Below are 230686 nucleotides of genomic sequence, written 5' to 3'. Positions count from 1 at the left end.
CCTTATTGCACGCCAAATGCTTCTTTATGATCGACCAATTCCAGTATCTGAAATGATTGAACGCTTAGAGCTTATTACCCCAAAACGACTAACTGAACTTGCCACTCACCTTTTTACCAACTCAAAACCAACATTAGCAGCTATTGGTCCTGTTGGCCGGCTTATAAACTTTGATGATTTAACATCAACTCTTTTGTCTAATATAACCGCTCCTTCTGAACGTAAATAAACTAAACAGAATCCTTTCCAAAACTTCAATTCATCGCCTTTGTAATGAATAAAGCGATTATATAAGTAGCTGATATTAACACCATCTATGCATTTTTGATTATAAAATCACCACAAGAGTTTTACTCATTAAATAAGTTTTGGAAAGATGAATTAAAAAAGCGTATAAAGCTACTCAACCAACGCTTCATGTGATAGAAAATCAATAAGCAAAGATATATTAGTGAAATCTTGAAAACCCATAGCTTAAGCTTGTCTTTTTAAAACATAAACACTCGTTTTAAGCCCCGTTTATAAGAATAGGTATCTGGTTTATCTTTGTATAAAACTATTCTTTTTAAAGAAAATGATAGCTACTTCTTATAAAAATAAATCTTAAAAGATGAATGTATTTTTCCAAAAATATAATCTAAAATTAAACAGTTTAAAATACTGAGAGTGAGACGTTGTGAAAAGTTTGCATCAGATAATCAATATTATCATTGTTATAATCATTAGCTTTTTTGTTCAACTTACATCAGCACAAGCCATTGAACCAATTAAAATTTCTCCTCAAGATACGGCTATTGATCTATCAAAAGCAATCGAAATTCACCACACAAACAACCCCATTTTTCAAACAAGTACTGCGCCAGGACCAGATGGTATTATATGGCGTATTGAAGTACAGGCTAACAATGAAAATTTTTCTGGAAGCTGGGCAGTATTTGCCCTTGCAAACCCAACAGATGAACAGATAGACCGCCTTATTGTTGCACCTCACTATCGTATAGCTAATTCAGGTCTTTTTTGGCCAGATCTTGGATCAACACGTATTCAATCTATCACTCCAAATGAAGGTTTTTCTCTTGACCGTCAAGCTAGTACAAATTCTGATATTTTTCGTATTACACTCAACCCTGGTGCTGTCATTACATTTGTTGCAGAACTTAACTCTGCAAATCTGCCCAAAATCTATTTATGGAAACCTGAAGCTTATAAAGATACAATCAATTCCTATACGCTCTATCATGGTATCCTCCTTGGTATATCGGGCCTTTTAGCACTCTTACTAACCGTTCTATTCGTTGTTCGTGGAACAGGTCTCTTTCCTGCAACAGCTGCTGTTGCTTGGGCAATTCTTTTCTATATTGGTATTGACTTCAATTTTTTGAATAAACTCTTTGCAATTACACCAACAATAGAGCCAATTTGGCGTGCTAGTACAGAAATTGCACTTGCAGCAACACTTTTCATTTTCCTTTTTACCTATTTATGTTTGAACCGCTGGCATTATCATTTTAGCTACGGAGCAATCATATGGATTATAGCTCTTTGTGGCTTGGGAACATTTGCTATTTATGATCCGACCAGAGCTGCTGGTATCGCACGTGTATCATTTGGTCTTACCACTATACTTGGTATTATCTTAATCAGTTATTTTTCAATCCGCCGCTATGATCGTGCAATTATGCTTATCCCAACATGGTTGCTCATCAGCTTCTGGTCTATTGCAGCTTTTGCCTGCATAGAAGGATATTTAGATAACGATATTATTCAACCAGCTCTAGCAGGAGGGTTGGTGCTTACTGTTCTTCTTATTAGCTTTACCATTATGCAACAAACTTTTTCCCATGATGCTTTCTATGAAGGAATCTTTTCTGACCTTGAACAACAAGCACTTGCAGCAAAAGGAGCTGGGAACATCATTTGGGATTGGGATGTTGAGCGTGATCGTATTGTTGTTCATCCGGATATGACACCCCTCTTTGGTACTGAAGCACACAAACTTAATGGTACTATGAATGACTGGATTTCAGCCTTGCATCATGATGACCGTGAACACTTTCACGCCATGCTAGACATCATTCTTAAAAACAAAAAAGGACGTATTGACCAAATTTTTCGACTTTCTTGCGGTGGTGGTCATTATCATTGGTTTTCACTTCGCGCGAGTCCAGCTATTGTTAAAAAAGATGGAAAAGTTACCCGTGTGATTGGAACCATTATCAATATTACCAACCACAAAAAAGCCGAAGAACGTTTACTACATAATGCAATTTATGACAACTTAACTGGTCTTCCTAACAAACAAATTTTTTTGGATAGATTACAGCATTATATCTCTCTTGCTAAAGTAAATATAAAAATTAAACCAACTGTTTTGATGATTGATTTCGACAATTTCCGTCAAATCAATCACAAATTAGGTATAGCTGTTGGTGATACTGTACTCTTGATCATTGCACGACGTTTGAGCCGTCTTATTAATACCCAAGATACCTTAACTCGTCTTTTTGCAGATCGTTTTGCAATTATTTTACTCAGTGAAATTGAACCACAAAAAATTGCAGCATTTGTAAATCATCTGCACAAAACAATTTCAGCGCCTATTTCACTTGCAGAACAAGAAATATCGCTTTCAACATCAATTGGACTGGTTACATGGAATGAATGTAGATTAAATGCTAAAGATATTTTCCATGATAGTGAACTGGCAATGATCCAAGCAAAACAAATGGGTGGTAATGATATTGTACCTTTTCGCCCAAATTTTCGTACTTTAGGCCTTAAACATAACAACATTGAACATGATATTCATTCTGCCATAAAGCATAATGAAATAAAAATTCTCTATCATCCTATTTTTAATCTATCAGATGGACAGATTATAGGTTTTGAAGCGATCGTAGAATGGCATCATCCATATCATGGAAATTTAAATGTCAATGATTTCATTAAAATCGTAGAAAGCGAACAGATCACTACAGATCTGGCGCAATTTATCATTGATAATGCTATTGCTGATCTTATCAAGATAAAAAAGAAATGCGCTCAACAACCTTTCTTCATTTCAATCAATTTACCAAGTGTAGAAATGATTCACCCTAATTTTATAAGTCAATTGCGTTCTACCCTTCTTCGCAATCCACTTAATAAAGGGCACTTGATGATAGAAGTATCAGAATTTGTTTTGAGAAAAAATCCTGAACAATCAGCTCATTTCCTTGAGCAGATCAAAGCACTAGGAATGAATCTGGCATTAGATCATTTTGGAACAGGCTATTCATCACTTGCTTATCTCGTTCGTTATCCATTTGACATGGTCAAATTAGACCGCTCATTTGTCTCTCTCGATTCACCTAAGAAAAAGCTTGTTCTTAAATCAATTATTAATATGGCTACTGATCTTAATTTACAGATTATTGCAGAAGGTGTTGAAGATGAAAAAGTGGCTCTCTTCTTGCGTCAAGAAGGCTGCAAATATATTCAAAGTACAATTATCACCAAACCAATCACTGCCGAGGAATTAATTACTCTTATTCAAAATCAATTTTCTTACAAAAAATCAGACTCATAGGCTTTTATAAAACCCAGAGAAGATAGAAAATACGTTTACGCATGACCTATTTCAGAAACGAGATAAGTTGGATTAATGCCCATGCGGGTAAAACTTTCATCGTACGTATTGCTTAAATCACTTTCAAAAATAAAACTAGGCGATGCAGAACTGATCAACCACCCATTCGCAGAAATCTCTGTTTCAAGCTGCCCTGCTTTCCACCCAGCATAACCCAATGCTACCAGCGCATGTTGAGGGCCTTGTTCACAACTGATTGCTTTTAATATATCAATAGTTGCAGTAAGATAAATCTTGTCTGTAACAGAAATAGTTGCTTCACAAGTGTAATCACCCGAATGAAGTACAAAACCACGAGAAGGATCAACAGGCCCACCATAGCGTACTGGAAACTTTTTTATCGATTCAGAAAGATAGCTTTTTTTTGCTTGCTCAATCACTCCAAGTTGAAGTAAAAGCTCAGGAAAATCAATGCTGTGCAATTGATTGAGAACAATTCCCATAGCACCAGAATTAGAATGAGCACAAACATAAATAACAGAACGGACAAAGCGTTTATCACTCATTCCGGGCATTGCTATGAGCAATTTTCCATTTAAAAATCCATCACGCTGCTTCATTAATTTGACATTTTCCATAATCTATATGTTAAACTTCAATTCAGGCAGTACAAGAAGAAAATAAAAACTAGATGAAAAAAATTCAAATATTTCTAAATTTACAAAGAATTTCAAATATCTTTTATAAAAAGTTTTTAATCATTTTTAGCTTAACGTTCGTTCTTTTAAGCTCATCCAATTTCACCATTGCTGCTCAAAAAGAACAAGAATCACAACTTCTTGCGACGCCTTGGTATGAATCAGAAGGTGGCAGCGTGAGATTGGCACTCACCAAACCTTCCCCTTCTGGAATAAGAAACGGTTTTATTGAAGTGATGCTCAAGCCAAAATGGAAAACCTATTGGCGCAATCCAGGAAACTCCGGTATGGCACCATTTTTTAACTTTAACCAACAAGTCTCTTATGAAATTTTTTACCCCATACCACAACTTTATGAAACAGAAAATGATTGGTCATTAGGTTATAAAAATAAAGTTGTACTACCATTTAGTGTTTCTGATTCAAGTGAAAATCTTAGTGGCTCTTTAACTCTTGGACTGTGTGATGAAATCTGTATCCCTTTTACTGTTGACTTTGATTTTTCCTCATCCACTCAGAAAAATACATATCTCTCTCCATCTTTATTAAAGCATGCCCAAGCTGCTCTTCCTCGTGCAATGGATAATGAATTTACAATAAGTGCTGAAAAAGATGAAAATACCTTATTTATAAAGGTACAAAATAACAGCAAAATCAAAATCTTATCTCTCTTTTTAGATGGAGGAGATATGCAAATTGGACCAGCAAAAAAAGTAAGCGATCATGAAGAATATACACTCTTTAGCGCACCTATATATTTTATGCCAGACGAGCTAAACCAAACAATTTTTTATGCAATTTCTTCTCAAAATCACGCCTTGAGTGGAACATTCATAATAAATACGCAATCAAATTCCACTGTCATTCCATAATACATTAGAAAGACTATCTCATAAATTATGTAGAAAAATGTCCATTCTTGCGATATTCAGCAATTGCTTTACGCGCAAGAGCGTCTGCCCGTTCATTATCTGGGTGGCCGGCATGCCCTTTTACCCAGTGCCATCTAACATCATGCCGGGAGCAAGCATCATCAAGAGCCTGCCATAATTCCACATTTTTAACAGGATCATTCGATGCGGTGCGCCAGTCATTCTTCTTCCAGCCTTTAAGCCACATAGATATCCCATTGCGCACATAGACTGAGTCTGTATAAAGATCAATCGAACAAGATTCTTTAAGGGCATTTAACGCGCAAATTGCTGCCATAAGTTCCATTTGATTATTAGTCGTATATTCTTTTCCACCATACAGTTCACGTTCACGACCATTCCAGCGTAAAATTGCTCCCCATCCTCCAGGCCCGGGATTTCCAGAGCAAGCACCATCTGTATAAATTTCAATGACTTTTTTTCGATTGAACATAAAATCTAAAAACCCAATTCAGTCAACGAATCCACACTACTAAAAAAACTAAGTTTATGCCAATATTCCAACGGATCCTTTTTAACAACAAAACTACCAGCAGGCGTATTAAACCAATCATAAAGGCGTGTTAGTAAAAAGCGCAAAGCTGCACCACGCACCAATAAAAGAATCGCGCTTAATTCTAAAGGTATTAATGGCCTAATTTTTTGATAACTTTCTAATAATCCACGTGCTTTGACAAGATTATAAGAATAATCACTTTCAAAACACCAAGCATTCAAACAAATCGCTAAATCATAAGCAAAAAAATCATTACAAGCAAAATAGAAATCTATAATACCAGAAAGACAATGGTCTAAAAAAAACACATTATCATTAAATAAATCAGCGTGAATAATGCCTGTTGGTAAATATAATGGCCAGTTTTTTTCTAAAAATGCTAACTCTGTATCAATTTTTTGTCCAAACTTTTGCAATAAAGTATCTTCTTTTGTTTGGCAACTTGCCCATAATGGTCTCAAATCTACAATAGAAAGAGTATTTTTGCGGTTGGGTACAAAATCTTGCCCAGCTAAATGCAACTGTGCCAAACCAGTACCTACTTCACAACAATGATATACATCAGGCTTACGCACCCATGCCCCTTCCACAAAGGTAACAATAACAGCAGGGCGATCTGCTAACTTACCAATTATTGTACCATCATTCTGCAGAACTGGCTGAGGACAAGGAATCCCACGCTGATGTAAATGCTGCATAAGACTACAAAAAAAGGGTAAATCACTTTCTGAAACGCGTTTTTCATAAAGTGTTAAAATAAACCTTCCTTTTGTTGTATGAAGTGTAAAATTTGAGTTTTCGATACCTTCTGCTATTCCCTGGTAAGATAGAAGACAACCTATTGAATAACGCGTTAAAAATTCTTCCAAATCGCTTTGATGTACGTCAGTATGAACTGCCATTATTTTGCTTTCGTTTTAAGCACTAGTAATATTATAATTTCTATTTGTTAGTATTTTTAGCATAACCATTAACAAAAGCCATATCTTGAGGGGTTAAAACAACATCCCGCAACTCGCGAGCGACCAAAAATGTCTCTGTCTCTAATGCAGTTTCAGCCAATTCTATTTTGACATTATAACGCTTATGAAAAGCTGTAATAATTTCATCGACAATAATTTCAGGAGCAGATGCCCCAGCTGAAAGACTAACAACAGAAAGAGCACCCAAATTATCAAAATCAATTTCATCAGCACATTGAACTAAAACAGATCGCTGCGCACCAAACCTTTCAGCAACCTCTACCAAGCGCCGCGAATTAGACGAGTTTGGTGCACCAACAATCAAAAATAAATCACTCCCTAACGCCGCTGCCTTAACAGCTTCTTGTCGATTGGTCGTAGCATAACAAATTGACTCGGCAGCCGGTGTCTCTAACGCAGGAAAACGTTTTTGCAAAACATCCAAAATTTCAGCTGTATTTTCAACAGAAAGCGTTGTTTGTGTCACAAATCCTAATTTATCTGGATTTTCCGGTTGATAACGCCAAGCATCTTCTACTGTTTCAATTAATGTAACAGCTCCTTTTTCAAGCTGCCCCATTGTTCCTATCACCTCAGGATGGCCAGAATGACCAATTAATATGACATGACGACCATAACGTTGATGCCGTATCGCTTGCTTATGAACCTTAGAAACCAACGGGCATGTTGCATCGATATAGAATAAATTATAACGATGCGCCTCTTCTGGTACAGATTTTGGCACACCATGAGCAGAAAACACCACGGGTTGATTGCGATGTTCTTCTGGAATTTCATGAAGTTCTTCAATAAAAATGGCTCCACGCTGTTGTAACCCTTCAACCACATAGCGGTTATGCACAATTTCATGGCGAACATACACTGGAGCACCATATTTTTTTAATGCAAGAACAACAATTTGAATAGCACGATCAACCCCAGCACAAAAACCACGCGGACTACAAAGGCGTATTGTTAAAGGGGGGAGTAAGCACATAATTCATCCTTCATTTTTATGACTTTCTCCATGTATCAAAATACACTGTTGTTATGCACTATATAAGAAATGTATAGAGAAAAACTAAAATATCACCCTTTTTATATAAAGAGTTGCACCTGTAGGACATTATTATTTTATTGATGCGAATTAATTTTTGCTCTTCAGCTTAAATCACATTAGATAATAAAATACAAAATACGATTTTCAATTAAAAGAATTCCAAATATAGCTGCTAAATAAAACAATGAAAAGAAAAACACTTTCTTTGCCATAGAAATGGTTTCATCACGTGTATCAGCTTTCCATAAACGATAAGAAAGATAAATAAAAGTAACACTTAAAATTGCTGAACAAATGCCATAAGTAATACCTGCAAGACCTATAATATAAGGCCCAACAGCGCATAACGCCATAATTACAGTATAAACTAAAATTTGTTTCTTGGTTGAATATTCACCTCGTACATTGGGCATTATAGGAATACCTGCTGCATCGTAATCAATAGATGAAAATAAAGAAAGAGCCCAAAAATGCGGTGGAGTCCACATAAAAATGATCAAAAATAATAAGAAACTTTCAATACTTATTGCCCCTGTTGCAGCTGCCCACCCAATCATTGGTGGAAAAGCTCCAGCTGCACCACCAATAACAATATTTTGTGGTGTTACACGTTTTAACCAAATCGTATAAATAACAACATAAAAGAAAATTGTGAAAGCAAGAAAAATCGCTGAAAACCAATTAATAAAAACTCCCATAACCGTAACCGAAAGCACAGAAAGGGCCAAACCAAAAACAAATGCTTTCTTACGGCTAATTTTACCAGTAGGAATAGGGCGATTTTTCGTACGTTTCATTACTGCATCAATATCAGCGTCATACCACATATTAAGTGCCCCCGCACCACCACCGCCCACAGCAATACATAAAATTGCTAACACACCATGAAGTGGATTTACAGTAACAGGTGACACCATCAGCCCAACCAGAGCTGTAAACACAACAAGTGACATAACTCGGGGTTTCAATAATGTAATATAATCATAAAAATTGGCTTTTGGCGGAATTGACTGACTATTTTTAGCTGATAATTCTTCTAAAATACACATTCCACTAAAGAACCTTTTCTATCAGTATTACTCACAAAAAAACACTATTTAACATATGGAAATGACCCATTAATATTATAGCATTTTCGAGACCATATAATATCTATCTTATTTATATGTATTTTTAAAACAGATAGAAATACTTACATTAATTCCAATCACTGTTACCCTTTATATAAAAAGGCATCACAAAAATAAATAGATTTTACTAAATGCCACAAGATAGTGCTAGAAAATCCCACTCTGGTGAAATATTATTTTTATTTTGTACTTCTGTTCCATTTATATGAAATATGCATAAATACATCCAGAAAAAAATTGGTTTTGTGTTACACTTTTAAGACAAGGATTTACTTTTCATAAAAACCTATGCACAATAACATAATAACGATTTGGGCAGGGTTTTCCATGACACTTTATGAATTTCTTAAAAAAAACTTCTTTTGCGTTATTATATGCGCATTTTGCGTTTCTTTCACCAATTATGCTATTGCGCAAGTACCCAATACACAAAATGTCCCTGCCCCACAAACCTATGGTGCATGGACAAAAGTTTGCTCACTACCACCAGGTACACCTAATATACAATGTGAAATCACACAAGATGTGCGCACACAAGATCGTCGCGATATTACCTTTCGGGTTACATTTCATAAATTGCCTAAAAATCAAGAAACTTTGATGCGGGTTTTTGTTCCTATTCGTGTGGAATTGCGTTCTGGTATTGGCATTAAAATCGATGATAAAAATATAGGAAAAATAGAATATCGGCGTTGTTTGGGCGATAACTGTGTTGCTGAAGCTCTTCTTAAAGAAGATATATTAAAACTCTTTTTAAACGGCAAAACAGCCACTTATTTTATCTTTACAACTCCTGAGCAAGGAGTCGGCGGTCTTATTGATTTACGTGGACTGAATGAAGCTTACGCAGACTTATCAGAATAACAAAAAGTATTTGCAAATACTAAATGATCAGTGCATCCAATAACTCTTTGGGAATCTTCTTAAATTTGGGAGCGTTCCTAAATAAAGAAAATGAACATTGCCGGCACCAATGCAAATAGGATAACCACCATGAAATCACTGATTGACCGTTTTGATATTTCTTCGTCCAAAGTACAGTCTCTTGTTCAAGAAACTCTTCATAATGCTGATGATGGTGAACTTTATCTTGAATATACAGAAAGTGAAACACTTTTATTTGATAATAGCCAGCTTAAAAATGGGTCATTTCAGCAAGATATAGGATTTGGCTTACGCGTTGTTTCTGGAGAAGCTACTGGATACGCTCACTCCGGTGAATTATCAGCCGCTTCACTCAAACGCGCCATTGAAGCTGCTAAAGCTGTAACCTATAATAATCATACAGGGTCTTATAGTGCAGCTCCCTCACAACCAAAGCAAAGATTATACCAACCAAACAATCCTCTTGATGCTCCATCATTTAAAGAAAAAAGCGCACTTTTACAAAAAATTGACGCATATTTACGTGAAAAAAATAACAAACTGCATCAAGTTACCGTCGCTCTTTCCGGCTCACTCCAACATGTTGAAATTTTACGCGGTGATGGATACTTCGTTCATGACATTCGCCCCCTCGTAAAACTTACTATATCTGTGGTAGTTTCTGATAATAATCGACGTGAAAATGGATTTTATGGATGTGGTGGACGACAAACATTTAATCAATTCATTAGTGAAGAAAATTGGAAAATGGCTGCCGATGAAGCTTTGCGTATGGCTTTAGTCAACTTAGAAGCACAAGAAGCACCAGCAGGAACATTTGATGTTGTTTTGGCTAATGGATGGCCTGGCGTTATGCTACATGAAGCTGTTGGACACGGTTTGGAAGGTGATTTTAACCGCAAAAAAACATCCGCTTTTTCTGGGCTTTTGGGGCAACAAGTCGCCGCAAAAGGTGTGACTATTGTTGATGATGGCACAATTCCCCAATGCCGCGGGTCACTTACTATTGATGATGAAGGAACACCATCAAGACATAACGTTCTGATTGAAAACGGTAAACTCGTAGGCTTCATGCAGGATAGGTTAAATGCTCGGCTCATGGGTGTTAATCCAACCGGAAATGGGCGGCGTGAATCTTATGCATACACACCAATACCACGGATGACAAATACAATTATGCTAGGGGGAGATAAAACACCTCAAGAAATTTTGTCTTCATTAAAAAGCGGTATTTATGCAGTTTCATTTGGTGGAGGACAAGTTGATATTACTTCTGGAAAATTTGTATTTGAGTGTACCGAAGCTTATCGAGTAGAGAATGGCAAAATCTTAGCTCCAATCAAAGGCGCAACCCTTATTGGTAATGGGCCAGATGCTATGAAACGCATTACAATGATTGGAAATGACAGCAAACTGGATAATGGTGTAGGTATGTGTGGAAAAGCGGGACAAAATGTTCCTGTTGGCGTTGGACAACCCCATTTACGAATCAATAATATGACAATCGGCGGGACAACGCTTTCATAACATCAACCAACTAAGCTTAATAAAAAATTTTCAATATATTTAAACAGCCTTTTTATGTTAGCTAAATTTCTTAGCGCATCTTTGTTTTGCGTTTACTTAAAATCGCAACAACTTCAACATGAGGCGACCACAAAAATTGATCAATCGGTATGACCTTTTCTACTGTATAACCGCCTGCAACAAGAATGGATAAATCACGAGCAAATGTAACAGGATTGCATGAAACAGCTACCACACGTGGTATTGTTGTCTTTGCTAATTCACATACTTGTTCTTTTGCACCAGCGCGTGGTGGATCAAAAACAACACTATCAAAACGTTCAAGTTCCTTTGCAGAAAGTGGACGACGAAACAAATCACGCTTTTCACAAGTGACTGTTTTTAAGCCAAAAGCAAAACGTGCTGCGTGTTCTAAATTCGCCAATGCTGTTTCATCATTTTCTACTGCATGAACATTCATTGTTTTAGCCATACGTAAAGTAAAAGTTCCCGCCCCTGAAAATAAATCAACAGCACTTTTTGCTTTTTTAAAATGAGTTAAAATAATATGACTGATGATATCCTCTGCTTCAGAAGTTGCCTGAAGAAAACCGCCAGAAGGAAGTTCAACACAAACATCACCAAAGTGAATCAACGGTTTTTCTTGCTCAACTAAAACTTCACCTTCAATAGATAAGCGCGTAATTCCACGTACAAGAGCTGCATGTATCATATTTTGACGAATAAGCTCATCGCGCACGATACAACCCCTTAAAGCAACGTCAAAACCATTATCAACAAATGTTACTGTTACATGAAATCGCTTGGCATGATTGCCTAAAAGAGCACATATCTCTCTAATATCATTTAATTTTGATATAATCTGTGACCGAGTAACCGGACATTCCTCAATAGCCACAACATCATGTGAAAGATGACGATTAAAACCAACGATATGACCTTGCTTTGTCATGGATGCTGTTAAAATGATTCGCCGGCGGCTATAATGTGCGCACGTTACTAAAGGAGAAACAGCTACATCAAACCTGTGCTTTTTAAGTGCATCAACAACCAACTGTCGCTTCCAAGAATGATACGCATCAACATGCCAATGCTGAAGCATACACCCTCCACATTCTTTAAAATGTTTACAAATAGCATCAATGCGTTCTAATGATTTTTTCATTAATGCAATAGATGTACCGTATTTTCCATGAAGAGCAACTTTAACAACCTCTCCCGGTAAGGTAAAAGGTATATAAACAGAGCCATGCGGTGTTTTTGCTACACCATGACCATCAGCTCCAATATGATCAATTATAACGTTGTCACTCACTCTTTTTTCTCCGAATAATCAATATTCTAAACGCTTATCATCGTTTATAATTGAGTGAAGAAAGAAACCTTTTTTATTTATCCCTTTTAAGATTCAGTTTATCAAAAAAATACTTCTAAAGTTTCTTACAATTGATGGATTTTTCAATACCCCACCCTTATCATCAATTTCAAATTGAGATTTTACTAGCAAATAACTTGGCTCTCTTCTTGAAAGAAGCTAAAATAAATAACAATACAAACTTAAGCAAAGTGAATTGACATTTGATATAGTAAAATTAATTTCACAATTATTACTGCCTTTAATCTCTACATTTAAACCTTTTCATAATATTATCAACGCTAGTTCTAGATTAAACGTGCATTAAATTTATTATAATCAATATCAGAAGCAATAATTATAGCTTTACCATCACATTTTAAGAAAACTTGCTTAAAATTACTACTGATGTACTAATATTATAGCATAACTTAATTTACTATAATCAGAAATATACTTAAATGCATTCGGCAATTGTAATTCTAGCACGTAAAGCATAACTCTACACAGAATAACAAACTATAAGTTCTGTATTATTAGAAATTATCTTCTCAATTGAAAAAGTATTTTCCTGTCAATCTTAACAACCATTTGCCACACAATTTGCATTACATGCTCGTAAACACATTGATTGTAAAAATAACTAAAAGGCATCAATTTTTACGACTACCTTATTGTTATACTTGAACTTGCGGTATTATCGGCATTTCACGTCCCAAAGCATTAAAAACAGTATTAATAATACCCGTTGCATCAAGCCCAATACTCGAAAGAACTTTATTTGGTGAACCATGATTTAAATATTCATCAGGAAATTTCAATGTGCGAACCTTTAAACCGTGCTCTAATAGCCCCTCTTGTGCCAAAAACTGCAGTACATGCGCCCCAAATCCACCCATTGCCCCTTCTTCAATTGTGACTAATACTTCGTGCTCACGTGCTAAACGACGTATTAAATCTTTATCCAAAGGCTTTGCAAAGCGTGCATCTGCAACAGTGGTTGATAACCCCTCTGCTGCTAACTCATTAGCTGCTATTAACACTTCAGATAACCGTGTTCCAAAACAAACCAAAGCTATTTTGCTGCCTTCACATAAAATTCGCCCTTTACCAATCTCCAGAACCTCACCACGTTGTGGTAAATCTATACCACTACTTTCACCACGTGGATAACGAAAAGAAATAGGCCCCTGATCATAAGCTGCCGCTGTGCGCACCATATGCATAAGTTCAACTTCATCAGAAGGGGCCATCACAACAAACTCAGGAAGTGTTGCCAAAAAAACAATATCAAAACTCCCAGCGTGTGTTGCACCATCCGCGCCAACAAAACCTGCGCGGTCAATTGCAAAACGCACGGGTAACTTTTGAATCGATACATCATGAATAATCTGATCATAAGCACGCTGTAAAAAGGTAGAATAAATTGCAACAAAAGGTTTATACCCTTCACAGGCGATACCTGCAGCAAAAGTTACAGCATGTTGTTCAGCAATACCAACATCAAACATTTTATCGGGAAATTTTTCAGCAAAAGAATCAAGGCCCGTTCCTGTTGGCATTGCAGCCGTTATAGCAACAATCTTATCATCATGACTGGCTTCTTCTATTAAAGCCTTAGAAAACACTTTAGTATAAGGAAGAAACTTACTTTGTGTTTTAACCTGTTTGCCCGTAACAACATCAAAACGATTAACACCGTGATATTTATCAGACGACACCTCTGCAGGTGCATACCCTTTCCCTTTATGTGTTACCACATGCACTAAAACAGGACCATTGGGATATTCGCGAACATTCTTTAGAACAGGCAATAAATGATTCATATTATGGCCATCTATAGGCCCGACATAATAAAAGCCAAGCTCCTCAAATAAACTTCCCCCAACTAAAAAACCACGCGCAAACTCTTCTGAAAGCCGTGCTTTATCTGAAAAAAACTTTGGTAACTTCTTGCTTAATATTTTTACTTGCTCACGCAAACTACGATAAGAAGGACGAGAAACTAATCTTGCAAGATAAGCACTCATAGCACCAGTAGGAGGTGCAATAGACATATCGTTATCATTAAGGATAACAATTAAACGTGCATCCAAAGCACCAGCATTATTCATGGCCTCATAAGCCATACCAGCAGACATAGCGCCATCACCAATCACACAAATGATGTTACGTCTTTCTTCTGCCTTTAACATGCTTGCCACTGCCATACCAAGACCAGCTGAAATAGAAGTAGAAGAATGACCTGCCCCAAATGAGTCATACACACTTTCTGAACGCTTTGTGAAACCTGATAAGCCGCCATCTTGGCGTAGAGTACGAATTTTATCCCTACGACCAGTCAAAATTTTATGGGGATAAGTTTGATGACCAACATCCCAAATAATCTTATCATCAGGTGTATTAAAAACATAATGCAGCGCAATAGTGAGCTCAACAACACCAAGCCCTGCGCCAAGATGACCACCTGTTACAGAAACTGCATCAATTGTTTCAGCTCGTAATTCATTAGCTAACTGTACTAAATCAGACTCAGAAAATGCCCGCAAATCTTGTGGAAAACAAATACGATCAAGTAATGGCGTTAATGACCGAGACAAAAAAAACTCCTTCCCTTACCAATAATAGTTATATAGGCACACATCTTCCATTATTTCGTGTAGAATGTGATGTATTATTCATTGAAATACTTTACTTATTTAAGATTATCTACAGATTTTCTTCTTTTTCATTCATCAGAAATAAGAGTGATAAGTTATTTTAATCAATTAAGATTCTTGTTTTTACAATCAATAACAATAAACGATTACTAAATATCATTCAGAATCAAGTGGCTCTAAACCTTCTGGATGACCTGTATCTGAAAGCCGGATTTTTTCAACTTTAGCTTCAGCTACTTTCAACAGTTTATCACAATGATTTTTAAGAGCTTCACCACGCTCATAAATATCAATTGATTGTTCTAAAGGAACATCTCCACGTTCCAAGTTTTCAACAATCACTTCAAGTTGTTTCAGTGCTTCCTCAAAACTTAATGCAGCAATGTCGCCCTTTTTCATTCCTTTCTTCATATAACCCTCACAAGATATCTGTTCTAGATATGCGAATTCCAAAACCTTCTAAACCAACATAATGACGCTCTTTAGAAGAGTAGACAATAACAGAACTAATCCCTAGATGTTTCAAAATTTGCGCTCCTAGACCAATTTGGTGCCATTCTTCTGCACGTTCAATTGCTTGTGCATGGTTTTCTAAACCTACCATTGCCATTTTCTGTTCACAAACAGCTAATTGAGAACCAACACCAACAGATCCTTCACGCAAATAAACAAATACACCACGTTTTTCTTTTTCTACCATGCGCCGCATGACAACTTCAACATCTGGTGACTGACCAAAAACATCCTTTAGAATATTTTCACGATGCAGGCGTACCGGAATATCTTCCCCATCACGAATATCGCCAAAAACAATTGCCACATGCTGAACTGTTTCCCAAGGAAGTTGATAACTTTTGACTATAGCTGGACCTACAAATGTTTTAATATGCATTTCTCCAACATATTTTATAAGCGTCTCTTTACGCTGACGATAAGCAATAAGATCAGCAACAGTTATGATGTGTAACTGATTATCTTGTGCAAACTTTGTAACTTCATCTCCATGTTTAACACTACCATCATCATTAACTAATTCACCAATAACACCAACCGGTGGCAAACTAGCTAATTTACACAAGTCAACAGCTGCCTCAGTATGGCCTGAGCGCATAAGAACACCACCTTCATGTGCAATTAAAGGAAAAATATGTCCCGGACGGACAAAATCACTAGCACTTGCATTGGGATTAGCTAAATTACGAACAGCCAATGTACGATCATATGCTGAAATACCCGTTGTTATTCCATGTTTAAAATCCACGGTAACAGTAAATTTGGTACGATGCGCTGAATCATTATCCGACACCATAGGAGCAAGATTAAATCGTTGTGCTTCTTCTTTTGGCATTGGTGTACAAATAATACCCGACGTATGGCGAATGATAAATGCCATCTTTTCTTCTGTACAATGAACAGCAGCAACAATTAAATCACCTTCATTTTCACGGTCATCATCATCTGTAACCACAACAATTTCACCGCGTTCAAAAGCCTGAATAGCAGCAACAACTTTTTTCTGATTATAAGCCATCGTTTACCTTTCAACTACAACTGATCTGACCGCGGTGTCTTAAATAATGATCAGCAACAGCACAAGCAACCATTGCTTCACCAACAGGAACAGCACGAATTCCAACACATGGATCATGACGCCCCTTTGTAACCACATCCACATTGTTACCATTAACATCAATTGAACGACAAGGAGCCAAAATTGATGAAGTGGGTTTAACCGCAAAACGTGCAATAATCGGCTGCCCATTTGATATCCCACCCAAAATACCCCCGGCATGATTAGATAAAAAAAGCGGTTTACCGTCACTTCCCATTCGCATTTCATCTATATTTTGTTCACCAGTCAAGCGAGCTGCGGCAAAACCATCACCAATTTCAACGCCCTTAACCGCATTAATTGACATTAAAAATGATGCTATATCTTGATCAAGTTTTGCGTAGATAGGTGCCCCTAAGCCTACTGGAACATTTTCCGCGACAATCTCAACAATAGCACCAGTTGATGAACCGCTTTCTTGTAACTGAGTCATATAATCAGCAAAAATGCGTACTGCTTCTGCATCAGGTGTAAAAAAAGGATTGTTGTCAACCTCTGACCAATCCCAATGATCACGATTAATACTATAAGGGCCAATCGCCGTCACAGCTCCTCGCACAATCAAACCAGGAACAATTTTACGGGCAAGAGCACCTGCTGCAACACGTGCCGCCGTCTCTCGCGCTGAGGCACGCCCACCACCACGATAATCACGAATGCCATATTTAATATCATAGGTGTAATCTGCATGACCTGGGCGATATTGATAAATAACTTCATCATAATCTTTAGAACATTGATCTGTGTTTTGAATAAATAGTGAAATTGGTGTACCCGTTGTTACCAATGTTGTGCCATTATCTTGAGTTACAACTCCTGAAAGCACTTCTATTTGATCTAACTCTTGACGCTGTGTTGTATACTTTGATTGCCCGGGTCTACGTTTATTAAGATATGCCTGAATTTCTGCAAGAGTGAAGGCAATTCCTGGAGGACAACCGTCAATAACACAACCAAGAGCAGGACCATGACTTTCACCCCATGTTGTTACACGAAACAAATGACCAAATGTATTATGCGACATGGAGAAAGATCCATTTCTTCTTCAAATACATGCAACTATAGTGTGGACTGAACCGTGCAATACGATTTCATTCAAATGTGTCATTGACTGTCTGAACTTTAAATCAAATTGTCGCTAACATATAAAACTTTATGAACCAAGCCTTATTCTTTAACAACAGAAATATCAGGTGCATCAACAGCCTTCATACCGATAACATGATATCCAGAATCAACATGATGAATCTCACCTGTAACAGAACGCGATAAATCTGAAAGAAAATAAAGGGCAGAATCACCTACTTCTTCGATTGTCACTGTACGACGCAAAGGAGCATTGTATTCGTTCCATTTTAAAATATAACGAAAATCACCAATACCAGAAGCAGCTAATGTTTTAATTGGCCCTGCAGATACAGCATTAACACGAATGTTTTTTGGCCCTAAATCAACAGCTAAATACTTAACACTAGCCTCAAGAGCAGCTTTAGCAACCCCCATTACATTATAATTGGGAACAACCTTTTCTGCACCATAATAGGTCAGCGTTAAAATTGAACCGCCATTTGGCATCAACTTTTCTGCACGTTGTGTAAGAGCCGTTAACGAATAAACAGAAATGTTCATCGTCATCATAAAATTTGATTCACTAATATCAACGTAACGACCACTTAATTCATCTTTATCCGAAAAACCAATAGCGTGAACTAAAAAATCAAGTTTACCCCACTCTTTTTCTATTGTGTTAAAAACTGCATCAATAGATGCACTATCGGAAACATCACAATGACCACAAACAAAACCGTTCAACTCTTGGGCCAAAGGCTCAACACGCCTCTTCATTGCTTCACCCTGATAGGTAAAAGCAAGCTCGGCCCCTGCTGCATGGGCCGCCTTTGCTATTCCCCAAGCGATAGAGCGATTATTTGCCAATCCTAAAATTAAGCCACGCTTTCCGTACAATAAACCATTACTCTTCGTCATTAGCATCGCCTCATTGCTATTTGACATCAACATTATCTATATGCCTATGACACAGGTTACCTTTTTCTTCAAGCAATTGGTTTAAAATCAAACTTAAGTTATGCTTTTGTATAAGAAAAAAGATGTTAATTGTTTTGCATTTGCAAAAATTGTTCTAATGCAGCATCTCCACCTTCTGGCAACATAATACGAACATGCACATAAAGATCATCTCTTTCACCATTTTTTAAACGAAGCCCTTTTCCTTTCAACCGTAAAACACGATCAGAACTCGACCATGGGGGAATTTTCAAAACCACACGCCCTTCCAAAGTGTCAACTTCTTCTTTGGCTCCTAAAACAGCATGCTTAAGAGAAACTGGTAAATCAAGATGAAGTGCTCGCCCTTCAACTCGCAAACGAGGATGTTTCTGAATACGAATAGTTACTAAAGCATCCCCTGCTTGCCCGTGTGCCACCTCTTCTCCCTGACCTTTTAAACGAATGGTTTGCCCATCTTCAACATAGTCTGGTAATTTAATTTTTAATTTTTTTCCAGTAGGAAAAGTCACTTCTACTTTGCTTGCACCCACCATCTGCTCTAATGTAATTGAAAGGCTGGTACGAACATGAGCCCCTTGTTGAGGTTGACTATATTGTGTTGAATTTGAAAAATTCCTTCCTCTTCCAAATAAATCACGAAAAATATCGCTTGCATCAAAACTTGCAGCACCTGAAGATCCAAAATCAAATCCTCTTGTGCCACCAGTAAAAGGGTTTTGTCTGCTCCTAAAATTTCCCCCAGCGCCATAAGCTTGGTGAAGTGGTTTTCCTTCTGCATCAATTTCACCACGGTCAAATTGTGCTTTTTTATCTTTATCGCCTATAATTTCATAAGCTTGATTAATTTCAGAAAATCTTTCTTTAGCTTTGGCATCACCCATATTATGATCTGGATGATACTGCTTTGCTAATCTTCTGAATGCAGATTTAATCTCTTGCGGTTTTGCGGTACGTGCCACACCCAAAACCGTATAGGGATCACGCATATTGCCCTCTTTCTAGCCTTCCCGTTTTTCAAATATTAACCAATAATATCGTTAAATATTTTTCATTACTTCATCAAGCTATTCAATAAAATCATTTTTCTTATCTAATATGTTTATAAAAAAACAAAATACCAGATAAAATGAATATTTTTAATTCAATATAGCTTATGGAGCCCTATGTTAAAGATAAACATAATTGAAACACCATAATAAAAATATATAAAGTTATTAGCTTTTTAGAACAAAAGAATAGCAGCATGTTATTCTTGATGGCAAAAATAAATCAAAGAATTTCTCACTCACACTCACTAACAGTGGAGTATATTATGAATAATAAAACACAAACGAATGATGATTTTACACAAATACAAAATCCTTTTGCAATTTTCGAAAATTGGCTTGAAGAAGCAAAAATAAGCGAAATAAACGATCCCAATGCTATGGCACTAGCAACAGTTGATGAAACAGGTTTACCCAATGTTCGTATGGTTCTTCTTAAAGATTTTAGTCCTAAAGGTTTTGTCTTCTATACCAACTATGAAAGCTGTAAAGGACGGGAAATTTTAGGATCGATGAAAGCATCCTTAGGCTTTCATTGGAAATCACTTCGCCGCCAAATTAGAATTAGAGGCATTGTTGAAAAAGTAAGTACTGAAGAAGCAGATGCATATTTTCAGTCACGACCACGAAAAAGTCGAATCGGTGCATGGGCATCTAAACAATCTCAGCCATTAGAAAATCGCCTTACTCTCAAAAAAGCAGTTGCTAAATACGCTGCACGTTATGCAGTAGGGAATATTCCTCGCCCACCCTATTGGTCTGGTTTCCGCATTAAACCTCTTTTTATTGAATTTTGGTGCGATCGGCCGTTTCGTTTACATGATCGCTTACTTTTTACACGCGACTCTATTGAACAAGATAACTGGCAAAAACAAAGACTCTATCCTTAACCACTTCTTTATGAAGCCTTTACCCCCCTATAATAACGGCTTTCTGCTCTACTATTACAAGAATATATGACCTTGTTTCTAACTAGATTGTTCTTAAACTGCAGAATGTAATATCATCCAAATACCCCCACACACTAAACCAGCAAAAATAAAAAAACCAACAAACGAATTGGATCTGAAAAGTTTTAAGCATTGTGAGCTATCATCTATATCGATGACTTTGATTTGAATGAACATATGGATGGCAGCAATAAAAACCCCTACAAAGCTGAGAATGGATACTTGCGCTAAATAAAATGCCAAGCTGACCAGGATTATAAAACCACTATATAAAATCACTAGTGCACATTTGGTGCTTTTTCCAAAGAGGCGTGCTGTAGAATGCACGCCAACAATAGCGTCATCTTGCTTATCTTGATGAGCATAAATTGTATCATATCCAATCGTCCATAAGATTGATCCTGCATAAAGTGCGATTGGTGCCCAACTCAGACTTCCATATACAACCGCCCACCCCATTAATGCACCCCAATTAAACGCAACGCCTAAAAAAAATTGTGGCCAATTTGTTATGCGTTTCATAAAAGGATAAATTGCAACCGCCACTAAGGATGAAATACCTAAAAAAAGCTAAATGCATTAAACTGTAATAAAACACCTAAACCTATGAAACACTGCACTAATATAAAAATTTTTGCTTGAAATCGACTTACCTGACCTGCAGGTAATGGACGAGAACGTGTTCGTTCTACCTGAGAATCAATTTTGTGATCAACAAGGTCATTCCAAGTACAGCCTGCACCTCGCATGGCTATGGAACCTAAAAAGAAAAGAAAAAGATACCAAATCCAACACATTATAATTGACAAAAGAGGTACTTGGGGCATCTCATAAGAAAGCATAGCCATGGTTGTTGACCAGAAACAAGGCCACATCAACAATTTCCACCCAATAGGTCTATCCCAACGTGCCAATTGAGCATAAAGCCACAAAGAACAAGGAAGTAAATAGTAGACCCATTGTTTAGGGGCGCATCCATAACTCGTCCTTGATTTTCACAGGATTGAACATGTAAAATATTTTTACTTTTTTTCATCAAATGATTTCACCTTTGGTCTTGCGATAGAACCATTTCATTCTTATGAAAGAAAAACTGATTTAATCATCTTTATGTTATGGTAGGAGCAAATCATGAACGTTCTTCTTATTGGATCAGGTGGACGAGAACATGCTTTAGCATGGAAAATAGCAGAGTCACCGCTACTTACAAAATTATATTGCGCTCCTGGAAATCCTGCAACAATAGAATTAGGTGAAAATATTGATTTAAACATCAATGATCACTCTCTTGTTATTAATTTCTGTAAAGAACACTCTATTGACCTCGTCATTGTTGGACCAGAAGGACCATTGGTTGAAGGTATAACTGATTCTCTTAATGCTGCTGGCATCTGTGTATTCGGCCCCACTCAAAAAGCAGCTCAATTGGAAGGCTCAAAAAGCTTTACAAAAGATTTGTGTTACAGAAATAACATTCCTACAAGTATCTATCAATGTTTTAACAATGCTTCACAAGCTAAATCTTACATCCGCCAACAAGGCGTCCCTATCGTTATTAAGGCTGATGGCCTGGCCGCTGGTAAAGGTGTTGTTGTAGCTATGACAATGCAAGAAGCCTTTGATGCCGTTGATGCCTGCTTTGAAGGCACATTTAATGATGCAAAAAAGAAAATTGTTGTCGAAGCATTTCTGGAAGGTGAGGAAGCGAGCTTCTTTTGTCTTTGTGATGGTACAACCGCCATCCCTTTTGGATCAGCGCAAGATCATAAACGTGTTGGTGATGGCGATACTGGAGCCAACACTGGTGGCATGGGAGCCTATTCACCAGCTCCAATTATGACTGAGGAAATGGTTAACCGTACTCTTAAAGAAATTGTCGAACCCGCTTTGCGTGATATGTCCGCAATGGGAGCTCCCTTTAAAGGTATTCTCTTCACCGGATTGATGATAACCCAAAAAGGGCCTGAATTAATTGAGTTTAATGTACGATTTGGTGATCCTGAATGCCAAGTTTTAATGATGCGCTTAAAAGATGATATTTTATCACTTCTCCTTGCAGCAGCTCAAGGAAACCTTAAAAATAAACACATTCAATGGTCTGAAAAAACCGCTCTAACAGTTGTTATGGCTGCTAAAGGCTACCCAAATGCTCCTCAAAAAGGCAGCATTATCCGCAATGTCGACAAGGTAAACACTCTTCCTGATGTAAAAGTTTTCCAGGCAGGCACAGCTCTCCATAATGGAGAATTAATCGCTAATGGTGGACGTGTTTTAAATATAACAGCAACAGGAGAAACTGTTGCACACGCACAACAACGCGCCTATGAAGCTGTCGATTGTATTGATTGGCCACAAGGCTTTGTTCGCCGGGATATTGGCTGGCGTGCTATTGCACAAAAAAATTAGACCTTTTGAGCTCTTTTTTGAAGTGAGGTATTTCACACAGTAAAAAAATTAATCTATATCAATTTACTGTAAGACAATCCGATTGGTGATCATTAAACGTAAACCTAATGAATCACCACAACGGAGTAAAAAGCCCTTTCCCCTAGAAGATGGTGATGTCATATAAAAAAATTGACGTAAAATAGAATGATCTTTGATAGTGATAATATTCTTATCTTCACAGATCATAAACATTGGTAGATTATAAATCTTTCCCCATAACCGCCAATCTAAAAGAACATTATTCAAATCTCTAGAAACTAAAAGTGGAATACAAGCTTCTTCATCTGTATGGAGCAATTCTAATGCGACAGCTTTTTCTCCTGTAAGAGTTTCTACTATACGCGCTGCAATTCCTTTGAAGTGATAAACTGGAATCAAACGTGACAGACTGGAAGGATTATCAACTTTCAGAGAAACACTGCGTTCATTCAACGAACAAATCATGTGATTTCCCGTTTTTGACACAAAGTATGTCACCGTTTGTGGCAAATGGCATGGATCTAACCGAAACTCAGACCCCACTTTTGCCCGATTAAAACATTGATTAGCCATATAGTTTTCCCAATTCATTTCAATAAAACATACTCTATATAATATCTTTTTCTCATTGAATTATTAAGCTTTAGGTAAAAATTGTTTTCTTTTCAGTTATCAAAATCCCAATAAGAATAGAAAAATATTCATCATTTTTAATTTATAATACTTTGCCAGGATTCATAATTCCTAAAGGGTCGAATGTTTTTTTAATCGCTTGCATAATTTCTAATGAAACGGGTGATTTAAAAGTACGCAGTTCTTTCCGCTTGAGCTGCCCAATTCCGTGTTCAGCAGAAAATGTACCTTGATAATGCATCACTAAACAATGGATCCGATCATTCATTTGTGAATATAATTGCAAAAATGATGCAGTATCAGCCCCTATGGGTTGTGTAATATTATAATGGAGGTTCCCATCACCCATATGACCAAAACACACCACCCGCGCACCTGGAGCAATCTCTTCAACAATAAGAGCAGCTTCAGCAATAAAGTCAGGAATGGAGGCAATAGGTACAGCAATATCATGTTTAATAGACCCTCCTGCTAACTTCTGCGCTGGTGACATATTGTCACGCAATTGCCAAAAAAATCTTGCTGTTTTAACGATTGTGCAACAACTGCATCCTGTATAATATCATCCTTTAAAGCTGTTTCTAAAATAACATTTAACACCGACAGCGCTTCATCATCACTACGTGACGATGAAATATTAATTAAAACATACCATTCATGCTCATGTTCAAAAAGTGAATTAGCATGCATCGTATAATTTAAAGCCATTTGTAAGCTGAGTTTTCCCATAAGCTCAAAACCAGTTAACAATGGCCCTCCATAACACTGAGCAAGGGATAAAAATTTAAGAGCATTAGCTGGACTGCGTAAACCTACAAAAGCAACTGCCTTCCCTTTAGGCTTTGGAAAAAGCTTTAAAACCGCTGCAGTAATAACCCCTAAAGTCCCTTCTGAACCAATAAAAAGGTCTTTCAAATTATAACCGCTATTGTCCTTTTTAACAAAACGCAAATCATCTAAAATACGCCCATCAGGCAAAACAACTTCCAGACCAAGACAAAGCTCACGCATATTACCATAAGCTAAAACAGCTGTCCCTCCGGCATTAGATGAAAGATTGCCCCCTATTTGACAGGAACCTTCTGAGCCTAAAGAAAGAGGGAAAAAACGATCTATTTTATCTGCCTTTTTTGTAAGGTATGTAAAATAACACCAGCCTCCACAACAGCAAAATTACCCTCAGGACTAACTCGAATTTTGTTTAAACGTTCCATAGATAAAACAACACTACACCCACTATCATCTGGCTGTTGAGCACCCACAAGACCAGTATTTCCTCCTTGAGGTACGATTGGTGTGCGTGTTTTGCTGGCCAAACGCATAATAGATGATACCTCATCTGTTGAGGATGGACGTAAAAGTAATGGCGTTTTTCCATAAAAAAGTCCACGATTTTCAAGCAAATATGGTGCAATCAAAGATTGATCTGTGATAGCATTTGCAGAACCAACAATTTTTCTAAAACACTCAATTAAATTCTGCTCCACCTTCATTTTCCTCTCGGTGCTGCAGCACGCATTAAACGGTCATTAATAGCTACACCTAATCCGTAAAATGGAATAGACTCCACTGCAATACATCTCACCTTTAATGAATCCAACTGTTTCATATAATCAAACAAATGGAATGCAGCTTCTTCCAATTGACCACTTTCACTTAAATTTAAAATAGAGATAGCATTTTCAGCACCTACAATGCGCTTAGGGCCAAATGCTAAAAGTGCTTCGTCGCTCTCCACCTTTTGTGCATTTAAACGCACCAAAGCATTAGGAGCATAATGTGATTTTAACATACCTGGTGCCTCAATTGCAGCACGCTGATCTAATTGTTTTAAAGGTTGCCCTGCCACTTCTTCAATTTCTTCAGCAGTTACCCCACCAGGACGCAATAGATAGATATTTTTATCACAAACCTTAATAATCGTTGATTCAAGCCCTATCTTAGAAACTCCTCCATCAATAATTAAAGGCACTGATGCCCCCAAAGATGCAAATACAGATGCAGCTGAAGTGGGACTAAGACCTCCCGATTGATTTGCACTAGGAGCTGCTAAAGGTCGACCAAAATGTTGAACAACTTCTGCAAAGCCGCCAACAGGAAAACGAACAGCCAATGTATCAAGACCAGAAGTCGTTAAAGGATGAATATTATGATTAACCTTTAATGGTAAAACTAAGGTCAAAGGCCCTGGCCAAAATGCTTCCATAAATCGACGTGAAAGCAGATCAATTTCCACATAATGTTCTGCCATAACAATGCTACTCACATGAACAATAAGAGGATTAAATTGTGGCCGCTTCTTTGTGGTAAAAATAGAAGCAACTGCTTTTCCATTAGTTGCATCACCAGCCAATCCATAAACAGTTTCTGTTGGTAAAGCCACTAATTGGCCCTGCTTCAGAACCTCAACCGCTTCTTTTATTGAAGCACTGTTTAAAGGTAGGATTGTCATGAAATATCATCCTTATAATCTTCTTTCAGTGGTGCAAAACTATAACGATGCAATCCTAAAATGGGCCCATATTTAGCGATAGCCGTACGATGTGCTACTGTTGCATAACCCACATGTTTTTCTAAACCATAACTTTCATAAACCCGCCCAGCACATTCCATCATTCGATCACGTGTTACTTTGGCAACAATGGATGCTGCCGCAATTGAAACCGAACGCTGATCACCTTTTATCAAAGCAGTTGCTGGACATAGCAAATGGGGTGGAATATCACGCCCATCAACCAATACATAATGAGCTGGAATGGAAAGCCCTACAACACAGCGGCGCATTGCTTCTAAAGTTGCTTTCCTAATATCAGATTGATCAATCACACGGGCGCAAATACTCGCAACAGAAATTGCCAACGCATTTTGCAAAATTTTACCATAAAGTTGATTGCGCTGTTGAGCAGAAAATTTCTTTGAATCATTCAACCCTTCAGGAATGTGGTTTTTATCTAAAATAACTGCTGCTGTTACCACAGGTCCAGCTAAAGGCCCTCGTCCAACTTCATCAACACCTGCTATATAAAAGAAGCCTTGTTTGTGTAAATCCAATTCGTGCGAAAAATCTGGCTGAAGTGGCACATTAAATACATTTGACAAATTGCGAACACGACGAAACATATATTTATATTTGCATTACCACCTATTTTCCGCAAGCCCCACAGTAAAAATAGCTTACTCCAACATTTTTTAGCTCTCAAACAACATGATAACAAAAAATCAAGTATAGGGGGAGCGTTAGTTTTCCAACCAAATATTATTTATACATCTTTACATGCCTTAATCAAACCTAGAAAACAAACACGAAAATTCCATTGATTATCTCCCACTCTTGTACATGATGAGGTTATTACAACATCAATCATCTCAATAAAAAACTCTGTGAAAAATATACTCAAAATTCTTTTATTTGTTTGTTTAAAAGAGGCTTTAAAGTTTCTCGTGTAAACACTTCCACCCTCTAAACAAAAAACTATTGTGATGATAATCTCAAGTAAAGAGCATTCCCATGTCTTTTACCTACACAACATATTATTGCTAACATCATTTTTTTAAAATACGTATCACTCGACTAGAAAAATTATTTTAAGCTACCCTTTTCAAAAGCCGTAAAGGAATTATTGCTCTTTTCCAAAATGTATTTGGATATGAATAAAGAATTAATATTAAAGAGCAGAAACATAAATTCGTTAATTATCACTATAAACAACAACCCTTAATGTTCACATTGCTTATCAAAACCTTCCTACAGTCATAATTGATTTCACAAACCAATTTGGATGTGCTGATTTGATAAGGAAAGCCGCTTTTTGAGCTGCTTGTTGATCTTTAAAAATGCCAAAGCAAGTTGCGCCTGAACCAGACATACGAGAAAAAAGAGCTCCACTTTCATCTAATGCATATAAAACCTCAGCCAATTGAGGTGCAATTTTTAATGCAGGAGCAAAAAGATCATTACGCGTTTCTTGTAAAGCTTCAACCAATGAAAAAACTGTTTTTAAAGCTGCTGGATCAATTTTTAAATGAGGATGATCGCGCTTTTCTAAGGCCTGAAAAATAGCGGATGTTTCAATTTGTTGACCATGATTTACCAATACCATCGCAATAGAACAAGCTTCTTTTAGTCGCGTTATATCACCGCCAATTCCTTGGACAAAAAGCGGTTGCTGATATTCTAACGCAAAAAGACACATCGGTACATCAGCACCAAGTTCTAAACTAATTGCCGCTAATTCTTCACAAGAACAATCAAGATTCCATTGCCGGCGCAATATACTAAAAACCCCAGCAGCATCTCCTGATCCACCACCAATACCCGAAGCAACAGGTAACGTTTTAATAAGCTGAAAAAAGGCAGGTCTAGCATTTTCAGGAAATATCTTGCGCATCAAATTGTGGGCGCGGACAACTAAATTATCTGAATAAGAAACAAGCCCATTAGCAAAGGGACCTTTTACAATAAAGTGATCTTTTGTAAAAGGTGTATAACTTAAACAATCACCACTAAGACTAAAATAGACCAAACTTTCTAATAAATGATAACCATCAGCGCGCTGACCCACAACGTGCAAAGCCAGATTCAACTTAATAGGTGTTAAAAGATGAAAACCCTCTTTAAGAGAAGCCTGCGCACCTGATATCATTTAACGTAATATTCACCTGTACGAGGATCTTTCACAAGAGTTCCTTTTACATCTGTACGTGATTTAACTCTTGTATGGCAAACACGTTGCAACACCCAGTGTAACTGGCGCCTAAATAAATAATAAATATACAGAATCATCACACCAATGAAACTGAATAAAATAAGTCGGATCATTTTAAATCCCTTTTCCTCTCGCAATAGCTTCTAAGCAAAATCGCCAACCAAATTAAATGTAAATAAAATGGTATTCTAATTACAAACCATACCGTTGCCAAAGTGCCCGTTCTTCTGCTGCCATCCATGCACTATCAACTGCTGTATAAACCATATCAGCAGTAACTCCCGAAGGCATTTTAGGCCCAAAAAAACTTTTGGAAGGAGAAATTAACCGAAGCTTTGTATCATAACCAAACCGGTCTTTAATAACAGAGCGTACATCACCTAACTGATCAACCAAGCCAAGCTCAACACCTTTCTTTCCACTCCAAAACATTCCTGTAAAAATATCTGAATCATCTGATAATTTCGATGCACGCCGTTCTTTGACCAAATCAATAAAAGTTTGGTGAACTTCAAGTTGCAAAGATTTCAAATGTTCAACGCCCATCTTCTTTTCTGGCTGAAATGGATCTAATACAACTTTGTTTTTTCCTGCTGTATAAACACGCCGTTCCACACCAATTTTCTTCAAAAGCTCAGGAAAACCAAAAGAAGCTGAAACAACCCCAATAGAGCCCACAACAGAAGAAGGGTCAGCAAAAATTTCATCCCCAGCGCAAGCAATCATATAACCACCTGATGCTGCTACATCTTCAATAAATACGAGAACCTGTTTATTCTTCTCATTTGCCAAATCTCGAATACGCTGAAAAATGAGACGTGATTGTACAGGTGAACCACCGGGAGAATTGATAATTAAAACAACAGCTGGTGCTTTTTTATCGGCAAAAGCCTTGTCTAAAAGGGGGGCGCATCTACCTAGCGAAAGCGTACGAGCCATAAATGAATTTGAATCCATAATTGCCCCATGAAGTCGTACTACAGGAATTTCAAGTTTACTGGAAAGAAAACGACGTGGAATAAGATTTTTAACACTGTTAATCAAAACAAAATCTCCCTATAAGAAATCGAGAAAACATAACTCGAAAATAAATAAAAAGCTTAATCCAAATTTAAAAAATAAGCTAAAAAACACAAGACATCATTAAAAAAGTTCCCACAAGCTTATACACCCATTATTGATTGCATCAACCCGTGGCGAAAAAGCATGACCTTCATCTTCATGCACAATTAACGCCGGCAATATAGATAAAGCTGCTCGACTTCCCCGTTTTGCATAAAATAACATACGAGTTGCGGCCGCTTTAGCTCGAGAATGAACAGGAATTACACATATATTACCAAAACGCCCCTCTAAAGCGTGTAATATATCATTAAGCGATTGGGGACGTGCAATCAACCCTAGATATCCACCTGGTTTAACAATTGCAGCTGCACTGCGTAACCAATTGTCAAACATTGCTTCAGGCATAACATGTGCCTCAGACTTTTGTTCATCAGGTGTTTTACGATCCATAGGATTATTAAAAGGTGGATTCATAATCGCAAAATCAAAAACATTATCCATTAAACCTGCCTTTAAGCGTGCATTGCCTTTTAAAGCAATATCTGCTTCTAATAAACACACTCGGCTAGCTAGTTCCTTATTTTGTTTTAGCGCAAGCGTTTTTTGAGCATAAGATATCATAAAAGCTGATCGTTCAACTAATGTAACGTGAGTTTCTAAACAACGTGCAGCAACTGCTAATCCCGCTGCGCCTGCGCCTGCGCCTAAATCGACAACCTTTCCTTTAAAGTTATCAGGAACCAGACCAGCCAACAACATAGCGTCCATACCAGAACGATGCCCCTGCAAACGTGGTTGAACTAAGTAAAACTTCCCACGATGAAATTCATCAATTGTCTCATCACTATGATTCGTCGCGCTATCCATCTGTAAGCCTAATATTGATCTTTATATTGCCCTTCTTCCAATTGTAATTAAATTATCTTAATTTCAAAATTATTGCCTTATTATAATAATTATATTCCCTAAGCGTAGAAAAAACACTCTTCTAAATATTTAAAAAACTTCTACTTCAAGGCAGTATCAAAGCTTGAGTCAAAAGTAATCCCGCTTTATGCTACGAATAGAAAATAAAGCTTATCTATATTTATTAAAAATACTCTAGGAGTAAACCAATTGGGTGCTATCATAAAACAAGACTATAAAAAAAATAACCAGGTTTCTTCCCAAACTCTCATCAACCTCACCAAAGATAATATGGAACGTGTAAACCAATTAATTATCTCTATGGTTCAAGCTGATGTCGAAATGATCCCTGAAATTTGTAATTATCTTATTTCATCAGGAGGAAAACGGCTACGTCCAATGATTACACTAGCTGCAGCTGATATGTTTGGATATCAAGGTGATGGGCATATAAAGCTTGCAACAGCAATTGAGTTTATGCATACAGCAACTTTATTACATGATGATGTAGTTGATGAAAGTAATCTCCGCCGTGGAAAATCTACTGCACGAATGATTTGGGGAAATAAAGCAAGTGTACTTGTTGGTGATTTTCTTCTAGGACAAGCTTTTAAAATGATTGTAGATGTTGGCTCTATGGAAGCGCTCACTATTTTAGCAAACGCCGCAGCAATTATTGCTGAAGGAGAGGTCATGCAGCTTGCCGCTGCCCAAAATATAGAAACCACTGCTTCAGATTATCTTAAAATCATTAATGCAAAAACAGCCGCACTTTTTTCAGCTGCCGCTGAAGTTGGGCCAATCATCGCTGGTTATGGACACGAAGAACGTTTAGCATTACGCGAATATGGCACATCATTAGGGTTAGCTTTTCAATTGGTTGATGATGCACTTGATTATAGTGGCAATGCTGAACATTTAGGAAAAAATATAGGAGATGATTTCCGAGAAGGCAAAATTACTATGCCCGTTATCCTCTCATATACACGCGGTAATGCAACAGAAAAAGCATTTTGGAAACAAGCTCTTGAAAACAATAATAATAACGATGAATCTTTAGTACACGCACAACATTTAATGGAAAAATATGATAGTCTAACTGATACAATAGAACAGGCACGCATCTATGGAAAACAAGCAATCGACGCTCTTTCTCCAATAAAAGAAAACCCTCAAAAAAATGCATTCATTGAAATTGTTGATTTTTGTATTGCACGTATAAACTGATTATTTGCAAGAATAATAATATTTTCTACAAAGAAGCCTAATATGTTTATAAATCGTATCATAAATTCATGATTTTTAGAAGGATGAGCTCTATGCACTGTGCAATAAGGCCCTGCTTTTTTACTCTCGCTATAGCGGGAATCGTGCTGATGTCCTCACCCGTCTATAGCAAAATCGATTCAGCTATTGATGCACGATCATTTACAGGTGCCTATCTAGCAGGGCGAGTTGCAAATCATGAAAATGAAACTAATCTTGCTATTAATTATTTTAAACAAGCACTCACCTATAACCCCAATAACATTGATGCACAAAAAGAAATCTTTGAAGCGATGCTTTCAGTAGGTGCATTTAAAGAGGCTGTCAAACAAGCAAAAAAATTGGAAGCACAAAATATTAGCCATCCTTTTATTTCCCTGACATTGTCAATAGATAACCTCATCAAAAAAAATTATAAAGACGTTAAACCCCTCCCACAATTAAAAACATCTCCTTCAATCAATAACCCGGCGTTTGACGTGATAAGCGCTTGGGCTACATTTGGATCAGGTAATCACTCTCAAGCAATAGCTGATCTTAAAAAGCTTTTAGGGCCTATTTGGTATAATCTTTTCATCCACTACCACCTCGCTCTTATGAGTGATCTGGCAAAACGCCCTAAAGAGGCAAAAAAATATTTTATGCAAGCATTAAACAATCAACAAGGTGCTATGGTCTCTCCTGACACCTATGAACGTATTATTATAGCCTATGCTTCATTCCAATTGCGTCAAAAAATGCGTAGCCAAGCTATTCAAACTATTCAGAACGGCGAAAAGATGTTGTCAGGTCGAGAGATACTTAAAAATATCCGACAAAAAGTTGAAAAAGGCGCTAATTTAGAAAATCCCGTTAAAACACCTCAGCAAGGAGCGGGTGAAATATTGTATGACTTTGGAACAACACTCAATCGAAGAAAATCAGAACATGTTGCCCGTATTTTCAAACAATTATCTCTAGCCTTATATCCTCAAAATGATGCTACATTGTTCCAACTAGCAAACGTCTCTGCTAAATTGAATGACCCTGATCAAGCAATAAAACTTTATCGCGCTTTATCACCCCACTCTCCTTATTATAGAGAGGGACAATTGCAGCTCGCATTAACCCTTGCCAATAACAATCAACACACTGAAGCCATTAAGTTATTAACATCATTAGAGAAAAAAAATCCCAATGATCGCACTATTTATATAGCGCTATCTGCTATTTATATGCAAAAAAATAACTTTGCTGAAGCTGTTAAAATTATGGATCGTGCTATTATACAAACGGTAGATTTTCAAAAAGATGATTGGAAACTCTTTTATCAACGTGGCATCGCATTTGAACGTCTAAAACATTGGACAAAAGCCGAAACTGATTTACGAAAAGCACTGGAATTATTCCCTGATCAGCCACACGTACTTAATTATCTAGGTTATACACTTATTGATCGTAATCAAAAACTTGAAGAATCATTATCCATGCTTCAAAAAGCTTCAGCATTACAGCCAAAAAATGGTTACATTCTTGATTCTCTAGGATGGGCCCATTATAAACTAAAGCAATATAATCAGGCTGTAAAAATATTGGAAACTGCCGTCAAATTACAACCTCAAGACCCAACATTGAATGATCATTTGGGTGATGTTTATTGGAAAGTTGGGCGCAAACGTGAAGCAGTATTTCAATGGAATCATGCTATTGATGGACAGCCAGAAAATTTAGAAAAAATCAAAGAAAAACTGAAATTTGGTTTGCAAGACACAACAACGCTTGACCATGCAAAGCAATAGACAGTAATAAAGATTAAATTTCTTTGATTTATCTACTAATCACATATTAAGAGTATCAAACGTGAATTTCCCTGAGTATCTCAATCCTGCACGTTCTTTTCAAGGGCTCATTTTAACTTTGCAAAATTACTGGGCTCAATATGGATGTGCAATTCTGCAACCCTATGATATGGAAGTAGGCGCTGGGACTTTTCATCCAGCTACAACGCTGCGTTCATTAGGACCACGCCCTTGGAAAGTGGCTTATGTCCAGCCTTCCCGGCGTCCAGCAGATGGTAGGTACGGTAAAAATCCAAATCGTTTACAGCACTATTATCAATTTCAAGTGCTTCTCAAACCCTCTCCTCCAGATTTACAAGAGCTTTACATTAACTCTCTACAAGCTATTGGCCTCGATACAAAACTGCATGATATTCGTTTTGTCGAAGATGATTGGGAAAGCCCAACACTTGGAGCTTGGGGACTTGGATGGGAATGCTGGTGCGACGGAATGGAAATCTCTCAATTCACTTACTTTCAACAGGTTTGCGGCATTGAGTGTATGCCAGTTTCAGGAGAAATTACTTATGGGCTTGAACGCTTAGCAATGTACATCCAAGGAGTCGACAACGTCTATGATCTTAATTTTAATGGTTTAGATGGCGCAAACAAAATAAGTTATAGAGATATTTTTTTACAAGCAGAACAGGAATATTCACATTATAATTTTGAGTTTGCTGATACCAAATTGCTACATCAACATTTTATTGATGCAGAACGCGAGTGTATCGCACTTCTTGAAGTTGGAAAACCAAACAAAGAAAATAGCTACCATCAATGTGTTTTACCAGCTTACGATCAATGTATTAAAGCTAGTCATATTTTTAATCTTCTTCAAGCACGCGGTGTTATCTCTGTAACCGAAAGACAAAGTTATATTCTTCGTATCCGTGATCTAGCACGCCGTTGTGGTGAAGCCTTTCTATCAACTGAGGCTGGTCAAGCTCATACGAAAGGTGAAATCTAATGTCTAATCTTCTTCTCGAGCTCTTTAGTGAAGAAATCCCTGCTCGGATGCAACGTAAAGCTGCTTCTGATCTCAAAAAATGTGTTACTGACCAACTTGTTCATGCAGGATTAACTTATAAAGCTGCCTGTGAATATTGGACACCCCGCCGGTTAACATTAGATATACGTGGTCTTTCTACAAGCTCACAAGATACCCACGAGGAACGCAGAGGTCCCAGCACAAAATCACCACAGCATATGATTGATGGTTTTTTGCGTGCTACAGGCCTTAATAATATTTCTGAAGCACATATTGTACATGATAGTAAAAAAGGTGATTTTTATGTCGCTAAAATCACCAAAAAAGGTCGGGCTGCAGAAGAAATTATTGCTGATATTTTGCCTGATATTATCCGTAATTTTCCATGGCCAAAATCCATGCGTTGGGGCCAAGATTCAGCCCAAACTGGAGCCTTGAAATGGGTCCGATCTTTACAAAATATTCTTTGTGTTTTCGGACCAGAAATTGGGGAAACACACATCGTTCCATTTACAGTTGGCTTTCTTAAAAGTAATAATTTAACCTATGGTCATCGTTTCTTAAGTGATGGAAAACCTATCCAAATACGCCGTTTTGATGACTATGTCACTCTGCTTGAAGCTCACAAAGTTATTCTGGATACAGAAAGGCGAAAAAATATTATTTTAGCAGATGCTCAAAATCTTTGTTTTGCCAACGGTTTAGAGCTTGTTCAAGATAATGCGCTTTTGGAAGAAGTCGCAGGACTTGTTGAATGGCCTGTTGTCCTTATGGGCGATTTCGATAAGACTTTTCTTGATATTCCTCCAGAAATTATCCGCTTAACCATTCGAGCTAATCAAAAATGCTTCGTCACTCGCAAACAGGGGGAAAAGATTAAACTATCTAATCATTTTATCCTCGTTTCTAATGTTCTTGCAAATGATGGTGGTAAAGAAATTACCAAGGGTAATAGTAAAGTTGTACGCGCTCGTCTTTCCGATGCACTTTATTTTTGGCAAACAGATCAGCATGATTTACCGGATATCGCGCATTTGAAAGATTCTGCTGCAAAATTTGATCTTGATTTAAATAAACCTCTTGATCAGCGAATAGCACAGCTAGATTATTTGAATGTGACCTTCCATGCCAAGTTAGGGACGCAAGGTGCAAGGGTAGAAAGGATTGCTGCTTTAGCACAAAAAATTGCACCTTTAGTGCAAGCAGATCCTCTACTGGCAAAACGTGCAGCAATACTTGCAAAAGCTGATCTGCAAACAGGAATTGTTGCCGAATTTCCTGAGCTACAAGGGCTGATGGGGCGAAAATATGCACTTCTCCAAGGAGAAGATCCCCACGTAGCTGAAGCAATCGAAGATCACTACAAACCTCTAGGACCAACAGATCGAATCCCGTGTGAACCTATCGCTATAGCAGTTGCATTAGCTGACAAAATTGACATACTTGTTGGTTTTTGGCTTATCAATGAAAAACCAACCAGTTCAAAAGATCCTTATGCATTAAGGCGAGCAGCACTAGGAATTATAAAGCTTGTGCTTTCACGTGATTGGAAAATTAACCTTATGCCCCTCTTTGATCAGGCGGTGGATCTTTTTTTACAACAAAAAATAAAATATACCTCCCCAAAAATAGAAGCTAAACAACAACAAAATACTCTTTCAGAAACAAAAAAAGATATTTTATCAGATCTCTTGTCATTTTTACATGAACGCTTGAAAATTTATCTTAAAGATGAAGGAGCTCGTTATGATGCTATTGAAGCAGTTTTAACCAAAGATGCTGATGATTTTTTATTAGTTGCACGTTGTATTGAATCACTCATTGTTTTTATCAACACAAATGATGGAAATGATTTTTTAGCTTCTGTAAAACGTGTCGTAAATATTCTTGAAAATCAACCATCTAAAGATATCACAACAATAAACACACTTAACCCTGAACTTTTTAGCGAAATAGAAGAAAAACAATTATATCAAGCAATCATTGACGCAGAAAAAAAGCTTCATGATCAGACTAATGCAACTAATTTATCACTTGCACTCAATGCCCTTGTACCACTTAAAAAACCTATTGATACATTTTTTGAAAAAGTATTAGTAAACGATAAAAATTCCGCTATTCGCGCTAATCGTCTTGCTCTTCTTGAACGTATCCGCTTAATCACACAAAATGTCGCGGATTTCTCGAAGCTTGCAATCTAAAACCTAACGTTCTTTCAATTTTAAAATGATAAAAATATTTTTGTTATTTTTGAAATGCTTTTTATACCGAAAATAGCTCAAAAAAATAATAAACTACTTGTTAATAGTGCTTTAAATAATTTCAAAACAGTAAAAATCAAATAGAAATTACACTTTCTAATAAATTGGTAAAAAAGTTTAGAAAACATAAATCGAGATAAGTAAAAGTCAGAAATTCTTGATCAACCTCGAAAAATAAAATCATACTCAATAGATGATTTAGATAATTTTCTGTTTGATAAAAGCACTAGTTCTTGGAAGTTTACGCAAATCTACTTCCCCAAAATCTTTGCTCCTAAAAAACTAGCGCTTTAAACTCTTCAAACAATATTAATTAAGGTACTCTTTCATTTTAGAAAGAGATTCTTTAGTGAGAGATTTTTCAATAAGGTCTTTAGATTCCTTGAAATCTAATTCCTTATTAATAAGCGTACGTGAGGAAGAAATTGCTAAATCAATAGCAGAAAGAGAAACAACTCGAATTGCATCTGCTTCTGCTTGAGCAATTTTTTGTTCTACCATTTTTTTGCGATTTTTAACATATTCTTCTGTTTTTGTGCGAGCTTCAGCAACAATAACTGAAACTTCATTCTTAGCAGAAGCAATAATTTCTTGAGCATTTTTTTCTGCTTCTACACATTTGCGCTGACATTCAGCCAATATCTCCTGCGCTTCTTCACGAAGACGAAGAGCTTCATCAAGTTCATCCGTGATACGCTTTGTTCGCATATCAAGACTACGCGCTACCATAGTTGGAACTTTAAAATAAACCAAAAGAGCTAAGAAAAGAACTAATCCAATAAAAGCCCAAAATGTATCAGTCATCCTTGTGATTCCTTACAGCTCGTAGCTTTAACAGTTAAATTGACAACTTCTTCACTCACATCAATATCAAGCAATTTCTTAACAATTTCACGAGTTACTTCCTCTGCAATTAAACCAACATTTTGCATAGCTTTATCTCGAATTTCTGCTATTTGATCTCCAGCAGTTGCTAGCTTTTTCTCTAATTTTTTTTCAACTTCTTTTCGTTCAAGATCAGCCTTTTCTTTAATTTTATCTCTTGCCTCTTGCACTACAATACGCGCCTGTAAACGAGCTTCTGCTAGTTTTTTCTCATAAACTTCAATCACAGTATCTGCTTCTTGCTTCATGCGCATAGCCTGATCTAAATCAGATGCAATTCGATCACGACGCGTTTCAATAACATTTCCAATACGGGGTACAATCACCCGAGCAATGAAGAGATAAAAAAAACCAAAAGAAATTGCCAACCAAAAAAGGTGAGAACTAAAATGCACAAAATCAAAAGGCGGAAACACGCGGTTTGCGTGCTCTACCGCATTTTCAATATGTTCCATGGGCGTTTCAGCAGCTTGTGCATAAGCACTGGAAATAAACATCCTATTTATCCTTCAAACAACTACCTCAGGCCCTTTATTTAGAACCTATGATAACTGAGTCATTTCCCTTGTATTAAAAAACGCAAGACTATGTCTGCTCTTTGCACAAAAACAGACATACCTTTTTAAATTGGTTAAACTGCAAAAAGAAGCAAAAGAGCAATAAGCAACGAAAAAATACCCAAAGCTTCCGTCACAGCAAAACCAAAAACTAAACGACCAAACTGACTATCTGCTGCTGATGGATTACGTAAGGCACCAGAAAGATAGCTACCAAAAATATTTCCCAGCCCCAATGCTGTCCCAGCCATACCAAAACAGGCAAGACCAGCGCCAATATATTTTGCTGCAAGTGCTAATTCCATGTTATTCTCCTTTGAAGTGAAATTGCATTGTTTGACTAAAATTCATTATTTACTAGTGCCCCGGGTGAACAGCATCACTAAGATACATACAAGTTAAAACCGTAAAGACATAAGCTTGTAGAAATGCTACCAAAAATTCAAGAGCAGTAATTGCCACAGTCATAATGAGAGGTAAAATAGAACCACCAATACCTATAACCCCTACCCCAACCATTGAAACAATAAAACCAGAAAACACTTTAAGCGTGATGTGACCAGCAAGCATATTAGCAAAAAGACGAAGTGAAAGACTAATAGGGCGAGACAAAAAAGAAATAAGCTCAATCATTGTGACTAAAGGTAAAATCATAACAGGCACACCACTAGGCACAAAAAGTTTTAAAAAACAAACCCCATGTTTATAAAAACCATAACCAATCACCGTCAAAATAACTAACATCGCCAATGAAAAAGTGATCATAATTTGAGAGGTAATAGTATAAAAATAAGGAAAAAGACCAATAAAATTAGCCACCAAAATAAAAATAAATAATGAAAATACTAAAGGAAAAAAACGCATTCCCTGTACGCCAGCTGATTCACGCAAAGTCGACGCTACAAATTCATACGCCATTTCAGAAATAGACTGCATACGCGTTGGAACCAATCTACGACTTGATGATGAGAGAAAAAGAAATACTGAAGATAAAACAACCGTAACGACTATAAAAAATGATACATTCGTAAACGATAAATCCATATTTCCTATAGAAATATTAATCAGCCGTGAAACCTCAAACTGATGAATAGGATCTGGAGCGTGCGCTGTCACTTTAACCTCATTTATTAAATTTATCGACCCTTTTATTCTGATGCGATACGCTATTTTTTCCTAATTGACTAGGAGCAATGTGCCCTAAAGACCGAAGAATATTTACTATACCAGAAGTAAACCCAAGAAAAAGAAAAAATATCAATCCCCATGGCAACAAACCTGTTAGCTTATCAAATCCCAACCCTAAAACAATACCTACAATAACACTTGCCAGAAACTCACTCGACAACTTAACAGCATGCCCTACCTTGTTTTGTGACTCTCTGTTCTCATTTTTAAGATCCTGTTTCTTTAATGCTTTCTTACGCATTAAAGCCAATCCCAAATTTTGACTACGCCATTCTAAATCCTCTAAATGAAAAGAATCTCTTTGCTTTTTCTCTTCAGCCTCCTTTTGTGGCACAACGGGTTTATCGCCCTTTGCCATAATTGGCTCCTTAATCAAAAGCAAAATCAAAATACATCTAAAGCTTCCTGCAACATATTGTTACTAAATTCATTCGTCAAGCTACCCAAAAGCGTCTATCACAAGGATTTTTATCAATAAATAAAACAATAATGATTTATCATCGAAAAATATAATAATATGACTCAACTCCTGATTAACACTACGCACTCTATAATAGGCATACCAATTTTATCAACTTTAACTATCAAACAATAAGGTAGCTATCTTATAGAACCAATAAATTGCATTTCTGCCCTCACTTTAAAAAGTTATATTATTGTTTGTTTATTTTACACATCCATTTTTGTTTCAAAAACTTAACAAATCAAAGCAAAGCCTCTTTAAAAGCGAGTTATTAAATGTCCATTTAAACCTTTAAAAAGTCTAAAAATGACTCAGAACATGAAGGAAATTGTTACTTTTTTCCATCATGCAAAAGGATTATCAGATGTTCGCAGTAATAAACGGATGGGCACCCCTGGCATATCAAATGTATCACGCAACCCATTAGACAGATAACGCAAATATGATTGAGGCATTGCATCTGACCGTGAACAAGAAATCATAAACCCCGGAGGACGTGTTTTAATTTGTGTTATATACTTAATCTTAAGTCGACGCCCAGAAACCGCCGGTGGTGGATGGTGTGCAACTATAGTTTCAAGCCAGCGATTAAGTTTCCCTGTAGGAATACGACGATTCCACACACGATGAATCATCATGATATTTTCCATAAGTTTATCAATTCCTTTACCATACTGGCCTGATAAAGGGACAGCTCTCAAACCACGAACCTGAGGAAGAAGACGAGCACATTTTTCATGTAAATCAGCCAATACTTCTTGGCAATTTTCAATAAGATCCCACTTATTGAAAGCTATAATTGGAACTCGCCCCTCACGAATCACAAGATCAGCAATTTGTAAATCTTGCTTTTCAAAAGGCATGGTTGCATCAAAAACAATCACCACTACTTCCGAGAAACGGATTGCGCGTAAAGTGTCTGCAACAGAAAGTTTTTCTAACTTTTCTTGAACTTTTAATTTTCGACGCAACCCCGCAGTATCAAAGAGTTTAAAACAACGACCACGCCATTCCCAATCTACAGAAATAGAATCACGCGTAATACCAGCTTCAGGCCCTGTCAGTAAACGATCCTGCCCCAACATACTATTGATCAGTGTTGATTTTCCAGTATTGGGGCGACCAGCAATTGCTATCCGAATAGGTTTGCTTTCATCGTAAACAAAACCTCTTTCTTCCAAATCGTCAAAATCATTATCCAAAGACACACACCGCGTAAGAGCACATTCTTCTTCTTTTACTTGCTCAAAAGCTTTATCTTTACCAACAGCATTTACAATTGCATCACGAAGATCCGAAAAGCCCAGACCATGTTCAGCAGATATTGCGCAAGGCTCACCTAAACCTAAAGACCATGCCTCATATCCTCCTTCTATTGCCATTTTTGACTCAGATTTATTGACAATAAGCACAATCGGTTTTCCCGACTTGCGAACCAATGAAGCAAAACTGCAATCACTTGGTGTTACCCCGCTCTTTGCATCAAGTACAAATAGGATAAGATCCGCTTCTTTAATAGCAGCCTTTGTCTGAAAAAACATACGACCTTCAAGTGTTTGATCACTTGCATCTTCTAAACCAGCTGTATCAATTACATTAAAACGTAAATCTTGAAGCCTTGCCTCATGGACACGCCGATCACGTGTTACACCTGGCTTATTATCAACCAAAGCCAATTTTTGCCCAACCAAACGATTAAATAATGTTGATTTCCCAACATTGGGCCGGCCAACTATAGCAATGGTGAGGCTCATTAATTTACCCCTTATTCACCTTTCTTTCAGACTGAATAAGCTCAAGCATAATTTTTGCTCGATCAATTATTTTTAGTCCTAAAACATTTTCTTCAGAAATTTTTTGAAAATAATAAATCGCATCATCTATCTTGTTAGCTTTATAAGCAGCTAAACCTAAAACTTCTCTTGCAGACATGCGCATAGGGTCGATATCATTTGCCATATCGTTGACACGTTTTTTTACATCATCAAATGTGCCTATATCAACTAAAATATAAGACGCTCGAATTTTTGCAACTCTCTGTAATATCTGCGGTGCATTCTTATCAGCCGCAACCGCATCAAAAACCTCTACTGACTTAACAGCATTGCCTTGCTGCATCAGCAAAGAAGCTTCACGTAAACGAGCAAGAAAAGGATACCCTCCAAAATCAGATGTTTTGACACTCTCTAATTGATTCATCGCCTCATCAAATTGAAGTGAGTCCGCCAAATTAAGACTTGTTATAAATGTATCACCAATCTTGCTGGCTTTATTCATTTGCCCATAATGATAAATTTGATAAACAGCTATCGCTAGTACAAAAATAATAGCTGAAACAATAATCAAGAAACTATAACGCCCCCAAAAAGCACGGACTTTTTCCTGACGGAGCTCTTCATTAACTTCACGAATAAAACTATCGTATGACATGCACCCTACCCTGGAAAGAATTTTAATTCCTACACTATTACGTATAAATAAACAAAGATAGAGCCCTATCCACCAATAATCTTTATTTTGTCAGTTGATTGATTTAAAATTAACATATACTCTTATCAACTGTTTTTATAACTATACCGAACTAAAATCTCTCGCGATTATCTTTTGATTGACATGAATTTTACGCATCTCACTCCTATTGAAATGCGTAAAGTTACTTTCGATCACTTCAACTCTTGTTATACATTAACGCCATATTGCTAATTTAAAACAAAAGCGAAATATTTGGCCCATACTGCTTTATATCACCTACTAGATAATTGCAAACATACTAATAACAACCGAATATAATCACCTTAATATCTAACACGCATAGATTATATGCCAATTTCGGGTAGCATTGTTTAGCTGTATTAACATTCTATGTGCACATTACAACTTCTAAAACCTTAAAATAACAACTATTGTATGGTATCTTTCCATAGCTTCTATTAGAAAACTATTATTAAAAATTAACTCATGAAAATAGTTTCATGCATCAAATATCAATTAGAATGGCTTCAAAATCAGAAAAATAACCCTATAGAGTGATGCCAATCATTAAATTTTCAACCAACAAACATCATCCTCATCTCTGCCAATATTACAATTAAAACGTTCATTAAAATCCTTATCAATTTATATATGCCCAGCTTTTCATAACTGAGAATATCTGGAGAAAAATAGACAAACATTGCTACAATACCAAAGAAACGCTTGCGCCTTATCATAATAAGGCCCCCCATCTTAAAATCTTTGCGTAAAACATAGCTTTTCCACTTAATCTTCATCTCAGTAAAAAAATCTATTCAAAGGTTTTTTTACTGTTTCTATTGTAATGGCCAAACCCACATTAACATCGGAACCGCAACAATTGCTATCAACACTGCCAACGGAGCACCAAAACGTGCATAATCACTAAAACGATAACCACCAGGCCCCATTACTAACATAGTACATTGATGCCCAATAGGTGTAAGAAAATCACACCCAGCGCCTATCGCAACAGCCATTAAAAAAGCCTCAGGTTTATAATGAAGAGAATGAGCAAAACTTGATGCAATTGGTGCAATAACCATCACTGTTGCTGCATTGTTTAAAAATGGTGTTATCAGCATTGCTGTAATCAAGATAAGTGCTAATGCACCAGATGGTGGTAAAAATACAGCCATTTGGCTAAGCCAACCACCAATCAAATCCGTGCACCCTGTTTTTTCCAATATTTCACTTACTGGAATAAGAGTTGCTAATAACACCAATATTTGTCCATCTAAAGCATGGTACAAATCCCGCATTGGAAGAATCCGAAAAACGACCATCGCAATAGCTGCAGAAAAAAAAGAAAATGCAACCGGAACAATTTGAAAAGCTGTCGTAATAATTGCTACAAACAAAATAGCTAAAGACATAAGGCCATGTCGTAAATTACCGAACATGATATTGCGTTTTGCTAAAGGAAGACATTTCAATTCTCTTAACAAGCTCGGAATAACCATATCCTGTCCCTGCAAAACAATAACATCCCCGAGACGGAAAACAACATCACCAAGCCTACCACGTACCCTTTCACATTGACGACTTAAAGCAAGTAAATTTACATCATAGTGATCAAACAACGAAAGTCTTTTAGCACTGATACCAATAAGAGGAGAATTATCTGTAATAACAGCCTCAACAATATCAAGCTGGCTACCTTTATCACCTACAGAAAGAGTACGACCAGTAGCAAATTCTAAGCGAGCTGAATTAATCACAGTGTCTAGCCCTGTATGTGAGCCTTCCAGCAGAACAGTATCATCTTTGGCAAAAACAAAATCTGGTAATGGTGAAATGGATACTTCATTTCTAATGATCTGAATAACCATAACTTCACCGCCTGATGGTTTAATGAGATCAATAATAGTTTTTCCTACAATGGGAGAATTAACGGGAATACGCACTTCTGAAACATAATTACAAATATCAACAGCATCATCAAATGATGTGCTTGAATGCGCACGGATAGGTAAACGCCAAGAAAAAAATATTAAATAGAAAACTCCAACAGCAGCAATTGTTGCACCAACCGGTATAAAATCAAACATAGTGAAAGGGATTCCTTCTAAACGTTCTCGCATAGCTGAAACAACAATGTTGGGAGAAGTGCCTATCTGTGTCATGAGACCACCTAATAAAGAACCAAATGCCATTGGCATCAAAAACACAGATGGTGAAACATGAGAACGGCGAGCAAATTGGAAAGCAATCGGAAGCATAATAGCTAAAGCACCAATGTTTTTAACAAACATTGATAAAAGAACCACAGAAATAACTAAAAAAGCTAATTGAAGTTTTACTGACTTTACATCAGGCCACATTCGTTGAATAATATATTCCACAATGCCAGAGCGTGACATAACTGTGCTGATGATAAACGCACTACCTACGATAATAACAATATCATTACTAAAACCACTAAATGCTTCCTTCGGATTAACAAGACCAAGAATGCAAGCAATCAACAATGTGCAAACAGCAACGATATCATAACGAAACCGACCCCACATAAAAACAGCCATCATGAGACCAATAATAGAAAAAGCCATTATTTGATCTTCTGTCATAATACTAACGACTCCCTGTCAGCTTATAATCACCAACATCATATATTCCCTTTTATCGTTCCTTTAGTCAGTGACATAAAAAACAACACATTATTACTCCTTAAAAATGATTAAACATGATAAATAAGGTCATAATTAGTGCATAGTTCCTTATTCATGATTATAGTTTCATGTAAAATATTGAAAAAAACTGGTGACAGTTGATAAAAGCTTGTTGAAAAAAAAATTATGATGATCTTACATCAAAGGAAATAGACAGATATGTAGTTGATATACATCATATCTGAGCTTTTATCGTTGTTTAAAGAAATTTATTTATACTCTCAGCATATAGTGACAAAACTGAAAGAAAAAATAATGATCAATTTTAATAGTTGGTATCGCAATAACCTAAAATATTGGTTGACGTATATTATTGGATTTGTTGCTATTTTAACAATAGTAGTTATTGGTGGTTTTTATATGGCAAAACCCCACCTTGATAGCTTTGTAAAAAAAGAAATAGCCCGTCGTTCTATCAATGCAGAAACATCCGAAGTCAGTATTCTAGGTAAAATAAATTTGACTAACGTCACTCTACCAACCCCAGCTGATACATCACTTAAAATTGGTTCTATTTCAGGACGTCCCCCCATTGCATTCATTCCTGGTGCTTTCACACTTTATGATATTGACTTAACATATAAGAATGTTCGTCTACAAGTTCCTAAAATCTCCATTAATAATGTATCCTTGAAAAACAAAGATGCTACGATCACGTCTTCCTTTTTGCAATCGTTTATGCGTATTGATATTTCATCAATTAATGCACCAGATATATTACTTTTCATAGAGGATGAGAATAAGCCAACTGAAAGAATTAATATCAAGAATTTTCAGCTTTCTAATCTTCAAAATGGTCGTATTCATTTCGTTGGTATCAAAGATATAACGACCAATATAAGTCTTGCAAAGACAGCTGCAGATAGTACCAAAAAGATATATCTAATCGTTAAAAGTAACCCAATAAAAGCCCATAATATTGATGTGGGTTATGTTTATTCTATCATTTCTGATAAAAACAACGTCAAGAATCAAGGCAAAACCGTTATTGGTCCTATCACATTGGGTAATGTAGTAGCTGATATTTTTGAAGGAGAAGAAAAAAACACTTCTTTCTCCTTTGGAAAATTTGAAACATCTGGCTTAAAAATACAACCTCTCGATCAGCCTTTAAAAAAACTTATTCAAGATTACCTCAGCGCAAAAAAAACAAATAATCAAACAGCACAAAATGCCATTCTCGTAAATGGCCTCTCAGCTATTACCTCAGTTGATGCTAAAATTGATAAAGTAATTATTGATACACCACAGATAAAAACAAACCTTGAATCATTCCAATTAAAATCAGACCAATGGCAACAAGCCATACCAGAAAATCTTTTGCTCTCTCTTAATGGCCTTTCAATCTTACCTAAAAAAATGGAGAGAAAAGACTTAGATTTTCTTAAAAATACGGGCTTTGAGCACCTTGATGTTTCAGGAAAGCTTGATATCTCTTACAATGAAAAAGAGCGTATCCTTTCGCTTAATGCAATGTCTTTCAACGTCCAAAACATTGGCTCTGGAAAAATTTCAGCTAGAGTTATTGATGTTGATAAAACATTCTTCTCTGGTCAAAAGGACGCAATGATTGCTGCTTCTCAAAATCTTGGCATCTCTGAAATTGACATATGTTATACAGATGCTGGCCTTATTGATAAAATCTTTTCTTATCTTGCACAAAGTCTTAACGATAATAAACATGATCTCAAACAAGAACTTTATGATAATTTTTATTTAATCGTGACCCAAAGCCCCAAAATATTATTAAAAAATCATGATGAAGCTGAAAATATTTCGAAAGCCCTCGGCAATTTTGCTAGAAATCCACAAACATTAAAAATAAAAATAGCAGCAAAAGATAATAAAGGGCTTACAGCATCTGATCTTGAAGCCGCTTTGCAAAATAATTTATCAGCTGTTCTTAATAAAATGAGTCTTACTGTTAAAAATGAAGCATCTCATTAAAAACATAATTGGTTTTAAAATTGGAGAATTACCATCCCCTCTTTTCTTCATATAATACTATAGATATACAGAAATAGCTTATAAACAAAGCATCTATGAATAAATTGATATTTGGAGTTTTTTATGCCTGATTTATCCTCAAATCGCTTACCAAATCGAGCCTCTCTCGTCACAAATCGGGCACTTTCCGCAATTGAGCGTTTTCTCCATATCGAGGCGGTAAGTGGTATTGTTCTTTTATTGGCAGCTGCAACTGCGCTCATACTTGCTAATTCTAAATATTCTTCTTCTTATGAAGCATTTTGGCATACACCTCTTGGCTTTAATTTTGGCTATTTTAATTTATCATGGGATCTACATTTTTGGATTAATGATGCTCTTATGACTGTGTTTTTCCTCGTAGCGGGAGTGGAAATTCGGCGTGAAATTCACGAAGGTGCTCTTGCCAATTTTAAACAAGCAATTTTACCAATTGTAGCAGCAATAGGTGGAGTTTGCCTTCCTGCAATTATTTATCTGAGCATTAACTTAAATGGGGGGATACTTATGGTTGGGCTGTGCCGACAGCTACCGATATTGCTTTTGCATTAGGTATTCTCGCTCTTCTTGGGAAAGCAATTCCTTCTAATCTTCATATCATTCTTTTATCATTAGCAATTATTGATGATATTATCGCTGTTCTTATTATTGCTTTTTTCTACTCAACTAATTTAGATCCCAGTGGTTTAGCTATCGCAGCAGCAGGTATTGTTTTAGTCTTATTTTTTCAATGGATTGGGTTTGCATCAGCGTGGCTTTATATTTTGCCTGGTGCAATCATTTGGTGGGGATTAATGATAACAGGCGCTCATCCATCACTTGCCGGCGTAATTTTAGGCATGATGACCCCAGTCTTACCTACCCGTAATCTTGTAGCTCCGCTTACAATGCTAAGCAACGCAGTTGAAACACTTCAAGAAAAAAACACAAGCACAGATCTTCATCATATATCAAGCACATTAAAAAAAGTGCGTAGAGGACAACGCGATATAATCGCACCTGTAACACGGGTTCAAAAAGCGTTACATCCATGGGTAGCGTATGGTGTGATGCCAATTTTTGCTTTTGCAAATGCTGGCGTTAACTTTGCAAACTTTGACCTCTCTTCTGACAAATCATTTTTGATTGTTCTCGGCATTATCATGGGACTATGTATTGGTAAACCGCTTGGTATTATTGCAGCTAGCTATTTAGCAGTAAAATCAGGTCTATGCCGCCTTCCTCCTAATGTAGCATGGGCGGGTATATTATTAATTGGATTTTTAGCAGGTATTGGTTTTACAATGTCAATCTTTGTTTCAATGCTTGCTTTTAAAGATGTTGTTCAACTTGATTCTGCAAAAATTGGTGTACTTTGTGGATCTGGCCTTTCTGCCCTTATTGGCCTTGGATATGGCCTCTTTTATATCAAAAATAATAAAAAGCGTGTCACAAATTGCAATTAACTAAGCCATAGAGCTTACTTTAAGCTAAAACTTTGAAAACATTTAAGGCTTTAATTACATTCAATGAATGACAGCACATGATTATTTTTTTGATTTCAGTCATTCATCATAGGCAATAAAGTGCAATTTATACCTACAAGAATCTTTTAAAAGCGCATACAATTTGCATTCACACCAATGTAGCTTGATTAAGCGTAAACAAACCACATAACACTCTAATAATAAACACCTTAATAATAGACTCTTTTATATTTTTAGAACAAAATAAAAAAAACTTTATGCTCATAATAGCTGATGTAAAAAACAAGAAGCAATCTTAGTAAGGCTCTTAGCTAGAGTACAAGTACATATAAAATCTAAATATGCCTAATTACTTGGAAAATATTTAAAATTAAAAATACTTATCCTATCTCAAGACCATAAACAGCATGCAAAGTTCTTACTGCAAGTTCAGTATAAGCACTATCAATTAAGACAGAAATCTTAATCTCTGAAGTGGTAATTGCTTGAATATTAATGCCTTTTTCAGCCAAAGCCTTAAATGCTGTAGCTGCAACCCCTGCATGACTGCGCATACCAACACCAATAACAGAAACTTTTGCAAGATCACTCTCAGACTGAATAACATCAAACCCAATCTCTGCACGATTTTTCTCAAGAAGTGCAACAGCCTTATCTACATCAGCTGATGGTACAGTAAAAGTCATATCAGTCTTTGAACCGTCTTCAGAAATATTCTGCACAATCATATCAACATTGATACGCTCTTCAGCCAAAGGGCCAAAAATTGCTGCAGAAATACCCGGACGATCCGCCAGCCTACGTAGTGAAATTTGTGCTTCATCTTTAGCAAAAGCAATACCAGTAACATTTTGTTGTTCCACAATCTCATCCTCATCGCAAATAAGTGTTCCAGGGGGATTAACTGAACTGCACATGTCCACAGCATCGGGATCTTCAAAACTTGAGCGTACAAAAGTACGAACTTTATGGACCATAGCTAATTCAACAGACCTAACTTGCAAAACTTTTGCCCCAAGAGAAGCCATTTCAAGCATTTCTTCAAAAGCCACTTTCGGTAAACGACGTGCCTTAGGTTCAACTCGCGGATCAGTTGTATAAACACCATCTACATCTGTATAAATATCACAACGATCAGCCTGCAAAGCCGCCGCCACTGCAACAGCACTTGTATCTGACCCACCTCGTCCCAAGGTAGAAATTCTATTATTTGGAGCTAATCCTTGAAAACCAGCAATAACTGCTACCTGCCCCTCTTGAAAACGCTGTATTAAAAAAGATCCATCAATATCTACAATCCGTGCACCGCTATGTGCATTATCAGTATAAATAGGGATTTGCCACCCAAGCCATGAGCGAGCATTCACTCCCATCGCTTGGAGTGTAATAGCCAACAAACCTGCTGTTACTTGTTCCCCAGAAGAAACGATTACATCATATTCACGAGCATCATGCATTGGTGAAGCTTCACGCGTCCACTGAACGAGCTCATTTGTTTTACCGGCCATTGCAGATACCACTACTGCAATCTCATTACCCGCATCTACTTCTCTTTTGACATGTCGAGCAACATTATGAATACATTCAATGTTTGCTACAGATGTGCCACCAAATTTCATGACAATACGTGCCATTTATAATACTCTTATATTTCTTATTTCAAATGAGACAGTTAGAATAAGGTCCTGTCGCCGTATCAAATTTCTTTTCGACATAACCAATATCTATAATTTTCGCAAGCCCAGCGTGATTATGTTAATTTACTCTTGACTTTAGAAAAATCTACCTGACTTGATAATATAAAAATAAAAGGAGAGTGATATGATAAATAAAGCTCACACTACGATTGATCAGAGTGAAATTGATCATTTTTCACAAATTGCTTCTGAATGGTGGAATCCGCAAGGCAAATTTCGCCCCCTCCATCAATTCAATCCAACACGCCTTGCTTATATTAAAGAAAAAATCTGTTTAGAATTTGATCGTGACCCTATGTCCCTTACGCCTTTTGAAGGTTTGAGGATTCTTGATATTGGTTGTGGGGGCGGCTTATTATGTGAACCAATGGCCCGCCTTGGAGCCACTATTATAGGAGCCGATGCTTCGCAAACCAATATCGAGGTAGCAAAAACCCATGCAATCCAAAGCGGTCTTTCAATTGATTATCGCGCCACCACTGCAGAAACACTTGCAGATGAAGAAGAACAATTTGATGTAATTCTCAACATGGAGATTGTTGAACATGTTGCCGATGTTAATCTCTTCATGTCGGCCACTGCCAAAATGCTCAAACCACAAGGGCTTATGTTTGTCGCAACACTTAACCGTACATGGAAAGCTTGGGGGTTAGCAATTGTCGGTGCTGAATATATTCTACGTTGGCTCCCAAAAGGAACTCATGACTATAAAAAATTTCTAAAACCTCAAGAGCTTAAAAAGCTATTATCTCAAAATACCCTATCCGTTATTGATGAGATTGGCATTACTTATAATCCATTAAATGATAGCTGGAATCGCTCAAAAGATATGGACGTTAACTACATGCTTCTTGCAAAACGGTTTGAATAAGCTAACCATAACAGATAATTATTAGGCACTTTTGAGTAAACAGTCGAGTTTACCTTCAGCATCTAAAGCATAAAGATCATCACAACCTCCAACATGATAATCACCTATAAAAATCTGAGGAAACGTATTACGCCCATTCGCTCGTTGTACCATTTGTTGGCGAAGGGAAGTTGATGCATCAATATCTGTATATTTGACGCCCTTTTTATCAAATAAAGCACGCGCTTTTGTACAATAGGGACAACCGGGACGTGTATAAAGTGTTATTTCTTTCATAATATTTCTCCAATGTTTTTTGATATAATCAATCTTTAATCACTTCTCAAGAGTGAGACAAAACAGAAACGTCTTTTAATACGCGCGAAAATGTCAGTACATCAACTTGTTGTGCACCTGCACGTTTTAATGTTGCAGCTGCTGCAGTAATTGTTTCACCTGTTGTCAAAACATCATCAATCAGCAAAATAGAACGCCCTTTTAAATGCTTTTTAATTTTATGAGGTACCTTAAAAGTGCTTTGCACATTAAGTTTTCTTTCCTTAGCAGATAAACCAACCTGTGGACGAATATGCCGAGAACGAACAAGCCAGCTAGGTTTAAAAGGTTTTTTCCGTGCTGCTGCAATATAACGGGCAAGTTCAGCAGATTGATTATAACGTCGCCAGAAAAAACGACGAAAATGCAATGGAACAGGTATAATAACATCGCAATCATCAAGAAGTTCACGCCCTGCAAGTACCATCCAATTAGACATAAAACGTGCTAATTCTAGACGATCACTATATTTCAATTGGATTGTCAAAAGTCGCGCTAACCCCTTATGAACAACCACTGAACGAACACGTGAAAAAGGAGGAGAGGCTTGAATTGCTTCACCACTAAGAAAACCTTCTCCCATATCGTAAGCAAAAGGAATCCCCATAACAGGACAATAAGGTTTCGTAATAAATTGAAAATCTTTCCAACAATCAGAACAAACCGTACTATAAGCAGAAACAATTTTCTTACATCCAGGGCAAGTCGGTGGATATAAAATTTTTATTAAGGACTCAATGAATTTACCCAACATATCCCCCTATTTTTAAAAATCTCAAAAGTATCACTTCATCAGTTTATTCTTTCATAGCTTTGTAGCATAAGACATTTTTTTTACGTTTCAAAACCTATAAAATTTGATTTTTTCAAAAATACTCAGTTTTATCAAGCTATTTCGTCGTTCCTTTTTCATCATAAGCTTGATATAGCATTGCATCATAATAAACTTATTTAAAACTATATCCCCAAAACAGGAAATGGTAAGCGATATGTCTCATCCTCTTATTTTTGACCATATCCGCATTGAACAATTTCGCAAACGCGCTTTTAAAAAAGCAAAAGAGGGATATGATTTTTTATTATCCTATGTTGCTGAGGATCTTTACAAACGTCTAAAAACTGTTGAGCGTCAATTCACACTAGCTCTAGATTTACATAGCCATACGGGCCTTGCTGTACAAACTTTAAAAAAATCTGGCAAAATTAGCTCTATAGAACGTGTTGAAACTGACATTCTTTACCAAAGTCATGATCAAAAATTTCATTTACGTGACAGAGAATTTCTTGATTTTCCACCACACTATTGCGATCTTGTTGTTTCGCTTCTCTCACTACAATTAACCAATGATACCCCTGGTGTTTTAAAACAAATAAAGGACATTCTTAAACCAGATGGCCTATTTCTTGCAGTTATGACTGGAGCTGGAACATTAAGAGAATTGCGAGAAAGTTTGCTTCAAGCTGAACTCGAAATTTATGGAGGAGTTAGCCCAAGAATTTATCCTTTTGCCGATATTCGTGATGTAGGAGCTATTTTACAACGTGTTGGTTTTGCTATGCCCGTAGTGGATATCGAAAATATCACAATACGCTACAATACAATGTTTGATCTCATGCATGACCTTAAAGCCATGGGGATGCAAAATGCGTTAATTAACCGCTCACAACGCCCTGTGTCTAAGCGCTTTTTTCTTCGCGCTGCTGAAATCTACGCACAACAGTTTAGTGATCCAGATGGTCGCATTCGCGCGCATTTTTCTTTCATATGGTTATCCGGCTGGGCACCTGATCAAAATCAACAAAAACCCTTACGTCCTGGTTCAGCGCAAATATTCCTTGTTGATGTTTTAGAAAAACAATCAAAATAACAATGAAAAAACCGCAAATTTTATAGAAAAATTATTTTTCAAAAATGCTCTTATCCGTTGTGCGTAATATTTGACTTGTCATAGCTCCAGCCAACATTGAACCATTAACGTTAAGAGCTGTACGCCCCATATCAATTAAAGGTTCAACAGAAATAAGTACGGCTACCAAAGCAATAGGGAGCCCCATAATTGGTAAAACAATTAATGCAGCAAAAACAGCACCACCACCAATACCAGCAACTCCAATAGAACTCAAAGTTACTACCCCAACGAGAGTAGCAATCCAGATAGGGTCGAAAGGATTAATACCAACAGATGGTGCTATCATGGTTGCAAGCATAGCTGGATAAAGACCTGCACAACCATTTTGGCCAATCGTTGCACCAAAAGAAGCTGCAAAACTTGCAATTGATTGTGGTACACCAATCCATTGGGTTTGCGCTTCAATATTTAGAGGAATAGTAGCACTACTTGAACGGCTACTAAAAGCAAATGTCAAAACAGGTACAACTTTTTTGAAAAAACGAAATGGGTTAATGCCTGATATACCAAGCAACACACCATGAATTCCAAACATAAGAATAATACCAATATAAGAAGCAACAATAAAAACTAGTAATTTAAAAATATCAGCAACATTTGAGGTTGCACCCACCTTAGTCATAAGAGCAAAAATACCATAAGGCGTTAACGCAATTACAATACGTACTAACCACATAACCCAAGACTGTATAACTTGAATAAATGAAAGAGCTTTCTCCCCTTTATCTGGATCATCTTTCTTTAAAAGAAGAACAGCAGATCCTAAAAACGCTGAAAAAATAACAACCCTAATAATAGATGTACGTTCAGATCCCATTAAGTCAGCAAATGGATTTTGGGGAATAAATGATAAAATTAATTTTGGTATATTTATTTCTCCAACTTGAAAAGTATTCCCGCCAAGAACAGCAGATATATCCTCCCCTCCATGCACTAAACCATTCGCTGTTAACCCAAAAAAGTTAACTACTAAAATACCAACCAATGCTGAAATACACGTTGTAAAAAGTAATATTGAAATTGTTACTACACTAATTCTGCTAACAGCATAAGAAGAATGCAAATGCGCTACCGCTGAAACGATAGAGATAAACACTAATGGCATAACAATCATTTGCAACAATAATAGATAACCATCTCCAATAATGTTAAACCATTCAACAGATTTTAATAGTGTTGACTCGCCTTCCCCATAAATAAACTGCAAAGCACTTCCAAAAATCAGGCCAACAATAAGACCCAACATAACACGTAGCGCAAAACCCCATTTGATTTTTTTACTTTGAGAAAGCAATAATAAAAAAATAATAAATAGAAATAAATTAATAAAAAAATTAAATGTCATTGCTTATGCCTACTATTTTTTGTGCTTTACATTAAAAAATAATATATAATTTAAAATTCACTCGTAATATTAAAAAATATAGAGCTTACTACATTTTTACAAAATCATTATTTTTATTAGTTATAGGCCAGAAACGAATTTTCACCTATTCATAGTTATATAAAAATAGAAAATAAATAAGCTGATTTTTACATATCTGCAAAATTCTATTTTAAAGAATATAATATTTCTTTCATAAATAATAAGCTACATGCAATCACTATCGCATCTCAATGAAAAACAATATATAAAAAGCCATAAACAGTAATGATGGAGCGATTGATCTTAAAGAGAAATAAGAAAATCCTTGGGGATAATCACAAAACACCTTTTTGGAGTTAGATCTATCTAAAGCCTCCTTTTATCAAAATATTTAATGAACAAAACGTCCATTTTTCAATATTTTCTCCACTCATAAACATATTACAGAAGAAAGTTTTTCAACACCTGCACTAATGGCTTATCAGCATCAGGCATAGAATATTTATCAAGATCGTTAATAAAAATCCATTTTAAATTTTGCCCTTCTCGTCCTTGAGGGATACCCCTATAATGGCGACAGATATAAAATGGCATTAATAAATGAAATGTTTCATAACTATGGCTTGCAAATGTTAAAGGCAAAAAATTATTTTTTTGAACATGAATATCAAGCTCCTCCTTTAATTCACGAATCAATGATTCCTCTGGTGTTTCCCCCTCTTCAACCTTTCCACCAGGAAATTCCCACAAACCACTCATTGATTTTCCTGGAGGCCTCTTTGCAAGTAAAACTCGATTATCTTTATCCAACAATGCACATGCAACGACAAGAAGAAGTGAGCGTTTTATCTGCATTACTTGTCTCCAACAGTAATATAACTCTAACCTCTTCTATTATCTCCCCTTAAAGAATTGAAAAAGTTTGAGTGTCTAATAATTAAAAGAGAATGTATACTTAATATCTGAATTTATATTATATCAATTAACTTCTATAGTCGCCATTAATTGCAACATATTCTTTTGTTAAATCGCAAGACCAAACTGTTGCTTTACCACTTCCAAGACCGATATCAACACGAATCGTAATGTATTGGTTTTTCATATAAGTGCTCATCATCTCTTCACTATAATCAGGATCACGCTCTCCATTAACAGCCACACGATGTTCGCCAAACCAGATTGTTAAGAAATCGCGATTTGCTTCAACACCAGCTTTTCCAACTGCCATAACCACCCGCCCCCAATTAGCATCTTCACCCGCAATAGCCGTTTTTACAAGGGGTGAATTTGCAATTGATAGAGCAATGCTTTTAGCGGCACTATCTGTTGTGGCACCAGTTACACTAACTTCAATTAAATGACGGGCCCCCTCACCATCACAAACAACCTGTAATGCAAGTTCATGCAAAAGCTCACTCAATTGCTTTGTAAATGCCTTATAACGCGGATCTGATTTACTCGTCAGACAAAGGGAATTGCCTGTTACTTTCCCTGTTGCAAATAACATCAATGTATCGGATGTTGAAGTATCACTATCAACAGTAATGGAATTGAAAGATCCCTGAACCGCCTCTGATAACATAGATTGAAGTATATCAGAAGCAATTGCTGCATCAGTTACTACAAAAGAAAGCATTGTTGCCATATCTGGAGCAATCATACCAGAACCTTTTGCAATTCCATTAATGGTCACAACTTCCCCACCAAAGTCAAATCTGCGTGTTGCAAGCTTTGGAAACGTATCAGTTGTCATAATAGCTTTTGCAGCTTCTAACCAATTTCCTTCTTCTGCTTCAGTAGCCATATTGGGCAAAAGATTTAATAAACAAGAGGCACTCATTAATTCGCCAATAACACCAGTAGAGGCCAAAAAAATTTCATTTTCTCTAGCCTTTAAGATACTTGCTGCAGTGTGTACTATTGCATCTGTTGTTTGCTTACCTTTATGTCCTGTAAAAGCATTTGCATTCCCAGAATTAACAACAACACCCCTCGCAACTCCATGAGAAAGCGATGCACGACAATGATCCACAGAAGAAGATGGACATTTAGAACGTGTAAAAACACCTGCCACATTTGCTGGCTCATCAAATACGATCAAGAGAAGATCTGTACGATTTTTATATTTAATCCCAGCTTCCGCCGTTGCCATCCGTACACCGGATAATGGCGGAAGCTCTTGTATTGTTTTGGGAGATAAAGGCGATATCTGTACAGCCATTACGTATTTTCCCGTCAAAATCAATTAAATCTCAGGCAATTAAATAACTGCTGAAATTTTTGAAAAAGAAAAAATATCAAATAACCTAGATTGAAAAGATATTATTCCTCTTCTTCATTGGATGTTTCACCTGGAAGGGCTGCATTATTTTCATTAAGTGATTGCATGAGTTTTGCAATATGAGAATCAGGATATTTCACATCTACCTTATTACGCAAATCAATGATTAATGCATGATAACGATCTTTCATAATCTGTGTACGCAATACCTCTTTAACATCATCAAATGCAGGAGGTTGTTTTGGTCGACGATCTTCCACTTTGATAATATGCCAACCAAATGGGCTCTCAACAGGCTTTTTAGTGTATTCACCAACTTTCAAACTAAATGCAGCATCTTCAAAGGGTTTAACCATTTGACCATAACTAAAATAACCAAGATCACCGCCTACAGAAGCCGAACCATCTGTTGAATCCTTTTTTGCAATCTCTTCAAAACTTTCACCCTTCTTTAAGCGTTTAATAATAGCTTCTGCTGCTTCTTTCGTTTTAACCAAAATATGACGTGCTTTAACCTCATCTTCTTTAGGTAAAGCAGCAACTTCCTTGTCATAAAGAGCTTGCAAATCAGCATCTTGAATCTTATCAACAACCATCTGTTTAAAATAAAGCTGCTGAAGAACATTATCACGCATAATTGCCATACGTTTATCATAAACTTCTGTTTTATCGATACCTTTTTCAATTGCTGCTTTAGCAAACGCTTGCATATCTAAATAGGCTTTTAAGACTGTTATACGACGCTGTTCATCAGAAAGACGTGCCAAATTAGGATTTATTTCAAGTGCTAGCTCATCCAATTCACCCGCTGTAATACTCTTCCCATTAATAATGGCCATAACGTGAGAAGGCGCAATTGGTTTTGCTGAGGCTTTATCCAAAGTATTTAAATCATTTGGTGCAGATTTTACGTGATCTTGAGCCACTACACTCAAACTCGTGCTTACCAATAAAGTTGATGCCACAAAGAGCGTTGTTAATTTGAATTTCATAAATATACTCCCTTAAGAATGAATGTACTTCCAGGCTTCAATTTTTATCATAGCACTTTAATCTCTAACATGATAAATAAATCAGCAATTTTGTTAAAAAAACACAGAATTTATCCTTTTATCTTGTTTTACTGGGATAATATATACCATGACCATAATGAAAAATGTCATATTATACCCTAAATCATTCTATACTCTATAAACTAAATAATATTCCTAAAGTTGACACGATGAATTTAGCCTTTTATCTCTATGGTAAAATTTAAATATAAAGAAGTTACCTACTAGAAATATGATAATACTGCCCACATTTTGATTGTATCAAGTACTTCTAAGAGATACAAAATAGGGACGATATATTTGAATATTGAAGCGACCAAGCGCAATGGTAATAAATAAAAGAAAGGACCAGGAATGGTCAATTTAGGTGTTTTTGTGCGCAAACTTTTTGGTTCGGCTCATGAGCGTCGTATCAAAACTTTTCGCCAAAAAGTTGTACAAATTAATGCGTTGGAAGAACAATTCCAAAAATTAAGTGATACACAGCTTTGCCAAAAAACTAGCGAATTTCGTCAAAGATTAACTGAAGGCGCAACTATTGATTCGCTCTTAGTGGAAGCCTTTGCAACTGTCCGTGAAGCAGCAAAACGCGTTTATAACATGCGTCCTTTTGATGTACAGCTCATTGGTGGAATGGTTCTTCATGATCGAGGCATCGCTGAAATGCGTACCGGTGAAGGTAAAACATTAATGGCAACTTTGCCAGTTTACCTCAACGCATTAGAGGGAAAAGGTGTTCATGTTGTTACTGTGAACGATTATCTTGCTAGCCGTGATGCTGAAGCAATGAGCAAAATTTACGGATTTTTGAGTCTAAGCACAGGTGTTATTCTGCATGATCTCGATAGCGATGCTCGCCGAGCAGCCTATGCGTGTGACATTACCTATGCGACAAATAATGAATTGGGTTTTGATTATTTACGTGATAATATGACCTTTAGCCCTAACCAAATGGTTCAACGTGGACATCATTATGCAATTATCGATGAAGTTGATTCAATCCTCATAGATGAAGCACGTACCCCTCTTATTATTTCCGGTCCTTTAGAAGATCGCACCGACTTCTATAATCTTATTGACACATTTATTTCTTCTCTAACTCCAGAAGACTACGAAATAGATGAAAAACAAAAAACAACAATTTTTACCGAAATTGGTACTGAAAAAATTGAAAAAATGCTTGAACAAGCCGGGCTTCTTAAAAGTGGAAGTCTCTACGACATAGAAAATGTTGCTACTGTTCACCATATCAACAATGCCTTGAAAGCCCATAAACTATTTATTCAGGACAAAGATTATATTGTCCGTAATGGTGAAATCGTCATTATTGATGAATTTACAGGTCGTATGATGCCAGGGCGGCGTTATTCTGAAGGTTTGCATCAAGCACTAGAAGCCAAAGAACATGTAGCCATTCAACCAGAAAATCAGACATTAGCATCTATTACTTTTCAAAACTATTTCCGTATGTATAAAAAATTATCTGGTATGACGGGGACTGCTGTAACAGAAGCTGAAGAATTCAATAATATCTATGGCCTTGAAGTTGTTGAAATCCCTACAAATCTTCCGGTGCAACGTCTTGATGAAGATGATGAAATCTATCGAACAGCAGAAGAGAAATATCGTGCCATTGTGCGAGACATTCGTCAAGCACACGAAAAAGGACAACCTATCCTTGTAGGTACTACTTCTATTGAAAAATCAGAACAACTAGCAGAACGCTTACGCAAAGAAGGTATTACCAATTTTAAAGTTTTAAATGCTCGCTATCATGAACAAGAAGCATATATTATCGCACAAGCTGGTGTTCCTGGAGCATTAACCATCGCAACAAATATGGCAGGCCGCGGCACTGACATACAGCTTGGTGGTAATGTTGAGATGCGAATTCGACAAGAGCTACAGGATATCCCTGAAGGCGCAGAACGAACTGCTAGAATTGAAGAAATTATAAAAGACGTCAAGCAACTTAAAGAAAAAGCATTATCTGCCGGTGGTCTTTATGTTCTTGCTACCGAGCGCCATGAAAGTCGTCGTATTGACAATCAGCTTCGTGGTCGTTCTGGACGTCAAGGCGATCCGGGTCGTTCAAAATTCTTTCTTTCACTTCAAGACGATCTTATGCGTATCTTTGGTTCCGACCGTATGGATAGCGTACTGCAAAAACTTGGGTTGAGAGAAGATGAAGCCATTATCCATCCATGGATTAATAAAGCGCTTGAAAAAGCTCAAAAAAAGTTGAAGCACGAAACTTCGAAATCCGTAAAAATCTGTTAAAATATGACGATGTGATGAATGATCAACGCAAAGTTATTTTTGAGCAGCGCATGGAAATTATGAATGCAGAAAATTTGACGGAAACAATTAGTGAAATGCGACATGAGGTGGTTGATAATTTGGTAGAAGCCTACATCCCATCTGGAACATATTCTGAAAAATGGGATACGAAAGCTCTGCAAAAAGAGCTCCATCAGCTTTTTAATCTTGAACTACCAGTGGAAGAATGGGCAAAAGAAGATGGAGTTGCTGAAAAACAAATTTTTGAACGCGTATTAGAAGCCGTTACCAAACTTGAAAATGAGCGTGCTGAGCAATATCGTCCAGAAATTATGGCCTATTTTCATAAAGCTATATTACTTGAAACAATTGACACATTATGGCGTGAACATCTGGTTAATTTAGATCATTTACGTTCTATTATTGGTTTTCGTGGGTATGCCCAACGAGATCCTCTCAATGAATATAAAACAGAAGCATTTGAACTCTTTCAAACCATGCTCAGAAATCTACGTAGAAATGCTATTTCTAAACTCATGCGTTTTGAAGTTATTCAACAACCTACAGAACCAACAGCACCTGTGCAAACCTGTATTGACCAGTCTGCTCCTGATAATCAAAATGAAAAAAATGATACTTTCTTGTGGGCTCGAACACAAGAAAATAGGTTTGTTGATCCAACTGAACGTAACCCCAATGACCCAACCACATGGGGAAAAATTGGACGCAATGAGCTTTGTCCTTGCGGTTCAGAAAAAAATATAAACATTGTCATGGCTCCTTCACATAGAAGTAGACAGTTAAGATGGACAAAAAACAAAACTATGAACAAGTATTGCGAGCTGCAGGTTTAAGGATAACACGCCAAAGGCGTATTATCCTCGATATTTTAACCGATACAGATGACCACCCTAATGCATTTGAAATTTTTCAGCGTGCAAACAAAATAGATTCTAGTATTTCACTATCGACTGTTTATCGCACAATGAAAACATTAGAAGAAAATGGAACAATTCATCGCCACGCTTTCAGTGGTGGACCATCTCGTTTTGAACAAGCAAATGGCCAACACCATGACCATCTTATTGATGTGGAAACAGGACACATTATCGAATTTCAGTCTGATATTATTGAAAAATTGCAAGAAGAGATTGCCCATTCTCTTGGCTACAATATAATTCACCATCGTCTTGAGCTTTATGGGAAAAAACGTAATTCTTAAATTGGTGATTTTATGTGCCTTATTTAGAAATTGCCCACGCAAAATAAGTTTTACACAAATTCGCTTTAGAATTTTACAGTTTTCATAGTTAAAAACGTTTTTTTGCTTGATCAAGCCTTTACCATATGATGATTATACGAACTATTAATATTATAACAAATTAGGCTAATATTGCCCATGGTTTCTTTGCCACAAAACCGTATAAAGCAAATTGAAAAGCGCTTTGAAATAATTGAAAGCCAAATGGCCGGAAGCCCAAATGCTGAAACTTATATAAAATTAGCTTCTGAATATGCAGAATTACAGTTAATCGTTACTCCTATACGCACATTAAATGCTCTCTACAAAGAAATAGAAGAGCTCAAAAACATCATTAGTGATAAACAAACAGATGTGGAAATGCGTAATCTTGCTCAAGAAGAACTGTCATTATTATGTCAAAAAATTGAGCAACTTGAGCGGGAACTCCAAATTCTTCTTCTACCCAAAGATATTGCTGATGAAAAAAGCGCCATTATTGAAATTCGAGCAGGAACAGGTGGATCAGAAGCAGCGCTTTTTGCTGGTGACCTTTTTCGCATGTATGAACGTTATGCCAATACTCATAACTGGAAGGTTGAAATCATTTCATTAAGTGATGGAGATGTTGGTGGGTATAAAGAAATTGTTGCTACTGTTTCTGGCAAAGGTGTATTTTCTAAACTTAAGTTTGAATCAGGTGTTCACCGTGTACAACGAATCCCTGAAACAGAAGCTGGTGGACGTATTCATACATCAGCTGCCACCGTTGCAGTACTGCCAGAAGCAGAAGAAATTGACATTGCAATTCATCCAGAGGATATTCGTATTGATACAATGCGTGCTTCTGGTGCAGGTGGGCAGCATGTAAATACAACGGATTCAGCTGTACGTATCACCCATATTCCAACAGGAATTATGGTTGTACAAGCAGAAAAATCACAACACCAAAATCGAACACGTGCACTCCAAATTTTACGCGCGCGTTTATTTGATATTGAACGACAAAAAGCAGAAAATGAGCGTTCAGAATCTCGTAAAACTCAAATTGGCTCTGGTGATCGATCGGAACGTATTCGTACCTACAATTTCCCACAAGGACGTGTGACTGACCATCGTATTAATCTTACTTTGTATAAGCTTGATCGTGTCATGGAGGGAGATCTTGATGAACTTATTCATGCACTTATTTCCAATCATCAGACAGGACTCCTTACTGAAATGGATGATAACAAGTGAGTGATCATTCTCTCAACAGTACCATCCGGAGAACCCAAGAAAAGTTACAATATCAAGGAATTCCTGAAGCCAATCTTGATGCAAAGCTACTTGTTGAGTGGGTAACAGGCACAACCCTACTGATCGAATTCTGCAACCAAATATGCGTCTGTCTTCTAAACAGATCGCACAATTAAAAAAAGCCATACAGCGCCGTATTGCTGGAGAGCCCACCCATCGTATTATTGGAAAACGAGATTTTTATGGTATATCACTTACTTTATCTCAAGATACATTAGAACCACGCCCTGATACAGAAACACTTGTCGATCTCGTTTTGCCAATTCTTAAAAAACAGGTAGAAAAAACAGGGAAAGCAACTTTTCTTGATATGGGCACAGGAAGTGGTGCCATTGCTATTGCTATTCTCAAACAAATTATTCAAACTTATGCAATAGCTGTTGACATTTCTGAAGATGCTTTAAAAACAGCTACAAAAAATGCAAAGCATGCAGACATTGCGCAACGTTTTACACCTTTGCTTAGTGATTGGTTTACTTCTGTCACAGGCCAATTTGATCTTATTGTTTCCAATCCACCCTATATTCCAGAAAAAGATGTTCAAAACCTTGCAAAAGAAGTTCGTCTGCATGATCCGCTACGTGCTTTAGTTGGTGGAAAAGATGGCCTTGATTTTTATCGAAAACTCGCACATGAATCAGCAAACCACCTAAAAGAAAAAGCTTATGTTGCTGTTGAAATCGGATATTCTCAGCAAAAAGAAGTCTGCGATTTGTTTAAAAAAAACGGTTTTGAATATTTAAAAATGCGCAAAGATTTAAATGGCATACCTCGCGCACTTCTTTTTTCACTTAATGCTTAAAATTCCCAGTCGTCATCTGTGGTTGCAACTGCTTTACCAATAACATAAGAAGAACCTGAGCCTGAAAAGAAATCATGATTTTCATCGGAATTTGGAGATAAAGCTGCCAAAATAGCAGGGTTAACTCGACAAACTTCAGGTGGAAAAAGAGGCTCAAAACCCAAATTCATTAATGCCTTATTCGCATTATAATGAATAAAAACTTTAACATCTTCTGTTAATCCGATAGCATCATAAAGATCTTCAGTGTATTTACATTCAATACTGTAAAGATCAAACAACATATTAAAAGCAAAGTCTTTTATTTCTTGCTTTTTAGCTTCATCAAGTTTAGCAAACCCTAATTGAAATTTATAACCAACATAATAACCATGAACCGCCTCATCGCGGATAATAAGCCGGATTAAATCAGCTGTATTAGTCAGCTTAGCACGACTTGACCAATACATAGGTAAATAAAAACCAGAATAAAATAAAAAGCTTTCAAGCAAAGTCGAGGCAATTTTTTCTTTAATGGATCACTTGCTTCATAACGTTCAAGCACTAATGTTGCTTTTTTCTGTAAATTAGCATTTTCTTCTGACCATCTGAAAGCATCATCGACTTCTGCTGTTGAACATAAAGTTGAAAAAATAGAAGAATAAGAACGTGCATGAACCGCTTCCATAAATGCAATATTTGTCAAAACAGCTTCCTCATGTTCTGTTATTGCATCAGCCATAAGTGAAATGGCTCCTACAGTATTTTGAACTGTATCAAGCAAAGTCAGACCCGTGAAAACACGAATTGTCAGCTTGCGCTCTTCCTCTGTTAAACTTGCCCATGAAGGAATGTCATTGGAAAGTGGTACTTTTTCAGGCAACCAAAAATTTCCAGTTAAACGATTCCAAACTTCAAGATCTTTTTCATCATGCAACTTATTCCAATTTACAGCGCAAATAACAGGATTTTTAGTTGAAATTCGTGTCATATAATTTTCCTTCTACAAGCTGCACGAAACACAGCCATCAACTTCTGTTCCACTCAATGCCTTTTGCCGCAGACGGATATAATAAACACTTTTTATACCTTTTTCCAAGCATAAATTTGTGCACAGTTAACATCACGCGTAGTAGCTGTATCAGGAAAAAATAAAGTTAACGAAAGACCTTGATCTACATGCTGCGTCGCAGCAGCGTAAGTATCAATAATTTTTTCAGGCCCAATCTCATAAGCATCCTGATAGAAATCTAAATTTGTATTATCCATATAAGGAGCAGGATAATAAACGCGTCCAATCTTGCCTTCCTTACGAATTTCAATCTTTGAAGCAATTGGATGAATCGAAGAAGTCGCATGATTAATATAGGAAATAGACCCCGTAGGCGGAATAGCTTGAAGATTGCGATTATAAAGCCCATGTTCAATAACTAATTTCTTGAGCTCCTTCCAGTCTTCTTGATTTGGTATAACGATATTATTACGCTCAAAAAGCTCTTGTACAAGTGGAAATTGTGGTTTCCATTCTGTTTCAATATATTTTGTAAAAAAACTACCATCTGCGTAAGCTGACTTTTCAAATCCCACAAATACTTTCTGACGCTCGCGTGCAATCAAATTGGAAGCACGCAGTACGTGATATGCCACTGTATAAAAATAGATATTAGTGAAATCAATAGCTTCCGGCGATCCATAATAAATCCGCTCACGTGCTAAAAAACCATGCAAATTCATTTGCCCCAAACCAATTGCATGGCTTTCGGAATTGCCCTTTGCAATAGAAGGTACACACGCAATATTACTCATATCAGAAACAGCAGTAAGAGCACGAACAGCTGTTTCCACTGTCCAACCAAAATCACTGCTTTCCATCGCTTTTGCAATGTTCATTGAACCAAGATTACACGATATATCATTCCCAATTGTACGATAAGTTAAATCTGTTTCCAGCTCACTTGCTTCATTTACCTGCAAAATTTCTGAGCACAAATTACTCATATTAATACGGCCCGCTATCGGGTTTGTTCTATTAGCTGTATCTTCAAATAAAAGATATGGATAACCTGATTCAAACTGTATTTCCGCTAATGTCTGGAAAAAAACACGCGCACTTATTTTCTTCTTACGGATTTTTGAATTATCAACAAAAGATCGATAATGCTCTGTCAAAGAAATGTCGCTAAAAGGCTTTCCCACAACCCGTTCAATGTCATAAGGTGAAAACAGATACATATCCTCATTATTACGTGCAAGTTCAAAAGTAATATCAGGGATAACAACACCAAGTGAAAGAGTTTTGATTCTAACCTTTTCGTCAGCATTTTCGCGCTTTGTGTCTAAAAATGTCATAATATCTAAATGATGCGCATGTAAATAGACAGCACCAGCGCCTTGTCGTGCACCAAGTTGATTAGCATAAGAAAATGCATCTTCTAACAATTTCATTACAGGCAAAACACCAGATGACTGATTTTCTATCTGTTTGATCGGTGCCCCTGCTTCTCGCAAATTAGTCAAACAAAGCGCAACACCTCCACCACGTTTTGAAAGTTGCAAAGCTGAATTAATTGAGCGACCAATCGACTCCATATTATCTTCAACCCGCAATAGAAAACACGATACCAACTCACCTCGTTGCTTTTTTCCTGCATTTAAAAACGTTGGTGTTGCAGGTTGAAACCGCCCTGTAATAATCTCATCAACCAAACACTCAGCAAGAGTTTTGTTGCCTTGTGCTAAATATAAAGCAACAAGGCAAACACGATCTTCATAACGCTCAAGATAGCGCTTTCCATCAAAGGTTTTCAGCGTATAACTGGTATAATATTTGAATGCCCCCAAAAAGGTAGGAAAACGAAACTTAAATGCATAAGCATGTTTAAACAGCTTTTTGACAAAAGAAAAATCATAAAGCTCAAATAATGCTTTCTCGTAATAACCTTCTTCTATCAGATAATCTATTTTTTCCTTCAAATCATGAAAAAAACCGTATTTTGATTAACATGCTGGAGAAAATATTGCCGCGCAGCAAGGCGATCCATGTCAAATTGAATATGACCATTTTCATCATAAAGATTAAGCATTGCATTGAGTGCATGATAATCTGTAACTTGATCCAGCTTTTGAAGCCCTTCCATATCTACTTTTTCCAAAACTTTTCTAATCCCTTTTTAACAAAAATAACGTCTTCATCTGTTCCACGCAACTCAAAACGATAAAGGCAAGGCACAAAACATTTTTCAGAAATAATCTTGCTCGCTAAACTATAATTACGACCGAAATTACGATTTCCGCCTCCAATTACTCCACGAATTAATTTACGGTTTTCTATTTCATTAAGGAAATGAATAACGGGCTTTGGCACCGCCATCCTACCTTCTCCATCTGCATAGGTAGGTACGACCAATATATAAGGTTTCCCAACTAACACAGATGGTTTCTTTTTATCAATTTTGAAAAGCTGTTGACCTAGCTGAGAAACGAAATACTCAGTATTACCCGTTACACTCGAATAATAGACAATAAGCCCCATTAGCCACAAAGACCATTAATCATATCTGGTCTAAAACCAGACCAATGATTTTCACCACATACAACTACAGGAACCTGACGATACCCTAGAGATTGAATAAAATTATAGGCTTGTTCATCACGTGAAATATCAACGACACGATAATTAATACCTTTAGCATCGAAGGCACGATAAGTAGCATTACATTGGACACAAGATGGCTTACTATAAATAGTTATAGACATTCTCTTCAACTTTCATATTTCAAAAAAACAACCTAAAAAAGTTTACTCTGACAATTTATACAAATACAAAATAATAAAAACAGTAACTTTCATGTAAAATACATGCAGCTATATTTTAGTTACAAATAAATACAAACTTAAATATTAAGTTATGATACTCCATTACTAAATAATAAAAACTTGATGCTAACAAATGGTCATTTCACAATAATCAGTTACAAAACAACATTTTTAACATCTTACTTTACTCATTTTCCATTCCCCTCTCTTACTGTTTTTATAAAAATAGTAAGAGGATGTTCCTTATATCCCTCTAGGCTTCTTACATTGCAAAAATTTTCGATTTACAAACAATACAAAAAGACCCTTCCTCGCTAAACAAACACTTTAGCGGAACTACTACCCAATTATTCATAATATAATTTTTGCTATATTGTAGAAGCAATCAGAGCTTCAAAAATGCGTGATATTCCCATTTGCGCTCATTTAAAACAATCAATCATTTCGATACTATATATAGTATACACGCACGTTATTTCGTCAAGAAAAATTCAACCATTATTGTGAATTTTCCACGATCTTCCCATCAAAGGATATAACCTTCAAAAACATATGCAATGATATAACATTTCATTGACAAATGTAACTATATAACATAACTTATAGAGAAAGAATAAAAATGGTATGGATATGTGCTTATATTTCAACAATGTAACACTAGGTTATGCAAATAGGACGATAATAAAGGATTTTTCAGCAAAATTAACAGTGAACTCATTAATCGCAATAATTGGTGATAACGGTTCTGGAAAATCTACATTGCTTAAAGCCATTGCAGGATTGATTAAGCCTATTAGTGGCAAAATTGTAAAACCAATGAAAAGCCGTATCGCTTATCTTGCCCAACAGTGTGAAATTGATCGAACGTTTCCAATCAATGTAGAAACGCTTATAAAGACAGGACTGTGGTCTTTTTGTGGGTTGTTGAAAAACCAGCGCTCTTATCAAGATAAAATTAAAAATGCACTCGAAATAGTTGGGCTTACAGAGCTCGCTAATCGCTCGCTTGATACACTATCAAGTGGTCAATTACAGCGTGCTCTTTTTGCACGTATCATTGTACAGGATTCTGATATCATATTGCTTGATGAACCTTTCAACGGTGTAGATCTTAATACCCAAAAAGATCTTCTTGCACTAATTACCCATTGGCAAAAACAAGGACGAACTGTTCTTATAGCACTGCATGATCCTCTTATTGTTCAAGAGCATTTTCCCAAAACGATTCAAATCAATAAACAATGTGCCTTTTATAGAGAAACGACACCACTCCTCACCCCTAGTGACCATCATAGCATGCCATTTTTTATACCCAGTTTTTCTCCTAACAATTCATCAAAACAATATTTCCCTATCAATGATTCTAAGCAGATTGGATCATAATACGTGTACGAATTTTTCCTTGCACCTTTCATTGATTTCAAATTCATGCAAAATGCCTTAATCGGTTCGACTCTATTAGCCATTAGCGCCTGTCCTATTGGCGTGTTTTTAACACTGCGTGGAATGAGCTTAATAGGCGATGCCATGTCTCATGCTATTCTTCCTGGTGTCGCAATTTCCTTTCTATTTTATGGGTTTGTCCTCATTCCTATGGCTATTGGTGGAATCATAGCGGGCATTATTGTCGCGTTAGCAACTGCCTTAATTTCACGCAATGGCTTTCAAAAAGAAGATGCATCAATGGCAGTCTTTTACCTTATTGCGTTGGCAGGAGGAGTTATTATTATTTCACTCAAAGGATCAACTGTTGATCTTCTCCATTTTTTATTTGGTTCAGTTCTTTCTATTGACACAGAAGCCCTTTGGTTAATTACCACCTTAATGTTGATAACAATGAGCAGTCTGTGTATTTTCTGGCGTGCTCTTATAATGGAAAGCCTTGATCCATTGTTTTTTAAATCACTTTCTCCCTTAGGAAAATATATCCATATATTATTACTTGGACTGACGGTATTTAATTTGGTTGGTGGTTTCCACTCACTAGGAGCTCTAATGTCAGTTGGCATTATGATGATTCCAGCCATCACGGCTCGTTTTTGGCTTTCGCGGCTAGGGCCTATTTGTGTGCTATCTATCATTTTAGGAATAATTTCTAGCGCATTTGGTCTACTACTTTCTTTTCACATGTCACTTCCCTCTGGCCCTACTATTATTTTAGTTGCAGGATTTATCTATATTCTCTCTTGCTTCATAAGCCCACGCGGCCTTATTGCAGCACGATTTCCTCGTCTTTTTTATACCTCTTCTTCATCATAGGAAAACAATATGCACACACGTGTTAAACAATTTGCCTTGCTCGGCTTTATTTTATTCTTTCCCTTTTTTTCATCTTCCGCCGCTGCAAATAATAAGATCAAAGTTGTCGCAAGTTTTTCTATTCTCGCAGACTTGATAGAAAATGTAGGAGGTGATCATATTGCTATGACAACTTTAGTTGGCCCTAATGCAAGCATTCATACGTATGAACCCACTCCACGTGATGTAAAAGTTCTTAAAGACGCTCATATTATTTTTGTAAATGGACTTCATTTAGAAGATTCTATTAACCGACTCATCGCAGCAAGCGATACAAAAGCACTTCTTATTGAAGCTAGTGCCAACATTCCCGCACTTACACTTAAAGATCAAGAACACGGTACAAAACATCACCATCATCACAACAGTATTGATCCACACGCTTGGCAAGCTATCTCTAATGTAAAAATTTATGTCAAAAATATTGCTGTTGCTTTTTGTACAATCGATCACCAATCATGCGAAAGTTACAATAAAAATGCTGATGCTTATCTCCAAAAACTCGATACACTGCAAACAGCTATCACAACACAAATTGCGACCATCCCACAAGATAAACGTATCATTATTACATCTCATGATGCTTTTAATTATTTTTCTCATGAATATGATTTTACTATACTTGCACCTCAAAGTATTTCAACAGAGACAGAAGCCACCGCAGCAGATGTTGCCAGCCTTATTAAGCAAATTAAAGCCAATAAAGCATCTGCATTGTTTGTTGAAAATATCTCCAATCCCCGCCTTATAGAACAGATTGCAAAAGAAACAAATTTGAAAATTGGTGGCACTCTTTATTCTGATGCATTATCGGAAAAAAACGGCCCTGCAGCAACTTATCTGAGTATGATACAATACAACGTTAACACTATCATCAATGCAATACAGACCACTCAAATTATCAATAACTAAGACATGAACAGCAGCTTTTAAATAATATTCAAAACTATCAACAAATATTACAAAAATTCAACGGCATTTTACTGAAAAATAATAAATTTAAATATTGTATATTCTTATCTAAACAAGCCGACTGATTCCGTTTTTGATCGGGCCTTTATTTTATTCTTTTTTGAATTATTGCAGTCAATTACTTGTAGTTATTATTGTACTCATTTGCATAATATTTCAAAACGGTAAAACTGGTAAGTTTATACAAATTCGTTTGACCTTTTTATGGTTCATGTTTAAATAAATTAACGTATTTCTGAAATGAACCATCATGGTATTATTTACGCATTATAATATATAATCTTGAAAAACTGTGTTCCATTAACTCAGAAAAGGTGAATCATGAACCGTTTTTATTTTTCCGCAGCAGCATTTGCAATTATTATGACTGCAGCAACAACGGGTTTCACGCAAACAAAAATCAGTTTTTGGCATTCTATGAGCGGTGAGCTAGGAAAACAAACTGAAAATTTAATTAATGATTTTAATGCAAGCCAATCTGATTACAAAATCATTCCTTCATTTCGTGGAGAATATGAAGAAAGCATGGTCTCACTTATTGCAGCATTTCGCGGAAAACAGCAGCCAGTTCTTGCCCAAATTTATGAAATTGGTACAAGTACCATGATGGCTGCAAAAGGTGCAATTTATCCACTTTATCAACTCATGAATGACACAAAGCAAGAATTTAACTCTGCAGACTATTTGTCTACCATCAGTAGTTATTACTCTGATGAAAAAGGACGAATGCTTTCCATGCCATTCAATGCTTCAACACCCATTCTTTTTTATAATAAAGACATTTTTAAAAAAGCAGGACTTGACCCAGAGCAGCCGCCTAAAACATGGCAAGATATCGAAAAATTTTCCCAAAAAATTCTCGATAGTAAAGCAGCAAGTTGTGGTTTTACAATGGCTTATGCAGCCCAATGGATTGGTTTAGAAAATTTTTCAGCATTGCATAATATCCCCTTTGGAACAAAAGAAAACGGTTTTAATGGGCTTGATTCAGAATTAACAGTGAATGGACCTTTGCAAATACGTATGTGGACTGACCTTAAAAAATGGTCAGATCAAGGTATTTTCCGCTACGGTGGCCCAGCTGGTGCATTAGACTCAGCCCCAATGTTTATGGCACAACATTGTGCAATCTTTATGCAATCTTCAGGATCGCTTAACAGCATCATTTCAGAAGCTCAGTTTAATGTTGGAGTTGGTATGCTGCCCTATTATGCTGATGTGCAAAATACACCACAAAACTCAATTATCGGGGGGCTTCTATTTGGGTTTTAAAAGGTCATAAACCTGAAGAATATGCAGGAGCAGCAGCCTTTCTCAAATTCCTCTCGCGGACAGATAATCAAGCAAAATGGCACCAGACAACAGGTTATCTCCCCATCACAAAAGCTGCTTATGAGTTAAACAAAGAACAACATTTCTATGAAAAAAACCCAGGTGCAGATATCGCTATTCAACAAATTGATCTCAACCCACCAACAGAGAACTCAAAAGGAATAAGATTTGGTAACTTGCCACAAATTCGTTCCATCCTTGATCAAGAATTGGAAGCTATTCTTAACGGCTCTAAAACACCTAAAGCTGGATTGGATAAAGCGGTTGAACGTGGTAATAAGCTTTTACGTGAATTTGAAAAAGCTAATCATTAAAATTTCATGATTATTGTTAAAAGCTAAAAATTCGACTTTAAAAGCCGATTTTTCCAACTTTCTTTTAATTTCTCTTCCAACGCCTCTTACTAAAGAGCACCGCAAATGCAAGAAAAACATGCATATTTTAAAAATAGACTACTCCCTTATTGTCTACTCTTGCCTCAGCTTGCTGTAACTTTCTTGTTTTTCCTTTGGCCTACTGCCCAAGCAATAAAATCATCTTTTGAGCGTGAAGATCCGTTTGGTTTAACCACAACTTTTATTGGATTTGAAAATTACGTAACGATTCTCTCTGATCCAATTTATATAAAATCATTTCTTACAACTATAATATTTTCTGTCTCTGTTACTGTTGTTTCAATGACAATATCGCTTCTTTTAGCGGTTTCAGCTGATCGCGTTATTCATGCAAAAAAGGCTTATACAATACTCTTACTCTGGCCTTATGCGGTTGCCCCCGTATTAGCCGGTATATTATGGTTGTTTATCTTCCACCCAACTATTGGAACTGTTCCTTTTCTTCTTGAGAAAATAAATATTATTTGGAATCATCGTATTAATGGTACTCAAGCAATGATTCTTATTGTGATTGCTGCTAGCTGGCAACAAATTTCCTACAATTTTCTCTTTTTTCTAGCTGGACTTCAATCTATACAACAATCTCAAATAGAAGCAGCTGCTATTGATGGCGCTGGTCCTTTTAAACGATTTTGGACTATAGTCTTCCCACAACTTTCACCAACAACCTTTTTTCTTCTTGTTATCAACATCAATTATGTCATGTTTGATACATTCGGCATTATTGATAATATAACTTTTGGAGGACCTGCGCATGCAACAACCACGCTTGTCTATAAAATATATGACGACGGTTTTAGAAACCAAATAATCGGTGCGTCAGCAGCGCAATCAATAATCTTAATGTTTATGGTTACTGGCTTAATACTTATCCAGTTTCGCTGGATTGATCGCCGTGTACAATATTAAGGAAAGAAATTATGGTTGAAAATCGCCCTTTTTTGACATTTCTGACCCATCTTATCCTCATTGTTGGCATTATCATTATTTGTTTTCCAGTTTACGTTGCTATTATTGCTTCAACTCATAACTCAGCTGCATTTAGCTCGGGAACAATCCCTCTCTTACCAGGGCAATACACTTTAGAAAATTATAAAATAATTTTTGGTGATGGTCTTGCGCAACATGGTCTTCCAAACCTCTTACCACTTTTAATAAACTCACTCATAATGGCAATTGGTATTAGCGTTGGAAAAATTATTATTTCGCTCCTCTCTGCTTACGCAATTGTCTATATGCGCTTCCCTTTTCGTAAAACGGCTTTTGTTTTGATCTTTGTCACATTAATGTTACCTATAGAAGTTCGTATTATTCCGACATATGCAGTCGTTGCACAGTTAAACATGATAAATACTTACAGTGGAATGATTATTCCATTGATTGCTTCGGCAACTGCTACATTTTTATTTCGTCAATTCTTTTTGACTATTCCCGATGAACTTTTAGAAGCCGCTCGCGTTGATGGTGCAGGACCATTTAAATTTTTTAAGGATATTCTTTTACCCCTTAGTAAAAATAATATAGCTGCTTTATTTATTATTATGTTCGTTTATGGATGGGTACAGTATCTCTGGCCTTTACTTGTTATGACAGATCAAGACCACCAAACCATTCTTATTATCCTGAAACAACTTATTGTAGAATCACTTCAACATGATCCTCAATGGAATATCCTTATGGCAGTATCAGTTGTCGCTATGGTACCACCTGTTTTAGTTGTCATCTGCATGCACCGGCTTTTTGTTAAAGGCCTCATTGAAACGGAGAAATAGCCGTGGCTATCATTCAGTTATCAAATATAAAAAAACAATATGACAATGACACTGTGGTCATTAATGATTTAAACTTAACCGTTGCTGATAGCGAACTTCTTGTTATTGTTGGTCCCTCAGGATGTGGAAAATCAACTTTATTACGTATCATTGCTGGGCTCGAACAAGTCACCTCAGGTGAGCTCTATATTGATAATGAGCTTATCAACGATTATGAACCAGCTGATCGTGACATTGCTATGGTTTTCCAAAATTACGCACTCTATCCACATATGACAGTACGTGGAAACTTGGAATACGGCCTTAAAAATAGAAAAACACCAAAAGAAGAAATTAAGAGGCGTGTGACACATGCTGCAAAACTTTTGGAAATAGAGCCATTTCTTGATCGCAAACCACAACAATTATCAGGAGGACAACGCCAACGTGTTGCAATGGGGCGTGTTATTGTTCGTCAACCACGTGTCTTTCTTTTTGATGAACCACTTTCAAACCTTGATTCAAAATTACGTACACAAATGTGTATCGAAATAAAAAAACTACAACGCTCACTAAAAACAACTAGCCTTTATGTCACCCACGATCAATTAGAAGCTATGACACTGGCTGATAGAATAGTCGTTATGAATCAAGGAGCTATCGAACAAATTGGAACACCAATGGAAATTTACGATTATCCAGAAACAATATTTGTTGCAAATTTTATTGGCTCTCCCCCTATGAATTTTCTTGATCGTCAAGCTCTAGAACAACATTTAAACAGTTCATTTTCTTGTAGTGAACAAACTGATATTTTAGCATTTAGACCGGAAGCAATTTTGTTGGGTGAGCATCCAGACAAAGGTCCCGTTTTTCATACGCATATTGAACTCATCAAACCTGTAGGAACAGGGTGCCATGTCTTAACACGTTGGAATAATACCGTTTTCACAGTTGATATAAAAGAGCGCCTTACAAATAGTTATGGACAACAATTAAATTTCACCGTTCCTAATCAGAGTTTTCATACTTTTAACAAGATTACAGGAAAACGCACATAATTAATAAAATTAATAAAGCTTAATTTAAACCTCATAAGCTTTTTTAGAAAGCTCTTTACTTAATTAATTTTCGTCTTTGTCATGATGTATAAGACTATTTTTCATTTTTGTGAACGTAATTGTAAAGCAAGATCAGGTTGATCTGTTGTAATGTAATGCACAGGCATATCAAGCCAATGTGATAAACGAGCCTTCCCGTTTATTGTCCAAACACCGACAGTAAAGCCAGCATCAAGTGCAGATTCAATAAATTTTCGCGATACAATTGAACCATCTAAACTCAGATCAGAGTGCCCTAATTTTTTCCATTTAGAAAACTGGTAAGATATATCACCTTCAAAATTATCTATACATGGACCAGATGGTATTCCTGCTTCAATAAAAGGGCGCAAACAAGTAGAATCAAAACTGATTGCTGAAACTCTTTTTGCCAAATTGCGGCTATTAATCAATCCAAGGGCTTTTTGAGATAAAATATATTCGCGCTCAATCGCACCACATGTTTTGATTTCAAGATGCAGTGCAACGTTTGTTGGCACTAAAAGATCTAATAATTCTTCTAGTAAAGGAGGAGACTCAGTACTGCCTTTTACGCAAAGTTGCTTGCGTGTTTCATTATCAATATCATGAATATACCCTTTTTGCCCTACCAATTGCTCAAGGCAAAAATCATGAAATACAACCACCTCACCACTTTTAAGGAGATGAACATCACATTCAATTTCATCAACTCCCAACGCAATTGCATGACGAAACGCTGAAAGTGTATTTTCAGAATAGAGATTAGCTCCACCACGATGAGCAACAATTTTTGGTTTAAACATAGATTATTTTTTACTTCCAAACTCAATTAAAGAGAATAAAATGAGGATTAAAGGCAATATCAGCCCAAGAATACTCCTTTCCAAGCAATTGTTCTTTTCTTTCAATTATCTTAAATGCCACTTTCCAACAGCTTTTGATTCTTCAAACACTTGCATCTGATTCTAATTATTCCCATTCAATAGTACCAGGAGGCTTTGAAGTTACATCATAAACAACACGATTAATACCTCGAACTTCATTAATAATACGCGTTGCTACCTTGCCCAAGAAATTCATATCATACGGATAAAAATCAGCAGTCATACCGTCTACAGATGTTACAGCACGAAGAGCGCAAACAAATTCATAAGTGCGTCCATCACCCATAACACCAACAGTTTGAACAGGAAGAAGAACAGCAAAAGCTTGCCAAATTTCATCATAAAGACCTGCTTTACGAATTTCATCAAGGTAAATAGCATCTGCTTCACGCAAAATTTCTAATTTTTCAGGCGTTACTCCACCTGGACATCGAATTGCAAGACCGGGACCTGGAAAAGGATGGCGGCCAATAAATTGCTCAGGCAAACCTAATTCTCTCCCCAAAGAGCGGACATCATCTTTAAACAATTCACGTAATGGCTCTACAAGTTGCATATTCATTCGCTCTGGTAATCCACCCACATTATGGTGACTTTTAATTGTTATCCCATCACCAACAGCTGAAATACTTTCAATAACATCTGGGTAAAGTGTTCCTTGAGCTAAAAACTGTGCACCACCTACCTTTTTGGCTTCTTCTTCAAAAACTTCAATAAAAAGGCGACCTATAGTTTTGCGCTTTTTCTCTGGATCTGTTTCACCCTTCAAAGCATTAATAAACCTATGAGCAGCATTAACATGAACAAGCTTTATATTATAATTATCGCGAAACAATGTAAGAACTTCTTCAGCTTCATTCTTACGCATCAACCCATGATCTACAAAAATACATGTCAGTTGCTCTCCTATCGCTTCATGAAGTAATATAGCTGTAACCGATGAATCCACCCCACCTGAAAGACCACAGATCACACGACCTTTTCCGACTTTTTTGCGTATCGCAGCTATAGCCTGATCACGATAAGCAGCCATGGACCAATCACTTTTAAGACCACAGATTTTATAAACAAAATTTTGCAAAAGTTTTATACCATCTGGTGTATGAACAACTTCAGGGTGAAACTGCACTGCATAAAAATGCCGTTTCTCATCAGCAATGGCGGCATAAGGAGCACCTTGCGATGTTCCGATTACACGAAAACCTTCAGGCAAAGCTGTTACACGATCACCATGGCTCATCCATACTTGTTGAGATGACCCTTTTTCCCAAACACCATCAAAAAGCGCACTTTCTTCTTTTACTTCCAAAGAAGCACGTCCAAATTCACGCTCATGTCCAGTTTCAACTTTTCCACCAAGTTGAACACACATGATTTGTTCACCATAACAAATACCAAGAACTGGGATGCCGGCTTCAAAAATTTCTATCGGAGCACGTGGTGAGCCATCATCAACAGTCGAATAAGGACTACCCGATAAAATAACAGCTTTAGGTTTAATATTTTTGAACTTCTCTAAAGCCAATTGAAAAGGAACAATTTCGGAATAAACGCCTATTGCCCGCACTCGCCGTGCAATCAGCTGTGTAACTTGTGAACCAAAATCAATAATAAGAATAGTATTTGAATGCGATGTACTCATAGAAAACCAATCAATAATTGCAAAGAATAGCAAATGAGATTTATGATTTAATCTTTCTCTTTTCACAAGCCTTTTGGCATTAGAAAAATATCATTGTTATACAATTTGAAATAAAAAACGTGGAAATATATCTTCAATGCTTCTTTTGTAAAATAGCTAAAAAGAAACCATCTGTCTGAGTTGATGCTGGCGATAAAGTCAATCCATAACTCGAAAACATTGGCTGTATAGTTGAAGAACTAAAATGTCGCTGCCAAAGTGCACGCAAATCTATAGGAAAAAAGTTGGAATGTCGTTGAAGAAAACGGGAAATTTGCTCTTCATTCTCATCTATAAAAAGAGAACATGTAATATAAACTAAACGTCCATTTGATTTAAGATAAACCAATGCCTCATTCAAAATAGCAAATTGCTCTTCTTGGCGTTGTTTTACTTGTTCTGGTGTCAAACGCCATTTTGCATCTGGGCGACGGCGCCATGTTCCTGTTCCACTACATGGAGCATCTAATAAAACTATATCCATCTGACCTACTAATGGCTTTAATTCTTCTACATGCACCCGTGATTGTACATTATGGATACCAGCTCGGCGAAGACGACTAAAAATAGGAGCCAAGCGGACTTTATTTGAATCATAAGCATAAATTTGCCCCCGATTATTCATATTGGCAGCCAAAGCTAATGTTTTTCCACCAGCTCCTGCACAATAATCTAATAACTGTATACCTGCTTTTGTTTCTGTAAGATGAGCAACAATTTGAGATCCCAAATCCTGTACTTCAAAGTGCCCTTTTTGGAAGGCAGGTTCAGCTTGCACATTAGGATGACGTCCAAATTTTTCAATTGGTGCAATTCTTAAAGCTTGCCGAAACCATGAAAAAGATTGAACTTTTATTTTTGCTAATTCTTTAAGCACTTTCTCTGGTGTTGCTTTTAAACTGTTCACTCGTAAATCTAACGGAGGACGTGTTGCTAAAGCAGCAGCTTCAGTTACCCAATTGTCGGCAAATAAGGGTTGAAGATGAGCTTGACACCATTGGGGAATATCACCACGAATATAGTCTGGTGCATCAACCAGCTGACGTTTTTGCCATGAATGACGCTGTTTAAGCGCTAATAATTGTGGTGTAAACCGATCTCCTTCTAAAGTGCTATCAATCTGTTCAATGGTCATTGCTCCGGTATCTAACAAAGCTCCAAAAGCTATGTCTAGAATATCATCACTATCCATACGCCATTGTAATGAATAACGTCGTCTTAAAACATCATAAACAATTGTACCAATTGCTGCACGATCACTCACCCCAGCAAAACGGTGAGAAAGTCCCCAATCTTTCAGAGCTTCACTTGCAGGACGATGCCGCATCTCTATCTCTTTTAGAACATCTATTGCTGCTTGCAAACGCCCACCTAATCGCAATTCATTCTCCTATGCAAATGCTATCAATAAATAATTAAATTAAAAACTTTAAATGATCTTCTTCATTTTCAGTGATAATCTAAAATAACCCCCAAATTTATTATTGAAAACCGAATACTTCTCACTATAGGCTAGAATTTTATTCTGAAGAAAGATAGAATTATTATTTCTATAACTTGTAGATATTAACGAAGATTATAAACCTCTTCTATAAGCAATAACATTGGGACATAATATAATGACAAAACCGATACTCGCTCTTATTGATTCTTCAATTTATGCAAAACATGTATGTGACCTAGCGTTATGGGCTGCTAAATCTATGCAAACAACAATTCGGTTGTTGCACGTCTTGGACAAATCGGAAGAAGAAATTAGTATACCAGATACACAACAAGCCGACAATAACACACTAAATCCATCTGACTTAAAACAACAAGATACCACTCTTGCTAAAGCACTCTTTGCGCAAAAAGTTGGACAAACAGCTTTGGAAGAAGCGAAAGATTATCTCAATTCTCAGAGTCATATTGAAATTGAAACACGCTTACGTCATGATAGCCTTATTGATGCATTGAATACTTATAATACTCAATCTTCACTTATCGTTATGGGGAAACGTGGTGAACAAACAGCATCTGATAAAAAACGATTAGGGCTCAATTTTGAAAACGTTGTACGCTCTTCTGAGCTTCCAATTCTCGTTGCTTCACGTCATTTTCGCCCAATTCAAAGAGTTCTCATAGCTTTTGACGGTGGCCCTTTGATCATGAAAGCTATTGATTTTATTTGTACACGAAAATTTTTTAATAACCTAACCTTTGTATTAGGTATGGCAGAATTGCAAACACAAGCTGTGCAAGACAGTTTCAACGAAACATTAGAGCGATTACAAGCTGCTAAAATTAAAGTTGAACCACTCAAAACAGAAGACAGTCTTGAACAAATGATTCTTCAGAACATTCAAACACTTCATCTTGATATGCTCGTTATGGGAGCTTTTCACCACTCTAAAATGTATAATTTTTATTTGGCTCTAAAACTCAGACTATTATCCATAAAGCGCCTATTCCAGTTATGATTGCACGAGAATTATAAAGCTCTCTTCACCTTGGAAAATAAAAATAAACACTAAATGACTTAACCAATAGTTTTGAAGACTAAACGATTAGCATTATAAAAAGGCTGTTTGCTTAGGAAAGCTCTTGCCCCACTATATTTATCTCATTTCAAACAAAGCATAGATGAACTTTTTCAAAAATTCTCGGAACTACTATTTGATATGACCGTTCCTCTATACTGGCATATGCCAGATAGTTAAAAAGGAGAAAATTAATGAATACTCATAATAATGAGAAAATAGCTGCATCTAAAAGCAATCAAAATACAATGTCCTCACATAATAGAAAGAAATCCGTCCAAAGTAATCAGGCTAGCGATCGCCACTGTGCATTAAAAGCAGGACGGCAAAATATGAAAAGTTAATCTTCCCATTTTAAGATAACTGCTAGAAGGAATTGGAATAAGTAACACCCAATTCCTTCTTTTGGTAAGTTTGGAATTGCAATATACAAGGCTGCACACAAATGATAGATATCATATCATTTTTTCAAAAGAACTCTTGGTATTGATATAAAAATAACGCCAAATTTAGTTATCAAACAGGACCACGATAATTTGGGCTTTCTCGTGTAATAGAAACATCATGTGTATGACTTTCATAAAGGCCAGCATTCGTAATACGAACAAATGTTGCTTTTTTACGAAATTCAACTAAATCTTGTGCTCCAACATAGCCCATTGAAGCACGTAATCCACCAGCCAGCTGATGTAGAACTGATGCTATAGGGCCTTTATAAGCAACTTGCCCCTCAACACCTTCAGGTACCAGTTTAAGTTCATCCTGAACCTCAGCTTGAAAATAACGATCTGCCGATCCTCTCGCCATAGCAGCGACAGACCCCATACCCCGATAAGCTTTAAAAGAACGACCCTGATAAAGATAAACTTCTCCAGGACTTTCATCTGTACCAGCTAAAAGAGAGCCAATCATAGCGGCACAAGCTCCGCCTGCCAAAGCTTTAGCAAAATCACCTGAAGTTTTGATACCACCATCAGCAATAATGGGAATCCCTGCTTTATCAGCAACTTCTACAGCATCCATAATAGCTGAAAGCTGAGGTACACCAACCCCCGAAACAATCCGCGTTGTACAAATAGAGCCAGGCCCAATACCAACTTTTACCGCATCTGCACCACTATCAATTAAAGCTTGTGTTGCTTGCGCAGTCGCTACATTACCAGCCATAATAGTTGTAGAAAGTGCCATTTTTTTAATACGTTCAATCGTTTCTAACACACGTTGAGAATGCCCATGAGCTGTATCAATCACCAATACATCAACGCCTGCATCAACTAATCGTTCAGCTCGTTCAATTCCGTTATCCCCTACACCACTGGCAGCTGCAACACGTAAACGCCCTTGAGAATCTTTAGTAGCATTCGGATGTAACCGCGCTTTTTCAATATCTTTGACTGTCACTAAACCAACACAGCGATTTTGCTCGTCTACAACCAATAATTTTTCAATACGATGATAATGTAAAAGACATTTTGCTTCATCCAGTTGAACATTTTCACGTACTGTGATTAAATTTTCATGCGTCATTAATTCACGGATTTTTTGCTTTGGATCTGATGCAAAGCGCACATCCCTATTGGTTAAAATACCAACCAGCTTACCAGAAATTCCACCCTTAGCTCCATTTTCAACAACAGGAATACCTGAAATACCATGAGAGCGCATTAAATTCTTTGCCTCTTCCAGTGTCGCATCTGGCCCAATTGTTACCGGATTAACAACCATACCGGATTCAAATTTTTTCACTTGACGGACTTCTTCAGCTTGCTCTGTAGGGGACATGTTGCGATGAATAACACCAAGACCCCCAGCTTGAGCCATAGCAATTGCTAAACGCGATTCTGTCACCGTATCCATTGCGGCAGAAAGTAAAGGTAAATTCAATTCAATATCAGCTGCAATACGTGTTTTAAGATCCACTTGGCTAGGCATAACAAGCGAATGGCCAGGTTGCAGAAGTACATCATCAAAGGTAAGCGCCAATACACCTGTTTTGGTTTCAACAATTTTTGTCATGGCCAAATTCCTTTAATAATAAAATACTGGCAAATAAATATAAAGTGCAGCTGTAGTCTTTATGCGCTGTGAATTTGGCAATGAATTATGCCATGTTACAAACAAAATGAAAAGAAAAATAAATATTTTTTCTAATATATTCTTGTATAAGCTATAATTGTGATTCAAGTGGCAACCAACTCATTATCTTTGCAAATGCGCGACGCCTAAAACTGCTTTCTGGTTCATAATCAATACTATATTGTTTTTCATTTTCAATAAAATCCCAATAAATACGATCATTATCCCCAAGACGTAAACAATAACTCATTTCACCTGTTGTTTCCTCTAAAAAAAGCAAATCCAACATAGCTGTAATTGGTGCACATTCAAAAAGAATACCCATTTCTGTATTCAATGAAGCTGATCGAGGATCAAAATTTAAAGATCCAATAAAAGCAGTTTTATGGTCAATTAAAAAAGCTTTTGTATGTAAACTTGCTTTACTTGATCTAAACAACCACAACCGGTGGGGACCTCCATCCGGTTTTAGTTCATAAAGTTTAACACCACTTTTCAATAACGCCTTACGATAAGGTGCATAACCACTATGCACCACCACCACATCAGTCGCCGCTAAAGAATTAGTAAGAATTCTAACATCAACACCTTTTGACACCAAACTGCTCAAATGCTGTGTACCTGCTTTACCAGGAACAAAATAAGGTGATGTAATTTGGACTGTTTTTTTTGCACCTTCAATAACCTGTGAGAGCACCTCCATCAGCCAATTGCCTACTTTTTTGCCTAATGCTTTTTCTGGAGGATCAGAAAGAACTTCAACTTTATCTGCTAGAAATAATCGCTTTCTCGTTTGGATAAAACATTCAAAACTGATATATTTGTTGACATAATCTAAATAAACTTTTGTAACTTTGGAATGACGAAATTTTTGCAATTTATCTTTCCAATCATCAAGGTTATTTGTACTTTTTGGAACGACTAAAGCATGAATTGGCAAAACTACAGAACTATTCCAAAAATCATCAAAGATAGTTTCTACTTTTTTTACCGATGGACCAATTAACATAAGGTCTAGATCTCGGAAACTTGCCTCTTTACCTGCATCAAAATAAGAATCTGCAATATTGCGTCCTCCTACAAAAGCTACCCGTCCATCTACAATAAAAGCTTTATTATGCATTCTGCGTGTTACAACAAGTGCCCGCAAGATAATCTCTAAACCGCGACGTAAACCACCACTGCGTGCTCGCCCTGGATTAAACATTCTAACTTCAATATAAGGATGTTTATTAAGCGCAATATAAGCTGGATCACGTCCCTGAGCATTAATATCATCCAAAAGAAGACGCACGCGCACACCACGATCAGCCGCTTCCACCACTTCGCTAAGTAACAAACGCCCTGTTAAATCATCGTCCCAAATATAATACATCAGATCAAGACTGCGCTCAGCCTGTGCCGCTGCCATTGTACGAACACAAAACGCATCTAAATTGCTAGTAATGAGGGAAAGAGCATCTTTGTCTCCCCCTAATCCATTCTTCTCTTTTGCTAATCGACTCACTATACGATCAAGCTTGGTCGCATCTTTCTCAACATTAAACGCATAAGAATATTCCTTTATCGTACTTTTGGTAAAACAGCCATAAGCGTAAATTGCCAATATAAATGCTGTAGTAAAAAAGATAATAGATCCGATAATAATATTTAACAGAATCAAAGTGATACACTTTCTACTTTAAAAGCTATTGCACACTCATAAATACGTACTCTAACATTAAAATCAACGTTCTTATCATTCAATTAATACAATAAAGTAGAATCTTATTATTTACTTGAAAAAATATAACCTACCCCATCAGCGATTCTAAAACTCTGCGTCCAACGTGCGAGAGCATGAAATGTCTGTTTATTATTGTAAATGCAGTCTTAATTTCAATACCACAAGCTTTAAGCAATAAAGCTAATGAGAATATCTTCAAATAAAATTTCATATTTATTAAGTTAAAACAAAAACATTGATTGAAAAATTACTTCAAATTTAGTCAGTTATATCGTAAACGGTACTTTAGAAAAAACAGAAATCTTCATATTATTACTATTAAAAGTAAAAGCAGTAATTCTTATGAATGGAAATCTATTATAGATTTTCCTTCTATTTTTGACTGTTTGTCACCCTCGTATTCTTCTATTCTACGATAAAGTGTAGAACGCCCTATACAAAGACGGCGAGAAACCTCACTCATACGTCTCTTATAATGTTTAACTGCCTTTTCAATAATATCGCGCTCCATATCCGCAAAGGTACGGACATGTCCTTCAGAATTTAAAAATTGTATAGACTTTTTTTCAGAATGTTCTTGAACATGATTATACATAATACTTGGAACACCAAGTAATGAACTTCCCATTAATTGTGGAAAATCGCGAACAGTTAACAAAGGCCCTTCACTGAGTAAAACTGCGCGAAATAATAAATTTTCAAGTTCACTATGGTTACCAGGCCAATCATATTGCATAAGCAATGAAATAGCTGACCCCGACAAACCATGTATATGTGATCGTCCTGTTTCAGTGATGATATGATCAATCAAACGCTGAGAAATTTCTGGAAGATCATCTCTCAATTCTCGTAAAGTGGGAACATTGATACATAATTGGGAAAACTGTTCAAACAAACCATGAAAAAAACATCATCTTTAACTAGATCCTCAAGTTGTGATGTTGATATGGCAATAATGCGAAAAGGAGGCTGTTCATTCTTTATAGCCTCTTCTCTCTCTTTAAGATAATGTGCAAAACGTTTTTGCTGTATGAGCTCGAGTCGATCAATATCACAAAGACAAAGAGTTCCCTTTTCAAGAGAAAAAACTAGTGGTAAAAATTCTTTAAACCATATGTGTTTTTCTTGCTCTGGATCAACAACAGGTAAACATTGGAAACGAACAAAAGGCCCTTTTGAAAATAAGCTTTCACAGTGAATAATGCGCGCTAACGTTTCACGACCAGTTCCTATTTCACCTTTTATCAAAAGATTCTGTGGGGAAATAGCTGCACTTTTCGATTGTTCTAAAACCGCTTGCATGACACTGCTTTTTGTATAGAGATCAGAAAATCGTAAATAATTTTTATTTCGTCGTTGGATATAATAAACTTCACGTTCTAACGCAGAAGTACGTGAAAGATTATTCAATGTAATTCTCAATCGTAGTGGTGTAACTGGATAAATCCAATAATCAATAGCTCCAGCTCTTAAAGCTTTTTGAAGTGATTCTTGATTATCTTGCTTTGCTATAACAATAACAGGAACAGAGACTCCAGCAGCTCTAATTGTCGTAATCAAATCACTTATACTTAAATCACTCATAACAACATCAAGCAATGCAAGCATGACATTTTTACGTCTATGTAAAAGATCGATCGTACGTAAGCTATTTTCTGCTTCAATGACACGATAACCAAGATCTCGGAGCATAGTAGAAAACTCTATACGCTTTCCGTGGTCTTCACTCGCAACAAGAATAGGGCCAACCATAATTTAATAATCTCCTTTGAGACTACTAAACAATATTAATATTGAGAATTATGTAAATCATAAAAAATATTTTACCTTTTGTATCGCGCGTGTTAAATTTATTATTTTAATAATTAACAACATTAAGATATTTTTTCCAATTCTTTGCTTTTTCATTATTTTTCAGCAAAAACCTCAATATTAATTAATAAAGTAACTTAATAATAATAATCTTAAGTTTATTATAAATAATTGAAAAGCAACATAAAATAAATAGAGTGAAACAAATGCAACATATCTGCCGCATTTTATGTCTTACAATTACTATTTTGGCTATAGGAGCCTGTAGCCTTCCACACCATTATGGGCAACACCCAACTGTAGAAAATATACCAACTGGAATTGATGGTGAATGGATTGATAAAAACGGTATTATTTCTTCTTTCCGCAATGGCACTTTTGAAACACGAGCAGCAGACACAAAAGAAAAATTATCAGAAGGCACTTACAATTACGTCAATGCCCAACATGTAGAAATTGAAATACGCTCAATTCTCCGTGGAACTATATCTAGAGCTGATTGTAGGTTATCAAATGACACAATGCAGCTTTTCTGCACATCAAGTACTGGATCACATTTTTTTCTCAACCGTCAAATTTAAATGAAAGTCAAAATTTATTTAAATTTACAAAATAAACTCATAAGAAATTGTAATTCCTCTTCCTAATAGAGCTTTAGAATTAATGTAAACATTAACACGTTATCTCGCCTGATAAACTTGCTACATAACCTTAAGATATGTAAACAATAGTCCTTTGACAACGATACCTTACAGAAAATTTTATATTTAAATTGCTTCTGTTATTATTGAATTCACCTTAATTTGCACATTAAAAATTCTACCTGATATCGGCACCCATTAACTCAAACAGCACCAATACGCAAAAGATCATGAAAATGAACAATCCCTACGGGTTTTTTATCTTCAATGACAAAAAAAGCACCAATCTGATGATCATTAATAAAAGCTGTCGCAGCACCAACGAGTGTATCTGGGGTTACATTTTTAGGATCCTTTGTCATTACCTCATCAACATTGAATTTTGATAAATCACAGTGAATATTACGCGCAAGATCGCCATCTGTTACAATTCCAATTAACTCACCTGTTTGGTTTATAACACCAACACAACCAAAATGTTTTTCAACCAAAATATTTACAGCTTCAGTCATAGGTGCACCCTGTATAATCAAAGGAAGACTATCACCTTGATGCATAATATCGCGCACATATTTAAAGTTTGCACCAAGCGAACCACCAGGATGATAAATTTTAAAATCTGTTGCGCTAAAGTCATGCCTTTCTAAAAGAGCAACAGCTAATGCATCACCCATTGCCAATTGCATAACTGTAGAAGTTGTCGGAGCAAGTCCATGAGGACAAGCCTCTTCTACCTTTGGTAATAATAATACAATATCAGCTTTTCGCCCTAATACAGAGTGCTCGCCAGATGTCATTGCAATAAGTGGGATACGAAAACGCGCAGCATGGTTTATAATGCCGCTTAATTCCATAGTTTCACCTGACCATGACAAAGCAAGAATAACATCATCAGAACTAATCATACCAAGGTCACCATGATTAGCCTCTGCTGCGTGCACAAAAAAGGCAGGCGTCCCCGTTGAGGCTAAAGTCGCAGCAATTTTTGTTCCTATATGACCACTCTTACCAAGACCAGTAATCACCACATGACCTTGGGCATTACTAATGGTTTGAACAGCTTTTTTAAAAGAATCTGAAAGATAGCTTGAAAGAGCTTTCTCAAGAGCTTCAAGCCCTTGTTTTTCGCGAGAAATAGTTTTAAGTGCCGATGTAATTGCACCTTGTAAAGCCAACATATTAGAAGACCCTATCATCATAACTAAGTTTGATAAATGAAATCAAAACAGAGATCTATATTATTTTTAAGCTTTTATCGTTTCAAGTAAGTTTTTCAATGAAACAGAAACATGCTGATGCATATCAGCACGCGCTAAAGCAAACGCAACATTGGCTTCAATAAAACCAGTTGTAGAGCCACAATCAAAAGTATATCCATCTAACTGGAAACCAAAAAAAGCTTGCTCATTTGAAAGCCGAACCATAGCATCTGTCAACTGAATTTCATTTTCTGCCCCTCGTTCTTGATTGGAAAGAATATCAAAAATTTCTGGTTGTAAAATATAACGTCCATTAATGTATAAATTAGATGGAGCCGTTTCTTTTTCTGGTTTCTCTACCATTTTTGTGATTTCAAAACCATTTGCAATTTGCTTACCCCTACCGACAATACCATATTTGTGAACGTCTTCAAGATTACATTCTTGAACAGAAATAATATTTCCTCCACCCGTTTTTTCATAAAGGTAGATCATTTCAGAAAGGCAATTCTTTTTAGCCTGTATCAACATATCTGGTAATAATAAAGCAAAAGGTTCCTTGCCAACTAACTCACGTGCACACCAGAGAGCATGCCCAAGACCCAAAGATTGTTGCTGCCGAGTAAAAGAAGTCATACCAGGTTGCGGCTGCAAATCTTGTAAATGCTTAAGTTCTTCTTTTTTGCCACGTTCAGTAAGTACTGTATATAATTCAATTTGCGCATCAAAATAATCTTCAATCACTGCCTTATTGCGTCCAGTAACAAAAATAAGATGCTCAATGCCCGCTTCACGTGCTTCATCTACAACATATTGAATAATAGGTTTATCAACAACAGTCAGCATTTCCTTAGGAACTGTTTTTGTTGCTGGAAGAAAACGAGTACCAAGGCCTGCTACGGGAAATACTGCCTTCCGGATTTTACGCACACTTACTCTCCTGATTATGAATATAGCGTTTGCTATATAGCTTTCTGATTTAATGTATCACCGTGTTTTAACTAAAATGCTAAAAAGATGCTTCACTGTTTTGGTTGGATTATCATAAAAATTAGTTATAATAAAAGACACGAATAGTTAAATAATCAGAATACTTTTTCAAAGTTTTTCGATTTAGCTGGGTAGTATACTTTACAAACCAAATACAAAAAACGAAATTACTTCACACTAAAGTATTCTAAAATCGGCAGTAACAAAAAGATGAAACCAATAACACTGAATCTATTTTCTTCTTCAAAGAAATTAATAAATCGCAGAGCCTTTATCATTGGTGTAATCTCCACTCTTTTGGCTCTTTCAACGTCTTTTTTTTCATTTGCACACACTGAGCGTGATTTTAAAAGCTGGATTAACGAATTTAAAAAAATAGCTTTAGCCAACAATATCTCATCAACTACATTTGATATGGCTTTTAAAACTGTTGAAACAATTGACCCAGCAGTTTTACAAAAAGCGGCATATCAACCAGAATTTATTGATTCCCCATGGAACTATTTTGACAATCGTGTCCATAATATCGCCATTGTGGAAGGACAGCGCCACGCCCAAAAATGGGAACCATGGCTTTCCAAAATTGAAAAACGTTTTGGTGTTAACCGCAATATTCTCCTTGCTATTTGGTCTATAGAAAGTAGCTATGGAAAAGTTTTGCAAAACAAAAATGTGATGCATGACGTCATCCGTTCACTTGCAACTTTAGCTTATGCAGACCAAAAACGTAAAAAATATGCGTACACACAACTTATTGCTGCAATGAAAATTTTACAAAGCAGCGGCATTCATCGTTCTCAACTCATTGGATCTTGGGCCGGTGCATTAGGGCACACCCAATTTATCCCAACAAGTTATCTTGCCTATGGTGTTGACATGGACGGAGATGGACGCTGTAATATTTGGACATCAATTCCAGATGCACTTGCTACCGCTGCTAATCTTCTTCACATGAATGGATGGCAATCTGACCTCCCTTGGGGTGTTGAAGTTAAATTGCCACATCGAAAAAAACTCCCTGAAGATTGGCTTTCCTTTGAACAATGGGCAAAGCTAGGTGTTCGCCATGCACACGGGCAACCTTTTCCTTCTTCTTCTCAACTTGCAATATTGAAATTTCCCGATGGGCCAGAGGGACCTATATTTTTGGTAACAAAAAATTTCTTTGTTATTAAACGTTACAATAATGCAGATCGTTATGCTTTTGCCGTTGCTCTCCTTGCTAATCGTATCGCTGGACACCCTGGATTAGTGCAAGATTGGAACCGACCATTCAAACCTATTACTTTCCAAGAACGTTTAGAGCTGCAATCTCGCTTAGCTGCACTTGGAGATTATAAAGGAGAAATTGATGGTAAGATTGGTACAGCTTCCAAACAAGCCATTAAATCTTTTCAACTGCGCCATGGCTTAGAAGCTAATGGATACCCAAGTTATCAAGTTCTCTCTCTTCTCAGAAAACAGTGATCTAGAATAGATACTCATACCATTTCTACTCAATATATTTGATTTACTTTTTTTGACGTTTGCTTTTACAACGACGAAGCTAATTTCAACTAAAGTGTGAAGTAAAATCAATCACGATGTCCAATAGCATTCTTAGCAATTATTTAGCCAAAATGAATAAACTTCTATGAGTAAAGAACTATCAAAATTGATAAAAACTTTCATAATTCTGGAAAATTATAAACATGGATAGACTAACCTACCCTTGAACGACAAAAACAAATTTTTACGTATTCTATATGAAAATTCTAGAAGTATAGGGAGAATATTTTGTCTATATTTGAAACGATTTTATTAACAAACAAAGCCTTTTATTCAAGCTATAAGAAAAAGCTAAATTTACAATCTTGAGTACAAATTACCAACAACTTCTTTATGAGGTGGTACAAAATAGCTATTTACTCAACAAAATAAATTAGAACCTCATAAAATACAAATCACGTAAATAGCTACTAAGTAAGTCAAGCTGATAATTTTCCCTATAAACTCGTTAAAAATATCAACTCTAATTTTTCATTATACTGTCATAAATACATTTAAAATTGCACATAACCTAAACACCTAAAATATAAAATCGGTATGGACTACCCCGTATTATGTATAATTTACAGCCCTCGTTTTTTGATCATCGCTTCTGGTAAAGGTAACCTTCCCCGAAAAGCTTTATAAAGCTCTTCTGGATCACAACTACCTCCAGAAGAATAAATAAAACGCTTCAATTGGCTAGCAAGTTCTGGGTTAAAAACATCACCAGTTTCCTCAAAAGCTTGAAATGCATCAGCATCAAGCACTTCCGACCACATATAAGAATAATAACCAGCAGCATAACTATCACCTGAAAACACATGTGTAAAATGTGGAGGACGATGGCGCATAATAATTGTGTCAAGCATTTCTAACTTTTCTAATTCCCTATATTCAAACAATATTGGATCAGAAACTATTACTCCTTTATGAAAAGCAATATCTATTAAAGCCGATGAAATATACTCAACAGCACAAAAGCCAGCATTAAATGTCTGTGCTGACATAATCTTATCCAGCAAAGTTTGTGGCATGGGAATACCTGTTTTTGCATGCGTAGCATAAGATTTTAGCACCTCTGACACAGTCAACCAATGCTCATAAAGTTGAGAAGGAAGTTCAACAAAATCACGCGAAACCGATGTTCCTGCCACAGATGGCCATGTTACATCAGAAAGCAAGCCATGTAACGCGTGTCCAAATTCATGGAAAAGTGTACGCGCATCATCAAGTGATAAAAGAGCAGCATCCCCTTTAGGAGGTTTTGCAAAATTGCAGATATTATAAATGATCGGTTTTTGTCCACCATTCAATTTATGCTGTGACTGCAGCTGACTCATCCATGCGCCAGATCGTTTTGAAGAACGTGCGAAATAATCGCCAATAAAATGCCCAAGTAAACTACCATCAGAATGTTTAACCTCCCATAAACGCACATCAGGATGCCAAAGTGCAACAGCTGTTTTTTCTTCAAATAAAATTCCAAAGAGCTTCTTTGCCACTGCAAAAGCTGCTTCAATCATACGATCTAATTGAAAATATTGTTTAACCTCAGATTCATTAAAAAAAAAATTTTCAGCACGTAATTTTTCAGCATAATAACGCCAATCCCAAGCTGCTAAAGGTTCATTGCTCCCTAGATTTTTTGCTAAATTTTGTAATTCAGTCTGTTCAGTAACAGCTCTAACTTTTGCTCGTTCCCATATAGGCATGAGCAAATTCATAACTGAATTAACACTCTTGGCCATAGTATTATCAAGTTTTAAATCTGCAAAAGATTCATATCCCAGCAATTTGGCTTTTTCATTCCGAAGCGTGATCATTTCTACAATAATCGCTCGATTATCATTATCATCATTATTCTCACCACGTTTAGACCAAGCTTGAAATGCTATTTCACGTAAATCACGGCGATCAGATAATTTTAAAAAAGGTTCAACAATCGAACGTGCTAATGTTAATGCATAAAATCCTTCACGACCTTTTTCGCAAGCAATTTCCTTCATTGAAGCAATAAGATCATCAGGTAAGCCAGATAAATCCGTTTGTTCTAAAAACAAAATCCATTCAGCTTCATCTTGTAATACATGTTGACCAAAAGTAGTGCCTAAAAGAGCCAGTTTTTCATTAATTTCGACAAGACGTCTCTTGCCTTGTGCATCAAGTTTTGCACCGTTACGAATAAACTTCTTCCACCATAATTCAATTACGCACTTTGTTTCACTGTTATACATACCCCGTTGCGACTGTATATACAGCGTATCCATTTTTACAAATATTCTCGCATCCATCATAATTTTTGAAAAATAACGAGATAGTTGTACAGTAAATTCTTGTTCTAACTTCTGAATCAACACATTGCTATGCGCGCCTGAACGTAAGAAAAATATTGAACATATACGATCAAGTGCCTTGCCAGAAAGCTCAAAAGGCTGCAAAAAATTCTCAAGTGTTGGAGACGCTTCCACAGATGCAATTGCCTCTACTTCTTTTTTGGCTTCTTTAAGAGCTTGTTCAAAAGCGGGTTTAAAATCATTGTCACTTATTGAGGCAAAATCGGGAAGTCCTGAAAATCCGTTCCAATCTAAAACTGCTGTTTTTGTCATAATATCTATGCCTCCACTATACGCTTAAAACAAAATGATTATTTTCAGCATACAAACTATCTTGGAAGAATTATCGAGTATGCTCTAAAACAAATTTTTAAATCCAATATTTTGATAGAAAAAATAAAAAAGCAAAAAACTATTTTATTATAGGATACATAAAAACGAACAAGCTCCATTTATTTGAAAAATGAAATTGTTTATAGATTGTGATCTATCCTTGACTTTATTTAAAATATTCACAATCTCAAAAACAATTCAGAGAGATGTTTCTAAGTTTTCTATCACTTTGATTGATCCTATCCATATACCTGAATCTTATAATTTTGGAAGGCGCTTTACCATGACTGAAATAAAAACAACCTTCGACTTTAAAAACCTTTCTCCTGAAACTCTCGCTGAAGAATTAAAAAACCGCCATTTTGCTGATTCAATTGATATAATCAACGATCTAGATATTATGGAACGTGTGACTGTTTTTAGTCTTTTACCTCTTGATTATGCTATTGAGCTCTTTGATAAACCAGAACTCGAACAACCAGCAGCTATTCTTGAACTTCTACCTACTAATCGTTCTGTTGAAATTCTTGAAGGTATGTCCGCAGATGCTGCTGCAGACGTCTTTCAAGAAATGGATAGAAAGACCCGTACACGGCTTTACGCCTTGTTGAAACCCTTAACTCGAACCGAACTTAAAAAACTTACCAGTTATCCCAACCATACAGCTGGTGCATTAATGACAACTGAGTTTATTGCTATCCCAGCAGACTGGACTGTCAAAAAAACTCTAGATCACATTCGTGACGTTGAACGAACACGTGAAACAGTTTACACAAGCTATGTCATTGATCCCAAAACAGGTGTACTTCTCAAAGCTGTTTCGTTACGAAATCTTATTCTTGCCTCACCTGATGATCAAATTCTCAACGTCTCTACACATGATACACCTATCACAATATCACCCTTTACAGATCATGAAGATATTGCTCGTCTTTTCCAACGCCATGATCTTCTCTCTGTGCCAGTTGTTGATGACAGTAACCATGTTATTGGTATTGTAACAGTTGATGATGTGCTTGATACTATGGTTGATGAAATGAGTGAAGATGCTTATAAATTTGGGGGTATGGAAGCTCTAGATAAACCTTATATGCAGATAAATTTTCTTGGAATGATGAAAAAACGTGGTGGCTGGCTGGCTCTGCTTTTTCTTGGTGAAATGTTAACAGCCAGCGCTATGCAATATTTCGAAGCAGAGATTGAAAAAGTTATCACCCTTACACTATTCATTCCCCTTATTATGAGTTCAGGAGGAAACTCTGGCTCACAAGCAACATCACTTATTCTTCGTGCATTAGCTTTACGTGAACTTACACTTAAAGACTGGTGGAGAGTCATCCTTCGCGAGATCCCAGCAGGAATGTCTCTTGGCCTTTTACTTGGAATTATTGGAATAATGCGCATTGTTATCTGGCAACAACTGGGCATCTATAACTATGGTGAACATTGGATTTTCATTGCTATAACAGTGGGTGCAACTTTAGTTGGAATCGTTACATTTGGTTCCTTGTCTGGTTCCATGCTGCCTTTTATTCTTAAACGTTTAAAATTTGATCCAGCAAGTGCTTCAGCTCCCTTAGTAGCAACTTTAGTAGATGTTACAGGTATTGTAATCTATTTTTCTGTTGCTTCTCTTATTTTATCTGGAATTTTACTTTAAATAAGAAGAAAAAAGCATACCTAAAATAACCTAAAAGCTCTTTTATGACGCAATTAAATTGCGTTATTTATTCTTTGTACATGCTATAAATGCCCATCTTATAAAAAGGTATTTTTGGGCATTTTCGCTTAAAATTGTAGAAATCTTCTCAACTACTTCTCTATAAAAACAGTTCTCCTCTTCCAAAAGTATAAAAAAAACTGTAAAAGGCTTCAAACTGCAAAGTTAAAACTACAAAAACTTTGCCTGAAATGAAATTTCATTAAACGAAAAGAAGAAAATTTATGCAATTGCGTAATATTGCCATTATTGCCCATGTCGACCATGGTAAAACAACACTTGTGGACGAACTTCTCAAACAATCAGGAAATTTCCGCGATAATCAGCGCACCAGTGAGCGTATGATGGATTCAAATGATATTGAAAAAGAACGCGGTATTACAATACTGGCAAAAGCTACATCAGTTGTTTGGAAAGATACCCGAATTAATATTGTTGATACCCCTGGTCATGCTGATTTTGGTGGAGAAGTTGAGCGTATTCTCAATATGGTAGATGGAGCAATTTTGCTTGTTGATGCAGCTGAAGGTCCTATGCCGCAAACTAAATTTGTTGTTGGGAAAGCATTGAAAGTAGGATTACGCCCTATTGTTGTTATCAATAAAATTGATCGATCTGATGCACGCGCTGATGAAGTCATTAATGAAGTTTTCGACCTTTTTGTAGCTCTTAATGCAACTGATGAACAACTTGATTTTCCTATTCTTTATGGATCAGGCCGCGATGGATGGATGGCTGAAACTTCTGAAGGACCAAAAGATCAAGGACTGAGTTCCTTATTTGATCTTGTGATCCGTCATGTGCCTGAACCTACTGTGGCAGAAGGACCGTTTCGTATGATTGGCACTATTCTGGAAGCAGATCCATTTTTAGGCCGAATCATCACAGGTCGAATTCATTCTGGTTCTATTAAACCCAATCAAAGCGTTAAGGTTCTTGGACAAAATGGAACTCTTTTAGAAACTGGACGTATTTCAAAAATTTTGGCATTTCGTGGGCTAGAACGACAACCAATTGAAGAAAGCGTTGCCGGTGATATTGTAGCAATTGCTGGTCTACAAAAAGGCACTGTTGCTGATACTTTTTGTGACCCCACCATCAATGAACCACTCACTGCTCAACCCATTGATCCTCCCACTGTGACCATGAGTTTTTTGGTAAACGATAGCCCCCTTGCTGGTACTGAAGGAGATAAAGTAACAAGCCGTGTTATCCGTGATCGTTTGTTGAAAGAAGCGGAAGGTAATGTAGCCCTTAAAATTGAAGAATCAACCGATAAAGATTCTTTCTATGTTTCAGGACGAGGAGAATTACAACTTGCAGTGCTCATCGAAAATATGCGTAGAGAAGGATTCGAGCTCAGTGTTTCACGTCCACGTGTAGTTATGCAGAAGAATGAAAATGGAATAACTCTTGAACCAATCGAAGAAGTCGTGATCGATGTTGATGAAGAATATTCCGGAACTGTTGTTCAAAAAATGTCAGAGCGCAAAGGAGACATGATTGAATTACGTCCATCTGGTGGTAATCGTGTACGCCTTGTCTTTCATGCACCGACTCGTGGACTTATTGGTTACCAATCAGAACTTTTAACCGATACACGTGGTACAGCAATTATGAATCGTCTCTTCCATTCTTATGAACCTTATAAAGGAGATATCAGCGGCCGTACTAATGGCGTGATGATTTCAAATGATAATGGTGAAGCTGTTGCTTATGCACTTTTTAACCTCGAAGATAGAGGACCTATGGTGATCGATGCTGGTGCTAAAGTCTATCAAGGTATGATTATTGGCATCCATTCACGCGATAACGACTTAGAAGTGAATGTTCTAAAAGGAAAAAAGCTAACCAATATGCGTGCTTCTGGTAAAGATGAAGCTGTAAAATTGACCCCTCCAATTAAAATGACATTAGAACGTGCATTATCGTGGATACAAGATGATGAACTTGTTGAAGTAACCCCTAAAAATATTCGTCTACGTAAACTTTATTTAGACCCGAATGAACGTAAACGTTTTGAAAAAACACGTTCACCAATTTCAACCTGATCATACTCCTTTAACCAAATATTCTAGTGCATTTGGTTTGATTTCACTCCGGAAAGGATATTTACAATGAATATTAAAGAGATCCCTATTGGCAATAATCCACCAGAAGATATTAATGTTATCATCGAAGTGTCTGTTGGTAGCCAACCAATAAAATATGAGATGGATAAAAAATCTGGATTATTATTTGTTGATCGCTTTCTCTATACACCTATGGTCTATCCCGGCAATTATGGCTTCATCCCACATACACTTTCAGAAGATGGTGATCCACTTGACGTTCTTATTTGTAACACCCGTCCACTCATGCCTGGTTGTGTCATTAATGTTTGCCCAATTGGGGCCCTAATTATGGAAGATGATGGTGGTAAAGATGAAAAAATCATTGCTGTCCCCACTCCAAAATTAACGCAGAGATATGTTGATGTTCATGATTATACGGATCTTCCCAAAATCACATTAAAGCAGATTGAACATTTCTTTAAGCATTATAAGGATCTCGAACCTGAAAAATGGGTTAAAATTGAAGGTTGGCGTGACAAAAACTTTGCACGTGAATTGATTAAGGAAGCTATCGCAAACGCAACAAAGGAATAGGATAGATTAATTCTAATAAATCAAAGCCTGTTGTTCAAACAGGCTTTTACAGTTTTCATTCATATTTTTGTGAATGTACATTGCTCATAAGTTGTAGTTTCTGTTCAAGTTCTTCTACATATCCTGAAAAACGAAGCTGTTTATAACGTGATGTCATACCACTTTTAAGAGAAATATAAGAAGGCGGTATTTTCCATTGCCTTCCTAAAAATTTAATTAATGCTTTGTTTGCCTTGCCATCTTCAGGAACAGTACGAAGACGTATAACTAAATGCTGTGTTTCACCATCTCTACTCTCAACCCCTACTATGCTATCCATTGAAGCTTTGGGAATTAAACGCACGAATAAAACTAAGCCACTGGAATCAATACGGTACAGCATCTTTATCTATCTGGTGTAATATTCTCATATTTATAAGAATAAACCTATATAAGCTCGCCACATAAAAATACGAATAAAATAAATAATCAGAAATACTATAAGAGGTGAGATATCAATTGCTCCAAGATTTGGCAAAAAATACCGGATACGTCCTAAAATTGGCTCTGTAGCACAATAAAGAAAATTCCCTATCATCGTAACAAAGGGATTACGCATGTTTATGATATTAAATGCACAAAGCCAAGAAAAGACAACATTAGCTATTAAAACAGCAACATAAATACTGAGAATGAGATCAATCACTTGAAGCAATGCATAGATCATTCTTTATTCCTTTACCAACCAATAGAATAAAAGATCATATATAGTGCATTCATACCAACAAACCTATCAAAATGGCTCTACAATTACGCCCTTTTTCACAAAAAGAATGATTAAGCAGCTTAATCGTTAAACACATACCATATAAACTAAACAACAAATATTAGATAAGATAATAGCCAGTTTTAAATAGGAGCAAAATCAAATGGAAAAGAAGCCTCAAAATTGCCCAATTGTCTTCCACTTAACTAATCAAGTAACTTCAGTTTTTTTTCTATAAAAACTGTTTTTAAATTAAAAACGGCCTAAAAAGGCCGTTTTCTCTTTGATAAAAAAATTATTTTTGCAAGACGATTAAACGATTAAGTGCATCACCAAAACCATTCAGTTGAACAAATAAATCATTTAAAGGTGGTTCGCCTGGAGCAGCAACCGTCATAGATAATTTCAGCTGCTTTCCACTACGTAAAGATGCTACAAAACTTTTATCAAAAATTATTGGAACAACACAACCTGCTGGCACACAAGTCCGAACACCAGTTTCAATAACAGTTTTTGAATCATCCACATGTAAACGAATGGGCTTAGAAACTAAAATACCAAAAGGAACCGTCAAATTTCCAGACACAACATCATCAGCCTCGAGCATAACATTCATAGCCACTACAACACGATTCTGGTCATTAACTTCCTGACGGAGCATGAAACAAACTTTCTTTCCCTCCTGTATACCACAGTTAACGCTCCACAAATCATACGTCTCTGTTAACGAAGAAGCACCATTTGGCAACGTAGTTACAGAAGGCTTAGCAATTGGCTTTGAATTCTGGGCAAATGCTACAGGAGAAATACTTAATAACGCAGAAATTACAAAGAAATTTAGTAATTTTTTCATCTTATACTCAGTTCCTCACATAAATAGAATCATTTCAACTACTTCTAATAGCGGTATATGATACTAAAGTATTTCAATGAAACAATAGCTTTTTGTAATCATACATTTATAAATATCTAAAACTATTTCGAAACTCACTAACAACTTGCATATAGACATGTTTCTTAAAAGAAATAACAAGTGATGGAAGTTCTTCTAAATCAACCCATTTCCACTGATTAAACTCTGCTTTATTACCGTCAGGTGGAGGATTAATTACGATTTCAGAGTTTTCTCCTATAAACTGAAAAGCAAACCATTTTTGTGTTTGTCCACGATATTTACTACCCAATACGTGCCCAACAAGTTCTTGTGGAAAATCGTAATAGAACCAATCTTGCGCTTCTTTAATTAACTTTATCGATCGGATACCTGTTTCTTCATAAAGTTCACGTCGTGCAGCATCTAGTGGATTTTCGCCCTCATCAATTCCCCCTTGAGGTAACTGCCAAAGTTTAGATACATCAGTGTTTGCATAAGAAAAGGTCATCAAACGGCGCCCTATCCAAACCTTACCTTCACGATTAAATACAAGCATTCCAACGCCTTTCCGATAAGGAAGAGCTTTGAAATCTGCAATTGTATCCATTGAATAACCTCTCAAAAGAGAACAACCCATATAAAAGTGTGGATTATAAATATTTATTGTTACTTTAAAATACCTTTATTAGGATCTGGTGGAAATGCTGCATTCACTATTTCACCCCGTAAAAGTTTATAAGCTTGATTCAATTGAACATCATCCTTAGGATCTTTTGGAACAAAAGCGGCTGAACCAGACCCTTTATCACTTTCCCTTTTCCCTTTAATATGCCCTTTTAATTCAGATTCACCAAGCGTTACATTATAACCCTTATATTTTTCAGGCAATGGCTGCTCCACAATAATATCTGGAGTGATTCCAGTTCCTTGAATTGATGTACCAGATGGCGTGTAATACAGTGCTGTTGTTAAGCGTAAAGCACCATTTTCACCCAAAGGAATAATAGTTTGAACAGATCCTTTACCAAAAGATTGTGTTCCTAAAATTGTAGCGCGACGATGATCTTGTAAAGCACCTGCAACAATTTCAGAGGCACTAGCTGAACCACCATTAATGAGAACAATAAGAGGTTTCCCATTAATTATATCACCTTGTTTAGCATCAAACCTCATTACGTCACTTTTTTTACGACCACGTGTTGATACAATCTCACCTTTATTGAGAAAAGCATCTGAAACATTTACAGCCTGATCTAATAAACCACCAGGATTAAGCCGTAAATCAAGAACATATCCTTTTAAATTATCTTGAGGAATTTTAGACTGAATATCTTTAATTGCAGCTTTAAGATTAACAAAAGTTTGTTCACTAAACTGAATGAGTCTTAAATAACCAATATCATTTTCAATACGATATTTTACTGCTTTCACCTTTATGATATCACGAACAATCTTAATTTCTAACGGTTCATCAACACCAGAGCGAATAATTGTCAGCGTAATTGGTGTTCCAACAGCACCCCGCATTTTATTGACAGCTTCACTTAATGTTTGACCGTTCGTTTCTTTGCCATCAATTTTTGAAATGACATCCCCTGCTAAAATACCTGCTTTTGAAGCAGGTGTATCATCTATCGGAGACACAACTTTTATTAAGTTTTTCTCCATAGTCACCTCAATACCAAGGCCACCAAATTCCCCTTTAGTAGAATCCCTCATGTCTTTGGCTTTCTCAGCATCCATATAAGACGAATGTGGATCAAGCGATGAGAGCATACCATTGATAGCATTTTCAACAAGCTTTTTATCATCCGGAACTGTCACATATTGGGCACGTACTCGTTCAAAAATATCACCAAATATAGCTAGTTGTTTATAAGTATTATTTTCATTATTTGCAGAAACAGATTGTACTACAATCATTGAGCTGGCGCTGAGCAACACCCCAACAACTAAAAAAACAACTTTACGAATCATTTTGGTCCCTTTTCAATTCTTCAGTCCGCCACCAAGGAGTTGGATTCACAGGTTTTCCATCTTTTCTAAATTCAATGTAAAGCATTAGAGCATTTTTACCTATATCTAATGTAACTGTACTTGCAATAAATTGTGTACTCATCACCCCAAGAGGCTCACCCGCAAAAACAAATTGTCCTTGAATTACATTTATTTTTTCCATCCCAGCAAGGATGATATGATAACCGCTTCCAACATTAAGAATAATTATCTGTCCATAAGAACGGAATATTCCAGCAAAAGCAACAAGAGCATTTGTAGGGGTTGTTACTAAAGCCGCTGGTTCTGTTTCAATTATTTCACCAAAACGCGTAGCATGAGAACCGCTATTAAACCGCTGAATTTTTTTTCCAGATACAGGTAAAAGCAAAGAGCCTTTTTGACGCTCAAAATTAAGCTTTTCTAATAATCGAATATTCTTTTGCATTTGTGTTGATGAATCTGCGCTAAACTGTGATTCATACTCAAGCTGTGAAATTAATTCTTCCAAAGATTGAGCTTTCTTAGAAAGAACACTATTTTTTTGTCGTTGTTCTATAAGTTCTTTTTCCGATTTTTTTTGTAATTTTGCTTTTTCATTTAATAAAAGCTCTAAATGTTTTCGCTGTTCAGCTTGATTTTGCATTTCATCTCTTAAAGCCGTACATTCTGCAGTAATGGAGTTGCTCAAATCAGTTAATTTCTTGAGATTAGCAGATAAAACCAGCGTTTTTTCCTGCATCTTAGGAATGACAGACCCCAATAGCACAGAACTACGTATAGAAGCCAATACATCCTCAGTCCGCACCATAATAGCAGGAGGTGGATTTAACCCTATTCGTTCCAAAATAGCTAATACTTCTGCAAATTCAGTACGACTGTTTTTTAAATTTTTGTGTACTTGTGTCTGCTGCTTTATAAGTTCCTCAAGCTTTTCTTTTTTTTCAATAATATTACGCTCTATATCATATTCTGCTTTAGCTACTTTTATTAATTCATCAGTTAAAGTACGTTGATCTTTCTTTAAACGAGTAACTTGACGATCAAGAAAAACAATACGCTCACGTGATACAGAAATATTTTGGCGAATTTCTATCAACATTTTACGCGCTGCTTCATGACTATCATTATCTTCAGCACACGATACAGATGAGTAAGACCCTATACTCAACATCAGTACCATAAACATCATGTATGGCTTATATAAAATATTGCATTTTTTCATGAAGAATCTGCTTCATTTGCCTAACTGTTAAGCACAATCATATCAAATAAAACGCTTTAAACGGTGTCAACTAAAACAATATTAATAAATTGGAATAATAGATGCTAAAAATCATACAAAAAGCTAAAAACGATGATATGGGTGATGACTCATAATTGTTACAGCCCGATAAAGCTGTTCTGTAAGTAACATACGTGCAATTTGATGTGGCCATGTCATTAAACCAAAAGATAAAAGAAAATCAGCGCGATTTCTAACGTGCTCACTATGTCCATCAGGCCCTCCTAAAGCAATTATTAAATCACGAATACCCTCGTCGCGATAAAACGCTAACTTTTCAGCAAAAGCAAATGATGAAATTAATTTTCCACGTTCATCCAATACAATTAATCGGCTCTTTTCAGGTAAAGCCTCAAAAAGTTTTGCACCTTCTTCTTCCATGCGCTGACACGCTGTTTGAGCACGACTCTCCGATATTTCTTGCATTTTTTTAAAATGAAATCCAACAACTCCAGCGCTTTTCGAAAAACGATCCAAATAACGATGAGTTAATGTCTGCTCAGCTCCTTTTTTCATGCGTCCAACAGCAAAAATAGAAATTTGCATATCAATTGTCTCCAAAGACAATCGTCTTTATATCGTCTAAATTTGGAGCAAGCCATATTTTTTCTAAATTATAAAAAGCACGAACTTCTGGACGAAAAAGATGAACTATAATATCTCCCGTATCAATTAACACCCAATCACCCGTAGAAAGCCCTTCTACTTTTGCCTTGCCGTATCCACTATCTTTCCAAGTCGATAACAAATGATCAGCAATAGCTGACACATGACGTTGCGAACGCGCCGAAGCAATAACTATATAATCAGCTAAAGATGATTTGCCCTGAATATCAATAGAAACAATATCTTCTGCTTTTGCATTTTCTAAACTATTGAGAATAATTTTAAGACCATCAGATACTAAAAAGAGTTTTTCTTTTCCCGGTACTTCCGCGAGATGATGGCGTTTTTGTGAGTTGTTTTCCAGGTTGATACCCTTTCTTATCATTCGAAATATAACAAAAGAGGAACTTTCCTACAGAGATTTGCAGAATCTTATAAAATGTTCAAGAAAAATTATTTTCTTTTAAGCGAAGTTGTGTTGAACTTTGAAAAGATAAAGGTCCATGCAAATAAGTCCAAGCTGGTGGCGACATAAAAGGTAAAAGTGCACTTTTTCTTTCATCCAAACGAAAATAACGGTAAGTTCGTGCCATAGGAGAAGAAAGTGCTGGTGTACGTACCGAAGGGCGATCAACAATCGCAATAGGAAGCATAGATATAATATCACGCCACCGATGCCAATGATGAAACGTTGCTAAAGTATCTGCACCTATAACCCATACAAAACGTACCCCTCTATAGTGTGCAAGAATATGAGTAATCGTTTCCACCGATATCGTGCTGCCTATCTCCTTCTCAAAACCAGTGACACGAATCTTTGGATGATCAATAAGCTCAAAACTTAGTCGCATTCTTTCGTGTACAGATGGTAATTGTGTACAATCTTTTAAAGGATTTCCTGGAGTTACCATCCACCATAATTGATCAAGACGTAAACGCCGAATTGCAGTTTTCGCAACAAGAATATGCCCAGCATGTGGTGGGTTGAATGAACCACCAAACAGGCCAACAACACTTGACCTTTCGATATGTGGCATACAATTTTCCCATCGGAATTGATTCAAGGTCTAACCTGTCCATTTCCTGTAATTTGATATTGAAATGACGTCAATTGTTCAACACCAATTGGTCCACGTGCATGTATTTTTCCTGTTGCGATTCCAACTTCTGCTCCAAAACCGAATTCACCTCCATCTGCAAATTGTGTCGATGCATTATGAAGCAAAATAGCTGAATCTAAATGTTTAAAAAATATTTCCACTGCTTTCATATCCTCAGCAATAATTGATTCAGTATGTCCTGATGAATAATGTTTAATATGTGCAATGGCTCCTTCTACACTATCAACTGTTTTGACAGAAAGAATTGCATCAAGATATTCATAAGACCAGTCTTCCTCATCCGCTAATTTGGCTTCTGGCATCATTGAAACAATATCTTTTGTCGCACGAATTTCACACCCTTTTTCTTGTAAAGCAGTAAGAACAGGAAGAAATTTGTCTAATGCCTGGTGGTCAATTAAAACTGTTTCAACAGCTCCACATATACCTGTCCGTCGCAATTTTGCATTTAACACAATATCACGTGCCATGTCTAAATTTGCTGATTTATCAATATAAATATGACAAAGACCCTCCAAATGGGCAAAAACAGGAATACGCGCATCAGATTGAATACGTGCGATAAGATTTTTTCCACCACGAGGTATAATCACATCAATTGCACCATCTAATCCTTTGAGCATTTCTCCAACAGCAGCACGATCTGTGGTTTCAACCATTTGAATAATGTCTTTAGGTAAACCAGCTTTTTCTAGCCCTTTTACCAACGCTAAATAGAGAGCATATGCAGAATGAAAACTATCTGAACCACCACGCAAAATTGCAGCATTTCCAGATTTTAAGCACAGAGCACTTGCATCAATTGTAACATTCGGTCGACTTTCATAAATAATACCAATCACACCAAGTGGTGTTCGTACACGGCGTATATGTAACCCATTGGGGCGTGTCCATTCGCTTATCACTTGCCCGATAGGATCAGGAAAATGTGCAATCTGTCTGACACTGTCTATTATTGTGCGCAAACGTAATTCATCTAACTTTAGCCGATCAATCATTGCTGGCTTTAAATTATTTTGAGCTGCATTTGCTAAATCTTGACTATTAGCACGTAAAATCTCACTTGACTGAGCTTCCAAACTCAGAGCTATCATTTCCAATGCATTTTTCTTTTGTTCAGCAGAAAGAATTGCAAGCTTTGAAGCAGCATCACGCGCTTTTTGCCCTATGGCTTTCATCTCTTCTTTTAAAGTCATGCAATTATCCATTTATCAAAAGCAATTAATACATTAAAACTAGCTTTTAAGAAAAACTAGCCAAATTACGTACAATCATATCATTGCGATGCACCATAGCAGAGCGCGACTCATACCCAAGAATGTGCTCTATTTCTTCATTTTTATGCCCTATAATGCTTACTGCTTCATCTTTGTCATAACTTACAAGACCGCGAGCAATCTCAACTCCACTTTCATCAATAATTGCGACTGTATCTCCACGGGAGAACACTCCCTTAACGGCTACAACCCCCGCAGCCAATAATGACTTCCCAGATTTAAGAGCCTTCACAGCCCCTTGATCAATAATCAAAATACCAGATGGATCTAAATTACCGGAAATCCACGTTTTCCACGCATTGACTGGCTTTTTACTTGGAGCAAAAAAACTGCTACGTTCTCCCTGGTCAAGCGTGGAAAGAGGATTCATACGCTTTCCCGAAGTAATGACCATAGCCGTTCCTGAAGAATTAGCTATTTTCCCAGCATCAAGTTTTGTTTTCATTCCACCCCGAGAAAGAAGTGAATCAGAACCACCTGCCATTTTCTCAATATCACTTGTAATGGATGCGATAAAAGGAATAAATTCAGCATTTGGATTGAGATGAGGTGATTGTGTAAAAAGGCCGTCAATATCTGATAAAAGTATTAAAAGATCGCAACCCATCATAGTTGCGACACGTGCTGCTAAACGATCATTATCACCATAACGAATTTCGCTGGTTGCTATGGTATCGTTCTCATTAATAACAGGTATTGCTCTAAAGCGTAAAAGCGTATTAATCGTAGCACGTGCATTGAGATAACGTCGACGTTCTTCTGTATCGAATAATGTCAGCAAAATTTGGCCTGTTCTCAACCCATGTTGAGCAAGAATATCAGTATAAGCCTTGGCAAGTTCAATTTGCCCCAAAGCAGCACATGCCTGATTTTCTTCTAATTTTAAAGCACTGTTAGGAAGATGTAATAATGTTCGCCCTAAAGCAACAGCACCAGAAGACACCAATAAAACTTCAACCCCTTTTTGGTGTAATACAACAATATCACTTATCAAACTTTGAAGCCATTCAACGCGTAAACCTATTTGGGGGTCAACTAAAAGTGCAGAACCAACTTTAATTACAATGCGTTTATATTGCTCAAGTTTTTGCAATCCAACCGCCATCTTTCTTAACCCTGCTCATCTTTATTAATATTGCCTTTACGCTCCATTTCAATCATGTGAGTGACAACGCGTAACACATTGTTTAAACCTTCATGACTAACAGCAGAAAACATCATAACAGATTTACCAATCGCCTTTTGCAACATCTCCTGTTTAGCCTTACACTCCTCAATAGAAAGAGTATCTATCTGGCTTAAAGCGACAATTTCATTTTTATCACTTAAACTATTTCCATACGCTTCAAGTTCAGTACGAATAATTTGGTACGCCTTGACCACATCTTCTTCTTGAACAGAAATTAAATGAATTAAAACACGGCACCGTTCTACATGCCCTAAAAAACGGTCACCAATTCCCACACCTTCATGCGCCCCTTCAATTAAGCCAGGAATATCAGCCAAAACAAATTCACTATCATCAATCCGCACAACACCCAGATGAGGATACAGCGTGGTAAAAGGATAGCTCGCAATTTTTGGCTTTGCAGCCGTTACTGACGATAAAAAGGTAGATTTTCCAGCATTTGGCAAACCAATCAACCCTCCATCAGCAATCAGTTTCAAACGCAGCCATAATGTATGCTCTTCTCCACTTAAACCAGGATTTGCATGGTGGGGCGCCCTATTTGTAGATGTAGCAAAATGAAGATTACCAAAACCACCATTGCCCCCTTTTGCAAGACAATATCGTTGGCCAACTTCTTTTAAATCACAAATCAGCGTCTCATTATCTTCTGCAAAAATTTGTGTTCCAACCGGTACTTTAAGGACAACATCTTCACCTTTTTCGCCCGTCATATTACGCCCTTTACCATGCCCACCCGTTTTTGCTCTAAAATGTTGCTGGTAGCGATAATCAATCAATGTGTTGAGCCCATCAACAACAATAACCCAAACGTCACCCCCACGCCCCCCATTGCCCCCATCGGGACCTCCAAATTCTATATATTTTTCACGACGAAACGATACCGCTCCTGCTCCGCCATTACCAGAACGAATATAAATTTTAGCCTGATCAAGAAATTTCATGGCAGTGCTCACACAGAGGAATTAATTACATTTATTTCTATAGAAAATGGATTAATTTTACCAGTTTTCCATTCAAAAAAGAAAACCACACATAATATTATTCAAAATTATTTGGAAATGTTTTTATATTCAAATCAGTAAAATAATTTCCAACGTCTTCAAAAAAAGAATTATTACTGTGTTTTGGTTTTCTCCTTCAATTTAAGAGCTACAAGATATAGCTCAACTGATTCAGCCCTACTTGCAGGTGGTTTAACGTGGTGGATTGTTTTAAAATTCTGTTTCAATTTCGTAAGAAGAGCGTTTTCTGCACCTCCTTGAAAAGTCTTCGCCAAAAAATGTCCGCCAGGTTTGAGAACCGAAATAGCAAAATCAGCAGCAGATTCACATAAATAAACTGTTCTCAAATGATCTGTCTGACGATGACCTGTTGTTGGTGCTGCCATATCAGAAAGGACTACATCTGGTTTTGCCCCTAAAGCACTTATCAATTGTTGTGGTGCATTTTCATGAAAAAAATCCATTTCTAACATTACAACTCCAGGCAGTGGATCTACGTGTAAATAATCAATTCCAACTACGCTAGGGCGTTGATCATTTGACCCCACTATACGCGCTGCCACCTGGCACCACCCCCCGGGCGCTGCTCCTAAATCAATAATTTTTTGACCTTTTTTGAGTATCTTATAGCGTTCATTAATTTCGATTAATTTATAAGCAGCACGTGAACGATAACCATCCACTTTCGACTGATGAACGTAAGGATCATTCAAATGCCTTTCTAACCACCGCCGTGATGAGGCTTTAATAGTCCCTGCTTTTTTTTTGACTCGTTGATATAATTCATGTGACCCTGCACCACCACGTCCACCTGTCGATGTTTTTATAGTTTTTTTCATGGTCGTTTATTATCTCTATATTTTGATAATTACTAGCGCTTACAATCTCTTTTCTTATAACTACACCATACACCACAGTGTACCAATAATGCTACCAAAGTACCTTCTTTTACCCAATGGTTAGAAACTTTCAGCCATTAGCAATAGTTAAACTTCTCAAATAAGGTTTAAAATTACACAGAAATCTAAAATTAAACTTGCTCTTTTCAGACTATTGTAAGGATTAATTTCTTGTTTCCTACTCTCTCATGACAATAAGCGCTTTATTACAAAAATAATCCTTATATTAATTCACTAAATACCTAAAACTAATCTTTTATAGTTACACCTATCTAATACCCATGTATTTCGATTGTAAGAACTAAATTAAGCTACATTCCTTAAAGCAATAAGCGTTCCAAAAGTTCCAAAATATAAAAACTCAGATTATGAACTAAATCTCTTTATTTTAACGATTTTTAAATTATATCTCTACTTTCAAACACCTAGAAAATGCAAATAACACCGATAAAAAATGTCTAAATTGTAATCTGCCTAGCCAAATGCAAAGAACACTTTGAGAAATATCAAGGAGTACAATTCTTGATGATCTGCTTTCAACATCAAAAAGCACGATCGTGTGAGTATTTAACTTAACTAATTAATGTGCCAATCTCAAAAAGAACAACACACTTCTGTTGCCTGATTCACAATCTCTAATTTAAGGCTACAACCTCACCCAAAATCCATTGAATAAGTTGGCCATGTTCAGTCAAAATAGTAAGCTTTTATCGTACAATAATTGCTTAAAATGTTTTGCAATAATTAAAAATATACAAAAATTTATGCGATTTCATTCTCACAAAATAATACATTATTCGAAAAAATCGTTTCTATAGTACACTGCAATATAAAAACTCAATTACTGATAATTTTGTATAAAATGAAATTCAATAATTGATAACATTATAATTCCGCCAATAAATTATATTTTTGATTTTATTATTGCAAAGAGAGAAGCGCTTCCCCCAAGCCCTTAAATGGCGCCACAAAGGAAAGTGTTTTTCCCTCTTTAAGCTGATAAGAAATGCGCACATTGCTACTCTTACTTATCTGTTTCATTAAAACAGGCACTACAGGATACTGCGCTAAGCAGATTTCTCGATTGCACTGCTTATAGCTAATAAGAAGCGGTTTTTCGACACCTTCCATAAATACTTGAATAGGAGCATTTGTGTTAGCGTTTGGCAATGTCCGTAACAGCATAACTGGTTGACCATTTTTTGTAGAAACAAGAGACCAGCTAAAAACTTTGTTACCTTCTTTATCATCATGGATTGTCTGAGTTACATTACAGATGCCCTGTTTTATTGTTTTGTTTTCATCGCAAATTAATGTCCAGTAATCAAACTGCATAATAATCCGGCGTGTTTCACCAGGCTTTCCACCGGGCACTGATAATTGCGGTGGATGCACTGTATAAACACTCTCTTGCTCCTCAGCAAAGCTTACAGCCTTTCCTAAAAAAACAAGAATAAACAAAAGACTTGTAATATATTTCCGGTTTCTTATCATTATTTCAATGCTAAGCTTAATCCTGCTCCTACACCCCAATGCCCTCCAGAAGTGGTAACGGAGAAGTTGGAACGCATCTTTCCATCTTCAGACATATAACCAGTTCCAAAAGCAAGTGCTGATTGACCACGCCATACACCACTACCAAATGCAATACTGAGCATCCCTGGTGTCTCAATGTAATGCAAGTTCGCTACAGCCAAACCGATTGCTGCTGCTTGCCTTGCTTCTTTTTGGACGCCTTCAACTCTATAATTTAAGGCCTCAAATTTCATATCAGTATAAGCATTTGCTTGTGCAACAGCACCAACAACTGCATCCTCTATTCTTTCATCTGTATATTTGTTTGCGTCTGCAAGAACAAGACTCATCTGTTTTTTCAGCTGCCCACCATTGACTGCTTGTTTTGAACCTTCTTCAATTTCACCATCTGCAACATTGTCAATGAGCACGGGTGTATTATCATCAGTACCTGCTAACGTGATGGTATTATCCTTATCTTTATCATAGATAACAGCTCCATCAGTAAGAGCACCACCTCCGTTAATTACTATATTATCAACTTTGTCTTTAAGACTGTCAATTTCCTTATTCGTCGACCAAAGTTGATGACCTGTAACCGCATCAGTAGAACCCTGTGCTATTGTACCATCCTTTATATCGGTTATCTTATTAACTCCTTGATCATTATGGCTAGCACTATAAGCTCCTTTATCATTATTCCAACTTAAGCCATCAGAATTCACTTGAGAACCCGTCTGTTGTTCAATCTTCTCAATACGGTCACTGAGGCCAGACATACTAGTATTAATAGCACCAAAAGCATCAGCTACATTATTATATGTTTGTTTTCCATTCTCGCCCTTCGCACCAAAGTTTATAACCGTAAACGTCGGTGCTATACCATTCAGCACATCTGCTCCTCCACCGAAATACTGTGCTATCGTCGTATTCATCTCATAAAGCTGTCCACCATTTACTGCTTCTTTCGAAGCTTGAGTAACTTGTCCATCTGCCAAGCCGACAAGTGTACGCACTTTCCCTTCATTATTCAAAATGGAAATCTTATCACCATCAACTTTCTTACCAATAGTGATAATATGCGAAAGTGGATCTTGTTCTACAAGATTATTACCTGTCACACCCCCAATCTGATTAAAAAGCTCTGTTAATTTATCATCAACACCAGCAAACGCATTACCAACATCATTATGCGGAGTGCCCTGAATAGTATAAGTGGGGGCCTTGTTCTCCAATATTTTGGCACCACCCCCTAGATAATTCGAGACATTCTCACCCACACTCTTTACTGTATTATCCAACTTGTAAACATCTCGCCCAGTCTTCCAAAGCTGCGCACCATTTACTGCCTCTGCCGAATCTTCTGAAAGATGTCCCTCTGCAACACCAGTAAGCTTCCGAGATTCTCTATTTTTGTTTATAATGGAAATCTCATTGCCCTCTACCTTAGGACCAATGCTGATAATATGCCCAATTGGCTCTAGCACTACAAGGCCTGCACCATCAATCTGATTATAAAGATCCGTCAATTTCCCATCAACACCAGCAAACGCATTACCAACATCATTATACGGAGTACCCTGAATAGTAAACTTTGGCTCTGTCCATTTATCACCATCACTACCATTATACGCAGCTCCTCCACCTAAATACTTCGTAAGTGTGGTGTTCGTATCATAAAGCTGTGAACCATTAATTGCATCTGTTGATTCTTTTTTAATACTTCCAGCTGTTACACCCAAAATAAAACGAGTATCACCTTGATTAGTAAAAACTCTAATAATCTCGCCGCCTGTTCGAGCTCCAATATGAATCCCTTTGTCGAAGTAAATTAGATCAGAAGTAGTTTGTCCCTCTGTTTCTATTCCTGGTAACGCTTTTAGCTGAGCAACATTCACTGCATCAGTATTTTTACCACCAGCGACACGTACCCCCGTTGTATTGACAGACCTCGTATTAACAGACCAGTTGATGGTATTATTTTCCTCCAACAACCAATCGCCTTTCGCTACATCTACATCAATTAAAGAACGTGCACTTGCACTCTTTAAAGCATTTGCTGATGCATCAGCCCCACAACTACTCTCAAAAGAATAGCTTCCAGAAACATCCGAAAGTTGATTTTTGGTCAGTTTCTTATATTGTCCTTCTGCAGATACTTTCTTACCTAACCTTGATAAACTACGGCCAATAACCTGATCCACCCCACAAGAACGACCACCATTAGCCACCCCAATACGCCCAGAACCAGCTTTACCAACATTTGCAGAAACAACACCAGCACTTTCACTTTGAACTGTCGACCCCGTTGAAGAAAGATGAGAAGCAAAAACTGGAGAAACACTCGACAAAAGTGTAGCCATTACCGCCCCTAATGAAACAGCTCTCACCAAAGATACCTCAGCAGAAGACCTTTGAGCAATGAAGCTTTTGTCTTTTGGAGTGATATGTACTTTTTTCATAACAAATCTTTCAAAAATAAAAAAACATCAAAAAAATGCATTTGAGCCATTTAAAAGTCACAATTGGGCGCTATCTGATTTGATGATGGGTTTTGTGTTGTAAAAAAACATAAAAACAAACCATAAAGCAGAGCCAATTTCGTGTGCTAAAAAACAAACGTGCTGAAAAACAAAAGAGTGCAGTTTTTTAGTTTCAAATAGGCGGTTTTAGTTAACAATAATGAGTGAGGAAATAGAGTGTAAGGTTCTATCCTCACAAAGTGAGTGTTGTTTTAAGAGTGTGTGGTTTTCATAACAAATCCTCCAAAAAAGCGTTTAAGTGTGTGAGTGATTATAAAAGAGATTATTATTTTAGCATTAAGCTTAAGCCTGCTCCTATGCCCCAGTGGCCACCTGTTGTTGTTGCAGATATGTTGGAGCGGATATTTCCGTCTTCAGATGTGTAACCAGCACCGAAAGCAAATGCAGATTGGCTACGCCATACGCCACCACTAAATGCAACACTGAATTTTCCAGCTGTATTATTGTAGCGTAAATTAGATACGGCTAAATTAATAGCTGCTGCTTGTCGTGCTTCTTTTTGAGCTTTTTCAACTTCAGAGCTTAAAGTGTTAAACTTTATATCAGTGTAAGCGTTGGCTTGTGTCATGATATCATTAGGTATATTTTCTATATTTTTTATATTTTGTATTTTTTCATCTGTATATTTGTTTGCGTCTGCAAGGACAAGGTCCATTTGTTCTTTAGTGTAATCATGTACCTGGCCACCATTGACTGCTTGTTTTGAACCTTCTTCAATTTTACCATCTGCAACATTATCAATAAGCACAGGGTCACCATCTTTAACACCTACTAAGGTGATGCTATTCATTTTGCTACCGTCTGTATCTTTGTCATAGGTAACAATTCCGCCTATAAGAGTGTCAACTTTGTTCTCAACCTTGCCAAATTTCTCATTCGTCTCCCAAAGTTGATGACCTGTAACCACATTAGTGGAACCCTCTTCAATATCTTCTTTCGCGACATTAGTGATCTTATCCGGCTGATTATCCTGATTATTATGGCTAGCACTATAAGCACCTTTGTCAGTATTCCAATTTAAACTACCGGAAGACTGATTTTCAACCTGTTGAACACGATCATTTAAACCAGACATACTAGTATTAATAGCACCAAAAGCATCAGCTACATTATGATATGTTTGTTCTCCATTCTTGCCCTGCGCACCAAAGTTTGTAATCATAAACGTCGGTGTTATATCATTCAGCACATCTGCTCCTCCACCAAAATACTGTGCTATCGTGGTGTTCATCTCATAAAGCTGCTTACCTGTAACTGCTTCTGTTGACTCGGCTGAAAGCTTTCCCTCTACAACACCAGAAAGTGTACGAGGTGCTTTTTCATTATTGGCAATATTGATCTCCATACCTTCTGTTTTTGCACCAATAATAATCAGATCCGTACCTGAATTTTGCTCCACAAGGTCATTACCTGCCACACCACCACTTGCCTCACCACTTGCCACATTCTCAATTCTATCAGCAAGTCCTGTCAGTGAAGTATCAATGCCATCAAAAGCAGACTTAATATCATTATGCTTCTTCGTCTGAATGGTATAAGTAGGCGCTCTACCGTTCAGAACATCCGCTCCTCCTCCTAAATAAACATTCAGATTCTTATCAAAGCTTGCTATATTCCCCTGTACACCCTCAGCACTGCTACTCAACTTCTCAACGCTCTGATCCAGCTTATAAAGCTGCTTACCTGAAACCGCATCTGTTGACTTGGCTGAAATATCTCCCTCGGCAACACCGGAAAGAACACGACGTTCTCCTTTACTGTTCGTAATGGAAACCTCTGTACCCTCTACATCTTTACCTATCGTGATCAGCTTCGATACAGCATCTTGTTCAACAAGCTTCTCATCCTCCATTCTCGCTTGCAAGCTAAGTGTCGTCCCACCAACCTTTTGAGTTAGGTCATCTATTTTCTCACCAACACCCTCAAAGGCAGATGCAATATTATTATGCCCATCACCCTGAATACTATAAGTAGGCGCTGTACCGTTCAGAACATCTGCTCCTCCTCCTAAATAAGTATTCAGATGTTCATCAAAGCTTGCTATATTCCCCTCAACTTTCTTAGCACTGCTACTCAACTTCTCAACGCTTTGATCCAACTTATAAAGCTGATTACCTGTTACTGCTTCTGTTGACTTGGCTGAAAGATCTCCATCGGCAACACCGGAAAGAACACGATGTTCTTCTTTACTGTTAGTAAGCGAAATCTTATCGCCATCAACTTCCTTACCTATCGTGATGACATTCAACTCTCCTTGCAACTCTCCTTGTGCGACAAGCTTTTCATCCTCCATTCTCGCTTTCAAGCTAAGTGTCGTCTCACCAGCCTTCGCTGAAAGTTCTTTAAGCGAACTACTCACACCATCAAAGGCTGATGCAATATCATTATGCCCCTGCTTCTGGATGGTATAAGTGGGTGCTATTCCCTTCAGAACATCCGCTCCTCCCCCTAAATAAGTATTAAGATGTTCATCAAAGCTTGCTATATTCCCCTCAACTTTCTTAACGGTGCCACTCAACTGCTCAACAGTCTGACCTGTCTGATAAAGCTGATTACCTGTTACTGCTTCTGTTGACTCGGCTGAAAGCTCTCCCTCTACAACACCAGAAAGTGTACGAGGTGCTTTTTCATTATTGGCAATATTGATCTCCATACCTTCTGTTTTTGCACCAATAATAATCAGATCCGTACCTGAATTTTGCTCCACAAGGTCATTACCTGCCACACCACCACTTGCCTCACCACTTGCCACATTCTCAATTCTATCAGCAAGTCCTGTCAGTGAAGTATCAATGCCATCAAAAGCAGACTTAATATCATTATGCTTCTTCGTCTGAATGGTATAAGTAGGCGCTCTACCGTTCAGAACATCCGCTCCTCCTCCTAAATAAGTATTCAGATGTTCATCAAAGCTTGCTATATTCCCCTGTACACCCTCAGCACTGCTACTCAACTTCTCAACGCTCTGATCCAGCTTATAAAGCTGCTTACCTGAAACCACATCTGTTGACTTGGCTGAAATATCTCCCTCGGCAACACCGGAAAGAACACGACGTTCTTCTTTACTGTTCGTAATGGAAACCTCTGTACCCTCTACATCTTTACCTATCGTGATCAGCTTCGATACAGCATCTTGTTCAACAAGCTTCTCATCCTCCATTCTCGCTTGCAAGCTAAGTGTCGTCCCACCAACCTTTTGAGTTAGGTCATCTATTTTCTCACCAACACCCTCAAAGGCAGATGCAATATTATTATGCCCATCACCCTGAATACTATAAGTAGGCGCTGTACCGTTCAGAACATCTGCTCCTCCTCCTAAATAAGTATTCAGATGTTCATCAAAGCTTGCTATATTCCCCTCAACTTTCTTAGCACTGCTACTCAACTTCTCAACGCTTTGATCCAACTTATAAAGCTGATTACCTGTTACTGCTTCTGTTGACTTGGCTGAAAGATCTCCATCGGCAACACCGGAAAGGACACGATGTTCTTCTTTACTGTTAGTAAGCGAAATCTTATCGCCATCAACTTCCTTACCTATCGTGATGACATTCAACTCTCCTTGCAACTCTCCTTGTGCGACAAGCTTTTCATCCTCCATTCTCGCTTTCAAGCTAAGTGTCGTCTCACCAGCCTTCGCTGAAAGTTCTTTAAGCGAACTACTCACACCATCAAAGGCTGATGCAATATCATTATGCCCCTGCTTCTGGATGATATAAGTGGGTGCTATTCCCTTCAGAACATCCGCTCCTCCCCCTAAATAAGTATTAAGATGCTCATCAAAAGTTGCTATATTCCCCTCAACTTTCTTAACGGTGCCACTCAACTGCTCAACAGTCTGACCTGTCTGATAAAGCTGATTACCTGTTACTGCTTCTGTTGACTCGGCTGAAAGTTTCCCATCCTTCAAACCGGAAAGGACACGAACTCTCTCTTCATTATTCAAAATGGAGATCTTATCACCATCAACTTCCTTACCTATCGTGATGATATGTGATGATGGATCTTGCGCTACAAAACCGTCATATTCCAAGCCACTTTCCGCTTGTCCAACCTTCACAGTAAGCTGTGCCAGCTTTTCATCAACACCAGCAAACGCATCTGCAATACCTTTACGACCATCACCCTGAATCATATAAGTAGGCGCTGTACCGTTCAGAACATCCGCTCCTCCTCCTAAAGATTTCGTAATATTCTCATTAAACTCTGTGATATTCTTCTGCACACCAGATACTGTCTTAGTCAAATCCTTAGCACTCTGCTTGACATCATGAAGCTGCTTACCTGTAACTGCTTCTGTTGAGTTTTCATCAACTTTCCCATCGGCCAAGCCGGTAAGCTTGCGTAATCCTTCACTACTAGCAACCGAAATCTCATTGCCACCTACTTTACCACCAATCGTGATGCTCGACCCTTCTTGCTTTACAAGGCTGTTATTTACCTTATCCGTGACACCCTTAACATCTTCAATAAGCTGCGTCAGTGAAGTATCAATGCCATCAAAAGCAGACTTAATATCATTATGCTTCTTCGTCTGAATGGTATAAGTAGGCGCTCTACCGTTCAGAACATCCGCTCCTCCTCCTAAATAAGTATTCAGATGTTCATCAAAGCTTGCTATATTCCCCTGTACACCCTCAGCACTGCTACTCAACTTCTCAACGCTCTGATCCAGCTTATAAAGCTGCTTACCTGAAACCGCATCTGTTGACTTGGCTGAAATATCTCCCTCGGCAACACCGGAAAGAACACGACGTTCTCCTTTACTGTTCGTAATGGAAACCTCTGTACCCTCTACATCTTTACCTATCGTGATCAGCTTCGATACAGCATCTTGTTCAACAAGCTTCTCATCCTCCATTCTCGCTTGCAAGCTAAGTGTCGTCCCACCAACCTTTTGAGTTAGGTCATCTATTTTCTCACCAACACCCTCAAAGGCAGATGCAATATTATTATGCCCATCACCCTGAATACTATAAGTAGGCGCTGTACCGTTCAGAACATCTGCTCCTCCTCCTAAATAAGTATTCAGATGTTCATCAAAGCTTGCTATATTCCCCTCAACTTTCTTAGCACTGCTACTCAACTTCTCAACGCTTTGATCCAACTTATAAAGCTGATTACCTGTTACTGCTTCTGTTGACTTGGCTGAAAGATCTCCATCGGCAACACCGGAAAGGACACGATGTTCTTCTTTACTGTTAGTAAGCGAAATCTTATCGCCATCAACTTCCTTACCTATCGTGATGACATTCAACTCTCCTTGCAACTCTCCTTGTGCGACAAGCTTTTCATCCTCCATTCTCGCTTTCAAGCTAAGTGTCGTCTCACCAGCCTTCGCTGAAAGTTCTTTAAGCGAACTACTCACACCATCAAAGGCTGATGCAATATCATTATGCCCCTGCTTCTGGATGGTATAAGTGGGTGCTATTCCCTTCAGAACATCCGCTCCTCCCCCTAAATAAGTATTAAGATGTTCATCAAAGCTTGCTATATTCCCCTCAACTTTCTTAACGGTGCCACTCAACTGCTCAACAGTCTGACCTGTCTGATAAAGCTGATTACCTGTTACTGCTTCTGTTGACTCGGCTGAAAGTTTCCCATCCTTCAAACCGGAAAGGACACGAACTCTCTCTTCATTATTCAAAATGGAGATCTTATCACCATCAACTTCCTTACCTATCGTGATGATATGTGATGATGGATCTTGCGCTACAAAACCGTCATATTCCAAGCCACTTTCCGCTTGTCCAACCTTCACAGTAAGCTGTGCCAGCTTTTCATCAACACCAGCAAACGCATCTGCAATACCTTTACGACCATCACCCTGAATCATATAAGTAGGCGCTGTACCGTTCAGAACATCCGCTCCTCCTCCTAAAGATTTCGTAATATTCTCATTAAACTCTGTGATATTCTTCTGCACACCAGATACTGTCTTAGTCAAATCCTTAGCACTCTGCTTGACATCATGAAGCTGCTTACCTGTAACTGCTTCTGTTGAGTTTTCATCAACTTTCCCATCGGCCAAGCCGGTAAGCTTGCGTAATCCTTCACTACTAGCAACCGAAATCTCATTGCCACCTACTTTACCACCAATCGTGATGCTCGACCCTTCTTGCTTTACAAGGCTGTTATTTACCTTATCCGTGACACCCTTAACATCTTCAATAAGCTGCGTCAGTGAAGTATCAACACCCTTAAAAGCACTACCAATATCCTTATGATCCTCCGTCTGAATGGTATAAGTAGGCGCTCTACCGTTCAGAACATCCGCTCCTCCTCCTAAATAAGTATTCAGATGTTCATCAAAGCTTGCTATATTCCCCTGTACACCCTCAGCACTGCTACTCAACTTCTCAACGCTCTGATCCAGCTTATAAAGCTGCTTACCTGAAACCACATCTGTTGACTTGGCTGAAATATCTCCCTCGGCAACACCGGAAAGAACACGACGTTCTCCTTTACTGTTCGTAATGGAAACCTCTGTACCCTCTACATCTTTACCTATCGTGATCAGCTTCGATACAGCATCTTGTTCAACAAGCTTCTCATCCTCCATTCTCGCTTGCAAGCTAAGTGTCGTCCCACCAACCTTTTGAGTTAGGTCATCTATTTTCTCACCAACACCCTCAAAGGCAGATGCAATATTATTATGCCCATCACCCTGAATACTATAAGTAGGCGCTGTACCGTTCAGAACATCTGCTCCTCCTCCTAAATAAGTATTCAGATGTTCATCAAAGCTTGCTATATTCCCCTCAACTTTCTTAGCACTGCTACTCAACTTCTCAACGCTTTGATCCAACTTATAAAGCTGATTACCTGTTACTGCTTCTGTTGACTTGGCTGAAAGATCTCCATCGGCAACACCGGAAAGGACACGATGTTCTTCTTTACTGTTAGTAAGCGAAATCTTATCGCCATCAACTTCCTTACCTATCGTGATGACATTCAACTCTCCTTGCAACTCTCCTTGTGCGACAAGCTTTTCATCCTCCATTCTCGCTTTCAAGCTAAGTGTCGTCTCACCAGCCTTCGCTGAAAGTTCTTTAAGCGAACTACTCACACCATCAAAGGCTGATGCAATATCATTATGCCCCTGCTTCTGGATGGTATAAGTGGGTGCTATTCCCTTCAGAACATCCGCTCCTCCCCCTAAATAAGTATTAAGATGTTCATCAAAGCTTGCTATATTCCCCTCAACTTTCTTAACGGTGCCACTCAACTGCTCAACAGTCTGACCTGTCTGATAAAGCTGATTACCTGTTACTGCTTCTGTTGACTCGGCTGAAAGTTTCCCATCCTTCAAACCGGAAAGGACACGAACTCTCTCTTCATTATTCAAAATGGAGATCTTATCACCATCAACTTCCTTACCTATCGTGATGATATGTGATGATGGATCTTGCGCTACAAAACCGTCATATTCCAAGCCACTTTCCGCTTGTCCAACCTTCACAGTAAGCTGTGCCAGCTTTTCATCAACACCAGCAAACGCATCTGCAATACCTTTACGACCATCACCCTGAATCATATAAGTAGGCGCTGTACCGTTCAGAACATCCGCTCCTCCTCCTAAAGATTTCGTAATATTCTCATTAAACTCTGTGATATTCTTCTGCACACCAGATACTGTCTCAGTCAAATCCTTAGCACTCTGCTTGACATCATGAAGCTGCTTACCTGTAACTGCTTCTGTTGACTTGTCTGAAACATCTCCCTCTGCCAAGCCGGTAAGCTTGCGTAATCCTTCACTACTAGCAACCAAAATCTCATTGCCACCTACTTTACCACCAATCGTGATGCTCGACCCTTCTTGCTTTACAAGGCTGTTATTTACCTTATCCGTGACACCCTTAACATCTTCAATAAGCTGCGTCAGTGAAGTATCAATGCCATCAAAAGCAGACTTAATATCATTATGCTTCTTCGTCTGAATGGTATAAGTAGGCGCTCTACCGTTCAGAACATCCGCTCCTCCTCCTAAATAAGTATTCAGATGTTCATCAAAGCTTGCTATATTCCCCTGTACACCCTCAGCACTGCTACTCAACTTCTCAACGCTCTGATCCAGCTTATAAAGCTGCTTACCTGAAACCACATCTGTTGACTTGGCTGAAATATCTCCCTCGGCAACACCGGAAAGAACACGACGTTCTCCTTTACTGTTCGTAATGGAAACCTCTGTACCCTCTACATCTTTACCTATCGTGATCAGCTTCGATACAGCATCTTGTTCAACAAGCTTCTCATCCTCCATTCTCGCTTGCAAGCTAAGTGTCGTCCCACCAACCTTTTGAGTTAGGTCATCTATTTTCTCACCAACACCCTCAAAGGCAGATGCAATATTATTATGCCCATCACCCTGAATACTATAAGTAGGCGCTGTACCGTTCAGAACATCTGCTCCTCCTCCTAAATAAGTATTCAGATGTTCATCAAAGCTTGCTATATTCCCCTCAACTTTCTTAGCACTGCTACTCAACTTCTCAACGCTTTGATCCAACTTATAAAGCTGATTACCTGTTACTGCTTCTGTTGACTTGGCTGAAAGATCTCCATCGGCAACACCGGAAAGGACACGATGTTCTTCTTTACTGTTAGTAAGCGAAATCTTATCGCCATCAACTTCCTTACCTATCGTGATGACATTCAACTCTCCTTGCAACTCTCCTTGTGCGACAAGCTTTTCATCCTCCATTCTCGCTTTCAAGCTAAGTGTCGTCTCACCAGCCTTCGCTGAAAGTTCTTTAAGCGAACTACTCACACCATCAAAGGCTGATGCAATATCATTATGCCCCTGCTTCTGGATGATATAAGTGGGTGCTATTCCCTTCAGAACATCCGCTCCTCCCCCTAAATAAGTATTAAGATGCTCATCAAAAGTTGCTATATTCCCCTCAACTTTCTTAACGGTGCCACTCAACTGCTCAACAGTCTGACCTGTCTGATAAAGCTGATTACCTGTTACTGCTTCTGTTGACTCGGCTGAAAGTTTCCCATCCTTCAAACCGGAAAGGACACGAACTCTCTCTTCATTATTCAAAATGGAGATCTTATCACCATCAACTTCCTTACCTATCGTGATGATATGTGATGATGGATCTTGCGCTACAAAACCGTCATATTCCAAGCCACTTTCCGCTTGTCCAACCTTCACAGTAAGCTGTGCCAGCTTTTCATCAACACCAGCAAACGCATCTGCAATACCTTTACGACCATCACCCTGAATCATATAAGTAGGCGCTGTACCGTTCAGAACATCCGCTCCTCCTCCTAAAGATTTCGTAATATTCTCATTAAACTCTGTGATATTCTTCTGCACACCAGATACTGTCTTAGTCAAATCCTTAGCACTCTGCTTGACATCATGAAGCTGCTTACCTGTAACTGCTTCTGTTGAGTTTTCATCAACTTTCCCATCGGCCAAGCCGGTAAGCTTGCGTAATCCTTCACTACTAGCAACCGAAATCTCATTGCCACCTACTTTACCACCAATCGTGATGCTCGACCCTTCTTGCTTTACAAGGCTGTTATTTACCTTATCCGTGACACCCTTAACATCTTCAATAAGCTGCGTCAGTGAAGTATCAACACCCTTAAAAGCACTACCAATATCCTTATGATCCTCCGTCTGAATGGTATAAGTAGGCGCTCTACCGTTCAGAACATCCGCTCCTCCTCCTAAATAAGTATTCAGATGTTCATCAAAGCTTGCTATATTCCCCTGTACACCCTCAGCACTGCTACTCAACTTCTCAACGCTCTGATCCAGCTTATAAAGCTGCTTACCTGAAACCACATCTGTTGACTTGGCTGAAATATCTCCCTCGGCAACACCGGAAAGAACACGACGTTCTCCTTTACTGTTCGTAATGGAAACCTCTGTACCCTCTACATCTTTACCTATCGTGATCAGCTTCGATACAGCATCTTGTTCAACAAGCTTCTCATCCTCCATTCTCGCTTGCAAGCTAAGTGTCGTCCCACCAACCTTTTGAGTTAGGTCATCTATTTTCTCACCAACACCCTCAAAGGCAGATGCAATATTATTATGCCCATCACCCTGAATACTATAAGTAGGCGCTGTACCGTTCAGAACATCTGCTCCTCCTCCTAAATAAGTATTCAGATGTTCATCAAAGCTTGCTATATTCCCCTCAACTTTCTTAGCACTGCTACTCAACTTCTCAACGCTTTGATCCAACTTATAAAGCTGATTACCTGTTACTGCTTCTGTTGACTTGGCTGAAAGATCTCCATCGGCAACACCGGAAAGGACACGATGTTCTTCTTTACTGTTAGTAAGCGAAATCTTATCGCCATCAACTTCCTTACCTATCGTGATGACATTCAACTCTCCTTGCAACTCTCCTTGTGCGACAAGCTTTTCATCCTCCATTCTCGCTTTCAAGCTAAGTGTCGTCTCACCAGCCTTCGCTGAAAGTTCTTTAAGCGAACTACTCACACCATCAAAGGCTGATGCAATATCATTATGCCCCTGCTTCTGGATGGTATAAGTGGGTGCTATTCCCTTCAGAACATCCGCTCCTCCCCCTAAATAAGTATTAAGATGTTCATCAAAGCTTGCTATATTCCCCTCAACTTTCTTAACGGTGCCACTCAACTGCTCAACAGTCTGACCTGTCTGATAAAGCTGATTACCTGTTACTGCTTCTGTTGACTCGGCTGAAAGTTTCCCATCCTTCAAACCGGAAAGGACACGAACTCTCTCTTCATTATTTAAAATGGAGATCTTATCACCATCAACTTCCTTACCTATCGTGATGATATGTGATGATGGATCTTGCGCTACAAAACCGTCATATTCCAAGCCACTTTCCGCTTGTCCAACCTTCACAGTAAGCTGTGCCAGCTTTTCATCAACACCAGCAAACGCATCTGCAATACCTTTACGACCATCACCCTGAATCATATAAGTAGGCGCTGTACCGTTCAGAACATCCGCTCCTCCTCCTAAAGATTTCGTAATATTCTCATTAAACTCTGTGATATTCTTCTGCACACCAGATACTGTCTTAGTCAAATCCTTAGCACTCTGCTTGACATCATGAAGCTGCTTACCTGTAACTGCTTCTGTTGAGTTTTCATCAACTTTCCCATCGGCCAAGCCGGTAAGCTTGCGTAATCCTTCACTACTAGCAACCGAAATCTCATTGCCACCTACTTTACCACCAATCGTGATGCTCGACCCTTCTTGCTTTACAAGGCTGTTGTTTACCTTATCCGTGACACCCTTAACATCTTCAATAAGCTGCGTCAGTGAAGTATCAATGCCATCAAAAGCAGACTTAATATCATTATGCTTCTTCGTCTGAATGGTATAAGTAGGCGCTCTACCGTTCAGAACATCCGCTCCTCCTCCTAAATAAGTATTCAGATGTTCATCAAAGCTTGCTATATTCCCCTGTACACCCTCAGCACTGCTACTCAACTTCTCAACGCTCTGATCCAGCTTATAAAGCTGCTTACCTGAAACCGCATCTGTTGACTTGGCTGAAATATCTCCATCAGCAACTCCGGAAAGGACACGACGTTCTTCTTTACTGTTAATAAGGGAAACCTCTGTACCATCAACTTCCTTACCTATCGTGATCAGCTTCGACTCTTCATCTTGATCTTGCTTTACAAGGTTGTTCTCTTCCACCTTACCAATCTTGTCTTTAAGCTCTGTCAGCTTACCATCAACACCCTCAAAGGCAGATGCAATATTATTATGCCCATCACCCTGAATACTATAAGTAGGCGCTCTACCGTTCAGAACATCTGCTCCTCCTCCTAAATAAACATTCAGATTCTTATTAAAGCTTGCTATATTCCCCTCAACTCCCTCAGCACTACTCTTCAACTTCTCAACGCTCTGATCCAGCTTATAAAGCTGCTTACCTGAAACCGCATCTGTTGACTTGGCTGAAATATCTCCATCAGCAACACCGGAAAGGACACGATGTTCTTCTTTACTGTTAGTAAGCGAAATCTTATCGCCATCAACTTCCTTACCTATCGTGATGACATTCGACTCCCCTTGCAACTCTCCTTGCGCTACAAGGTTGTTCTCTTCCACCTTGCCAATCCGACTAGAAAGCTGCGTCAATGACGTATCAACACCCGCAAAGGCACTACCAATATCCTTATGATCCTTCGTCTGAATGGTATACTTCGGAGGGGTATTCTCTAATACGTTGGCACCACCTCCTAAATACTTAGATATATCACTGCCCATCTTATGAAGCTGCGCACCTGTCACAGCATCTTTCGAGCCTTCCTTAAGCTCTCCATCCTTCAAACCGGTAAGTGTGCGAGCTTCTTCTTTACTGTTAGTAATGGAAATCTTATCACCCTCAGCTTTACCTCCTATCGTGATGATATGCGATGATGGATCTTGCGCTACAAGAGCATTGCTGCCCGTACCCGTAACTCCATCAATCTTCTCATCAAGCTCTTTCAGCTTACCATCAACACCCTTAAAGGCCGCTTCAACACCTTTATAACCTTCATCATTATTTCCAAGAATTTTATACGTCGGTGCCTTACCTGCAAGGACGTTAGCACCACCTCCTAAAGCAGTATTAAGATTGTCTGCAAGCTTTGTGACATTCTCCCCAACCTGCCCAATAGTGCCATTCAACCCCTTAATAGTCTTATCTCTCTCATGAAGCTGTGCACCTGTTATTGCATCGGTCGAGTTTTTATCAACTTTCCCCTCTGCCAAGCCAGTAAGTTTTCGAGATCCTCCATCTTTGTTGGCAATCGAGATCTCAGTACCTTCCACTTTAGCACCTATCGTGACCGCCCCCGATTCACCTCGCCCCATAAGTCTGCCTACTCCGCTATTTTCAAAGTCATCAAGCTTCCCAGAAAGGCCTGTCAATACATTATCAACCTCCTTAAAAGCTTCTTCAATACCTTTACGCCCATCTCCCTGAATAGTATAAATAGGTGTACCACCTTCTGATATGTTGGCACCACCCTCTAAAAGCGCATTAACACTCACACCAAAGTCCTTAACACCTTGCTCCATATGCGCAGTATTGGCCCTCACCCCTCCAAACTCCTCCTTCACCTGATCATACTGCGCACCTGTCACTACATCTTTTGACTCAGCTGAAAGCTCTACAGGCGCTACATTTTTTACACCTTTCTGACCAACATTGAACCCAATGTTACTCAGTGATATGTCAGTCTTTTTGATACCAATACTCCCCTGCCTCACAAGCTGCATGGACGTAGACATTGTCACCATCAATGTGTCATCGATGCCGCTTCTTTCTGCAGAAACTATAATGCCGTTTTTCCCATCAAGACTCAGTCCTTTCATAAGACCAACACCGTAAACCTCAGACTCAACTCCCCCGCTCTGGAGGGCAGAAATTGAAAAAATCCCCTCGTTCCGCCATCGCTGAAACGCCTTCAATTGGCCAACATTGATTACATCACTATCTTCACGACCAGCTGAAATACCTGCAATCTGTCGTGTCTTGATAGCTGGCATATACCACTTGCTAGTCTGACCAATAACGACTTCAACTTTATTACCTTTCCACCACATATTCGTGTCATTCGTGTTTATCCCATCATACCTAGGATCATAACCAAACCTTTCCTCTCCGGTGTTTCTTATATGGTCCATACGAATGTCTGAACCCAAAAGAATACCCTCATCCGCAGCAATTGAACTATTATCAGTATTAAGATAATTGTTCACACCTATACATAAACTATAACGATAGTGAAAAAAATCCTGCGAACACCGAAACACAGCTGGTACGATTGCACCAGGAAGTTCCCTCGTCTGCCCACCAGCAACACGTGCACCCGTTGTATTAACAGACCTCGTATTAACAGACCAGTTGATGATATTATTTTCTTCCAACAACCAATCACTTGCCGCTGCATCTACATCAATTGAAAAACGTGCACGTGTACTTGTTAATGCATTCACCGATGCATCAGCCCCACAACTACTCTCAAAAGAATAATCACCAGAACCATCAGAAAGCTGATTAGAGGTCAGCTTCTTATACTGCTCCTTTGCAGATATTTTCTTACCTGACCTTGATGAACTACGGCTAATAACCTGGTCCACCCCACAAGAACGACCACCATTAGCCACCCCAGCACGCCCACTAACACGACCAGAACCAGCCTTTACAGAAACCACACCTGCACTTACACTTTGAACTGTCGACTCTGTTGAAGAAAGATGCGAAGCAAAAACTGGAGAAACACTCGACAAAAGTGTAGCCATTACCGCCCCTAATGAAACAGCTCTCACCAAAGATACCTCAGCAGAAGACCTTTGAGCAATGAAGCTTTTGTCTTTTGGAGCGATATGTACTTTTTTCATAACAAATCTTTCAAAAATAAAAAAACATCAAAAAAATGCATTTGAGCCATTTAAAAGTCACAATTGGGCGCTATCTGATTTGATGATGGGTTTTGTGTTGTGAAAAAACATAAAAACAAACCATAAAGCAGAGCCAATTTCGTGTGCTAAAAAACAAACGTGCTGAAAAACAAAAGAGTGCAGTTTTTTAGTTTCAAATAGGCGGTTTTAGTTAACAATAATGAGTGAGGAAATAGAGTGTAAGGTTCTATCCTCACAAAGTGAGTGTTGTTTTAAAAGTGTGTGGTTTTCATAACAAATCCTCCAAAATAGAAATGTTAAATAATATATTTGGACGTCAAAAAAGTATATTTAGCCGTTATTAGCTTAAAAGAAACTCAAGAGTTTTATTCAAACAAAGGGAAGTGTGATGTTGAGCCTTTGAGAGAATAATATGGGGTGAGTGAGTTTTAATAAGCGTTATTTAGTAAGCTAAATATGAGATGAATGGGGGTGTTTGTTGTTTATAATCTCCTTAATTAAAGCGATTAATCTGAGTGATAGTGTTTAAGAGTGTTTGCTTTTGTTTACCTTTTAAAGGTTTTCGGAAAGCAACTTGGCTTTATGTTAAAGGGTATATACGGACGAGTAAATAGAAAATTTAAGGGGTTTTAGCTTCATTTTTTTAAAGTAGGTTCTTAGTAAAGATTGAAACGTGTTTTATTTCCAAGTGAATCTACGGAATAAAGGATGATAGTTTTGTGCGTTTTTTTGTAATAACATATCAAAAAAAATCTGTGGATAATTCTCCTTTTTCATAAAAATGTCTTTTTTATTTAAACCACCTTGTCACAAATCATATTCTTTTTATATCTGTGGTATATGGGCATATTAATTAATGTGACGTTATTAGTTTTAATATGATGTGATTAGTTTAGTGTAAAGCTTATTCCTGCTCCTACACCCCAGTGTCCTCCGGAAGTAGTGACGGAGAGGTTGGAACGGATATCCCCATCTTCAGATGTATAACCAGCTCCAAAGGCAGGCGCAGAGTGGTTACGCCACATGCCACTACCAAATGCAACACTGAATTTGCCAGGTGTATCATTGTAACGTAAGTTAGATACGGACAAACCGATAGCTGCTGCTTGTCTTGCTTCTTTTTGAACGCTGTCAATCTTATAACTTAAAGCACTAAACTTCATATCAGTATAGGCATTAGCTTGTGCAACAGCATCACCAACTATATTCTCTATTTTTTCATCTGTATATTTGTTAGCATCTGCGAGAACAAGTTTGGTTTGTTCTTGGACATAGTTATGTAGCTGACCACCATTAACTGCTTGTTTCGAATCTTTTTCGATTTTACCATCGGCAACATTGTCAATGAGCACAGGCTCATCTTCCTTACCACCTTTTAAGGTGATGCTATTAATTTTGTTGCCCTGTTCATCTTTGTCATAAACGACAGCTCCATCCGTAATGATATCAACTTCGCTAACTATACTATCAACTTTGCCTTCAAGATTGTTAATTTTCTCATCTATTACCCAAAGTTGATGACCTGTAACTGCATCAGTAGAACCCTGCTCAACATCTCCTTGCGCGACATGAGTGATCTTACTATCCTTACCATCATGGCTAGCATCATAGGCATTTTTGTCATTATTCCAATTTAAACTATCAGAATTCACTTGAGAGCTCGTCTGTTGTTCAACCTTCTCAATACGACCATTAAGACCAGACATACTGCTATTAACGGCACCAAAAGCATCAGCTACATTATGATATGTTTGTTCTCCATTCTTGCTCTGCACACCAAAATCCGCAATTGTAAATGTTGGATCTGTCCACTTTCCATCTTGATACCCAGCTCCTCCACCAAAATACTCCGCTATCGTAGTATTCATCTCAAAAAGCTGCTTACCTGTTATCGCTTCTGTTGAGTTTTTATCAACTTTCCCCTCCTTCAAGCCAGTAAGTTTGCGCTCTCCTCCATCTTTGTTGGCAATGGAAATCTCGTCACCCCCTACTTTAGCACCAATGGTGATAATATGCGATGATGGATCCTGCTCTATAAGACTGCCACCTCCTGCTCTAACAAAAATACCGTTAGTTTCTATTTCGTCAATCTGATTAGAAAGCTGTGTCAGCGTATTATCAACAGCTACAAAGGCAGTTCCAACATTATTATACGGACTACCCTGAATGGTATACGTTGGCTCCTTACCTGCAAGCACATCTGCTCCACCTAAATACTCATTTATATTCTTATTTAAGGTTTCGACATCACCCTTAGCTTTCTCAACAGTGCCATTCAACGGCTCAAACTTCTCTTGAACCTCCCAAAGCTGCTTACCTGTCACCGCTTCTGTCGAAGCTTCTGAGAGATCGCCCTCTGCCAAACCGGTAAGTGTGCGAGCTTCTCCCTTCTTGTTGGTGATACTGATCTTACTGCCTTCTACTTTAGCACCTATCGTAATAACACCCGACACTCCTTGTGCGACAAGGCTGTCATCTCCAACAGTTTCAACCTTACCAAGCTTATCATAAAGATCTGTCAGCTTACTATCAACACCCTTAAAGGCCGCTTCAACACTATTATACTCATCCTTCTGAACCTTATACGTCGGTGCCTTACCTGCAAGGACGTTGGCTCCACCAGCTAAATACTCATTTATATTCTCATCAAGCTTTGTGACATCACCCTCAGCCTTCTTCACAATGAGATCCAACGGATCAAGCTTCTCTTGAACACCATAAAGCTGCGCACCTGTTACTGCATCGGTTGAACCTCCTGTAACAGATCCCTCTGCCAAACCAGTAAGTGTGCGAGCTTGTCCACTCTTGTTGGTGATACTGATCTTATTGCCTTCTACTTTAGCACCTATCGTAATAAGTTTGGATTCCTTATTTTGTGCGACAAGACTATCATCTCCAACACTGTTTTGCAGACCATCAAACTTCGCATAAAGATCCGTCAGTGACGTATCAACACCCACAAAGGCACTACCAACATCATGATGCTCCTTGCCCTGAACCTTATACGTCGGTTCTGTACCTGCAAGGACGTTGGCTCCACCAGCTAAGTACTTATTTATATGCCCATCAAGCGTCGTGACATTCTTCCCAACCTGCTCAATAGTGCCATTCAACGGTTCAAATTTCTGCTCAACCTCAAAAAGCTGCTTACCTGTCACTGCTTCTGTTGAGTTTTTATCAACTTTCCCCTCCTTCAAGCCAGTAAGTTTGCGCTCTCCTCCATCTTTGTTGGCAATGGAAATCTCGTCACCCCCTACTTTAGCACCAATGGTGATAATATGCGATGATGGATCCTGCTCTATAAGACTGCCACCTCCTGCTCTAACAAAAATACCGTTAGTTTCTATTTCGTCAATCTGATTAGAAAGCTGTGTCAGCGTATTATCAACAGCTACAAAGGCAGTTCCAACATTATTATACGGACTACCCTGAATGGTATACGTTGGCTCCTTACCTGCAAGCACATCTGCTCCACCTAAATACTTATTTATATTCTTATTTAAGGTTTCGACATCACCCTTAGCTTCCTCAACAGTGCTATTCAACGGCTTAAACTTCTCTTGAACCTCCCAAAGCTGCTTACCTGTCACCGCTTCTGTCGAAACTTCTGAGAGATCGCCCTCTGCCAAACCGGTAAGTGTGCGAGCTTCTCCCTTCTTGTTGGTGATACTGATCTTACTGCCTTCTACTTTAGCACCTATCGTAATAACACCCGACACTCCTTGTGCGACAAGGCTGTCATCTCCAACAGTTTCAACCTTACCAAGCTTATCATAAAGATCTGTCAGCTTACTATCAACACCCTCAAAGGCACTACCAACACTATTATACTCATCCTTCTGAACCTTATACGTCGGTGCCTTACCTGCAAGGACGTTGGCTCCACCAGCTAAATACTTATTTATATTCTCATCAAGCTTTGTGACATCACCCTCAGCCTTCTTCACAATGAGATCCAACGGATCAAGCTTCTCTTGAACACCATAAAGCTGCGCACCTGTTACTGCATCGGTTGAACCTCCTCTAACAGATCCCTCTGCCAAACCAGTAAGTGTGCGAGCTTGTCCACTCTTGTTGGTGATACTGATCTTATTGCCTTCTACTTTAGCACCTATCGTAATAAGTTTGGATTCCTTATTTTGTGCGACAAGACTATCATCTCCAACACTGTTTTGCAGACCATCAAACTTCGCATAAAGATCCGTCAGTGACGTATCAACACCTTCAAAAGCCGCTCCAACACTATTATACTCCCGCTCCTGAACTTCATACGTCGGTGCCTCACTTCCTAGTACGTTGGCTCCACCAGCTAAGTACTTATTTATATTCCCATCAAGCGTCGTAACATGCTCCCCAACCTGCTTAATCGTGCCATTCAACGGTTCAAATTTCTGCTCAACCTCAAAAAGCTGCGCACCTGTTATTGCATCGGTTGAACCCTCTGTAACAGATCCCTCTGACAAACCAGTAAGGGTACGAGACCCCCCATCTTTATTCAAAATGGAGATCTCATCACCCTCAGCTTTGCCACCTATTGTAATGACCTTCGACTCTTTATCCTGCGCTACAAGAGCATTACTGGCCGTACCCGTAACTCCATCAATCTTCTCATCAAGCTCTTTCAGCTTACCATCAACACCCTTAAAGGCCGCTTCAACACCTTTATAACCTTCATCATTATTTCCAAGAATTTTATACGTCGGTGCCTCACCTGCAAGGACGTTAGCATCACCTCCTAAAGCAGTATTAAGATTGCCTGCAAGCGTCGTGACATTCCCACTAGCTTCATTAACAGTGCTCGTTAACGTCTCAACTTCACCCTTGAACTTATAAAGCTGCTTACCTGTAACTGCTTCTGTTGACTTGTCTGAAACATCTCCCTCTGCCAAGCCAGTAAGTTTGCGTAATCCTGCACTACCGGCAATCGAGATCTCATTGCCACCTACTTTACCACCTATTGTGATTTTCAAACCTTCTTGTTCTACAAGGCTATTATTGACCGCTTTCATAACATAATCAACATCACCCACAAGAACCGTCAGCGTATTATCAACACCCACAAAGGCAGTTCCGACATTATGATGCTCCTTGCCCTGAATTTTATACGTCGGTGCCTTACCTGCAAGCACATCTGCTCCACCTAAATACTCATTTATATTCTTATTTAAGGTTTCGACATCACCCTTAGCCTTCTCAACAGTGCCATTCAACGGCTCAAACTTCTCTTGAACATCCCAAAGCTGCTTACCTGTCACCGCTTCTGTCGAAGCTTCTGAGAGATCGCCCTCTGCCAAACCAGTAAGTGTGCGAGCTTCTCCCTTCTTGTTGGTGATACTGATCTTACTGCCTTCTACTTTAGCACCTATCGTAATAACACCCGACACTCCCTGCGCAACAAGGCTGTCATCTCCAACAGTTTCAACCTTACCAAGCTTATCATAAAGATCTGTCAGCTTACTATCAACACCTACAAAAGCCGCTCCAACACTATGATACTCATCATCCTGAACCTTATACGTCAGTTGTGTACCTGTAAGGACGTTGGCTCCACCAGCTAAATACTTATTTATATTCTTATCAAGCTTTGTGACATCACCCTCAGCCTTCTTCACAATGAGATCCAACGGATCAAGCTTCTCTTGAACACCATAAAGCTGCGCACCTGTTACTGCATCGGTTGAACCTCCTCTAACAGATCCCTCTGCCAAACCAGTAAGTGTGCGAGCTTGTCCCTTCTTGTTGGTGATACTGATCTTATTACCTTCTACCTTCGCACCTATCGTAATAAGTTTGGATTCCTTATTTTGTGCGACAAGACTATCATCTCCAACACTGTTTTGCAGACCATCAAACTTCTCATAAAGATCCGTCAGTGACGTATCAACACCTTCAAAAGCCGCTCCAACACTATTATACTCCCGCTCCTGAACTTCATACGTCGGTGCCTCACTTCCTAGTACGTTGGCTCCACCAGCTAAGTACTTATTTATATTCCCATCAAGCGTCGTAACATGCTCCCCAACCTGCTTAATCGTGCCATTCAACCCCTTAACACTCTCATCAACCTCAAAAAGCTGCGCACCTGTTATTGCATCGGTTGAACCCTCTGTAACAGATCCCTCTGACAAACCAGTAAGGGTACGAGACCCCCCATCTTTATTCAAAATGGAGATCTTATCACCCTCAGCTTTGCCACCTATTGTAATGACCTTCGACTCTTTATCCTGCGCTACAAGAGCATTATTGGCCGTACCCGTAACTCCATCAATCTTGCCTTCAAGCTCTGTCAGCTTACCATCAACACCCTTAAAGGCCGCTTCAACACCTTTATAACCTTCATCATTATTTCCAAGAATTTTATACGTCGGTGCCTCACCTGCAAGGACGTTAGCATCACCTCCTAAAGCAGTATTAAGATTGCCTGCAAGCTTTGTGACATTCCCACTAGCTTCATTAACAGTGCTCGTTAACGTCTCAACTTCACCCTTGAACTTATAAAGCTGCTTACCTGTTACCGCATCTGTTGACTCTTCTGTCTCAGATCCATCGGCCAAGCCAGTAAGTGTGCGTAATCCTGCACTACCGGCAATCGAGATCTCATTGCCTTCTACTTTAGCACCTATCGTGATTTTCAAACCTTCTTGTTCTACAAGGCTATTATTGACCGCTTTCATAACATAATCAACATCACCCACAAGAACCGTCAGCGTATTATCAACACCCACAAAGGCAGTTCCGACATTATGATGCTCCTTGCCCTGAATTTTATACGTCGGTGCCTTACCTGCAAGCACATCTGCTCCACCTAAATACTCATTTATATTCTTATTTAAGGTTTCGACATCACCCTTAGCCTTCTCAACAGTGCCATTCAACGGCTCAAACTTCTCTTGAACATCCCAAAGCTGCTTACCTGTCACCGCTTCTGTCGAAGCTTCTGAGAGATCGCCCTCTGCCAAACCAGTAAGTGTGCGAGCTTCTCCCTTCTTGTTGGTGATACTGATCTTACTGCCTTCTACTTTAGCACCTATCGTAATAACACCCGACACTCCCTGCGCAACAAGGCTGTCATCTCCAACAGTTTCAACCTTACCAAGCTTATCATAAAGATCTGTCAGCTTACTATCAACACCTACAAAAGCCGCTCCAACACTATGATACTCATCATCCTGAACCTTATACGTCAGTTGTGTACCTGTAAGGACGTTGGCTCCACCAGCTAAATACTTATTTATATTCTTATCAAGCTTTGTGACATCACCCTCAGCCTTCTTCACAATGAGATCCAACGGATCAAGCTTCTCTTGAACACCATAAAGCTGCGCACCTGTTACTGCATCGGTTGAACCTCCTCTAACAGATCCCTCTGCCAAACCAGTAAGTGTGCGAGCTTGTCCACTCTTGTTGGTGATACTGATCTTATTGCCTTCTACTTTAGCACCTATCGTAATAAGTTTGGATTCCTTATTTTGTGCGACAAGACTATCATCTCCAACACTGTTTTGCAGACCATCAAACTTCGCATAAAGATCCGTCAGTGACGTATCAACACCCACAAAGGCACTACCAACATCATGATGCTCCTTGCCCTGAACCTTATACGTCGGTTCTGTACCTGCAAGGACCTTGGCTCCACCAGCTAAGTACTTATTTATATGCCCATCAAGCGTCGTGACATTCTCCCCAACCTGCTTAATCGTGCCATTCAACCCCTTAACACTCTCATCAACCTCAAAAAGCTGCGCACCTGTTATTGCATCTGTTGAACCTTCCTCAACTTTCCCCTCTGACAAACCAGTAAGGGTACGAGACCCCCATCTTTATTCAAAATGGAGATCTTATCACCCTCAGCTTTGCCACCTATTGTAATGACCTTCGACTCTTTATCCTGCGCTACAAGAGCATTATTGGCCGTACCCGTAACTCCATCAATCTTGCCTTCAAGCTCTGTCAGCTTACCATCAACACCCTTAAAGGCCGCTTCAACACCTTTATAACCTTCATCATTATTTCCAAGAATTTTATACGTCGGTGCCTCACCTGCAAGGACGTTAGCATCACCTCCTAAAGCAGTATTAAGATTGCCTGCAAGCGTCGTGACATTCCCACTAGCTTCATTAACAGTGCTCGTTAACGTCTCAACTTCACCCTTGAACTTATAAAGCTGCTTACCTGTAACTGCTTCTGTTGACTTGTCTGAAACATCTCCCTCTGCCAAGCCAGTAAGTTTGCGTAATCCTGCACTACCGGCAATCGAGATCTCATTGCCTTCTACTTTAGCACCTATCGTGATTTTCAAACCTTCTTGTTCTACAAGGCTATTATTGACCGCTTTCATAACATAATCAACATCACCCACAAGAACCGTCAGCGTATTATCAACACCCACAAAGGCAGTTCCGACATTATGATGCTCCTTGCCCTGAATTTTATACGTCGGTGCCTTACCTGCAAGCACATCTGCTCCACCTAAATACTCATTTATATTCTTATTTAAGGTTTCGACATCACCCTTAGCCTTCTCAACAGTGCCATTCAACGGCTCAAACTTCTCTTGAACATCCCAAAGCTGCTTACCTGTCACCGCTTCTGTCGAAGCTTCTGAGAGATCGCCCTCTGCCAAACCAGTAAGTGTGCGAGCTTCTCCCTTCTTGTTGGTGATACTGATCTTACTGCCTTCTACTTTAGCACCTATCGTAATAACACCCGACACTCCCTGCGCAACAAGGCTGTCATCTCCAACAGTTTCAACCTTACCAAGCTTATCATAAAGATCTGTCAGCTTACTATCAACACCTACAAAAGCCGCTCCAACACTATGATACTCATCATCCTGAACCTTATACGTCAGTTGTGTACCTGTAAGGACGTTGGCTCCACCAGCTAAATACTTATTTATATTCTTATCAAGCTTTGTGACATCACCCTCAGCCTTCTTCACAATGAGATCCAACGGATCAAGCTTCTCTTGAACACCATAAAGCTGCGCACCTGTTACTGCATCGGTTGAACCTCCTCTAACAGATCCCTCTGCCAAACCAGTAAGTGTGCGAGCTTGTCCACTCTTGTTGGTGATACTGATCTTATTGCCTTCTACTTTAGCACCTATCGTAATAAGTTTGGATTCCTTATTTTGTGCGACAAGACTATCATCTCCAACACTGTTTTGCAGACCATCAAACTTCTCATAAAGATCCGTCAGTGACGTATCAACACCTTCAAAAGCCGCTCCAACACTATTATACTCCCGCTCCTGAACTTCATACGTCGGTGCCTCACTTCCTAGTACGTTGGCTCCACCAGCTAAGTACTTATTTATATTCCCATCAAGCGTCGTAACATGCTCCCCAACCTGCTTAATCGTGCCATTCAACCCCTTAACACTCTCATCAACCTCAAAAAGCTGCGCACCTGTTATTGCATCTGTTGAACCTTCCTCAACTTTCCCCTCTGACAAACCAGTAAGGGTACGAGACCCCCCATCTTTATTCAAAATGGAGATCTTATCACCCTCAGCTTTGCCACCTATTGTAATGACCTTCGACTCTTTATCCTGCGCTACAAGAGCATTATTGGCCGTACCCGTGACTTCACCAATCTTGCCTTCAAGCTCTGTCAGCTTACCATCAACACCCTTAAAGGCCGCTTCAACACCTTTATAACCTTCATCATTATTTCCAAGAATTTTATACGTCGGTGCCTTACCTGCAAGGACGTTAGCATCACCTCCTAAAGCAGTATTAAGATTGCCTGCAAGCTTTGTGACATTCCCACTAGCTTCATTAACAGTGCTCGTTAACGTCTCAACTTCACCCTTGAACTTATAAAGCTGCTTACCTGTTACCGCATCTGTTGACTCTTCTGTCTCAGATCCATCGGCCAAGCCAGTAAGTTTGCGTAATCCTGCACTACCGGCAATCGAGATCTCATTGCCTTCTACTTTAGCACCTATCGTGATTTTCAAACCTTCTTGTTCTACAAGGCTATTATTGACCGCTTTCATAACATAATCAACATCACCCACAAGAACCGTCAGCGTATTATCAACACCCACAAAGGCAGTTCCGACATTATGATGCTCCTTGCCCTGAATGGTATACGTTGGCTCCTTACCTGCAAGCACATCTGCTCCACCTAAATACTGATTAACATTCTTATTTAAGGTTTCGACATCACCCTCAGCCTTCTTCACAATGGGATCCAACGGATCAAGCTTCTCTTGAACATCCCAAAGCTGCTTACCTGTCACCGCTTCTGTCGAAACTTCTGAGAGATCGCCCTCTGCCAAACCAGTAAGTGTGCGAGCTTGTCCCTTCTTGTTGGTGATACTGATCTTACTGCCTTCTACTTTAGCACCAATGGTAATTACTTTCGACTCTTCATCCTGATCTTGCGCTACAAGGTTGTTCTCTTCCACCTTGCCAATCCGACTAGAAAGCTGCGTCAGCTTACCATCAACACCCGCAAAGGCACTACCAACATCACGATGCCCCTGCCCATCAATGGTATACGTCGGTGCCTTACCTGCAACTGCAAGGACGTTGGCTCCACCAGCTAAATACTTATTTATATTCTCACCAAGCTTTGTGACATCACCCTCAGCCTTCTTCACAATGAGATCCAACGGATCAAGCTTCTCTTGAACACCATAAAGCTGCGCACCTGTTACTGCATCGGTTGAACCTCCTCTAACAGATCCCTCTGCCAAACCAGTAAGTGTGCGAGCTTGTCCACTCTTGTTGGTGATACTGATCTTATTGCCTTCTACTTTAGCACCAATGGTAATTACTTTCGACTCTTCATCCTGATCTTGCGCTACAAGGTTGTTCTCTTCCACCTTGCCAATCCGACTAGAAAGCTGCGTCAATGACGTATCAACACCCGCAAAGGCACTACCAATATCCTTATGATCCTTCGTCTGAATGGTATACTTCGGAGGGGTATTCTCTAATACGTTGGCACCACCACCTAAGTACTTATTTATATCACCGCCTATTTTATGAAGCTGCGCACCTGTCACTGCATCTTTCGAGCCTTCCTTAAGCTCTCCATCCTTCAAACCAGTAAGTGTGCGAGATCCTCCATCTTTATTCAAAATGGAAATCTTATCACCCTCAGCTTTACCTCCTATCGTGATGATATGCGATGATGGATCCTGCGCTACAAGAGCATTGCTGCCCGTACCCGTAACTCCATCAATCTTCTCATCAAGCTCTTTCAGCTTACCATCAACACCCTTAAAGGCCGCTTCAACACCTTTATAACCTTCATCATTATTTCCAAGAATTTTATACCTCGGTGCCTTACCTGCAAGCACATCTGCTTCACCTCCTAAAGCAGTATTAAGATTGTCTGCAAGCGTCGTGACATTCTTCCCAGCCTGCTCAATAGTGCTAGTTAACCCCTTAATAGTCTCATCTCTCTCAGAAAGCTGTGCACCTGTTATTGCATCTGTTGAACCTTTCTCAACTTTCCCCTCTGCCAAGCCAGTAAGTTTTCGAGCTTTTGCAATAGCGTTGGCAATCGAGACCTCATTACCCAACTGCGCGAAACCAATGCTGATCTTACCGTCAGGTGGATTTTGAGAAATAAAGGACTCATCTGGATCAACTCCTATCTTCTTAATCCTATTATCAAGCTGTGTTAATGTTCCATCAACAACCTCAAAAGCTGCTTCAATACCTTCACGTTTCTCCCTCTGAATCGTATAACTAGGCACTTTACCATTCAGGAGATCTGCTCCACCACCTAAAGCAAGGTTAATACCACTACTAAGCTTGTCAACATCGCCCCTTATACCCCAACAGTACTACTTAACCCCTCAATGTCTTGCTTGAATTCATAAAGCTGCGCACCTGTCACTGCATCTGTTGAACCTTTTTCAACAGATCCCCTTGCCATGTTTGTAATTCTTTCACCTGCAAGGTCGATTCCATTAGCATCCATCTTCGGACCACCTTGAAGTATTCCAATGCTATCTACCAGAACATTTTGACTCAAACCAAAACTGATAAGATTTTGTTCATCAGTAGATGATAACGAAACATCAATATTGTCACCTACCATAAAACGGATGTGATCGTTATCACTAATGTGCACCATCCCCCCGCTCCCAGCACTAAGGTAAAAACCAAACTTTTGCTGCACCGTCCATTCTTTTAATGCTTTTAGCTGAGCAACATTCACTGCATCAGTATCTTCATGACCAGCTGCAACACCTACAATCTGCCGCGTTATACGTAGATCTGGATCACCAAAAGATACTGGATCATAAGTAGCATGCCACACCGGGTTATTAGGGATGTCTAACGCCCCACCAGTTACAGGATCATAACCACCCACCAAGAGACCCCCATTAACTCTAGAAGGAGAGACAGAGAACATACCCAAAGCAAGACCACCACTGTTATAAAAATTCTGCACATTAGCGAGTTCACCTATACACACATTTTTCGGGTTACCGGGACTATTCCCACACAACGTTGCTGTTGTGTCTTTTTCCCTCGTCTGCCCACCAGCAACACGTGCACCCGTTGTATTGACAGACCTCGTATTAACAGACCAGTTGATGGTATTATTTTCCTCCAACAACCAATCGCCTTTCGCTACATCTACATCAATTAAAGAACGTGCACTTGCACTCTTTAAAGCATTTACTGATGCATCAGCCCCACAACTACTCTCAAAAGAATAATCACCAGAACCATCAGAAAGCTGATTAGAGGTCAGCTTCTTATACTGCTCTTTTGCAGATACTTTCTTACCTAACCTTGATGAACTACGGCTAACAATCTGGTCCACCCCACAAGAACGATCACCATTAGCCACCCCAGCACGGCCACCAACACGCCCATGAGCAACGTTAGCAGAAACCACACCTGCACTTACACTTTGAACTATTGACTCTGCACTTTGAACTGTCGACCCCGTTGAAGAAAGATGAGAAGCAAAAACTGGAGAAACACTCGACAAAAGTGTAGCCATTACCGCCCCTAATGAAACAGCTCTCACCAAAGATACCTCAGCAGAAGACCTTTGAGCAATGAAGCTTTTGTCTTTTGGAGTGATATGTACTTTTTTCATAACAAATCTTTCAAAAATAAAAAAACATCAAAAAAATGCATTTGAGCCATTTAAAAGTCACAATTGGGCGCTATCTGATTTGATGATGGGTTTTGTGTTGTAAAAAAACATAAAAACAAACCATAAAGCAGAGCCAATTTCGTGTGCTAAAAAACAAACGTGCTGAAAAACAAAAGAGTGCAGTTTTTTAGTTTCAAATAGGCGGTTTTAGTTAACAATAATGAGTGAGGAAATAGAGTGTAAGGTTCTATCCTCACAAAGTGAGTGTTGTTTTAAGAGTGTGTGGTTTTCATAACAAATCCTCCAAAATAGAAATGTTAAATAATATATTTGGACGTCAAAAAAGTATATTTAGCCGTTATTAGCTTAAAAGAAACTCAAGAGTTTTATTCAAACAAAGGGAAGTGTGGTGTTGAGCCTTTGAGAGAATAATATGGGGTGAGTGAGTTTTAATAAGCGTTATTTAGTAAGCTAAATATGAGATGAATGGGGGTGTTTGTTGTTTATAATCTCCTTAATTAAAGCGATTAATCTGAGTGATAGTGTTTAAGAGTGTTTGCTTTTGTTTACCTTTTAAAGGTTTTCGGAAAGCAACTTGGCTTTATGTTAAAGGGTATATACGGACGAGTAAATAGAAAATTTAAGGGGTTTTAGCTTCATTTTTTTAAAGTAGGTTCTTAGTAAAGATTGAAACGTGTTTTATTTCCAAGTGAATCTACGGAATAAAGGATGATAGTTTTGTGCGTTTTTTTGTAATAACATATCAAAAAAAATCTGTGGATAATTCTCCTTTTTCATAAAAATGTCTTTTTTATTTAAACCACCTTGTCACAAATCATATTCTTTTTATATCTGTGGTATATGGGCATATTAATTAATGTGACGTTATTAGTTTTAATATGATGTGATTAGTTTAGTGTAAAGCTTATTCCTGCTCCTACACCCCAGTGTCCTCCGGAAGTAGTGACGGAGAGGTTGGAACGGATATCCCCATCTTCAGATGTATAACCAGCTCCAAAGGCAAGTGCTGATTGACCACGCCACACACCACTACCAAATGCAACACTGAATTTGCCAGGTGTATCATTGTAACGTAAGTTAGATACGGCCAAACCGATAGCTGCTGCTTGTCTTGCTTCTTTCTGGACGCTTTCAACTCTATAATTTAAGGCCTCAAACTTCATATCAGTATAAGCATTTGCTTGTGCAACAGCATCACCAACTATATTCTCTATTTTTTCATCTGTATATTTGTTAGCATCTGCAAGAACAACGCCCATCTGTTTTTTCAGTTGACCACCATTAACTGCTTGTTTCGAATCTTTTTCGATTTCACCATCTGCAACATTATCAATGAGCACAGGCTCATCTTCCTTACCACCTTTTAAGGTGATGCTATTGATTTTGTTGCCCTGTTCATCTTTGTCATAAACGACAGCTCCATCCGTAATGATATCAACTTCGTTAACTATACTATCAACTTTGCCTTCAAGAATGTTAACCTTCTCATTTGTCTCCCAAAGCTGATTACCTGTAACCACATCAGTAGAACCTTGTGCAATTGTACCATCCGCTACATCGGTTACCTTACTAGCCTGACCATTATGACTAGCGCTATAGGCATCTTTGCCATCATTCCAATTTAAACTATTAGAATTCACCTGAGTTTCAACTTGTTGAATACGATTATCGAGACTAGACATACTGTTATTAACAGCCTCAAAAGCATCAGCTACATTATGATATGTTTGTTCTCCATTCTTGCTCTGCACACCAAAATCCGCAATTGTAAATGTTGGATCTGTCCACTTTCCATCTTGATACCCAGCCCCTCCACCGAAATAAGCTGCTAGCTGTTTATTTAGCACAAAAATCTGGTTACCTGTTATCGCTTCCGTTGAACCATCTACAATATCCCCATCTAAAAGAAACTTTAGCTTGTTATTTTCTGCTACCCCTCGCCCTTCTCCTTTATTTACATGAAGCGCAACAAAGGCTTCCTCCCTATCACTCCAAAATAAAGCATTTTCCTTAACCGCTGTAGTATTTGTATTGATATTATTCTGCAACTTCGTCAGTGAAGCATCAACACCGGCAAAGGCAGCTTCAACATTGTTATAGTTTTGCTTTTGAATGGTGTAAGTCGGTGCAACACCTTCTAGTATGTTGGCACCACCCCCTAAATACTCATTAATATTTGTATCAAGCTTTGTCACATTCTCTTGCACATCAAACATTGTGCTCGTCAACGTCTCAACACTTTTCTTGACTCCATAAAGCTGCTTGCCATTGACTGCATCTGTCGAGCCTTCTGTAACAGACCCATCAGCTAACCCAGTAAGTTTTCGAGTTTCTCTATCTTTGTTAGCAATAGAGATCTCAGTACCACCTGTTTTACCACCAATGGTAATCTTATGCGTCCCTAGCTCTTGCTGGACAAGGTCACCACGTACTACATCATCAATTCTACCAAAAAGTTGTGTCAGTGTATCATCCACAGCTACAAAGGCAACTCCTACATCACTATATTCCCCATTCTGAATGGTATACGTCGGTGCCGTACCTTTCAAGACATCTGCTCCACCACCGAAATACTCATTAATATTCGTATCAAGCGTCGTGACATTCTTTTCAACCTCAAATATAGTGCCATGCAAAGTGGTAACACTCTTCTCCACCCTATAAAGCTGCGAACCTGTCACTGCTTCTGTTGAAGCTTCTGAGAGATCGCCCTCTGCCAAACCAGTAAGTTTGCGTTCTCCTCCATCTCTGTTGGCAATAGAGATCTCAGTACCACCTGTTTTACCACCTATCGTGATTAGCTTAGATATGGGCTCTTGCTGGACAAGGCCATTATTTACCACATTTGCAACACTATCAATCCTACCAGAAAGCTGCGTCAATGAAGTATCAACGCCCGCAAAGGCGCTCCCAATATCATGATGCTCCTCTCCTTGAATCATATACATTGGTGCTGTACCTGCAAGTACGCTTGCTCCCCCACCTAAATACTCAGATATATTATTATCAAGCTTTGTCACATTATTCTGCACACCAGATACTGTGCCTGTCAATACATTAACGCTTTGCTTGACTTCATAAAGCTGTGAACCATTAACTGCATCTGTTGAACCCTCCGTAACAGATCCCTCTGCCAAACCGGTAAGGGTGCGTAATCCTTCATCTTTGTTGGCAATCGAGACCTCATTACCCTCAGCTTTGCCACCTATCGTGATTTTATGCGTCCCTGGTTCTTGCTGGACAAGGTTGCTACTTACCACATTATCAATTCTACTAGAAAGCTGCGTCAATGAAGCATCAACACCCTCAAAGGTGGCTCCAACATCATTATAAGTCTGCTTCTGAATTGTATACGTCGGTACTATACCTTCTAGTATGTTGGCTTCACCACCTAAATACTGCGCAACCGTGCTGTTCAGTTCATAAAGCTGCTTACCATTGATTACCTCTGTTGATTCTGCAGTAACTTTTCCATCTTTCACACCAGAAAGTACCCGAGATTCTCCTCCACTGTTGGTAATTTTAATCTCCGTGCCTTCCACTTTAGCACCAATTGTGATCAGCTTTGTCCCTGGGTTTTGATGTACAAAAATGCTACCTACAACACCCTCAACTTTAGTAGAGAGCTGTGTCAATGTATCATCAACACCTTTAAATGCACTACCAACATCATTATAGGTCTCATTTTGAACTGTATAAATCGGTGCTCGATTTGCCAGTATATTGGCACCACCACCCAAATACGTCGAAATATTCGTATCTAAGGTTGTGACATTTGCATCAAGAGTTGCTACACTTCTCTCAACTTTCGATATAGTAGCATTCAACGGAACAAACTTCTGATCTACTTCATAAAGTTGTGCACCATTCACTGCTTCCATCGAGACTTCAGAAAGCTCTCCTCTTTGCACACCAGAAAGTACCCGAGATTCTCCTCCACTGTTGGCAATATTGATCTCCATACCTTCTGTTTTTGCACCAATAGTAATCTGCTTCGTCCCTGAATTTTGCTCTACAAGAATGCTATCTGCCACACCATTAATCCTTTCAGAAAGCTGCATCAGTGAAGTATCAACACCTGTAAAAGCAGTGCCAACATCATGATAGATCTGCCTTTGAATTGTATAAGTCGGTGCCGTATTTTCTAACACGTTTGCATTACCCCCTAAATACGTTGCAACCGTACTGTTCAGTTCATAAACCTGACCGGCATTAACTGCATCTTTCGACCCTCTGAGGAGAGTTCCATCCGCCACACCCCTAATTTTCATATCTGAAGCATTGATCCCAGCAGTAGTCACTGATGGACCATCCACAATAAATAAACCAAGATCTACTAAGCGGACATTTCTTGTCCAGACACTCGTCAGTACAAGAGTCTCAGCCAAATCAAATGTTACCGTATTGTCATTTTTGACAATCTTAATATTGTTACTTCCAGCAACTAAATCGAGATTAGTATCTTTATTAACTTTTGTAGCATTTTGACCGTTAACAGAAAGTCGCCAAGTACCACCTTCTTCTTCTACCCATGTTTGTAATGCTTTCAGCTGAGCAACATTCACTGCATCAGTCTCTTCAAAACCAGCGGCTACTCCTGTAATTTGTCGTGTTTTTCCACTGCTTACATCACCAATACTAACTGCACCTATAGTACTTCTCCATATCGGTGACGTTTCCATTGAAGCGATGTCACTTCTAGGATCATAACCTGAAACCCATTTTCCAACTTTGGCTTTAGAATCATCACCTAAAGCAACACCGCCCTCCACAGATGATTGTGCACCATAACCAATAGCAGTACCTAATTTAGCCTCAGCAAAAGAACCTACAGCTATTGCCTTCACTCCCTTCGCATTAGCAAAAGAACCTATAGCTATTGCCTTCATTCCCTCCGCCTTTGCGTAATTACCTATTACAATAGATTCTGACTGGAGAGCCTGGCTTGAAAAACCTAAAGCAACAGAACCACCACCCTTAGCCCATGCTTCCCTGCCAATTGCAGTATCCTCTCCGCTCTCTGCATTCGCATTTGAACCTAGCTGAGTACCAATACCTCTCAAAGTAAAACTATCAAAATAACCCTGTATTCCCTCTGACGTTTCGGCAACTTGTCTCATATTCACACCAGCAGCAATAGCGCGAGACATAGCATCTGTATCAGCAATCCAAGTAACTGGTTGAATTACAGAACCATTAGGATCACAATTGATAAATTGTTGATTAGCGCTCAATTTCTTATACTGCTCTTTTGCAGATACTTTCTTACCTAACCTTGATGAACTACGGCTAACAATCTGGTCCACCCCACAAGAACGATCACCATTAGCCACCCCAGCACGGCCACCAACACGCCCATGAGCAACGTTAGCAGAAACCACACCTGCACTTACACTTTGAACTATTGACTCTGCACTTTGAACTGTCGACCCCGTTGAAGAAAGATGAGAAGCAAAAACTGGAGAAACACTCGACAAAAGTGTAGCCATTACCGCCCCTAATGAAACAGCTCTCACCAAAGATACCTCAGCAGAAAACCTTTGAGCAATGAAGCTTTTGTTTTTTGGAGTGATATGTACTTTTTTCATAACAAATCTTTCAAAAATAAAAAAACATATTTGGACATCAAAAAGTCACAATTGGGCGCTATCTGATTTGATGATGGGTTTTGTGTTGTAAAAAAACATAAAAACAAACCATAAAGCAGAGCCAATTTCGTGTGCTAAAAAACAAACGTGCTGAAAAACAAAAGAGTGTAGTTTTTCAGCTTCTAAATAAGCTTTGTGTCAAACAATAAATAGTAAGGAGAGAAGACCTTTAAGGTCTTACCTTTACAAAAAGCTTTTAGTTTTAGGGGTGTATGATTTTCATAGCAAATTCTCCAAAATAGAAATGTTAAATAATATATGTGGGCGTCAAAAAAGTATATTTAGCCGTTATTAGCTTAAAAGAAACTCAAGAGTTTTATTCAAACAAAGGGAAGTGTGATGTTGAGCCTTTGAGAGAATAATATGGGGTGAGTGAGTTTTAATAAGCGTTATTTAGTAAGCTAAATATGAGATGAATGGGGGTGTTCGTTATTTATAATCTCCTTAATTAAAGCGATTAATCTGAGTGATAGTGTTTAAGAGTGTTTGCTTTTGTTTGCCTTTTAAAGGTTTTTGGAAAGCAACTTGGCTTTATGTTAAAGGGTAAGGGGGTATATGTATAACGAGCAAAAAATTTAAAGGGGGTGTTTTATTTTTCCAAAACGGATTCCTAAGAAGGTAGTGTTGTAATGCGCTTATTTTTGAAGTGTTTATTGGGATATTTCATTGAATAAATTGGGGTGTTCTCAATTTCTGAATAATGAAATAAATGGTTTATGGGAGGTTAATTTGCAGAGTAGTATAATTACTTGGGAAATTTTATAACACTGTGTTGGTGAACGCTTTTTGTTTGAAGGGCGATATTAAGAGCCGTGGGTAAAGTGTGTTTTAGCAATAATATTAGTAACTAGTTAAGTGGAGTGGTTTTTGTGAAATCTTTCTATTACGAGAAATGTTTACAAAGGATTAGCTATGTTGGTGTGTTTGAAACAAAATCTCTTCCCGTTTCAATAACTTCCTTCTTTGTTGTATTTGGTTCATCAGTCATCACGACGGTACCAAAAGTTCAGTAATATCAATTAGTTTTGTCGCTACGGGATTAGATATTTTTTTGATATAGATTTTGACTATGACAGTTTTCTATCACTTTCAATGGTTATAATGAGGTAGCTTTTTTATAACTATTTCCATTCTCCTTCTAAAATACTGACTCTTGCCTCAGCCTTTCCTGTTATTTTAACAGTGGTTTGTGCGTAATTGCTGCTTTGCAACTTTTACAAAGCTCACACCAGAGGAATGTTTGTAGGTAAACCAGAAGCAAGCAAAATGCAGTAACATTTGCCCAACAAGTGGATTGTACTCCTATTAAAGCGTGGGACACCTTTGTAAAAACAAGAACCATCGGCATTATGATTTTGAAAAATCGTAACGAATAATATTCATTCATTTAGAGACAGAAACAAGCAAATTCTCATCTTGCCTAAACCGGTAAAAATACTTTAAATTGATCATATGGGCGATGAAACATTCATCAATGACAAGTAAAGCAAGAAACTTATCGAGAAATCCCTTGATAACTCGCTTAAAAAAGCGCGTAACGCAGCAAACATTAAAAAATCGGCTTATAAGATAAAAAGCACAAGCTATAATAAAAGAGCAGCTCATGCAGAGATGCAAATTTCACGTATAAAAGCAATTTTGGGTGAACTGAAGATAGCATGGCATCTCTTTATATAAAGAGTGCTAATCACAAAAAACCAACTATTGAATCAACTAAAAACTACAAAAAGCAAAAAATAGTATCTGCAAAACTTAATAAAATCAAAGCAATAAAAATTCTCTAACTTCTACATAATTATTTGATTTTATTATATTTTGGCGGAGAGAGAGGGATTCGAACCCTCGATATGGTTTCCCATATACACGCGTTCCAGGCGTGCGCCTTCAACCACTCGGCCACCTCTCCAGAGGTTTGCACTATATTCAGAAAGAAATAACCTGCAAGCTTAAATTATATTACTTTAAGCAATAAAAAATTACTTTATTCATTAAAACAATGCTGAAATAGGTAAAATCATATTTTTTGATTTTATTTATTGCAAAGAGAGAAGCGCCTCACCCAAGCCCTTAAATGGCGCCACAAAGGAAAGTGTTTTTCCCTCTTTAAGCTGATAAGAAATGCGTACATTGCTACTCTTACTTATCTGTTTCATTAAAACAGGCCCTACAGGATACTGCGCTAAGCAGATTTCTCGATTGCACTGCTTATAGCTAATAAGAAGCGGTTTTTCGACACCTTCCATAAAGACTTGAATAGGAGCATTTGTGTTAGCGTTTGGCAATGTCCGTAACAACATAACTGGTTGACCATTTTTTGTAGAAACAAGTGACCAGCTAAAGACCTTGTTACCTTCTTTATCATTATGGATTGTCTGAGTTACATTACAGATGCCTTGTTTTATTGTTTTGTTTTCATCGCAAATTAATGTCCAGTAATCAAACTGCATAATAATCCGGCGTGTTTCACCAGGCTTTCCACCGGGCACTGATAATTGCGGTGGATGCACTGTATAAACACTCTCTTGCTCCTCAGCAAAGCTTACAGCCTTTCCTAAAAAAACAAGAATAAACAAAAGACTTGTAATATATTTCCGGTTTCTTATCATTATTTCAATGCTAAGCTTAATCCTGCTCCTACACCCCAATGCCCTCCAGAAGTGGTAACGGAGAAGTTGGAACGCATCTTTCCATCTTCAGACATATAACCAGTTCCAAAAGCAAGTGCTGATTGACCACGCCATACACCACTACCAAATGCAATACTGAGCATCCCTGGTGTCTCAATGTAATGCAAGTTCGCTACAGCCAAACCGATTGCTGCTGCTTGTCTTGCTTCTTTTTGGACGCTTTCAACTCTATAATTTAAGGCCTCAAACTTCATATCAGTATAGGCATTAGCTTGTGCAACAGCATCATTAACCATATTCCCTATTTTTTCATCTGTATATTTGTTGGCGTCTGCAAGAGCAAGTTGTGTTTGTTCTTTAACGTAATCATGCAGCTGCCCACCATTGACTGCTTGTTTTGAACCTTCTTCGATTTCACCATTTGCAACATTGTCAATGAGCACAGGCTCACCTTCTTTACCACCTACTAAAGTGATACTATTAGCTTTTTTCCCATATTCATCTTTGTCATAAGTAACAACCCCATCAGTAAGGGTGTTAACTCGATCAATCACATTATTAACTTTATCTTTAAGACTTTTAATCCTCTTATTTGTCTTCCAAAGCTGCCTACCTGTAACAGCATCAGTGGAGTTAGGAGTAATATCTCCATCCATAAGAAATGTAAGTTTGCTATTTTTTCTTTTCCCGTTTTCTGTATGAAGCGCAACAAAGGCTTTGTCAGATTCACTCCATGTCACAGTATTATGTTTCAAATCTTCAGAAATCTTATCGATTGCTTCCCTAAAGTTACCGGACACATATTTTAGATGATTATTTACATTCTTGATATTTGCATCAAGTTCTATAAAAGCACTGCCAACATCATTAAAATCAGCCCGTTTCACACTTCCATCTGTAGAAACTTTAGATAAAATATATTGTGGCCCGAAAAAACCATCCTCACGAAATGTTGCACCACCCCCTAAATATTGAGATATATCATTACCCATCTTATAAAGCTGCTTACCTGAAACTGCTTCTGCCGATTCTTCAGTAATTTTTCCTTCTGCCACGTTTGTAATATTTTTATTTCCAGCATCAATCCCATTACTATTTATCTTCAGAGCAGCATTTTCTATTTCAATACCCTTTAGCTTAACACTCTCAGTTAAACCAAATGTTACCTTATTACCATTTTTAACAATTTCAATATTTTTACCTTCAATTAAATCGAGCCTTTTCACGTAATTAATTCTTGTAGTATCTTTGCTATTCACAGAAAATTTCCAAATGCCATCTTTGTCTTCTACCCATTTTCTTAATGCTTTTAGCTGCGCAACGTTCACTGCATCAGTATCCTGAGTACCAGCTGCTACCCCTACAATCTGTCGTGTGTATTCCTTGGTTACATCACCAATGCTAACTGCACCTCTAGTACTTTTCCATGCTAATGACCTATCTAATGAAGTGACACCACTTTCAGGATTATAACCGGCAGTTCCCTCCTTAACATCAGCCTTAGAGTGACTGCCCAGAGCGACACCACCCCACACAAGTGATTCTGCACTATAACCAATAGCCGTACCTAATGTAGTTCCACCAAATTTATCTGTAGTAGCTAAAGTCCCTATGGCTGTCCCACCATAACCATTAGCCTTTGCATACCTACCCACCGCTGTGGAATTTTGCTGACCAGCCTGGCTAAAGGAACCTACAGCCGTAGCACCATCCCCCTTAGCCTGTGCTTCCCTGCCGATTGCAGTATCTTGTTGATTTTTTGCGTACGCATCTGAACCATATTTAACACCCTGATCAGTAGCAAAAACTGGAAAAACACTCGATAGAAATATCATCACTGTAGCCCCTAATGAAACCACAGCCCCTAATGAAACCACCTTGATCCAAAACGATTTATAGAGAAAATGACAACAATTCGATTCATTGTTTTTTGAGCTTAAATACAATTTTTGCATAACATCCCTTGAAATAAGGCAATATATTGAAGCACCAAAACAGAGACCAACATCATCACAAAAAGCAAAGAAAAGCCTTTTGCAAAGCCACTGTTGCGCACTAGGAAAAAATGAAAAAAGGTAAAACAATTCTTTCGATGCTATGATTTATTTCGGCATCGTTCTAAAATCTCTTAAAAATATTGGAGCTTAGAAAAGATTAGAGCCTTTTTAATTAAAGGCCTTCAAACAAAGAAAATATACAACTTATTCTTAAAAATATTGCATAACCTCCATCAAAAATATAATCCATTTTGCTGTAAAAATTTCTTTATTAAAGATCAATTTGTTCTTTACATAACGCGCATTAATAAAATGGCAAGAGCACCAATAAATAATTTTTTTGTATTTTTATAAGACGGGTTCCAACGAACACTGAAACACATTTTATGTTCAATGATATCTACAGTACACCTTTAAAATCTTGAAACTTACATAATAATAGGCTGAAAAAATAATCGTTATTATAGCCAACGATACAATTATCAGACAATCTCAAAAAATCTTTCAGTATTGCTAATTTTGTTTTATGGAAAAATACTGTACAGATGTAATTGATTGTTTTTATAATAAAAATATTGCTATTTTAACTTTATATTTTATCATTATATATTTATTTTTGTATAACATATAAATAGCATAATGTTCTTATCAATAAAATCATTAGAAATTAATGGAAAGACTGTTAAAAAATATTTCAATAATATTTTAAACACTCACCTAACGATGACATTAAAACTACAAAGTACCATCATCAGGATAATTCTCGTGTAAAAAATGCCTGCTTTGCAGCTGTTTTCATTACATAAGTGAGGTAGAATCCTTAAAATCTGTAATTAATTCAGAAATCATTTATAATAGCCCACACAAGAGTGAAGTGAAGCTTTTTTATGTATCAAGAAATAACCCTAAATAAAAATTACCAATTTATTTCATTACGATTTTTCTCGTTCAAATAATTCAGAAATATTCAATAGAAAAGAATTGATACCATAAACAGGATCATGTTTCTCATCGTTGTGGTAATTAATTTAATAAACAAACTTTCAGATAGTTTTAATATAATGACAGTACTTATGGTTATCTCTTCATCAGATCAGTTATCATAAAAACTACCTATATCACTTATTAAACAACACCTACTTAATCTTAACACTAAAATTGATTCTTACAGTAAAAATTGCTGAAATATTAAGCGTATACTAATAAAATAGCTATATGAAATATTATCCCCTAATATCGTTATCAACCTCACAACTTTTTGTGCAGTCAAAGCCAAACTGCATCAAAAATAATAAATTGCCTGTAAAATGATACTAAATGAAATGTTATTTAAAAATGAATAACTTATACTGTTGATTTGAGTTCAGTTAAATTAAATCCAACATAAATAATTCAACAGAGCACATCTCAATAAAGAACCATTTATCTTTAAAATACACTTACGGATTACCTACCCACTTGATTCTAAGATCAAGCAATACCGTCACCTCTCACCACCAAGTTATAAACTTTGAGTAATCAAAGTTTCATTTTCAAGTAAAATTGTATAAACAGAAAAAATCTGTTGTAGAATCCAAATTATCACTCAATATCTTCAGATAAAGGAAACCTAAAATGAATCTTTCAGCAAAATAATCAGAAAATTCTGTTTTGTGTCAGCTTCTTATATAGTCCTAACACTTATCGTATAGCTAGAATAAAAAATGGGACATTATTTTTTTAATGCCCCAAAGTTTTAAAACCGAAATCCAATATATACCGATCTATTTTAAAGAATACTCAGATTACCTCTGTCCCCGTCACATAGGAATGACTGAAACATAAGCGCGGTTATCTGCTTTCTTACGAAAAGAAACTTTCCCATTTGAAAGCGCAAAAAGAGTATGATCTTTTCCAATACCAACATTCTCACCAGGATGCCAACGTGTACCGCGTTGACGTACGATAATGTTTCCCGCAATAACAGCTTCACCACCAAATTTCTTAACGCCAAGACGTTTTGATTCTGAATCGCGGCCATTACGTGAGGAACCGCCAGCTTTTTTATGTGCCATGGAATTCTCCCTTAGTCTTCTTTACTTTTTGATATCGCAGCTGTTTTTTGTGACGCAACCTTCTTTTTAGCAGTTTTTGTGGCAGTTTCCTTAGAAGGAGTAGAAGTTTTTGCCTCTTTTGGTACAGCTGCTTTCTTCTCAACCGACTTAGCTACTGTTTTTTAGGCTTTGAACCATCCGCTAAAATTTCTAAAATACGAAGTGTCGTTATTTCTTGGCGATGACCACGAGTACGCTTCGAATTTTGACGACGCCGTTTCTTAAATGCAATAACCTTACGAGCACGTCCTTGTTCTACAATTTCAGCTGTAACTAAACCCTCAGCGATAACAGGTGCACCAATAGCTACACTCTCCCCCTCACCCATCATCAATACATTGTCGAATTTAACGATATCACCAGCGTTGCCAATGATCTTTTCAACTTTTAATACCTGGTTAGCAACAACACGATATTGCTTACCACCTGTTTTAATGACTGCGAACATTTTTTATCCTTTCGTTCGATCCCGCTCTTAGTTCACTTCTGCTTTAGTTCAGTAGGGAAATAGGCTTCTTTTTATCAGTCGTAATAATTTAAAAGGGATAAACAGCACCTTTTAGAGCGCAAGCTCCCTTAACATTTACATATATGATAGAATTTCTATTCTCTGTCAAGAAAAGCCAACAAAGAAGCAAAAAAAGGTTGTACTTAAAACAATTGAAGATTATCAAGCATCCATACACAAATTATATAATGAAAATTTTACTGCATTTACATATGGAGAGATGGCTGAGTGGTTGAAAGCACCGCACTCGAAATGCGGCATAGGGGCAACCCTATCGGGGGTTCAAATCCCTCTCTCTCCGCCAGTACTAAGAAAATTGAGATAAGTCTCAAATCTTTTTATTCAACACGTCTCGCTTGAATATGTGCCAATAGTCCTAATGTTGAACTATCGTGATTATTAGTTTTAGATTCTCCACGTACAATAGGTAACAATTCATTTGCTAATTCTTTACCAAATTCAACACCCCATTGATCAAATGAATTAATATTCATTAAAACACCTTCAATAAAAATACGATGCTCATAAAGCGCCATTAAACGACCAAGCGCAAAGGGTGTTAATAAATCCTGAATTAGCATAATGCTTGGCCTGTTCCCTCTCAAACTTTTATGAAGCACTAAATTATCTGCTTCACTACCATCAATTGCATTATTAACAACAGTGTTCCAACTGCCCTTAATAAGGTGGCCTTTCATCAAAGCCTCTGATTGCGCCAAACAATTAGCCATTAATATATCATGCATATGACTTAAATGTGGTTCATGCCCTTTTACAAATAAAACAAACTCCACAGGAATGATATCCGTTCCTTGATGCAGAAATTGAAAAAAAGCATGTTGTCCATTTGTTCCCGAATCGCCCCAAACAACTGGACCACTTGAAAAGCCTATTGGCTTGCCATCTAAAGAAATATGCTTGCCATTTGATTCCATATCAAGCTGCTGTAAATAAGCTGGAAAGCGCACTAAACGCTGCGCATAAGGAATGACTGCACGTGATGAATAACCACAAATAACACGATGCCAGAATCCTAAAAGAGCAAATCGAATCGGAATATTTTTATGCAAAGGTGCAGTTTTAAAATGCTCGTCCATCTGGCGCGCACCCTTGAGAAACTGGCGAAAGTTTTGACCACCAATTGCCAACATAACAACAAGACCAATCGCTGACCAAATTGAATAACGCCCCCCAACCCAATTCCAAAATTCAAAAAACCTTGAAGAATCTATACCAAATTCCATCACTTTATCGGCCGCGCTGGAAACGCCAACAAAATGCATTTTTACCGCTTCTTCTCCCAAATGTGAACTGATCCATTGGCGTGCAACTTTAGCGTTTGCTACTGTTTCAGATGTTGTAAAAGTTTTAGAAGCAATAATAAAAAGTGTTGTTTTCGGATTCAAATTAGCAAGAACATCAACAATATGTGCACCATCTACATTAGAAATAAAATGACAACGTGGTCCATCATGATAAGGTTTTAAAGCATGGGTAACCATTGCAGGTCCAAGATCAGACCCCCCAATACCAATATTTACAATATCAGTTATCCTCTCACCACTATACCCTCTATAGTTACCACAACGAACCATTTCAGAAAATTTTTCCATACGGGTAAGAACGGCTTGGATGTCCTGAACAATATTACGCTCATTCAACATAAAAACTTCATCAGCAGACAAACGTAACGCAATGTGAAGAGCCGAGCGTTTTTCAGTTACGTTAATAGCTTTACCTAAAAACATCGCCTTACACTTGCCTGAAACATCTGCTGCAATAGCAAGATTATCTAAGAGTTTCAGCGTATTTAATGTTACACCACACTTTGAAAAATCAAAAAGGAAATCATCAAGTCTTAAAGAAAAACGAGTAAAGCGCTGTTCATCTTCTGCAAAATGTCGACGAATATCACAAACCTTGTCTTCTATAATATGCCTTTTCAAAGCCTTCAAAGCTACTTCAAAGGCTCTTTCATTGCGAACCATAATTATTTTCCCATGGTCTCATTGACAATAATATCAAAACACAAATGACTCTAAAATAGAGGATAGTTCCTATACTCTAACCTATTTTGTACTGCTCACATATGAAATAACACAAAAATAGAAAGATAAGCACTCAAATGGCACCTTTTAGACAAAAATAAAAAAAACTGTGTCAATCGTCTGTTTGAAAGCAGTTATTTGACTTGGCTTAATTCTTTTGTCAAATGTTCAGCTTCTTCTGCTTTTGATTTTATAAAACGTCCAAGAAATAGATAAACAACTGGTGTTACATAAAGGGTAAAAACAGTTGCCAAACCCAAACCACCAACAATAACCCAACCTAAAGCTACACGTGCTTCTGCACCAGCACCCTTTGCTAAAACCAAAGGAATACCTCCTAAAATAGCGCAAATCATCGTCATACAAACTGGTCTAAGACGAACATTAGCTGCTTCTTCTACAGCTTCACGTACACTTTTACCTTGATCGCGCAATTGATCTGCAAATTCAACAATCAGAATACCATTTTTAGCCATAATACCAATTAATAAAATCAAACCAATTTGACTATAAATATTGAGACTAACACCACCCAAAAGCATGGCAATTACTGCGCAACCAACTCCTAATGGTACAGTAGCCATTATAATAAAGCCTGAAATAAAGCTTTCAAACTGCGCAGCTAAAATTAATAAAATAATTACAAAAGCAATTCCAAAAACGATCATTAAATCAGAAGACGTTTCACCAAGAGTTGCTGCATCTCCTAAAGGAATAATATAATTTCCCTCTGACAATAAAGGAAGCGCGGCTTCTTTTACAGTCTTATAAGCACTTCCTAAAGAAACTCCTGGAGCAAGATTTGCACCTATAACGACAGCGCTCATGCGTTCTTCTCGTTTTAATTGAGGCGCAATAGCTTTTTCATGTAAATCCGTAATAACCGATAAGGGAACATATTTACCGTCTTTGGTTTTTAAAAAAACATTTTCCAAATCAGCAGGGTTATTAATAGGATTTTTACGTGATGTAAGCTTTACATCATAAGCATGGTCATCCACATAAATCGAGCCAATCTGCTTCCCATCCACCATTGTTTGCAATGTATTACCCAAATTAGTGATATCAATCCCTAAATCAGAAGCTTTTTCTCGGTCAATTTCAATAAAAAATTGAGGTTGCGTCGCATCAACAGTAAGCCGCGGACGAACAAACTGCGGATCGGTACGCAAAATGCTTACAAGCTTATCAGCAATTGATTGTAGTTGGGTGTAATTATCTCCAACAATCGCAAATTGCAATCCTTGGCCAATAATTCCTGAAACCCCTAAAGAACTAATTTGTGCAGCAAAAGCAAAAACTCCCGGAAACTGCCTAACTTTTGCATTAACATCTTTTAAAATTTCTTGCTGGCTACGCGAACGCTTGTCCCAAGACGAAAGCAACAAGATAAGAAAACCATTGTTAGATGAACCTCCAGCTCCAGAAATAGAATAACTGTTAACAATTTCACCAGCATCACGCAACGGTTTTAAGCTCGCTTCAATTTGCTGCACTTGCTCATTGAGATACTGCACTGAAATATCTTGCGGCCCACTAACAACTAAAAAAATAATCCCCCTATCTTCTGCTGGCGTCAACTCCTGCTTAAGCGTCACATAGCCTCCAAGACAGAGGACGAAGAAAATAAGCGAACCAAAGACAACAGTCCAAGGTCGTTCCAAACATTTATGCAAACTATGAGCATACCCCCTACTAAAGAAAGCACTCATCCGAGACAGAAAAATTAAACGATGTTCCTTTTGTTCATCATCTTCAACATGCTTTTCTTCTTTAAGAAAGCGTGAAGCAAGCATAGGACAAAGAGTTAAAGCAACAACCGAAGAAAGCAGAACAGACACTGCCAACACGAAACCAAATTCTCTAAAAAGTCCCCCTATCTGCCCAGGAAGAAAGGAAATAGGCACAAAAACAGCCACCAACGTTAATGTCGTTGCCACAACAGCAAAAAATACTTCTTGCGTTCCCAACACCGCTGCTGACCGAGCACCAAATCCCATATTGCGCCACCGAACAATATTCTCAAGAACAACAATTGCATCGTCCACAACAAGTCCTGTCGCTAAAACAAGCCCTAGAAACGTGAGAATATTTAGGGAAAAGCCCGCAAGATAAATTGCAGCAATTGTCCCAATCAGAGCTACTGGAATAGACACAGCGGGTATAAGTGTTATACGAATATCCCCTAGAAATAGAAAAATGATCAAAACAACACTAAGCACAGCAATAACTAATGCAACCTCAACTTCATGAAGAGCACTCTTAATAAAAATAGCATCGTCATTAGGAATACTTATATGGACAGAAGAAGGGAGAACAGTTTTGAGATGCTCAACAACTGCCCGAACATTTTTGGAAATATCAAGAGTATTGGACTGTGCCTTACGCACAATACCTAACCCAATCCCCACCTTTCCGTTTACACGAAGAATAACTGTTTCTACATCAGGGGATAAAGTAACATGCGCCACATCACCAAGACGTACATGAGGCTTTAACACAACTTGTTCAAAAGCTTCTGGTGTTGTTAAACGAGCGGTTGCACGCACAATTAAAGCTTGCTCAGAATTACGCAATGACCCCACAGGTGCATCAGTGGTCATATCAGACAAAACACGTGAAATATCCCCTACAGTTAACCCATAACTGGCAAGCTTTGCTTGATCAATATCAATTTGAAAAATCTTCACACGCGCGTTATCAACCTGTACATCACCAACACCATCAACAGCAGAAAGTGCATCAACAATTTGATCGTTCACAACCGTTGTTAAATCATCAATATTCATCGTTGGTGATGTTACAACCAAATACATCATCGCAGCAGCATTTGAATCTGCTTTAATGATTATAGGTGGCTCCGCATCTTTTGGTAGAGAATAAGTAATACGAGAAATAGCATCGCGAATATCAGATGCTGCAACATTTAAATCAACACCAACATTAAATTTAACCTCTACACGGGAACGACCAAAAGCGGAACCTGAAGAAATTGTTTTAACACCTGACACACGAGAAACGGCATCTTCTATAACTTTCGTAATTTCACGATCAATTGTTTCTGCTGATGCACCAGTAAAAGTCGTCTTAATTGTTGCCACTGGAATATCTACATCTGGCAATTCACGAACATCAACGCTCATCCATGCAGAAATCCCTGCAATCACAATCATAGCATTTAAAACAAAGGTAAAAACTGGCCTGCGAATAAAAAACGCCATTATACCGGTTTGTTCTGACTTTGCTAAAGATTGTTGCTTCTCAACTTCTTGACTCATTGCCCATCCTGCCCATTAGGTTCTGATAATTGCTTTTGATGAGCCTTTGAATCATTAATAATGACATGACCACCTGGACGAAGCATTTGTACCCCTTGAACGACAATCTGATCACCATCTTCCAAGGGAGCTTTTACAAATACTTGATTTGCTCTATGCTGAATAATCGATACTGGAACGTATTCTACTTTATCCTCTTTCACACGCCAAACGAATGACCCCCTACTGCTCCATTGAACGGCAAGAGGATCAACAACCGGGAAAGAACCATCATGAAATTGAAACGTAACAGAAAAAGACATACCAGACATAAGTACATTTTTTTCATTCTGAATTTCAATTTGAACGTGAAGTGTGCGGCTTTGTGCATCAACCATATTATCAAGCGCATACACATGGCCAACAAAAGTTTTATCCGGCTGGGCTATTAAGGTTGCAGTCACTTCATCCCCTTTATGGATACGTGATGCATATCGTTCAGGTACCCAGATATCAACCAAAATACGTTCGTTATTTTCAATACGACCTACCACAGTATCAAGACCAACAGAATTTCCCACATCAATAGGTAAAATACCAACAATTCCACTAATTGGTGCACGAATTGTCCGCCGATCAAGTGCTAAATCAGCATCAGACAAAGTTAAATTTGCATTCTCTAATTCCAAGCGCGCAGTAATCTCTTGAACCTCTGTTGCTGTATTAGTCGCACGTAACTTAAGAATACGTGAAAGCGTTAAGGCACTATTGTCGCGTTGAACTTTCGCTCTTGCAGCTGCTATTTCTTCCTTTTTAGAATCAAGCTTTACAATTGCATCACCCGCCTGCACTTTTGTACCAGCAGACACAAAGATCTTATCAACAACACCTCCTGACCAAGGAGTTAAATTGACCTCTGCAATAGCCCGTCCACTACCAATAGCATTAAGACGTTCATAAAAATCCTGAACTTTAACAAGATCAACGACAACATTTACCGGCGGCATTCCCATTGATGCTTTTGATACAGCATGCGGTGCATTTTTGTTGTACCTTCTGTATGAACAAGGTACTCTATATTGTGTTTTGGCCAAAAATAAATGGCAATACAAATAACACCCAAAAGCATTAATGGAATGATCTTTTTCAGCGACTCCATACATCTATCCTTGCTTCGTCGTTTACTTACACCAATGCATTTGAAATAGTCTCCAGCAGCAACATTCGAATTTTGCAAAAATCGAATCGTAAAGAGTGTAACCACACTGCAAAAACGTATCTCATCTATATAATCCTATTAATTTGACTATCTTTCATAAAACAGACCGTCAAGTTAACTATCGTTCATCTTAGATTCTTACCATGAACCAAATGAAGAAAATAATAATACTACACAGACGCTTTATAGAAATCATAAACACCTTAAACTTTAAACAAAAAAACTTTTTTACCAAGTTTTACTTGCAATTCATCAACGAAACGATTAGGAACCCCATGTCTTAACGATATTAAGAGACTGAAAATTTATGCACCCGTAGCTCAGCTGGATAGAGCACCAGACTACGAATCTGGGGGTCAGGAGTTCGAATCTCTTCGGGTGCGCCAAATATCAGTAGAATCAAAAGGCTATAGAGAAATTAAAGGCTTTTGATTTTGTTAGTTTTAATGAATTCTCGATTTCTCCCCCCCAACTTTTTGCAGCTTTTTGATTGTTTTTATGTTGAATCACTTTCTATTAGCCACCTTGGTATAGAGCAATTGCTAGAATAGCATAATCTATGTCTAACCCTACTTGTCACTGAAAAATTCATCTTGATTTTTGATTTAAACAATGAAATTAGCAATTTTTATAAACACATATTTGTAAGTGCAATTGTTCATTGCAAAAAACTGCGTGTAGCAAAAAAAATAGAGTTTTTGAAAAGCAATATAGACAACCACCTTATTTATATGGTATGCGCATTGCTAATATAATCCTTTTGACTTTGTTCAAAGGGTGATGGGCTTTTGCCTATTTATTTAGAACATTGAAACAAAGTAAGGTAAACTGTGCAAGTACTCGTTCGTGATAATAATGTTGATCAAGCATTGCGTGCGCTAAAAAAGAAAATGCAGCGCGAAGGCATCTTTCGTGAAATGAAGATGCGTGGATATTATGAAAAACCATCGGAAAAACGGGCTCGTGAAAAGGCTGAAGCTATTCGTCGTACACGTAAACTTGCTCGTAAACGCGCGCAAAGAGAAGGCCTCATTAGTAACGGTCGAGCTGTTTTTGCACGATAATATATTTTTTGTTTATGCGCTATAAAATAGCTCAAACAAGAGAGTTACGTGATATTAAATATCCAATCTTAAATGGTAATCTGTAAATAAAATTCTCTTTTTATTTTAAATAAACTTTACTCTGTTCCTAAATATAATTACCGATTCTCATCCATTATTGAGAGCTTCGTAATTACAAATATTTTAGCTATTCTTAAAGAATAGACAAGAGAAAGCACGTGTATGTTTTTTTTACCACAAAGACACAAAAATTTTCTCCTACTTCAAAAATCTAATAAGCACATTCTAAAAACACTGGTTCTACAGACCCGCCCCAAATAGAATGATACTTAGATAACAACCTATCAGCATCCGTTTGACCCACTGCAATCATTTCTTCTAAAGGACTAAGAAAACTTTCTTCATCATAACCGCAAGTATCATATTGCTTGCGATTTCTTAATCCCTTGCGTGAAATCGCAATAGCCTGACGTGCTAATTCTAAAATTATCGTTTGACGAAAAGGCGTTTGTAGTCCCTCTTTTGGAACACGTCTACGCATATCCAAAACTTCTTCAAAACACCAATCTTTCGTTAAAGCTTCTGCCTCATTAAGTGCTTCGCTATCATAAAGAAGACCAACCCAAAAAGCAGATAATGCACAGATATGTTGCCAAGACCCGCCATCAGCACCTCTCATTTCTAAAAAGCGTTTTAAACGCACTTCAGGAAACAAAGTCGACAAGTGATCTACCCAATCTCCTATATTAGGTGTTGAATCTACAATTTGCCCTTTCAATGCTCCATTCATAAATTGGCGAAAAGTTATATGTGTACAATCATGATAATGCCCATCGCGTATAATAAAATACATCGGTACATCAAGTGCCCATTCAACATAATCAGCAAACCCAAAGCGTTCGGAAAATATAAAAGGAAGTATTCCTGTTCTTTGATTATCAGTATTACACCAAACATGAGAACGCCACGACAACAAATCATTTGGTCGCCCCTCAATAAAAGGTGAACTGGCAAATAATGCTGTTGCAATGGATTGCAACTTCAGTGACACTTGCATTTTCCGCCGCATATCAGTTTCAGATGAAAAATCAAGATTTACTTGAATAGTCGCTGTTCTATACATCATATCAAGACCATTATGACCAACTTTTGGCATGTATTTAGTCATAATTTGATAACGTGATTTGGGCATTTGCGGTGTTTCAGCTAAAGTCCATTTTGGACTAGCCCCAATACCTAAAAAACCGATACCTAATGGTCCCGAAATTTTTTTGAGAAGAGTCAAATGCTCCATCAGCTCACAATAAGTGTGGCCAACCGTTTTCAATGGTGCACCAGATAGTTCAAACTGCCCACCAGGTTCTAAAGAAATTGCACCTTGACCCGCTGATTCTACAAGCCCAACAATATTTCCTTCATCTAAAATAGCTTTCCACCCTAGAGCTTGTTGCATCCCCTCTAAAAGTGCACGAATACCTTTTGCACCTTCATATGGAACAGGACGAAAACCATTTATATAGAATGGAAATTTTTCATGCTCTGTACCAATACACCAGTCATTTTCTGCTTTACAACCCTCTTGGAGATAACCAACTAGAGAATCTAAATTGTGAATTTCACTTTCATCAGTTGTATCAAGCGCCATAAATTATTTTACCTTATCAATAAGTTCCACTATTTTAAATGAATTGTTTTAAATGATATTGCAAGCTTCTTAATCGATTGACCAAGCCTCTATTGTAGTATTAATAAGGGCCAAAGCCGCAACAGCTGCAGTATCAGCACGTAAAATACGTGGACCTAATGATATAGAAATCACAAAAGAATGTTTTCTTAAAAGGACCTGTTCTTCTTCACTAAATCCTCCTTCTGGCCCAATAAGAACACCAAGCGGAACAGTTCCATGCTTCTTTAAAAGAGGTAATGGATTTTGTATTTCATGCGACTCATCACAAAAAAACAAAGAGTGTGTCTTATCCCAATGCGCTAAAAGCGTTTTTAACGATACAGCAGGTAAGCATTCCGGTAAAGATAAAATGCCACATTGTTCAGCCGCTTCAATAATATTAGCCTTTATACGTGCCATATTGATACGAGAAACTTGTGTATGATGTGTTATAACAGGCTGTAAAATAGATACCCCCATTTCTACAACCTTTTGTACCATATAATCTAAACGCGCATGTTTAAGTGGAGCAAAACAATAAATAAGATCTGAACATGTTGTTTGAGGCCTTGTTTGATGAATAAGTTGAACCACTACAAACTTTTTTTAATAGCAGTAATCTTGGCCAACCATTCACCATCTTGCCCGTTAAAAAGCAAAATCTGAGCTCCCTCTTTCATGCGCAAAACATGCACAAGGTAAGAAACTTGAGCTCCTTCTATCTCTATTTCTCTGTTCAAAGAAAGTGGCTGCTGAATAAACAACCTTTGAAATTTATAATTCACACGCATAAAAAATTTGTGACAGAGCAAATTACAATCGTCAAGATGATAAAACAAAAAGTACAATCAAAAGAAAAATCAGCCTCATAGAGCTACAATATATTGAAGAGTAGTAGAATTATTTACTTTTATTTATAATAATTGGAACAAATAGAATGTTAAATGATTCTGTCCGCATAAAAATTGATCACAAAATACTCTATACTCTCTCTTGCACTCAACGATTTGCCCTATGATTGGAGGAAGATATGTCTGCTAAAAGAGCTACTGTTATTACTATTGCTACAATTTTAGCCGTTATTCTGATCACTATAGGGATTAGCTCAGTTGGAACAAAGGGAAAGCATATAATTGCCACAGATGGTTATGGTATTTCCTCTCAAATGCGTTAGACAGACAGCCTGCAAGTGTAGTCTTTAAATTTCATTCTAAAACAATATTTTTCGAGTGATTTTCTAAAATCAAAATCAACAATGAAAAACAAAGATTTAATTCTCATCGATATTTTTCTTAACAAAAAATTGCCCTAGAGACTGCTCCGTAGAGCTAAATGAAAAACTAAAAGGCCGCACAAGGCTATTAGTAAGACACTGAACATCTTTGCATAAAGTATCTGAACGATTATTTTTCTGTAACCGTCCTTGCAATATAAAATCTTCCTGCTTTTTCTTGGTAATAGGCACTGCAATTAAACCACCAATAGACAAATTCCAATCTACCGTATGCATTAATGATTCTATCTCCGTCACCATGCCATCAGAAAATTTTGCTTTAATATTTAAACGCTCAAAAGGTGTTGAAACCGCGTGGTTATTTATTAAAAAAAACTGTTCATTCTCTGAAAGCTTGTGCTGCAATTCATTTAAATCGTATCTCAACAATCGGCCAGAAGGCATATTCACTGTTAATTGTCCCTGCATTTTCTCAAGGACTTCTGACCAACTACTAACAAGCATTTGTATTGTTACAATGAAGTCGGTTTTAGCTTGTATAGATGGAGTTAGTCCTAAAGCCTCTGAAAAAGTTTGCGCATCAACAGAAGTCCCCGAAATGCGCCCTTCAAAACGCGCCTTTTTACCATCTGGTACAATTTGGACATTACTCTGAATAGATCCACCAAAAATATTTGCATTTCCAAGATCAAAAATCCCATGCCCATTTTTAATTTGCATTGTTGCTGCCAAATTTGTAAGTGCAATTTTACCTATTTTTGCTTGGGGTGCTGAAATTCGCACATCTAATCCGATACGATCAAAAATTGCCGTATCAAAAAATTTATTTTCCTCACCAAGTGGTGAAAATATAGACTCCAATATATTAAGGCTCATACCATCAAAAGCTAAAGATCCAATTATGTTAGGAACACGGTCTTGAAAATCAAATTCCAAAGCTCCACGCGCATTTGCAGCACCCATATTAAATGTAATATTATTCATTTCGATACGTTTTGGCTGTGCTAAAAAATGAGATTCCCATACAATAGGTAGCTTTAATCTTCCTCCCCAAAACTGATTTCCACCAATCCAAGCTAATGTTTGATTCCAGCCAGGAGAACGCATCGATACTTTTCCGTCAAAAATGTAATATTCAGATAATCGTGCTTTCCCCGTAAACGTTATACCACCGCGCAAAGAATTGAAGCTCACTCTAAGCGAGCTTTGGCCCCCTGCTAAAAGCAATAAAGCTTGATCAGCATTAATTAATAATTCCGTTAACTCTCCATGCCAACGAGCATTTGCGCGAAACCGCGCTGCTTGTGTCGATTCTGACCAATCGATAGTTGCATTCAGTCCTGTTATTTTTTCTGTCACATCAGAAACACTATCACGATAAATAAGAACACCATTTTCGATAACAATACGTCCAAAAGGTTGGTTTAAAAGGCTCTCTATATCTGGTTGATCAGGATTGAGCTTAACAATTTCACGAGCATTACGTACTGCTAACCCCAAAGTACCTTGCGACCGTGAAAGCGTATTAAAAAAATCAGACACTGTTTTAAAAGGTTTTTCCATAACAAATTGTGGATGCACAATTCGTGTTTCTGAAAAAGAAACACATCCTCTAAGAAGATCAATTAAAGAAAGATCTACTTCTATCGATTCTGCTTCCATTAAAGGTGCAACATCATCAATTTTGGATGTTAAAGTAATTCCTGAAAGAAATGCTTTTGGATAAGGAAAAAGTTTCAAACGTGGTGGTTCACGCAATTGAACATTATAGCCTGTCCACGCGCTTAAATCCTGTGCCATTCGAACACGAATCGCGTCTGTTGATACAAGATAAGGTAAAACGATAACAGAAGTTCCAAGCAAAAAAACAACTGCTACAAAAACCCCACTCAAAAATTTTATTATTCTGATGAGCACAATTTCCTCTATATTTTTTACCTTATAATAGATTAAAATGAAACTAAATGATCATTAAAAAATGGTTTTGATAATCCTATAATCTGCTATATCTATTTAATAACTCAATTACCTTTATTTTTATTCAAATTTTATTGAAACAACAATGTTACTCTCTCTTTATAAGGCAACTATTTTCCACTACTCTCCAAAAGAAAAAGATAGGCAAACCATGTAAATTATGGTTATTCAAATAGTGCCATAAAACTCTTTTTACTATCAGCAAATACTTTAAAAAATGAATATCCCTATCTGAAAGGATTCTTCTCATGGACAATATTATTGACGGAAAAAAGCTTGCCGAAAACATCATTAATAAAGTCAAGAAAGAAACAAAAAAACTTCATAACAATCATAAAATACAACCTGGGATAGCCGTTATCATTGTTGGAGATGATCCTGCAAGTCAGGTTTATGTTACCTCAAAAAGTAAAAAAGCTGAAGAATGTGGTTTCCTTTCAATTAAGCATACAATTCCCCAAGATACGAAAGAAGAAGAACTCCTGCAACTCATTGAAACATTAAATTCCGATCCTAAAATCCACGGGATTTTAGTGCAACTCCCCCTCCCTGCTCATATCAATACGAACAAAATAACACAAGCTATCGCCGTCCAGAAAGATGTTGATGGTTTTCACTATATCAATATAGGAAAACTTGCAGCAAATATACTTGAAGATACTATCATTCCCTGCACACCTGCTGGTGTTATGATGATAATCGAACAACAATGTGGGCGAGATTTATCAGGTCTTGATGCGGTCATCGTTGGGCGTTCTAATATTGTTGGCAAACCTATGGCAGCCTTATTGATGGCAGCCAATGCTACCGTAACAATTGCCCACAGTCGCACCCGTGATCTTGACGAAGTGTGTCGTAGTGCTGATATTTTAGTTGTAGCTGTTGGTCGCCCACATATCATTAAGAAAGATTGGGTAAAGCAGGGAGCTATTGTTATTGATGTTGGTATTAACCGGATTGAAGCTTCAGAAAAAGGTACTAATAAAACCCGTCTTGTTGGTGATGTAGATTTTGAAGAAGTTAAAGAAAAAGCTGCTGCTATTACTCCTGTACCAGGAGGTGTTGGTCCTATGACAATTGCCATGCTTATGGTCAATACGCTTAAAGCTGCTGCTCAAGCACATAAATTACCTATACCAAAATTTTAAGATTTCTTGCACTTTTACTTTTATCACATGCACGTAAATTCTCTGTGTTTTGTGTTCTCATTCTGCTATCACAATAGGTATTTCTTGATTTGCGCTATTTCCTTTTTCAGATAATGATTAATGCAAAAAATCTGCCTTTCATCAAATACCTACGCAAATGTATCTTTAATTCAATTGCCATTTTTTAATTACGGACAATTGATTTTCATAAATAACAACTCACGTGTAGCTACGCTACTAAACCATTCTATCCCAATCTAATTACGAGATACCAAAAAGTGATAAACTAACTACCAAATAAAAAATTTAAATATCAACCGCATCTTTCGATAACAACAGAGTAAAATTTTTCTGTCCTCTCAGGACAATATAATCTCAGTAGAAATATAAAGGGTAACTACATAAGAAAGTGATCAAATTTAGCCTGATTGAAAACTATGTAACAAATATGCTTTTCAAGAAAAAGAATGAAAAACTGCACCATTCTTCATTACTCAGAAGAAACTTTAAAACTTTTATAATACAAATGTTGGCTCACTAAATTGCCTCACATATTAACAATGATAAAAACAAGAGCAATTTTCGTTCCGTCAAATTACCACTACCATTAAACACAATCAGAAAAAGATATTGGAATAATTTCACTAACTATTACGAACTTATCTATTTTTCCGCTCAGTTATACAAGCTTACAAAATTTACAAAAGCTTTTACCATTACAATAGACAGATATTAAATAAGCCATTAATTTTCTTCATTTCAAATGGTAACTGATTAAAAATGGTCCATCAAAGAAAAGTAGTTCATTGCTAAAAATATAAGCGGGTAACGAAAAATCTTACCACCCGGAAAGGATGAAATCTTTAAATCCTGAAAATACTTAAAACGTTCACGTTTTCCAGATAACCATTCAGCATATAATTTTCCTATAAAGGGAGCAAGCATAACCCCGTGCCCTGAATATCCTCCACAATAAGTAACACCTGGCATAAGTTGGCGAACATAAGGCATACGCTCAAACGTAATTGCTACTGTTGCTCCCCAACGATGAGTCAAATTTATAGACTGAAGGTGTGGATAAATTTCAACAATTTGCCGACGTATACGCTCATCTAAATCAACTGGATACTGGTTACTATAACTTTCCACCCCACCAAATAATAAACGATTGTCGATACTTTTTCGAAAATAACGAACCATAAAACGGGAATCATCTACCGCTTCTCTTCCAGGAAGAATCCGACTACACTCTGATAATGGTTCAGTTGCTCCAATATAAGAGCGAATAGAAAAAATATGTTTCTGCACAAAATCCTGCAGCCCAAGATTATATGCATTGGTCGCCAATAATATATTCTCAGCCTTTATATTGCCTCGTTCTGTCACCACTACGCACTGGTTATTGCTGCGCTCTATCGCTTTTACTTGAGTCTTCTCATAAAGTTTAGCACCAACTTTCTTTGCTTTTTTTGCCAACCAAACAATTAACTTTAATGGATTGATATGGCCAGTATCTACATCATAAATACCACCATGATAAAAAGACGAACCAAGCCGTTCATCTGTTTCAGCCTTATCCATAAAAATAAGACCACGATAACCATAACGCTGCATAGCCTCAACATGCTGTTGATAAGATCTGATCTCACGTTTTTTATGGGTAACGGAAAGTTGGCCTGCTATAAAGTCGATATTACAATCAGGCATGGTGCACCAAGATAAAATATCTCTTTTGGCCTCTTCAGCTAAATCAAATAATATTTTACTTCGTTCAAAACCATACTTGTTCTCTAGTGTTTCTACCCATTGTCGTTGACCTGTCCCCAATTGCCCACCATTGCGCCCCGAAGCGCCATCGCCAAAACATGAAGCTTCAAACAAAACAACACTCATTCCAGCCTTAGCTAAATGATAAGCAGCTGAAAGCCCTGTAAATCCGCCTCCAACAATAACTACATCGCACTGTATCTGTTCACCAACAAACAACGGATAAGAAGGACGCTCTTCCAACGTATCCTCATACCAAGAAACTCCTGGAGAAATTTGATGAGAATTAATCATAGTGATAATATTTAAACATTAAGCAGGAGATATTCACGCTCCCACGGGCTAATCACTTGCATAAAAGTTTCAAATTCTTGTCGTTTAATAGCAGCATAAGTACTTACAAATGCATCTCCTAAAATAGCACGTAATGCTTTATCTTGTTCAAATAAATTGACCGCCTCAATTAACCCACGCGGTAATTCAATATTATCAGCATTTACAGTCTTTTCTGCCGGCTCATCTGGTTCAAGCTTGTTCTGCAAACCAATAAGACCACAAGCTAAAGAAGCAGCAAGTGCTAAATAAGGATTGGCATCTGATGAAGGAAGCCTATTCTCAACGCGTCGTCCCTGTGGAACAGAACGTGGAACACGAAACGCTGTAGTACGATTATCGTACCCCCACCGCAAATTAACCGGTGCAGAAAAACACGGCATAAGGCGCCGATAAGAATTAACATAAGGAGCAAGCATAACAAATACTCCTGCCATATGCTTTTGCAAACCACCAATAAAGTGGCGAAAACGCATACTTTCCCCACCATCTTTCTCTGTAAAAATATTGTCTCCAGTTTTTTGATCGATAACAGATTGGTGAATATGCATGGCAGACCCTGGTTGTCCCTGAATAGGTTTAGCCATAAAAGTTGCATACATATTATGTTTAAGTGCTGCTTCACGAATTGTTCGTTTAAACATAAAAACCTGATCAGCTAATTCAATAGGGTCACCATGACGTAAATTAATTTCAAATTGACCTGCTCCTTCTTCATGAATGAGAGTATCAATTTCCAATCCTTGTGCCTCTGAAAACTGATAAATATCGTCAATCAGCTCATCAAATTCATTAACACCCGCAATCGAATAGCCTTGCCCACCACCAATTGAACGCCCAGAACGACCAACTGGAGGTACCAAAGGGTAATCAGGATCAGGGTTCTTTTCCACTAAATAAAACTCAATTTCTGGTGAAACAATCGGTTTCAACCCCATTTGAGTATAAAAATCAATTACTGTGCGCAAAACATTACGTGGTGTATAATCAACAGCCTGCCCATTTTGATATACAAGATCACAAATCACCTGCGCTGTAGGTGCATCTTCCCATGGCACAATACTCAGTGTAGAAAGATCAGGCTCAAGACGTAAATCACCATCTGTTTTTGGATATTCAAAACCATTTCCATCTTCAGGATAAGATCCTGAAATTGTTGTCATAAAAACTGCTGAAGGCAATGCTAAAGATGTCTCTGATGTGAATTTCTTAGAAAGCATCATCTTGCCACGTGCCACCCCCGCCTGATCGGGTGTGATACACTCAATATCTTCCACATCTCGGAATGAAAGCCATTGCGAAACTTGTTCCCAATTATTTACACCACGCAAACTTTTTAGAAAATCAGAAACAGGCTTATAACCTTTGCGTTTCATTGGCTCGCTATTTCTCACAGCTATAACACACAAACTTAAAAAACAATTAAAGCTCCCCCTTTTTATGGCATCATTTTATGCACAAACACCGTGCAAAACTGGCATCAACTTAATTTGTTTTACAAAACATCACAACCTTTATCAAGATAAAATGAGCTTCGCGATCTTTTTAAGCTTCCCATTATCTTAAAATATGTTGGAAAAATGGTACGGTTGGTGGGATTTGAACCTACGACCTCTGGTGCCACAAACCAGCGCTCTAACCAACTGAGCTACAACCGCCTAAAAAATATTTATCCTCTATCTGTGTGACATACGGAAGATCAAGAGAGTTTGCAAGCCCCTTAAAAAGAATCTTACATTTTTTTGTGAAAATACAACAACCTCATGACAAAAGAAGTGCACGTTTTGCCCAATTGTCAACATTATGATCGCGATAAGCTTTTATAGTATCAACACCATCTTGCTGCATAATCTGCAAAACATCTCTCATAATAGTTACGGCAAGTTCTGGCCCCTCATAAACCATTCCGCTATAGAGCTGGACTAAATCTGCTCCGGCTTTGATTTTTTCCAAAGCTGTTTGTGCATTACGTACACCACCAACACCAATGATTGCAATATCTTTACCCAATCTTTTACGCATTTTCGCAAGTACAACGGTGGAATGCTCAAATAGTGGACGTCCTGACAGCCCTCCCTCCTCGCTAATCAATGTACTATTCTTAAGACCTTGACGTGAAAGAGTGGTATTGGAAACAATTAAACCATCAAAATCAGATAATTTCATTTCCTCAGCTATATCATCTAATTCTTGCTCCGTTAAATCAGGCGCAATTTTTAAAAAAATCGGAACAGAGACACCATGTTTTTCTTTTTTTCATTGCGCGCTTGTGAAACAGCCTTCATTAAAAGATTCAAATTACTACGTGCCTGCAAATCACGCAAACCTGGCGTATTAGGTGAAGAAACATTAATCGTGAAATAATCAGCTACATCATAAAAGCAAGTAATGCCCGCAATATAATCGTCAATCTTATTGACCGTATCTTTATTAGCACCAATATTGATCCCTACAATACCGCCCTGCTTACGCACGCAAACCCTTTTATAAACAGCCTGATGTCCGTCATTGTTAAAGCCCATTCTATTAATAATAGCTTCATCTTCCACCAAACGGAAAAGTCGTGGCTTGGGATTTCCCATTTGCGGTTTTGGTGTAACTGTACCAATCTCAGTAAAACCAAATCCTAAGCCTAGAACAGCATCTATAACCTCTGCGTTTTTATCAAAACCTGCAGCAAGACCAACAAAATTCTTAAATTTAAGGCCTGCAACAGTTACACACAAGCGCTCATCAAAAATTTTTTGATACCCACTTAACCCCGTTTTCAATCCAGCAATGGCTAAACGATGTGCACGCTCTGGATCCAACATAAATAAAACAGAACGACCAATACAATGAAAAAAACTCACAAAATCTCCCTCCATAAAATGAAAACTACCTTTTTCATCTCATTTAAACTTCTCAAAATAAAAAACACCAATAAAATATACTATACAAATAAAGAAATTAACTCTCATAACGAGAAGAAACAACTAATTAAGTTTATTTAAAAACATCGAGTGGTTAAAAGATTATCCTTATTTCGAAAATGCTTTCCTACTTCCTTTAATAACCTACTCATATATTAAAAAGTTGACCAATTTTCTCGCAGAGAAAACGGTAGTCTTGTAAATTCTCTTCTTTTTCAAAACTTTTCCATAAAATTCCTGCAATGATTTCATCAATCAAATTTTCTCACTTTATCATTGAAAAGAAGAGGATATACAGCCTTTTAGCAAGAAGCTTTCCATTCATCTGAACCTTAAAAGCATACTATCATATAATGAAGCATTAATTAGCACTTTTTATACATTGCAATACTATGAGAAAAGAATGCTGATATTTGAAATGTAATTTTTCAAGAAAATAAGCTTCTCCCTCTTTCTTTTTTTACCAAAAGCGATAGTTAAATTGCTGTACATCGTATACGCGAGGAGGGAAATGCAATGCTTAAAGAATTCAAAGAATTTGCCTTAAAAGGAAATATGATTGATCTTGCTATTGGTGTGATTATAGGTAGCGCTTTTAGTGGCTTGATCAATTCAATTGTTAACGACATTTTTATGCCAATCATCGGCTTTATCACAGGTGGCATTGACTTTTCTAACATGTTTATTCAGCTCGCTGGAGAGAAACAAGCCACATTAAGTGCTGCAAAGGAGGCAGGTGCTACCATTGCTTATGGAAACTTTATGACACTTTTTATCAATTTTTTGATTATTGCTTGGATCCTTTTTTTGTTTGTCAAAGGCTTAAATAAAATGCGCCGGCAAAAAGAAGAAGTGGAAAAGCTAAAAGAAATGTCTCTTGAAGAACAACTCTTGACAGAAATCAAAGATTTATTAACCCCAAAAAACTAAATCCATTCCATAGCTTTACTCACGAAGCATGGGAAAAAACATCTCTACAGTTGTTCCGTGATTGGGTTTTGAAAATAACAAAAACTGACCACCAACCTCTTCCACCATTGTTTTACATATTGGAAGCCCTAAACCAGTCCCGACAAATATGTTGTCTCCACACTGGCCATCCTTGCGCTCTACCTGACCATAAGGTTGCATAGCTCGCACAACCTCTTCATCACTCATCCCAAGACCATTATCACTAATTGAAATCTTTACTCGCTCTTTCTTTCCATAGGAAACATGGATAACAATTTGTCCACCTGAAGGCGTAAAACGGATGGCATTGGAAAGAAGATTCCATATAATCTGTTGAAATATCTGTTGCGATATACCGATAAATGGCACACGTGCCGGTGAAACAATACGCATAATAATGCCATTATGATTCGCCTGCGTTTCAAGAAAAGCTATACTGGAACGCAAACAAGCTGTTACATCAAATTTTTGTGTCATAAGAGGTGCATCAATTGTGCTATTTAAGCTAGAATAATTTGCTTTAGAGTGCTCTAATAATTGATTAACCAGAGATAATATATGTTTTCCAGACGAGACAATATCACGTAAATATCTACGGTAACGCTCATTTTCTATTAAACCAAAACGGCCATCTTTCATAATTTCTGCAAAACCAATAAGAGCATTCAAAGGTGTTCGCATTTCATGAACAACTTCAATCATTTTATTTTCTTCTGATATTTTATCTAAAGGCGATAAAGTCATTTCTGTCATATCACGCAACATAACGACATAATTGTCTTGTAGAGCCAAAGGTACAATTGTTATAGAAACCTTTATATTCTCATGATTTTTTGTCATTAAATCAGCTGTCTCACCATGATTAAATACTTGATTTTTTCCCTTCATACGGATCAATTTAAAATATTCTTCAATCAAATCTCGGCTTTGAAAAGTAAATAGTGATGATAACTGCTGTGCCAGTAACTCATCCATTTCATAGCCAATCAATGCCAAAGCAGCGTCACTAGCGAACTGAACGCAGCCTTGTCCATCAAGCCACAAAACGCCATCAGTTACTGTATCCAACAATGATAAAATTACTTCAGGTTCCTTGATTAAAGCCTGTTTTATGACATCTACCGGTAATGTCTGTGCACATGGCAACTGGACTGGCGTTTCCTTAGCTGTATTTTCATGCCCTAAAGACAAATGTAATTCACCGCGCAATCGTTCTGCAATTTCATGAAAAGCTGAGCGCTCTATCTCTGAAAGACCAGATGTTTTTATACCCGGCTTTTTATCACTTTTATTTTGTATTTTTTCTTGCGCCTTTAAAACCCCAAAACCATGGTATCCCTTAAGCTGACGGTTGGTATCAAAAACTGGAACAGCGGACAATTCAACATCAACCCGTTCTAGACAATCATCAACAGGCCACTGAACTTTCTGCTCTCTCCAAGGTATAGCAGCTTCAATAAAACTACTTAATGACCGATATCCTTCATCATTAAATTGATCAGCAAGTTTATGACAATCAGATCCTATAATACGGGAAGATATAGGGCCGACAGTTTCAGCTAACTCTTTTGAAACTTCACAAAAATAGCCATCTGCATCCATTTTCCAGATAAAACGCCGTGGTAAAAGATGTGGCTTAAAACTAAAAGACCCCTGACCTCTATCCAATTCATCCTCATTCAATTGTGCATATAACACTAAAAAACTTGTTGGCTTTACTCCTAAGCGGATCACACCGACTTGTGTATTAACACCTGCTATAGGTAAAACAGTTTTCACTGGAAGATCATCATCAATCGTTTGGAGTAGAATTTTAATTGTTTCATCAACAAAATTAAAATGAGAAGAAGCCTCCAACACAGTTGCATGTTGATCAATGATTGCAGCAGAAATTGTTGCATCATCCAAACCAGTAATAAGAGAGACATTCTCTTCTAGCAAAGCTTCAAGTAAAAATGCTTTACCTAAACCAGTAATATCAATAGAAGCTATAGAAAATTCAGCACAGCGTTTTAAACCACGCAACGTGATAGAGCGTGTATATTGAGCATTCTTTAATATTTGGCGACGCAGTTCTTCATCAAAAAAAGACTGCTGTTTAATTGCATCGGCAACAGAAGAAAGACCAAAAAAACACGCTGCAGCACCATTTAACCAAAGAATATTTCTACCATCGAAGGATAAGACAAAAGCTACCTTTCCTTTTATAAAGGCTTGTTTAATTTCTTTACATTTTAGATAATCTAAAAATGCTAAAGACATTTTCAACCTCTTTTCTATTCACCTGCACTACCTACTAATAATCGTAAATATAAGATAGCATTTCTATTTTGTCTTTCTGTATAAATTCTTTTTAATATTTCGCGACAAAAAATAAGAGCGGAAATAATGTCCGCCCTTATGAAATAAAATCAAGTTTTTATTTTTTAAAATTACTTTCGTTATGTACTCTTAAAGCCATCTTGATCATTGCGCCCATTGAGTAAAATCTCACGTTTTCCCACGTGATTGGCAGCTCCAACAATACCTTCTTGTTCCATTCTTTCAACAAGAGAAGCAGCTTTATTATAACCAATTGCAAGTCGACGTTGGATATAGGATGTTGAACATTTTCTATCACGCATCACAACCTTAACAGCTTGCATATAAAGTTCTTCACCGTCCTCACTAGAGCTTCCTGCAGCAATAATTTCAGCAACCGAATGAGCATCTTCCATCTTATCATCATCGTGTTCACTATCTGTTACTGTCGCTAAATAATCAGGTGTTCCTTGTACTTTAAGATGTGCAACCACAGATTCAACTTCTTCATCAGAAACAAAAGGCCCGTGAACACGCTCAATGCGTCCTCCACCAACCATATGAAGCATATCTCCTTGACCTAAAAGTGTTTCAGCACCTTGTTCTCCCAAAATTGTACGACTATCAATTTTTGAAGTTATCTGAAAAGAAATACGTGTAGGGAAATTTGCCTTAATCGTGCCAGTAATCACGTCAACAGAAGGACGCTGTGTTGCCATAATAAGATGAATACCTGCAGCACGCGCCATTTGTGCTAAACGTTGAATGACGCTCTCAATCTCTTTACCAGCAACCATCATGAGATCCGCCATTTCATCGACAATAATAACAATATAAGGCAATTGTGTTAAATCCATCTCTTCTTCACGATAAAGTATTTCACCGCTTTCTCTGTCAAAACCGGACTGAACGGTGCACATAATTGTCTCACCTTTTTCGACCGCAAGCGCAACTCGTGCATTAAAGCCATCAATATTACGCACACCTAGTTTCGCCATTTTGCGGTAACGTTCTTCCATTTCACGAACAGCCCATTTTAAAGCTGTTACAGCTTTCTTTGGATCAGTTACTACAGGTGTTAGAAGATGGGGAATGCCATCATAGATAGAAAGCTCTAACATCTTAGGGTCAACCATAATTAAACGGCATTGCTCTGGTGTCATTCGATAAAGAATCGATAAAATCATTGTATTAATAGCAACAGATTTACCCGACCCTGTCGTGCCTGCAATCAATAAATGAGGCATTTTTGCTAATTCTGCAATTACAGGATCACCATTAATTCCCTTCCCCAAAGCAAGAGCTAATTTAAATTCACTATCGCGAAAAGTGCTCGACTGAACTAATTCACGCAAATAAACAGTTTCACGTACTGCATTTGGCAATTCAATTCCAATAACATTGCGCCCAGGAATCACAGCAACACGTGCAGACATGGCAGACATAGAACGAGCAATATCATCAGAAAGACCTATAACTCGCGATGATTTCACCCCAGCAGCGGGCTCAAATTCATACATTGTTACCACCGGTCCTGAGCGAACATGAATAATTTCGCCTTTAATACCAAAATCTTCCAAAACGCTTTCTAAAAGTCCAGAACTGCGCTCCAGCATTTCTTGAGAAATCGCTGTATCATCCTGAAAAACAGGCTCTTGTAATAATTCAATCGGAGGTAATTCATAAATACTACTGTTAACAGATTGAGAGCTTGGTATAAAAGCAGAAGTATGATTGCTAAACGACATATCTGTGGTTTCCATTGTACTTCCTACTGCTTTTGTTACAGAAAGATCTTCCACACTTTTTGTCACATCAGTTGTTATACAATTAGCAATGTTATGGGGATCATCGCCTACTGCAGTGTCAGTGTCTATCACGTCGCTTATCTCATGATTAGGTGTTTCAACAACAGACAGTTCTTGAACCTTTTCAATCTCTTCATTTTTTCCGAAAACAGGTTCAGTGCTCTGTATTTGAACCTCTCTAACAATTTCATCGTTAGTATAATTTAAATCAGAAGTTCCCTCATTACCCTGAACATCATTTTCTGAAACTTCTGATACAGTCATATTACAAGATTGCGGGAAATGACATTCAAGCACACGGTAAAAAGTAGAAACTGATTCATCAAAAGAAGAAGTCTTTCCCAACAAAGCCTTATTATTTTCTAAATTAACAGATGCATCTTCTTCTTGTGAAATTTTAACATTGACTTGCTCTAGTAAAAAGGGCTCACACTCAAAAAATGCATCATCAGAAAGATAAGAAATAGGTTTTGTTTCTTGCGCTACGCTCTCTACCTGCAAGGTATTTTCAATTGTATTTTTTTCGATCGGTGTATTAACAGTCTGTTGCACTGATTGTCCAAGAGTTGTTGAACAATAAAGTGATACTTTATTTTCAAGTGATTGAGAATGAAATACCTCTTCTGTCAATTGAGGTTGCATTTTAAATTCTGCAACATCCGTTAATTTTTGCGGTTCTTGCTTTGCAAAAGTTTCAAATCGCTTTGCAAAAATTGGATTTTCTTCTATACGACGACGCAAAATTTCAACTTCTGGAGTTCGAGTGAAACGCACATTCTGTTCAAGAGTAAATGCCTTTTTCCACACTGTCGGATAAGAAAACATCTTATCAGAACTGCCAGATGAGTTTTGTTCTGATGCATTTTCTGCATCCTTATCAACCAAACAAGACGTAGACATAGATATAGTTTTTAAATTACGCATAATATCCAACAAAATTATAGTAACGAGAATGATCTTTCAAAAAAGAATGCGCAAATGATACACTATGAAGGTTAATAACCTTTTGTCATCAGCCAATTTTAAACGAAAAATAAGCATCATTAATTGTATTTTTATTAAGAAAAATTTAAATGCATCTAAAAACTTCAGAAATCCATCTAATAAGAAGAGCTTGATTTTATTTCCTCATAAACTTTCAATACTGAAAACTTTTCATAAAACATACTCTATGAACAATATGTCAAACCAACTGCTCTATTAATGCAAACACTATTTTATAAAATTATATAAAAATAATTATTACCTTTTTTCAATTTGGCAAAACCCCACCATCTCAATACGCTTAGTGCACACTTGCAATATAATAATCAACGTTCACGCATACTTAAGCAAAATACTCTTGTTATAAAAATCTAGTAGTATACAATTTAAAAACGAAAAAATAGGAAGCAAGCCATGTTAAATAAACGAAAATTTTATATTAATGGCCTCTGGAATGATCCAAGTACTCCCAATGATCTGTATGTCATTGACCCCTCAACAGAAGAAGCTTGCGCTATTATCAATATTAACAGTATCCAAGATACAGATAAAGCGATTGTAGCCGCTAAAAAGGCTTTTCAAAACTGGAAAACAACCACACCAAGTCAACGTCTTTCCTTTGTTAAAAAAATTTTAGAAATCTATGAAAAACGCTCTGAAGATATGGCTAAAGCCATTTCAATGGAAATGGGTGCGCCTATCGATATGGCACGCAATGCGCAAACTGCAGCTGGTAGTGATAATATTCGCGATTTCATTAAAGCTTTTGAAGAATTCTTATTCCAAAAAGCTTTAATAGAAGGAAACAATAACGCAATCCTTCAATATGATTCTATCGGTGTTGTAGGATTGATCACTCCATGGAATTGGCCCATACATCAAATAACCCTTAAAGTTATCCCCGCATTATTGGCTGGTTGCACTATGGTTTTAAAACCCTCTGAAATTGCTCCTCTTTCAGCCATGCTCTTTGCTGAAATTTTAGATGAAGCTGCTCTACCTGCCGGTGTTTTTAATCTCATCAATGGCGATGGAGATAACGTAGGCTCTTATTTATCTTCTCATCCAGATGTAGCAATGATTAGTTTTACCGGTTCAACCAGAGTAGGAAAAATTATTTCTAAAAACGCTAGTGATACTTTAAAGAGGGTCTGTCTAGAACTTGGAGGTAAAGGAGCCAATATCATCTTTGCCGACGCCGATATAGATGCCGTTCAACGCGGTGTACGGCACTGTTTTTACAATAGTGGGCAGAGCTGCAATGCACCAACGCGCATGCTTGTGGAACATTCAATCTATAATGAAGCTGTAAAAACAGCACAGCATATTGCGGAAACAACCACAGTAGCCCCAAACCACAAAGTAGGAGATCATATTGGCCCTGTAGTCTCAAAACAGCAATATGATAAAATCCAAGCCCTTATTCAATCTGGAATTGATGAAGGTGCAACTCTTGTCGCAGGTGGAATTGGCTTGCCCATAGGAATGACACGCGGTTATTATGTACGCCCAACAGTTTTTGCTGATGTTAAATCTGACATGCGCATTTTCCGAGAAGAAATATTTGGTCCAGTCCTTTCGATCCTTCCCTTTAATACAGAAGATGAGGCTGTAGCCTTGGCCAATGACACAGAATATGGACTCACAAATTATATACAATCGCAAGATCAAGCTAAATGTCAGCGTATCGCTGCACAATTGCGTTCTGGCATGGTGGAAATTAATGGACATAACTTACCAAATGGTAGTTATTTTGGAGGAGTAAAATTTTCCGGACGTGCCCGTGAAGGTGGAAGATGGGGAATTGAAGAATTTCTGGACACCAAAGCAATTTCGTACTGGTAAAAGAATCTTATAAAAAACTTCAAAAACAGGACCGTATGGTGATACAACAAATAACAGATGAAAGCGCTCTTGGGCAACGTATTGATCAATGGCTTGCTAAAAAATATCATAATGAGTTATCGCGTTCACGTTTGCAAACTCTGATACGTGAAGGCTACCTTAAAGTTGATGGTCAATTAATAAAAGAACCAAAAACAAAATTGCAACCTAACCAGACGATTGAATTGATAATACCTCCTCTCAAGAACGTACATCTTGAAGGTGAAGCTATTGTACTTGACATCCTATTTGAAGATGATCACGTCATTGTTATCAATAAACCAGCTGGCCTTGTTGTCCATCCCGGTAATGGAAATTGGACTGGAACATTGGTTAATGCCCTTATTCATCATTGTGGTGACAGTTTATCTGGTATTGGTGGTGTTAAACGCCCTGGTATTGTCCACCGTCTTGACAAAAACACAAGCGGGGTGATGGTTGTTGCTAAAAATGACTTTGCTCATAAAAGTCTCAGTGCCCAATTTTCTGACCATGGGCGTACTTGCGCATTAGATCGGCGCTACCATGCTTTAATTTGGAACGCTCCACGTCGCAACATTGGAACAATTGATGTGCCCCTTGGCCGCTCCCCCCATAACCGAATAAAGCAAACTGTTGTCCGCCACCAAAATGTTCATGCTCGCCATGCTATTACGCATTTTTCTTTACTTGAAAAATATAAAACCTGTGCGGATGCAGAACCCTTCGCCAGCCTTCTGGAATGTCGCCTGGAAACTGGACGCACACATCAAATCCGTGTTCATATGGCCCATATCGGGCATCCACTTGTAGGTGACACAGTTTATGGAAATGCCTTTAAAACAAAAGCGAACACACTTAATTCGACGATTAAAAACGCTATTGATCAATTCAACCGACAAGCACTTCATGCAGTTAGCTTAACTTTCGAGCATCCCGCTAAAGGTGAAATTATGTCTTTTTCCTCACCTCCTCCTCAAGATATGGCTGAACTTATCAATCATTTTAAAAAACTTGATTGGAACTTTTACCCATCTCAATGATTTCAGTAATAAAATATCCATTTTCGAACAAAATTAAAAATTATAGTGATGGAAAAAAGAAAGAAATACTTATATAGTACTTGGAAATAGAATTCGCCTTATTAGGGAATTCATATGAAAGGAGGGTGCTATATGGCCCATGTAAATTTACCATCAATTATAGCAGGTGATGGAGGCTTAAATCGTTACTTAGAAGAAATACGTCGTTTTCCAATGCTTAAGCCAAAAGAAGAGTATATGCTAGCTAAACGGTATCGTGAACATGACGATCCAAAAGCTGCGCATAAACTAGTAACGAGTCATTTACGTCTCGTAGCTAAAATTGCAATAGGATATCGAGGTTATGGCTTACCTATTGGAGAGGTTATTTCAGAAGGTAATATTGGACTTATGCAAGCTGTTAAGCGTTTTGAACCAGAACGTGGATTCCGTCTTGCAACTTATGCGATGTGGTGGATTAAAGCATCAATCCAAGAATATGTTTTACGTTCTTGGAGTTTAGTAAAAATGGGAACAACTGCTAATCAAAAGCGTTTGTTCTTCAATCTTCGTAAACTAAAAAATAAACTTCAAGCTCTTGATAACGGTGATCTCAATGCAGAACAAGTCAAAGAGATCGCAACCCGATTAAATGTCACGGAAGATGAAGTCGTATCCATGAACCATCGGCTTAGCGGCGATACTTCACTCAACGCGCCTCTTCGTACAAAAGAAGGTGAAAAGACCGAATGGCAAGATTGGTTAGTTGATGATTCAAATAGCCAAGAGCAAATTTTGATTGAACAAGATGAATTAGAAAACCGCCGCTCTATGTTAATACACGCTATAGATAACCTTAATGAGCGTGAAAAGCATATATTTAAAGCACGTCGGTTAAGTGATGAATCGCTGACACTTGAAGAACTCTCAAATACATTCAACATCAGTCGAGAGCGTGTAAGACAAATCGAAATGCGTGCATTTGAAAAAGTGCGCAATTCTATTAAAGCAGCTATTCTATCCCAGAAAAAAGCACAACAACAGCGCTCTTTGCGCATTTGTGAAGTGAATCGGAATTAAAGCAGAGAGATACCCCAACCCATCTTAAACCAACCTATTAAAAAGGTTGGTTTATAGGGGGTGAGCTCTTTTTTCATTTTAATACATATTTCCTAATCAAAAATTGTTTGTTTCGCTGTTTGTGCAAGCCATTGTTCAATAACTTCATTAAAAATAGCCTTGCCTGTTGGCCCTTTTGCAAAAGTTAATTCACTCATATGGCCGTTTTTGTCACTTATCACCAAATGAATCCAATCTAATTCGCGAATTATTTGTAAGTTTTGGTCAAGAAATGGATGATTGTTACTTAATGCAAAAAGAAAAAAATCATCATCAATCTTAGCTATAGAAGCTCTTTCTAAGGGTTGACCGACTGATTGTTTACTGGCCTTAAAGGTTAACTCTTTAATATCATGTATTGCTTGACCTGAAAATTTATCAGTAGTCATAAAAACAAGATCCATAATATAAGCTGTAGGGAAAGACGGATCAACATTACGGCGTAAAGTTAACTGTAATAATAACCCCTCACTTGGAATGTTTATATCACCTCGTATAGCTAATTCTTCTGGTGCATTTTTAACAGAAGCTTCTTTTATAAGTGACCACCAAACATTACCCATTACCACTTTTTCTGAATCATGATCTGCATGTGTCTTATAGAATATAGCTTCACCTGGATGTTCAATTGTTTTCGAATTGCCAGTAACAACTGTTGATGTCTCTTCCTCACTCAGAAACTCTGTTTTTTTATCTGTTCTCTCAATTGAACCAGCGTCAACTTCACTTCCATCTTCCAATAAGCGTTGCGTCAACTTTTGATTAGCTTGGCCCTCTTTTTGTAATCCATTAGAAGCTTGAATATTTACCTCTTGTATCTGATTATTGTATGATGTGAACATATATTCACCAACAAAAAAAGCGCCGATCAATAGAATTAAAAAAACAATAAAGATAACGATACCTATTAAGATACGCTTTTTTACAATTGACCGATTAGCACGCCGAAGAGCCTGAGCAAAAATATGTGAAACAACATGAGAAGTATCTGTTTGTAAAGCTACATTTTTACGAGTATTTTTTTTAATATTCGAATGCACTTTACTCGAACAAGGAGCCAAAGAAGTATTCATATCGGTAGGCTCTGTATTTGACATTTTCGATTCTATAGAAAGGTTATCAGGTGTTTTTTTACTCTTTCTACGACTAACAGGTGGTTGTTGCTTTTTTCTTCTGTAACTACAGCTGCTGTATCACCACTTTGTGATAGTATAGACTTTTGTACATTTTCGTTATTGTTATCTTTACCTGTAAGATCCCACCCCATAACCGAAGAAAGCAACTCTTTTTCAGCAGTTAAATATTCCTCTTCAATAGCCACAATAGCACTTTGTAAAGCCTGTCTTTGTGCATCTGCCACTTTTTTGGGCATTTTTATTTCTAAAAATTTATGCTCTAGTATTTCAAAAGCTTGTTTATAAATCCGCTCACGCAACTGTGGTGTAATATTATTTTGTGCATCAATTTTCTTTTTTAAAATCCCAATGAAATCTACCATATTTTATATAGTCTTTCTCAAATTTAAGAAAAATTTAGTTCACAAAAGCTTAAACCGTTTGCAGTCTCTCTTCTTGAATCTTATAAATTGATTATAATTTATTGGCACAAAATACTGTAGCAGTTTTAAAACGCATAAAAAATAAACAATATTAATTTACATCCCTTTTCACATATATGAATCTTTATTCTCACTAAAAAATAAAGAAGATATAAGATTAAAGCCAATATTGAAATTTATAAACAACGACTAATTCGCGAAAGGATCAGTAATCATAATTGTATTTTTACGCTCAGGGCCAGTTGACAATAAAGCTACTGGTACACCTATCAATTCCTCAATATAGCGTATATATTCTATAGCCTGCACCGGTAATTCTGCCCAACTCTTTGCGCACGCTGTCGTTTCTTTCCAACCCTTTAATGTTTCATAAATTGGCTTCACATGGGCTTGCGCCTCCATAGAAGATGGTAAATAATTAATTCTTTTACCATCAAGTTCATAACCCACACAAACTTTAATTTCTTCTAAACCATCCAGAACATCAAGTTTTGTCAATGCAATACCATGAATGCCGCAAATACCTACCGTTTGACGTACTAAAACAGCATCAAACCAACCGCATCGACGTTTTCGACCAGTCACAACACCAAACTCATTCCCATGTGTCCCAAGAAATTCACCAACATCATTTATCTGCTCTGTTGGAAATGGCCCCTCCCCCACACGTGTTGTATAAGCCTTTGTAATACCTAAAACATAATGGATTGAACCGGGCCCCATACCTGACCCTACAGCAGCTTGCCCAGAAACTGTATTAGACGATGTCACATAAGGATAAGTCCCAAAATCATTATCTAACAACGCACCTTGCGCACCTTCAAAAAGAATGCGCTTTCCCATTTGACAGCTTTCATTCAAAAGACGCCATGTACAATCCATAAAGGGTATAATTTTATCTGCCACCTGCATTAATTCATCATATAGAGTTTGTGAATTAATTTCTGCAATTCCCATACCACGACGTAAAACATTATGATGTTCCAAAAGCCGCTCGATCTTAGCCATAAGTGTATCAGCTTCAGCCAAATCCATCACACGGATAGATCGACGACCTACTTTATCTTCATAAGCAGGACCGATACCACGCTTTGTTGTACCAATTGGCAAACTTGAAATATTATTTTCTCTCACTGTATCAAGATCACGGTGTACAGAAAGAATTAAAGGAGCATTTTCAGCAATACGCAAAATTTCTGGTGTAATCTTTACACCCTGAGAATACAACTTGTTTAATTCCGCAACAAAATGATGGGGATCAACCACAACACCATTACCAATAATTGACAACTTTCCACGAATCAAACCTGACGGTAAAAGCGATAATTTATAACTCACCCCGTCAATAACCAATGTATGACCTGCATTATGCCCCCCTTGATATCGGACAACAATATCTGCACGTTCTGACAACCAATCTACAATTTTACCTTTGCCCTCATCGCCCCATTGTGTGCCGACCACTACTACATTGGCCATAATTTTCTCCGTCGTGTTTGGTGAAATAACGCCAGCACCCCAAAACAAGAGGCTTTTTATAGAGAGATCCTATAAAAAGTGCGACTTTTCATTTCAACTTTTTGCCGATTTTATATTATTAAGCCACAAATTCTTCGATAATCAAGATAAATCACACCATAAGTACCAATTTAGCTCATTTTTTCTTGTCTTTTCCAACATATGGCGAATAACTAATTTGTACATCCCGATCTTTAAAACCCAAACAATAGTTTGTATAATTTAGCTGATATAAACACACAAAATATCACATAAGTTTTTTCATTTTATTTGCTTAAAAAACAGCATTATGAAAACATTAAAAGTTATTAAAGAGATGAGCTTTTTCAACTTGAAATGCCCATTCAAGCCAATTTGTTAATAACTTAAGATCAGAAGCTTCAATTGTTGCACCAGTCCAAATCCGAAATCCTGGAGGTGCATCCCGATAAGCACCAATATCATAAGCAACACCAGCCTCCTCAAGACGGGTTACAATCGCTTCTACAAAAGACCTCTGCTCTTTAATATCCAAATTAGCAATAATTGGATCCACAATTGTTAAACAAACAGATGTATTAGAACGTGTCTGAGGAACTTTTGCTAAATGTTCTAACCAAAGTGTTCTGCGGACAAAACTATCAAGAACGGCAAAGTTTTCATCAGCTCGCCTTATTAATGCCTGCAAGCCACCTAGAGATTTTGCCCACCTTAATGCATCAAGATAATCTTCAACACACAACAAAGAAGGTGTATTAATCGTCTCACCATTAAAGATACCTTCGTTTAATTTTCCATCTTTTGTCATACGGAAAATTTTAGGCAAAGGCCAAGCTGGACTATAATGCTCAAGCCGCCTCACAGCACGAGGACTTAAAATCAACATACCATGAGCTGCTTCACCACCTAAAACTTTTTGCCACGAAAAAGTAACAACATCTAATCTTGAAAAATCAAGATTTTGTGCAAAAACTGCTGATGTTGCATCACAAATTGTTAATCCTTCACGCTTCTTTGGAATAAAATGTGCATTAGGAACGCGCACACCTGAAGTTGTCCCATTCCACGTGAATACAACATCACGATCAAAATCAATTTGTGTTAAGTCTGGCAATTCACCATAAGGTGCTTCCAACCGACGCACATCAGAAAGTTTTAATTGCTCAACAACATCGGTAATCCAACCTGAACCAAAGCTTTCCCAAGCCACCATATCAACACCCCGTTCCCCTAATAAAGACCACAGAGCCATCTCAACAGCACCTGTATCCGAGGCAGGAACAATACCAATACGATAATCAGAAGGAACATTAAGGATATCACGGATTAAGCTAATAACTTCAGAAAGTTTTAATTTGCTCATTTGGGCGCGATGCGAACGCCCAAGCAATGCATTTTCAAGAACCTCAACACTCCACCCAGGCCGCTTACTACAAGGACCTGAAGAAAAATGAGGATTATTTGGGCGAGAACACGGCTCCTTCAACAATATCATTATTCCATTCCGACAAAAAGCTCATTTTTCGTTGAAGAAAATCACTGCTTACTTACTGAAAGGTTACTCTTATAGCTCAATTATGCGAGCATAAAAAATATTTTCCATTTTTTTGTATAAAATTAAACATAAAAAAAGCCATTATGAATAACACACTTTAATCAAGAGCGCTTCTAATTAAACTTTTAAAGGAAATTGTTCTTTATTTGCATCAAAAGAAGATAGTATTCTGACCACAACACACCTAATTTACCACAAAATACTTATCAAATTAATTTTACAAAAGAATAATCATAATATCTGAAATATAAAGATAAACTTATAAAAATTGATTATTTTTATTTTGACGGCTAGACAGAGAGAATTTTAATGTTATAACCGCACACGTTTCATATATTTATTGAAACGTGCCCAGATAGCTCAGTTGGTAGAGCAGCGGACTGAAAATCCGCGTGTCCGTGGTTCGAATCCGCGTCTGGGCACCAGCCTCTTTTTTATAGCGTATAACCCATTGATTTTATTGATATTTATTTAAGGTTAGGGATAAAATAATAAGGGTTAGGGAATAGGATTTTCTTGACATAGACTGAATTTGTACTACATTGCAGTACAGAATGAATGGAAGGTCTAATAATGGGAAAAATTCAAGCTCGTATTCCTGATGAGATTCAAGAAATTGCAAGTGCTGTCATAAAGTCCACAGGTCTTACTGTATCTGATGCAGTGCGCATGTTTATGACCGGCGTTGCTAGGAATAAAGCGTTACCGCTTGATTTATTTCAGCCCAACCTAGAGACATTACAAGCTATTGAAGATGCTGAAACAGGTCGTGTTGAGCGTACATCATTAAATGGTTTACGAGATATGATCCGCAGTGATAAAGCTGAAGTGTATAAATCTGCAAAGCAATCTTAATTAGGTATGCGGGAAATTGTTTATACACGGTCGTTCCGGAGAGACCTTAAACGCGAAAGTAAAGGTAGGTACGCTAATACACTAGAAGTAGACTTGTTGCTTGTAATTAAAGCATTAGCAGAAAATAAACCGCTAAAAGTACACTGGAGAGATCATGCATTAACAGGTCAATGGCGCAATTGTCGTGATTGTCATATCAAACCAGATTTAGTCTTAATCTATAGAAAACCAAATACTGAAATATTAGAACTTCTGCGACTTGGTTCTCATTCTGAGCTACGTTTATAACTAGATCCTGTTTATAAAAAGAAGTCCAATACCAAAATCATCCTGATTTCTTGTTAATAGGTTTCCATCCACAAGAACGTTTTCCGTTCTCATTATGCTTTAAAATGTCTCGTGCTAAGCCTGAACTGATGCCATCGTAGTCTTGCCTACCCAAATAAATAGGCATCCATCCTATGCAAGAAACATATTCATTTCTTGCGCACCCATTCAGAAAGATCAGAGCGTATATCCACATCACTTTTCTTGTTAACTTCATCTTCTACTTCAAACCGTGTTATAGCTATTTTTAAAGTTTTCTCAGTCCGTTTGCGTTGCTCAACTTTCTTTCCAAACCGAAAAATCTTAGCTAAAGTTACAAAAAAAGCGGCAAAAGCCGCCGCCACCATCAGTAAGTATTTCTTTCCCCACCAAATCATAACCGTTGCTCCCAAAAACGTTGAGCAACAAAAGCAACGCCTACACAAGCTGCTAAAACCATAATTGCAGCAAAAGCCCACTGAACCGGACCATTACCAGCAAGCAACCCTCCAAGCCCAGAAAAAGACCCGATGATGGGAGCTAACATTTCTACTTTAAAAGCACTTGTTGATTCTTTTGCTTCTACTGCTTGATAATTAGAAGAAACATAAGCACTCGTTGCCCATAACCCCGCTTCAGCAGCACGCCTGTGGACTAACCCTTTCAAACGTTTGCCATCAGCCATTGTCCATTTTTGTAATTCAGCCGGTACAGCTTCATAATCCCCTTTATTAAGCTTTTTAAGCAAGGTAGAGCGTTGAAAAGCATTCACACCAACATTATAACAAAATGAAACAAGAGCCCCAAACTGCTCATCACTTAAATCAACGCAAACTGATTTTTCTACTGCTGCTTCATATTTCTGCAAATCAGTTAACAGCATGGTTTCAGCTTTTTGCTTGGTAATCACCATACCCTCAACAACATCTGGTTTACCAGCTTTTCCCGTATGGCCATAACCAATGGTCCAAACACCAGACGCATCTTGATAAGCGTTTAGTCGCAAACCTTCCCATTTTTTTAAATAGTTTAAACAGTCTTTACTTATTCTTCGTGCCATCGTTTCATCCCATTTCTATAAATACACTTTAATTAATACAGCGCCGTCTCCCCCCGCACCGCTAGATAAAGATGTCGCATCTTCTCCGGGAAAATATCCACCACCGCCACCATAATAACTCTTATCTATGCCAACACTCCCCCGTCCCCCATGACCACCCCACATGCTATGCCCCCCACGTCCTCTAACACCATTATCACCCTTTTGTTTGCCTTTACCGCCTAAACCACCCCCTGCCCCTCCTCCTGCACCACCATAAACACTGTCTCCACCATTACCGCCCATGCCGCCTTTGCCACCAATTCCTTGGTCACAATCACCACCTTTACCTCCAACACTACCTCCTCCGCCACCACCCCACATACTATTGCCTCCTTTACCACCCCAACCGCCTTCACCACCTAAACCACTTTTGCTGCTACTGACCCAGCCCCCATGACCACCCCAACCTCCAACACCGCCACAGTTATATATACTGTTTCCACCATCGCCACCTCCGCCGCCTTTACCACCATTCTCGCCACGCCCACCTTCACCGCCTCTACCTCCATTACCGGCACTTTTTAAAAAATTATCGCCCCCTCTGCCCCCTCTGCCCCCTTGCCCTCCAGTGCCATTTTTACCGCCTTTGCCCCCTTCACCCCCATTACCACCAAATCCACCTATCCTACCAACTTCACCATTCTTGCCATCACCCCCAATACCATTTTGATCCTCTGCATCAGCTCCATTATCGCCCTTGGCACCATGAATACCACTAGGATCGTATCCGAAAGAACCACCAGAAGCTGTAATAAATTGACCAACTTTTGTGTTTTTTCCAGCAAAACTGCTATTCTCAGCTGTCCCCCCACCCTTGCCGATAGTTACTTTACTGTCGCCAAGAAACTTTTTCTTTGTTCTCACATAAACACAACACCCACCATTACCACCACAACGAGCACTATTATCACCAGCATTACCACCACCCCAAGCCCATATTTCAAGCTCGGTATCTTCAGTGGTCCCTTCTGGCCATGCAATCTCTCCACTTTCCGTCATGAAAATCTCAACAGGTTTGCTAATGCCCACACCCACACTATTACTGCTGCCACCATTACCACTTCCAGCATTTGCTTTGATAGAAGCAACAAGGTGAGCCGGGGATATCAATGCATTTTCTGTTTTAATGCCATTAATCCAGTCTTGCTTTTCAAGAGGATGAATAAGATCAACTGCTTTTTGTGCTTTATCGGCAGTTTCTTGCGCAGCCACTGCAGTGCTTTGTGCATCTTTAGCTATGCTTAAAGCATTCTCTGCAATCTCCTTAGTCTCACCGGCTAGATTGACCCCGCATTGAGCCGTTGTTTGTGCTTGTTGTGCAGTTTCTTCAATTTGATCAATCTTTGTAATCTGGATACGTTCTTGAGGCGTTAGGATAAGGTGTTTCTCCCCCTCTTTCATATGATCCATAGCAAAAACATCTTTTGCTATTTTATCTGGATCATAAACTGATTTTGACATCGCAAGAGATTTTGATAATGCAAAATGAGTAATAGTATCTTTAAGATCGACAGGCGATATAGGATAATTGATATCCTCATCTGCCTTCTTCCATTTTTCTATCGTCGGGCATTCAGAACTTAACCACTGCAGCTTTTTTCTTTCCTCTGCAGTTAAAATCTTCTTTGTATCGCCTTCAACCATATTCTCCATAGAGAAAGCATCTGACCTCACATGAGTAGGATCATAAATAGCAGCACTCATATCGCCAATTCCTAAAGGCGATAGTTTTACCCAACCAGTACCCGATAGAACTGTATTCTCACTAGGATCCCCACTGGTGTTGATATCATTAACTGTAACTGTATCTTTGTAAGCCAGTGCTCCAACATCTCTTTTTGCAACGGCTTCATCAGCTTTCTTCCCTTGAGCAGCAGTCGCAAAATCACTCATAGAATAAGCGGCTGCACTCCCCAATGAAGAGGGCGCAACAACCTTATTATCTAAAATACCTTCTTTGACTTCTTCATTTGTTGCTGACTCAATTTCAAACTTATGTGTGTGATAGGGAATGGGCATTGCTTTAAATTCCTTAATTTGTATCTTCAGGATGTGTTAGATTGACAAGTTGTAAACGCAATTCATCAATGGCTTTTTGCAAAGCTTCAATGCGTTGATCTGTTTCTTTTTGATAAGCTGTAAAAGCGCTTGAAAGATCATGTTGAATATCGTCTTTGACCTTATCAAGGATCTTATTTAAAGGCGCATGAACTAATCTATGACTTGCATAAAAAAGAACACGAATCTGCCCTGTGTCGGCAATCTCATCAATTGCCGAGGGACTATTGATCATCTGTAAAAAACCTTATGATTTTATGGCGTAAACAACCGTTGTATTAACAGGGCGTGTTTCTGCTGCACCTGTTGAAGAAATTGTTGCACTATGCGTATGGGCACCTGCTGAGCTTGTTCCCCCTGACAGATTTTTCCAAGTATACGCAGGATTTCTTTTACCAATAGCACCGCCATTGGCCAACAACTCGTACTGATACTTGTGCACATGCGCCCCTGCTGTTTGAATGGTGCAACTATGTGTATGTGCTTTAAAGCTATCTTGCTGCTTTTCAGCAAACTTTCTATCTTTATCTATACCGCGCCCATCATCAAAACCACGTAAAAACATCCCCCTAAAATCGGGTACCTTAAAAGTAGTATCACTATCTGTCCCCCAATGCTCACCTATTGCTTTGAATAAACGAGGATATTTTACACGCTCATAACTTGCACCATCACATATAAGCCAACCATCTGGCGCCGTTTGCATCGCAAATGTCGCAATAAACCCAGGAGGAAAGATTTCTACCTGAGGAGGTGTTTTGGGTGTTGGGTTTAATAAATACCAACCATCAAGACTTCTTGTTAATGTGCTGTTACTATAGATCAGCTCATAAATGCCATCCTTTTGTAGCTCACCACCTTCTAATGATATAACACCTATATCAGTCATTTTATAAATAGACTTCTCACTCAAACTATTGACGGTTATTGTCGTTGCACCAACATTTGTATCACTGGCCCTAAAACGTATAAAAATATCATTCTTATATTCCGTGATGGGAGAAACTGTATTGAGTGTAATTGATGTCGTCTTTTCTTGACTGTTGACAATAAACTTTGCTTCAATTGTCCCACCATTATCTGCAAGATATTCTCGTATACGCTGCATCATAGCACGTGCACTATTATTAACAGAACTAGGCGGCTGTCCTTGTGCCCAATTAATACTATCATCTGAGTGTGCGTTTGTATCCGCTGTCAATGACCAATCATAAATATCAGACATTATAAACTCCTGCCCTTGTTAAGAACTCTTTGCGTAATTGATCTCCTCTTTGTCGACCATTGAAAGAAGATGGCTGGCGGCGAGGACTAATCAAAGGCGTTAAATCCGCAGGACGTGCCCCGCCTTGTGAAAACACAGGCTGCTGCATCATTTGATTTTGTGCCATCTGTATCTGTTGATCATAATTTTGCGCATTCTCTTTGATTAACTGCGTTAAATCCGCCATGCCTTTTTTTAGAAAATCACCATGACCACCCTGCTCCTGCAATGGAGCATTCTGTGCCACCAATTGATCACCCTGCATTACATTTTGAAGCCTTTGCATGCCACGTGGTGGAACCGCCTCATTTGGAACTGCTTGCCTATAACCTTGCTCAGGCTGTGCTGTTCTATTGTACTGCTGATAAACATGATTCATAAAATCACCTGCTGTTGCACCAGGGCGCCCACCATTAAGCGCTATTGCTTGTGAGCTTAACAGCTGGCTTGCTGGTGCATCTGGGTTCTTAATAAGTCTTGCAGCCCCCGCTGGCCCTTGTTGGTGTGCTAAATAAAGTTCAGCTTCTGAAGGTGCTCTTCCCAAAGCTGTTTGCAAATAACGGATATTGTCTTTGGTTAACCGCGCCATTGCATCAATCGATTGAAGGGGATCAAACTTATTATCCAGCTTATATTGGCGTGCTGTGGAATCTAAAAATTGATAAAGCCCACCTGCACTACTCTTCTTATTTCTTGCATTGGGATCACCACCACTTTCTATCATCGCCACGCGTTTAAGAAAGCTTTCGGGTAAATCATACCTTTGTGCCGCCTGTAAGATGGCACTGTGAACATGAGGATGAAAATTAATCATTAATTTTTAAGCCATCTAGTATAGCTGCCCGTCGATAGAACATTAAGCAAATTGATGAACTTTACAAGTTCTTCTTGTGTGATTAAACGCTTCTGTTCTGCTTTACGAAACTTGTTAATTAACTCAACAGATTTTTGTCTCGATAACCTAACATCCCCACGTTCATGGGCTGTTATGAGTTCTGCAATGTCTCTTTCGGCATCTCTGTGTATTGTAAATAGCTCACCCTCGTTCCTTGGAAGGCGCGCAAATAACTCTGATCTCTCAACCTCTGGCCGTAAAGCTTTCACCATTTGGTTTGCTTTATCCTCACCATAAATCAGCCGTAATTTCTCTTGTCCACTTTGCGTATTAAACAAACTTGAAAGACTATTCTCAGGGCTTTGTACATTAGCTGCTGTATGTTCTATCTGTGAACGTGCACCTTTTCTAAAAGCATCCAGTTCTTTAGATTCCAAGCCTGAAAGCTGATTTTTGATCATATCAAGCGTCACATTCTTATCAAACGCTTTTTCACCCTGAGATAAAGCGCTGCCAAGAGTGCGTTCGTCATGGTAAAATTTGCGCGCCTGGGTATAATGTGGAGATGACGTATCTAAAACACGAAGCAGACGTTCCTTCACATTCATCAAATCTGCGGCATGTGTTTGATTGTCTTCTTTAAGAGCTAATTTAATCTGATTGTCTATGCCGCCCTTTATTCTGTGCAAAATCCGCATACTCATTTCTGGATTTTCACGATTTGCTATAACTGTTTCATCTCCCACATTCAACAAACCCGCAATTGCTTTTTTACGTGCATCATTAAATGCAGGACTGTCCTCTAAAAGCTGTAAATCTTTCATAACAGACTCTGCAATGGGTGCAGTAAATGCCTTTTCATAGAGCGGTTCAGCCTCTCTTTTTGCGTTGTTAATAATGTCTTGCTTTAAATCAAGTGTATTGACTTTCTCACCAAGTGCTTCATTCAGCCTTTCCCTTACACGTTGAGTACTTTCAGCTTGCCTAGCTCCTAAACGATTGCTCATTATTGAATGTGTAGGATAGTCTTTTTTTGCCTCTCTTAAGGCCCGTGCAGCAAGCTGATCACTTAAATCAATGATCATTGAATCAGGGCCTTTCCACTTTAAAGCCTTGTCAAGATCATGAATACCTGCACTGTCTAAAGCACGACTTATCTCTTTAAGCGCTTTGTTGCTTATTTGAACTTCACCTGGTTGACTTCCACGAACCCATTTTGGAAGCGTTTTTTTAACAAAAGAAGGCGTTGCACTAGCTGGTTTTGTGACAAGAGGCGCTGCTGCTGATAGAGCAAAAGGCGCAGCACCACCAAATAACCCACCAAATCCAGTAGTTACTATAGTATTCCCCCAACCTTCCCCTTCACCACTTCCTGCTATAGCTCCATAGATTCCACCGATTTTTGCAGCGCGCCATAAATTAAACTTTGCTGCTGCTTTTTTTGCTGCTGCTTCCCCTGCAAGTTTTGCTTCTGCCCGTGTAGCACCTTGCGCTAATGCAGATTGAAATGCTTTTGCCTCTGCTGCCTTACTTAAAGTATCTACGGCTGCGCCTGCAGTTTTTGCAGCCGTCTTATTTACAGTACTCGCTGCAGCTTTTGCTGCCGTAACTGCTGAACGACCGTTTCGAAGAGAAGGAACAGCACGCATAGCAGCAGGAGCACCACGTATAGCAGCAGCTATACCACGTCCAATACGCACAGGTCCTGTAAATGGTATTAATAAGCTTGCAAATCCACCAGCTAAATTACCGGCCAGATAAGCATAAGGATGCTCTTTTTCTAGCAATTTTTGATAGTCACGCCGTCTCTCCACCCCGTCGTCATATGTTTCTTTCCCAGCAATTGATGATACTCTTGCAGCTATTTCATCATCATAACCTAAAGTCAATCCGTGAACTGATCCCCATCCCAAAGCCTCCGTAATACTCGTTTTAGGGCTATCTTCTTGTGTCGTTGGTTTATTATTGTTTGTGATAGGAACACTTTTATTTCCCTTATTTTTCGAGAAAAGTTCTCGGAGTTGTTCCGGAGTAAAATCATCTATATGACCAAGAATTTCTGCATTATCATAGTTTGTGTCAAGCAATCGCTTATCAACTAGTCGCTTATTATTTCTTACAATAGGAACATTTTTATTTCCTTTATTCTTTGAGAAAAGCTCTCTAAGCTGTTCCGGAGTAAAATCATCTATATGACCAAGAACTTCAGTATTTTTACGATGAATAAGAGGAGGCCTTTCCGTCATAATGGGTTGTCTTAACTCAGCCATTGGTTTGTTTTCATAATCAATTACCGGCTGTTTACTATTTGCATCACCAACGGGAAAAAGCCCACTCATAACTACACCTAATAGAGTAGTTCTTTTAAAAGATAAGATACACAACACTTTCCCCTCCTTATTTTCTTCTGATCAATGGCTATTGTAATTGATGCATTTAGATAATTACAAGCGGTTACTAGTAGAAACAGACATACAGAAATCTTCAACCTAAAGCCCAAATACGATAGATATCGTGAAGCTGGCTAGTAAAAAATATCATGCTCAGAAAAATTAAGATATAAAAATTTATTAATTCTCTAAATATTATTAATCCTATTTTATCTCACCGATTGTTACATGCTATCTTCAGCAAAAGATGGGATAACAATGGTGCCAAAGTCTTGTGCTCCCTGATTAGAATAGGGCAAAGCGTAGCGTGACTTTTTCATGCCAATAATCGTCTTGGCAGCTACACCAAACTCACGTTCATAATCAATCATCTCTTCCACTAACTTATAGCGTGTTGCTCCATTGCTTTTATTGCTACGCCCATAAGCCATGATGATACTTTGTGCACCAAGCAAAACAGCACGCCGAACAGACAAAACAGGCTCTTTTGTCTTTGAATCAACACCATGAGGCACATGTTCAGCTTCACGTAAAACAACACCATTATACATCCCTAATGACCCATCAAAAATTGGGTTTTTAGAGCGGCTTCCATTAAAAACTGCCTTGGTAATGTCAAGCCACTGACCAGCATCTGTATTAGTGCGCAATTGTGTCACCTGTATTGGGTGAAGATACATCACATAGACACTGTCTCCATTAATCCGTACCGGTCTAATCTTAGGATTAGCCAGTTTTGCATTCTGTACAGCTTGATCGATTAATTTGAGATTAAACACATCTTCTTTTGCAAGTGCTTCATCCGTTTTTTTCTGATTTGGGCGAATAACACGCTTACTGCTTGGTTCTAAAGGTTCATTAAAGCCATAATGCACTGGTTTAAGCGTTACGGTATGCCCTTCAAACTTCATCCATGGTGCTGTATAGCCTGCAGCTTGAATAAAGAACATCATGCTTAAACGGTCTGCATACCAATCAACAAGTGCATCCTTTGCTTCATTACGCAAGTTAAACAAAACACGTTGCTGATCAATCGACCCTTCATTTGGAACACGTACAGCATGAGAAAGCTCATTAATGCGTATCTTATCACTCATAAACTGAAGCGCTTCTTCATTACCTTCCAGCGTTTGACTTTCGCTAACACCATCACCCATAAGCTGGGTCCGTAATCCCATGGTAATTGAATCACCCGCTGATTTTCCTGATTCATCCTTCACTTGGATGATACTATTTTTGTTTGTCCCCATAAGCGGTGCAATAGACAATGCTTTTGAGGTCTCTGTATTGAGCATCTTAGCCCAAGCGCTAACCGCTAATGGGGCATTGATCGTTATTTGTGTTGTCGCCATTTTTTTAAATGCCTTTCTTCATCTTGGTTAAAAAATTGCCGCACTTGTGCAGCATAACCAAGCACCATCACTTGGTTATCTCTGATGAGCTAAGATGCATGTCTTTCACATCCCGCTCATAATTTGTTCAAATTTCCCAGGATTTTTCTCAACCCATGCTGCAAACTCAGCTTCTGGCATGGAAGAAAGCGTTTTTATATCAACACCCCCTGTTGGAGCTTGCCCCCCACGCGCTGCTAATGTACGTGCTGCTGTTGTGCGTTCTTGAAGAGCACTCACATCATCTCTCATCTGTGGACCAGAGTATCCAAACGCTTTTGCTTTGTGCACAAGCACCTCTACAGGGTTAATGCCTGCCCTTTGAGATTGCTTACATATATCACGTAATTGAATACCAATTTGTTCTTGCCTTACCGCAGGATCGTTAAGTTGCGGATACAGATTGGCATCTGCTTTAAAAGAATTATCTGCATACTCATAAAGATAATCCATGATATAATCTAAGTCAGGGTATTTATCTTGAACCTGTGCCTTGGCTGCTTCAAAATAATCCCCTAATTGCTGACGCTCATAGTACTCTTGATTGACACGCTCTTGTTGCTCTCTTATCGATGAAAACTCATGAAGCAATCTTTGCTGTTCTTGCACCTTCTGACCAATCCATGCGATATGCGCCTTGGGATCATTTTCCAAAGAAGGAACATTTTCATCATGACGGCGCGTTATTTCTTGCTGGATAGCGGCATATTTTTGTGCCATCTCTAGCGCAAGCTCACGGGCCTCAGCAGCATCTTGCTCCGCTTTTTGACGTGCTTGGCGCTCTTGCTCTACAACAGCGTAACGAGGTTGCTCAGACTCCTTCTCGCCACCATCATCATTTAACGACTCTTGAGAAACCTCTTCTGCTGGCTGCTCAGATGCCTCATTTAGTCCATCTGTGTCATCTTCTCCATCTGTTTTAACATCTTGCTCAAGATTCTCATCTTGCATGCTCTCAACAGGATAATCGCTTGTAAATTGTTCATCATAAAGGGCTTGTTCTTCAGGGGTAAATTTTTCTTCCATTATCTCGTTCCTTTTCGTTAAAGTTTAAGTTTTGCCTCTGATGGTTGCTGCTCGATAATTTTCAAGCTCTATTTGCAATGCTCTGATCTGCATCTCTCGCTCAGTTATCGCATTTCTTGCTCTTTGCTGTTCAAGCTGCATACGCGCTTGTTCTTGCTTTAAGAAAAGCTCAATATTCTTCTGCTGCAGTGCTACTTGTTTGCTTTGGGCATCCAGCTGATTGAGCACACCTTTTGCCTGAGTTTCTTGTTGAATAGCTGCAACTTTTGCTTGTTGCTCGGGGCTTAATTGCGGCCCTTGGTTTTGCATCATCATCTGCTGTTGTTGCTGTTGCATTTGCGCTTGCTGCGCTTTGGCCGTTAAACTGGCCACAAGAGTTGCCGGCAATGGCGAGAGTTTCAAAAGATCGGGGATCATATCTGGCGTTAAGAAATTCCCGAGTAACGGCAACATTTGAGTAATGGCCGCAAATGTTCTTTCTTTCTCATTCGGGCTGGTTGGTGAATCATCAACAATAATGTCATACTCAAGGGTGGTGACATCCTCACGTGTTAAGGGCACATACTCAGCCTTCTCTGGTCCGGAAATGCGTATCAGGCGACCATCGGAAAGATAGTTTTGAATGAGATAAAGGATGATCTTTCCTTGTCGGCACCGATACAGCTTTAAATTATCAAATAAACCTGCAAGCAAATTGAGTGTTGACTGGCGGCGTGTATTCTCCAACACATTCGCCTGATTAACCTCCCGTGTTCCTATGAACTCAGCAGATAAACCTGTCACATGTGTAAGTGACTCACGGGCCTCATTAAACAGTTGAAAGAAACCATTGGGAAATTCTGCACGTGGTTTGGACTGTATCTTTCCACCAACCAAAGCACCACTTTTAAGCCATGTAATCGTATCAGCCTTTGCCCAGCTCTCCACGGCCTGGCGCTCATCATCAAAAGCACCTCGTTCAGCCATAATGCCGCCTTTAGCTTGGCTATTGAGGATATACATCACTTGACTAAAATATTTATTCGACCATCTTTGCGGGTCTTTTGCCGGCCTGACAATGCCATAAAACTGGTTTTTAAGCTTATCCAACGTGCCTGTTATGCATTCCCATCCAAGCTGCCCATCAGGGGCTAATGGTCTGTCAGGCTTGCCTAAAAGACGACGCCCTAAAAAAGCACGCTTAACCACCTTTTTATGAAAGCTCGCACCTTGAATTTGCGGTACAAGCATTTGCAGCTGTTTAAACTCTTGGGCACTATAATCACGCATCTGACCTGTTTGAAGATCTTCTGCTTTGTAATAAGGCTCATATTCAAACCAACGACACTCAACAAGCGTGACATATCGTTTCCTTGAAACTGCATCTGTTCCATTATTGTCATCACTATAAGCATCAAGGGAAACATGATAATCTTCAAGATCGGTTGTGTTGTCGATAGCCCAATCAGCATTCAGATCTTCACTGGCCACATTGGGAAACAAGCTTTTGGCATCCTCAATGGGTTTGCGATCAACATACCACATGCGCTGTGCATCAACCAGATTAGGCCTTACAGCATTCACATCCCACACCATCTTGAGTGGATCCAAGCGCCTTACTGTGGGTTTGCCTTCAGGGTTTGCTTCATAATCAAGCCGTGTATCTGTCCACCCCATACCGCAAATGATCATATCTTGAAAGGCATCGGAATCGGCATATTCAGCTTCAGCTTCATCACGAAACCACTCTGCTGCCCCGGTGAGCAATTCATTGGATATCGCTGCACCAACTTGTCTTGGTTGAAACTGTACTTCCCGTTTATTGTTACGCTCTGCTCCAACAATGGCATTAACCAGAGGAGCAATACGGTTAAACGTCATAACAGGGCGCCGCTGTGCTTTTAAAACAGCTAAATCTTCTTCTGCCCACTGACGTCCATTATAAAAGTCAAAGTCTTCACGCGCTTGCTCACGCCATTCATTGACATGCTCAATATCTTCCCCGTACCAAGACTTAAGACGTCTATAAAGCCCATCATCATCAAGGCTTGTTGTTTTTTTAAGATCGTTTTCTAAAATGCCATCCATGATGCCGTTTCTCTTTCTGTCGCGCTATAACGCTCTGGCTTTGATGGAGTACGTGGTGCTTCATAAACAATGCACATCAAACCAAAGGCATCGGCTCCATGACTTGCCCAGTCATGTTCAGCCCCCAAACCAATGGCGCGTTTTTCATCCCATTTTTCGTGATACCAATTTAAGGCTTTACGGCCAGCAACTGTCGTTTCTTCATGAAACCAAACACAAGGCAAAATACGACGCACGGCTTCAATGCGCATCTTAACAGCCCCTGCCCCTTGATTGGGTACAACCTGTGTGTCAAAACCAGCCTCATTTAAAGCACTCTCAAAGCTCACATTGTAAACACGGTCTCTTGTCGCTCCATCATGAGGAAGCACCATCAGTGCCTTGTCATAACCATTGCAACGCAACCACCCAATATGCTCAGATAAAGGTTGACCTTGCGCTTCATAATAATCAAGCACCCTGATCTCCCTGCCTACAAACTGTGCAATCCAGATAGCCGTTGCGTCAGCTTTTGCTCCCGTGCCCCAATATCCCAAAAGGCACGAATGGGCATTAAAGGATCACGTGCTACACGTCCAACCCGCCCCTCTTGCTCGGCTGCTAACATTTCCTTCTGAAAATAAGCCCCTTGCACAGCTTTAAGATAATCACCCTCCCAAATATGGTTATAACTCTCAGGACGGTTTTGAAGATCATCAAGACGTACTCTTTGCAACTTTTGGGGAAACAAAGGATTATCAGACCAGTTAACCTCTACCCCTTTAATATTTTGATCCTTTGTAAAACGAAAGCGTCTTTCAACAGGTGCATTCTCACGTAACGGATTCCACGTCACCCAAAGCTCTGCACGCCAGCCCTCTCCTTCTTCTCGCAATGTCGGTATCAGTGTTTGCCAAGCCGTTTCAGTCACAGGTTCAGCTTCATCAACCCAACAAAGCAAAATACGCCCCATCGACTTAATGCTCGCAATATTGCGATCTAACCCTGAAAACTGAAAAGATATACGTCCATCTTTCGACTTAATGGACGACTCTCCAACACAGTAATAGTCCTTTAAAAAATCATAAGTCTCAATCGCTCGTTTAATCTCTTGTAATGAACTCTCAGCAAGCGAATTTTGAAACTGGCGGGCACAAAGGATAATCCCTGATATCCCACCCATACCATATTCATAGCCCTTTAAAGCTGCCATTAAGGCAAAGGACCTCGTCTTTCCTGATCCTCGCCCTCCCCACGCAGCACGCACATCAGCAGCTCCTTGAAACAACGGGATTAATTTCTCGATGATCACAACTTGAGCTGTAGCCATCTCAATCACCCTTAAACAGCTGCCTTGTCCTTTATAACAGGCGCAACAATCTCAACACGGGTAATCATCTTGATGGCTTCATCATTTTCACCGGTAACCTGCAAAGGTAAGATCTTTCCCAACAAGGCTAAATAAGCCGCTGGGCATTTGACAGCCTGGCGTTCAAGATAAGAAATCAAACCTTCATTGCCATATTTGTTGCCAGCCTGCTCTGCTGCTTTAATCACAGCCTCTTTAAGAATGCGCGTTGTCTTATTGGGAACACCTTTCACACGCCCTGCTCCTGCGTTGGGCGGTGTCCCCTTCACAGACTTATCTGATCCAGATGCCATGGGTTATTCCTTTAAAGTGATTAAACAAAAAAGACCTCACTCTCGATGGGGGCAAGAGGAGGTCAATTAATGTCAATAAATCGTCAATAAATAAAAACAACTAAACTTGATTATCCTAACAAAAAACCCTGCAAACGCAGGGCTTTCCGTATCATAGCAAGAAATAAAAATTATATTATCACTGTAATTTTGGACGCAATAAAACCTCCTACAGCAGTGCCATTAAATACCATTTCTACCCCTATGTCAACTAAAAAATCACGATATGGTATATTTTTATCTCAATCAATCTAAATATGGTATAAATTGCTCCCTCTTATCGAATCAATTATACGAATTCGTAACTTTAAAATCAGGAGGGGACGATGTGCTTTTTCTTATCTTAAAAATCATCATAATTTTGTTCTTGCTTGCAATTATTGTATCAGTTCTTCCCCCTATTTTAAGTTTTATAGGGGAAGTTCTTGGAGGTATATTTGAGGTAGCACTTAAACTTTTATTCATACCACTTATAATAGTAGCATTACCAACAATAGAAACTATCCGTTACGCGTTTGCGAAAGATAAAGATAAATATATAACTGCACAGAACACAGTGATTCAGAAACAAGAACCTATTGAGGAACAAAACACTAAGGAATCAATTGAGGAAGAAAATACTAAAACAACTATAACAGATTATTTTTATCTTATTATAGGTTTATTACTTGGTCCTATAGTTCTACTAGGAATATTAACAGGAATATTATTATATCCAGCATTAGTATCCATACTAACAGGAGTTATACTATTCACACCTCCATTCCTTCTCCTACCAGAGTCAATAGCTAAAATATCTGTGTTAATACTCTGGATATTTGTCTCTCCATTTTTATTAATGTGTTTTGCTCCAATTCAACATAGACTCAAGTTGCTCCCTGTTCTATTTTTCTTACAAGCAGTAATTTTCTTGTTTCTACTTTACGTCGTACCTTCCTCGCAGGAGCTTATATTTTATGTCGGATTCTTTGAATTGTATATATGTGTATGGCGGAATTTCCTGTTTGAACCTAAAATTCAATCTTTACTAGAAAACTTATGAAGAGCATTCAGAGCAATGTATAGAGAACTGACAAGATGTTCCATTGGTTGATCTTCAATAACGATATACTGCAAAGCAGCATGAAGATTATACTGACGATATAACCCTTGTGCTTCTCTGATAACCTCTTGCACAGCTTCATAGTGATCTGTTGCTATTTCAATCCATTTTTCCCTTCCTCTGTCATCATAAGATGTTGGCATCTCACTATAAACTGCACTCTGAAACCCTTTTGCACACCGATAATCGTTTTTCACCTGAATATACTGTTGTGATGCATCGTATTGATCTTGATTAATCTTTTTTTCCAATAAATATAACCGCCCTACATAAGTGCCAATAATCGGGTTTTTCGCATCTTGAATACTCACCCCATAACGCTTGGCACGCATTTCAAGTGTCTGTTGATATGAAAACTTATCAGGCGTTTTTGCACGTGAGATACGTCCATTGGGTTCTCTTATTTGACCTTCTATTCTAGGTCTTCCCCGTTTCTTACGTTTCTTCATAAGAAAACCTCCTGATTAAAACGGGATATTGTCATCCAAAGTCGTTTCTAAATATTCTCGATCACCGCTCTCCCATGTCGTTGTTTGCTTTTGAACATCCATGTCAGGTTCAGCCTTTTGAACACTATCAAGGATTTTCAGTTCACCCTTATATTGCGGTAAGATAATTTCTGTTGTGTAGTGTGTTTGCCCGCTTTTATCTTGCCATTTACGCGTCTGTAATTGACCTTCAACATAAACCTTGGAACCTTTACCCAGATACTGAAGTGCAACCTTTGCAAGATGGGGATTAAAAACCACGATAGAGTGCCATTCTGTTTTCTCTACCTTTTCACCTGTTGTTTTATCTGTATAGCTCTGAGACGTGGCTATACGAAAGTTCACCACCTCTGCACCAGATGTCATTGTCCTGCTTTCTGGATCGGCACCGAGATTGCCTACTAAAATCACTTTGTTGATCATGTTGGATATCTTTTCTAAGGAAAATAATTGAAATGAAATACGGATATGAAAAGCTGCTTTTATTATAGCATGACATAGTGCATTTTTCCAAAGAAAAAACAGCATAAATAATTGAAAATAAACATTTTATTGGTGATTTTATCCGTGCATAAATGCTGTTCTCATCCTATTCATATAACTAACTGATAATATTCATAAAAGTTATTTTATAAAAATTAAGAAAATTTCTCTGTCATCAAATAGAAATTATGTTTGACATTGCAACAACTGTATCCTATAAGTTACATATGTTTACAGTGTACAAGACAAAATATTTCATACAGTGGCTAGATTCTTTAAAAGATGAGATTGCACAAGCGCATATTGTAACACGGATAGCAAGGATAGAAACGGGGCTTTTGGGCAATGTAAAATTCTTTCATGGCATTGGGGAATTAAAAATAAATCATGGCCCTGGCTATCGGGTTTATTTTATAAAACAAGGGCAAGAAATTATTCTACTTCTTAATGGTGGTGATAAATCTACCCAACAAAAGGATATCGAAAAAGCCCTGCGAATAGTAAAGGAACTCAAACATGGAAATCACTAAATTTGATACAAGTGAGTATTTCAAAACTCCTGAAGCTCAACAAATTCTTTTACAAGACGCTCTTGAAACTAAAAATAGTCAGTATCTTGCTCATGTTCTTGGGATAATCGCAAAAAACCAAGGAATGAGTAAAATTGCTAAAAACGCTGGGTTATCAAGAGAATCTCTTTATCGCTCTTTAAGCGACAAAGGTGATCCTAAGCTCTCAACATTCCTTAATGTTTTGAGTGCTTTAAATTTACAAATTAGCCTAACACCCACCCAAAATGAAGAACACACATCTTGAGAAAAAGCTTAAACAACACTTTCCCCATTTTTAGGGGAAAGGTATGAGTTATATTTCTTTCAATTAAGCAGCCTTTGCAACAGGGCTTTCTAAAACACGCCTTACTTCTGTTGTAACTGATTTGTAATGTTCAAGCTCGTTTTCGAGATCATTTACATCTGACAGACGTCTTGCAATTACTCCTAAAACTTTACCAATACCTGAGGATGATTTAAATAAATCACGAGAAAATAATTCATGATCGAATCGTAATTGACTTTCGAGTTCCATCCAACGATCAATAATTTTAGCACGTAACACTGTACTATAACCTGAGATTAAAATAAGGCACTCACGTTTGGGAAGATTAAAGCAGTTTTGCGTCTTTTTTTGCTTGTCTAAATAGGTGCCCCCAAATTTGGGGAGACCTCTTTCAGAGTATAATTCTTCAAGCATTTTCTTGATATCACGCATAACATGGTCATGCCTTTTACCACACAATTTTGCAATTTCACGGCTAGACATCGTCAGTGTAGTTTGTGTGTTCTTTACTAAATCGTTCATGATGAACTCCTATGCAGTTAAAGGTTTTTCATTGACACTCAAAAAAGAGCGCCGGGCGCTGAAAAACACGGTGCATAGTCCGTCGTTATGCTTTCCCCGTGAGGGTTTTGTATAGCATAACTACACCCGACAAGATCACTATACGCTACACGCATATAACGAGTCAAAGTCTTTAAAAGTGCGGAAAACTGATTATTTCGGCAATCAATCCGCTATGCACTGAAGGTGTTTTTCAAGCACCTGATTTGCACATAAACGCATTTCCTTAATCTTGTCAAGATTCTTTGCTAAAAGTTGTTTTATAAATTTCATAGCGATTGCCCTAATTTTCGCATCTGTTCTAATTTCCTTAAATTAGCCCCGTACAGAGCGTTTTATGTTTCAGATATGGAATTCATTAAAAAACTTCCAAATCTTTCTCTAAGGTGCCTTTCTGTCGATTTAAATGCATATCTAATCCAAAAATGATCAGCACTTTTCTCTATTTTGCTGTCTCAAATATTTTGCGAAGTTCTTTTTGAAAAGCTTCCAGACGTTCTGACGTTACCAATTTCTCCTGCCTCCTGCTTTCTAACTCGGGCTTTTGAAGATTTTTAAGAATACAACTAGCCCTTGTGCGAATACGGTTTTCAAGTTTTTCACAGTAATGATAAAAATCTGCTGTTGATGGCATAAAGGTCGTGTTTAATCCTTCTGCTTTTCCTTTCAAGGCATCCTTGGTAGCCGTTTGCAATACCCAGCTGCTTATGCCATCAAGAGCGTAGAAATACGCAAGTGATGTTGATTTTTCATCTGATCCCAATTGGCTTTTTAAACCACTTGAAAGGACAAGATACGCCGTCTGGATTTCTTCCTCAGTGGCTTTTTTTCAAGCTTCTTCAAGGCATCATGGACCAATGAGGTAGCTTTCTTCGCTTCTGCAATCGATGGTTTTTGCCCCGTTTTCCAAAGGAACGGCGGTTCTTTCGTCATCCTCGAATAAAAATTTGAAAACATTATCTGAAGTTTTGATATTGGACATGTGCTGTGCAACTCGATAATTCCACCCACGTTGTTGTTTTGTTTGTTCAACGCCTGGTTTTCCATAGCTTTTTCCTTTCTTAAGATCCTCGACAGCCTTTCGTACCCAGTTACGCCATGTTGCTGGCCAATCCGTTTTGGTTGCACCTTGACCAGACTTGCCTTTCCAATAATCCCGAAATTTTGCAATCTCGATTTTAACCCGCTCTGGAGGCAATCCCTCTTGAATGGCAAAATCGTAATCAGGTTCGAAATCCTCAGGAATGCGACATCCCCGTTTATCTCCAGACCGCTTGGTTTTCTTTTCAGTGCTTTTTTGCTGTGAAACGGGTGATTGGTTTTCTGATGAGGGTGTATCGTGATCCAACTGCTGCTCAACAGCATCATCGGTTGTTTCGTCTTGAACCGAAACTTCAGTTGCTAAATTTTCTGAAGCAATTTCTTTTTTTGATAACACGATAGTGTTAGTTTTTTTATATATGTTATTGTTAATGTGTTGTCGTGATGAAGTCATCATGTCATCATCATGACTTTGTGATGACATCATCATGATTTCATCGTGATCTTGTGATGAGTTATCTTTGTGCTTATTTCTTCTAGTATTCGCGGCTTTTATAGCCTTTTCTGAGCGCTTATTTAAATTATCATTGCAGTCTTTTAGCTCTTCTTCAACTTGCTGACTCCATAAACGGCCATCTTCTAAACGGATAATTTTTCCCTTACGCAACAAAAGATCTAGTGTCTTGTTAAGAGCATTTACTGAACAACCAATACGACGCGCTAATGTAGTAATCTCTTCCCAAATTGGTTCTTGTGCTCGATACATGAGAGCAGTGAGTGTCATATAAGTAGCTTTCTCTGCTGCACTTGTACCAGAAAAATCCATGATCCATTCTTCATAGAAATTTCGAACCCAAGGTAATTTAGTTGACATAGCTTTCCCCCTCTCTTTCTGAAGATATATTACTGATATCAAGATCAACTGCTGATGATGTGTACCACAAACGGCCACTCTCTAAACGAATGATATAACCACGGCTCATTAAAGATTCTAATATGTTTCGAAACGTCCACACTGAACAGCTGCACAAACCTGATAAATGAGAAGCATCATTAAAAATAGGTGCGCGCTCATGAAGCATGAGCAAGACCAGTGTTGTATAAACAGCTGTTTCTTTTGGCTTCAAAAGCATAAGCTCAATTAAAAATTGACTAGGATAAAATTTTACCCAGGGTGATTTCGTTGCCATCACTATTTTCCCTCTCTTATTAAATATAAAATTGCCAAAGCATCTGCTTCATTATCATCTTCAGGCTCATGTCCTTTTGCACGCACAGCCTTAATCATTTCTGTTTTTGGGGCATTGCCTCTGCCTGTCATTGCTTTCTTAATCGTAGCAATGGGGATACCTTGATAAGGAATCTGATGGTGTTCACACCAAGAGGTTAAGATTGCTAACAAGCCCCCATAAACATGAGCAGCATCTGTACCAATGTGACAGCGCACTTCTTCAAAATACACTGCGTCAATATGCTCTAGTATCGCTTTGGTTTCTGTAAGCCACTGCTTGAATCTTAAATACCTCATCCCACCGCCTTCAAATCGACGTGTAGAAAAATTTACTGTTCCACTGGCTATCGTGCCGTCTTCAGAAGAAATTGCCCAACCTGTTTTCGTACCTAGATCAAGACAAAGAATGGTTAGTGAATTAAAGTCCATAACATTACTGTCTTATCTGTTGGGCATCACGTTGAGTGGAAGCACTCACATCAACCTCTGCGTCATCGCCAAAATGCTTACCCGAACAGATCTTTTGAACGCCGTAAATATGAACATTGCCAGCAACTTCTGCATCACCGGAAATTTCTGTTGCGCCGTAAACACGTGCATTACCATAAACCAGTGCATTGCCGTGAACATGTGCACCAAAATAAATACATGCACGGCCATAAATTCGAGCATTACCGTTAACATATGAACTGCCGTAAACCTGAGCATCACCGTAAACACGTGCATCGCCACCAATTACTGCATTGAGGTAAACTTGAGCGTTACCATGAATCAGTGCATTGTCTTCAATCCAAGCACTGCCATAAACGCGTGCATTGCCACAAATATCTGCATTGTCAGATACTTCAGCAGAATCATAAACATAAGCATTGCCATGAATATGCGCATTGTCATAAACTACTGCATCGTCATAAACGCGTGCATTACCAGAAACTTTTGCATTGCCGTAAATACGAGCTTTATAATAAACGAGTGCATTATCGTAAACTAAAGCATCACCACGAACTACTGCATCGTTATATACTTGAGCATTATCATAAACCCAACAATCGCCCTCGTGAGAAAGATTTTCTTCTTTCTCTATAAAGCCACCCAAATCACCAGCTTTGACATTACCAAAATCTCTTAACGCTCTAATCTGATACAACGTGCAAGCATATAACCCATTAGAGTCGTAGCGTATAAACAACGTACCCTCTTCTGTAAGCTCGTATTTCTTTGCTATGCTCATGCTCTCATCCGCCTAATGATTGTTGTGCATCGGTTTGCTCATACCCTGCCCCGCTTACTGCACAACCATCTACAAACTCAGGTGATGGGGGGAGATCTTGATTTGTAACGCCGGGGCGTATATTATTTGGATAGTATTTCATAAATGTACGAATGCGCATTTCCGTTTCCGGCCATATGCGTCCACCGTGCCGTAACCGTGAAACTAAACGACCATTTTTTATTGATTTAAAACCAAAAGTGTACGGAGACATTTTGTTATTAGTTAAAAACAACTCTATATCCTTTATAAGGGCAGAATGGCGCATTATGTCTTTTCACACTCCTTCATCACATAACCTAATCTTGTAACGCTCTTATAACGCTATAGCGTAAAAGTGTAAAGGCTTTAAAATGACAAAGATTGAAAAAGATTGGTTTCAACGCTTAATTGAACTAATAAAAAATGACGGACGAACAATGGTCGAGATAAGTAAAGCCGCAGGTTGTGGGCAAAACTATGTACAACAGATGGTGAATGGAGGGAAAAGGCCTTCTGTGGATAAATTGATGGCTATTCTTAATACACTCGGAAATGCAAGCGCTATATATGTAATAACTGGATTCAACATTTCCGAGGAAGATATAAAGTTTATAACTTGGGCTTCATCTGGGGATAAGAAGAAGCTTGAAGCTTTAAACGTTTTATTGACGGAACAGCATAAGTAATATCTTCTACTACCATTAATATTTCTTGTTTTTGTGTCGTAGATAAAGCCTCCCATCTTACAACAATATTAGGTAAAATTACTTCTAAATTTTTAGAATTCTTCATTTTATGTTCCTACATTATTAATTAAAATAACGCTATAGCGATTTTTTAATTGACATAAACGCTAAAGCGTGTTACGTCTATCCCCATAACTTAGAAAGAACCATTTGCCAACGTGAATGAGAGGGGATGAAAATGAATAAACAGCTTTTTGTGAATGCTGATGAGATCTTGTTGATTATATCGACTTATGATGATGATTATTACGCTAAACCTGGACCAGTTGATGAAACTGAAATCATGAACATCGTGGGGCAGATGGAAACCGTTGAAAGCATTCTTCGCATTGATCTTCAGTCAAATCGCTATGATGATATTTCAGAAGACGTTGCTGAACTTTATGTTCAAAAGTACTTAGATGATTATAGCCATTATTATTTTGTAGAGGATGCCCCATATCCTTTTATAGCTCACAGCTGTGCATACAGTGATGTCTTAGACAAAATAAGAGAACGGGAAAATACAAGTCCATTCTACAGTACTTGTTGGCAATAACCCTTTTTTCCCAACACATTTGAAAACTAATCCAAACACTATGAGGTCTGCAATGAAAGCTCCTATCACCATTTGGGAACACACAATTAATCAAGAACCTGTTCAGACAGTCAATGCACGTGAATTACATGCTTTTTTAAAAATAATTTCTCCTTTTAATGATTGGATAGCTTACCGTATTAAAGAGTATGGTTTTTTAGAAAACAAAGACTTTGTGAGTTTTATTCAAATTTTAGTAAAATCAAAACAAAACACTCGTCCAAGCATGGAATATTACCTTACTTTAGAAATGGCAAAAGAACTTGCTATGATTGAGCGTAATGAAAAGGGGAAACAAGCTCGTCAATATTTCATTGAGTGCGAACGAAAAACAAAACAAATGACACCTACTCAAATTGACTATTCTGATCCTCAAGTCATGTTAGGTGTTTTGACATACTTAAAAAATGAAAGTGAACGCAAAGATCATATCATTGCTCAGTTAACCCCAAAGACAGAAAAACTTGAACGTTTAGAACGCTGTGATGATTTGTTTGATATAAATGATGCAGCAGAAAAGTTAGGCATGCGCCTTGAAGATTTAGCGAATTATTTGATCAATCATCGTTGGATTTATTGCCGTACTGATAAAAGTTTGGTGCCTTATTATAGTAAAATCAATGAAGGACTAATGGGGTATATACCAAAAACCATTCAAACCATTAGTGGAAGAAAAAAGAGCGTTCCTAGTGCAAAGATCACATCCAAAGGATTAAAACGTCTGAGTATGATGCTCCAAAAACAGATCCGCACTCAAGAAGAGATTCACGGCTTTGCTAATGCCAAAGTTGCTGACTTTAAAAGAACAGCAACAACCTTTTCTTCTCAATACATCTAAACACCACCCAAAACACACCCTCTTCAACACACGCGTGCTTCACGCCACAGGTGGGGTGTACCCAAAGTTAAGGAAAATAACAATGACATCTTCTCTCGTAGCAACAGTGGCACAAAAATATCAGTTATCAGAACAAGAGTTTCGTGAAGCAATTTTCAAAACTTGTATCAGCTGTGATATCTCTAATGCTGAGTTTTTAGTCTTTATTTATCTTGCCAATGATTATGGATTAAATCCCCTGAGAAAAGAAATATATGCCATCCCTAAAAGAGGGGGCGGTATTATACCGGTTGTCGGTTATAGGGGATGGCTCAAAATTATACATTCACATCCTAACTACAGAAAAATGAAAATTAAAGAAAACTTCGATAAAGAAGGCAATTTGTTTTCTGTTACATGCGCTATGTATTTTAAGAACGATCCAGAGCCATTTGAACTCACAGAATATTTCAAAGAATGTAAGCGAAATACAGAACCTTGGAATCAATGGCCTGTCCGCATGTTGCGTCATAAGGCACTTATACAATGCGCATGCTATGCATTCGGTTTTTCTGGTATTTACGATAAAGACGAAGCTGAACGTATTAATGAGGCTATTTACCTCAGTGAAATTAACTACACCCCCAAAACGATAGGGTTTCTGATGATTTACTTGCGCAAATCAAAAAATTAATGGAACAAACAAAAACAGAAGAGGAAAAAGTACTCTCTTATGCAAAGATCACAAACTTTGCAGAACTGTCTCATGAGACAGGGCAAATTGTTTTAAGGCGTTTAAAAACAAAACAACACTTACAAATGAATGAAGCACAACAAGCTTTACCTTTACCAAAACAACCAAACACACCAATTCAACAAGCTTCAATGGGGATGTGATATGGAACAAAGAACAGCAGAATGGTTTCAAGCTCGTTTAGGTAAAGTCACAGCTTCAAACATTAGCAGCATTATCAATAAAACAGCTAAGGGCTTACCTACAAGTAAATATGAAGAGTACAAATTCCAACTCATTACAGAACGCTTAATGGGCAAAACAGTATCATCTTATGAAACGCCTGCCATGCGATGGGGAAATGAACATGAAGACAGTGCAATTGAAGAATATAGCTTTCTTTACGATACTCCTGTCACACGATGTGGTTTTATTCCTCACCCAACAATTGAAATGGCAGGCGCTAGTCCTGATGGTCTCATTGGAGATGAGGGTCTCATAGAAGTCAAATGCCCTCAACCAATAACGCATACACGTTTTTTGTTAAGTGGTGAAATCAAACCTGAATATATCTTGCAAATGCAATTCCAAATGGCTTGCACAGGACGAAAATGGTGTGATTTTGTTAGCTATCATCCTTGGTTTATAGATGAATCACCTCATTTGTGTATCAAGGTTATACGCATCCCACGCGATGATGAACAGATTGAGCACATTAATAAAGCTGTTGAAGCATTTTTAGCAGAAATAGAACAAGAAATGCAAAACTCTTGATTAAAGCTGCTTAACCCCATAGGGGGCGCTCTTGTATTCTCATCTCCCTCCAAAAGCGTCCCCACCCATTTTCAATCACTCTCTCACACATGCGCACTTTTCACCACAGATGAAGTGCACTCAAAATTAAGGAAATTCAACATGGCTCATCGCCACCCTACTATAACACAGCCAGCCATTGCTCGGGCTTTACGAGAGGCTAAAAAGCAAGGTTGTGAGTTAATTGAAATCAAACCAACTGGTGAGCTCTTAATTTATCTTAAACCTGACATCACCGTACCAAATACAGCTACCCATCCAGACAGATTACTAGATCTCTCAAAGGATGATTTTGATTATGACATTGGTATGTAAGGTCCTGTCATGCCTAAACCGCGGCCTCCTCACCTTGTCAAAGAAATCACGCGCCATGGTAAAACTATATGGTATGTGCGTATTGGCCATGGTCAAAGGCGTAGAGTGCATGGAGTCTATGGTACACAAGAATTTGTCGACGATTATAAAAAAGCACTTTCTGAGTTACAAGGATACAAGCTCCCTAAATCTAAACCTGGTAAACTGGTTGAAGGTAGTTTCATATGGCTTCTAAAACAATATTTTAATAGCCTCACCTGGCATAACCTAGCTCATGCTACGAAAAGACAAAAAGAACTCATTTTAATGAAAGTATCAGATGCCATAGGAGATATTCCGTACAAAGCAATTAAAAAGTCGCATATTATAGCTGGTGTTGAAAGACGCAAGGAAACACCCGCAAATGCTCGGAATTTTCTCAAAGCAGTTAATAGCCTTTTTAAATGGGCAATTGAACAAGGGCTTTTGGAAGATAATCCTGCTGCAGGGGTTAAAAGACCGTCTCTTAAAAACAAGGATGGTTTCCCTGCTTGGATAGAAGAAGATATCAATAAATATTATCAACAATGGCCTCTTGGAACACATGAACGGGTATGGGTTGATGTTCTTCTCTACACAGGCTTACGAAGGGGGGATGTTGTACGCATTGGTTGGAAAGATGTAACGGATAATGTCATTCATTTAAAGACAGAAAAGAGCAAATTTCAGACAGATGTTTTTCTTCCCATTTTACCCGAATTAACGAAAACACTTGAAACGGGTCCTATTGGTGATGAAACATTCATTTGTGGGAAAGGGGGAAAAAAACTTACCAAAGAAGCTTTTGGTAACTTGTTTAGAGATGCTTGTAATGAAGCTGGCGTTAAGAAATCAGCCCATGGTTTGAGAAAATTAGCCGCAACAAGAGCTGCCAATGCAGGGGCTACGGTTGCACAACTTAAGGCAATCTTTGGATGGACAGAAGACCGTATGGCATCACTCTATACAAAGACTGCTGATCGCAAAAGATTGGCTCTGGAATCAATCGAAAAGCTTCAAAAAGGTACGGGATAGAATGCAAAAAAACTTAATAAAATCAATAAGCACAAATTCCCTTACCTTTGCAGTAACCTATTGATTTTATTGATTATAAGCGGGCCGCGTCTGGGCACCATCTGTTTTTTTATCTTTATTTCTCTTTTCATCTTATATACCTAGCTTATATGGCCCGGCAAATACTCCTTCGCCTACAATTGTGAATCGTTATTATTGATACAATTAAAGAAAGCTATGCGTATCTACATATTGTAGCATATCTATCATCATCAAATATCATCTCAGTGTCTCTCTCTTTAATGGGTGGGAACGCTTGCTTGTAATAATAATGAAATAACGCTCCCTATAGAGTTAAGCAGCTTGGATCAAAATTTGTATTTCTTGGTCTAATAATCATATTTTGCACTATTTCTGCTATGAAAAAGTTGTCATAACTTGTTATCCTTAATTTTGAGAGCATCTCATCTATGGAGTGAAACAAGCATGTATTGAAAATGGTTGTTTTTGTTAGTTTTTTTAGGCGTGTTGAGAAAAAGTATTATTGCTGTAACGTTTATAGATTACGTGAGAAAATAGGACTCTATGAAATCAGCGAGGAAGATCTTGTAAAATGATACACGGATTCACACAGAAATTATGAAAGAACAACAAACGTGGCATAAAACAAGATTTTGATTCTTGAATGAAATGGTATGAAGCAACTCTTGCAGAATGAGATAAGTCGATTGAGAAGTTGTTTACTTTAATTGAGCAAAAAACAAAACACTGTATGATCAAAACAAAAATTAGCTTTACAAATTGTAAGGTGCTTAATAACTTGAATTATATAGAGTTAGTGCATTAACCAATAAAAAAGAAGACCTTAGATTATATAGTTTCTCTTACCAAGTTGAAAGTGCTAATCGCTTATCATAGCCAAAAGGGAATATCTTCAGTAAAAAAGTTTCTTCTAGAAAACAATATCAATATGCGTATCTTTTGAGCGTGGCCATGACGCCCAGAAATGAACAGTAAATGTTTCTTCTGGATTAACAATTGAAGTGTGTTCAAGTGTAAAATTGGCGATATTTCTAGAACTAGGCTTACGGCATGTAAGGAAGCTACGACACTACGACAGGTAATTATTAAATCAAAACAAGTACTTCTTGCAGCAGGTACAATGAAAAAATTTAAGGCATACTCTTTATCGGCGTTGGATTTTATCTTTTCTGGACATAAGGAAATATGTTTGGAACTTGTTTTGTTAAAAATGAGGTGTTCATTCGAACCCTGAATTTTCCAATCTACGAAATGGCAAGCATTTTTCACAAATTTGAAAGGACTATTTTTTGATATGCGTATACTCCTTATCATTACATCTTTCTTCGTAAGATTTCCAACACATAACCTCACTGTATTTTCTGAAGTACCTTGATATTCCTGTGGCATAAACTGTGCATTCAATTGGAGATATGGTCCTAAATCCCTGGCTTTTTTATCTTCTGTAAGATAGCAGTTTGTATTTCTGATGCTGTAGTTTGTCTTTGAAAAATTTTAAGTTGTTTGTTAAGACTCCATCGTTGAAAATGTAGTACTATTATTTATCCAATGTAATAAGAATGTAGTGTTATCAATTAGCCAACATAATATTGATCGCATGCTTCCCTCCCATTTTTTTGTATTTAGAATCATTATTGGAAGGTTACTTGTTAAAAACATTTTTTCAATAAAGCTACTCGCTAAATACTCTGTCGTAGTGTGGCATAGTCATATTATCTAAATAAGAGGAATAATCGTGCGTATAGAAAAGAATACGAATTGAAGTTTGTAGGGCAGTTATATTTACTGAAAAAAGAAAGGTCTCAATTAAGATCAGTATGACACATCACAGGAATAACTCCTGTCTTCGTAAACTCTGTTACCGACCCCCCCTCCATCTTCAACACCCCCTTCCTCGCATAGACCCCCATTTCAACCTGTGAAATCATCACCATATTCAACGTCACATCTCCACCCATCGCATACACCCCATAGCTATCCCCACTATCCTTTCCCGTAATCTCCACACCCATCAAACTCGCACTCTTCACCCCATCTCCCACCATCACCCCATAACTCGCAAAATCTGTTACCGACCCCTGATTCATTATCAACGTCCCCTTTTCCGCATACACCCCCGTTTTAACCCTTGAAATATTCACCATATTCAACATCACATCACCCCCCATCATCATCACCCCCGTACCCTTTCCATCTCCCGTAATCGTTGTCCCCATCAAACTCGCACTCTTCACCTCACTCCCCACCATCACCCCCGTTCCCGTAAACTCTGTTACCGACCCCTCAAGAATCTTCAACATCCCCTTCTCCACCCTCACCCCCGTTTTAACCTTTAAAATATTCACCATATTCAACATCACATCACCCCCCATCATCATCACCCCCGTACCCTTTCCATCTCCCGTAATCGTTGTCCCCATCAAACTCGCACTCTCCACCCCCTCCCCCACCATCACCCCATATTCCGTAAACCCTTTCACCGACCCCCCAGTCATCTTCAACACCCCCTTCTTCGCATAGACCCCCGTTGCGAACCTTGAAATATCCACCCCTCCACTCAAAACGTCACATCCCCCACCGCATATATCCCCGTGCCCTGACTATTTCCCATTCCCTGAATCGACCCCCCCACCATAGTAGCACTCCCCCCCCGCCACCCTAAGCCCCATCGTAGTTCCCATAATCGTCACATTCCCCATCACCTCTAACACCCCACCCGACACATCAGCCCCAATACTCCCACTTCCTGTAATCGTCATATTCATCACCTCTCCCCTCCCCTTCCCCTGCATTATCACCCCGGTGCTATTCCCATTTGCTAAACTAATCGTCGCCCCTCCTGCTCCCCCACTTACATTAGCCTTTCCATTCCCCATAAACACTATCTCCCCTCCATTAACCTTCACCCCATCATTCAACGTTACAGTCCCCCCATTACTCACCCCAATCACATAATCTCCCCTAACCCCAATCTTCCCCTGTGTCACAATAACAGAAGACTTTGAATCCTTAACCAATATCCCCTTATTCACATTTTGAATATCAACATTCCCCGCCAACGTCAGCACCCCTCCACTTTCCACCTGAATCGCCGGACCAGTATTACGCTTACTCTTATCCGTAATCTTCAGCTTACCTACTATCGTAATCTCAGCCCTCCCCCATGCACCTTCACAGCAGGCGCATTACTAGGATGCGTGCTCATATCTATAGTTCGATCACCATTCAGCTCCCCACTACTACCACCTATACCCCAGTACCCCTCTCATACTTCCCATACCCCTTCCCATACTCCCCCTCATACCTCCCATCCCCATCACACTCGATCCGCTTATTTGGATTATCACCCCTAGGATCATCAGGATCCCCACTAGCACTAGTATTAGTAAACCCATTACAATTCAGTGATTTGGCATACACTTTTGTTTGAGCTGTAATAAGAGCAAGACCCGCCAGAACAGCTGTCGAGAGAACACACAAACAAACATGATGTTTTAACACACAACGCATAACCATAAACCCATACATCCTCTTTAAATCACCCTGATTAAAAGAGACAAAATCTTCTTAAAAAAAAGAAAAAACAAAAATGAAAACACACATGAATGGCTTGATCCCCAAATCAAACGCCCCCAGAAAGCCTTCTACAAAAAATCATCAAAACAAAACAAAATGCTCTCTAAACACGATCCTAAACACAGACCCAAAACAAAAAAATAAACCTACAAAACATAAAAGGGAAAATAAACACACCTGAACCATAAACGATAAATCAAACTTATAAACAACTCGCACTCTTCACCGAACTCCCCACAATCACCCCATACCCACCTCCACTTGCTAAACTAATCGTCAACCCCCCCTTTATCTCCAACACCCCCTTCTCCACCCTCACCCCCGTTGCGAACCCTGAAATATCCACCCCTCCACTCAACGTCACATTCCCTCCCACCGCATATATCCCCGTGCCCTGACTATTTCCCATTCCCGTAATCGACCCCTCAGTCATCTTAAACGTCCCCCCCTTCACATACACCCCCGTTGCGAACCTTGAAACCTCCACCCCTCCACTCAACGTCACATTCCCCGAGCTCTCCACAATCACCCCATAACTCCCAGTCCCACCTCCCTGAATCGACCCCCCCATCATAGTAGCACTCCCCCCCGTCACACTAAGCCCCACCGTAGTTCCCTGAATCGACCCCTTTATCACCTCCAACGTCCCCTTTGTCACCCTCGCCCCCACTCCAACCCTTGAAATATTCACCATATTCAACATCAACGTCCCCTCCCCCATCATCTCAGCCCCCACACCCGTACCCCCCCTCCCTGAATCGTCATATTCATCACAGTAGCATTAGCTCCCCCCGTCCCCTGCATTATCACCCCGGTGCTATTCCCACTTGCTAAATTAATCGTCGCCCCTCCTGCTCCCCCACTTACATTAGCCGTCCCCTTATCTCCCATAAACACTATCCCCGTCTTGACATTACTAAAACTCGTACCCACCAACGTCACAGTCCCCCCACCCTGACCCACCACTATCTCCCCTCCATTAACCTTCACCCCATCAATCAACGTCACAGTCCCCCCATTCTTCACCCCAATCACATAATCTCCCCTAACCCCTATCGATCCTTTAAGTACCGTAACAGAAGACCCCTTACCATCAGCCAATATCCCCTTATTCACATTTTGAATATCAACATTCCCCGCCAACGTCAGCACCCCTCCACTTTCCACCTGAATCGCCGGACCAGTACTCTTACTATTCTTATCCGTAATCTTCAGCTTACCTACTATCGTAATATCTGCCTTATTGTACACCTTCACAGCAGGCGCATTACTAGGATCCGCACCCATATCTATATCTCGATCACCATTCAGCTCCCCACTACTACCACCTATACCACCCATCACCCTCTGATACTGCCCCCCAATACTCACCCTCCCATACTTCTTCTCATACCTCCCATCCCCATCACACTCGATTTTCCCAGTTTTACTATCACCACTAGGATCACCAGGCTCCCCACTAGCCCTATCATTAGCAATCCCATTACAATTCAGTGATTTGGCATACACTTTTGTTTGAGCTGTAATAAGAGCAAGACCCGCCAGAACAGCTGTCGAGAGAACACACAAACAAACATGATGTTTTAACACACAACGCATAACCATAAACCCATACATCCTCTTTAAATCACCCTGATTAAAAGAGACAAAATCTTCTTAAAAAAAAAGAAAAAACAAAAATGAAAACACACATGAATGGCTTGATCCCCAAATCAAACGCCCCCAGAAAGCCTTCTACAAAAAACATCAAAACAAAACAAAATGCTCTCTAAACACGATCCTAAACACAGACCCAAAATAAAAAAATAAACCTACAAAACATAAAAGGGAAAATAAACACACCTAAACCATAAACGATAAATCAAACTTATAAACAAATAGGGTATGTGTTCAAAAACTAACTACCGCCAAATATTACTAAGCTCACTAAACTCAATCATACACTGGAGAAAGCATAATTCAGTTACCTGCACGCATTTATAAAACCCCACAATGACTTGCATACTATCTTACCAACACCAACCATTCATTCTTCAAACGCTCTAAACAGATCTTCGACTGTGCTGAAATAATTCAACCATATACACACTATGCAAAAGCTTGATGTGTTGTTTCCTTCTCCCATGCTTCCTCTATAGATATAAACTATAAACTTCGTTGATCAGTGGATACTGCTGTAGGAACTAGCAAAAGCTTTATACGCTTTGTAAAAACTTCTACTTCAACTAAAATTGTTTTAAGGCTATTGCCCATTCTTCTATTATTGGCAATACAAAAAACGCCGGCTACAATACTATGCTCTCTACCAAAATAATTACAAATTATCACCTTAACCGATACCACAAATGTAATGACACAAAGTATTCCACTAACCACGCAATTTCTTAAATACTCATGGATCTTCAACATCTTGTGTATTTCCCTGCAGTAATAGAAAAACTGCTGAATTTTGACTGCTAATATATTATCGATAATGGAGAAACAACATTTTTACCATTAGCTCATTACTTGAAATGAAAATAAAGCTTTTGATCTCTTAGCCTCTGTTCAAAAGAATATAATATTTATACACCCATTATATTGATGGCCAAGGATTGGGAGATACTCTTTCTGGGTTATTTTCACTCTGCATTCAAATTCCATCATCACCATTTGATGCAAATATCAATCACTCTGGAAAATAAAATACTAACTAACTCCAATGCTGTTAAACAAACTAGAATAAATAAAATTTTAAAAAGTTTGGCTTGCTATATTTGGCATCATTCTCGAAAAATACGCTCGACAACTCATTTATTTGCCTAGAGAGCATTTGCGTGGTATGATTGATAACGAAAAGCGTGGAGATTACATCTTGAATGTTTTATCTAGGGGTTATTTAATTCAAACGAACAAACTATATGAGAGAAATGAAATTACAAAAAATAATTACTTATACAAACTGGGGGAAGTGAACAACCCTTTCCCTCAACAAGCCGACCTAACAACTTTAAAATTATATCCCCATTTTTCGCCAGTTTGTTTTACAAACAGTCTGCAAAAATGAGTAATCCCTCTTCGATTTTTAGGGCTTGCCCCCTCCTACTGCGTGGAAACAGAAACGGAACGTTTCATTCTGTTTTTTTAATTGCTAACCAACAAAAAAGTTAGAGAAAATATCGGAGAAAATTTTATTTTTAATTGCTTAGAAAGCGGTCACAGTTTCTTTTGGAAAATTAAAGAAAGCTATTCGGTTTTTCTAGTGGATTTTGTGACGTTTTTTTGATGTAAAAATGTCAAAACAACATACACATATGTAGCTAATAGCGTGTACATACATAATACAAATCCCTACCTTGTTTGTAAAAGTAATAAAACAAACAAAATAAAGCATTAATGCCAATTTATTTGCAAATTTTTATGTTTTCGCTATACTTATTTATTAATTTTTATAGCAAGTCATCTTTTAAATTTATTGACAACGGTTGCGAGTTTTATATTTCTTTAAAAGTAATTCGTGTACCTCACATTTATTATTTTGGATCTACAAATTGCGCAACTTACTTTAATCAAGCAATGTAAATTTTTTGGAACATCAATAATAAGACGTTTGATACATTCATCTGCTTACAATTTTATTTTGTGCTAACCTTAATTAATCATCATATTGATATAATATCAGGATTATCGTGTATGCATTAATCGGTGGATATAGTGACTAAATTAATATCATAATAAGATCTTGATCAAAACCGAGTAAGCAATTTGCCTTTCTTGCACATATGAATTAAAATCTTTTAAAAAATAACTCCATCATACTGGATGCATTTTGCAAATTTATTTACTCCTATTTGATAATGAATTTATGATATCTGATACATTTTCTCTCGCTCTTTTACCTTTAGGTGCTCATGAATATCACGGAAATCACCTTCCCTTTGAAACTGATTGGATCATTGCTGAAGCTTTTGCAAAAGCACTCATTTTACAAATAAAAGGGCAATTTCATATTAAACTATTACCTGTAGAAAAGATTGGTTATTCTATAGAACATATGGATGTTCCCGGCACACAAACACTCACCTTTTCTGATGCTATAGAACGCTGGATTAATATCGGTGAGAGATGCCACCGTAAAGGTATCAAGCGTTTTCTCTTCCTAAATGCTCATGGAGGCAATTCACCTTTAATAAGCATTGTCATTACTGAATTACGAAAACGATTTTCAATGCTTGCAGTAGCAACAAGCTGGAATCGTTTTGGTTTACCGGAAGGCTTAATAGAGCCATCTGAGCATCACCTTGATATTCATGGAGGATTTATTGAAACTTCCTTAATGCTCTATTTAGCCCCAGAAAAAGTACAGATGGAACAGGCAGAAAATTTTTATAACAAACAAGCTGATATGATTGCTAATTATCAGTATTTGCGTGCCTATGGACCTCATGCCTTTGGGTGGACAATGCGTGATCTTAACCCACGAGGAGCAGCAGGAAATGCAAGTAAAGCAACATCCAAAGCAGGTGCAGCAATTTTTTCTCATGTTCTTTGCGGGCTTCGTGATTTACTTTATGATATCAATCAATTTAAAATAAGTACATTACAATGATTGGGTATAAAAAGACACACTATACATTATAAAGTAGAGTATTCTCTGGTGTTTTTGTAATTGGTAGAATAATGCATCAGCGTTTATGCAAACGCATGAAGTAGCTATTTTCCTATTACTTTTGCTGTTCTATTTCACAAAATTAAAACAGCCATTCTATAAAATGGCCATCTAAAAAACAACATTGGAAGTTCTAATATTATATTGTAACACTTTACCATAAAATATATATGACACCCGTATTTTTAGTAAGACACCCTTTGAAATCTCCACCTCACTCAACTTCACATCTCCATCCCCCACCCTCACCCCATAACTCCCTGCCCCATTTCCCGTAATCGACCCCTCAGTCATCTTAAACACCCCCTTCTTCACATACACCCCCGTTTCAAACCTTGAAACCTCCACATTCATCAACGTCACCGTCCCCGAAGTATCCACCTTCACCCCATAACTCCCAACACCCCCACTTCCCTGAATCGACCCCCCCATCATAGTAGCACTCCCCGACCCCGTCACCTTAAGCCCCGTACCATTACGCCCCGTAACCATAATCATCGCCTCTCCCATCACCTTCAACACCCCATCCCCCGACACCTCAGCCCCCACCGTAGTTCCCTCAATCTTCCCCCCCATCACATTAGCACTCCCCCCCTCCACCTTAAGCCCCATCGTAGTTCCACTAATCATCGCCTCTCCCATCACTGTCAACGTCCCCTTTGTCACCCTCGCCCCCGTCTCAACCTGTGAAATATTCACCATATTCAACATCAACGTCCCCTCCCCCATCATCTCAGCCCCCACACCCGTACCCCCCTTCCCTGAATCGTCATATTCATCACAGTAGCATTAGCCCTCCCCTTCCCCTGCATTATCACTCCCGTACCCCCATTTGCTAAATTAATCTTCGCCCCTACCCCCATCACATTAGCTTCCCCCGTCGAACCCTTAAACACTATCCCTTGCCGCACCCCTGTAAAATTCGTACCCATCAACGTCACAGTCCCCCCATTACTCACCCCAATCACATAATCTCCCCTAACCCCTATCGATCCTTTAAGTACCGTAACAGAAGACCCCTTACCATCAGCCACTATCCCCTTATTCACATTTTGAATATCAACCTCTCCCGCCAACGTCAGCACCCCTCCACTTTCCACCTGAATCGCCGGACCAGTACTCTTACTATTCTTATCCTTAACCGTCAGCTTACCTACTATCGTAATATCTGCCTTATTGTACACCTTCACAGCAGGCTTAAGATCCTTACCCATATCTATATCTCGATTACCACTCAGCTCCCCATTACTACCACCTATACCACCCGTCACCCTCTGATACCTCTTCCCCCTCATATTCCCCCTCCCATACCCCCCCTCATACCTCCCACTCCCATCACACTCGATTTTCCCAGTTTCACTATCACCCCTAGGATCATCAGGCTCCCCACTAGCCCTATCATTAACAAACCCATTACAATTCAGTGATTTGGCATACACTTTTGTTTGAGCCGTAATAAGAGCAAGACCCGCCAGAACAGCTGTCGAGAGAACACACAAACAAACATGATGTTTTAACACACAACGCATAACCATAAACCCACACATCCTCTTTAAATCACCCTGATTAAAAGAGACAAAATCTTCTTAAAAAAAAGAAAAAACAAAAATGAAAACACACATGAATGGCTTGATCCCCAAATCAAACGCCCCCAGAAAGCCTTCTACAAAAAATCATCAAAACAAAACAAGATGTTCTCTAAACACGATCCTAAACACAGACCCAAAACAAAAAAATAAGCCTATAAAAAACATAGGGAAAATAAACACACCTAAACCATAACAACATCACACACCCCTTGCTTTATCCTGCCCGTCGATTTTAATGCCTATTCCCTTAATATCCGCAGTGTTTAAAACCCTTTTACCCTTTTTGTCTACAACGCTATCTGCCTCAACCTTTAAGAAAGTAGCATCGGAATTACTACCCCTATACTTCATAGACAAATTATTTAACAAAACACTCCCCTGCTTGAGCAAAACACCGTGCTCTCTTTCAAACTCTATCGATCCTCCCACCATACTGACATTCCCCTTTACGATAGTCATACCCTCTGCAACCTCTTTCAAAGTAGTATCAACCATCAACAGCTGTCCATACCCCATCTTTATCCCCGTACCTTTATGACCAGACCCTGTAATATGGACATCATTTAATACAGCATACCCCTGATCAAAATAAATACCGTAGTCTCCCTTAAAACTAATGGATCCCTTACCCATCACCAGAAACCCATTCCCCATCACATAAGCCCCCGTTTTAACCCCCTCAATATTCACCCCCTTCATCATGACTTTTGCTGAGTGACTCACCTCCACCCCTGCCCCTGCCCCTACACCTTCAACTGTATCTTCAACTGTATTTGCAACTGTATCTTCAACTGCAACTGCAACTGTACCTTTATTCTCTTGTCTTGTAATTTTGAAACCACTTAAAAAAGCATTCCCCCCTGAAACACTGATACCATACCTTCCACTAAAGGTAACCGATCCTCCCACCATGTGCACAATCCCTTTTGAAATAGTCATACCCTTTGCAACATCTCTCAAGGTAGTACCAGTCAACCGCACTGCTCCCTGTGTCATATACAGCCCTGTACCCTGATTGTTTCCTTCAACAACCACCTTTTCTAAGAGAACCTTCCCTCCCCCCACATAGACCCCCGTACCACTTCCTGTAATCCTCGTCTCTATCAACTTAGCCATCATTTTTCCTCCCACCATCACCCCATACCCATTCGTAAACTCAATCCTCGTCTCCTTCTCCACTGCCAACGTCCCACTCCCTGTCATAGCTACCCCTGTTCGTACATTTGAAATCTTTACTCCCCCACTCAACGTCACCGTCAGCTGACTTCCCTCAGCACTCACCCCCGTTTGTACCCCTGAAATATCCACCCCCTCCAACGTCACTATCCCACCCCCCACTGCATAGACCCCCACACTCACCCCATTATTCCTACCCCTCTCACTTCCAGTTCCCACAATCCTTGTTTTTGTCAAATAAGTACTCACCAATCCTTCAACCTTCACCCCATACTCACCCATAAAACTAATCTCTGTTGTCCCCCTAATCATCAGGCTCTTTCCTCCCCTCGCATAGACCCCTTTCCCAACCTTTGAAATCTTCACATCCGTCAAATCAACCTTCACATTTTCCTTCCCCCCCGCATACACCCCGTACCCATTATCCTCTCCCTTAATCGTCACATCATTCAAGTTAACACTCTTCACCAATTTCTCCACATAAACGCCCCATCCACTCTCTTTAAAGTCAATGGTTGTTCCCTTTTCTATTATCAACGTCCCCTTTTCCGCATACACCCCCGTTTTAACCTTTGAAATCCCCACCTTATCCAACATCATCTTTCCCGAGCTCTCCATTATGACCCCCACTCCCTTATCCTGTCCCGTAATCGTTGTCCCCTTCAACTCAGCCGTCACCTCACCCCCCACCATCACCCCATATCCACCCATAAACTCAATCCTCGAGTTCTCCCTAATCATCAAACTTTTACCCCCCATCATTCTCACCCCCATTTCAACCTTTGAAATCTCCACCTTCTCCAACGATATCGTCAAGTTCGTCCCCCCCATCCCATAGACCCCCATACCCTTTCCACTTCTCCCTCCTATAATCTTCATCTCTTTCAATTTAGCCGTCACATCACCCCCCACCATCACCCCGTACCCACCCCCAATTGCTAAACTAATCCTCGTCACATTCTCCATCGTCAACGTCCCTTTCCCCAACATCGTCACCCCTATTTCAACCGCGTCAAACGTCACCTTTTCTAAGAGAACCTTCCCTCCCCCCGCATAGACCCCCGTACTCCCCTTTCCACTTCCCGTAATCGTCACATCATTCAACTCAGCCATCGCCGTATTCCCCAGATAGACCCCAACCCCATAATTCCCCGTAAAATCAACTGACCCTCTCTTCATCGTCAAGCTCTTCCCTCCCTTCACATACACCCCCATTGCCACCCCTTCAATCTCCACCTTATCCAACGTCATCTCCAACGTCTCACCCCCCACCGCATATATCCCCTTTCCTTTTCCATCTCCCTTAATCTTCGTCTCCGTCAAATTAACCGTCACCGTATCTCTCACATAGACCCCATAATCCCCCATAAACTCAATCCTCGAGTTCTCCCTAATCATCAAACTTTTACCCCCCATCATTCTCACCCCCATTTCAACCTTTGAAATCTCCACCTTCTCCAACGATATCGTCAACTCCCCATTCCCCGCCCTCCCACCGCATACACCCCCGTACCCTTATTCTGTCCCGTAATCGTTGTCCCCTTCAAACTCGCTTTTGTCACCAAACTCCCCAGATAGACCCCAACCCCATTATTGCCCGTAAAATCAACTGATCCCTTCGTTATCGTCAACGTTTCTCTTCCCTCAACCCTCACCCCCGTTCCAACCTTTGAAATCCTCACATCCTCCAACGCCACCGTCCCATTCCCCGTCCCCTTCGTATATACCCCCACATAGACCCCCATACTCCCAACTCCCTCTCCCTTAATTGTCACATCATTCAAGTTAACACTCTCCACCTTTCCCCACACCCCTACCCCAATCCCATTCTCCTTAAACTCAATCGTCGAGTTCCCCCTAATCGTCAAACTCTTACCTTCCTTCTCCATATAGACCCCCATTTCAACCCCTTTTATCTCCACCTTATCCAACGTCATCGTCAAGTTCGTCCCCCCCTTCGCATACACCCCGTACCCTTCCCTTTTCCATTCCCCCTAATCCTCATCCCCTTCAAACTCGCATTTGTCACCAAACTCCCCAGATAGACCCCAACCCCATTATTGCCCGTAAAATCAACTGATCCCTTCGTTATCGTCAACGTTTCTCTTCCCTCAACCCTCACCCCCGTTCCAACCTTTGAAATCCTCACATCCTCCAACGCCACCGTCCCATTCCCCGTCCCCTTCGTATATACCCCCACATAGACCCCCATACTCCCAACTCCCCCACCCGTAATCACCGTCTGCGTCAAACTAACACTCTTCACCTCTCCCCACACCCCTACCCCAATCCCATTCTCCTTAAACTCAATCGTCGAGTTCCCCCTAATCGTCAAACTCTTACCTTCCTTCTCCATATAGACCCCCATTTCAACCTTTGAAATCTCCACCTTCTCCAACGATATCGTCAACTCCCCATTCCCCGCCCTCCCACCGCATACACCCCCGTACCCTTCCCTTTTCCATTCCCCCTAATCACCGTCCCCGTCAAACTCGCACTCTTCACCCCACTTCCCATATACACCCCATAATCCCCCATAAACTCAATCTTCGTCCCATCCTTCACCGTCAACCACCCACTTGACATAGCTATCCCCATTTGCACCTTTTTTATCTCCCCTCCACTGACCATCACATTCCCCCCCATCGCATGTATCCCCGTTCCCGTTCCTTTTCCATTCCCCTCAATCATCACCCTCACCAAATCAGCTTTTGTCACCTTGTCCCCCATATACACCCCATAATCCCCCATAAAACTAATCGTCGAGCTTCCACTAATCATCAGACTCTCCCCCTTCATCATAGCTACCCCCGTTTGTACCTCTTTTATCGACCCCCCAGTAATCGTCAGACTTTTACCCCCCATCACCCTCACTCCCGTTCCAACCCTTGAAATCGTCACCCCCTCCAACCTCATCGCCATCCCCGTCCCCCTCTCTGCATACACCCCCTGACCACTTCCCCCTCCCGTAATCCTCGTCCCCATCAAACTCGCACTCTTCACCCCATCCCCCATATACACCCCATACTCACCCATAAACTCAATCTTCGTCCCATCCTTCACCGTCAACCACCCACTTGACATAGCTACCCCCGTTTGTACCTCTTTGATCGACCCCCCAGTAATCGTCAGACTTTTACCCCCCATCATTCTCACCCCCGTTCCAACCCCTGAAATCGTCACATTCTCCAACATCATCGTCAAGTTCGTCCCCCTCTCTGCATACACCCCCTGACCACTTCCCCCTCCCCTAATCACCGTCCCCGTCAAACTCGCACTCTTCACCCCATCCCCCATATACACCCCATACTCACCCATAAAACTAATCGTCGACCCTCCCTCCATCTTAAACACCCCCTTCTTCGCATACACCCCCACTCCAACCTTTGAAATCCTCACATCCTTCAACGTCACATCCCCCACCGCATGTATCCCATACCCACTTCCCCCTCCCATAATCGTTGTCCCCTTCAAACTCGCACTCTTCACCCCACTTCCCATATACACCCCATAATCCCCCATAAACTCAATCTTCGTCCCATCCTTCACCGTCAACCACCCACTTGACATAGCTACCCCCGTTTGTACCTCTTTTATCGACCCCCCACTAATCATCAAACTTTTACCCCGCCCCATCACTACCCCCGTTTGTACCTTTAAAATATTCACCATATTCAACGTCACATTCCCTCCCACCGCATACACCCCCGTACCCTTTCCATCTCCCGTAATCGTTGTCCCCATCAAACTCGCACTTTCCACCCCATCCCCCACAATCACCCCATAACTCGCAAAATCTGTTACAGACCCCTGATTCATTATCAACTTCCCCCTCTCCACTTTTACCCCCGTTCCAACCCTTGAAACCTTCACCCCATCCAACGATATCGTCATCCCCGCCCCTCCCATCGCATACACCCCATAGCTATCCCCACTATCCTTTCCCGTAATCTCCACACCCATCAAACTCGCACTCTTCACCCCATCCCCCACCATCACCCCCGTTCCCGTAAAATCTGTTACAGACCCCTGATTCATTATCAACGTCCCCTTCTCCACCTCCACCCCCACTCCAACCTTTGAAATCGTCACCATATTCAACGTCACATTCCCCGAGCTCTCCACAATCACCCCATAACTCCCACTTCCCCCTCCCGTAATCGTTGTCCCCGTCAAACTCGCACTCTCCACCTCCTCCCCCACCATCACCCCCGTTCCCGTAAACTCTGTTACCGACCCCCCCTCCATCTTCAACACCCCCTTCCTCGCATAGACCCCCATTTCAACCTGTGAAATCATCACCATATTCAACGTCACATCACCCCCCATCATCATCACCCCCGTACCCTTATTCTGTCCCGTAATCGTCACCCTTGTCAAATCAGCTTTTGTCACCCCATCCCCCACCATCACCCCCGTTCCCGTAAAATCTGTTACCGACCCCCCAGTCATCTTAAACGTCCCCTTCTTCGCATACACCCCCGTCTCAACCTGTGAAATATTCACCATATTCAACGTCACCTTTTTCCCTTCCATATACACCCCCGTACCCTTTCCCCCTCCCGTAATCGTCACATCCATCAAAGTAGCACTCTCCACCTCCTCCCCCACCATCACCCCCGTTCCCGCAAAATCTGTTACCGACCCCTCAGTCATCTTAAACGTCCCCCCCATCACCCTCACCCCCGTTTGTACCTTTAAAATATTCACCATATTCAACGTCACATCTCCACCCATCGCATACACCCCATAGCTATCCCCACTATCCTTTCCCGTAATCGACCCCCCAGTCATCTTAAACGTCCCCCCCTTCACATACACCCCCATCTTAAACCTTGAAATCTCCACCTCACTCAACGTCACATTCCCCGAGCTCTCCACAATCACCCCATAACTCCCTCCACTTCCCCCTCCCTGAATCGACCCCCCCATCATAGTAGCCTTCCCCGACCCCGTCACTCTAAGCCCCATCGTAGTTCCCACAATCGTCGCCCTCCCATTCACCTCTAACACCCCACTTCCCGACACCTCAGCCCCCACCGTAGTTCCCTGAATCGACCCCTTTGTCACCTCCAACGTCCCCTTTGTCACCCTCGCCCCCACTCCAACCCTTGAAATATTCACCATATTCAACATCAACGTCCCCTCCCCCATCATCTCAGCCCCCACACCCGTACCCTTTCCATCTCCCGTAATCGTCATATTCATCACAGTAGCATTAGCCCTCCCCTTCCCCTGCATTATCACCCCGGTGCTATTCCCACTTGCTAAATTAATCTTCGCCCCTACCCCCATCACATTAGCTTCCCCCGTCGAACCCTTAAACACTATCCCTTGCCGCACCCCTGTAAAATTCGTACCCATCAACGTCACCTCTCCCCCATCCTTCACCCCAATCACATAATCTCCATCTCTCCTAACCCCTATCGATCCTTTAAGTACCGTAACAGAAGACTTGAATCCTTAACCAATATCCCCTTATACACCCCTGTAGCATTGACATCATTCAACGTCAGCTTCCCCTGCCTTTCCACCTGAATCGCCGGACCAGTACTCTTACTATTCTTATCCGTAATCTTCAGCTTATCTACTATCGTAATATCTGCCCTCCCCCCATGCACCTTCACAGCAGGCGCATTACTAGGATGCGTGCTCATATCTATAGTTCGATTACCACTCAGCTCCCCATTACTACCACCTATACCACCCGTCACCCTCTGATACCTCTGCCCTCCCATATCCCCCCTCTCATACACCCCATCCCCATCACACTCGATTTTCCCATTTGGATTATCACCACTCCTATCACCAGGCTCCCCACTAGCCCTATCATTAGCAATCCCATTACAATTCAGTGATTTGGCATACACTTTTGTTTGAGCTGTAATAAGAGCAAGACCCGCCAGAACAGCTGTCGAGAGAACACACAAACAAACATGATGTTTTAACACACAACGCATAACCATAAACCCATACATCCTCTTTAAATCACCCTGATTAAAAGAGACAAAATCTTCTTAAAAAAAAAGAAAAAACAAAAATGAAAACACACATGAATGGCTTGATCCCCAAATCAAACGCCCCCAGAAAGCCTTCTACAAAAAACATCAAAACAAAACAAAATGTTTTCTAAACACAACCATAAACACAGATCCAAAATAAAAAAATAAACCTACAAAACATAAAAGGGAAAATAAACACACCTAAACCATAAACGATAAATCAAACTTATAAACAAATAGGATATGTGTTCAAAAACTAACTACCGCCAAATATTACTAAGCTCACTAAACTCAATCATACACTGGAGAAAGCATAATTCAGTTACCTGCACGCATTTATAAAACCCCACAATGACTTGCATACTATCTTACCAACACCAACCATTCATTCTTCAAACGCTCTAAACA

General features: G+C 38.5%; 160 protein-coding genes, 5 tRNA genes and 15 pseudogenes (1 of these 180 only partly in view). 57 read left to right on the top strand and 123 right to left on the bottom strand.

From position 1 onward, the window contains the following. Together BscR1v2_RS01835 and BscR1v2_RS01830 are read left to right on the top strand one after the other, a co-directional pair. Positions 1–229: the 3' portion of a M16 family metallopeptidase gene (locus tag BscR1v2_RS01835; RefSeq protein WP_078689519.1), read on the top strand. The gene continues 1064 nt to the left of window position 1, outside the view; the window shows 229 of its 1293 coding nt (coding positions 1065–1293); its start codon lies off the left edge, out of view; its stop codon occupies positions 227–229. Between the two features lie 447 nt (positions 230–676). Next, positions 677–3568 (top strand): EAL domain-containing protein, encoded by a 2892-nt coding sequence (locus BscR1v2_RS01830; protein ID WP_078689518.1) that lies wholly within the window; start codon positions 677–679, stop codon positions 3566–3568. A 35-nt stretch (positions 3569–3603) separates the two neighbouring features. Here BscR1v2_RS01830 and BscR1v2_RS01825 read toward each other — a convergent pair whose 3' ends face one another. Then, positions 3604–4188 carry a YqgE/AlgH family protein gene (locus tag BscR1v2_RS01825; protein WP_078689517.1) on the bottom strand — a complete coding sequence of 195 codons (585 nt, stop codon included), beginning with the start codon at positions 4186–4188 and terminating at the stop codon, positions 3604–3606. Positions 4189–4259: 71 nt separating this feature from the next. On the opposite strand from BscR1v2_RS01825, the gene BscR1v2_RS01820 reads away from it, so the two are divergent. Beyond that, entirely contained in the window at positions 4260–5138 is an 879-nt protein-coding gene (locus BscR1v2_RS01820; RefSeq protein WP_078689516.1) for a protein-disulfide reductase DsbD domain-containing protein, read from the top strand. A 25-nt stretch (positions 5139–5163) separates the two neighbouring features. Here the strand turns inward: BscR1v2_RS01820 and rnhA are convergent, their stop codons facing one another. The 4 genes from rnhA to cyoE form a co-directional block, all read right to left on the bottom strand. After that, complete coding sequence (gene rnhA, locus BscR1v2_RS01815) at positions 5164–5631, bottom strand: ribonuclease HI (protein ID WP_078689515.1); 468 nt, start codon at positions 5629–5631, stop codon at positions 5164–5166. A 5-nt stretch (positions 5632–5636) separates the two neighbouring features. Further along, positions 5637–6596: a homoserine kinase gene (locus BscR1v2_RS01810; RefSeq protein WP_078689514.1), complete on the bottom strand. Its 960-nt coding sequence runs from the start codon at positions 6594–6596 to the stop codon at positions 5637–5639. Between the two features lie 40 nt (positions 6597–6636). Beyond that, positions 6637–7653, bottom strand: a complete 1017-nt coding sequence (ispH, locus tag BscR1v2_RS01805) for a 4-hydroxy-3-methylbut-2-enyl diphosphate reductase (protein ID WP_078689513.1) — start codon at positions 7651–7653, stop codon at positions 6637–6639. A 179-nt stretch (positions 7654–7832) separates the two neighbouring features. After that, positions 7833–8765 carry a heme o synthase gene (cyoE, locus tag BscR1v2_RS01800; protein ID WP_078689512.1) on the bottom strand — a complete coding sequence of 311 codons (933 nt, stop codon included), beginning with the start codon at positions 8763–8765 and terminating at the stop codon, positions 7833–7835. A 408-nt stretch (positions 8766–9173) separates the two neighbouring features. Here cyoE and BscR1v2_RS01795 point away from each other — a divergent pair, with 408 nt between their 5' ends. Together BscR1v2_RS01795 and tldD are read left to right on the top strand one after the other, a co-directional pair. Beyond that, complete coding sequence (locus BscR1v2_RS01795) at positions 9174–9710, top strand: invasion associated locus B family protein (protein WP_078689511.1); 537 nt, start codon at positions 9174–9176, stop codon at positions 9708–9710. A 129-nt stretch (positions 9711–9839) separates the two neighbouring features. Beyond that, entirely contained in the window at positions 9840–11258 is a 1419-nt protein-coding gene (gene tldD / locus BscR1v2_RS01790) for a metalloprotease TldD (protein WP_078689510.1), read from the top strand. 70 nt (positions 11259–11328) lie between these two features. On the opposite strand, the gene BscR1v2_RS01785 is transcribed toward tldD, so the two are convergent. The 7 genes from BscR1v2_RS01785 to BscR1v2_RS01755 form a co-directional block, all read right to left on the bottom strand. Continuing rightward, positions 11329–12573: a class I SAM-dependent RNA methyltransferase gene (locus tag BscR1v2_RS01785; protein ID WP_078689509.1), complete on the bottom strand. Its 1245-nt coding sequence runs from the start codon at positions 12571–12573 to the stop codon at positions 11329–11331. A 716-nt stretch (positions 12574–13289) separates the two neighbouring features. Beyond that, on the bottom strand, positions 13290–15212 hold the full coding sequence (dxs, locus tag BscR1v2_RS01780; protein ID WP_078689508.1) for a 1-deoxy-D-xylulose-5-phosphate synthase: 1923 nt from the start codon (positions 15210–15212) through the stop codon (positions 13290–13292). A 216-nt stretch (positions 15213–15428) separates the two neighbouring features. Continuing rightward, positions 15429–15683 (bottom strand): exodeoxyribonuclease VII small subunit, encoded by a 255-nt coding sequence (locus BscR1v2_RS01775; RefSeq protein ID WP_010703477.1) that lies wholly within the window; start codon positions 15681–15683, stop codon positions 15429–15431. 7 nt (positions 15684–15690) lie between these two features. Beyond that, on the bottom strand, positions 15691–16803 hold the full coding sequence (ribB, locus tag BscR1v2_RS01770; protein WP_078689507.1) for a 3,4-dihydroxy-2-butanone-4-phosphate synthase: 1113 nt from the start codon (positions 16801–16803) through the stop codon (positions 15691–15693). 10 nt (positions 16804–16813) lie between these two features. Beyond that, positions 16814–17908, bottom strand: coding sequence for a chorismate synthase (gene aroC, locus BscR1v2_RS01765; protein ID WP_078689506.1), 1095 nt, complete (start codon positions 17906–17908; stop codon positions 16814–16816). Between the two features lie 143 nt (positions 17909–18051). Continuing rightward, positions 18052–18870: an enoyl-ACP reductase FabI gene (fabI, locus tag BscR1v2_RS01760; protein WP_010703474.1), complete on the bottom strand. Its 819-nt coding sequence runs from the start codon at positions 18868–18870 to the stop codon at positions 18052–18054. A 125-nt stretch (positions 18871–18995) separates the two neighbouring features. Then, positions 18996–19898 carry a DnaJ C-terminal domain-containing protein gene (locus BscR1v2_RS01755; protein ID WP_078689505.1) on the bottom strand — a complete coding sequence of 301 codons (903 nt, stop codon included), beginning with the start codon at positions 19896–19898 and terminating at the stop codon, positions 18996–18998. Positions 19899–20224: 326 nt separating this feature from the next. On the opposite strand from BscR1v2_RS01755, the gene pdxH reads away from it, so the two are divergent. Continuing rightward, complete coding sequence (pdxH, locus tag BscR1v2_RS01750; RefSeq protein ID WP_078689504.1) at positions 20225–20848, top strand: pyridoxamine 5'-phosphate oxidase; 624 nt, start codon at positions 20225–20227, stop codon at positions 20846–20848. A gap of 93 nt (positions 20849–20941) precedes the next feature. On the opposite strand, the pseudogene ubiA reads toward pdxH, so the two are convergent. Next, a pseudogene (gene ubiA / locus BscR1v2_RS01745) lies at positions 20942–21944 on the bottom strand (4-hydroxybenzoate octaprenyltransferase). Positions 21945–22039: 95 nt separating this feature from the next. Between ubiA and purD the strand changes: the two are divergent. Continuing rightward, positions 22040–23314 (top strand): phosphoribosylamine--glycine ligase, encoded by a 1275-nt coding sequence (purD, locus tag BscR1v2_RS01740; RefSeq protein WP_078689503.1) that lies wholly within the window; start codon positions 22040–22042, stop codon positions 23312–23314. Between the two features lie 63 nt (positions 23315–23377). Here purD and BscR1v2_RS01735 read toward each other — a convergent pair whose 3' ends face one another. The 7 genes and pseudogenes from BscR1v2_RS01735 to BscR1v2_RS01700 all read right to left on the bottom strand — a co-directional run bounded on the left by BscR1v2_RS01735 (position 23378) and on the right by BscR1v2_RS01700 (position 30606). Continuing rightward, complete coding sequence (locus tag BscR1v2_RS01735) at positions 23378–23908, bottom strand: DUF6101 family protein (RefSeq protein ID WP_078690295.1); 531 nt, start codon at positions 23906–23908, stop codon at positions 23378–23380. A gap of 142 nt (positions 23909–24050) precedes the next feature. Continuing rightward, a pseudogene (locus BscR1v2_RS01730) lies at positions 24051–25455 on the bottom strand (FAD-binding oxidoreductase). Positions 25456–25457: 2 nt separating this feature from the next. After that, entirely contained in the window at positions 25458–26420 is a 963-nt protein-coding gene (locus tag BscR1v2_RS01725; protein ID WP_078689502.1) for an L-threonylcarbamoyladenylate synthase, read from the bottom strand. After that, positions 26417–27088: a ribonuclease HII gene (locus BscR1v2_RS01720; RefSeq protein WP_078689501.1), complete on the bottom strand. Its 672-nt coding sequence runs from the start codon at positions 27086–27088 to the stop codon at positions 26417–26419. The genes BscR1v2_RS01725 and BscR1v2_RS01720 overlap by 4 nt, the downstream gene beginning before the upstream one ends. A gap of 614 nt (positions 27089–27702) precedes the next feature. Further along, the gene (locus BscR1v2_RS01715; RefSeq protein ID WP_078689500.1) at positions 27703–28611 is read right to left on the bottom strand and encodes a 4-(cytidine 5'-diphospho)-2-C-methyl-D-erythritol kinase; all 909 of its coding nucleotides are present in this window, start codon (positions 28609–28611) and stop codon (positions 27703–27705) included. Positions 28612–28866: 255 nt separating this feature from the next. After that, positions 28867–29718, bottom strand: coding sequence for a S49 family peptidase (locus BscR1v2_RS01705; protein WP_078689499.1), 852 nt, complete (start codon positions 29716–29718; stop codon positions 28867–28869). A gap of 99 nt (positions 29719–29817) precedes the next feature. Further along, positions 29818–30606 carry a tRNA1(Val) (adenine(37)-N6)-methyltransferase gene (locus BscR1v2_RS01700; RefSeq protein WP_078689498.1) on the bottom strand — a complete coding sequence of 263 codons (789 nt, stop codon included), beginning with the start codon at positions 30604–30606 and terminating at the stop codon, positions 29818–29820. Positions 30607–30855: 249 nt separating this feature from the next. On the opposite strand from BscR1v2_RS01700, the gene BscR1v2_RS01695 reads away from it, so the two are divergent. The 4 genes from BscR1v2_RS01695 (at position 30856) to glyS (ending at position 36917) form a co-directional block, all read left to right on the top strand. Next, positions 30856–31872: a polyprenyl synthetase family protein gene (locus BscR1v2_RS01695; RefSeq protein WP_078689497.1), complete on the top strand. Its 1017-nt coding sequence runs from the start codon at positions 30856–30858 to the stop codon at positions 31870–31872. 92 nt (positions 31873–31964) lie between these two features. Beyond that, positions 31965–33689, top strand: coding sequence for a tetratricopeptide repeat protein (locus tag BscR1v2_RS01690; protein WP_078689496.1), 1725 nt, complete (start codon positions 31965–31967; stop codon positions 33687–33689). Positions 33690–33750: 61 nt separating this feature from the next. Further along, positions 33751–34695, top strand: coding sequence for a glycine--tRNA ligase subunit alpha (locus tag BscR1v2_RS01685; RefSeq protein ID WP_078689495.1), 945 nt, complete (start codon positions 33751–33753; stop codon positions 34693–34695). After that, positions 34695–36917, top strand: coding sequence for a glycine--tRNA ligase subunit beta (glyS, locus tag BscR1v2_RS01680; protein ID WP_078689494.1), 2223 nt, complete (start codon positions 34695–34697; stop codon positions 36915–36917). Before BscR1v2_RS01685 ends, glyS begins: the two co-directional genes overlap by 1 nt. 369 nt (positions 36918–37286) lie before the next feature. Here glyS and BscR1v2_RS01675 read toward each other — a convergent pair whose 3' ends face one another. The 8 genes from BscR1v2_RS01675 to BscR1v2_RS01635 form a co-directional block, all read right to left on the bottom strand. Next, positions 37287–37781, bottom strand: coding sequence for a F0F1 ATP synthase subunit B (locus BscR1v2_RS01675; RefSeq protein WP_010703457.1), 495 nt, complete (start codon positions 37779–37781; stop codon positions 37287–37289). Further along, the gene (locus tag BscR1v2_RS01670; protein WP_078689493.1) at positions 37778–38359 is read right to left on the bottom strand and encodes a F0F1 ATP synthase subunit B; all 582 of its coding nucleotides are present in this window, start codon (positions 38357–38359) and stop codon (positions 37778–37780) included. The genes BscR1v2_RS01675 and BscR1v2_RS01670 overlap by 4 nt, the downstream gene beginning before the upstream one ends. A gap of 134 nt (positions 38360–38493) precedes the next feature. Next, positions 38494–38724 carry a F0F1 ATP synthase subunit C gene (locus BscR1v2_RS01665; protein WP_007477984.1) on the bottom strand — a complete coding sequence of 77 codons (231 nt, stop codon included), beginning with the start codon at positions 38722–38724 and terminating at the stop codon, positions 38494–38496. Positions 38725–38776: 52 nt separating this feature from the next. Next, positions 38777–39535 (bottom strand): F0F1 ATP synthase subunit A, encoded by a 759-nt coding sequence (locus BscR1v2_RS01660; protein ID WP_078689492.1) that lies wholly within the window; start codon positions 39533–39535, stop codon positions 38777–38779. 7 nt (positions 39536–39542) lie between these two features. Beyond that, positions 39543–39965, bottom strand: coding sequence for an AtpZ/AtpI family protein (locus BscR1v2_RS01655; RefSeq protein ID WP_078689491.1), 423 nt, complete (start codon positions 39963–39965; stop codon positions 39543–39545). A 449-nt stretch (positions 39966–40414) separates the two neighbouring features. Next, positions 40415–41824, bottom strand: coding sequence for a ribosome biogenesis GTPase Der (gene der / locus BscR1v2_RS01650; protein ID WP_078689490.1), 1410 nt, complete (start codon positions 41822–41824; stop codon positions 40415–40417). A 4-nt stretch (positions 41825–41828) separates the two neighbouring features. Further along, a complete protein-coding gene (locus BscR1v2_RS01645) occupies positions 41829–42500 on the bottom strand; it encodes a DUF2659 family protein (RefSeq protein ID WP_078689489.1) in 672 nt (223 codons plus the stop codon). 878 nt (positions 42501–43378) lie between these two features. Continuing rightward, entirely contained in the window at positions 43379–45151 is a 1773-nt protein-coding gene (locus BscR1v2_RS01635; protein WP_078689487.1) for an SLC13 family permease, read from the bottom strand. 357 nt (positions 45152–45508) lie between these two features. Between BscR1v2_RS01635 and BscR1v2_RS01630 the strand changes: the two genes are divergently transcribed. Beyond that, complete coding sequence (locus tag BscR1v2_RS01630) at positions 45509–47200, top strand: hypothetical protein (protein WP_078689486.1); 1692 nt, start codon at positions 45509–45511, stop codon at positions 47198–47200. Positions 47201–47323: 123 nt separating this feature from the next. Continuing rightward, positions 47324–48684 (top strand): annotated as a pseudogene (gene nhaA / locus BscR1v2_RS01625) (Na+/H+ antiporter NhaA). A gap of 401 nt (positions 48685–49085) precedes the next feature. Here the strand turns inward: nhaA and BscR1v2_RS01620 are convergent. Continuing rightward, a complete protein-coding gene (locus BscR1v2_RS01620) occupies positions 49086–50339 on the bottom strand; it encodes an aspartate kinase (RefSeq protein WP_007477971.1) in 1254 nt (417 codons plus the stop codon). Positions 50340–50526: 187 nt separating this feature from the next. Between BscR1v2_RS01620 and ubiG the strand changes: the two genes are divergently transcribed. Continuing rightward, entirely contained in the window at positions 50527–51273 is a 747-nt protein-coding gene (gene ubiG, locus BscR1v2_RS01615) for a bifunctional 2-polyprenyl-6-hydroxyphenol methylase/3-demethylubiquinol 3-O-methyltransferase UbiG (protein ID WP_078689485.1), read from the top strand. A gap of 21 nt (positions 51274–51294) precedes the next feature. Here ubiG and grxC read toward each other — a convergent pair whose 3' ends face one another. Further along, positions 51295–51549, bottom strand: a complete 255-nt coding sequence (gene grxC, locus BscR1v2_RS01610; protein ID WP_010703447.1) for a glutaredoxin 3 — start codon at positions 51547–51549, stop codon at positions 51295–51297. Positions 51550–51595: 46 nt separating this feature from the next. Further along, positions 51596–52342, bottom strand: a complete 747-nt coding sequence (locus BscR1v2_RS01605) for a ComF family protein (RefSeq protein ID WP_078689484.1) — start codon at positions 52340–52342, stop codon at positions 51596–51598. Positions 52343–52577: 235 nt separating this feature from the next. Between BscR1v2_RS01605 and BscR1v2_RS01600 the strand changes: the two genes are divergently transcribed. Next, positions 52578–53456: a methyltransferase domain-containing protein gene (locus BscR1v2_RS01600; protein ID WP_078689483.1), complete on the top strand. Its 879-nt coding sequence runs from the start codon at positions 52578–52580 to the stop codon at positions 53454–53456. A 31-nt stretch (positions 53457–53487) separates the two neighbouring features. Here the strand turns inward: BscR1v2_RS01600 and BscR1v2_RS01595 are convergent, their stop codons facing one another. The 4 genes from BscR1v2_RS01595 to BscR1v2_RS01580 all read right to left on the bottom strand — a co-directional run bounded on the left by BscR1v2_RS01595 (position 53488) and on the right by BscR1v2_RS01580 (position 58137). Beyond that, positions 53488–54843, bottom strand: coding sequence for an L-cystine transporter (locus BscR1v2_RS01595; RefSeq protein ID WP_078689482.1), 1356 nt, complete (start codon positions 54841–54843; stop codon positions 53488–53490). A gap of 462 nt (positions 54844–55305) precedes the next feature. Beyond that, the gene (gene mutT / locus BscR1v2_RS01590) at positions 55306–55719 is read right to left on the bottom strand and encodes an 8-oxo-dGTP diphosphatase MutT (protein WP_078689481.1); all 414 of its coding nucleotides are present in this window, start codon (positions 55717–55719) and stop codon (positions 55306–55308) included. A gap of 127 nt (positions 55720–55846) precedes the next feature. After that, entirely contained in the window at positions 55847–57085 is a 1239-nt protein-coding gene (argJ, locus tag BscR1v2_RS01585; protein ID WP_078689480.1) for a bifunctional glutamate N-acetyltransferase/amino-acid acetyltransferase ArgJ, read from the bottom strand. 101 nt (positions 57086–57186) lie between these two features. Then, positions 57187–58137 (bottom strand): peptidylprolyl isomerase, encoded by a 951-nt coding sequence (locus BscR1v2_RS01580; protein ID WP_078689479.1) that lies wholly within the window; start codon positions 58135–58137, stop codon positions 57187–57189. Positions 58138–58551: 414 nt separating this feature from the next. Between BscR1v2_RS01580 and secA the strand changes: the two are divergent. The 4 genes and pseudogenes from secA to prmC all read left to right on the top strand — a co-directional run bounded on the left by secA (position 58552) and on the right by prmC (position 63818). After that, a pseudogene (gene secA, locus BscR1v2_RS01575) lies at positions 58552–61267 on the top strand (preprotein translocase subunit SecA). A gap of 15 nt (positions 61268–61282) precedes the next feature. Continuing rightward, the gene (locus BscR1v2_RS01570; RefSeq protein WP_010703440.1) at positions 61283–61699 is read left to right on the top strand and encodes a Fur family transcriptional regulator; all 417 of its coding nucleotides are present in this window, start codon (positions 61283–61285) and stop codon (positions 61697–61699) included. 177 nt (positions 61700–61876) lie between these two features. Next, positions 61877–62956, top strand: coding sequence for a peptide chain release factor 1 (gene prfA, locus BscR1v2_RS01565; RefSeq protein WP_078689478.1), 1080 nt, complete (start codon positions 61877–61879; stop codon positions 62954–62956). After that, a pseudogene (gene prmC, locus BscR1v2_RS01560) lies at positions 62953–63818 on the top strand (peptide chain release factor N(5)-glutamine methyltransferase). The gene prfA and the pseudogene prmC overlap by 4 nt, the downstream one beginning before the upstream one ends. On the opposite strand, the pseudogene nrdF reads toward prmC, so the two are convergent. The 4 genes and pseudogenes from nrdF to nrdH all read right to left on the bottom strand — a co-directional run bounded on the left by nrdF (position 63815) and on the right by nrdH (position 67553). Then, positions 63815–64788: pseudogene (gene nrdF / locus BscR1v2_RS01555) on the bottom strand (class 1b ribonucleoside-diphosphate reductase subunit beta). The pseudogenes prmC and nrdF overlap by 4 nt on opposite strands. Positions 64789–64800: 12 nt before the next feature. Continuing rightward, a pseudogene (gene nrdE, locus BscR1v2_RS01550) lies at positions 64801–66934 on the bottom strand (class 1b ribonucleoside-diphosphate reductase subunit alpha). Between the two features lie 2 nt (positions 66935–66936). Then, positions 66937–67329, bottom strand: coding sequence for a class Ib ribonucleoside-diphosphate reductase assembly flavoprotein NrdI (nrdI, locus tag BscR1v2_RS01545; protein ID WP_078689477.1), 393 nt, complete (start codon positions 67327–67329; stop codon positions 66937–66939). Next, entirely contained in the window at positions 67329–67553 is a 225-nt protein-coding gene (gene nrdH, locus BscR1v2_RS01540; RefSeq protein ID WP_007477950.1) for a glutaredoxin-like protein NrdH, read from the bottom strand. Before nrdH ends, nrdI begins: the two co-directional genes overlap by 1 nt. 690 nt (positions 67554–68243) lie before the next feature. Here nrdH and BscR1v2_RS01535 point away from each other — a divergent pair. The 7 genes and pseudogenes from BscR1v2_RS01535 (at position 68244) to BscR1v2_RS01505 (ending at position 75422) form a co-directional block, all read left to right on the top strand. Then, entirely contained in the window at positions 68244–68996 is a 753-nt protein-coding gene (locus tag BscR1v2_RS01535; protein WP_078690294.1) for an ABC transporter ATP-binding protein, read from the top strand. A 3-nt stretch (positions 68997–68999) separates the two neighbouring features. Further along, positions 69000–69872, top strand: coding sequence for a metal ABC transporter permease (locus tag BscR1v2_RS01530; RefSeq protein WP_078689476.1), 873 nt, complete (start codon positions 69000–69002; stop codon positions 69870–69872). A gap of 9 nt (positions 69873–69881) precedes the next feature. After that, positions 69882–70823: a metal ABC transporter solute-binding protein, Zn/Mn family gene (locus BscR1v2_RS01525; protein WP_078689475.1), complete on the top strand. Its 942-nt coding sequence runs from the start codon at positions 69882–69884 to the stop codon at positions 70821–70823. A gap of 381 nt (positions 70824–71204) precedes the next feature. After that, positions 71205–72529: pseudogene (gene ugpB, locus BscR1v2_RS01520) on the top strand (sn-glycerol-3-phosphate ABC transporter substrate-binding protein UgpB). A gap of 105 nt (positions 72530–72634) precedes the next feature. Beyond that, positions 72635–73519, top strand: a complete 885-nt coding sequence (gene ugpA / locus BscR1v2_RS01515) for a sn-glycerol-3-phosphate ABC transporter permease UgpA (protein WP_078689474.1) — start codon at positions 72635–72637, stop codon at positions 73517–73519. Positions 73520–73530: 11 nt separating this feature from the next. Then, complete coding sequence (gene ugpE / locus BscR1v2_RS01510; protein WP_078689473.1) at positions 73531–74382, top strand: sn-glycerol-3-phosphate ABC transporter permease UgpE; 852 nt, start codon at positions 73531–73533, stop codon at positions 74380–74382. A 2-nt stretch (positions 74383–74384) separates the two neighbouring features. Beyond that, on the top strand, positions 74385–75422 hold the full coding sequence (locus tag BscR1v2_RS01505) for a sn-glycerol-3-phosphate import ATP-binding protein UgpC (RefSeq protein ID WP_078689472.1): 1038 nt from the start codon (positions 74385–74387) through the stop codon (positions 75420–75422). Between the two features lie 101 nt (positions 75423–75523). Here the strand turns inward: BscR1v2_RS01505 and BscR1v2_RS01500 are convergent, their stop codons facing one another. The 3 genes from BscR1v2_RS01500 to BscR1v2_RS01490 form a co-directional block, all read right to left on the bottom strand. Continuing rightward, positions 75524–76246, bottom strand: a complete 723-nt coding sequence (locus tag BscR1v2_RS01500; RefSeq protein ID WP_078689471.1) for a glycerophosphodiester phosphodiesterase — start codon at positions 76244–76246, stop codon at positions 75524–75526. Positions 76247–76412: 166 nt separating this feature from the next. After that, positions 76413–77969 (bottom strand): glutamine-hydrolyzing GMP synthase, encoded by a 1557-nt coding sequence (guaA, locus tag BscR1v2_RS01495; protein WP_078690293.1) that lies wholly within the window; start codon positions 77967–77969, stop codon positions 76413–76415. Positions 77970–78102: 133 nt separating this feature from the next. After that, positions 78103–79389: an RsmB/NOP family class I SAM-dependent RNA methyltransferase gene (locus tag BscR1v2_RS01490; protein ID WP_078689470.1), complete on the bottom strand. Its 1287-nt coding sequence runs from the start codon at positions 79387–79389 to the stop codon at positions 78103–78105. 238 nt (positions 79390–79627) lie between these two features. On the opposite strand from BscR1v2_RS01490, the gene BscR1v2_RS01485 reads away from it, so the two are divergent. Both BscR1v2_RS01485 and BscR1v2_RS07945 read left to right on the top strand, forming a co-directional pair. Beyond that, positions 79628–80470, top strand: a complete 843-nt coding sequence (locus BscR1v2_RS01485; RefSeq protein ID WP_236829010.1) for a universal stress protein — start codon at positions 79628–79630, stop codon at positions 80468–80470. Between the two features lie 254 nt (positions 80471–80724). Continuing rightward, positions 80725–80874 carry a hypothetical protein gene (locus tag BscR1v2_RS07945; protein WP_153301969.1) on the top strand — a complete coding sequence of 50 codons (150 nt, stop codon included), beginning with the start codon at positions 80725–80727 and terminating at the stop codon, positions 80872–80874. 172 nt (positions 80875–81046) lie between these two features. Here BscR1v2_RS07945 and guaB read toward each other — a convergent pair whose 3' ends face one another. The 3 genes and pseudogenes from guaB to BscR1v2_RS01470 all read right to left on the bottom strand — a co-directional run bounded on the left by guaB (position 81047) and on the right by BscR1v2_RS01470 (position 86084). Next, positions 81047–82546 (bottom strand): IMP dehydrogenase, encoded by a 1500-nt coding sequence (gene guaB, locus BscR1v2_RS01480; protein ID WP_078662964.1) that lies wholly within the window; start codon positions 82544–82546, stop codon positions 81047–81049. 151 nt (positions 82547–82697) lie between these two features. Beyond that, positions 82698–84269, bottom strand: coding sequence for a phospholipase D family protein (locus BscR1v2_RS01475; RefSeq protein ID WP_078689469.1), 1572 nt, complete (start codon positions 84267–84269; stop codon positions 82698–82700). A gap of 403 nt (positions 84270–84672) precedes the next feature. Beyond that, positions 84673–86084 (bottom strand): annotated as a pseudogene (locus BscR1v2_RS01470) (sigma-54-dependent transcriptional regulator). Between the two features lie 266 nt (positions 86085–86350). On the opposite strand from BscR1v2_RS01470, the gene omp10 reads away from it, so the two are divergent. After that, the gene (gene omp10, locus BscR1v2_RS01465; RefSeq protein ID WP_078689468.1) at positions 86351–86725 is read left to right on the top strand and encodes an outer membrane lipoprotein Omp10; all 375 of its coding nucleotides are present in this window, start codon (positions 86351–86353) and stop codon (positions 86723–86725) included. A gap of 263 nt (positions 86726–86988) precedes the next feature. Here omp10 and BscR1v2_RS01460 read toward each other — a convergent pair whose 3' ends face one another. Together BscR1v2_RS01460 and galU are read right to left on the bottom strand one after the other, a co-directional pair. Continuing rightward, complete coding sequence (locus BscR1v2_RS01460) at positions 86989–87984, bottom strand: KpsF/GutQ family sugar-phosphate isomerase (RefSeq protein ID WP_078689467.1); 996 nt, start codon at positions 87982–87984, stop codon at positions 86989–86991. Between the two features lie 45 nt (positions 87985–88029). Further along, on the bottom strand, positions 88030–88914 hold the full coding sequence (gene galU, locus BscR1v2_RS01455; RefSeq protein WP_078689466.1) for a UTP--glucose-1-phosphate uridylyltransferase GalU: 885 nt from the start codon (positions 88912–88914) through the stop codon (positions 88030–88032). A gap of 270 nt (positions 88915–89184) precedes the next feature. Between galU and BscR1v2_RS01450 the strand changes: the two genes are divergently transcribed. Further along, complete coding sequence (locus tag BscR1v2_RS01450; RefSeq protein WP_078689465.1) at positions 89185–90441, top strand: lytic murein transglycosylase; 1257 nt, start codon at positions 89185–89187, stop codon at positions 90439–90441. Positions 90442–91085: 644 nt separating this feature from the next. On the opposite strand, the gene BscR1v2_RS01445 is transcribed toward BscR1v2_RS01450, so the two are convergent. After that, positions 91086–93110 carry a M3 family metallopeptidase gene (locus BscR1v2_RS01445; protein ID WP_078689464.1) on the bottom strand — a complete coding sequence of 675 codons (2025 nt, stop codon included), beginning with the start codon at positions 93108–93110 and terminating at the stop codon, positions 91086–91088. 343 nt (positions 93111–93453) lie between these two features. Here BscR1v2_RS01445 and mgtE point away from each other — a divergent pair, with 343 nt between their 5' ends. From mgtE to ppa, 3 genes are all read left to right on the top strand, one after another. Then, positions 93454–94830, top strand: a complete 1377-nt coding sequence (gene mgtE / locus BscR1v2_RS01440; RefSeq protein WP_078689463.1) for a magnesium transporter — start codon at positions 93454–93456, stop codon at positions 94828–94830. Positions 94831–95114: 284 nt separating this feature from the next. Next, positions 95115–96941 carry a translational GTPase TypA gene (gene typA, locus BscR1v2_RS01435; protein ID WP_078689462.1) on the top strand — a complete coding sequence of 609 codons (1827 nt, stop codon included), beginning with the start codon at positions 95115–95117 and terminating at the stop codon, positions 96939–96941. 66 nt (positions 96942–97007) lie between these two features. Next, complete coding sequence (gene ppa / locus BscR1v2_RS01430; RefSeq protein ID WP_010703413.1) at positions 97008–97538, top strand: inorganic diphosphatase; 531 nt, start codon at positions 97008–97010, stop codon at positions 97536–97538. 55 nt (positions 97539–97593) lie between these two features. Here ppa and BscR1v2_RS01425 read toward each other — a convergent pair whose 3' ends face one another. The 25 genes and pseudogenes from BscR1v2_RS01425 to rplU form a co-directional block, all read right to left on the bottom strand. Next, positions 97594–97920, bottom strand: coding sequence for a DUF167 domain-containing protein (locus tag BscR1v2_RS01425; protein ID WP_010703412.1), 327 nt, complete (start codon positions 97918–97920; stop codon positions 97594–97596). A 30-nt stretch (positions 97921–97950) separates the two neighbouring features. Further along, positions 97951–98244, bottom strand: a complete 294-nt coding sequence (locus BscR1v2_RS01420) for a YggT family protein (protein WP_010703411.1) — start codon at positions 98242–98244, stop codon at positions 97951–97953. Between the two features lie 334 nt (positions 98245–98578). Next, positions 98579–99136, bottom strand: a complete 558-nt coding sequence (locus BscR1v2_RS01415) for an invasion associated locus B family protein (RefSeq protein WP_078689461.1) — start codon at positions 99134–99136, stop codon at positions 98579–98581. Positions 99137–99242: 106 nt separating this feature from the next. Then, on the bottom strand, positions 99243–99764 hold the full coding sequence (locus tag BscR1v2_RS01410) for an RNA pyrophosphohydrolase (protein WP_078689460.1): 522 nt from the start codon (positions 99762–99764) through the stop codon (positions 99243–99245). A 59-nt stretch (positions 99765–99823) separates the two neighbouring features. Continuing rightward, positions 99824–101134 (bottom strand): S41 family peptidase, encoded by a 1311-nt coding sequence (locus BscR1v2_RS01405; protein WP_010703408.1) that lies wholly within the window; start codon positions 101132–101134, stop codon positions 99824–99826. Continuing rightward, positions 101124–102377, bottom strand: a complete 1254-nt coding sequence (locus BscR1v2_RS01400) for a murein hydrolase activator EnvC family protein (RefSeq protein ID WP_236829009.1) — start codon at positions 102375–102377, stop codon at positions 101124–101126. The genes BscR1v2_RS01405 and BscR1v2_RS01400 overlap by 11 nt, the downstream gene beginning before the upstream one ends. Before the next feature lie 123 nt (positions 102378–102500). Next, complete coding sequence (gene rlmH, locus BscR1v2_RS01395; RefSeq protein WP_078689459.1) at positions 102501–102983, bottom strand: 23S rRNA (pseudouridine(1915)-N(3))-methyltransferase RlmH; 483 nt, start codon at positions 102981–102983, stop codon at positions 102501–102503. 1 nt (position 102984) lies between these two features. Next, a complete protein-coding gene (gene rsfS, locus BscR1v2_RS01390) occupies positions 102985–103428 on the bottom strand; it encodes a ribosome silencing factor (RefSeq protein WP_078689458.1) in 444 nt (147 codons plus the stop codon). Positions 103429–103486: 58 nt separating this feature from the next. Then, positions 103487–104080, bottom strand: a complete 594-nt coding sequence (locus tag BscR1v2_RS01385) for a nicotinate-nucleotide adenylyltransferase (protein WP_078689457.1) — start codon at positions 104078–104080, stop codon at positions 103487–103489. A 23-nt stretch (positions 104081–104103) separates the two neighbouring features. Further along, the gene (locus BscR1v2_RS01380) at positions 104104–105360 is read right to left on the bottom strand and encodes a glutamate-5-semialdehyde dehydrogenase (protein ID WP_078689456.1); all 1257 of its coding nucleotides are present in this window, start codon (positions 105358–105360) and stop codon (positions 104104–104106) included. A gap of 46 nt (positions 105361–105406) precedes the next feature. Then, positions 105407–106546: a glutamate 5-kinase gene (proB, locus tag BscR1v2_RS01375; protein WP_078689455.1), complete on the bottom strand. Its 1140-nt coding sequence runs from the start codon at positions 106544–106546 to the stop codon at positions 105407–105409. 5 nt (positions 106547–106551) lie between these two features. Further along, positions 106552–107574 (bottom strand): GTPase ObgE, encoded by a 1023-nt coding sequence (gene obgE, locus BscR1v2_RS01370; protein ID WP_078690291.1) that lies wholly within the window; start codon positions 107572–107574, stop codon positions 106552–106554. A gap of 173 nt (positions 107575–107747) precedes the next feature. After that, a complete protein-coding gene (locus BscR1v2_RS01365; protein WP_010703400.1) occupies positions 107748–108473 on the bottom strand; it encodes an RlmE family RNA methyltransferase in 726 nt (241 codons plus the stop codon). A gap of 981 nt (positions 108474–109454) precedes the next feature. Beyond that, on the bottom strand, positions 109455–110027 hold the full coding sequence (locus BscR1v2_RS01360; protein ID WP_078689454.1) for an invasion associated locus B family protein: 573 nt from the start codon (positions 110025–110027) through the stop codon (positions 109455–109457). After that, the gene (locus BscR1v2_RS01355; protein WP_078689453.1) at positions 110027–112510 is read right to left on the bottom strand and encodes a YadA-like family protein; all 2484 of its coding nucleotides are present in this window, start codon (positions 112508–112510) and stop codon (positions 110027–110029) included. The genes BscR1v2_RS01360 and BscR1v2_RS01355 overlap by 1 nt, the downstream gene beginning before the upstream one ends. Positions 112511–112856: 346 nt before the next feature. After that, a complete protein-coding gene (locus tag BscR1v2_RS01350; protein WP_078689452.1) occupies positions 112857–126962 on the bottom strand; it encodes a YadA-like family protein in 14106 nt (4701 codons plus the stop codon). A 908-nt stretch (positions 126963–127870) separates the two neighbouring features. After that, complete coding sequence (locus BscR1v2_RS01345) at positions 127871–134776, bottom strand: Vomp family autotransporter (protein WP_078689451.1); 6906 nt, start codon at positions 134774–134776, stop codon at positions 127871–127873. After that, on the bottom strand, positions 134734–138702 hold the full coding sequence (locus BscR1v2_RS01340; protein WP_078689450.1) for a hypothetical protein: 3969 nt from the start codon (positions 138700–138702) through the stop codon (positions 134734–134736). Before BscR1v2_RS01340 ends, BscR1v2_RS01345 begins: the two co-directional genes overlap by 43 nt. Positions 138703–138776: 74 nt before the next feature. Continuing rightward, entirely contained in the window at positions 138777–140066 is a 1290-nt protein-coding gene (locus tag BscR1v2_RS01335; protein WP_078689449.1) for a hypothetical protein, read from the bottom strand. A 908-nt stretch (positions 140067–140974) separates the two neighbouring features. Then, a complete protein-coding gene (locus BscR1v2_RS01330; RefSeq protein ID WP_078689448.1) occupies positions 140975–145675 on the bottom strand; it encodes a YadA-like family protein in 4701 nt (1566 codons plus the stop codon). A gap of 1876 nt (positions 145676–147551) precedes the next feature. Continuing rightward, a tRNA-Ser gene (locus tag BscR1v2_RS01325) sits at positions 147552–147641 on the bottom strand. Between the two features lie 127 nt (positions 147642–147768). Then, a complete protein-coding gene (locus BscR1v2_RS01320) occupies positions 147769–148341 on the bottom strand; it encodes an invasion associated locus B family protein (RefSeq protein ID WP_078689447.1) in 573 nt (190 codons plus the stop codon). Then, a complete protein-coding gene (locus BscR1v2_RS01315; protein WP_194284949.1) occupies positions 148341–150239 on the bottom strand; it encodes a YadA-like family protein in 1899 nt (632 codons plus the stop codon). Before BscR1v2_RS01315 ends, BscR1v2_RS01320 begins: the two co-directional genes overlap by 1 nt. A 1919-nt stretch (positions 150240–152158) precedes the next feature. After that, entirely contained in the window at positions 152159–152413 is a 255-nt protein-coding gene (rpmA, locus tag BscR1v2_RS01310) for a 50S ribosomal protein L27 (protein WP_010703393.1), read from the bottom strand. 11 nt (positions 152414–152424) lie between these two features. Further along, positions 152425–152900 (bottom strand): annotated as a pseudogene (rplU, locus tag BscR1v2_RS01305) (50S ribosomal protein L21). 274 nt (positions 152901–153174) lie between these two features. On the opposite strand from rplU, the gene BscR1v2_RS01300 reads away from it, so the two are divergent. Then, a tRNA-Ser gene (locus tag BscR1v2_RS01300) sits at positions 153175–153264 on the top strand. A 34-nt stretch (positions 153265–153298) separates the two neighbouring features. Here the strand turns inward: BscR1v2_RS01300 and pgi are convergent. The 3 genes and pseudogenes from pgi to BscR1v2_RS01285 all read right to left on the bottom strand — a co-directional run bounded on the left by pgi (position 153299) and on the right by BscR1v2_RS01285 (position 159424). Further along, complete coding sequence (gene pgi / locus BscR1v2_RS01295; protein ID WP_078689445.1) at positions 153299–154948, bottom strand: glucose-6-phosphate isomerase; 1650 nt, start codon at positions 154946–154948, stop codon at positions 153299–153301. 194 nt (positions 154949–155142) lie between these two features. Beyond that, positions 155143–158286, bottom strand: a complete 3144-nt coding sequence (locus tag BscR1v2_RS01290) for an efflux RND transporter permease subunit (protein ID WP_078689444.1) — start codon at positions 158284–158286, stop codon at positions 155143–155145. Next, a pseudogene (locus BscR1v2_RS01285) lies at positions 158283–159424 on the bottom strand (efflux RND transporter periplasmic adaptor subunit). The gene BscR1v2_RS01290 and the pseudogene BscR1v2_RS01285 overlap by 4 nt, the downstream one beginning before the upstream one ends. Positions 159425–159793: 369 nt before the next feature. Here BscR1v2_RS01285 and BscR1v2_RS01280 point away from each other — a divergent pair. Together BscR1v2_RS01280 and rpsU are read left to right on the top strand one after the other, a co-directional pair. After that, a tRNA-Arg gene (locus BscR1v2_RS01280) sits at positions 159794–159870 on the top strand. Between the two features lie 444 nt (positions 159871–160314). Next, positions 160315–160548: a 30S ribosomal protein S21 gene (gene rpsU, locus BscR1v2_RS01275; protein ID WP_010703388.1), complete on the top strand. Its 234-nt coding sequence runs from the start codon at positions 160315–160317 to the stop codon at positions 160546–160548. A 271-nt stretch (positions 160549–160819) separates the two neighbouring features. On the opposite strand, the gene BscR1v2_RS01270 is transcribed toward rpsU, so the two are convergent. Both BscR1v2_RS01270 and BscR1v2_RS01265 read right to left on the bottom strand, forming a co-directional pair. Next, positions 160820–162193, bottom strand: coding sequence for a glutamate--cysteine ligase (locus tag BscR1v2_RS01270; protein WP_078689443.1), 1374 nt, complete (start codon positions 162191–162193; stop codon positions 160820–160822). A 69-nt stretch (positions 162194–162262) separates the two neighbouring features. Then, a pseudogene (locus BscR1v2_RS01265) lies at positions 162263–163005 on the bottom strand (16S rRNA (uracil(1498)-N(3))-methyltransferase). 239 nt (positions 163006–163244) lie between these two features. Here BscR1v2_RS01265 and BscR1v2_RS08110 point away from each other — a divergent pair. After that, positions 163245–163388 carry a hypothetical protein gene (locus BscR1v2_RS08110; protein WP_194284948.1) on the top strand — a complete coding sequence of 48 codons (144 nt, stop codon included), beginning with the start codon at positions 163245–163247 and terminating at the stop codon, positions 163386–163388. Positions 163389–163484: 96 nt separating this feature from the next. On the opposite strand, the gene BscR1v2_RS01260 is transcribed toward BscR1v2_RS08110, so the two are convergent. After that, positions 163485–165365 (bottom strand): AsmA family protein, encoded by a 1881-nt coding sequence (locus BscR1v2_RS01260; RefSeq protein WP_078689442.1) that lies wholly within the window; start codon positions 165363–165365, stop codon positions 163485–163487. Between the two features lie 308 nt (positions 165366–165673). Between BscR1v2_RS01260 and folD the strand changes: the two genes are divergently transcribed. Continuing rightward, on the top strand, positions 165674–166573 hold the full coding sequence (gene folD, locus BscR1v2_RS01255; RefSeq protein WP_078689441.1) for a bifunctional methylenetetrahydrofolate dehydrogenase/methenyltetrahydrofolate cyclohydrolase FolD: 900 nt from the start codon (positions 165674–165676) through the stop codon (positions 166571–166573). Positions 166574–167347: 774 nt separating this feature from the next. Here the strand turns inward: folD and BscR1v2_RS01250 are convergent. The 4 genes and pseudogenes from BscR1v2_RS01250 to BscR1v2_RS01235 form a co-directional block, all read right to left on the bottom strand. Beyond that, on the bottom strand, positions 167348–168634 hold the full coding sequence (locus BscR1v2_RS01250; protein ID WP_078689440.1) for an NAD(P)/FAD-dependent oxidoreductase: 1287 nt from the start codon (positions 168632–168634) through the stop codon (positions 167348–167350). Between the two features lie 11 nt (positions 168635–168645). After that, the gene (locus tag BscR1v2_RS01245) at positions 168646–170049 is read right to left on the bottom strand and encodes a glutamine synthetase family protein (protein WP_418214938.1); all 1404 of its coding nucleotides are present in this window, start codon (positions 170047–170049) and stop codon (positions 168646–168648) included. A gap of 205 nt (positions 170050–170254) precedes the next feature. After that, a tRNA-His gene (locus BscR1v2_RS01240) sits at positions 170255–170331 on the bottom strand. A 103-nt stretch (positions 170332–170434) separates the two neighbouring features. Continuing rightward, positions 170435–171525: pseudogene (locus BscR1v2_RS01235) on the bottom strand (quinone-dependent dihydroorotate dehydrogenase). 576 nt (positions 171526–172101) lie between these two features. Here BscR1v2_RS01235 and mscL point away from each other — a divergent pair. Beyond that, positions 172102–172515, top strand: a complete 414-nt coding sequence (gene mscL / locus BscR1v2_RS01230) for a large conductance mechanosensitive channel protein MscL (protein ID WP_078689439.1) — start codon at positions 172102–172104, stop codon at positions 172513–172515. Positions 172516–172530: 15 nt separating this feature from the next. Here mscL and BscR1v2_RS01225 read toward each other — a convergent pair whose 3' ends face one another. Both BscR1v2_RS01225 and BscR1v2_RS01220 read right to left on the bottom strand, forming a co-directional pair. Beyond that, entirely contained in the window at positions 172531–174798 is a 2268-nt protein-coding gene (locus tag BscR1v2_RS01225) for a PAS domain-containing sensor histidine kinase (RefSeq protein ID WP_078689438.1), read from the bottom strand. A gap of 179 nt (positions 174799–174977) precedes the next feature. Then, positions 174978–177569, bottom strand: a complete 2592-nt coding sequence (locus BscR1v2_RS01220) for a DNA translocase FtsK (RefSeq protein ID WP_078690289.1) — start codon at positions 177567–177569, stop codon at positions 174978–174980. Positions 177570–178043: 474 nt separating this feature from the next. Here BscR1v2_RS01220 and BscR1v2_RS01215 point away from each other — a divergent pair, with 474 nt between their 5' ends. The 3 genes from BscR1v2_RS01215 to rpoH all read left to right on the top strand — a co-directional run bounded on the left by BscR1v2_RS01215 (position 178044) and on the right by rpoH (position 181594). Next, complete coding sequence (locus BscR1v2_RS01215) at positions 178044–179474, top strand: aldehyde dehydrogenase family protein (RefSeq protein WP_078689437.1); 1431 nt, start codon at positions 178044–178046, stop codon at positions 179472–179474. 35 nt (positions 179475–179509) lie between these two features. Beyond that, the gene (locus BscR1v2_RS01210) at positions 179510–180535 is read left to right on the top strand and encodes an RluA family pseudouridine synthase (RefSeq protein WP_078689436.1); all 1026 of its coding nucleotides are present in this window, start codon (positions 179510–179512) and stop codon (positions 180533–180535) included. Positions 180536–180667: 132 nt separating this feature from the next. Beyond that, positions 180668–181594, top strand: coding sequence for an RNA polymerase sigma factor RpoH (gene rpoH / locus BscR1v2_RS01205; RefSeq protein ID WP_078689435.1), 927 nt, complete (start codon positions 180668–180670; stop codon positions 181592–181594). A 92-nt stretch (positions 181595–181686) separates the two neighbouring features. On the opposite strand, the gene BscR1v2_RS01200 is transcribed toward rpoH, so the two are convergent. From BscR1v2_RS01200 to BscR1v2_RS01190, 4 genes are all read right to left on the bottom strand, one after another. After that, on the bottom strand, positions 181687–182730 hold the full coding sequence (locus tag BscR1v2_RS01200) for a hypothetical protein (protein WP_335617880.1): 1044 nt from the start codon (positions 182728–182730) through the stop codon (positions 181687–181689). 8 nt (positions 182731–182738) lie between these two features. Beyond that, positions 182739–183131 carry a hypothetical protein gene (locus BscR1v2_RS08480; RefSeq protein WP_335617879.1) on the bottom strand — a complete coding sequence of 131 codons (393 nt, stop codon included), beginning with the start codon at positions 183129–183131 and terminating at the stop codon, positions 182739–182741. Between the two features lie 249 nt (positions 183132–183380). After that, the gene (locus BscR1v2_RS01195) at positions 183381–184670 is read right to left on the bottom strand and encodes an adenylosuccinate synthase (protein ID WP_078690288.1); all 1290 of its coding nucleotides are present in this window, start codon (positions 184668–184670) and stop codon (positions 183381–183383) included. A 337-nt stretch (positions 184671–185007) separates the two neighbouring features. Then, entirely contained in the window at positions 185008–186183 is a 1176-nt protein-coding gene (locus BscR1v2_RS01190) for a phosphoserine transaminase (RefSeq protein WP_078689434.1), read from the bottom strand. Positions 186184–186592: 409 nt separating this feature from the next. Between BscR1v2_RS01190 and BscR1v2_RS01185 the strand changes: the two genes are divergently transcribed. From BscR1v2_RS01185 to BscR1v2_RS01175, 3 genes are all read left to right on the top strand, one after another. Continuing rightward, positions 186593–186668 (top strand) — tRNA-Phe (locus BscR1v2_RS01185). A 148-nt stretch (positions 186669–186816) separates the two neighbouring features. Continuing rightward, positions 186817–187098, top strand: a complete 282-nt coding sequence (locus tag BscR1v2_RS01180) for a type II toxin-antitoxin system RelB/DinJ family antitoxin (protein ID WP_078689433.1) — start codon at positions 186817–186819, stop codon at positions 187096–187098. 6 nt (positions 187099–187104) lie between these two features. Beyond that, positions 187105–187386: a type II toxin-antitoxin system YafQ family toxin gene (locus tag BscR1v2_RS01175; RefSeq protein ID WP_010704003.1), complete on the top strand. Its 282-nt coding sequence runs from the start codon at positions 187105–187107 to the stop codon at positions 187384–187386. A 37-nt stretch (positions 187387–187423) separates the two neighbouring features. Here BscR1v2_RS01175 and BscR1v2_RS08475 read toward each other — a convergent pair whose 3' ends face one another. The 13 genes and pseudogenes from BscR1v2_RS08475 to BscR1v2_RS01110 all read right to left on the bottom strand — a co-directional run bounded on the left by BscR1v2_RS08475 (position 187424) and on the right by BscR1v2_RS01110 (position 201178). Continuing rightward, entirely contained in the window at positions 187424–187552 is a 129-nt protein-coding gene (locus BscR1v2_RS08475; protein ID WP_335617878.1) for a hypothetical protein, read from the bottom strand. 22 nt (positions 187553–187574) lie between these two features. Further along, entirely contained in the window at positions 187575–187802 is a 228-nt protein-coding gene (locus tag BscR1v2_RS01165) for a hypothetical protein (RefSeq protein WP_078689431.1), read from the bottom strand. Beyond that, entirely contained in the window at positions 187799–188464 is a 666-nt protein-coding gene (locus tag BscR1v2_RS01160) for a lysozyme (protein ID WP_078689430.1), read from the bottom strand. The genes BscR1v2_RS01165 and BscR1v2_RS01160 overlap by 4 nt, the downstream gene beginning before the upstream one ends. Before the next feature lie 15 nt (positions 188465–188479). Continuing rightward, entirely contained in the window at positions 188480–190525 is a 2046-nt protein-coding gene (locus BscR1v2_RS01155) for a hypothetical protein (protein ID WP_078689429.1), read from the bottom strand. Positions 190526–190538: 13 nt separating this feature from the next. Beyond that, positions 190539–190799 (bottom strand): hypothetical protein, encoded by a 261-nt coding sequence (locus BscR1v2_RS01150; RefSeq protein ID WP_078689428.1) that lies wholly within the window; start codon positions 190797–190799, stop codon positions 190539–190541. A gap of 12 nt (positions 190800–190811) precedes the next feature. Then, positions 190812–191789 (bottom strand): phage tail protein, encoded by a 978-nt coding sequence (locus BscR1v2_RS01145; protein WP_078689427.1) that lies wholly within the window; start codon positions 191787–191789, stop codon positions 190812–190814. Beyond that, on the bottom strand, positions 191782–192642 hold the full coding sequence (locus tag BscR1v2_RS01140; protein ID WP_078689426.1) for a transglycosylase SLT domain-containing protein: 861 nt from the start codon (positions 192640–192642) through the stop codon (positions 191782–191784). Before BscR1v2_RS01140 ends, BscR1v2_RS01145 begins: the two co-directional genes overlap by 8 nt. Continuing rightward, complete coding sequence (locus BscR1v2_RS01135; RefSeq protein WP_236829008.1) at positions 192642–195002, bottom strand: hypothetical protein; 2361 nt, start codon at positions 195000–195002, stop codon at positions 192642–192644. Before BscR1v2_RS01135 ends, BscR1v2_RS01140 begins: the two co-directional genes overlap by 1 nt. A 275-nt stretch (positions 195003–195277) precedes the next feature. Continuing rightward, the gene (locus BscR1v2_RS01130) at positions 195278–196405 is read right to left on the bottom strand and encodes a N4-gp56 family major capsid protein (RefSeq protein WP_078689425.1); all 1128 of its coding nucleotides are present in this window, start codon (positions 196403–196405) and stop codon (positions 195278–195280) included. A 105-nt stretch (positions 196406–196510) separates the two neighbouring features. Beyond that, a complete protein-coding gene (locus BscR1v2_RS01125) occupies positions 196511–197470 on the bottom strand; it encodes a hypothetical protein (RefSeq protein WP_078689424.1) in 960 nt (319 codons plus the stop codon). 24 nt (positions 197471–197494) lie between these two features. Beyond that, positions 197495–199537, bottom strand: coding sequence for a portal protein (locus tag BscR1v2_RS01120; RefSeq protein WP_078689423.1), 2043 nt, complete (start codon positions 199535–199537; stop codon positions 197495–197497). After that, positions 199522–200846 (bottom strand): annotated as a pseudogene (locus BscR1v2_RS01115) (PBSX family phage terminase large subunit). The gene BscR1v2_RS01120 and the pseudogene BscR1v2_RS01115 overlap by 16 nt, the downstream one beginning before the upstream one ends. Positions 200847–200857: 11 nt before the next feature. Next, a complete protein-coding gene (locus BscR1v2_RS01110) occupies positions 200858–201178 on the bottom strand; it encodes a hypothetical protein (RefSeq protein ID WP_010704015.1) in 321 nt (106 codons plus the stop codon). A 367-nt stretch (positions 201179–201545) separates the two neighbouring features. Here BscR1v2_RS01110 and BscR1v2_RS01105 point away from each other — a divergent pair, with 367 nt between their 5' ends. After that, the gene (locus BscR1v2_RS01105) at positions 201546–202259 is read left to right on the top strand and encodes a hypothetical protein (protein WP_153301967.1); all 714 of its coding nucleotides are present in this window, start codon (positions 201546–201548) and stop codon (positions 202257–202259) included. Here BscR1v2_RS01105 and BscR1v2_RS01100 read toward each other — a convergent pair. Both BscR1v2_RS01100 and ssb read right to left on the bottom strand, forming a co-directional pair. Then, positions 202235–202768 carry a hypothetical protein gene (locus BscR1v2_RS01100; RefSeq protein WP_078689421.1) on the bottom strand — a complete coding sequence of 178 codons (534 nt, stop codon included), beginning with the start codon at positions 202766–202768 and terminating at the stop codon, positions 202235–202237. The genes BscR1v2_RS01105 and BscR1v2_RS01100 overlap by 25 nt on opposite strands. Positions 202769–202783: 15 nt before the next feature. Continuing rightward, the gene (ssb, locus tag BscR1v2_RS01095; RefSeq protein ID WP_078690286.1) at positions 202784–203230 is read right to left on the bottom strand and encodes a single-stranded DNA-binding protein; all 447 of its coding nucleotides are present in this window, start codon (positions 203228–203230) and stop codon (positions 202784–202786) included. Between the two features lie 287 nt (positions 203231–203517). On the opposite strand from ssb, the gene BscR1v2_RS01090 reads away from it, so the two are divergent. Both BscR1v2_RS01090 and BscR1v2_RS01085 read left to right on the top strand, forming a co-directional pair. After that, positions 203518–203820: a type II toxin-antitoxin system RelE/ParE family toxin gene (locus BscR1v2_RS01090; RefSeq protein ID WP_078690285.1), complete on the top strand. Its 303-nt coding sequence runs from the start codon at positions 203518–203520 to the stop codon at positions 203818–203820. Then, the gene (locus BscR1v2_RS01085) at positions 203807–204106 is read left to right on the top strand and encodes an addiction module antidote protein (protein ID WP_078689420.1); all 300 of its coding nucleotides are present in this window, start codon (positions 203807–203809) and stop codon (positions 204104–204106) included. The genes BscR1v2_RS01090 and BscR1v2_RS01085 overlap by 14 nt, the downstream gene beginning before the upstream one ends. Positions 204107–204358: 252 nt before the next feature. Here BscR1v2_RS01085 and BscR1v2_RS01080 read toward each other — a convergent pair. The 7 genes and pseudogenes from BscR1v2_RS01080 to BscR1v2_RS01050 form a co-directional block, all read right to left on the bottom strand. Next, positions 204359–204649, bottom strand: a pseudogene (locus tag BscR1v2_RS01080) (Rha family transcriptional regulator); the annotation flags it as partial. A gap of 481 nt (positions 204650–205130) precedes the next feature. Beyond that, a complete protein-coding gene (locus tag BscR1v2_RS07940) occupies positions 205131–205451 on the bottom strand; it encodes a hypothetical protein (protein WP_236829007.1) in 321 nt (106 codons plus the stop codon). A gap of 84 nt (positions 205452–205535) precedes the next feature. Next, positions 205536–206603, bottom strand: coding sequence for a DUF1376 domain-containing protein (locus BscR1v2_RS01070; RefSeq protein ID WP_153301966.1), 1068 nt, complete (start codon positions 206601–206603; stop codon positions 205536–205538). Beyond that, complete coding sequence (locus tag BscR1v2_RS01065) at positions 206593–206919, bottom strand: DUF1376 domain-containing protein (protein ID WP_078689419.1); 327 nt, start codon at positions 206917–206919, stop codon at positions 206593–206595. Before BscR1v2_RS01065 ends, BscR1v2_RS01070 begins: the two co-directional genes overlap by 11 nt. Positions 206920–206921: 2 nt before the next feature. Next, a complete protein-coding gene (locus tag BscR1v2_RS01060) occupies positions 206922–207389 on the bottom strand; it encodes a crossover junction endodeoxyribonuclease RuvC (RefSeq protein WP_078689418.1) in 468 nt (155 codons plus the stop codon). A 4-nt stretch (positions 207390–207393) separates the two neighbouring features. Beyond that, the gene (locus BscR1v2_RS01055; RefSeq protein WP_194284947.1) at positions 207394–208191 is read right to left on the bottom strand and encodes a hypothetical protein; all 798 of its coding nucleotides are present in this window, start codon (positions 208189–208191) and stop codon (positions 207394–207396) included. 4 nt (positions 208192–208195) lie between these two features. Beyond that, positions 208196–208498 (bottom strand): hypothetical protein, encoded by a 303-nt coding sequence (locus BscR1v2_RS01050; protein ID WP_078689417.1) that lies wholly within the window; start codon positions 208496–208498, stop codon positions 208196–208198. Between the two features lie 85 nt (positions 208499–208583). On the opposite strand from BscR1v2_RS01050, the gene BscR1v2_RS01045 reads away from it, so the two are divergent. The 8 genes from BscR1v2_RS01045 (at position 208584) to BscR1v2_RS01010 (ending at position 213266) form a co-directional block, all read left to right on the top strand. Further along, positions 208584–208898, top strand: a complete 315-nt coding sequence (locus BscR1v2_RS01045; RefSeq protein WP_078689416.1) for a helix-turn-helix domain-containing protein — start codon at positions 208584–208586, stop codon at positions 208896–208898. 238 nt (positions 208899–209136) lie between these two features. Next, complete coding sequence (locus BscR1v2_RS01035) at positions 209137–209496, top strand: hypothetical protein (RefSeq protein ID WP_078689414.1); 360 nt, start codon at positions 209137–209139, stop codon at positions 209494–209496. Between the two features lie 52 nt (positions 209497–209548). Next, positions 209549–210373: an antA/AntB antirepressor family protein gene (locus tag BscR1v2_RS01030; protein WP_078689413.1), complete on the top strand. Its 825-nt coding sequence runs from the start codon at positions 209549–209551 to the stop codon at positions 210371–210373. Between the two features lie 82 nt (positions 210374–210455). Next, entirely contained in the window at positions 210456–211046 is a 591-nt protein-coding gene (locus BscR1v2_RS01025; protein WP_236829006.1) for a RecT family recombinase, read from the top strand. Then, on the top strand, positions 211046–211249 hold the full coding sequence (locus BscR1v2_RS08165; RefSeq protein ID WP_236829005.1) for a hypothetical protein: 204 nt from the start codon (positions 211046–211048) through the stop codon (positions 211247–211249). Before BscR1v2_RS01025 ends, BscR1v2_RS08165 begins: the two co-directional genes overlap by 1 nt. A 1-nt stretch (position 211250) precedes the next feature. After that, the gene (locus BscR1v2_RS01020) at positions 211251–211859 is read left to right on the top strand and encodes a lambda exonuclease family protein (RefSeq protein ID WP_078689412.1); all 609 of its coding nucleotides are present in this window, start codon (positions 211251–211253) and stop codon (positions 211857–211859) included. A 141-nt stretch (positions 211860–212000) separates the two neighbouring features. After that, positions 212001–212213: a hypothetical protein gene (locus BscR1v2_RS01015; RefSeq protein WP_010704032.1), complete on the top strand. Its 213-nt coding sequence runs from the start codon at positions 212001–212003 to the stop codon at positions 212211–212213. A gap of 9 nt (positions 212214–212222) precedes the next feature. Then, positions 212223–213266: a tyrosine-type recombinase/integrase gene (locus tag BscR1v2_RS01010; RefSeq protein WP_078689411.1), complete on the top strand. Its 1044-nt coding sequence runs from the start codon at positions 212223–212225 to the stop codon at positions 213264–213266. Between the two features lie 1823 nt (positions 213267–215089). Here the strand turns inward: BscR1v2_RS01010 and BscR1v2_RS01000 are convergent. The 5 genes from BscR1v2_RS01000 to BscR1v2_RS00980 all read right to left on the bottom strand — a co-directional run bounded on the left by BscR1v2_RS01000 (position 215090) and on the right by BscR1v2_RS00980 (position 218480). Further along, positions 215090–215848 (bottom strand): hypothetical protein, encoded by a 759-nt coding sequence (locus tag BscR1v2_RS01000; RefSeq protein WP_153301965.1) that lies wholly within the window; start codon positions 215846–215848, stop codon positions 215090–215092. A 39-nt stretch (positions 215849–215887) separates the two neighbouring features. Further along, positions 215888–216370, bottom strand: coding sequence for a hypothetical protein (locus BscR1v2_RS00995; protein ID WP_153301964.1), 483 nt, complete (start codon positions 216368–216370; stop codon positions 215888–215890). 163 nt (positions 216371–216533) lie between these two features. Beyond that, on the bottom strand, positions 216534–216815 hold the full coding sequence (locus tag BscR1v2_RS00990; protein WP_078689408.1) for a hypothetical protein: 282 nt from the start codon (positions 216813–216815) through the stop codon (positions 216534–216536). A gap of 250 nt (positions 216816–217065) precedes the next feature. After that, a complete protein-coding gene (locus tag BscR1v2_RS00985; protein WP_153301963.1) occupies positions 217066–217599 on the bottom strand; it encodes a hypothetical protein in 534 nt (177 codons plus the stop codon). Beyond that, positions 217584–218480 (bottom strand): hypothetical protein, encoded by an 897-nt coding sequence (locus BscR1v2_RS00980; RefSeq protein ID WP_078689406.1) that lies wholly within the window; start codon positions 218478–218480, stop codon positions 217584–217586. The genes BscR1v2_RS00985 and BscR1v2_RS00980 overlap by 16 nt, the downstream gene beginning before the upstream one ends. A 2227-nt stretch (positions 218481–220707) precedes the next feature. On the opposite strand from BscR1v2_RS00980, the gene BscR1v2_RS00970 reads away from it, so the two are divergent. Beyond that, positions 220708–221451 (top strand): creatininase family protein, encoded by a 744-nt coding sequence (locus BscR1v2_RS00970; RefSeq protein WP_078690284.1) that lies wholly within the window; start codon positions 220708–220710, stop codon positions 221449–221451. A gap of 171 nt (positions 221452–221622) precedes the next feature. Here the strand turns inward: BscR1v2_RS00970 and BscR1v2_RS00965 are convergent, their stop codons facing one another. From BscR1v2_RS00965 to BscR1v2_RS00935, 7 genes are all read right to left on the bottom strand, one after another. Beyond that, positions 221623–222255 (bottom strand): hypothetical protein, encoded by a 633-nt coding sequence (locus tag BscR1v2_RS00965; protein ID WP_153301962.1) that lies wholly within the window; start codon positions 222253–222255, stop codon positions 221623–221625. After that, the gene (locus tag BscR1v2_RS00960) at positions 222240–223058 is read right to left on the bottom strand and encodes a hypothetical protein (RefSeq protein WP_153301961.1); all 819 of its coding nucleotides are present in this window, start codon (positions 223056–223058) and stop codon (positions 222240–222242) included. Before BscR1v2_RS00960 ends, BscR1v2_RS00965 begins: the two co-directional genes overlap by 16 nt. A 240-nt stretch (positions 223059–223298) precedes the next feature. Next, entirely contained in the window at positions 223299–225749 is a 2451-nt protein-coding gene (locus BscR1v2_RS00955) for a right-handed parallel beta-helix repeat-containing protein (RefSeq protein ID WP_153301960.1), read from the bottom strand. After that, positions 225746–226243: a right-handed parallel beta-helix repeat-containing protein gene (locus BscR1v2_RS00950; RefSeq protein ID WP_153301959.1), complete on the bottom strand. Its 498-nt coding sequence runs from the start codon at positions 226241–226243 to the stop codon at positions 225746–225748. The genes BscR1v2_RS00955 and BscR1v2_RS00950 overlap by 4 nt, the downstream gene beginning before the upstream one ends. After that, positions 226216–226686, bottom strand: coding sequence for a right-handed parallel beta-helix repeat-containing protein (locus BscR1v2_RS00945; protein ID WP_153301958.1), 471 nt, complete (start codon positions 226684–226686; stop codon positions 226216–226218). The genes BscR1v2_RS00950 and BscR1v2_RS00945 overlap by 28 nt, the downstream gene beginning before the upstream one ends. Next, positions 226683–229676, bottom strand: coding sequence for a right-handed parallel beta-helix repeat-containing protein (locus BscR1v2_RS00940; RefSeq protein ID WP_078689399.1), 2994 nt, complete (start codon positions 229674–229676; stop codon positions 226683–226685). Before BscR1v2_RS00940 ends, BscR1v2_RS00945 begins: the two co-directional genes overlap by 4 nt. A 23-nt stretch (positions 229677–229699) precedes the next feature. Further along, entirely contained in the window at positions 229700–230254 is a 555-nt protein-coding gene (locus BscR1v2_RS00935; protein WP_078689398.1) for a hypothetical protein, read from the bottom strand. Between the last annotated feature and the right edge of the window lie 432 nt (positions 230255–230686).

It is taken from the genome of Bartonella schoenbuchensis R1 (assembly GCF_002022685.1).
Taxonomy (GTDB): Bacteria; Pseudomonadota; Alphaproteobacteria; order Rhizobiales; family Rhizobiaceae; genus Bartonella; species Bartonella schoenbuchensis.
The sequence above is the reverse complement of the archived record's forward strand: the minus strand, read 5'-3'. Positions and strand labels throughout refer to the sequence as shown.

Excerpts from the sequence above, each read along its gene's own strand:
- der (WP_078689490.1), bottom strand. The coding sequence starts at position 41,824 with ATGAGCCTCACCATTGCTATAGTTGGCCGGCCCAATGTTGGGAAATCA.
- folD (WP_078689441.1), top strand. The coding sequence starts at position 165,674 with ATGGACAATATTATTGACGGAAAAAAGCTTGCCGAAAACATCATTAAT.
- BscR1v2_RS01220 (WP_078690289.1), bottom strand. The coding sequence starts at position 177,569 with ATGCGTAATTTAAAAACTATATCTATGTCTACGTCTTGTTTGGTTGAT.
- BscR1v2_RS01085 (WP_078689420.1), top strand. The coding sequence starts at position 203,807 with ATGGAAATCACTAAATTTGATACAAGTGAGTATTTCAAAACTCCTGAA.
- BscR1v2_RS01130 (WP_078689425.1), bottom strand. The coding sequence starts at position 196,405 with ATGGCGACAACACAAATAACGATCAATGCCCCATTAGCGGTTAGCGCT.
- omp10 (WP_078689468.1), top strand. The coding sequence starts at position 86,351 with ATGCAACATATCTGCCGCATTTTATGTCTTACAATTACTATTTTGGCT.
- mgtE (WP_078689463.1), top strand. The coding sequence starts at position 93,454 with ATGACTGAAATAAAAACAACCTTCGACTTTAAAAACCTTTCTCCTGAA.
- BscR1v2_RS01795 (WP_078689511.1), top strand. The coding sequence starts at position 9,174 with ATGACACTTTATGAATTTCTTAAAAAAAACTTCTTTTGCGTTATTATA.
- BscR1v2_RS01225 (WP_078689438.1), bottom strand. The coding sequence starts at position 174,798 with ATGTCTTTAGCATTTTTAGATTATCTAAAATGTAAAGAAATTAAACAA.
- ubiG (WP_078689485.1), top strand. The coding sequence starts at position 50,527 with ATGATAAATAAAGCTCACACTACGATTGATCAGAGTGAAATTGATCAT.
- nrdI (WP_078689477.1), bottom strand. The coding sequence starts at position 67,329 with ATGGGGCTTATTGTCTATTATTCGAGTGTAACGGGTAATACTGAGTAT.
- BscR1v2_RS01010 (WP_078689411.1), top strand. The coding sequence starts at position 212,223 with ATGCCTAAACCGCGGCCTCCTCACCTTGTCAAAGAAATCACGCGCCAT.
- BscR1v2_RS01015 (WP_010704032.1), top strand. The coding sequence starts at position 212,001 with ATGGCTCATCGCCACCCTACTATAACACAGCCAGCCATTGCTCGGGCT.
- BscR1v2_RS01200 (WP_335617880.1), bottom strand. The coding sequence starts at position 182,730 with ATGTCAAATACAGAGCCTACCGATATGAATACTTCTTTGGCTCCTTGT.
- BscR1v2_RS01140 (WP_078689426.1), bottom strand. The coding sequence starts at position 192,642 with ATGATTAATTTTCATCCTCATGTTCACAGTGCCATCTTACAGGCGGCA.
- BscR1v2_RS01245 (WP_418214938.1), bottom strand. The coding sequence starts at position 170,049 with ATGAAACGCAAAGGTTATAAGCCTGTTTCTGATTTTCTAAAAAGTTTG.
- BscR1v2_RS01190 (WP_078689434.1), bottom strand. The coding sequence starts at position 186,183 with ATGATATTGTTGAAGGAGCCGTGTTCTCGCCCAAATAATCCTCATTTT.
- BscR1v2_RS01700 (WP_078689498.1), bottom strand. The coding sequence starts at position 30,606 with ATGGATAGCGCGACGAATCATAGTGATGAGACAATTGATGAATTTCAT.
- BscR1v2_RS01525 (WP_078689475.1), top strand. The coding sequence starts at position 69,882 with ATGCACACACGTGTTAAACAATTTGCCTTGCTCGGCTTTATTTTATTC.
- BscR1v2_RS01595 (WP_078689482.1), bottom strand. The coding sequence starts at position 54,843 with ATGACATTTAATTTTTTTATTAATTTATTTCTATTTATTATTTTTTTA.
- rlmH (WP_078689459.1), bottom strand. The coding sequence starts at position 102,983 with ATGCAAATTTCTATTTTTGCTGTTGGACGCATGAAAAAAGGAGCTGAG.
- BscR1v2_RS01605 (WP_078689484.1), bottom strand. The coding sequence starts at position 52,342 with ATGTTGGGTAAATTCATTGAGTCCTTAATAAAAATTTTATATCCACCG.
- pgi (WP_078689445.1), bottom strand. The coding sequence starts at position 154,948 with ATGGTTCGCAATGAAAGAGCCTTTGAAGTAGCTTTGAAGGCTTTGAAA.
- BscR1v2_RS01365 (WP_010703400.1), bottom strand. The coding sequence starts at position 108,473 with ATGAAAAAAACTATAAAAACATCGACAGGTGGACGTGGTGGTGCAGGG.
- BscR1v2_RS01020 (WP_078689412.1), top strand. The coding sequence starts at position 211,251 with ATGGAACAAAGAACAGCAGAATGGTTTCAAGCTCGTTTAGGTAAAGTC.
- BscR1v2_RS01690 (WP_078689496.1), top strand. The coding sequence starts at position 31,965 with ATGCACTGTGCAATAAGGCCCTGCTTTTTTACTCTCGCTATAGCGGGA.
- BscR1v2_RS01360 (WP_078689454.1), bottom strand. The coding sequence starts at position 110,027 with ATGATAAGAAACCGGAAATATATTACAAGTCTTTTGTTTATTCTTGTT.
- BscR1v2_RS01180 (WP_078689433.1), top strand. The coding sequence starts at position 186,817 with ATGGGAAAAATTCAAGCTCGTATTCCTGATGAGATTCAAGAAATTGCA.
- argJ (WP_078689480.1), bottom strand. The coding sequence starts at position 57,085 with ATGGCTGTACAGATATCGCCTTTATCTCCCAAAACAATACAAGAGCTT.
- obgE (WP_078690291.1), bottom strand. The coding sequence starts at position 107,574 with ATGAAATTTCTTGATCAGGCTAAAATTTATATTCGTTCTGGTAATGGC.
- pdxH (WP_078689504.1), top strand. The coding sequence starts at position 20,225 with ATGAATAATAAAACACAAACGAATGATGATTTTACACAAATACAAAAT.
- BscR1v2_RS01775 (WP_010703477.1), bottom strand. The coding sequence starts at position 15,683 with ATGAAGAAAGGAATGAAAAAGGGCGACATTGCTGCATTAAGTTTTGAG.
- BscR1v2_RS01120 (WP_078689423.1), bottom strand. The coding sequence starts at position 199,537 with ATGGATGGCATTTTAGAAAACGATCTTAAAAAAACAACAAGCCTTGAT.
- BscR1v2_RS01385 (WP_078689457.1), bottom strand. The coding sequence starts at position 104,080 with ATGCCACATATCGAAAGGTCAAGTGTTGTTGGCCTGTTTGGTGGTTCA.
- ispH (WP_078689513.1), bottom strand. The coding sequence starts at position 7,653 with ATGTGCTTACTCCCCCCTTTAACAATACGCCTTTGTAGTCCGCGTGGT.
- BscR1v2_RS01215 (WP_078689437.1), top strand. The coding sequence starts at position 178,044 with ATGTTAAATAAACGAAAATTTTATATTAATGGCCTCTGGAATGATCCA.
- BscR1v2_RS01155 (WP_078689429.1), bottom strand. The coding sequence starts at position 190,525 with ATGCCCATTCCCTATCACACACATAAGTTTGAAATTGAGTCAGCAACA.
- BscR1v2_RS00935 (WP_078689398.1), bottom strand. The coding sequence starts at position 230,254 with ATGTATGGGTTTATGGTTATGCGTTGTGTGTTAAAACATCATGTTTGT.
- fabI (WP_010703474.1), bottom strand. The coding sequence starts at position 18,870 with ATGACGAAGAGTAATGGTTTATTGTACGGAAAGCGTGGCTTAATTTTA.
- mutT (WP_078689481.1), bottom strand. The coding sequence starts at position 55,719 with ATGCAGATAAAACGCTCACTTCTTCTTGTCGTTGCATGTGCATTGTTG.
- ugpE (WP_078689473.1), top strand. The coding sequence starts at position 73,531 with ATGGTTGAAAATCGCCCTTTTTTGACATTTCTGACCCATCTTATCCTC.
- BscR1v2_RS07945 (WP_153301969.1), top strand. The coding sequence starts at position 80,725 with ATGAATACTCATAATAATGAGAAAATAGCTGCATCTAAAAGCAATCAA.
- BscR1v2_RS01350 (WP_078689452.1), bottom strand. The coding sequence starts at position 126,962 with ATGAAAAAAGTACATATCGCTCCAAAAGACAAAAGCTTCATTGCTCAA.
- BscR1v2_RS08110 (WP_194284948.1), top strand. The coding sequence starts at position 163,245 with ATGTCTGCTAAAAGAGCTACTGTTATTACTATTGCTACAATTTTAGCC.
- BscR1v2_RS01755 (WP_078689505.1), bottom strand. The coding sequence starts at position 19,898 with ATGCGTGATCCCTATACGGTTTTGGGTGTGGCACGTACCGCAAAACCG.
- BscR1v2_RS01145 (WP_078689427.1), bottom strand. The coding sequence starts at position 191,789 with ATGTCTGATATTTATGATTGGTCATTGACAGCGGATACAAACGCACAC.
- BscR1v2_RS01210 (WP_078689436.1), top strand. The coding sequence starts at position 179,510 with ATGGTGATACAACAAATAACAGATGAAAGCGCTCTTGGGCAACGTATT.
- BscR1v2_RS01675 (WP_010703457.1), bottom strand. The coding sequence starts at position 37,781 with ATGACTGATACATTTTGGGCTTTTATTGGATTAGTTCTTTTCTTAGCT.
- BscR1v2_RS01320 (WP_078689447.1), bottom strand. The coding sequence starts at position 148,341 with ATGATAAGAAACCGGAAATATATTACAAGTCTTTTGTTTATTCTTGTT.
- BscR1v2_RS01460 (WP_078689467.1), bottom strand. The coding sequence starts at position 87,984 with ATGATGATAGGGTCTTCTAATATGTTGGCTTTACAAGGTGCAATTACA.
- ppa (WP_010703413.1), top strand. The coding sequence starts at position 97,008 with ATGAATATTAAAGAGATCCCTATTGGCAATAATCCACCAGAAGATATT.
- BscR1v2_RS01425 (WP_010703412.1), bottom strand. The coding sequence starts at position 97,920 with ATGCTGTACCGTATTGATTCCAGTGGCTTAGTTTTATTCGTGCGTTTA.
- BscR1v2_RS01250 (WP_078689440.1), bottom strand. The coding sequence starts at position 168,634 with ATGATTAATTCTCATCAAATTTCTCCAGGAGTTTCTTGGTATGAGGAT.
- nrdH (WP_007477950.1), bottom strand. The coding sequence starts at position 67,553 with ATGTCTATAACTATTTATAGTAAGCCATCTTGTGTCCAATGTAATGCT.
- BscR1v2_RS01175 (WP_010704003.1), top strand. The coding sequence starts at position 187,105 with ATGCGGGAAATTGTTTATACACGGTCGTTCCGGAGAGACCTTAAACGC.
- BscR1v2_RS01330 (WP_078689448.1), bottom strand. The coding sequence starts at position 145,675 with ATGAAAAAAGTACATATCACTCCAAAAAACAAAAGCTTCATTGCTCAA.
- BscR1v2_RS01810 (WP_078689514.1), bottom strand. The coding sequence starts at position 6,596 with ATGGCAGTTCATACTGACGTACATCAAAGCGATTTGGAAGAATTTTTA.
- purD (WP_078689503.1), top strand. The coding sequence starts at position 22,040 with ATGAACGTTCTTCTTATTGGATCAGGTGGACGAGAACATGCTTTAGCA.
- BscR1v2_RS08480 (WP_335617879.1), bottom strand. The coding sequence starts at position 183,131 with ATGGTAGATTTCATTGGGATTTTAAAAAAGAAAATTGATGCACAAAAT.
- BscR1v2_RS01725 (WP_078689502.1), bottom strand. The coding sequence starts at position 26,420 with ATGACAATCCTACCTTTAAACAGTGCTTCAATAAAAGAAGCGGTTGAG.
- ribB (WP_078689507.1), bottom strand. The coding sequence starts at position 16,803 with ATGGCTTATAATCAGAAAAAAGTTGTTGCTGCTATTCAGGCTTTTGAA.
- proB (WP_078689455.1), bottom strand. The coding sequence starts at position 106,546 with ATGGCGGTTGGATTGCAAAAACTTGAGCAATATAAACGCATTGTAATT.
- BscR1v2_RS01270 (WP_078689443.1), bottom strand. The coding sequence starts at position 162,193 with ATGGCGCTTGATACAACTGATGAAAGTGAAATTCACAATTTAGATTCT.
- BscR1v2_RS01055 (WP_194284947.1), bottom strand. The coding sequence starts at position 208,191 with ATGAGCATAGCAAAGAAATACGAGCTTACAGAAGAGGGTACGTTGTTT.
- BscR1v2_RS01195 (WP_078690288.1), bottom strand. The coding sequence starts at position 184,670 with ATGGCCAATGTAGTAGTGGTCGGCACACAATGGGGCGATGAGGGCAAA.
- BscR1v2_RS01045 (WP_078689416.1), top strand. The coding sequence starts at position 208,584 with ATGACAAAGATTGAAAAAGATTGGTTTCAACGCTTAATTGAACTAATA.
- BscR1v2_RS01655 (WP_078689491.1), bottom strand. The coding sequence starts at position 39,965 with ATGGCAAAGGGCGATAAACCCGTTGTGCCACAAAAGGAGGCTGAAGAG.
- BscR1v2_RS01415 (WP_078689461.1), bottom strand. The coding sequence starts at position 99,136 with ATGAAAAAATTACTAAATTTCTTTGTAATTTCTGCGTTATTAAGTATT.
- BscR1v2_RS01635 (WP_078689487.1), bottom strand. The coding sequence starts at position 45,151 with ATGACAGAAGATCAAATAATGGCTTTTTCTATTATTGGTCTCATGATG.
- BscR1v2_RS01150 (WP_078689428.1), bottom strand. The coding sequence starts at position 190,799 with ATGATCAATAGTCCCTCGGCAATTGATGAGATTGCCGACACAGGGCAG.
- BscR1v2_RS01135 (WP_236829008.1), bottom strand. The coding sequence starts at position 195,002 with ATGAGTGGGCTTTTTCCCGTTGGTGATGCAAATAGTAAACAGCCGGTA.
- prfA (WP_078689478.1), top strand. The coding sequence starts at position 61,877 with ATGGTTTCTTTGCCACAAAACCGTATAAAGCAAATTGAAAAGCGCTTT.
- grxC (WP_010703447.1), bottom strand. The coding sequence starts at position 51,549 with ATGAAAGAAATAACACTTTATACACGTCCCGGTTGTCCCTATTGTACA.
- BscR1v2_RS01110 (WP_010704015.1), bottom strand. The coding sequence starts at position 201,178 with ATGGCATCTGGATCAGATAAGTCTGTGAAGGGGACACCGCCCAACGCA.
- BscR1v2_RS01380 (WP_078689456.1), bottom strand. The coding sequence starts at position 105,360 with ATGACTTTAAAAGAAGAGATGAAAGCCATAGGGCAAAAAGCGCGTGAT.
- guaA (WP_078690293.1), bottom strand. The coding sequence starts at position 77,969 with ATGAGTACATCGCATTCAAATACTATTCTTATTATTGATTTTGGTTCA.
- BscR1v2_RS01090 (WP_078690285.1), top strand. The coding sequence starts at position 203,518 with ATGTTTACAGTGTACAAGACAAAATATTTCATACAGTGGCTAGATTCT.
- BscR1v2_RS01335 (WP_078689449.1), bottom strand. The coding sequence starts at position 140,066 with ATGAAAAAAGTACATATCACTCCAAAAGACAAAAGCTTCATTGCTCAA.
- BscR1v2_RS01035 (WP_078689414.1), top strand. The coding sequence starts at position 209,137 with ATGAATAAACAGCTTTTTGTGAATGCTGATGAGATCTTGTTGATTATA.
- cyoE (WP_078689512.1), bottom strand. The coding sequence starts at position 8,765 with ATGTGTATTTTAGAAGAATTATCAGCTAAAAATAGTCAGTCAATTCCG.
- BscR1v2_RS01715 (WP_078689500.1), bottom strand. The coding sequence starts at position 28,611 with ATGATATCAGGTGCGCAGGCTTCTCTTAAAGAGGGTTTTCATCTTTTA.
- rpmA (WP_010703393.1), bottom strand. The coding sequence starts at position 152,413 with ATGGCACATAAAAAAGCTGGCGGTTCCTCACGTAATGGCCGCGATTCA.
- BscR1v2_RS01570 (WP_010703440.1), top strand. The coding sequence starts at position 61,283 with ATGGACAAAAAACAAAACTATGAACAAGTATTGCGAGCTGCAGGTTTA.
- BscR1v2_RS01060 (WP_078689418.1), bottom strand. The coding sequence starts at position 207,389 with ATGGACTTTAATTCACTAACCATTCTTTGTCTTGATCTAGGTACGAAA.
- BscR1v2_RS01825 (WP_078689517.1), bottom strand. The coding sequence starts at position 4,188 with ATGAAGCAGCGTGATGGATTTTTAAATGGAAAATTGCTCATAGCAATG.
- BscR1v2_RS01410 (WP_078689460.1), bottom strand. The coding sequence starts at position 99,764 with ATGGATACAATTGCAGATTTCAAAGCTCTTCCTTATCGGAAAGGCGTT.
- BscR1v2_RS01165 (WP_078689431.1), bottom strand. The coding sequence starts at position 187,802 with ATGATTTGGTGGGGAAAGAAATACTTACTGATGGTGGCGGCGGCTTTT.
- BscR1v2_RS01600 (WP_078689483.1), top strand. The coding sequence starts at position 52,578 with ATGTCTCATCCTCTTATTTTTGACCATATCCGCATTGAACAATTTCGC.
- BscR1v2_RS01025 (WP_236829006.1), top strand. The coding sequence starts at position 210,456 with ATGACATCTTCTCTCGTAGCAACAGTGGCACAAAAATATCAGTTATCA.
- BscR1v2_RS01290 (WP_078689444.1), bottom strand. The coding sequence starts at position 158,286 with ATGAGTCAAGAAGTTGAGAAGCAACAATCTTTAGCAAAGTCAGAACAA.
- BscR1v2_RS01630 (WP_078689486.1), top strand. The coding sequence starts at position 45,509 with ATGATCAATTTTAATAGTTGGTATCGCAATAACCTAAAATATTGGTTG.
- BscR1v2_RS08165 (WP_236829005.1), top strand. The coding sequence starts at position 211,046 with ATGGAACAAACAAAAACAGAAGAGGAAAAAGTACTCTCTTATGCAAAG.
- BscR1v2_RS00960 (WP_153301961.1), bottom strand. The coding sequence starts at position 223,058 with ATGTGTGGGTTTATGGTTATGCGTTGTGTGTTAAAACATCATGTTTGT.
- BscR1v2_RS01125 (WP_078689424.1), bottom strand. The coding sequence starts at position 197,470 with ATGGAAGAAAAATTTACCCCTGAAGAACAAGCCCTTTATGATGAACAA.
- BscR1v2_RS01535 (WP_078690294.1), top strand. The coding sequence starts at position 68,244 with ATGTGCTTATATTTCAACAATGTAACACTAGGTTATGCAAATAGGACG.
- BscR1v2_RS01355 (WP_078689453.1), bottom strand. The coding sequence starts at position 112,510 with ATGAAAAAAGTACATATCACTCCAAAAGACAAAAGCTTCATTGCTCAA.
- ssb (WP_078690286.1), bottom strand. The coding sequence starts at position 203,230 with ATGATCAACAAAGTGATTTTAGTAGGCAATCTCGGTGCCGATCCAGAA.
- BscR1v2_RS01735 (WP_078690295.1), bottom strand. The coding sequence starts at position 23,908 with ATGGCTAATCAATGTTTTAATCGGGCAAAAGTGGGGTCTGAGTTTCGG.
- BscR1v2_RS00990 (WP_078689408.1), bottom strand. The coding sequence starts at position 216,815 with ATGTATGGGTTTATGGTTATGCGTTGTGTGTTAAAACATCATGTTTGT.
- BscR1v2_RS08475 (WP_335617878.1), bottom strand. The coding sequence starts at position 187,552 with ATGCCTATTTATTTGGGTAGGCAAGACTACGATGGCATCAGTTCAGGC.
- BscR1v2_RS01160 (WP_078689430.1), bottom strand. The coding sequence starts at position 188,464 with ATGGCACGAAGAATAAGTAAAGACTGTTTAAACTATTTAAAAAAATGG.
- BscR1v2_RS01405 (WP_010703408.1), bottom strand. The coding sequence starts at position 101,134 with ATGATTCGTAAAGTTGTTTTTTTAGTTGTTGGGGTGTTGCTCAGCGCC.
- BscR1v2_RS01820 (WP_078689516.1), top strand. The coding sequence starts at position 4,260 with ATGAAAAAAATTCAAATATTTCTAAATTTACAAAGAATTTCAAATATC.
- BscR1v2_RS01450 (WP_078689465.1), top strand. The coding sequence starts at position 89,185 with ATGAAACCAATAACACTGAATCTATTTTCTTCTTCAAAGAAATTAATA.
- tldD (WP_078689510.1), top strand. The coding sequence starts at position 9,840 with ATGAAATCACTGATTGACCGTTTTGATATTTCTTCGTCCAAAGTACAG.
- typA (WP_078689462.1), top strand. The coding sequence starts at position 95,115 with ATGCAATTGCGTAATATTGCCATTATTGCCCATGTCGACCATGGTAAA.
- BscR1v2_RS01070 (WP_153301966.1), bottom strand. The coding sequence starts at position 206,603 with ATGTCAACTAAATTACCTTGGGTTCGAAATTTCTATGAAGAATGGATC.
- BscR1v2_RS01670 (WP_078689493.1), bottom strand. The coding sequence starts at position 38,359 with ATGTTTATTTCCAGTGCTTATGCACAAGCTGCTGAAACGCCCATGGAA.
- BscR1v2_RS01445 (WP_078689464.1), bottom strand. The coding sequence starts at position 93,110 with ATGACAAAAACAGCAGTTTTAGATTGGAACGGATTTTCAGGACTTCCC.
- BscR1v2_RS01485 (WP_236829010.1), top strand. The coding sequence starts at position 79,628 with ATGACAAAACCGATACTCGCTCTTATTGATTCTTCAATTTATGCAAAA.
- BscR1v2_RS01645 (WP_078689489.1), bottom strand. The coding sequence starts at position 42,500 with ATGTCATACGATAGTTTTATTCGTGAAGTTAATGAAGAGCTCCGTCAG.
- BscR1v2_RS00970 (WP_078690284.1), top strand. The coding sequence starts at position 220,708 with ATGATATCTGATACATTTTCTCTCGCTCTTTTACCTTTAGGTGCTCAT.
- BscR1v2_RS01100 (WP_078689421.1), bottom strand. The coding sequence starts at position 202,768 with ATGAAGAAACGTAAGAAACGGGGAAGACCTAGAATAGAAGGTCAAATA.
- BscR1v2_RS01620 (WP_007477971.1), bottom strand. The coding sequence starts at position 50,339 with ATGGCACGTATTGTCATGAAATTTGGTGGCACATCTGTAGCAAACATT.
- rnhA (WP_078689515.1), bottom strand. The coding sequence starts at position 5,631 with ATGTTCAATCGAAAAAAAGTCATTGAAATTTATACAGATGGTGCTTGC.
- BscR1v2_RS01500 (WP_078689471.1), bottom strand. The coding sequence starts at position 76,246 with ATGTTTAAACCAAAAATTGTTGCTCATCGTGGTGGAGCTAATCTCTAT.
- BscR1v2_RS01065 (WP_078689419.1), bottom strand. The coding sequence starts at position 206,919 with ATGGCAACGAAATCACCCTGGGTAAAATTTTATCCTAGTCAATTTTTA.
- rsfS (WP_078689458.1), bottom strand. The coding sequence starts at position 103,428 with ATGATAAGAAAGGGTATCAACCTGGAAAACAACTCACAAAAACGCCAT.
- ugpA (WP_078689474.1), top strand. The coding sequence starts at position 72,635 with ATGCAAGAAAAACATGCATATTTTAAAAATAGACTACTCCCTTATTGT.
- BscR1v2_RS01400 (WP_236829009.1), bottom strand. The coding sequence starts at position 102,377 with ATGAAAAAATGCAATATTTTATATAAGCCATACATGATGTTTATGGTA.
- aroC (WP_078689506.1), bottom strand. The coding sequence starts at position 17,908 with ATGTCGCATAATACATTTGGTCATTTGTTTCGTGTAACAACATGGGGT.
- glyS (WP_078689494.1), top strand. The coding sequence starts at position 34,695 with ATGTCTAATCTTCTTCTCGAGCTCTTTAGTGAAGAAATCCCTGCTCGG.
- rpoH (WP_078689435.1), top strand. The coding sequence starts at position 180,668 with ATGGCCCATGTAAATTTACCATCAATTATAGCAGGTGATGGAGGCTTA.
- BscR1v2_RS01420 (WP_010703411.1), bottom strand. The coding sequence starts at position 98,244 with ATGATCTATGCATTGCTTCAAGTGATTGATCTCATTCTCAGTATTTAT.
- BscR1v2_RS01720 (WP_078689501.1), bottom strand. The coding sequence starts at position 27,088 with ATGTTTCGTCGTGTTCGCAATTTGTCAAATGTATTTAATGTGCCACTT.
- BscR1v2_RS00980 (WP_078689406.1), bottom strand. The coding sequence starts at position 218,480 with ATGTATGGGTTTATGGTTATGCGTTGTGTGTTAAAACATCATGTTTGT.
- BscR1v2_RS01665 (WP_007477984.1), bottom strand. The coding sequence starts at position 38,724 with ATGGAATTAGCACTTGCAGCAAAATATATTGGCGCTGGTCTTGCCTGT.
- guaB (WP_078662964.1), bottom strand. The coding sequence starts at position 82,546 with ATGACAAAAATTGTTGAAACCAAAACAGGTGTATTGGCGCTTACCTTT.
- BscR1v2_RS01050 (WP_078689417.1), bottom strand. The coding sequence starts at position 208,498 with ATGCGCCATTCTGCCCTTATAAAGGATATAGAGTTGTTTTTAACTAAT.
- BscR1v2_RS01030 (WP_078689413.1), top strand. The coding sequence starts at position 209,549 with ATGAAAGCTCCTATCACCATTTGGGAACACACAATTAATCAAGAACCT.
- mscL (WP_078689439.1), top strand. The coding sequence starts at position 172,102 with ATGCTTAAAGAATTCAAAGAATTTGCCTTAAAAGGAAATATGATTGAT.
- BscR1v2_RS01580 (WP_078689479.1), bottom strand. The coding sequence starts at position 58,137 with ATGAAATTCAAATTAACAACGCTCTTTGTGGCATCAACTTTATTGGTA.